The sequence below is a fragment of the Mesorhizobium sp. NZP2234 genome (assembly GCF_013170765.1).
In the GTDB taxonomy this organism is placed as follows: domain Bacteria; phylum Pseudomonadota; class Alphaproteobacteria; order Rhizobiales; family Rhizobiaceae; genus Mesorhizobium; species Mesorhizobium loti_D.
In genome coordinates, this window is the sequence record NZ_CP033364.1 from 3,906,704 (window position 1) to 4,135,244 (window position 228,541).

General features: G+C 62.9%; 214 protein-coding genes and 1 tRNA gene (2 of these 215 cut by a window edge). 142 read left to right on the forward strand and 73 right to left on the reverse strand.

Features of this window, described 5'->3' with window-relative positions:
- The 3 genes from rnr to EB230_RS19295 all read right to left on the reverse strand — a co-directional run.
- On the reverse strand, positions 1-776 hold the beginning of the coding sequence (rnr, locus tag EB230_RS19285) for a ribonuclease R (RefSeq protein ID WP_065005644.1). The gene continues 1,531 nt to the left of window position 1, outside the view; only the first 776 of its 2,307 coding nucleotides appear in the window; the start codon lies at positions 774-776; its stop codon lies beyond the left edge, outside the window.
- Between the two features lie 6 nt (positions 777-782).
- Complete coding sequence (gene topA / locus EB230_RS19290) at positions 783-3,419, reverse strand: type I DNA topoisomerase (RefSeq protein ID WP_172373638.1); 2,637 nt, start codon at positions 3,417-3,419, stop codon at positions 783-785.
- Positions 3,420-3,779: 360 nt separating this feature from the next.
- Positions 3,780-4,157, reverse strand: coding sequence for a hypothetical protein (locus EB230_RS19295; RefSeq protein ID WP_172373640.1), 378 nt, complete (start codon positions 4,155-4,157; stop codon positions 3,780-3,782).
- A 171-nt stretch (positions 4,158-4,328) separates the two neighbouring features.
- On the opposite strand from EB230_RS19295, the gene EB230_RS19300 reads away from it, so the two are divergent.
- The 4 genes from EB230_RS19300 to EB230_RS19315 all read left to right on the forward strand — a co-directional run bounded on the left by EB230_RS19300 (position 4,329) and on the right by EB230_RS19315 (position 9,458).
- Positions 4,329-5,075 (forward strand): cytochrome c biogenesis CcdA family protein, encoded by a 747-nt coding sequence (locus EB230_RS19300; RefSeq protein ID WP_056572171.1) that lies wholly within the window; start codon positions 4,329-4,331, stop codon positions 5,073-5,075.
- A gap of 142 nt (positions 5,076-5,217) precedes the next feature.
- Positions 5,218-6,594 (forward strand): bifunctional UDP-N-acetylglucosamine diphosphorylase/glucosamine-1-phosphate N-acetyltransferase GlmU, encoded by a 1,377-nt coding sequence (glmU, locus tag EB230_RS19305; RefSeq protein ID WP_056572169.1) that lies wholly within the window; start codon positions 5,218-5,220, stop codon positions 6,592-6,594.
- Between the two features lie 196 nt (positions 6,595-6,790).
- Positions 6,791-8,614 (forward strand): glutamine--fructose-6-phosphate transaminase (isomerizing), encoded by a 1,824-nt coding sequence (glmS, locus tag EB230_RS19310; protein WP_171883291.1) that lies wholly within the window; start codon positions 6,791-6,793, stop codon positions 8,612-8,614.
- Positions 8,615-8,705: 91 nt separating this feature from the next.
- Positions 8,706-9,458 carry a DUF502 domain-containing protein gene (locus EB230_RS19315; RefSeq protein WP_056576606.1) on the forward strand — a complete coding sequence of 251 codons (753 nt, stop codon included), beginning with the start codon at positions 8,706-8,708 and terminating at the stop codon, positions 9,456-9,458.
- Here EB230_RS19315 and recG read toward each other — a convergent pair.
- Complete coding sequence (gene recG / locus EB230_RS19320) at positions 9,410-11,518, reverse strand: ATP-dependent DNA helicase RecG (RefSeq protein ID WP_056576609.1); 2,109 nt, start codon at positions 11,516-11,518, stop codon at positions 9,410-9,412. The two genes, EB230_RS19315 and recG, sit on opposite strands and share 49 nt — an antisense overlap.
- 92 nt (positions 11,519-11,610) lie before the next feature.
- Between recG and EB230_RS19325 the strand changes: the two genes are divergently transcribed.
- The 4 genes from EB230_RS19325 to EB230_RS19340 all read left to right on the forward strand — a co-directional run bounded on the left by EB230_RS19325 (position 11,611) and on the right by EB230_RS19340 (position 17,799).
- Positions 11,611-11,898 (forward strand): succinate dehydrogenase assembly factor 2, encoded by a 288-nt coding sequence (locus EB230_RS19325; RefSeq protein ID WP_172373642.1) that lies wholly within the window; start codon positions 11,611-11,613, stop codon positions 11,896-11,898.
- A 131-nt stretch (positions 11,899-12,029) separates the two neighbouring features.
- Positions 12,030-15,527 (forward strand): transcription-repair coupling factor, encoded by a 3,498-nt coding sequence (gene mfd / locus EB230_RS19330; protein ID WP_172373644.1) that lies wholly within the window; start codon positions 12,030-12,032, stop codon positions 15,525-15,527.
- Between the two features lie 134 nt (positions 15,528-15,661).
- Entirely contained in the window at positions 15,662-17,035 is a 1,374-nt protein-coding gene (locus tag EB230_RS19335) for a 3-deoxy-7-phosphoheptulonate synthase class II (protein ID WP_056576615.1), read from the forward strand.
- Positions 17,036-17,229: 194 nt separating this feature from the next.
- The gene (locus EB230_RS19340; RefSeq protein ID WP_246738818.1) at positions 17,230-17,799 is read left to right on the forward strand and encodes a DUF4337 family protein; all 570 of its coding nucleotides are present in this window, start codon (positions 17,230-17,232) and stop codon (positions 17,797-17,799) included.
- Between the two features lie 65 nt (positions 17,800-17,864).
- Here EB230_RS19340 and EB230_RS19345 read toward each other — a convergent pair whose 3' ends face one another.
- Positions 17,865-18,935: a GGDEF domain-containing protein gene (locus EB230_RS19345; protein WP_056576621.1), complete on the reverse strand. Its 1,071-nt coding sequence runs from the start codon at positions 18,933-18,935 to the stop codon at positions 17,865-17,867.
- Between the two features lie 413 nt (positions 18,936-19,348).
- Between EB230_RS19345 and EB230_RS19350 the strand changes: the two genes are divergently transcribed.
- The 3 genes from EB230_RS19350 to EB230_RS19360 all read left to right on the forward strand — a co-directional run bounded on the left by EB230_RS19350 (position 19,349) and on the right by EB230_RS19360 (position 20,831).
- Complete coding sequence (locus EB230_RS19350; RefSeq protein WP_056577403.1) at positions 19,349-19,765, forward strand: GFA family protein; 417 nt, start codon at positions 19,349-19,351, stop codon at positions 19,763-19,765.
- Between the two features lie 78 nt (positions 19,766-19,843).
- Positions 19,844-20,203, forward strand: coding sequence for a diacylglycerol kinase (locus EB230_RS19355; RefSeq protein WP_056576624.1), 360 nt, complete (start codon positions 19,844-19,846; stop codon positions 20,201-20,203).
- A gap of 40 nt (positions 20,204-20,243) precedes the next feature.
- Complete coding sequence (locus EB230_RS19360; protein ID WP_056576627.1) at positions 20,244-20,831, forward strand: hemerythrin domain-containing protein; 588 nt, start codon at positions 20,244-20,246, stop codon at positions 20,829-20,831.
- Between the two features lie 4 nt (positions 20,832-20,835).
- Here the strand turns inward: EB230_RS19360 and EB230_RS19365 are convergent, their stop codons facing one another.
- Together EB230_RS19365 and EB230_RS19370 are read right to left on the reverse strand one after the other, a co-directional pair.
- On the reverse strand, positions 20,836-21,423 hold the full coding sequence (locus EB230_RS19365; protein ID WP_056576631.1) for a DedA family protein: 588 nt from the start codon (positions 21,421-21,423) through the stop codon (positions 20,836-20,838).
- Entirely contained in the window at positions 21,420-21,983 is a 564-nt protein-coding gene (locus EB230_RS19370; protein WP_056576634.1) for a DUF1003 domain-containing protein, read from the reverse strand. The genes EB230_RS19365 and EB230_RS19370 overlap by 4 nt, the downstream gene beginning before the upstream one ends.
- A gap of 86 nt (positions 21,984-22,069) precedes the next feature.
- Between EB230_RS19370 and EB230_RS19375 the strand changes: the two genes are divergently transcribed.
- From EB230_RS19375 to gltX (EB230_RS19400), 6 genes are all read left to right on the forward strand, one after another.
- The gene (locus EB230_RS19375) at positions 22,070-22,789 is read left to right on the forward strand and encodes a DNA-3-methyladenine glycosylase I (RefSeq protein WP_056576637.1); all 720 of its coding nucleotides are present in this window, start codon (positions 22,070-22,072) and stop codon (positions 22,787-22,789) included.
- Between the two features lie 107 nt (positions 22,790-22,896).
- Complete coding sequence (locus EB230_RS19380) at positions 22,897-24,573, forward strand: NAD+ synthase (protein ID WP_056576640.1); 1,677 nt, start codon at positions 22,897-22,899, stop codon at positions 24,571-24,573.
- Positions 24,574-24,629: 56 nt separating this feature from the next.
- Positions 24,630-25,040 carry a GNAT family N-acetyltransferase gene (locus EB230_RS19385; RefSeq protein WP_056576642.1) on the forward strand — a complete coding sequence of 137 codons (411 nt, stop codon included), beginning with the start codon at positions 24,630-24,632 and terminating at the stop codon, positions 25,038-25,040.
- A 391-nt stretch (positions 25,041-25,431) separates the two neighbouring features.
- Positions 25,432-27,237, forward strand: coding sequence for an ABC transporter ATP-binding protein (locus tag EB230_RS19390; RefSeq protein ID WP_172373646.1), 1,806 nt, complete (start codon positions 25,432-25,434; stop codon positions 27,235-27,237).
- Between the two features lie 345 nt (positions 27,238-27,582).
- Positions 27,583-28,761, forward strand: a complete 1,179-nt coding sequence (locus EB230_RS19395; RefSeq protein ID WP_172373648.1) for a hypothetical protein — start codon at positions 27,583-27,585, stop codon at positions 28,759-28,761.
- A gap of 221 nt (positions 28,762-28,982) precedes the next feature.
- On the forward strand, positions 28,983-30,356 hold the full coding sequence (gltX, locus tag EB230_RS19400; protein ID WP_172373650.1) for a glutamate--tRNA ligase: 1,374 nt from the start codon (positions 28,983-28,985) through the stop codon (positions 30,354-30,356).
- On the opposite strand, the gene EB230_RS19405 is transcribed toward gltX (EB230_RS19400), so the two are convergent.
- The 4 genes from EB230_RS19405 to EB230_RS19420 all read right to left on the reverse strand — a co-directional run bounded on the left by EB230_RS19405 (position 30,274) and on the right by EB230_RS19420 (position 35,779).
- Positions 30,274-31,473, reverse strand: a complete 1,200-nt coding sequence (locus EB230_RS19405) for a DUF2865 domain-containing protein (protein WP_056576655.1) — start codon at positions 31,471-31,473, stop codon at positions 30,274-30,276. The genes gltX (EB230_RS19400) and EB230_RS19405 overlap by 83 nt on opposite strands.
- 163 nt (positions 31,474-31,636) lie before the next feature.
- Positions 31,637-32,305, reverse strand: coding sequence for an outer membrane protein (locus EB230_RS19410; RefSeq protein ID WP_246738819.1), 669 nt, complete (start codon positions 32,303-32,305; stop codon positions 31,637-31,639).
- 193 nt (positions 32,306-32,498) lie between these two features.
- Positions 32,499-34,823, reverse strand: coding sequence for an NADP-dependent malic enzyme (locus EB230_RS19415; protein ID WP_172373652.1), 2,325 nt, complete (start codon positions 34,821-34,823; stop codon positions 32,499-32,501).
- 176 nt (positions 34,824-34,999) lie between these two features.
- The gene (locus EB230_RS19420) at positions 35,000-35,779 is read right to left on the reverse strand and encodes an SDR family oxidoreductase (RefSeq protein WP_027044672.1); all 780 of its coding nucleotides are present in this window, start codon (positions 35,777-35,779) and stop codon (positions 35,000-35,002) included.
- A 119-nt stretch (positions 35,780-35,898) separates the two neighbouring features.
- Here EB230_RS19420 and EB230_RS19425 point away from each other — a divergent pair, with 119 nt between their 5' ends.
- Positions 35,899-36,714 (forward strand): UDP-2,3-diacylglucosamine diphosphatase, encoded by an 816-nt coding sequence (locus EB230_RS19425; protein ID WP_081294807.1) that lies wholly within the window; start codon positions 35,899-35,901, stop codon positions 36,712-36,714.
- Positions 36,715-36,841: 127 nt separating this feature from the next.
- Positions 36,842-38,056: an MFS transporter gene (locus EB230_RS19430; RefSeq protein WP_056576666.1), complete on the forward strand. Its 1,215-nt coding sequence runs from the start codon at positions 36,842-36,844 to the stop codon at positions 38,054-38,056.
- Here EB230_RS19430 and dgcA read toward each other — a convergent pair.
- On the reverse strand, positions 38,027-39,010 hold the full coding sequence (gene dgcA / locus EB230_RS19435; RefSeq protein ID WP_172373653.1) for an N-acetyl-D-Glu racemase DgcA: 984 nt from the start codon (positions 39,008-39,010) through the stop codon (positions 38,027-38,029). The genes EB230_RS19430 and dgcA overlap by 30 nt on opposite strands.
- 77 nt (positions 39,011-39,087) lie before the next feature.
- Between dgcA and EB230_RS19440 the strand changes: the two genes are divergently transcribed.
- The 4 genes from EB230_RS19440 (at position 39,088) to EB230_RS19455 (ending at position 43,160) form a co-directional block, all read left to right on the forward strand.
- Positions 39,088-40,275 carry an ABC transporter permease gene (locus EB230_RS19440; protein ID WP_056576672.1) on the forward strand — a complete coding sequence of 396 codons (1,188 nt, stop codon included), beginning with the start codon at positions 39,088-39,090 and terminating at the stop codon, positions 40,273-40,275.
- A 3-nt stretch (positions 40,276-40,278) separates the two neighbouring features.
- Positions 40,279-41,088, forward strand: a complete 810-nt coding sequence (locus EB230_RS19445) for an ABC transporter ATP-binding protein (RefSeq protein WP_056576674.1) — start codon at positions 40,279-40,281, stop codon at positions 41,086-41,088.
- 14 nt (positions 41,089-41,102) lie between these two features.
- Positions 41,103-42,476 carry an MlaD family protein gene (locus tag EB230_RS19450; RefSeq protein WP_056576676.1) on the forward strand — a complete coding sequence of 458 codons (1,374 nt, stop codon included), beginning with the start codon at positions 41,103-41,105 and terminating at the stop codon, positions 42,474-42,476.
- 87 nt (positions 42,477-42,563) lie between these two features.
- Positions 42,564-43,160 carry an ABC-type transport auxiliary lipoprotein family protein gene (locus EB230_RS19455; RefSeq protein WP_172373654.1) on the forward strand — a complete coding sequence of 199 codons (597 nt, stop codon included), beginning with the start codon at positions 42,564-42,566 and terminating at the stop codon, positions 43,158-43,160.
- A gap of 35 nt (positions 43,161-43,195) precedes the next feature.
- On the opposite strand, the gene EB230_RS19460 is transcribed toward EB230_RS19455, so the two are convergent.
- The 3 genes from EB230_RS19460 to EB230_RS32680 all read right to left on the reverse strand — a co-directional run bounded on the left by EB230_RS19460 (position 43,196) and on the right by EB230_RS32680 (position 50,499).
- Positions 43,196-43,810, reverse strand: a complete 615-nt coding sequence (locus tag EB230_RS19460; protein WP_056576684.1) for a 3'-5' exonuclease — start codon at positions 43,808-43,810, stop codon at positions 43,196-43,198.
- Positions 43,811-43,994: 184 nt separating this feature from the next.
- Positions 43,995-50,213: a kinesin gene (locus EB230_RS19465; RefSeq protein ID WP_246738820.1), complete on the reverse strand. Its 6,219-nt coding sequence runs from the start codon at positions 50,211-50,213 to the stop codon at positions 43,995-43,997.
- Positions 50,214-50,223: 10 nt separating this feature from the next.
- On the reverse strand, positions 50,224-50,499 hold the full coding sequence (locus tag EB230_RS32680) for a hypothetical protein (RefSeq protein WP_246738821.1): 276 nt from the start codon (positions 50,497-50,499) through the stop codon (positions 50,224-50,226).
- Between the two features lie 275 nt (positions 50,500-50,774).
- Here EB230_RS32680 and EB230_RS19470 point away from each other — a divergent pair, with 275 nt between their 5' ends.
- From EB230_RS19470 to EB230_RS19480, 3 genes are all read left to right on the forward strand, one after another.
- On the forward strand, positions 50,775-51,143 hold the full coding sequence (locus EB230_RS19470; protein WP_056576692.1) for an Hpt domain-containing protein: 369 nt from the start codon (positions 50,775-50,777) through the stop codon (positions 51,141-51,143).
- 99 nt (positions 51,144-51,242) lie between these two features.
- The gene (locus EB230_RS19475) at positions 51,243-51,563 is read left to right on the forward strand and encodes a 2Fe-2S iron-sulfur cluster-binding protein (protein WP_056576695.1); all 321 of its coding nucleotides are present in this window, start codon (positions 51,243-51,245) and stop codon (positions 51,561-51,563) included.
- 80 nt (positions 51,564-51,643) lie between these two features.
- The gene (locus tag EB230_RS19480; protein WP_056576698.1) at positions 51,644-52,681 is read left to right on the forward strand and encodes an NAD(P)/FAD-dependent oxidoreductase; all 1,038 of its coding nucleotides are present in this window, start codon (positions 51,644-51,646) and stop codon (positions 52,679-52,681) included.
- 102 nt (positions 52,682-52,783) lie between these two features.
- On the opposite strand, the gene EB230_RS19485 is transcribed toward EB230_RS19480, so the two are convergent.
- On the reverse strand, positions 52,784-54,259 hold the full coding sequence (locus tag EB230_RS19485; protein WP_172373655.1) for an MDR family MFS transporter: 1,476 nt from the start codon (positions 54,257-54,259) through the stop codon (positions 52,784-52,786).
- A gap of 231 nt (positions 54,260-54,490) precedes the next feature.
- Entirely contained in the window at positions 54,491-55,114 is a 624-nt protein-coding gene (locus tag EB230_RS19490; RefSeq protein ID WP_056576702.1) for a DUF922 domain-containing Zn-dependent protease, read from the reverse strand.
- Between the two features lie 99 nt (positions 55,115-55,213).
- Here EB230_RS19490 and folP point away from each other — a divergent pair, with 99 nt between their 5' ends.
- The 3 genes from folP (at position 55,214) to folK (ending at position 57,025) form a co-directional block, all read left to right on the forward strand.
- Entirely contained in the window at positions 55,214-56,098 is an 885-nt protein-coding gene (gene folP / locus EB230_RS19495; protein WP_172373659.1) for a dihydropteroate synthase, read from the forward strand.
- Positions 56,099-56,169: 71 nt separating this feature from the next.
- Positions 56,170-56,529, forward strand: a complete 360-nt coding sequence (gene folB / locus EB230_RS19500; RefSeq protein WP_056576709.1) for a dihydroneopterin aldolase — start codon at positions 56,170-56,172, stop codon at positions 56,527-56,529.
- Positions 56,513-57,025, forward strand: coding sequence for a 2-amino-4-hydroxy-6-hydroxymethyldihydropteridine diphosphokinase (gene folK / locus EB230_RS19505; RefSeq protein ID WP_056576712.1), 513 nt, complete (start codon positions 56,513-56,515; stop codon positions 57,023-57,025). The genes folB and folK overlap by 17 nt, the downstream gene beginning before the upstream one ends.
- Before the next feature lie 69 nt (positions 57,026-57,094).
- Here folK and EB230_RS19510 read toward each other — a convergent pair whose 3' ends face one another.
- A complete protein-coding gene (locus tag EB230_RS19510) occupies positions 57,095-57,640 on the reverse strand; it encodes a DUF924 family protein (RefSeq protein WP_172373661.1) in 546 nt (181 codons plus the stop codon).
- A gap of 14 nt (positions 57,641-57,654) precedes the next feature.
- Positions 57,655-59,490, reverse strand: a complete 1,836-nt coding sequence (locus EB230_RS19515) for a monovalent cation:proton antiporter-2 (CPA2) family protein (RefSeq protein WP_056576718.1) — start codon at positions 59,488-59,490, stop codon at positions 57,655-57,657.
- Between the two features lie 343 nt (positions 59,491-59,833).
- Here EB230_RS19515 and EB230_RS19520 point away from each other — a divergent pair, with 343 nt between their 5' ends.
- The gene (locus EB230_RS19520; protein WP_019858327.1) at positions 59,834-60,100 is read left to right on the forward strand and encodes a hypothetical protein; all 267 of its coding nucleotides are present in this window, start codon (positions 59,834-59,836) and stop codon (positions 60,098-60,100) included.
- Positions 60,101-60,185: 85 nt separating this feature from the next.
- Here the strand turns inward: EB230_RS19520 and EB230_RS19525 are convergent, their stop codons facing one another.
- From EB230_RS19525 to EB230_RS19540, 4 genes are all read right to left on the reverse strand, one after another.
- A complete protein-coding gene (locus EB230_RS19525) occupies positions 60,186-60,737 on the reverse strand; it encodes a hypothetical protein (RefSeq protein ID WP_056576721.1) in 552 nt (183 codons plus the stop codon).
- Positions 60,738-60,860: 123 nt separating this feature from the next.
- On the reverse strand, positions 60,861-61,946 hold the full coding sequence (locus EB230_RS19530) for a TIGR01620 family protein (protein ID WP_172373662.1): 1,086 nt from the start codon (positions 61,944-61,946) through the stop codon (positions 60,861-60,863).
- Positions 61,943-63,421, reverse strand: coding sequence for a YcjX family protein (locus EB230_RS19535; protein WP_172373665.1), 1,479 nt, complete (start codon positions 63,419-63,421; stop codon positions 61,943-61,945). The genes EB230_RS19530 and EB230_RS19535 overlap by 4 nt, the downstream gene beginning before the upstream one ends.
- Positions 63,422-63,497: 76 nt before the next feature.
- The gene (locus EB230_RS19540; RefSeq protein WP_172373678.1) at positions 63,498-64,001 is read right to left on the reverse strand and encodes a histidine phosphatase family protein; all 504 of its coding nucleotides are present in this window, start codon (positions 63,999-64,001) and stop codon (positions 63,498-63,500) included.
- A gap of 273 nt (positions 64,002-64,274) precedes the next feature.
- Between EB230_RS19540 and dksA the strand changes: the two genes are divergently transcribed.
- On the forward strand, positions 64,275-64,691 hold the full coding sequence (dksA, locus tag EB230_RS19545) for an RNA polymerase-binding protein DksA (RefSeq protein ID WP_006202025.1): 417 nt from the start codon (positions 64,275-64,277) through the stop codon (positions 64,689-64,691).
- 157 nt (positions 64,692-64,848) lie between these two features.
- Here the strand turns inward: dksA and EB230_RS19550 are convergent, their stop codons facing one another.
- Positions 64,849-65,607, reverse strand: a complete 759-nt coding sequence (locus tag EB230_RS19550) for a flagellar biosynthetic protein FliO (protein WP_056576732.1) — start codon at positions 65,605-65,607, stop codon at positions 64,849-64,851.
- A gap of 327 nt (positions 65,608-65,934) precedes the next feature.
- Between EB230_RS19550 and EB230_RS19555 the strand changes: the two genes are divergently transcribed.
- Both EB230_RS19555 and EB230_RS19560 read left to right on the forward strand, forming a co-directional pair.
- A complete protein-coding gene (locus EB230_RS19555; protein WP_056576735.1) occupies positions 65,935-68,511 on the forward strand; it encodes a PAS domain-containing sensor histidine kinase in 2,577 nt (858 codons plus the stop codon).
- Positions 68,512-68,695: 184 nt separating this feature from the next.
- The gene (locus EB230_RS19560; RefSeq protein WP_056576738.1) at positions 68,696-69,409 is read left to right on the forward strand and encodes a DeoD-type purine-nucleoside phosphorylase; all 714 of its coding nucleotides are present in this window, start codon (positions 68,696-68,698) and stop codon (positions 69,407-69,409) included.
- Positions 69,410-69,498: 89 nt separating this feature from the next.
- Here EB230_RS19560 and EB230_RS19565 read toward each other — a convergent pair whose 3' ends face one another.
- On the reverse strand, positions 69,499-69,804 hold the full coding sequence (locus EB230_RS19565; protein WP_056576742.1) for a ribbon-helix-helix domain-containing protein: 306 nt from the start codon (positions 69,802-69,804) through the stop codon (positions 69,499-69,501).
- 233 nt (positions 69,805-70,037) lie between these two features.
- Between EB230_RS19565 and EB230_RS19570 the strand changes: the two genes are divergently transcribed.
- The 3 genes from EB230_RS19570 (at position 70,038) to EB230_RS19580 (ending at position 72,664) form a co-directional block, all read left to right on the forward strand.
- Positions 70,038-70,433: a VOC family protein gene (locus EB230_RS19570; protein WP_056576747.1), complete on the forward strand. Its 396-nt coding sequence runs from the start codon at positions 70,038-70,040 to the stop codon at positions 70,431-70,433.
- Between the two features lie 80 nt (positions 70,434-70,513).
- Positions 70,514-71,044 (forward strand): twin-arginine translocation pathway signal, encoded by a 531-nt coding sequence (locus tag EB230_RS19575; protein ID WP_056576750.1) that lies wholly within the window; start codon positions 70,514-70,516, stop codon positions 71,042-71,044.
- 48 nt (positions 71,045-71,092) lie between these two features.
- Entirely contained in the window at positions 71,093-72,664 is a 1,572-nt protein-coding gene (locus EB230_RS19580; RefSeq protein WP_172373681.1) for a GMC family oxidoreductase, read from the forward strand.
- Positions 72,665-72,729: 65 nt separating this feature from the next.
- On the opposite strand, the gene EB230_RS19585 is transcribed toward EB230_RS19580, so the two are convergent.
- Both EB230_RS19585 and EB230_RS19590 read right to left on the reverse strand, forming a co-directional pair.
- Positions 72,730-74,640 (reverse strand): PhoX family phosphatase, encoded by a 1,911-nt coding sequence (locus tag EB230_RS19585; RefSeq protein WP_056576756.1) that lies wholly within the window; start codon positions 74,638-74,640, stop codon positions 72,730-72,732.
- A 114-nt stretch (positions 74,641-74,754) separates the two neighbouring features.
- Positions 74,755-75,162, reverse strand: coding sequence for a hypothetical protein (locus tag EB230_RS19590; RefSeq protein WP_172373683.1), 408 nt, complete (start codon positions 75,160-75,162; stop codon positions 74,755-74,757).
- A 313-nt stretch (positions 75,163-75,475) separates the two neighbouring features.
- Here EB230_RS19590 and urtA point away from each other — a divergent pair, with 313 nt between their 5' ends.
- From urtA to EB230_RS19620, 6 genes are all read left to right on the forward strand, one after another.
- Positions 75,476-76,786, forward strand: a complete 1,311-nt coding sequence (urtA, locus tag EB230_RS19595) for an urea ABC transporter substrate-binding protein (protein ID WP_172373686.1) — start codon at positions 75,476-75,478, stop codon at positions 76,784-76,786.
- 106 nt (positions 76,787-76,892) lie between these two features.
- The gene (gene urtB, locus EB230_RS19600; protein ID WP_172373688.1) at positions 76,893-78,509 is read left to right on the forward strand and encodes an urea ABC transporter permease subunit UrtB; all 1,617 of its coding nucleotides are present in this window, start codon (positions 76,893-76,895) and stop codon (positions 78,507-78,509) included.
- A complete protein-coding gene (gene urtC, locus EB230_RS19605; RefSeq protein WP_172373691.1) occupies positions 78,506-79,735 on the forward strand; it encodes an urea ABC transporter permease subunit UrtC in 1,230 nt (409 codons plus the stop codon). The genes urtB and urtC overlap by 4 nt, the downstream gene beginning before the upstream one ends.
- Positions 79,736-79,738: 3 nt before the next feature.
- Positions 79,739-80,485, forward strand: coding sequence for an urea ABC transporter ATP-binding protein UrtD (urtD, locus tag EB230_RS19610; protein ID WP_056576773.1), 747 nt, complete (start codon positions 79,739-79,741; stop codon positions 80,483-80,485).
- 71 nt (positions 80,486-80,556) lie between these two features.
- Entirely contained in the window at positions 80,557-81,252 is a 696-nt protein-coding gene (gene urtE / locus EB230_RS19615; RefSeq protein ID WP_056576776.1) for an urea ABC transporter ATP-binding subunit UrtE, read from the forward strand.
- Between the two features lie 268 nt (positions 81,253-81,520).
- The gene (locus tag EB230_RS19620; protein WP_081294751.1) at positions 81,521-81,697 is read left to right on the forward strand and encodes a hypothetical protein; all 177 of its coding nucleotides are present in this window, start codon (positions 81,521-81,523) and stop codon (positions 81,695-81,697) included.
- A 50-nt stretch (positions 81,698-81,747) separates the two neighbouring features.
- Here EB230_RS19620 and EB230_RS19625 read toward each other — a convergent pair whose 3' ends face one another.
- From EB230_RS19625 to EB230_RS19665, 9 genes are all read right to left on the reverse strand, one after another.
- Entirely contained in the window at positions 81,748-82,896 is a 1,149-nt protein-coding gene (locus tag EB230_RS19625; protein WP_056577412.1) for a GGDEF domain-containing protein, read from the reverse strand.
- 170 nt (positions 82,897-83,066) lie between these two features.
- Positions 83,067-83,873: a DUF72 domain-containing protein gene (locus EB230_RS19630; protein WP_056576779.1), complete on the reverse strand. Its 807-nt coding sequence runs from the start codon at positions 83,871-83,873 to the stop codon at positions 83,067-83,069.
- Between the two features lie 43 nt (positions 83,874-83,916).
- Positions 83,917-84,381, reverse strand: coding sequence for a GNAT family N-acetyltransferase (locus EB230_RS19635; RefSeq protein ID WP_056576782.1), 465 nt, complete (start codon positions 84,379-84,381; stop codon positions 83,917-83,919).
- Entirely contained in the window at positions 84,378-84,788 is a 411-nt protein-coding gene (locus tag EB230_RS19640) for a DUF302 domain-containing protein (RefSeq protein ID WP_056576784.1), read from the reverse strand. Before EB230_RS19640 ends, EB230_RS19635 begins: the two co-directional genes overlap by 4 nt.
- Positions 84,788-87,709 carry an excinuclease ABC subunit UvrA gene (gene uvrA / locus EB230_RS19645; RefSeq protein WP_056576787.1) on the reverse strand — a complete coding sequence of 974 codons (2,922 nt, stop codon included), beginning with the start codon at positions 87,707-87,709 and terminating at the stop codon, positions 84,788-84,790. The genes EB230_RS19640 and uvrA overlap by 1 nt, the downstream gene beginning before the upstream one ends.
- Positions 87,710-88,411: 702 nt before the next feature.
- Entirely contained in the window at positions 88,412-88,711 is a 300-nt protein-coding gene (locus EB230_RS19650) for a hypothetical protein (protein WP_056576790.1), read from the reverse strand.
- Positions 88,712-88,799: 88 nt separating this feature from the next.
- Complete coding sequence (locus EB230_RS19655) at positions 88,800-89,405, reverse strand: ATP-dependent Clp protease proteolytic subunit (protein WP_056576793.1); 606 nt, start codon at positions 89,403-89,405, stop codon at positions 88,800-88,802.
- 21 nt (positions 89,406-89,426) lie between these two features.
- The gene (locus EB230_RS19660) at positions 89,427-89,903 is read right to left on the reverse strand and encodes an SRPBCC domain-containing protein (protein WP_056576796.1); all 477 of its coding nucleotides are present in this window, start codon (positions 89,901-89,903) and stop codon (positions 89,427-89,429) included.
- A 14-nt stretch (positions 89,904-89,917) separates the two neighbouring features.
- The gene (locus EB230_RS19665; protein WP_015317709.1) at positions 89,918-90,232 is read right to left on the reverse strand and encodes a metalloregulator ArsR/SmtB family transcription factor; all 315 of its coding nucleotides are present in this window, start codon (positions 90,230-90,232) and stop codon (positions 89,918-89,920) included.
- Positions 90,233-90,458: 226 nt separating this feature from the next.
- Here EB230_RS19665 and EB230_RS19670 point away from each other — a divergent pair, with 226 nt between their 5' ends.
- Positions 90,459-90,980 (forward strand): single-stranded DNA-binding protein, encoded by a 522-nt coding sequence (locus EB230_RS19670; RefSeq protein ID WP_056576800.1) that lies wholly within the window; start codon positions 90,459-90,461, stop codon positions 90,978-90,980.
- Between the two features lie 145 nt (positions 90,981-91,125).
- The gene (locus tag EB230_RS19675; RefSeq protein ID WP_065005094.1) at positions 91,126-91,551 is read left to right on the forward strand and encodes an OsmC family protein; all 426 of its coding nucleotides are present in this window, start codon (positions 91,126-91,128) and stop codon (positions 91,549-91,551) included.
- A 19-nt stretch (positions 91,552-91,570) separates the two neighbouring features.
- On the opposite strand, the gene EB230_RS19680 is transcribed toward EB230_RS19675, so the two are convergent.
- The 3 genes from EB230_RS19680 to EB230_RS19690 all read right to left on the reverse strand — a co-directional run bounded on the left by EB230_RS19680 (position 91,571) and on the right by EB230_RS19690 (position 93,239).
- A complete protein-coding gene (locus tag EB230_RS19680) occupies positions 91,571-92,200 on the reverse strand; it encodes a MarC family protein (RefSeq protein WP_010909625.1) in 630 nt (209 codons plus the stop codon).
- A gap of 101 nt (positions 92,201-92,301) precedes the next feature.
- Positions 92,302-92,679, reverse strand: a complete 378-nt coding sequence (locus EB230_RS19685) for a VOC family protein (RefSeq protein WP_056577415.1) — start codon at positions 92,677-92,679, stop codon at positions 92,302-92,304.
- Positions 92,680-92,711: 32 nt separating this feature from the next.
- The gene (locus EB230_RS19690) at positions 92,712-93,239 is read right to left on the reverse strand and encodes a hypothetical protein (RefSeq protein WP_056576808.1); all 528 of its coding nucleotides are present in this window, start codon (positions 93,237-93,239) and stop codon (positions 92,712-92,714) included.
- 85 nt (positions 93,240-93,324) lie between these two features.
- Here EB230_RS19690 and EB230_RS19695 point away from each other — a divergent pair, with 85 nt between their 5' ends.
- Positions 93,325-94,218, forward strand: a complete 894-nt coding sequence (locus EB230_RS19695; RefSeq protein WP_056576811.1) for an AraC family transcriptional regulator — start codon at positions 93,325-93,327, stop codon at positions 94,216-94,218.
- Here the strand turns inward: EB230_RS19695 and EB230_RS19700 are convergent.
- Entirely contained in the window at positions 94,182-94,805 is a 624-nt protein-coding gene (locus tag EB230_RS19700) for a ParB-like protein (RefSeq protein WP_056576814.1), read from the reverse strand. The genes EB230_RS19695 and EB230_RS19700 overlap by 37 nt on opposite strands.
- Positions 94,802-96,505, reverse strand: a complete 1,704-nt coding sequence (locus EB230_RS19705) for a SulP family inorganic anion transporter (RefSeq protein ID WP_056576818.1) — start codon at positions 96,503-96,505, stop codon at positions 94,802-94,804. Before EB230_RS19705 ends, EB230_RS19700 begins: the two co-directional genes overlap by 4 nt.
- 210 nt (positions 96,506-96,715) lie before the next feature.
- Here EB230_RS19705 and gyrA point away from each other — a divergent pair, with 210 nt between their 5' ends.
- Positions 96,716-99,520 carry a DNA gyrase subunit A gene (gene gyrA, locus EB230_RS19710; protein WP_056576821.1) on the forward strand — a complete coding sequence of 935 codons (2,805 nt, stop codon included), beginning with the start codon at positions 96,716-96,718 and terminating at the stop codon, positions 99,518-99,520.
- Between the two features lie 68 nt (positions 99,521-99,588).
- Here gyrA and EB230_RS19715 read toward each other — a convergent pair whose 3' ends face one another.
- Entirely contained in the window at positions 99,589-99,741 is a 153-nt protein-coding gene (locus tag EB230_RS19715) for a hypothetical protein (protein WP_081294748.1), read from the reverse strand.
- A 320-nt stretch (positions 99,742-100,061) separates the two neighbouring features.
- Here EB230_RS19715 and coaD point away from each other — a divergent pair, with 320 nt between their 5' ends.
- Genes coaD through tgt form a run of 7 tightly spaced genes read left to right on the forward strand, consistent with a single transcriptional unit; the run spans position 100,062 to position 104,641 of the window.
- Complete coding sequence (gene coaD, locus EB230_RS19720; RefSeq protein ID WP_056576824.1) at positions 100,062-100,562, forward strand: pantetheine-phosphate adenylyltransferase; 501 nt, start codon at positions 100,062-100,064, stop codon at positions 100,560-100,562.
- 16 nt (positions 100,563-100,578) lie between these two features.
- A complete protein-coding gene (locus EB230_RS19725; RefSeq protein WP_056576826.1) occupies positions 100,579-101,166 on the forward strand; it encodes a peptidylprolyl isomerase in 588 nt (195 codons plus the stop codon).
- Between the two features lie 30 nt (positions 101,167-101,196).
- Complete coding sequence (locus EB230_RS19730) at positions 101,197-101,709, forward strand: peptidylprolyl isomerase (RefSeq protein WP_056576829.1); 513 nt, start codon at positions 101,197-101,199, stop codon at positions 101,707-101,709.
- 12 nt (positions 101,710-101,721) lie between these two features.
- Positions 101,722-102,171: a DMT family transporter gene (locus EB230_RS19735; RefSeq protein WP_056576832.1), complete on the forward strand. Its 450-nt coding sequence runs from the start codon at positions 101,722-101,724 to the stop codon at positions 102,169-102,171.
- Positions 102,171-103,259: a tRNA preQ1(34) S-adenosylmethionine ribosyltransferase-isomerase QueA gene (gene queA, locus EB230_RS19740; RefSeq protein ID WP_056576836.1), complete on the forward strand. Its 1,089-nt coding sequence runs from the start codon at positions 102,171-102,173 to the stop codon at positions 103,257-103,259. The genes EB230_RS19735 and queA overlap by 1 nt, the downstream gene beginning before the upstream one ends.
- Entirely contained in the window at positions 103,249-103,518 is a 270-nt protein-coding gene (locus EB230_RS19745; RefSeq protein ID WP_056576839.1) for a hypothetical protein, read from the forward strand. Before queA ends, EB230_RS19745 begins: the two co-directional genes overlap by 11 nt.
- Positions 103,511-104,641 (forward strand): tRNA guanosine(34) transglycosylase Tgt, encoded by a 1,131-nt coding sequence (gene tgt, locus EB230_RS19750; RefSeq protein ID WP_056576842.1) that lies wholly within the window; start codon positions 103,511-103,513, stop codon positions 104,639-104,641. Before EB230_RS19745 ends, tgt begins: the two co-directional genes overlap by 8 nt.
- 4 nt (positions 104,642-104,645) lie before the next feature.
- On the opposite strand, the gene EB230_RS19755 is transcribed toward tgt, so the two are convergent.
- Positions 104,646-105,065 carry a DUF4864 domain-containing protein gene (locus EB230_RS19755; RefSeq protein WP_056576845.1) on the reverse strand — a complete coding sequence of 140 codons (420 nt, stop codon included), beginning with the start codon at positions 105,063-105,065 and terminating at the stop codon, positions 104,646-104,648.
- A gap of 253 nt (positions 105,066-105,318) precedes the next feature.
- On the opposite strand from EB230_RS19755, the gene EB230_RS19760 reads away from it, so the two are divergent.
- The 16 genes from EB230_RS19760 to EB230_RS19835 all read left to right on the forward strand — a co-directional run bounded on the left by EB230_RS19760 (position 105,319) and on the right by EB230_RS19835 (position 122,115).
- On the forward strand, positions 105,319-105,555 hold the full coding sequence (locus tag EB230_RS19760) for an Lrp/AsnC family transcriptional regulator (RefSeq protein WP_010909609.1): 237 nt from the start codon (positions 105,319-105,321) through the stop codon (positions 105,553-105,555).
- Positions 105,556-105,725: 170 nt separating this feature from the next.
- Positions 105,726-107,138: a circularly permuted type 2 ATP-grasp protein gene (locus EB230_RS19765; protein WP_056576849.1), complete on the forward strand. Its 1,413-nt coding sequence runs from the start codon at positions 105,726-105,728 to the stop codon at positions 107,136-107,138.
- A gap of 127 nt (positions 107,139-107,265) precedes the next feature.
- The gene (locus tag EB230_RS19770; RefSeq protein ID WP_172373692.1) at positions 107,266-108,207 is read left to right on the forward strand and encodes an alpha-E domain-containing protein; all 942 of its coding nucleotides are present in this window, start codon (positions 107,266-107,268) and stop codon (positions 108,205-108,207) included.
- 7 nt (positions 108,208-108,214) lie between these two features.
- The gene (locus EB230_RS19775; protein WP_056576855.1) at positions 108,215-109,006 is read left to right on the forward strand and encodes a transglutaminase family protein; all 792 of its coding nucleotides are present in this window, start codon (positions 108,215-108,217) and stop codon (positions 109,004-109,006) included.
- Positions 109,007-109,038: 32 nt separating this feature from the next.
- Entirely contained in the window at positions 109,039-109,770 is a 732-nt protein-coding gene (locus EB230_RS19780; protein WP_056576858.1) for a peptidase, read from the forward strand.
- Positions 109,771-109,979: 209 nt separating this feature from the next.
- Positions 109,980-111,401 carry an aspartate aminotransferase family protein gene (locus EB230_RS19785; protein ID WP_172373693.1) on the forward strand — a complete coding sequence of 474 codons (1,422 nt, stop codon included), beginning with the start codon at positions 109,980-109,982 and terminating at the stop codon, positions 111,399-111,401.
- Between the two features lie 118 nt (positions 111,402-111,519).
- Positions 111,520-112,287, forward strand: a complete 768-nt coding sequence (locus EB230_RS19790) for a DeoR/GlpR family DNA-binding transcription regulator (RefSeq protein WP_172350404.1) — start codon at positions 111,520-111,522, stop codon at positions 112,285-112,287.
- A gap of 126 nt (positions 112,288-112,413) precedes the next feature.
- Entirely contained in the window at positions 112,414-113,940 is a 1,527-nt protein-coding gene (glpD, locus tag EB230_RS19795; RefSeq protein ID WP_172373695.1) for a glycerol-3-phosphate dehydrogenase, read from the forward strand.
- 41 nt (positions 113,941-113,981) lie between these two features.
- Positions 113,982-115,061: an ABC transporter ATP-binding protein gene (locus EB230_RS19800; protein WP_056576869.1), complete on the forward strand. Its 1,080-nt coding sequence runs from the start codon at positions 113,982-113,984 to the stop codon at positions 115,059-115,061.
- 10 nt (positions 115,062-115,071) lie between these two features.
- Entirely contained in the window at positions 115,072-116,139 is a 1,068-nt protein-coding gene (locus EB230_RS19805; protein ID WP_172373697.1) for an ABC transporter ATP-binding protein, read from the forward strand.
- A complete protein-coding gene (locus EB230_RS19810) occupies positions 116,140-117,006 on the forward strand; it encodes a sugar ABC transporter permease (RefSeq protein ID WP_056576874.1) in 867 nt (288 codons plus the stop codon).
- Position 117,007: 1 nt separating this feature from the next.
- Entirely contained in the window at positions 117,008-117,928 is a 921-nt protein-coding gene (locus tag EB230_RS19815) for a carbohydrate ABC transporter permease (protein ID WP_056576877.1), read from the forward strand.
- Positions 117,925-118,218, forward strand: a complete 294-nt coding sequence (locus EB230_RS19820; protein ID WP_171883309.1) for a DUF2160 domain-containing protein — start codon at positions 117,925-117,927, stop codon at positions 118,216-118,218. The genes EB230_RS19815 and EB230_RS19820 overlap by 4 nt, the downstream gene beginning before the upstream one ends.
- Before the next feature lie 79 nt (positions 118,219-118,297).
- Positions 118,298-120,022: an ABC transporter substrate-binding protein gene (locus EB230_RS19825; RefSeq protein WP_056576883.1), complete on the forward strand. Its 1,725-nt coding sequence runs from the start codon at positions 118,298-118,300 to the stop codon at positions 120,020-120,022.
- A gap of 91 nt (positions 120,023-120,113) precedes the next feature.
- On the forward strand, positions 120,114-121,607 hold the full coding sequence (gene glpK, locus EB230_RS19830; protein WP_172373699.1) for a glycerol kinase GlpK: 1,494 nt from the start codon (positions 120,114-120,116) through the stop codon (positions 121,605-121,607).
- Positions 121,608-121,638: 31 nt separating this feature from the next.
- Entirely contained in the window at positions 121,639-122,115 is a 477-nt protein-coding gene (locus EB230_RS19835; protein ID WP_172373702.1) for a DUF6882 domain-containing protein, read from the forward strand.
- Positions 122,116-122,212: 97 nt separating this feature from the next.
- Here EB230_RS19835 and EB230_RS19840 read toward each other — a convergent pair whose 3' ends face one another.
- The 3 genes from EB230_RS19840 to EB230_RS19850 form a co-directional block, all read right to left on the reverse strand.
- A complete protein-coding gene (locus EB230_RS19840; protein ID WP_056576891.1) occupies positions 122,213-122,701 on the reverse strand; it encodes a BA14K family protein in 489 nt (162 codons plus the stop codon).
- A gap of 263 nt (positions 122,702-122,964) precedes the next feature.
- A tRNA-Lys gene (locus EB230_RS19845) sits at positions 122,965-123,040 on the reverse strand.
- A gap of 147 nt (positions 123,041-123,187) precedes the next feature.
- Positions 123,188-123,646 (reverse strand): hypothetical protein, encoded by a 459-nt coding sequence (locus EB230_RS19850; protein WP_244494139.1) that lies wholly within the window; start codon positions 123,644-123,646, stop codon positions 123,188-123,190.
- A gap of 206 nt (positions 123,647-123,852) precedes the next feature.
- On the opposite strand from EB230_RS19850, the gene EB230_RS19855 reads away from it, so the two are divergent.
- From EB230_RS19855 to EB230_RS19875, 5 genes are all read left to right on the forward strand, one after another.
- Complete coding sequence (locus EB230_RS19855) at positions 123,853-124,914, forward strand: glycosyltransferase family 4 protein (protein ID WP_056577422.1); 1,062 nt, start codon at positions 123,853-123,855, stop codon at positions 124,912-124,914.
- A 42-nt stretch (positions 124,915-124,956) separates the two neighbouring features.
- On the forward strand, positions 124,957-127,119 hold the full coding sequence (locus EB230_RS19860) for an amylo-alpha-1,6-glucosidase (protein ID WP_155772424.1): 2,163 nt from the start codon (positions 124,957-124,959) through the stop codon (positions 127,117-127,119).
- A 108-nt stretch (positions 127,120-127,227) separates the two neighbouring features.
- Entirely contained in the window at positions 127,228-128,994 is a 1,767-nt protein-coding gene (locus EB230_RS19865) for a trehalose-6-phosphate synthase (RefSeq protein ID WP_056576897.1), read from the forward strand.
- On the forward strand, positions 128,994-129,776 hold the full coding sequence (gene otsB / locus EB230_RS19870) for a trehalose-phosphatase (protein ID WP_056576900.1): 783 nt from the start codon (positions 128,994-128,996) through the stop codon (positions 129,774-129,776). Before EB230_RS19865 ends, otsB begins: the two co-directional genes overlap by 1 nt.
- Positions 129,777-129,809: 33 nt before the next feature.
- Entirely contained in the window at positions 129,810-130,022 is a 213-nt protein-coding gene (locus EB230_RS19875) for a hypothetical protein (RefSeq protein WP_056576903.1), read from the forward strand.
- A 9-nt stretch (positions 130,023-130,031) separates the two neighbouring features.
- Here EB230_RS19875 and dprA read toward each other — a convergent pair whose 3' ends face one another.
- The 4 genes from dprA to EB230_RS19895 are packed head-to-tail and all read right to left on the reverse strand — an operon-like array spanning position 130,032 to position 134,055.
- Positions 130,032-131,165, reverse strand: a complete 1,134-nt coding sequence (dprA, locus tag EB230_RS19880) for a DNA-processing protein DprA (RefSeq protein ID WP_172373706.1) — start codon at positions 131,163-131,165, stop codon at positions 130,032-130,034.
- Positions 131,162-131,749 carry a glycerol-3-phosphate 1-O-acyltransferase PlsY gene (gene plsY, locus EB230_RS19885; protein ID WP_056576910.1) on the reverse strand — a complete coding sequence of 196 codons (588 nt, stop codon included), beginning with the start codon at positions 131,747-131,749 and terminating at the stop codon, positions 131,162-131,164. Before plsY ends, dprA begins: the two co-directional genes overlap by 4 nt.
- Before the next feature lie 57 nt (positions 131,750-131,806).
- On the reverse strand, positions 131,807-133,093 hold the full coding sequence (locus tag EB230_RS19890; RefSeq protein ID WP_056576913.1) for a dihydroorotase: 1,287 nt from the start codon (positions 133,091-133,093) through the stop codon (positions 131,807-131,809).
- Positions 133,090-134,055 (reverse strand): aspartate carbamoyltransferase catalytic subunit, encoded by a 966-nt coding sequence (locus EB230_RS19895; protein WP_056576916.1) that lies wholly within the window; start codon positions 134,053-134,055, stop codon positions 133,090-133,092. Before EB230_RS19895 ends, EB230_RS19890 begins: the two co-directional genes overlap by 4 nt.
- Before the next feature lie 192 nt (positions 134,056-134,247).
- Here EB230_RS19895 and EB230_RS19900 point away from each other — a divergent pair, with 192 nt between their 5' ends.
- The 3 genes from EB230_RS19900 (at position 134,248) to EB230_RS19910 (ending at position 136,884) form a co-directional block, all read left to right on the forward strand.
- On the forward strand, positions 134,248-135,876 hold the full coding sequence (locus EB230_RS19900; RefSeq protein ID WP_056577425.1) for a DNA alkylation response protein: 1,629 nt from the start codon (positions 134,248-134,250) through the stop codon (positions 135,874-135,876).
- Between the two features lie 118 nt (positions 135,877-135,994).
- On the forward strand, positions 135,995-136,543 hold the full coding sequence (locus EB230_RS19905) for a hypothetical protein (RefSeq protein ID WP_056576919.1): 549 nt from the start codon (positions 135,995-135,997) through the stop codon (positions 136,541-136,543).
- Positions 136,543-136,884, forward strand: coding sequence for a DUF6105 family protein (locus tag EB230_RS19910; RefSeq protein ID WP_081294746.1), 342 nt, complete (start codon positions 136,543-136,545; stop codon positions 136,882-136,884). Before EB230_RS19905 ends, EB230_RS19910 begins: the two co-directional genes overlap by 1 nt.
- On the opposite strand, the gene ruvX is transcribed toward EB230_RS19910, so the two are convergent.
- Positions 136,802-137,308: a Holliday junction resolvase RuvX gene (ruvX, locus tag EB230_RS19915; protein ID WP_172373709.1), complete on the reverse strand. Its 507-nt coding sequence runs from the start codon at positions 137,306-137,308 to the stop codon at positions 136,802-136,804. The genes EB230_RS19910 and ruvX overlap by 83 nt on opposite strands.
- Before the next feature lie 124 nt (positions 137,309-137,432).
- On the opposite strand from ruvX, the gene EB230_RS19920 reads away from it, so the two are divergent.
- The 6 genes from EB230_RS19920 to EB230_RS19945 all read left to right on the forward strand — a co-directional run bounded on the left by EB230_RS19920 (position 137,433) and on the right by EB230_RS19945 (position 142,066).
- Positions 137,433-138,140: a metal-dependent hydrolase gene (locus EB230_RS19920; RefSeq protein WP_172373712.1), complete on the forward strand. Its 708-nt coding sequence runs from the start codon at positions 137,433-137,435 to the stop codon at positions 138,138-138,140.
- Between the two features lie 24 nt (positions 138,141-138,164).
- Positions 138,165-138,581: a hypothetical protein gene (locus EB230_RS19925; protein ID WP_081294745.1), complete on the forward strand. Its 417-nt coding sequence runs from the start codon at positions 138,165-138,167 to the stop codon at positions 138,579-138,581.
- 316 nt (positions 138,582-138,897) lie between these two features.
- A complete protein-coding gene (gene gatC / locus EB230_RS19930; protein ID WP_027044576.1) occupies positions 138,898-139,185 on the forward strand; it encodes an Asp-tRNA(Asn)/Glu-tRNA(Gln) amidotransferase subunit GatC in 288 nt (95 codons plus the stop codon).
- A gap of 7 nt (positions 139,186-139,192) precedes the next feature.
- Positions 139,193-139,648, forward strand: a complete 456-nt coding sequence (locus EB230_RS19935; RefSeq protein WP_056576931.1) for a GNAT family N-acetyltransferase — start codon at positions 139,193-139,195, stop codon at positions 139,646-139,648.
- The gene (locus EB230_RS19940; protein ID WP_056576934.1) at positions 139,648-141,213 is read left to right on the forward strand and encodes an amidase family protein; all 1,566 of its coding nucleotides are present in this window, start codon (positions 139,648-139,650) and stop codon (positions 141,211-141,213) included. The genes EB230_RS19935 and EB230_RS19940 overlap by 1 nt, the downstream gene beginning before the upstream one ends.
- Positions 141,214-141,268: 55 nt before the next feature.
- Positions 141,269-142,066, forward strand: a complete 798-nt coding sequence (locus tag EB230_RS19945) for a YdcF family protein (RefSeq protein ID WP_056576937.1) — start codon at positions 141,269-141,271, stop codon at positions 142,064-142,066.
- Here the strand turns inward: EB230_RS19945 and EB230_RS19950 are convergent.
- Complete coding sequence (locus EB230_RS19950; protein WP_056576940.1) at positions 142,039-142,758, reverse strand: DUF599 domain-containing protein; 720 nt, start codon at positions 142,756-142,758, stop codon at positions 142,039-142,041. The genes EB230_RS19945 and EB230_RS19950 overlap by 28 nt on opposite strands.
- A gap of 178 nt (positions 142,759-142,936) precedes the next feature.
- Here EB230_RS19950 and EB230_RS19955 point away from each other — a divergent pair, with 178 nt between their 5' ends.
- The 3 genes from EB230_RS19955 (at position 142,937) to EB230_RS19965 (ending at position 145,826) form a co-directional block, all read left to right on the forward strand.
- Entirely contained in the window at positions 142,937-144,340 is a 1,404-nt protein-coding gene (locus EB230_RS19955) for an L-serine ammonia-lyase (protein WP_056576943.1), read from the forward strand.
- A 69-nt stretch (positions 144,341-144,409) separates the two neighbouring features.
- Complete coding sequence (locus EB230_RS19960) at positions 144,410-144,847, forward strand: DUF1489 family protein (protein ID WP_172373715.1); 438 nt, start codon at positions 144,410-144,412, stop codon at positions 144,845-144,847.
- Between the two features lie 277 nt (positions 144,848-145,124).
- Complete coding sequence (locus tag EB230_RS19965; RefSeq protein WP_172373727.1) at positions 145,125-145,826, forward strand: DnaJ domain-containing protein; 702 nt, start codon at positions 145,125-145,127, stop codon at positions 145,824-145,826.
- A gap of 47 nt (positions 145,827-145,873) precedes the next feature.
- On the opposite strand, the gene EB230_RS19970 is transcribed toward EB230_RS19965, so the two are convergent.
- A complete protein-coding gene (locus EB230_RS19970) occupies positions 145,874-147,298 on the reverse strand; it encodes a D-alanyl-D-alanine carboxypeptidase family protein (RefSeq protein ID WP_172373730.1) in 1,425 nt (474 codons plus the stop codon).
- Positions 147,299-147,581: 283 nt separating this feature from the next.
- Between EB230_RS19970 and EB230_RS19975 the strand changes: the two genes are divergently transcribed.
- From EB230_RS19975 to EB230_RS19990, 4 genes are all read left to right on the forward strand, one after another.
- A complete protein-coding gene (locus EB230_RS19975) occupies positions 147,582-147,911 on the forward strand; it encodes a phasin family protein (RefSeq protein WP_056576955.1) in 330 nt (109 codons plus the stop codon).
- 275 nt (positions 147,912-148,186) lie between these two features.
- Positions 148,187-148,516 carry an ATP-dependent Clp protease adapter ClpS gene (gene clpS / locus EB230_RS19980; protein WP_010909565.1) on the forward strand — a complete coding sequence of 110 codons (330 nt, stop codon included), beginning with the start codon at positions 148,187-148,189 and terminating at the stop codon, positions 148,514-148,516.
- 6 nt (positions 148,517-148,522) lie between these two features.
- Positions 148,523-150,991, forward strand: a complete 2,469-nt coding sequence (gene clpA / locus EB230_RS19985) for an ATP-dependent Clp protease ATP-binding subunit ClpA (protein ID WP_056576958.1) — start codon at positions 148,523-148,525, stop codon at positions 150,989-150,991.
- A 62-nt stretch (positions 150,992-151,053) separates the two neighbouring features.
- Positions 151,054-151,695: a chloramphenicol phosphotransferase gene (locus EB230_RS19990; protein WP_056576961.1), complete on the forward strand. Its 642-nt coding sequence runs from the start codon at positions 151,054-151,056 to the stop codon at positions 151,693-151,695.
- Here EB230_RS19990 and EB230_RS19995 read toward each other — a convergent pair whose 3' ends face one another.
- The 5 genes from EB230_RS19995 to EB230_RS20015 form a co-directional block, all read right to left on the reverse strand.
- Positions 151,696-152,850: a phosphatase PAP2 family protein gene (locus tag EB230_RS19995; RefSeq protein WP_244494140.1), complete on the reverse strand. Its 1,155-nt coding sequence runs from the start codon at positions 152,848-152,850 to the stop codon at positions 151,696-151,698.
- 93 nt (positions 152,851-152,943) lie between these two features.
- Positions 152,944-153,381: an HIT family protein gene (locus tag EB230_RS20000; RefSeq protein WP_172373733.1), complete on the reverse strand. Its 438-nt coding sequence runs from the start codon at positions 153,379-153,381 to the stop codon at positions 152,944-152,946.
- A 108-nt stretch (positions 153,382-153,489) separates the two neighbouring features.
- Positions 153,490-154,704 (reverse strand): GNAT family N-acetyltransferase, encoded by a 1,215-nt coding sequence (locus EB230_RS20005; RefSeq protein ID WP_056576968.1) that lies wholly within the window; start codon positions 154,702-154,704, stop codon positions 153,490-153,492.
- A gap of 55 nt (positions 154,705-154,759) precedes the next feature.
- The gene (locus EB230_RS20010; RefSeq protein WP_056576971.1) at positions 154,760-155,488 is read right to left on the reverse strand and encodes a glycerophosphodiester phosphodiesterase; all 729 of its coding nucleotides are present in this window, start codon (positions 155,486-155,488) and stop codon (positions 154,760-154,762) included.
- 7 nt (positions 155,489-155,495) lie between these two features.
- Complete coding sequence (locus EB230_RS20015; protein ID WP_056576974.1) at positions 155,496-155,960, reverse strand: RidA family protein; 465 nt, start codon at positions 155,958-155,960, stop codon at positions 155,496-155,498.
- Between the two features lie 138 nt (positions 155,961-156,098).
- On the opposite strand from EB230_RS20015, the gene EB230_RS20020 reads away from it, so the two are divergent.
- The 5 genes from EB230_RS20020 (at position 156,099) to tsf (ending at position 159,842) form a co-directional block, all read left to right on the forward strand.
- On the forward strand, positions 156,099-156,929 hold the full coding sequence (locus EB230_RS20020) for a cell envelope integrity EipB family protein (protein WP_056576977.1): 831 nt from the start codon (positions 156,099-156,101) through the stop codon (positions 156,927-156,929).
- A 36-nt stretch (positions 156,930-156,965) separates the two neighbouring features.
- Positions 156,966-157,244 (forward strand): DUF4031 domain-containing protein, encoded by a 279-nt coding sequence (locus tag EB230_RS20025; RefSeq protein WP_056576980.1) that lies wholly within the window; start codon positions 156,966-156,968, stop codon positions 157,242-157,244.
- Complete coding sequence (locus tag EB230_RS20030) at positions 157,241-157,852, forward strand: LysE family translocator (RefSeq protein ID WP_056576985.1); 612 nt, start codon at positions 157,241-157,243, stop codon at positions 157,850-157,852. The genes EB230_RS20025 and EB230_RS20030 overlap by 4 nt, the downstream gene beginning before the upstream one ends.
- A 177-nt stretch (positions 157,853-158,029) precedes the next feature.
- Positions 158,030-158,812 carry a 30S ribosomal protein S2 gene (gene rpsB / locus EB230_RS20035; RefSeq protein WP_023777441.1) on the forward strand — a complete coding sequence of 261 codons (783 nt, stop codon included), beginning with the start codon at positions 158,030-158,032 and terminating at the stop codon, positions 158,810-158,812.
- 109 nt (positions 158,813-158,921) lie between these two features.
- Entirely contained in the window at positions 158,922-159,842 is a 921-nt protein-coding gene (gene tsf, locus EB230_RS20040; RefSeq protein ID WP_056576988.1) for a translation elongation factor Ts, read from the forward strand.
- Positions 159,843-159,855: 13 nt separating this feature from the next.
- Here tsf and EB230_RS20045 read toward each other — a convergent pair whose 3' ends face one another.
- Positions 159,856-160,791: a LysR family transcriptional regulator gene (locus EB230_RS20045; protein WP_056576991.1), complete on the reverse strand. Its 936-nt coding sequence runs from the start codon at positions 160,789-160,791 to the stop codon at positions 159,856-159,858.
- Between the two features lie 116 nt (positions 160,792-160,907).
- Here EB230_RS20045 and EB230_RS20050 point away from each other — a divergent pair, with 116 nt between their 5' ends.
- The 13 genes from EB230_RS20050 (at position 160,908) to lpxB (ending at position 174,028) form a co-directional block, all read left to right on the forward strand.
- Entirely contained in the window at positions 160,908-161,435 is a 528-nt protein-coding gene (locus EB230_RS20050; protein ID WP_056576994.1) for a nuclear transport factor 2 family protein, read from the forward strand.
- 37 nt (positions 161,436-161,472) lie between these two features.
- Positions 161,473-162,582 carry an aldo/keto reductase gene (locus EB230_RS20055; RefSeq protein WP_172373735.1) on the forward strand — a complete coding sequence of 370 codons (1,110 nt, stop codon included), beginning with the start codon at positions 161,473-161,475 and terminating at the stop codon, positions 162,580-162,582.
- A gap of 161 nt (positions 162,583-162,743) precedes the next feature.
- Complete coding sequence (gene pyrH, locus EB230_RS20060) at positions 162,744-163,466, forward strand: UMP kinase (protein ID WP_081294803.1); 723 nt, start codon at positions 162,744-162,746, stop codon at positions 163,464-163,466.
- Between the two features lie 109 nt (positions 163,467-163,575).
- Positions 163,576-164,130, forward strand: coding sequence for a ribosome recycling factor (gene frr / locus EB230_RS20065; RefSeq protein ID WP_027051885.1), 555 nt, complete (start codon positions 163,576-163,578; stop codon positions 164,128-164,130).
- A 2-nt stretch (positions 164,131-164,132) separates the two neighbouring features.
- Positions 164,133-164,897: an isoprenyl transferase gene (locus tag EB230_RS20070; RefSeq protein WP_274534611.1), complete on the forward strand. Its 765-nt coding sequence runs from the start codon at positions 164,133-164,135 to the stop codon at positions 164,895-164,897.
- Positions 164,894-165,709, forward strand: coding sequence for a phosphatidate cytidylyltransferase (locus EB230_RS20075; RefSeq protein WP_056577003.1), 816 nt, complete (start codon positions 164,894-164,896; stop codon positions 165,707-165,709). Before EB230_RS20070 ends, EB230_RS20075 begins: the two co-directional genes overlap by 4 nt.
- Positions 165,710-165,806: 97 nt before the next feature.
- Positions 165,807-166,949 (forward strand): RIP metalloprotease RseP, encoded by a 1,143-nt coding sequence (rseP, locus tag EB230_RS20080; RefSeq protein WP_065005090.1) that lies wholly within the window; start codon positions 165,807-165,809, stop codon positions 166,947-166,949.
- A gap of 217 nt (positions 166,950-167,166) precedes the next feature.
- Positions 167,167-169,539 carry an outer membrane protein assembly factor BamA gene (gene bamA / locus EB230_RS20085; protein ID WP_056577009.1) on the forward strand — a complete coding sequence of 791 codons (2,373 nt, stop codon included), beginning with the start codon at positions 167,167-167,169 and terminating at the stop codon, positions 169,537-169,539.
- 75 nt (positions 169,540-169,614) lie between these two features.
- Positions 169,615-170,670, forward strand: coding sequence for a UDP-3-O-(3-hydroxymyristoyl)glucosamine N-acyltransferase (gene lpxD / locus EB230_RS20090; RefSeq protein ID WP_056577013.1), 1,056 nt, complete (start codon positions 169,615-169,617; stop codon positions 170,668-170,670).
- Entirely contained in the window at positions 170,663-171,130 is a 468-nt protein-coding gene (gene fabZ, locus EB230_RS20095; protein ID WP_056577016.1) for a 3-hydroxyacyl-ACP dehydratase FabZ, read from the forward strand. The genes lpxD and fabZ overlap by 8 nt, the downstream gene beginning before the upstream one ends.
- Before the next feature lie 13 nt (positions 171,131-171,143).
- Entirely contained in the window at positions 171,144-171,977 is an 834-nt protein-coding gene (gene lpxA / locus EB230_RS20100; protein ID WP_056577019.1) for an acyl-ACP--UDP-N-acetylglucosamine O-acyltransferase, read from the forward strand.
- Positions 171,964-172,863 (forward strand): LpxI family protein, encoded by a 900-nt coding sequence (locus EB230_RS20105; RefSeq protein WP_172373738.1) that lies wholly within the window; start codon positions 171,964-171,966, stop codon positions 172,861-172,863. The genes lpxA and EB230_RS20105 overlap by 14 nt, the downstream gene beginning before the upstream one ends.
- Positions 172,856-174,028, forward strand: coding sequence for a lipid-A-disaccharide synthase (gene lpxB / locus EB230_RS20110; protein ID WP_056577022.1), 1,173 nt, complete (start codon positions 172,856-172,858; stop codon positions 174,026-174,028). Before EB230_RS20105 ends, lpxB begins: the two co-directional genes overlap by 8 nt.
- Positions 174,029-174,116: 88 nt before the next feature.
- On the opposite strand, the gene gltA is transcribed toward lpxB, so the two are convergent.
- Entirely contained in the window at positions 174,117-175,445 is a 1,329-nt protein-coding gene (gltA, locus tag EB230_RS20115; RefSeq protein ID WP_056577025.1) for a citrate synthase, read from the reverse strand.
- Between the two features lie 184 nt (positions 175,446-175,629).
- The gene (gene gltX / locus EB230_RS20120) at positions 175,630-177,054 is read right to left on the reverse strand and encodes a glutamate--tRNA ligase (RefSeq protein ID WP_172373740.1); all 1,425 of its coding nucleotides are present in this window, start codon (positions 177,052-177,054) and stop codon (positions 175,630-175,632) included.
- Between the two features lie 102 nt (positions 177,055-177,156).
- Here gltX (EB230_RS20120) and EB230_RS20125 point away from each other — a divergent pair, with 102 nt between their 5' ends.
- On the forward strand, positions 177,157-179,610 hold the full coding sequence (locus EB230_RS20125) for a ComEC/Rec2 family competence protein (protein ID WP_172373742.1): 2,454 nt from the start codon (positions 177,157-177,159) through the stop codon (positions 179,608-179,610).
- Here the strand turns inward: EB230_RS20125 and lexA are convergent.
- Entirely contained in the window at positions 179,604-180,341 is a 738-nt protein-coding gene (gene lexA, locus EB230_RS20130; protein WP_056577032.1) for a transcriptional repressor LexA, read from the reverse strand. The two genes, EB230_RS20125 and lexA, sit on opposite strands and share 7 nt — an antisense overlap.
- 352 nt (positions 180,342-180,693) lie before the next feature.
- Positions 180,694-181,467, reverse strand: coding sequence for a GntR family transcriptional regulator (locus EB230_RS20135; RefSeq protein ID WP_172373744.1), 774 nt, complete (start codon positions 181,465-181,467; stop codon positions 180,694-180,696).
- Between the two features lie 154 nt (positions 181,468-181,621).
- On the opposite strand from EB230_RS20135, the gene EB230_RS20140 reads away from it, so the two are divergent.
- From EB230_RS20140 to kynU, 4 genes are read left to right on the forward strand one after another with little or no spacing between them, the layout of a single operon-like run.
- Positions 181,622-182,608: an ABC transporter substrate-binding protein gene (locus EB230_RS20140; RefSeq protein WP_172375133.1), complete on the forward strand. Its 987-nt coding sequence runs from the start codon at positions 181,622-181,624 to the stop codon at positions 182,606-182,608.
- Positions 182,609-182,665: 57 nt separating this feature from the next.
- The gene (locus EB230_RS20145) at positions 182,666-183,445 is read left to right on the forward strand and encodes an ABC transporter ATP-binding protein (RefSeq protein WP_172373746.1); all 780 of its coding nucleotides are present in this window, start codon (positions 182,666-182,668) and stop codon (positions 183,443-183,445) included.
- 5 nt (positions 183,446-183,450) lie between these two features.
- On the forward strand, positions 183,451-184,374 hold the full coding sequence (locus EB230_RS20150) for an ABC transporter permease (protein WP_172373748.1): 924 nt from the start codon (positions 183,451-183,453) through the stop codon (positions 184,372-184,374).
- Between the two features lie 34 nt (positions 184,375-184,408).
- Positions 184,409-185,656: a kynureninase gene (gene kynU, locus EB230_RS20155; RefSeq protein ID WP_172373750.1), complete on the forward strand. Its 1,248-nt coding sequence runs from the start codon at positions 184,409-184,411 to the stop codon at positions 185,654-185,656.
- A gap of 4 nt (positions 185,657-185,660) precedes the next feature.
- Here kynU and kynA read toward each other — a convergent pair whose 3' ends face one another.
- Together kynA and EB230_RS20165 are read right to left on the reverse strand one after the other, a co-directional pair.
- A complete protein-coding gene (kynA, locus tag EB230_RS20160) occupies positions 185,661-186,497 on the reverse strand; it encodes a tryptophan 2,3-dioxygenase (RefSeq protein ID WP_246738822.1) in 837 nt (278 codons plus the stop codon).
- The gene (locus EB230_RS20165) at positions 186,494-188,119 is read right to left on the reverse strand and encodes an AMP-binding protein (RefSeq protein WP_172373752.1); all 1,626 of its coding nucleotides are present in this window, start codon (positions 188,117-188,119) and stop codon (positions 186,494-186,496) included. The genes kynA and EB230_RS20165 overlap by 4 nt, the downstream gene beginning before the upstream one ends.
- 312 nt (positions 188,120-188,431) lie before the next feature.
- On the opposite strand from EB230_RS20165, the gene EB230_RS20170 reads away from it, so the two are divergent.
- Positions 188,432-189,262, forward strand: a complete 831-nt coding sequence (locus tag EB230_RS20170) for an alpha/beta hydrolase (protein WP_172373754.1) — start codon at positions 188,432-188,434, stop codon at positions 189,260-189,262.
- 45 nt (positions 189,263-189,307) lie between these two features.
- On the opposite strand, the gene glp is transcribed toward EB230_RS20170, so the two are convergent.
- The 5 genes from glp to EB230_RS20195 are packed head-to-tail and all read right to left on the reverse strand — an operon-like array spanning position 189,308 to position 194,713.
- A complete protein-coding gene (glp, locus tag EB230_RS20175) occupies positions 189,308-190,513 on the reverse strand; it encodes a gephyrin-like molybdotransferase Glp (RefSeq protein ID WP_172373756.1) in 1,206 nt (401 codons plus the stop codon).
- On the reverse strand, positions 190,513-190,995 hold the full coding sequence (gene moaC, locus EB230_RS20180) for a cyclic pyranopterin monophosphate synthase MoaC (protein WP_172373758.1): 483 nt from the start codon (positions 190,993-190,995) through the stop codon (positions 190,513-190,515). Before moaC ends, glp begins: the two co-directional genes overlap by 1 nt.
- Before the next feature lie 2 nt (positions 190,996-190,997).
- Entirely contained in the window at positions 190,998-191,810 is an 813-nt protein-coding gene (gene trpC / locus EB230_RS20185; protein ID WP_172373760.1) for an indole-3-glycerol phosphate synthase TrpC, read from the reverse strand.
- Between the two features lie 3 nt (positions 191,811-191,813).
- Positions 191,814-192,824 carry an anthranilate phosphoribosyltransferase gene (gene trpD / locus EB230_RS20190; RefSeq protein ID WP_056577061.1) on the reverse strand — a complete coding sequence of 337 codons (1,011 nt, stop codon included), beginning with the start codon at positions 192,822-192,824 and terminating at the stop codon, positions 191,814-191,816.
- Positions 192,821-194,713: a SurA N-terminal domain-containing protein gene (locus EB230_RS20195; RefSeq protein WP_172373762.1), complete on the reverse strand. Its 1,893-nt coding sequence runs from the start codon at positions 194,711-194,713 to the stop codon at positions 192,821-192,823. Before EB230_RS20195 ends, trpD begins: the two co-directional genes overlap by 4 nt.
- A 144-nt stretch (positions 194,714-194,857) precedes the next feature.
- Here EB230_RS20195 and tpiA point away from each other — a divergent pair, with 144 nt between their 5' ends.
- The 5 genes from tpiA (at position 194,858) to EB230_RS20220 (ending at position 200,028) form a co-directional block, all read left to right on the forward strand.
- A complete protein-coding gene (gene tpiA, locus EB230_RS20200) occupies positions 194,858-195,628 on the forward strand; it encodes a triose-phosphate isomerase (RefSeq protein ID WP_172373764.1) in 771 nt (256 codons plus the stop codon).
- A gap of 167 nt (positions 195,629-195,795) precedes the next feature.
- Complete coding sequence (gene secG, locus EB230_RS20205) at positions 195,796-196,272, forward strand: preprotein translocase subunit SecG (RefSeq protein WP_056577071.1); 477 nt, start codon at positions 195,796-195,798, stop codon at positions 196,270-196,272.
- A 212-nt stretch (positions 196,273-196,484) separates the two neighbouring features.
- Positions 196,485-197,609 (forward strand): L,D-transpeptidase, encoded by a 1,125-nt coding sequence (locus EB230_RS20210; RefSeq protein ID WP_172373765.1) that lies wholly within the window; start codon positions 196,485-196,487, stop codon positions 197,607-197,609.
- Between the two features lie 217 nt (positions 197,610-197,826).
- Complete coding sequence (locus EB230_RS20215) at positions 197,827-199,464, forward strand: CTP synthase (RefSeq protein WP_081294741.1); 1,638 nt, start codon at positions 197,827-197,829, stop codon at positions 199,462-199,464.
- 24 nt (positions 199,465-199,488) lie between these two features.
- On the forward strand, positions 199,489-200,028 hold the full coding sequence (locus tag EB230_RS20220; protein ID WP_056577077.1) for a DUF1697 domain-containing protein: 540 nt from the start codon (positions 199,489-199,491) through the stop codon (positions 200,026-200,028).
- Between the two features lie 63 nt (positions 200,029-200,091).
- Here EB230_RS20220 and EB230_RS20225 read toward each other — a convergent pair whose 3' ends face one another.
- Together EB230_RS20225 and EB230_RS20230 are read right to left on the reverse strand one after the other, a co-directional pair.
- Positions 200,092-201,549: an NCS1 family nucleobase:cation symporter-1 gene (locus tag EB230_RS20225; RefSeq protein WP_056577080.1), complete on the reverse strand. Its 1,458-nt coding sequence runs from the start codon at positions 201,547-201,549 to the stop codon at positions 200,092-200,094.
- Between the two features lie 204 nt (positions 201,550-201,753).
- The gene (locus EB230_RS20230; protein WP_244494141.1) at positions 201,754-202,779 is read right to left on the reverse strand and encodes a LysR substrate-binding domain-containing protein; all 1,026 of its coding nucleotides are present in this window, start codon (positions 202,777-202,779) and stop codon (positions 201,754-201,756) included.
- A gap of 109 nt (positions 202,780-202,888) precedes the next feature.
- Between EB230_RS20230 and EB230_RS20235 the strand changes: the two genes are divergently transcribed.
- From EB230_RS20235 to EB230_RS20270, 8 genes are all read left to right on the forward strand, one after another.
- Entirely contained in the window at positions 202,889-204,403 is a 1,515-nt protein-coding gene (locus EB230_RS20235) for a leucyl aminopeptidase (protein WP_056577085.1), read from the forward strand.
- A gap of 54 nt (positions 204,404-204,457) precedes the next feature.
- Positions 204,458-205,363, forward strand: coding sequence for a proline iminopeptidase-family hydrolase (locus tag EB230_RS20240; RefSeq protein ID WP_056577088.1), 906 nt, complete (start codon positions 204,458-204,460; stop codon positions 205,361-205,363).
- An 18-nt stretch (positions 205,364-205,381) separates the two neighbouring features.
- Positions 205,382-207,043 carry an ABC transporter substrate-binding protein gene (locus tag EB230_RS20245; RefSeq protein ID WP_056577091.1) on the forward strand — a complete coding sequence of 554 codons (1,662 nt, stop codon included), beginning with the start codon at positions 205,382-205,384 and terminating at the stop codon, positions 207,041-207,043.
- Between the two features lie 22 nt (positions 207,044-207,065).
- A complete protein-coding gene (locus tag EB230_RS20250) occupies positions 207,066-208,082 on the forward strand; it encodes an ABC transporter permease (RefSeq protein ID WP_056577094.1) in 1,017 nt (338 codons plus the stop codon).
- Positions 208,082-209,053, forward strand: coding sequence for an ABC transporter permease (locus EB230_RS20255; protein ID WP_056577097.1), 972 nt, complete (start codon positions 208,082-208,084; stop codon positions 209,051-209,053). The genes EB230_RS20250 and EB230_RS20255 overlap by 1 nt, the downstream gene beginning before the upstream one ends.
- The gene (locus tag EB230_RS20260) at positions 209,050-210,009 is read left to right on the forward strand and encodes an ABC transporter ATP-binding protein (RefSeq protein ID WP_056577099.1); all 960 of its coding nucleotides are present in this window, start codon (positions 209,050-209,052) and stop codon (positions 210,007-210,009) included. The genes EB230_RS20255 and EB230_RS20260 overlap by 4 nt, the downstream gene beginning before the upstream one ends.
- 8 nt (positions 210,010-210,017) lie before the next feature.
- Entirely contained in the window at positions 210,018-211,004 is a 987-nt protein-coding gene (locus EB230_RS20265; RefSeq protein ID WP_056577102.1) for a dipeptide ABC transporter ATP-binding protein, read from the forward strand.
- 139 nt (positions 211,005-211,143) lie between these two features.
- The gene (locus EB230_RS20270; protein ID WP_056577453.1) at positions 211,144-211,446 is read left to right on the forward strand and encodes a DUF982 domain-containing protein; all 303 of its coding nucleotides are present in this window, start codon (positions 211,144-211,146) and stop codon (positions 211,444-211,446) included.
- A gap of 260 nt (positions 211,447-211,706) precedes the next feature.
- Here the strand turns inward: EB230_RS20270 and EB230_RS20275 are convergent, their stop codons facing one another.
- A complete protein-coding gene (locus EB230_RS20275) occupies positions 211,707-212,885 on the reverse strand; it encodes an acetyl-CoA C-acetyltransferase (protein ID WP_171883310.1) in 1,179 nt (392 codons plus the stop codon).
- A gap of 132 nt (positions 212,886-213,017) precedes the next feature.
- On the opposite strand from EB230_RS20275, the gene EB230_RS20280 reads away from it, so the two are divergent.
- The 15 genes from EB230_RS20280 to dusA all read left to right on the forward strand — a co-directional run.
- Positions 213,018-214,964, forward strand: a complete 1,947-nt coding sequence (locus EB230_RS20280) for an acetoacetate--CoA ligase (protein ID WP_172373766.1) — start codon at positions 213,018-213,020, stop codon at positions 214,962-214,964.
- Positions 214,961-216,112, forward strand: coding sequence for a thiolase family protein (locus EB230_RS20285; protein WP_056577108.1), 1,152 nt, complete (start codon positions 214,961-214,963; stop codon positions 216,110-216,112). Before EB230_RS20280 ends, EB230_RS20285 begins: the two co-directional genes overlap by 4 nt.
- On the forward strand, positions 216,112-216,552 hold the full coding sequence (locus EB230_RS20290; RefSeq protein WP_056577111.1) for a zinc ribbon domain-containing protein: 441 nt from the start codon (positions 216,112-216,114) through the stop codon (positions 216,550-216,552). The genes EB230_RS20285 and EB230_RS20290 overlap by 1 nt, the downstream gene beginning before the upstream one ends.
- Entirely contained in the window at positions 216,549-217,001 is a 453-nt protein-coding gene (locus EB230_RS20295; protein ID WP_056577114.1) for a MaoC family dehydratase, read from the forward strand. The genes EB230_RS20290 and EB230_RS20295 overlap by 4 nt, the downstream gene beginning before the upstream one ends.
- A complete protein-coding gene (locus EB230_RS20300) occupies positions 216,998-218,242 on the forward strand; it encodes an MFS transporter (protein ID WP_056577117.1) in 1,245 nt (414 codons plus the stop codon). The genes EB230_RS20295 and EB230_RS20300 overlap by 4 nt, the downstream gene beginning before the upstream one ends.
- 71 nt (positions 218,243-218,313) lie before the next feature.
- Positions 218,314-219,150 (forward strand): GntR family transcriptional regulator, encoded by an 837-nt coding sequence (locus EB230_RS20305; protein WP_056577120.1) that lies wholly within the window; start codon positions 218,314-218,316, stop codon positions 219,148-219,150.
- Between the two features lie 201 nt (positions 219,151-219,351).
- Positions 219,352-220,128 (forward strand): SDR family oxidoreductase, encoded by a 777-nt coding sequence (locus EB230_RS20310; protein WP_056577123.1) that lies wholly within the window; start codon positions 219,352-219,354, stop codon positions 220,126-220,128.
- A gap of 27 nt (positions 220,129-220,155) precedes the next feature.
- Positions 220,156-220,815 carry an L-fuculose-phosphate aldolase gene (locus EB230_RS20315; protein WP_056577127.1) on the forward strand — a complete coding sequence of 220 codons (660 nt, stop codon included), beginning with the start codon at positions 220,156-220,158 and terminating at the stop codon, positions 220,813-220,815.
- A 63-nt stretch (positions 220,816-220,878) separates the two neighbouring features.
- Complete coding sequence (locus tag EB230_RS20320) at positions 220,879-221,880, forward strand: sugar ABC transporter substrate-binding protein (RefSeq protein WP_056577130.1); 1,002 nt, start codon at positions 220,879-220,881, stop codon at positions 221,878-221,880.
- 71 nt (positions 221,881-221,951) lie between these two features.
- A complete protein-coding gene (locus EB230_RS20325; RefSeq protein ID WP_171883311.1) occupies positions 221,952-223,478 on the forward strand; it encodes a sugar ABC transporter ATP-binding protein in 1,527 nt (508 codons plus the stop codon).
- Positions 223,475-224,506 (forward strand): ABC transporter permease, encoded by a 1,032-nt coding sequence (locus EB230_RS20330; RefSeq protein ID WP_056577136.1) that lies wholly within the window; start codon positions 223,475-223,477, stop codon positions 224,504-224,506. The genes EB230_RS20325 and EB230_RS20330 overlap by 4 nt, the downstream gene beginning before the upstream one ends.
- The gene (locus EB230_RS20335; RefSeq protein ID WP_056577139.1) at positions 224,503-225,486 is read left to right on the forward strand and encodes an ABC transporter permease; all 984 of its coding nucleotides are present in this window, start codon (positions 224,503-224,505) and stop codon (positions 225,484-225,486) included. Before EB230_RS20330 ends, EB230_RS20335 begins: the two co-directional genes overlap by 4 nt.
- A 37-nt stretch (positions 225,487-225,523) precedes the next feature.
- Positions 225,524-226,489: a sugar kinase gene (locus EB230_RS20340; RefSeq protein WP_056577143.1), complete on the forward strand. Its 966-nt coding sequence runs from the start codon at positions 225,524-225,526 to the stop codon at positions 226,487-226,489.
- Positions 226,486-227,253 carry an SDR family NAD(P)-dependent oxidoreductase gene (locus tag EB230_RS20345; protein WP_056577148.1) on the forward strand — a complete coding sequence of 256 codons (768 nt, stop codon included), beginning with the start codon at positions 226,486-226,488 and terminating at the stop codon, positions 227,251-227,253. The genes EB230_RS20340 and EB230_RS20345 overlap by 4 nt, the downstream gene beginning before the upstream one ends.
- Before the next feature lie 703 nt (positions 227,254-227,956).
- On the forward strand, positions 227,957-228,541 hold the 5' portion of the coding sequence (dusA, locus tag EB230_RS20350; protein WP_172373767.1) for a tRNA dihydrouridine(20/20a) synthase DusA. 414 nt of this gene lie beyond the right edge of the window; only the first 585 of its 999 coding nucleotides appear in the window; it begins with the start codon at positions 227,957-227,959; its stop codon lies beyond the right edge, outside the window.

Sequence of the window (228,541 nt, forward strand, 5' to 3'; positions counted from 1 at the left end):
ACGTCGGCCGGGAAGATGTGCGGAATGTCGTGGGCATGAATGGCGATCATCGAGACCGCCTTTTCGCTGGTCAGCGAGCCCAGCACGTTGAGCACCTTGGCACGGGGCAACCCGTAGCGGGAGGCCCGCGCGGGCTCGACCTCGACCAGGTCGCCGTTCCTGGCGCCGTTTTGGAATTCCTTGTCGACGATCAGCTCCGGCTGGCGCCGTTCCACCGGTTCGATGCGGAAGGTACCATCCTGCAGTACGCGGAAGACGCCGAGAACGGCATCGTTGCGCTTCTCGAAGATCTTCATCACCCGTCCGGTATAGGCGGGGCCTGACGGGTCATCGGTCGGGAAGGTCTTGGCCAGGACGCGGTCGCCGATGCCCGGTGCCGGTCCGTTGCCGCCGCGCGACACGCGGATCGATACGACGGGCGGTTCGCCCGTGCCCACGGACTCGGCCGGATGCGCCAGCAGGACGCCGTCGCCGTCGCGGCCAAAAATGTCGAGGACGGCGACATGGGGCAGCGCGCCGACGCGGGCCAGCCGCTTGCGCTCCTTGGTGAGCACGCCTTCATCCTGCATGTCGCGCAGAAGATCCTTCAGCCAGATGCGGTCGTCGCCGCGCAGCGCGAACGCCTTGGCGATGTCGCGTTTTCCAGCCCGGTCGGGATTTTCGGCGATGTAGCGCAGGATCTCGTCGCGCGACGGCTTGTAGTCGTCCTTGACCTTGGCCCTCGTGTCGGCGGTGCGCGGATCGCCGTGGCTTCTTCCGGTGATCCTGCGCGCCACGCTGTCCTACCCTTTTTTCTTCGCGGCCGGCTTCTTCGCAGCCGGCTTTTGGGCCGCTGTCTTCTTGGCCGCCGGTGCCTTGGCCGCTGCCGCCTTGCGGAACGGCTTCTTGCCGCCGCCGCCCTTGGCTTCCTTCTCGGCAATCAGCGCCAGCGCGTCTTCAATGGTGACCGATTGCGGATCCTTGCCCTTGGGCAGCGTGGCATTGACCTTGCCGAAATTGACGTAAGGCCCGTACTTGCCGTCGCGCACGACGATCTTGCCGCCGCCGTCCGGATGGTCGCCAAGTTCCTTCAGGGCCGCGGCCGTGCCGCCATTGCGGCCGCCCTTGCCCTTGGATTGCTTCTCGGCAATCACCGTGACGGCGCGGTTGAGGCCGATGGAGAACACGTCCTCGATGCTGTCGAGATTGGCGTAGGTGCCATCATGAAGGACGAACGGACCGTAACGGCCGAGTCCGGCCGAGATCATCTTGCCGCTCTCGGGATGTTTTCCCACGTCGCGCGGCAGACCCAGAAGCGCGAGCGCCTTCTCATGGTCGATGGAGTCGGGCGTCCACCCCTTGGGCAGGCTCGAACGCTTGGCTTCCTTGCCGTCGCCGCGCTGGATATAGGGGCCGAAGCGGCCGGAGCGAAGGGTGATTTCCTCGGCCGTGTAAGGATCCTTGCCGAGCACCTTGGTGCCGTCCTCGCCGCCGCCATTCTCGCCGTTCGGATTGGCGGCGTCGCCGAGCTGGCGGGTGAATGAGCATTCGGGATAGTTCGAGCAGCCGACGAAGGCGCCGAACTTGCCGAGCTTCAGCGACAGATTGCCAGTGCCGCATTTCGGGCAAATGCGCGGGTTCGAGCCGTCCTCGCGGGCGGGAAAGACCAGCGGCGCCAGTTCCTCGTTGAGCGCGTCGAGCACGTCGGTGACGCGCAGTTCCTTGATGTCGGCGACGGCGCCCGAAAAATCCTTCCAGAAATCGCGCAGCACGTCTTTCCAGGCGAGCTTGCCGTCGGAGATCTCGTCGAGCTTTTCCTCGAGCGAGGCGGTGAAGTCGTATTCGACATAGCGCTCGAAGAAACTTTCGAGGAAGGCGGACAACAGACGGCCCTTGGCCTGCGGCACCAGCCGACGCTTGTCGATCGTGACGTAGTCGCGGTCCTCGAGCGTCTTGAGGATTGCCGTGTAGGTCGACGGCCGGCCGATGCCGAGCTCTTCCAGCTTCTTGATGAGCGAGGCCTCGGAATAGCGCGGCGGCGGCTCGGTCGTGTGCTGGGTGGCGTTGATCGCCTGGCGGGCAAGCTGCTCGCCGGCGCGGATCTCCGGCAGACGACGGTTTTCCTCGTCTTCCGCGTCGTCGTCCTTCTGGTCGGTGTAGGCGGCAATGAAGCCGTCGAAGCGGACGACCGAACCGACGGCGCGAAGCTCGGCGGTACGGGCGCCGTTGACGGCCTCGATCTCGACGGTGGTGCGCTCGATCTCGGCCGGCTGCATCTGGCTGGCGATGGCGCGCTTCCAGATCAGCTCATAAAGCCGCAACTGGTCGGAATCGAGATACTGCCTGACGGATGCCGGGGTGCGCATGAAGTCGGTCGGGCGGATCGCTTCGTGCGCCTCCTGGGCGTTCTTGGCCTTGGCGGTGTACTGGCGCGGCTTCTCCGGCAGGTACTTTGGGCCGAATTCCTTGGCGATGGCGTCCCGGGCACCAGAGATCGCCTCGGGTGCCATCTGCACACCGTCGGTTCGCATATAGGTGATCAGGCCGGTGGTCTCGCCGCCGATCTCCATGCCTTCATAGAGGCGCTGTGCCACCTGCATGGTGCGCGTGGCCGAGAAACCGAGGCCCGACGAGGCGGCCTGCTGCAGCGTCGAGGTGGTGAAGGGCGGGCCGGGATTGCGCTTTGTCGGCTTGGCTTCGACGGACAGCGCCTTGAAGGTCGCGCCCTCGAGCATCGCCTTGATGTCGTCGGCCTGCGCCTTGTTGGCGATGTCGAGTTTTTGCAGCTTCTTGCGTTCGAAGGCGGTCAGCCGTGCTTCGAAATTCTCGTTGCGCGGTGTGCCGAGGATCGCGGCGATCTGCCAATATTCCTCGCGGATGAAGCGTTCGATCTCGGATTCGCGGTCGCAGACCAGACGCAGCGCGACCGACTGGACGCGGCCGGCGGAACGGGCGCCAGGCAGTTTGCGCCATAGAACCGGTGATAGAGTGAAGCCGACGAGATAGTCGAGCGCACGGCGGGCGAGATAGGCATCGACCAGCGGGCCATCGATCTGGCGCGGATTGGCCATGGCTTCCAGCACCGATGATTTGGTGATGGCGTTGAAGACGACGCGGCTGACGGGCTTGTCCTTCAGCGCGCGCTTCTGCTTCAGCACTTCCAGCACATGCCAGGAGATGGCCTCGCCTTCGCGATCAGGGTCGGTGGCGAGGATCAGGCCGTCAGCGTCCTTGACCGCCTTGGCGATGTCGGCGAGCCTCTTGCCCGATGCCGTGTCGACCGCCCAGGACATGGCGAAATCTTCATCCGGGCGCACCGAGCCGTCCTTGGCCGGCAAATCGCGGACATGGCCGAACGAGGCCAGAACCTTGTAGTTCCTGCCCAGATATTTGTTGATTGTCTTAGCCTTGGCCGGCGATTCGACGACGACGACGTCCATGAGGTCTCTTATCTGCTGTGATGCGCCAGAAGAATTCCGCTGCGCGCGACGAAATCTCGTTTCTGTTTGTCGCTCACATGGCCGCGCTTTTGCATCCGGTCAAGGGGAAGCGCCCAAATTGCGAGGCCGCCGGCAGCAATACACTCTAAGAGTGTATGGAGAAAATCACAGAATTTCGATCAGGAGAGTTGGGGGCCGCAAGTCGGCGAAAACGACTGCGCGCTTCCGATGAGTCGACGAATTGCGTTGAGCGAGGAGCCTGGCTCACGTTGCGCAAGAAGAAGCTGGCCGCCAGATGCATCGGGGGACGCCGGCGGCCAGCTCCATGTCCCGCCAGCGAGCGGGAACGGGAATAGAGGCTCAGTCGGCCTTGACGATATGCCAGACGCCGGCGACACCATCGCCGCTCACATCTCCAGCTTTCTTGTCCTTGATGAATGTGTAGAGCGGCTTGCCATCATAGGCCCACATCTTGGTGCCGTCGGTACGGTCGACGATCGTCCATCCTTTGGAAGCCTTCGCACCGGCCTTGGCCTTCAACGGCGGCCAGTTGGCGGCGCATTTGTCGTAGCAGTTCGACTTGCCCTTCTCGTCCTTGTCATAGGTGTAAAGCGTCATGCCCTTGGCATCGGTGTAGATTTTCGTGCCTCCGACGTTGGCTTCCTTCCAGGCATCGGCGGCGAAGGATGCGGCAGTGCTGAATAGGAGCGCGGCCAGTCCTATGGTTATGGTTTTCATGGAATTCTCCCTGGCTGATATCTGGAGACGCGCGGGAAATTGCGGTCTCCTTGTGTCAACGCCGTGCGCGGGTGCTTTCTTCCCGGCCCCGCGATGACTTGCCACATGATGGTGATTGGCGGACAAACCCGCGTGTCGCTATATCGTCGCCAAACAGTCGGAGCTCAGGGAATGGCATTGGACATCGGCTATGTCAGCGCGGTCGGGGCAGGGGCCATCTCGTTCCTGTCGCCATGCGTGCTGCCGCTGGTGCCGCCCTATCTCTGCTACATGGCCGGCGTGTCGGTCGAGGATTTCCGCGGCAACGCTGGCGTGACGGCAAGGCAGGGCGCGCGCGGCGCGCTGCTTTATTCCTCGATCGCCTTCGTGCTCGGCTTCTCGACCGTGTTCGTGGCGCTCGGCGCCGGCGCCTCGACCATCGGCCGGCTGCTGCGCGTCTGGCAGGAGCCGCTGGCGATGGCCGCCGGCGTGCTGATCATCCTGATGGGCTTGAATTTCCTCGGCATCCTGCGCATTCCGCTGCTGTCGCGCGAGGCGCGTTTCCAGTCGCAGGGCAAGCCGGCCAGTGCCGTCGCCGCCTATGTCATGGGGCTGGCCTTCGCTTTTGGCTGGACGCCCTGCATCGGCCCAGTGCTGGGTCCGATCCTGACGCTGGCCGGCGGGCGAGAAACAGTGGGCGAGGGTGCTCTCCTGCTTGCCGCCTATTCGCTGGGGCTCGGCATACCTTTCCTGATCGCCGCGCTGTTTTCCGGCGCCTTCATGCGCTTCCTCGGTAAATTCCGCGTCCATCTCGGCCGGGTCGAAAAGGCGATCGGCGCGCTGCTGGTGGTCGCCGGCGTGTTTTTCCTCACCGGCGGCGTGCAGACGGTGTCCTACTGGCTGCTGGAGAATTTCCCGGTGCTGGGGCGGCTGGGGTAGGCGTAAGGTTGAACTGCGGACCCGCTGATTAAGAGTCAGCTGCTCTCCGCCATCTCACCGGAATTTAACCGCATTGGTGCAGCATGGCGCCGCTGCTAGCATGAGTTTGATTCCCAGCCCTTTTCAGATGGTTGCCTAATCCATGAGCCAGAGATCCTGCCTGTCCGTTATCCTCGCCGCCGGTGAAGGCACGCGCATGAAGAGCGCGCTGCCGAAGGTGCTGCATCCGATCGCCGGCCTGCCGATGGTCGCTCATGTGGTGAAGGCGGCGGACGCCGCCGGTGCCAGCAGCGATACGATCGTGATTGGCCATGGCGCAGAAGAGATGCGCAAGGCGGTGGCGAAGTTCGCACCCAAGGCCGAGACCTTCGTGCAGGAAGAGCGCTTGGGTACGGCGCATGCCGTTCTTGCAGCCCGCGAAGCGATATCAAGGGGTTATGACGACATCCTGGTGATGTTCGGCGACACGCCGCTGATCGATGCGGAGGCCTTGACCCTGGCGCGGATGAAGCTCGCCGAAGGCGCGGCCGTCGCGGTGATCGGCTTCCGAACGCCCAATCCAAACGGCTATGGCAGGCTGGTCGAAAAAGGCGGCAAGCTGATCGCCATCCGCGAAGAGAAGGACTGCTCCGAAGCGGAGAAGAAAATCACCTTCTGCAATGCCGGCATGATGGCGGTCGCCGGCGCCCATGCGCTGAAGCTGCTCGACGCGGTCGGCAACAAGAATGCCAAGGGCGAGTATTATCTGACCGACATTGTCGAGATCGCGGGCGCGCAAGGTCTCGATGTCGTCGCCACCGAAGCCAGTTTCGAGAATGCGCTCGGCATCAACAACCGCGCCGAACTGGCGCAGGCCGAGGGCATCTGGCAGCAGCGTCGACGCCAGGAGGCGATGCTGTCGGGCGTGACGCTGATCGCGCCGGAAACGGTCTATTTCTCGCACGATACCGAGATCGGCGCCGACACGCTGGTCGAACCCAATGTCTGGTTTGGCCCGGGCGTGAAGATCGCCGGCGGCGCCAGGATCCATGCCTTCAGCCATATCGAAGGCGCCACCATCGCGGCCAATTGCGATGTCGGGCCATTCGCTCGGCTGCGGCCGGGCGCCGATCTCAGGCAGAAGGCCAAGGTCGGCAATTTCTGCGAGGTCAAGCAGGCTGTTGTCGAGGAGGGCGCCAAGGTCAACCATTTGACCTATATCGGCGATGCCCGCGTCGGCGCGGGCGCCAATATCGGCGCCGGCACCATCACCTGCAACTATGACGGCTATTCGAAATTCTTCACCGACATCGGCGAGGGCGCCTTTGTCGGCTCGAACTCCTCGCTGGTGGCGCCGGTATCGATCGGCAAGGGCGGCTACATCGCGTCGGGCAGCGTTATCACTGAAAGCGTGCCCGACGACGCGCTGGCCTTCGGCCGCGCCCGCCAGAAGACCATTCCCGGCAAGGGCAAGGAGTTGCGCGAGCGTTTCGCCTCGGCCGCGGCGGCGAAGAAGAAGGCCGCCGGCGCCGATCATTAGCGGTCGGTCGGTAGGTTGCTTCCCGAAGCAATCGAAAAGCCGAACAATTGCAGTAACCGGATTGCAAGGGCAGTCTGGCATGGTGCATGCGTACGCAAGCGTCCGTTACACCGGGCGAAATGCAATGTGACTTTCACGGCAGGCCGGCCATCCCTAAATAGCGCTGGTTTTCCATGGGGAATCGGGGACTGTCTGCATGTGCGGTATCGTTGGAATCGTCGGCCATTCGCAGGTTGCGCCGCTCATCGTCGACGCGCTGAAGCGGCTCGAATATCGCGGCTATGACTCGGCCGGCGTGGCCACCATCGAGAAGGGCGAGCTTGGCCGCCGGCGCGCCGAGGGCAAGCTGATCAACCTCGAACGCCGGCTCAAGGACGAGCCGCTCGGTGGCACGATCGGCATCGGCCACACGCGCTGGGCAACCCATGGCGTGCCCAACGAGACCAATGCGCATCCGCATTTTTCCGACGGTGTCGCCATCGTCCACAACGGCATCATCGAGAATTTCGCCGAGCTGCGCGATGAACTGACCCGCGACGGCTATTCCTTCTCCTCGCAGACCGACACCGAGGTCGTCGCCCATCTGGTGGCGCGCGAACTGGCCAGGGGGCTGAAGCCGGTCGAGGCGGCGCACCAGGCGCTGAAGCGGCTCGAAGGCGCCTTTGCGCTGGCCATCATGTTCAAGGGCGACGAAGACCTGATCGTCGGCGCCCGCAACGGCCCGCCGCTGGCCGTCGGCCATGGCGACGGCGAGATGTTTCTGGGCTCCGACGCCATCGCGCTGGCGCCCTTCACCAATTCGATCACCTATCTGGAGGACGGCGACTGGGCGGTGGTGCGCCGCGACAGCGTCGCCATCTTCGACATCGACGGCGGACAAGTCGAGCGCAAGCGCCAGCAGTCGCTGTCGACCTCCTTCATGGTCGACAAGGGCAACCGCCGCCATTTCATGGAGAAGGAGATCCATGAGCAGCCCGAGGTGATCTCGCACACGCTGGCGCATTATGTCGACTTCGTCTCCGGCGTCTCGAAGCCGCTCGACCTGCCGTTCGACTTCGCAGGGATCAACCGGCTGGCGATCTCGGCCTGCGGCACCGCCTATCTCGCCGGCCTGATCGGCAAATACTGGTTCGAGCGCTATGCGCGGCTGCCGGTCGACATCGATGTCGCCTCGGAGTTCCGCTACCGCGAGATGCCGCTGTCGGCCAACGATGCCGCCTTCTTCATCTCGCAGTCGGGCGAGACCGCCGACACGCTGGCCTCGCTGCGCTACTGCCGCAAGGCCGGCATGAAGATCGGCGCCGTCGTCAATGTGCGGGAATCGACCATGGCGCGCGAATCCGATGTCGTGCTGCCGACGCTGGCCGGACCCGAGATCGGCGTCGCCTCGACCAAGGCCTTCACCTGCCAGCTCTCGGTGCTGGCCTCGCTCGCGGTGCGCGCCGGCGTGGCGCGCGGCACGATCTCGAAGGATGAGGAGAAGACCCTGGTGCGGGCGCTTTCGGAAGCGCCGCGCTATGCCAACCAGGTGCTCAAGCTCGAAGAGCAGATCGAGCGCATCGCGCGGGACCTGTCGCGCTATTCCGATGTGCTCTATCTCGGCCGCGACACCAATTTCCCGCTGGCCATGGAAGGCGCGCTGAAGCTCAAGGAAATCTCCTACATCCATGCCGAAGGCTATGCGGCGGGCGAGTTGAAGCACGGGCCGATCGCGCTGATCGACGAGAACATGCCGGTCATCGTGATCGCGCCGCATGACCGCATCTTCGAGAAGACCGTGTCCAACATGCAGGAAGTGGCGGCGCGCGGCGGCAAGATCATCCTGATCACCGACGGCAAGGGAGCGGCGCAGGCGAGCGTGAAGACGATGGAGACGATCATCCTGCCGGACGTTCCCGAAATCATCTCGCCGATCATCTATGCGCTGCCGATCCAGATGCTGGCCTATTTCACCGCGGTCTTCATGGGCACCGACGTCGACCAGCCCCGCAACCTGGCGAAATCGGTCACGGTGGAATAGGGGCCGCAACAGGCGCTCTTTAAAAACTTCGCAGTTCCAAACGGCCGTCCGGTTCACTAATGTTGCGCTGCAACCCGCGCCCCGGTGAACCATGTCCGATGCTCCGAAGACCTCCGGCATGACCCGGCTGAGGAACTATTTCCTCACGGGTTTCATCGTCTGTGCGCCGCTGGCGATCACCGCCTATATCGCCTGGTCGTTCATCGGCTGGGTCGATTCCTGGGTAAAGCCCTATATTCCGGCGCGCTACAGCCCCGACACCTATCTGCCGTTTCCGGTGCCGGGGTTTGGGCTGATCGTCGCGCTGATCCTGATCACGCTGATCGGTTTCCTCGCCGCCAACATTGTCGGCCGCGCCATTGTCGGTTTCGGCGAGCGCCTGCTCGGCCGCATGCCGCTGGTGCGCGGTATCTATGGCTCACTGAAGCAGATCTTCGAGACCGTGCTGTCGAACAAGGGCGACATGTTCCGACAGGTCGGGCTGGTCGAATATCCGCGCAAGGGCGTGTGGTCGCTGGTCTTTGTCGCCAGCGAAAAAGAAACCGAGATCAATGAGAAGCTCGACCAGGAAGGCGATCCGCTGATCGCCGTGTTCATGCCTTGCACGCCGAATCCGACAACCGGGTTCCTGATGTACGTGCCGAAGTCGGACATCGTGCTGCTCGACATGACGATCGAGGACGGCGCCAAGCTGATCGTCTCGGCCGGGCTGGTGGCGCCCGAGGTGAAGACGAAATTGGTGACGCTGAACGGCGAGCCGATCAACGGAACGGTCGCCAATCCGCCGCTAGGGCCTCATCCGGCGCGCAAGAGCCGCACCGCCTCGTCGCGGCCGAACAAGTAGAGCAGCAGGCGCAGCGCCTCGCCGCGATCGGACTGCAGCTCGGGGTCGCGCGACAGGATCAGCCTCGCATCGTCGCGGGCGGCTTCCAGCAGATCGGCATGCGCCTCGATGCGCGCGACCTGGAACCCCGGCGTGCCGGACTGGCGGGTCCCCAAGAGCTCGCCTTCGCCGCGCAATTTGAGGTCTTCCTCGGCGATCAAAAAGCCGTCCTCGGTCTCACGCATTACCGACAGCCGGCGTTTTGCTGTCTCGCCGAGCGGATCCTTGTAGAGCAGCACGCAGGAGGAGGGCTTGTCGCCGCGCCCGACGCGGCCGCGCAGCTGGTGCAACTGCGCAAGGCCAAAGCGTTCGGCATGCTCGATGACCATGACGGTGGCGTCCGGTACGTCGACACCGACCTCGATGACCGTGGTGGCGATCAGGATGCGGGTCTCGCCCTCCTTGAAGGCGCGCATGGCCTCGTCTTTCTCGGCGCCCTTCATGCGGCCATGGACGAGGCCGATGCGGTCGCCGAACAGCGGCTTCAGCGAAGCGAATCGGTCTTCGGCCGACATCAGCTTGATCTCTTCCGATTCTTCCACCAGCGGGCAGATCCAGTAGATCTTCTGGCCTCCGGCGACCGCGTCCTCCATGCGGCCAACCAGTTCGTCGAGACGCTCGAGCGGCAGCGTGACGGTGCGGATCGGCTGGCGGCCGGCCGGCTTTTCCGTCAGCTTCGAGACATCCATGTCGCCGAAGGCGGTCAGCACCAGCGTGCGTGGGATAGGCGTCGCGGTCATCACCAGCATGTCGGGCGCATCGCCCTTGGCGGTGATGGCGAGCCGTTGGTGAACGCCGAAGCGATGCTGTTCGTCGATCACGGCCAGGACCAGGTCGTGGAAGGTGACCGTCTCCTGGAACAGGGCGTGGGTGCCGACGACGATATCGATCTCGCCGCTCGCCAGACCAGCCAGCGTTTCGGTGCGTTCGCGGCCCTTCTCGCGGCCGGTGAGGATGGCGATGCGCAGCCCGACCTTGGCGGCAAGCGGCGCGATCGTCGCCAGATGCTGGCGCGCCAGGATTTCGGTCGGCGCCATCAATGCCGCCTGGCCGCCCGCCTCGACGGCGCGCGCCATGGCAAGCAGGGCGACCACCGTCTTGCCCGAACCGACATCGCCCTGCAGAAGCCGCAGCATGCGCTCGGGGTCGGCGAGGTCCGCATTGATTTCGGCGAGCGCGAATTCCTGGCTTGCGGTGAGCGAATAGGGAAGGGCCGCACGCAGTTTCTCGACGATGCGGCCGTCGCCGACCAGGGGACGGCCGGACAGACGGCGGATCTTTGCCCGCACCAGCGCCAGCGAGACCTGGCCCGCGAGCAACTCGTCATAGGCAAGACGCCGCCAGGCAGCGCCGTCGATGGAAACGTCGATCGGGTCCGCCGGATTGTGGATACGGGTGAGCGCGTCGGCAAAGGTGGGAAAGGTATGCCGGCGCATGAAGGCGCCGTCCTGCCATTCCGGTAATTCGGGCAAGCGTGCCAGCGCCTGGCCGATCGCCCGGCGCAGCACCTTGCCCGAGAGCCCTGCGGTCAGCGGATAGACCGGTTCGACCAGCGGCAGGTTTTCCGCCTCGCTGGCCAGCGCGATATGATCGGGGTGGACCATGGTCGGGCGGCCGTTGAACCATTCCATGCGGCCCGAGACCACGACATGCTCGCCGATAGGCATCGTCTTTTCGAGGTAGGCGGCGTGCGCATGGAAAAAGGTCAGGCCGATTTCGCCGGTATCGTCATGGGCGTAGACCCTGTAGGGCACGGACCTGTTGCCGCGCGGCGGAGGCTGGTGACGGTCGATGCGCAGGTCGAGCGTGACGATCTGGCCTTCCGCGGAACCTGCGATGCCCGGCCGGCTCCGGCGGTCGATGACGGTATGCGGCAGCACGAACAGAAGGTCGCCCGCGCGGGCCGCGCGATCGCCAAGATCAGCGGCGACGACCTTCTCGATCAACGCGCCAACCTTCGGCCCGACGCCGGCAAGCGAAGTGATCGGGACGAACAGCGGATCGAGTATGGAAGGACGCATAATGTCAGCTTATGTCGCGACGGCCTCAGCGCAAGGCTGACAGCACCTTCTATCCACGCTATATGCGCCGCAGCAAGCGAGGATGCGGCACAATGACCGGAACGAAACGATCAAGCGAGGGGCTGGACGCCCACCGCCGCAAGCTCTTGTTCCGTTCCTGGCATCGCGGCATGCGCGAGATGGATCTGATCCTCGGCACGTTCGCCGACGCGGAGATCGGTGCCTTGACCGACGAGGAAATCGACCAATATGAGAGGCTCCTCGACATTCCCGACACCGAATTCCTGCCGTTGATCACCGGCGAACGGCCGATCCCGGCGGATATCGATTGCGCCGTCCTGCAAAAGATCCTGGCGTCCCGCCGGACCATTACATTCTGAACAAAAGCAATTCCAGGAAAAGTGCGAAGCGGTTTTCCGTCCGGAATTGCGACAAACTGAAAACAAGCAATTCCAGGAAAAGCGCGAAACGGTTTTCCCATGGGAATTGCGATAAACAAGACCGTGATTTGATGAGCCTCATTCCCACCATTGGTCTGCCGAAAGGCCGCGCCGGCCAGTTCATCGTCGATGGCGTCGCCGACGGCTATGAAGCCTTCGCGCTGGTGCAGGCGGCCCTGGAAATCGCGCCCGACAAGCCGGTGCTGTTCGTGGCGCGCGATGGCCAGCGCCTGCCGGCGATCATCGAGGCGCTGGCCTTCGCCGCACCCGGCCTGCCGGTGCTGGAACTGCCGGCCTGGGATTGCCTGCCCTACGACCGAGTCTCGCCCGGTTCGGATGCCGCCGCCAAGCGCCTCGATGCGCTGACCGCCATGATCGCGCTGGCCAAGAAGCCGCATCGCGCCGTCATCCTCACCACCGCCAATGCGCTGCTGCAGCGCATTCCGCCGGCCGATCTTGTCGAGGCGCAGACGTTTCACGCCAGGCCCGGCAACCAGATCGACATGAACGCGCTGGTATCGCGGCTGGAGACGTCAGGCTTCGAGCGCGTGCCGACGGTGCGCGGCATCGGCGAATTCGCGGTGCGCGGCGGCATTCTCGACCTGTTCGCTCCGGGTTGGACCGAGGCGCTGAGGCTCGACTTCTTCGGCGACACGCTGGAATCGATCCGCGTCTTCGACGCCGCCACGCAGCGCACTACCGGCCAGCGCAAGTCGATGGCATTGCAGGCGATGAGCGAAGTGGCGCTGACGCCCGAAACCATCAGCCGCTTCCGCCGCTCCTATATCGAGGCCTTTGGCGCACCGCAGCGCGACGACGGGCTTTACGCGGCGGTCAGCGAAGGGCGGCGGTTTGCCGGCATGGAGCACTGGCTGCCGTTCTTCTACGAGCGGCTGGAGACCGTGTTCGACTATCTGCCGGACACGCCGGTTGTCTTCGACCATCTGGCGCATGAGGCGTTGGCCGAACGCCACACGCTGATCCTCGACCACTATGAGGCGCGTAAAAAGCAGGCCGACGCTGCGCTGAAAGATGCGGTGCCCTACAAGCCGGTGGCGCCCGATCTGCTCTACCTGTCGCCGGAAAACCTGATCGCCTCGCTCGGACCGCGCGAAGCGATCGATTTCACGCCCTTCGATGCGCCCGATGCCGGTGCGAAAAAGGTTTATCACGCCGGCTCGCGCCATGGCCGCAGCTTCGTCGAGGAGCGCGCCGATCCGAACGTCAACGTGTTCGATGTGGTCGTCAGGCACATCGCCGACGAGCGCGCCGCGCGCCGCCGTGTCGTCATCGCCGGCTGGACCGAGGGCTCGCTCGACCGGCTTGGGCAGATCTTGGCCGAGCACCATCTCGGCAATCTCAAGCAGGTCGAGACGCTGGCGGAAGCCGAACAGCTCGAGCCGGGGCAGGCGGCTCTTGCGGTGCTGCCGCTCGAATCCGGCTTCGAGACCGAAAAACTGGTCGTCGTCGCCGAACAGGACATTCTGGGCGACCGGCTGATCCGGCGTTCGAAGCGAAAGAAGCGCGCCTCCGACTTCATTGCCGAGGCTTCGGCCTTGTCGGCCGGCGATATCGTCGTCCACGCCGACCACGGTATTGGCCGTTTCATCGGCTTGCGCACCATCGAAGCGGTCGGTGCGCCGCATGATTGCCTGGAAATCCACTATGCCGGCGACGACCGGCTGTTCCTGCCGGTGGAGAACATCGAGCTTCTGTCGCGTTACGGTTCGGACTCGGCCGAAGCGACGCTGGACAAGCTTGGCGGCGGCGCCTGGCAGTCGCGCAAGGCAAAGCTGAAGCGGCGCCTGCTCGACATGGCCGGGCAACTGATCCGCATCGCCGCCGAGCGGCAGATGCGCGCCGCACCGGCGCTGGTGCCGGCTGAAGGCCTCTATGACGAATTCTCAGCCCGTTTCCCCTATGAGGAGACCGACGACCAGCAGACGGCGATCGATTCGGTGCGCGACGATCTTGGCGCCGGCAAGCCGATGGACCGGCTGATCTGCGGCGATGTCGGCTTCGGCAAGACCGAAGTGGCGCTGCGCGCGGCCTTCATCGCGGCCATGGAAGGGTTCCAGGTCGCCGTGGTGGTGCCGACGACGCTGTTGTCGCGCCAGCATTTCAAGACGTTTTCGCAGCGGTTTTCCGGCCTGCCGATCCGTGTCGCCCAGGCCTCACGGCTGGTCGGCGCCAAGGAACTCGCCGAAACGAAGAAGGCGCTGGCCGAGGGCCAGGTCGACATCGTTGTCGGCACCCATGCGCTGCTCGGATCCTCGATCTCGTTCAAGAATCTCGGCCTGCTGATCATCGACGAGGAGCAGCACTTCGGCGTCAAGCACAAGGAACGGCTGAAGGACCTGAAGACCGATGTCCATGTGCTGACGCTGTCGGCGACGCCGATCCCGCGTACGCTGCAACTCGCGCTGACGGGCGTGCGCGAACTGTCGCTGATCGCCACACCGCCGGTCGACCGCATGGCGGTGCGCACTTTCATCTCGCCCTTCGATCCGCTGGTCATTCGCGAGACGCTGCTGCGCGAGCGCTATCGTGGCGGGCATTCCTTCTATGTCGTTCCGCGCATCAGCGATCTCGCGGAAATCCATGATTTCCTGAAGGAATCTGTTCCTGAACTGAAGGTGGCGGTTGCCCATGGCCAGATGCCGCCGGGCGAACTCGACGACATCATGAATGCCTTCTACGACGGGCAATATGATGTGCTTTTGTCGACCACGATCGTCGAGTCCGGTCTCGACATCCCGACCGCCAACACGCTGATCATCCACCGCGCCGACATGTTCGGCCTGTCGCAGCTCTACCAGTTGCGCGGCCGCGTGGGCCGCTCCAAGGTGCGCGCCTATGCGCTGTTCACGCTGCCGGCCAACCGCAAGCTGACCGACACGGCCGAACGCCGGCTGAAAGTGCTGCAGTCGCTCGACACGCTCGGCGCCGGCTTCCAGCTCGCCAGCCACGATCTCGATATCAGGGGCGCCGGCAATCTTCTGGGTGAAGAACAGTCCGGCCACATCAAGGAGGTCGGTTTCGAACTCTACCAGCAGATGCTGGAGGAGGCCGTCGCTGAGGTGAAGGATTCCGGCGAGGTGCAGGATGGCGGCTGGTCGCCGCAGATCGCCGTCGGCACGGCGGTGATGATCCCGGAAAGCTATGTGCCGGACCTGCAGCTCAGGCTGGCGCTCTACCGCCGTCTCGGCGACCTCGAAAACACCGAGGAGATCGATGCCTTTGGCGCCGAACTCATCGACCGGTTCGGCCCGCTGCCGGACGAGGTGAAGCATCTCCTGAAGATCGTCTTCATCAAGGCACTTTGCCGCAAGGCCAATGTCGAAAAGCTCGATGCCGGGCCGAAGGGCGTCGTCATCCATTTCCGCAAGCGCGAATTCTCCAACCCGGTCGGCCTCGTCAAGTTCATCGGCGAGCAGGGTTCACTGGCCAAGATCCGGCCGGACCACAGCGTCGTCTTCACCCGCGACTGGCCAACGGCCGAGAAGCGTCTGGCGGGCTCGGCGGTGGTCATGACGCAACTGGCAAGGCTGGTGGAGAAGGCGGCATAGCCTACCCTGCCCATTCGCCAGCGCTGAAATTCCGGTCTAGAATAGGAAATCGGCTTCGTGTATGGAGCCGCCAACCCATATAGGGGTGGAAATGCGGGCGAGGGTGTTCGCCGGAAAGAGCGTTGGGTGCAGCGATGACGAAATGGTCGCCGAATTCGTGGAGAGCAAAGCCGATCAAGCAGGTTCCTGCCTATCCGGATCTTGCCGCGCTGAAAAACACGGAAGCCCAGCTCGCGACCTTTCCGCCTCTGGTTTTTGCCGGTGAGGCACGCAAGCTGAAGAAGCAACTCGCCGCGGTCGCAGCCGGCGAAGCCTTCCTGCTCCAGGGTGGCGATTGCGCCGAGAGCTTTGCCGAACATGGCGCCGACAACATCCGCGACTTCTTCCGCGTCTTCCTGCAGATGTCGGTGGTGCTCACCTTCGCCGGCGCGCAGCCTGTGGTGAAGGTCGGCCGCGTTGCCGGCCAGTTCGCCAAGCCGCGTTCGTCCGACAATGAGACCAAGGGCGAGGTGACGTTGCCGAGCTATCGCGGCGACATCATCAACGGTATCGAATTCGACCAGAAATCGCGCATTCCCGATCCCGCGCGCCAGGAAATGGCCTACCGCCAGTCGGCGGCGACGCTCAACCTTCTGCGCGCCTTCGCGCAGGGCGGCTATGCCAGCCTGGAGAACGTGCATCGCTGGATGCTCGGCTTCGTGTCCGACAGCCCGCAGGGCGAGAAGTACGAGTCGCTCGCCAACCGCATCACCGAGACGATGGACTTCATGAAGGCCGTCGGCATCACCTCGGAGACCAATTACGCGCTGCGCGAGACCGATTTCTACACCAGCCACGAGGCTTTGCTGCTCGGCTACGAAGAGGCGCTGACCCGCGTCGATTCGACCTCCGGCGACTGGTACGCCACGTCGGGCCATATGATCTGGATCGGCGACCGCACGCGCCAGCCCGACCATGCCCATGTCGAATATTGCCGCGGCATCAAGAACCCGCTCGGCCTGAAATGCGGCCCGTCGCTGACCGCTGACGGCTTGCTGGAACTGATCGACCTGCTCAACCCCGAGAACGAGCCCGGTCGGTTGACGCTGATCGCGCGCTTTGGTTCGGACAAGGTCGCTGATCATCTGCCGAAACTTGTGCGCGCGGTGCAGAAGGAAGGCCGCAGCGTGGTCTGGTCGTCCGACCCGATGCACGGCAACACCATCGAGGCCGCCGGCTACAAGACGCGGCCGTTCGACCGCATCCTGAAGGAGGTGCAGACCTTCTTCGAGGTGCACCGCGCGGAAGGCACGCATCCGGGCGGCATCCATGTCGAAATGACCGGCAAGAACGTCACCGAATGCACCGGTGGCGCGCGCGCCATAACGGCCGAGGAATTGCAGGACCGCTACCACACCCATTGCGATCCGCGCCTCAATGCCGACCAGGCGATCGAACTGGCCTTCCTGGTCTCGGACCTCCTGAAGAAAAGCCATCCGGTGCAGCACAAGCAGGCTGTGAACGGCTGATCCGGCGGTCCGCAACAGATCGAAACACGAGGGCGCCGGAGAAATCCGGCGCCCTTTTTTCGTGCTGGGCCATGCCGTCGATTTGATAGATGTGCCAAACCTTACGAAAATTTATGCTGGCGCGATCACTGCAAAACCAAGATTGAGGTGAATGTTCGCCGCCGAGATCATGTTATCCGGCTAGGAATCGGCGAATGGCAATGGAAGACTCCACCCAGGAGCACCTTGAGAACGCCGAGCATGCCGAACATGCCGCGCATGAGGGCAATCCCTTTCTGACCACGGTCTCTGTGACCATTGCGGTGCTGGCGGTTCTTGCCGCGACGGTCGGCAGCTTCGAGTCGCTCGAAACCGCCGAGGCGATCAACGACAAGAGCGAGGCGGCCTACCTCCAGAACAAGGCCAGCGATCAATGGAGCTTCTTCCAGGCAAAGAGCATCAAGAAGAACAGTTATGAGATCGCGGCGGCGATGGGTGGCCCGGCCACCGATCAATTCCAGGCCAACGCGAAGCGCAATGAAGCCGATGGCGCGGAGATAGAGGCCAAGGCGACAGAATTTGAAAAGCAGGTCGATGAAAAGCTGCGTGACAGCGATCTGCGGGAATACCGGCACCATGTTCTGACGTTTGCCGTGACGTTGCTGCACATCTCGATCGCCGTCGCGACACTTTCCATCATCACCCGTGGCAAGCGCTGGCCGTGGATCGGCTCGCTGGCTCTTGGAGCCCTGGGCGCGATCGCCGCCGGCTTCGCCTATGTTTGATTGCGCTGGCGCTTTGGTCCGACATGGCCCAAGGGCATTCGTCGCGGGCGCAGGGCCGGCCGGGATCAATCCTTCTTGTAGAGCAGCCAACTCTTGCCGGCGCGCCCGGCCATGGTGGAATGTTTGGTGACGCGGTTGCGGCCACTTACCTTCGAGCGGTAGAGCGCACGGTCGGCTTTCGTATAAAGGTCCTCGGGGCCTTCGGCCTCCGACGCCATGCAGATGCCCATCGACACCGTCACGGCGCCGTAATTCATACCGGTCTGGCTGCTGGTGAACGGCGTCTGTTCGATCAGGGCGCGAATGCGCTCGGCGATCTCGTAGGTGGCGTCTTCGCTGGCGCCCTCGATGATCAGCGCGAACTCCTCGCCACCGGTGCGGGCAACGAACATATCGCCGCGGATGCTGGTCTGGAAAATGTCGGCGATGATCTGAATGATCTTGTCGCCGACCGGGTGACCATAGCGATCATTAATATCCTTGAACCGGTCGATGTCGGCAAGGATCAGGGCATTGAACAGAATGCCCTTGTTGCTGTTGTAGATCCGGGTGATTTCCTTGTCGAAGGCGCGCCGGTTCCAGATATGGGTCAACGGATCGGTGTCGGCGAGCCGCTTGTACTCTTCGAGCTTCGACTTGACGCTCTCGAGTTCGATCGTCTTGTCGTTGAGCGCCGAGGCGACCTGCCGGCCATGATCAATGGTCGAGTTGGTGGCGACCGACATGGCGTTGGCGATCTTGTGCAGGAGATCCTGCGAAAGCAGGCTTCGGTTACTCAGGCCGCTCGATGTCTCATCGAGAATCCTGCCGTATTTTTCGATGTGGCCGCGCTCGCTCCGCAACAGCGATGCGACTTCCTCGAGCTCCCTGGCGATGACGTCCCGCGCATGCTCGACAATGTCTGGGCCGTGACTGTGGGCAAAGAAAGAACGGCCGATCTTGTCCAATTCGTCCTGTGTCGGCCGGTTGCTCAGCGAGAGCACGGCAAGGCTGAGCTCGCGATTGGTGCCGCTCAGGGCCTCGTAGAAGATCTCGTAGTTGCGCGGCAGGCCAAGCACGCCGAGCTGGCGCATCGTGGCGACAACGGCGGATACGATATCGGTGCCTTGTTCGGTTGGGGCGGATGCCGGCTGCATGTCTGATTCACTCGTCCCCTCGGATCCCGGCGCGGAATTTGCGGGTTCCATTGATCGCCGCCTTGGGGAGCGCTAACCGATAGCCCAGAACATCTTGCGAAGAGATCTGTCCCCACCCATGACCTTCGCTTGGCGTAACCATAAATGCGGTAGCGCTAAAGTTTCCTTAATTTGCACGATTCCCACAAGTTTTCTCTACCTGTGGCTGCAGAAGCATAAACTTTCGCATCACTGTCGCGAGACAAGACCCAATTTGGCGCGTTGAATTCGAAATCCGTGCGGCGCGCTGCTGGAAATGAAACTGAGTTTCGGATTCGCCACGCCAATCGATGTCGTATTTGCTTGCGCGCAATCCCCGCAAAGCTGGAATCCTGGCAATGATGCTGGACGAGGTTTCTTCAAGGGGGGCCAAAATGAGCGACAGTAACCGGGGATCATGCCTGTGCGGAGCGGTCCGCTTCCGGACGCACGGAGCATTGCGTGGTGTCGTCTACTGCCATTGCTCGCAATGCAGGAAGCAGAGCGGGCATTTCTATGCCGCGACCAATGTTGCCGACGCAGACATCGTGATCGAAGGCGCCGAAAGCATCACCTGGTATGAAGCATCCGCTTTCGCCAGGCGCGGCTTCTGCAAGACATGCGGGTCGGTGCTTTTCTGGAAGCCGAGGGATCAGGGCTACATTTCGGTCATGGCGGGATCGTTCGACAAGCCGACAGGCCTCAAGGGCGACTGTCATATCTTCGTTGGGGACAAGGGCGACTATTATTCGATCGACGACGGACTGCCGCAGTTTGAAAAGTCGACGCCTTCGATAGCGGTCGCCGAATGAATTTTGGACGAGACGCCTTATTCCCTTGATCGGGCCGTTGCTTTATCTCGTGCCGGTAATTCGGAAAGAGGTTTGGGCATGCAGCGGCTGATCGACGCTTTTTTCAATTCGGTGCGGGCGTTTCGCAAGCTGGCCGCCAGCGAGAAGGCTTTCCAGCAGGAATTGCTGCTGTTGCTGCTCGCCTTGCCGGCCGGGTGGTTCGTTTCCGTCTCGTGGCGTGGCTACGCCTTGCTGATCGGGGCGGTGCTGCTCCTGATCATGGTCGAGGTGCTGAACACCGGGATCGAGGCCGCCTGCGATGCGTTCAGCCGCGAGTTCAACGTCGACATCCAGCTGGCCAAGGATTGCGGTTCGCTGGCTGTGCTGATCTCGGTGTTCATCGTCGCCGGCGTCTGGGGCATCGCGCTCATCGAGCGGATCACCGGACTACCGATCTAGCGTTGCCATTCTTATATGACGGTAACTAAAGGAAACCGTCATGTCCGAAGCCGCGAATCTTCTGCTTCTCGAACGCAAAGCCCTGCCGGACGATTTGCGCTGGCTGGTCGACAAATACCCGCGTGAAAACTGGCAGGGCCACGCCAACATCCACGGCATCGCCAACATGTGGCTGCAGCGGCACGACATGTTCCGCGAACTCGGCGGCATGCTGACCAACGGTATTGGCGATTATCGCGAGGGCAGGCTGACGGCGCCTGATTTCGCGCGCTGGTTCGCGCCGCGCCTCAACCATTTTCTCGGCAATCTCGACGGTCACCACAATGTCGAGGATCATCATTATTTTCCGGTCTTCGCCAAGGTGGAGGCGCGGCTGAAGCGCGGTTTTGAGATTCTCGATACAGATCACCAGACCATCCATGAAGGATTGGAGCGCAATGTCGAGGCGGCCAATGCCTTCATCAAGACGCTTCAGGAGAGCGAGGACAAACAGCGCTTCGCGGCGGATGCCTATGCCGACGAAAACAGCAGGCTGATCGCCATGCTGACCCAGCATCTTGCCGATGAGGAAGACCTGATCATCCCCTTGATCCTCGATCGAGGTGATCGGGCGCTCGGTATAGCCTGACGGGTCAAAAGTCCTTGGCGCGCTCCCGCTTGGCGATGTGTCGTGCGATGAGCCAGGCAAGGATCGCCACCGTCAGGCCAATGCAAAGCCCGATCAGCAGCCTTTCGTGGCGAAGCAACGCCTGACCGACGAAATGCTCGGCGCCCAAGCCGAAAACGTAGCCTATTGAACTGAACAGCATCGCCCAGATCACCGATGAGATGGCATTGAGGATGATGAAGCGCGGCATCGCTATGGTCGAAAGACCCGCGGCGATGCCGCCGACCAGGCGCATGCCGTAGACATAGCGGTTCGACAGCACGAAGATATTGGGATGGGTGTTGAGCAGGCGATAGGCGCGGCGGAAGCCGGGCCGCCTGCGCAATCTGACGACATAACGATGATCGGCGAAACTTCTGCCGAGGATGAAGAAGCACGTATCGCCGAGGAAAGCGCCAAGGGCGGCCGCTACAAAGGCATGCCACAGCACGAAAACATGCTGATGGGCGAAGAAGCCGCCGAGGATGGCGGCACTTTCCCCCTCGGCGACACAGCCGACGAAGACGGCGAGCAGCCCGTACTGTTCGATGAAATGATGGATCGCGTCGGTCATGAGGCCGACTGCTGCTGCGCCAGCCTCTCGTCGATCCGTTTGACCACTTCCGCCAGCCGCACGATCTCGTCGCGCATGCCGATGATCTGGCTGTGGCGCAGTTCATCGAGTTTTTCGTGGAGCGCCATGATCTCGATTTCGGCCTTCAGATTGACCTCGTAGTCGTGGGCGGCATCGATGCGGTCACGTTCGGTCTGGCGGTTCTGCGCCATCATGATCACCGGCGCCTGCAAGGCGGCGACCATCGACAACACCAGGTTGAGGAAGATGAACGGGTAGGGGTCGAAGGCATCGCGCGTCAACAGCCAGACATTGCCGCCGGTCCAGAGAATCAGGAAAGCGAGAAAGGCGAGGATGAAGGACCAGGAACCACCGATGCGGGCGATCGTGTCGGCTAGTCGGTCGCCAAAGGTCTGGTGGAAAGCGACCGCCTTGTTGGTGTCCCTGGAGATCGTGGTGCGTTCGAGCGTCGATTGCAGCACCCGGCTTTCCAATAGGCTGAGGCCATCCGGGCGCCGCTTGAGCCAGCGGTTCGCCAGGTCGTCGATCGTCTTGTACATGGCAGTCTCCGTCGTCAGTGGAGATAGACGTAGAGGCTGCCGGCCCTCGCGGGAAGTGTTACATTCAGGCCAACAGGGAGGGACCCATGGCAGATTTCAAGAAAATTCGTCTGCGCGCGGCAAAACGCAAGGGTGGCGAGGCGGAGCTTTCGTCGTTGCTGGGGCCGGTGCCCGACAATGCCGCCGTTGCCGACATCCCGGACGATCGCATCCTGTCGATCATGGCCGAGCGGATCTTTGCCGCCGGTTTTGTCTGGCGCGTCATCGAACAGAAATGGCCGGGTTTCGAGGAGGCGTTTCTGCGTTTCGAGCCGAAGCGGCTTTTGTTCCAGCCTGACGATTTCTGGCACGATCTGGCTTCCGACCAGCGAATCGTGCGCAATCCGCAGAAGATCAAATCCGTGCGCGACAACGCAGCCTTCGTCGAACGCGTGTCCAAGGAACATGGCGGCTTCTTCGGCCATTTCCTCGCCGACTGGCCAGCGGATGATCAGGTCGGGCTGTTGGCCTATCTCGGCAAGCACGGCAGCCGGCTCGGCGGCAATACCGGCCAGTATTTCCTGCGCTGGCTGGGCTGGGACGCCTTCGTCATTTCGGCCGACATGGCGGCGGCCCTTCGCGACGCAGGTCTCGATATCGCCGAAAGCCCGACTTCGAAGAGGGACCTCGACAAGATCCAGGCCCAGATCAATCAATGGGTGGCGGACACAGGCCTGCCGCGCCGGCACATTTCGCGCATCCTGGCGATGTCGATCGGCGACAACCATTCGCCGCAGTCGTTGCGTGAATACATGGGCGACGACTGATCGCCGGTCTGGGCGCGAATGGCCTCAGGTCGTTCGGATCGGCGCGGTCCGGGGTGGTCCAAACGAACGCCATTGCTCGGGCAATTCCGCCGCGCTAAGTCAGCAGCATGACCAAGAAGCCCGACATACTGCGCATCGCGATCGCCCAGCTCAACCCGACAGTCGGCGATGTCGCCGGCAACCTCGCCAAAGCCCGCGAGGCAAGGGCGGATGCCGCGCGCCAGGGCGCCGATCTCGTGCTCTATACCGAGCTTTTCCTCGCCGGTTATCCGCCGGAGGATCTGGTGCTGAAGCCGGCCTTCCTCAAGGCCTGCGAAAAGGCGGCGCAAGAGTTCGCCGCCGATACATTGGATGGCGGCCCCGGCGTCATCATCGGCACACCGCTGAAACGCAAGAGCGGTACGCACAATTCGATCATTGTCGCCGATGGCGGCAAGATCCTGGCCGAACGCTACAAACTCGATCTGCCGAACTATGGCGAGTTCGACGAAAAGCGGGTCTTCCAGGCCGGGCCGGACCTGCAAGGCCCCGTCAATTTCCGCGGCGTACGGCTGGGCATCCCGATCTGCGAGGACATCTGGGGCGACGTCGCGGTGTGCGAGACGCTGGCCGAGAGCGGCGCTGAAATCCTGCTGGTGCCGAACGGCTCGCCTTATTATCGCGCCAAGATCGACGTACGCCATCAGGTTGTCATCAAGCAGGTCATCGAATGCGGCCTGCCGTTGATCTATGCCAACCAGCTCGGCGGCCAGGACGAACTGATCTTCGACGGTGCGTCCTTCGCCATCGGCGCCGACAAGACATTGGCTTTCCAGATGAGCCAGTTCGAGGACGCCGTCGACGTCACCACGTGGAAGCGCACGGAGGACGGCTGGGTCTGCTCGGAAGGGCCGATGTCGAAGATCCCCGAGAGGGAGGAGGCCGACTATCGCGCCTGCATGCTGGGCCTGCGCGACTACGTCAACAAGAATGGCTTCAAGAATGTGGTGCTGGGCCTGTCGGGCGGCATCGATTCGGCGATCTGCGCTGCGCTTGCCGTCGATGCGCTCGGCGAGGAGCGGCTGCGCGCGGTGATGATGCCTTACCGCTATACGTCGAAGGATTCGCTGAAGGATGCCGAGGACTGCGCCCGCGCGCTCGGCTGCCGCTATGATATCGTACCGATCTTCGAGCCCGTCGAAGGCTTCATGCACGCGCTGACGCAGCTTTTCGAAGGCACCAAGGAAGGCATCACCGAGGAGAACCTGCAGAGCCGCGCGCGCGGCACCATCCTGATGGCGATCTCCAACAAATTCGGCTCGATGGTGGTCACCACCGGCAACAAGAGCGAGATGTCGGTTGGCTATGCCACGCTCTATGGCGACATGAATGGCGGCTTCAACCCGATCAAGGATCTCTACAAGATGCAGGTCTATGCGCTGTCGCGCTGGCGCAACAGCCATGTGCCGCCTGGCGCGCTCGGGCCGTCGGGCGAGGTCATCCCGAAGAACATCATCGACAAGGCGCCGTCGGCGGAATTGCGGGAAAACCAGACCGACCAGGATTCGCTGCCGCCCTATCCGGTGCTGGACGACATTCTCGAATGCCTGGTCGAAAACGAGATGGGCGTTGACGACATTGTGGCGCGCGGCCATGACCGGGCGACGGTGACGCGCATCGAGCATCTGCTCTATATCGCCGAATACAAGCGCCGGCAGGCCGCACCTGGCGTGAAGATCACCAGGAAGAATTTCGGCCGCGACCGCCGTTATCCCATCACCAACCGTTTCAGGGATCGTGGATAAGCCGCGGTTCGCCCACTGGGCGAAAATACGCGATGCCGCGAGACGGGGACACGGCCATGCAAGACTGTGAGATCAGTTTCGACCTCGCGCGCATCGACTTCCGAGCGACCTCGGACCTGTTGATGACGAGCTACTGGGGGGCCGGACGCAGCGATGAATTTCATCGCCGGGCCTTTGCCAATTCGTTCTGCGCCGCTGCTTACATCGATGGCAAACAAGTCGGCTTCGGCAGGGCGATCACCGATCGCACGGTGTTCGCCTATCTCGCCGACATCATCGTCTGGCCGCGGCATCGGGGGCAGGGCATAGGCTCGCGGCTGGTGCGGGGGCTCATCGATCATCCCGAACTCGGCACCGTCTCGCACTGGAGCCTGTCGACCAGCGACGCGCATGGCGTCTATGAAAAACTGGGTTTCAAACCCTCCACGGACGGCCGATACATGCGCCTCGATCGCTCGCCCCAATGACGGGCACGCGGCGAAAGCTTCCATCCGCCATTGTTGCAAAATAATCTCAGTGCTTGGACCAGATACACTTTGGTCCGGAGCTGGTCTTGGCGATGCATCGGGCCGTCTCTATAAAGACCGTTCCGCGATTCATTTGCGGGAGGTCCGAATGGCAGTATTTCACATGGTAATGCGGGGCCGCGAAGCCTAGGTCCCAGCTGGCGCTCCGCGAAGGTCTGTCCTTCGCGCCGAAGCCGGATCGGGCACAGGCTTATGCCGATGCCGGTCGCCGCCCCGACAAGGGCGTGACGCCAAAATATGCCAGTCCGCTTCCGGGCAATTACTGCCCTTTGCGCGGCTTCTTCAATTTTCGACTTTATGGGATCGGGCTCGTTCGCGCCCGAATGACATCATGGCTCGTCTTAAGATCGATTTGCGCGCGAGCGCGTTTCGCAGCGTTCTTGGTTTTTCGCTCACCCACTGGCGGCGCCAGCCCTGGCGGCTTTCGCTGATCATGGGTGGTTTCCTGCTGTCGACGCTGGCCGACGTCCTGACGCCGCTTTATTCCGGCCGGCTGGTCGACGCCGTCGCCAGCAGCGCCGGCGCGGACGCCATTGCCTGGAATGCTGCGATGACGGCGTTCTCGATTCTGATGGCGTTGGCGCTGACCGGCGTCGTGCTGCGCAACCTCGCGTTCATGGGCATCGTCGAACTGACGCTCAAGATGATGGCCGACATCGCCGCCGACGCCTTCCATCGCGTCCAGCGGTTTTCCACCGACTGGCACGCCAACAGCTTCGCCGGCTCGACCGTGCGCAAGGTGACGCGCGGCATGTGGGCGCTCGACCTGCTCAACGACACCATCCTCATCGCGCTGCTGCCGTCGGTCGTCATGCTTGTCGGCTCGACGCTGCTGCTCGGCTGGTTCTGGCCGCTGATGGGGGCGGTCGTTGCCGCCGGCTCGCTGCTGTTCATCATGGTGACCGCAATGCTGTCGCTTGGCTATGTCGCGCCGGCGGCGAGGCTCGCCAACACGTGGGATACACGCCTCGGCGGCTCGCTGGCCGACGCGGTGAGCTGCAACGCCGTGGTCAAGGGCTTTGGCGCCGAGGAGCGCGAAGAGCGCCGCCTGGCCAGGGTTATCGCCAAATGGCGGGGACGCACGCGCCGCACCTGGGTGCGCGGCACCGTCAACGGCACCACCCAAGGAGTGCTGCTGCTGGCCATGCGGGCCGCGGTGATCGGTCTGGCACTGATGCTGTGGTCATGGGGGCAGGCGAGCGCCGGCGACGTCGCCTTCGTGCTGACCTCGTTCTTCGTGCTGCAGGGCTATTTGCGCGATATCGGCACGCATATCCGGAATTTGCAGCGTTCGATCAATGACATGGAGGAATTGGTCGATTTCCAGTCCGAACCGCTCGGCATCGAAGACCGGCCCGGCGCCGGGGCGATCCAGATCACGCAAGGGGCCATAAGCTTCGACAACGTCACCTTTCACTACGGCAATCACCGGACACCGCTCTATCGCGACTTTTCGGTCGATATCGAACCGGGTGAACGCGTCGGGCTCGTCGGTCACTCTGGGTCGGGCAAGACGACGTTCGTCAAGCTCATCCAGCGGCTCTATGACGTGAATGCGGGCAAGATCCTGATCGACGGCCAGGATATCTCGCAGGTGGCGCAAGCGTCGCTGCGCGGGCAGATCGCCATCGTCCAGCAGGAGCCGATCCTGTTCCACCGGTCGCTCGCCGAAAACATCGCCTATAGCAGGCCGAGCGCGACGCAGGCGGAGATCGAACATGCCGCCAGGCTGGCGAGCGCGCACGACTTCATAACCAACCTGCCGAAGGGCTACGGCACGCTGGTCGGCGAGCGCGGCGTGAAATTGTCGGGCGGCGAGCGGCAGCGCGTGGCGATCGCGCGCGCCTTCCTTGCCGATGCGCGCATCCTGATCCTGGACGAGGCGACATCGAGCCTCGATTCGGAATCGGAGGTGCTGATCCAGCAGGCGATGGAGCGGCTGATGGTCGGCCGCACCACGCTGGTCATCGCGCACCGGCTTTCGACGGTGCGGGCGCTCGACAGGCTGCTGGTCTTCGATCGCGGCAATATCGTCGAGGAAGGCTCGCATGACGAACTGATCCGGCTGAAGGGCGGCATCTACCGACGCCTGTTCGAGCGCCAGGCGCTCGAGCTGACCAAGGGACTTGCCATCTGACCTGGGTGGCCTTCGGCTTCGTTCGGAGGCCAGCTCTATCAGGCGCTGTGGGCCGGTTGGGAGTAGCGGTGCACGCAACCGCAGGGCGGGGCAGAACTCGGCGGGGGCTCCCCGTCACCCAGCCCGTGCCGGCCGAGCCAATCCGTGACGCGAAGCGATATCCAGATCGTCTTGCGGATCCTGAGTTTGAGCATTTGTTTGTGATGCCGATCGAGATACCTTGTCTCAACCATTGATTGCTATAGCTTTGCTCAAGCAACCCAGAGGGGCTTGTTCGCATCTCCTGGGATTCGATTGATCAATGTAGGTCTCGCCCTCCGGCAGGCGACCTCCGTAGGCCTCACGATGCATCCTGTCTCCGAAAGTATCGGTGTGAAAAACGTGGCTGCGCCGTCGGTGCTGGAGACGCAGCACGGCTCGGTTCGGCCGCTCGCAGCCGGAGATCTCGAGCGTGTCGCCGCACTCTTCCTGACGAAATTTCGGCGGCGACGTCACCTCCTCGATCGCGCGATCGCGGAGACGGCCGAGTATATGAGAAAGATCTATCTTGGGCCTGCCGGCCAGGCTGGTGACAGCAACGCTCTTGTCCAGATCAACCCGCAGGGCCGCCTGGGTGGCTTCCTCGGGGTCCTGAAAGCCCACTACGAGCTCAACGGAGCGGCATTGAATGCGGCGATCATCGGGCCGCTCATGGCCGACCCCGGCACCGATCACGGCTCGGCCGGACCGCAGTTGCTGCGCGCCGTGCATCAAGGCGCGTTCGATCTGCACCTGACCGATTCGGCCAACCGGGTATCCCTGGCCTTCGCGCGCCCGATGAAATATCAGCTGCTGCCGGTGCATTGTCTGGGATGGACCTGCATTTTCCGGCCGGCCGCGATGGCCGCCGCCATGGCGCGCGGCAAATGGCCGGGCTTGCCTCGCTTCGCACTTGATCCTTGCGCCAGAGCATTCGACACCCTTACGAGAAAAAGGTTCGAGCCGCCCGCCCAGCATTTCGCGGCGCACCGGGTCCATCGCGAAGCGATGGATGCCGCGCAATTTGCGGAGCGCTTGCCGACCCTGATGTCCGACTACTCGCTTCGGCCGCGTTGGCAAGATGGCGAGCTGCCACGGCTGCTCGCTCTGGCGGCCGAGAAGCGGGCCGACGGTCCCCTTCATTTCGGCGGGACATACGACGAAACAGGTAAGATACTCGGCTGCTACGCCTTCTACGGTCAAGCCGGCGGCATCGCGAGCCTGCTGCAAATCCAGGCCTCCGGGTCTCACTGGGGCGCGACGCTGGATGGCCTGATCGCCGACGCGCGGAATATGGGTTGCGTGGGCATCGCCGGGCAGACGCAAGGCAGGTTCCTGCCTCAGCTCTTCGGCTACAAGAACGTCTTCCTCCGCTATGCCGGGGGGACTATGGTCCGCTCGCGGATCGCCGAGGTCACGGAAGCGGTCCGCTCCGGCGACATCTTCATCGGTGGCTTGATGGGCGACCGCTGGACCCGCCTCAGTTCCGATGATTTCGGCCGCTGATCAGCCTCGGCGAGCGGTTCGGATGTCTCGGCCCACCAAGAGCCGACCTAAGGCGGCAAGGCCCAGCGGCATCATTATCTCGACCGCGTCGGCTTCGCCCGCCGCGCTCGAACGTGGCAAGCGCCGCCCGGTCTTTTCATTGCGCGCGCCATGTTCTATGTCTGCGGCACAGCGCGGGGGCGCATCTTGTCAATCACAAAGGCATCCGGTACGCCCCATCCATGACAGTTACCGTTCGTTTCGCTCCGTCACCGACCGGCCGCATCCATATCGGCAATGCGCGCACCGCTCTCTTCAACTGGCTGTTTGCCCTGAACAACAAGGGCCGCTTCATCCAGCGCTTCGACGACACCGACATCGCCCGCTCGAAGCAGGAATTCGCCGACGCCATCCTTTACGACCTGCATTGGCTGGGCATTTTCCCGGACGCCACCGAATATCAGTCGCGGCGCTTCGAGACCTACGACGCGGCCGTCGAGCGGCTCAAGGCGGCGGGCGTTCTCTATGCCTGCTACGAAACGCCGGAGGAACTCGATCTGCGGCGAAAAGTGCGCCGCACGCGCGGCCTGCCGCCGGTCTATGGCCGCGAGGCCCTGGCGCTGACCAGGGAGCAGGTGGCCGAATACCAGGCGGACGGGCGCCGGCCGCACTGGCGTTTCCTGCTGCCCAATTTCTCAGACGATCCGCAGCAGCCCGAACGCACCGACATCCACTGGAACGACCTGGTGCGCGGCGAGGAAACGGTCGATCTCGCTTCGCTCTCGGATCCAGTGCTGGTGCGTGAGGACGGCACCTATCTCTACACGTTGCCGTCGGTCGTCGACGACATCGAGATGGGCATCAGCCACGTCATCCGTGGTGACGACCATGTCACCAATACCGGCGTGCAGATTGCCCTGTTCAAGGCGCTGGGCGCCGAGCCGCCGGTTTTCGGCCACCACAATCTTTTGACCACCGTCTCGGGCGAGGGACTGTCGAAGCGCACCGGGGCCCTCTCCATTGAAAGCCTGCGCGAGGACGGCATCGAGCCGATGGCCGTCGCTTCGCTGGCCGTGCTGGTCGGCACCTCGGAGAATGTCGCGGCCGCGCATGACCTGGCCGAACTCGCCGGGGATTTCGACCCGGCCGCCACCTCGAAATCATCGGCCAAGTTCGATCCGGAAGAGCTTTTCGTGCTGAACCGCGTGCTGCTGCACCACATGCCCTTCGACGAGGCCCGAGACAGGCTGATGGTGCTCGGCATCTCGGGCGACCAGGCCGAACCTTTCTGGTTGGCGGTGCGCGGCAATCTCGACCGGCTCGCCGATGCGGCGGGCTGGTGGCGCGTCCTGCGCGAGGGGCCGCAGGAGCGGCCCGATTTTTCCGCCGACGACCGCGATTTTCTTCATCAGGCTTTCGATGTCCTGCCGGAAGAGCCATGGAACGGGACAGTCTGGAAGGATTGGACCGGCAAGATCAGGGAAGCGACCGGACGCAAGGGCAAGGGGCTGTTCATGCCGCTCAGACTTGCGCTTACCGGACTGTCTTCGGGGCCGGAGCTTGCAGATTTATTGCCGCTGATGGGTCGGGAAGGAACGTTGGCCCGACGACCCTGACCTTGCGCTGTTCCGGCGGCAAGGCGGACACCGGCGATGTCACCGGCTTGGCGGAAAGCCGCTTGATGGCTTCGCGGTCGAGCCCGCCTTCCATATTGGCCAGGGTTTCCGGGTCGGCGCCCGGGTCTGGCTTGGAGGCAGGGACCGGAATGAACGGTGCCGCGTCCGTTTCGGGCTGCGACTGTCGCGGATTTGGCGGGTTGCCGCCAATGATCTGGAAGTTCTGCGCGGCATTGCAGCCGCAAGCCGGTGGGCGTGGCATGTTGGACTGCTTGTAGAGATAGGCGGTCGGCAGTTCGCTATAGGGCCTGCCGGTGACCGATGACGTCATCGCGGCGGAATCGTCGTCCATGCCGCGCGAATAGAAGACCTGCATCTCGGTGCCGGGGCAGCTCGATTCGCAATTCTTCTGGTCGCGCTCGAAATCGCTGACCGAGGCCGCGTTCGACATCGGGAAGAAGTAGCCGTCGCAGGTGCGTACGCACATCGTGCGGAACTCGCCGCCGGCGCTCGGGAAATCGGGCGCTTCGGGCTGGTTCAAGACCCTGCGGATAGTGCGCTCCCCATCGGGATCGTCGGGCTGGTCAAGCGTGTCGCCCCGCTGGCCATCGTTGCCGAAAAGCTGGTCGAACAGGTTCGCGGTGCCGTCTTCTCCACGGTCAGCTTCCCGCAGCGGAGCGTGGCGCGGCGCAACCGTTTCGTCGCGGCAACCATTGGCGTCGAGCGCGGCCAGGATGCGGCCACTGTCGCGACGCGATCCGCCGCCGGCGAGCTGGGCACGCTTGGCCTGGAGACTGTCGAGATTGGCGTTCATGCGGTCGATGGTGGCGTTGAGCCCGGCACATTGATTGACGTTGCGGGAAAACAGAGAAAATCCGCAGCCTGCGTTGTCCGCCTGGCCACGGGCCTTGGAAATCTGTTCGCGCTGGCGGTCGATCGCGGCATCGTATTTCCGGATCATTGCCGGGCCGCCGCCGCCACGCGAAGCCGCGGCAAGATCGGCCTCCAACTGACGGCAGACCCGCGAAGCGGCCTGTGGCTCGGTGATGGTGGCGCCGGACAGCAGCAGGCCAAGCAGCATGGCAGCATGCGCCCGCTTCAACCTTGCGCTTGTCATCCGCCTCAAATCCCGCTTGCCTATGGTCGCCAAGCTACCCCGTTCGCGGTTAATCGTCTATTTCGGATGCGGTTCGCTGGTTGGCCGAAAGCCATTAAGTCGGGACAGCAGGCGGGTTCAGCCGGCCAGGCAACAACGGTAAGCGGCAGACCGCTCCGGCCGGTCAGAACTTGTAGTTCATGCCGATCCTGACCGTATTGAACGTGTTGTCGAAGGTGGTGTTGGAGTTGGCGCCATAATCGATGGTCTGGTCCCGCAGATCGATATATTGATATTCGAATTTTGCCGACCAATGGTCCGTGATCGCCTGCTCCAGTCCGGCGCCAATGGTCCAGCCGACCTTGGTGTTCTTCTCGGAAAAGCCGCTCAAGGGACCGTTGAGATATTGGTTTTCGACACTGCCAAAAGCCAGGCCACCGGTCCCGTAGATCAGGGTACGATCGAACGCATAGCCCGCCCTGGCGCGAAGCGTTCCAAACCAATCCACCTTGGTGTCGTAAGTATCGCCTCCGCCGACATTGATCTCGTCGGAGTGGCCCTTGATGTCGGCCCCGGAAAAATCGGCCTCCACGCCGAGGACGGTGGAACTGATCTGGTAGTTGTAGCCGAGTTGGATGCCGCCCAGGAAACCATCGGTATCGTAGTTCTGAGAACCACGGATTGTCGGTGTGTTCGGCAAATTGTAAGCCGCATCGGTCCTTCCGAAACCGTAGCCAATCTGCCCGCCGACATAGACGCCGGACCAGTCGTGGACGGTTGCGGGCTCGGCACTGATAGCGTCCGCGGCCAGAGCTTGCCCGCTGATCAGGGACAGCAATGCGGATGCAAGCATCAAACCCTTCATGACGTCCTCACCGTCAAACCAGATGCGAAACCATATCAGGTAGGCTTCCCCTGCGAAATCCGCTCTCCGCCAACACGGACCTTCCGCAATCGCAAGTTGCCGACCGGCAACACCCCGGCTTTGCGACGAGCCAGCCATGAAGGAAGCCGTCCCCAGGCCAAGCCGAACCGCTGGAGGCGGCTTAGTCCAGATTCGCGATAGCCTGCGCCTTGTGCGCGGCCTCAACCACGGCTAGCGCCGTCATGTTGACGACGCCGCGCGATGTCACCGAGGGCGTCAGGATGTGCGCCGGCATATCGGTGCCAAGCAGGATCGGCCCGACATGCAGAGCATCCATCATGGCGCGTAGCGCCGTCAGCGTGATGTTGGCCGAATCGAGGTTCGGGAACACCAGCAGATTGGCTTCGCCCTTCAGTCGCGAATGCGGATAGACGCGCTGGCGCAGATGCTCCGACAAGGCTGAATCGGCATGCATTTCGCCGTCGCATTGAAGTTCCGGCGCGATGCGCGCCAGGATCGCCGCCGCCTGGCGCATTTTCAGCGCGCTTGGCGAATCGCGCGAGCCGAAGTCGGAGTGCGACAGCAGCGCCGCCTTCGGCTCGATGCCGAAGCGCTGGATTTCCTCGGCCGCCAGCACGGTCATTTCGGCGATTTCCTCGGCCGTCGGGTCGACGGAAACGTGCGTATCGGTGAGGAAGATGATGCCGCGCTGCGAGATCAGCATGGACAGGGTCGACAGGTCATAGTCCCTGATGCCGGCGCGAGGGCCAATGATGAGGGTCACGTTGCGCAGGTGCCGCTCGAAGCGTCCTTCGAGGCCGCAGACCATGGCGTCGGCATCGCCGCGCTTCAGGGCGAGCGCCGCGATCACCGTATTGTCGGTGCGCACCATGGTACGTGCGGCTTCCGTCGTCACGCCGCGCCGGCCGGCAAGTTCGATCAGGAGGTCGACATAGTTGCGGTAGCGCGGATCGTCTTCCGGGTTGATCAGGCCGAAATCGACGCCCGGCTTGATGCGCAGCCCGTAGCGCTTCAGCCTGACCTCGATGACGTGCGGACGGCCGATCAGGATCGGCTCGGCAATGCCTTCCTCCAGCACCACCTGGGCGGCGCGCAGCACGCGCTCATCCTCGCCATCGGCATAGATGACGCGCTTGGCGCTCGATGCCTTGGCGGATGAGAACACCGGCTTCATCACCAGGCCGGAGCGGAAGACGAAACGGTTGAGCTTGTCGATGTAGGCGGTGAAGTCGGTGATCGGCCGTGTCGCCACACCGGTGTCGCAGGCCGCTTTGGCAACGGCCGGCGCGATGCGCAGGATGAGCCTGGGATCGAAGGGCGAGGGGATCAGGAAATCAGGCCCGAAGATCGGTGTCTCGCCCGAATAGGCGCGCGCGGCGACGTCCGAAGGCTCTTCGCGGGCAAGGGCGGCAATGGCCCGCACCGCGGCCATCTTCATCTCTTCATTGATCGCGCTGGCACCGCAGTCGAGCGCGCCGCGGAAGATATAGGGGAAGCACAGGACGTTGTTGACTTGATTGGGAAAATCGGACCGGCCCGTGCAGATCATGGCATCGGGTCGCGCAGCGCGCGCCACTTCCGGCATGATCTCGGGATTGGGGTTGGCCAGCGCCAGGATCAGCGGCTTCGGCGCCATGTGCTGCAGCAGTTCCGGCTTCAATACGCCGGCCGCGGAGAGGCCGAGGAAAACGTCGGCGCCCGGGATGACATCGGCCAGCGTGCGCGCCTCGGTGTCCTTCACATAAGGGTCTTTCCAGCGGTCCATCTCGTCGGTGCGGCCCTTGTAGGCGACGCCGAAACGGTCGGTGACCCAGATGTTTTCGATCCGTACTCCGAGCGAGACCAGGAGATTGAGGCAGGCAAGGGCGGCCGCGCCCGCGCCGGAGGTGACGACCTTGATGTCCGAAATGGTCTTGCCGGCGAATTCCAGCCCGTTGAGCACGGCGGCGGCGACGATGATGGCGGTGCCGTGCTGGTCATCGTGGAACACCGGTATGCTCATGCGGGCTTTCAGCCGCTCCTCGACCTCAAAACATTCCGGCGCCTTGATGTCCTCGAGGTTGATGCCGCCGAAAGTGGGTTCTAGAGCGGCGATGGTCTCCACCATGCGCTCGATCTCGGGCGCGTCGATCTCGATGTCGAAGACGTCGATGCCGGCGAATTTCTTGAACAGGACCGCCTTGCCTTCCATCACGGGTTTGGAGGCCAGCGGGCCGATATTGCCGAGACCAAGCACGGCCGAACCGTTGGAGACGACGCCGACCAGGTTGGCGCGCGCCGTATAGTCGGCGGCGGTTGCCGGATTGTCGCGGATCTCCAGGCAAGGGGCGGCGACGCCGGGCGAGTAGGCGAGCGCCAGGTCGCGCTGATTGCCAAGCGGCTTGGTTGCCTGGATTTCGAGCTTTCCCGGTCTCGGGTGCTTGTGGAAGTAAAGGGCGGCTTCGTCGAGGTCCGAACGTGCCGTTTTCTTGTTCTCGCCTTCCATGCGGCCGCTCCCTCGAAACCTGCTCCGAGGCCCCTTTTAGCATGCGGCCAAGGTTTTTCGCGACGCTAATTGACGCGCCGCCGGCTTTAAACCGCGGCGCGTAAAAAATCATTAGATGTCAGATTCTTACGACTGTTTCATGCCAGATGAATCCGGCCACGTCGTCGACCTTTCGATCAGAAGGCGCTGACATAGAGACCGCCGTCGACCGGTATGTTCTGCCCGGTCAGATAGCCGGCATGAACCGAGCAGAGGAAGGCGCAGATCTGGCCGAATTCCTCCGGCGTGCCGAGCCGCTTGGCTGGCACGTCGGCGCTGATGCGAGTCTTGCGCGCGGCGGCGGCGGCGGGATCCTCGACGGTGCCGGCCTCGTGCGGGCCGCGCAGCCGGTCGGTGTCGAGTTTGCCCGGCAGAAGGCTGTTGATGGTGACGTTGCGATCGATGACCGTTCGCGCCACGCCGGCTAGGAAAGAGGTGAGACCAGCGCGCGCGCCCGACGAGAGGTCGAGGCCGGGAATGGGGACATAGACCGATAGCGAGGTGATGTTGACGATGCGGCCGAAGCCGCGCTTCGCCATGCCGTCGAGGACTGCCTGCACCAGCTCGATCGGGGTCACCATGTTCTGGGTGACGCCTTCGAGGATTTTCGCGCGATCGAGCTCGCGGAAATCGCGCAGCGGCGGGCCGCCATTGTTGTTGACGAGAATGTCGGGCTCGGGGCAGGCTGCAAGCAGTGCCTTCTGTACCTCGGGCTTGGAGACGTCGCCGACGACCTCCGTCACCGTCACGCCATAGCGCTCGCGCAGTTCGGCGGCGGTTTTGGCCACCAGTTCGGCATTGCGCCCATTGACGACGATGTCGCAACCGGCCTCGGCCAGCGCCATGGCGCAGCCTTTTCCAAGTCCCTTGCTCGAAGCGCAGACGATTGCCTTCTTTCCGCGAATACCGAGATCCATGACGATTTCTCCTGTGATTTGGCGGGCAAGCTAGTCCTTAGACTGGACCAATCGCAACCGTCATACGGTTGTTGCATGAATCGAGGCATAGGCTGCTCGAAAGCAAGGGTAAAATCGCGATGTCAGGCCAAGAGCCCCGCACTTTCCGCAGCATGTTCATTTCCGACGTCCATCTCGGCTCGAAGGCGGCCAAGGCCGAGTTCCTGATCGATTTCCTTCGATACCATGACGCCGACATCATCTATCTGGTTGGCGATATCGTCGATGGCTGGCGGCTGCGGCGGAGCTGGCACTGGCCGCAAAGCCACAATGACGTCGTGCAGAAATTGCTGCGCAAGGCGCGCAAGGGCGCCAGCATCACCTATATAGCCGGCAATCACGACGAGTTCGCCCGCCAATTCCAGGGCGTGCATTTCGGCGGCATCGTCGTCGCCGACCGCGCGATCCATGAAACAGCCGACGGCAAGCGCCTTCTTGTCATCCATGGCGATCAGTTCGACACTGTCGTTCACAATCAGCGCTGGCTCGCCTATCTCGGCGATCATGCCTATGACGCGGCGATGATCGTCAACCGCGTGGTGACGCGCTTGCGCCAATTGCTCGGCCTGCCTTACTGGTCGTTCTCATCCTGGGCCAAGGTCAAGGTCAAGAAAGCGGTCAATTTCATCGGCTCGTTCCAGACCGTGCTGACCGAGGAAGCCCGCCGCTCGCATGTCGACGGCGTCATCTGCGGCCATATCCATCATGCCGCGATCGAGAATTTCGACGATGTGCGCTACATCAACACCGGCGACTGGGTGGAAAGCTGCACGGCCGTGGTCGAGCACTTCGACGGCCGGATGGAAATCCTGACCTGGGCGCAAATCCTGCCGGAAGCGCCGGACGAGCCCTTCATCCCCATGCTCATCGAGGATCGGGTGGGGCAGGCGGCCTGAGCCGAATTCTCGCCGATTTTCGGGCCAATCGATTAGTCCAGCCGGTTTCCCCGGGTTTTCCGCCATGTTAAGGGATCGATCTGCGTTGCTGGCCGGCCGGCCAAGTGCGGCGTAATTGGATCGATTCATGTCCCTGCCGCCGCTTTCGCCAGAACAGCTCGTCAAGCCGCGCCATTTCGAACTGCGCATGAGCCTCATTTTCGGCACGCTGTTCATATCGCTCGGTACCCATCTGCCCTATTTCCCGCTCTGGCTGCAGGCCAAGGGCTTTCACGCCGAGCAGATCGCCGTCATCCTGGCGGCGCCCATGTTCCTGCGCGTGGTGACGACGCCGCTGCTGACGACGCTCGCCGACCGGGCGCGGGACCGCGCCGATGTTTATGTCGCGCTGGTGGCAGCCTCCCTGCTGCTCTCGGCGGGTTATTTCCTGACACCGACCTACGCCATGGTGCTGGCGGTGTCGCTTGCCCTGACCATTGTCTGGACGCCGCATTCGCCGATCGCCGATTCGCTGGCGCTTTCGGGCGTGCGCCGCTTCGGTTCGAACTACGCAAGCATGCGCAAATGGGGCTCGATCTGCTATCTCTGCGCCAATGTCGCTGGCGGCTTCATCTTGGCGGCCACCGGTCCGCAAGCCGTTCCGGTGATCATTTTCCTTGCCCTTGGCGCGGCACTCGTCGCAGGGCTGCTGGCGCCGCGCATGGGGCGGCCGCGCAAGGCCTCGCCGCTGTCGGCCGCGGAAATCCAGCACGCGGCGCCGAGCCTGTTCAATGCCTATTTCCTCTTTTTCACCTTTGGCGTCGGCATCATCACCGCCAGCCACGCCTTCCTTTACGGCTTCGTTTCCATCTACTGGAAATCGATCGGCATAAGCGATTCCGTCGTCGGCCTGCTGTGGGCTTGGGGCGTGGTGTCCGAAGTCTGCATGTTTTTGTTTTTCAATCGCATTTTCGCCTCCATATCCGTCGTCAGGGTGATGGTGATCGCCGGCATCGGGTCGATCGTGCGCTGGATCATCTTCCCACTGGTATGGCCGTTCGGCCTCGGCGTCGCCGGCTTCTTCGCCGTGCAGTCACTGCATTCGGTGTCCGTCGCGATGGTGCTGATCGGCCTGCAGAAGATGATCGCCGAGACCGTCTCCGAGGAGCGCACGGGCGCCGCGCAAGGCATCGCCTATTTCTTCAACGGCTTCTTCATGGCCGCCGTCACGCTTGCGTCCGGTCCGCTTTATGATCGTCTCGGCGTCGATGGTTTCCTGGTGATGATCCCGATCGCGATCATTGGCCTCGTGCTGATCGGGCTTGCCGCGCGCTCAGCCCCACAGCGCCCGGTCCGGGGGTGAGACGAGCGAACCCTGGTAGACGAGACCCGGCACACGGTCGCGCGCGAGCAGCAGCGGACCATCGAGGTCAACGAAATCGGCGTTCTGGGCGAGTAGGACCGCCGGCGCCATGGCAAGCGATGTGCCGACCATGCAGCCGACCATGATGCCAAAACCCAGATCGCGGGCGCGGTCACGCAGCACGAGCGCCGCCGTCAGCCCGCCGGACTTGTCGAGCTTGATGTTGACGGCGTCGTAGAGGCCGACAAGCGCTTCCAAATTATTCGCCTCATGCACGCTTTCATCGGCGCAGATCGGCACCGGATGCGCGATGTGGCGCAGGATTTCATCCCGGCCGGCGGGCAGGGGCTGTTCGATGAGCGCAATGCCCTGCTCCGCGGCAAAGGCGAGGTTCGCGACGATATTGTCGTCGGTCCAGCCTTCATTCGCATCAAGGATGATTCGGCTCCCGGGTGCCGCCTGTCTCACTGCCTCGATCCGGGCGATGTCGTTGTCGCCGCCGATCTTGACCTTCAGCAGCGGCCGCCCGGCGTTGGCACGGGCCTGTGCCGCCATCGCCTCGGGTTCGCCGAGCGATAGCGTGTAGGCAGTTTCCAATGGACGCGGCGGAGCTGGCCAGATTGCGTGTGCAACCGGGCTGTCACCCATCTTGGCCTCAAGGTCCCAGAGGGCGCAGTCGACCGCGTTGCGGGCGGCTCCCGCCGGCATTGCGTCGAGCAGGGCGGTCCGGTCGATGCCACCGGCTATCCGCTCGCGCATCGCCTCTATCGCGGCGTGCACGCCGTCCATGGTTTCACCATAGCGCTTGTAGGGAACGCATTCGCCGCGACCGCTATGACCGTCCTGGCTGATCGTGCATGTGATGACCTCGGCCTCGGTCTTGGAGCCGCGCGAAATGGTGAAGGTTCCGGCGATCGGAAAGCGCTCCGCCTCGACCGAAATGACACGCGCCATATTTTTCTGCTCCAGCTGTGCCAGAAGGGTTGTCGGCAAATCGACAAGGTCGGACCCATCAGGCTAAACAGGACGCCATGTTGACCATCGGCAAGCGCGACGCAAGCGGCACGACCGCCTCGGAGGCTGACCACCAACCGCGTGTGGCGGTCGGCGAGGAGGGTGGCGTTCTGGGTTGCGCGTTCTCCGGAATCTGGACGACACGAACGGTAGCGTCAATCGACGCCGACATGCGCAAGATCGAGAAACGAAACGGTTTCAAGACTTTGGCGCTGGATCTTTCGAAAATCGAGAAGATCGATACCGCCGGCGCCTGGCTGATCGACCGCCTGGTCAGTGTCTTCGAGAAGAAGAACGTCGAGGTCCGGCTGCAAGGCCAGAGCGAGATCGCTTCCATCCTGCTCGACGCGGTCGGCGAGGCTGTTCGGCGCGAGCCCGAATCCGGGCCGGCGCGGCCGCCCAACATCGTCATCCGGGCGCTTGAGGCGGTTGGCCGGCGCGTCTACGAGATGCGCGACGATTTCTTTGCTTCGATGAATATTCTTGGCGCCACCATCCGCGGCGCACAGATGAAGCTTGGCCGCGGCCACGCCGTCAACCCGGCTGCGATCTTCAACCAGATCGACCGCATGGGCGTCGGTGCCATCCCGGTGGTGGTGCTGATGTCGGCGATCGTCGGCGCGATCGTTGCCCAGCAAGGCGCCTACCAGCTCAGCTATTTCGGCGCTGACATCTTCGTCGTCGACCTCGTCGGCGTGCTCATCCTGCGCGAACTCGGCGTGCTGATGACGGCAATCATGATCGCCGGCCGCTCCGGCAGCGCGATCACCGCGGAGATCGGCTCGATGAAGATGCGCGAGGAGGTCGACGCGCTGAAGGTCATCGGTCTCAACCCGATCGGCGTCCTGGTCTTTCCGCGTCTGGTTGCGCTGGTGATTGCGTTGCCGTGCCTGACGATCATCGCCAATTTCGCGGCACTCGGCGGCGGCATCGTCGCGGCCTGGCTCTACTCCGATATCCCCCCCGCCGCATTCATCGACCGGCTGCGTGTCGCCATCGATCTCAGCACGATTTTCGCCGGCCTGATCAAGGCGCCGTTCATGGCCATGATCATCGGCACAATCGCCTCGGTCGAAGGCATGAAGGTCGGCGGCAGTGCCGAATCGCTCGGCCAGCACGTGACCGCGTCGGTGGTGAAGTCGATCTTCGTGGTCATCATCCTCGATGGCCTTTTCGCCATGTTCTACGCAGCGATCGAGTTCTGAGAGATGGCGAAGGGCAATGGCATCGAGGTGGAGGAAGCGGACGACAGTGAAATCGTCTTGTCGGTGCGCGACGTCACCGTTGCCATCGAGGACAAGCTGATCCTCGACAAGCTTTCGCTCGACATCAAGCGCGGCGAGATCCTGGGGTTCGTCGGTGCTTCGGGCGCCGGCAAGTCCGTCCTTTTGCGAACCATTCTCGGCTTGATGCCCAAGCAGTCGGGAACGATCAAGCTGTTTGGCGTCGATGTCGACAAGGCAAGCGATATCGAGCGCCTGCGCATCGACATGCGTCTTGGCGTGCTGTTCCAGCATGGCGCGCTGTTTTCGGCATTGACCGTGCAGGAGAACGTGCAGGTGCCGATGCGCGAATATCTAGACCTGCCAAGGAAGCTGATGGACGAACTGGCACTGCTCAAGATCGAGCTGGTCGGGCTGCCGCCGGACGCGGCGCAGAAATTTCCCTCCGAACTCTCCGGCGGCATGATCAAGCGCGCGGCCCTTGCGCGCGCCTTGGCGCTCGATCCAGACATCGTCTTTCTCGACGAGCCGACGTCCGGCCTCGATCCGATCAGTGCCGCCGAATTCGACGAACTCGTCGTCAAGCTGCGCGACACCATGGACCTGACCGTCTATATGGTCACGCACGACCTCGACACGCTGTTTACCGCTTGCGACCACGTGGCGGTGCTCGGCAAGAAGAAAGTATTGGTCGAAGGCACTATCGACGACATGCTGAAGAGCGAGGAACCGTGGGTAAAATCCTATTTCCGCGGAAAACGCGCCCGCCAGCTTGATCTTGCCGCACGTGCATAGCCATAAGTGAAGCAATGGAAACCAGAGCCAACTACGTCATTGTCGGCATTTTCACGCTGGTTGCGATCCTGGCGGCGTTCGCCTTCGTCTACTGGACGGCGGCGATCGGTGACAGGGGCGAGACGACGCTGTTGCGCGTGCGCATTCCAGGTTCGGCCTCCGGCCTCGGCCGCGGCAGCTTCGTGTTGTTCAACGGCGTCAAGGTCGGTGACGTCAAGCGCGTCTATATCGACGTGGACAACCCGACCGTCGCCATCGCCGACACCGAGATCGACCGGCTGACGCCGATCACCAAGTCGACGCAGGCCGATATCGGCCTTGCCGGCCTCACCGGGCAGGCCAACATCGAGCTCAAGGGCGCCGATCCCAAGGAAGTGAAACTCCTCGATCAGGCCGAAAAGGAAGGCAAGGTCGCCGAGATCGTCGCCAATCCGTCCGCCGTGACCAATCTGCTGCAGACGGCGCAGAACATCTTCACCCGCGCCGACAAGGTGCTGACCGAACTCGAGGGCTTCACCAAGGATGTTCGCGGGCCGCTGACGCAGACTGTCCAGAACGTGCAGACGTTCTCCGATGCGCTGGCCAAGAATTCCGACGGCATCGACAAGTTCCTGTCCAGCGTCAGCGCGCTGTCCGACGAACTCAAGGGCGTGTCCGGCAAGCTCGACGGCACGCTGAAGGCGGCGGAAGGCCTACTCAATGCCGTCGACAGGGACAAGATCAAGAGCATCGTCGCCAATGTCGATACGGTGACCGCGAACCTCAAACAGACATCGCAGCAGCTCGACGGTGTGATCAAGAATGTCGACACGGCGGTCGGATCCGTCAATGATTTCGCCAAGCAGACGCAGGGAACGCTGGCCAAGGTCGACGGCGTGCTGGACGGTGTCGATCCGGCGCAGGTGCGTGCGGCCCTGGCCAACATCCAGAAGGCCAGCGAAAACGCCAACAAGGCCGCCGCCGACATTGCCGTGGTGACCGACAAGTTCGCCAACCGCGCCGACGATATCGACCAGACGATCAAGGACGCCAAGCAACTGGCACAGCGGCTCAACGATGCCTCGGTGCGCGTCGACGGCATCCTTGCCAGGGTCGACACCTTGCTTGGATCGGGGCAGGCCGACGGCGTAATGGCCGACGCCAGGGATACGCTGAAGTCGTTCAAGCAGGTTGCCGATACACTGAATGCGCGGCTGGGCGTCATTACCGACAATCTGGCGCGCTTCTCGGGCCAGGGCCTGTCGAATGTCGAGGCGCTGGTGCAGGACAGCCGCCGATCGATCACGCGCATCGAGGAAGCGGTCACGGATCTCAGCCGCAATCCGCAGCGCATTCTTTCGGGTGGCGACGGCGAGGTTCGGCAATTCGATGGCAGGGCACGGCGTTGACTTCGACGTCTGCTCGCCTCAGAAACAGTCATTGCGGGTGCAGGTTATTTTGAGGTCGATACATAACGGGGACAGCAGGGGTCGCGCGTGAAGTCGATTGTGTCCAGATCGGGCCTGGCATTGCTTGCCTTGGTCCTCGCCAGCTGCGCGGCGTTGCCCGGTGGCGGACCCGCGCCGCTCGACACGTTTGAGTTGTCGGCGCCTTCGGTCGACGCGCATGGCCACAGCCGCAAGCAAATCCTGATCGCCCAGCCCTCGGCACTCAAGGCGCTGGACAGCCAGAACATCGTCATCAAGCCCTCCGACCGCTCGATCCAGTATCTGAAGGGCGCGCAATGGGCCGACCGCCTGCCGCTGATCGTGCAGGCGCGGCTCGCCGAGACATTCCAGCGCTCGGGCAGCTTTGCCGGTGTTGGCAAGCCGGGCGAGGGCCTGGCGATCGATTATCAGATCATCGTAGAGATCCGATCCTTCGAGGTGCGCGTCGACGGTGGCGAGCACGCCGAAGTCGACCTGTTCGTGCGCATCCTCAACGACCGCAACGGCGAAGTGCGCGCGTCCAAGAGCTTCACCGCGACCGCACCGGTTTCGGGCAGTGGCAATTCCGCCTATGTCAGTGGGCTGGACGCCGCGTTTGGCGATGCCGCCAAGCAGATCGTCCGCTGGACCGATTCGGTGATCTGAGCGCCCGGCGCGCCGGATAGACCGACGCCTGCATGTTACAGGCGGTCGAAGACGTCCGGCCGCAGTTTTCCGGTCTTCATCAGGTGCTGCAAGGCGTAGGTTACCGACAGCGCATCGTCGAGCGCGTCGTGACCCTGTAACGGCGGGTGTTCGACACCATAATAATCCGCAAGCTTGTTGCTCGGCGTCCTTGCCAGATCCTCGATCGGCATCCCGGCCGCGATCAGCAGCTTCACGGCATTGTCAAACCGGGTTGCCGGGATGGAAGACTGAATGCCTGCGACATAGCAGCTGATGGCGATCATGTTCAGTTCGTCCTTGCCCCAGGACCAGAATCGCGCGCCCCCGGAAAAACGATCGATATCGGCAAGGGCTTCTCCCAGCGCGACCCCTTCGGTCTCGATGTTTTCCTCGGTGATGCCGGTCAGTTTGGTGAAGAACGGGTCGAGCGCATATTCCCGGCCAAACCGGTCGATCGGTCTGATATAGGCCTTGTGTGTACCGAGCAGCGGAAAATCGTCTTCGAGCCCAAGCCTGACGGCGCCGATCTGCGCGATGACCGGGTCGGGATCGTGGGCAGCACACCAGAATCTGCGTTGCGAACCCTCAAGGCAGAGAAACTCGCAGTCGAATATGATTGCCGTCTTCACGGTCGGCCCCTTTTATCGAGGATCAGGGCAGCGGATTTCGCCCGTGTTCTTCGCGCCGTCGGGAAACCGGACTTTGCGCCGCGCGCGTATCGAACGCATGCGTCGGCTCGCAGCTGCGAGACGGTTTCAGCGACGGAGCTTTGAGGCGGTTACAGGCGGGGCGGGGCCCGCCTGCAATTCCGGCTCAGTGCAAGCGGCCGCTGGCATGGGCCAGCATGGTGTAGACCTTGCCGGTGTCCGACGTCAGATAGGTCTGCGCCATGATGTTGTCGCGGTCGTTGCGCGAGACATCCTTCAGCAGTTTCTCGAAGTCGTCGCAGTAGCGGTCGACCGCGGCGCGGAACTCGGCCTCTCCCTGATATTTGCGGCGGATCTCGTCGAACGTCTGCTGACCCTTCAGCGTGTAGAGCCGGCGCGTGAACACGTCCCGCTCGCCGCGCCGATAGCGGTTCCACAGCTCGATCGAAGCGTCGTGGTCGATGGCCCGTGCAATGTCGACAGAGAGAGAGTTCAGCGATTCCACCACATGCAGTGGCGAGCGCTGCGCAGGGGCCGCGCGCGGCGCTTCCGCGGGCGCCGAGGGTGCAGCCGCCGGCCTGAGATCCGCGTCGTTCGACGCCGCGGTCAGGAGGTCACGAACCCAGCCGCCCTGCGGCGTGCGGGTGTTGGCGTCGGGACGTTGCTGACGCGGTGCCGCCTCAGCCGGACGCTCGAGGTCGAGCGTGCCGCGCAGTGCGGCGCCGCCCAGCGGCGCCTGAGGCGTGCGAAGCTCGGGCTGCTGCGGCGCCGGCGCGCGACGCGGCTCGGCAGCGCGGGTGGCCGGCGCTTGCGGCGCCGGACGCAAGGTGCGCGGCTCCGAGGTGTCGCCGCCGCGGCCGGACTTCGCAACGATGTCGGAAAGCTCCTTCAAGGCGTTGATCTGCTCTGAAACGGCGCGGCGGATGGCGGAGGTCGATTCCTTTGCCTCTTCCGGCATCTCGATGACGCCTTTCTTGAGCTCGGCGCGGGTGAGGTCGAGTTCGCTCTTGATCGAGCCCGCGGTGCGCCGCATCTCCTCGGTCGCATCGGCGAAGCGCTTGGTGGCCGAATCCACGACATCGGTGATGGCGTTGCGGATCTTGTCGGCCGATTCCAGCGTCTTGCCTTCGGCGTTCTGCAGCGTCTGGCCGACGAGGTTTTCGAACGAGCGCATGACCCTTTCGAGATCTTCCGACTTCTTGACCAGGCCGACGGCGAGATCCTCGAGCGACGACTGCCTTTCCAGCGTGTGCTCGAGGTTGCTCTGGGCAGAGCTCAAGAGGTCCGAGGCACTGGCCAGCAGACGGCTGTGTTCATCGAATTTGGTGGCGATCGAGGCCACTTCGCGCAAGGTCGACGACGACAGTTCCGTCAGCCTTGTGGTGTTCGAATCGACCAGGCGCGCCGAGCTGGCGAAGGTCTGTGCCGCCTTTTCGGTGGTCGCCGCGAAGCTCTGTGTGCTGCCGGTCAGGCGTTCGTCGACCTGGCCGAGGTTGACCGCCGCCTGCTCGATCAGCTGACCGAGCTGCGAGCTGGAGTTGGTCATGCGGCCGATAAGATCGGCAACGCTGTCTGACAGCGACGAGCGAGCGCCTTCGACCGCCGACAAGGTCTCGGCGGTGCGGCTGGCGAGCGCGTTGACAAGGGCGGCATTTTCGCTGCGCAGCTTCTCGGTCGCGCGTTCGGTGACCTCTTCCATGCTCTTCTGCAGTTCCGAGCCACCCTGGGCGAAGCGCTCGACCAACGGCCGGGCGGTTTCGTCGAGGATCCTCGACATTTCGGCGGAGCGGGCCGCGAGCATGGTGTTGAGTTCGCGGGTGTTGGCGCCGATCGTCTTGGCGGCGTCGTTGGTGCTCTGGCCGATATGCTGGCCAACCGCGGTGAAGGTCTCGGCGATCACATTGGCGCGCGAAACGAGTTGCGCCTCGGCGGTCGAAACCTGTTCGTTGAGCCTCTGCCCCATCGTCTCGGCGGTGAAGGCGAGCCGGTTCTCGACGCTCGCGATCTGTTCCTCGACTCGAGCGGCCGCGGCCGCCGCGCTCGATGCAAGACGCTCGTCGGCGCCGGCAAGCGCCTGCTCGATTTCGCGGGCATGCACGGCCAGTTCCTGGCCGGTCTGGCGGGCACGGTCGGCGACCCTCTGCTCGGTGTTGGCGAAAGCACCGACGATGGTCTGCGCATGTTCGCCGATCGTCGACGAGCTGTCGGCGATACGCGAGACCAGGCGCTGGTCTGCCTCATCGAAGATGCGGCCGATTTCCGACGCACGGCTGGACAGGGCGTCCGAGCCTTCCGCGATGCGCGAGACCAGTTGCTGGTCGGCGGCATCGAAGATGCGGCCGAGGTCCGAAGCGCGGGCGGCCAGCGCCTCGGCCGATTCGCCAATGCGCATGCCGAGCCGCTGGTCGGCGCTTTCGAAGTTGCGCAGGATGTCGCCGGCGCGGGCGGCCAGCGACTGTGCCGTCTCGACGGCGCGGGCAACCAGTTTCTGGTCGGCCGCGTCGAACGTGCCGGCGATCTCGCTTGCACGGGCCGCCAGATGATCCGCGGTGTCCTGTGCCCGGGCGGCCAACTGGTCGGTGGTTGCCTGGGCGCGAGCGGCGAGCTTCTGGTCCGCCAGGTCGAAGGTGCCGGCGATCTCGCCGGCGCGGGCAGCCAGCTGATCGGCGGTTTCATGGGCACGCGCCAGCAGCGTGCTGGAGGTGTCGTCCGCACGGGCAAGCAGTGCGTTCGAAGTATCTTCCGCACGGGCATGGAGGCGACGATCAGCCTCCTCGAAGGTGCGGGCGATGTCCTCGGCCCGCGCCAAAAGGGCGGCTGATGTCTGTTCAGCGCGCTCGGCGATCTTGCGGTCGGCGTCACTGAAGGCAGCACCGGCCTGCTCATGCAGCGTGCTGGTGACTTCCAGGACCTTTTCGCGCAATGCGCCGGCGACGAAGACCGCACTCTTCTCAAGCACGTTGCGGACGTTGTCGACGCCTGTCGAAAGCGCACGCTCCATGGTTCCGGCGCGTTCCTCGATTACGCCGGTCTGACGGCTGAACGCCTGCTCGATCTTGTCGACATCGGCGGCGATCGCGGCCGAAATGTCGGTGCTCCGGGCCGCGATCTGGTCGATATGGCCCGACAGCGAGCGGTCGACGTCCTTGCGGGTCTGGGCGAGCTTGCCGAGATCGTCTTCCAGCGCGCGGCTCAACATGTCGCGGCCCTCGGCAAGCTTGCCGACATGGCCGGCGATGATGTTATCGATCTCACCGCGGCTTTCGGTCAGCTTCTGCAGGTCGGCCTCCAGGACCCGCGAAAGCTGCCCGCGATCCTCCGCCAGCTTTTCCGACTGGCTGGATATGACACCCTTGATGGTGTTGAGGTCCGATTCCAGCGCGCGCTTGAGAATGTCGCGGCCTTCGGCCAGCTTCTCGACCTGGCCGGCGACCAGCCCATCTATGCTGGAGCGGCTTTCGGCCAGCTTGGCGAGATCGGCTTCAAGGGCGCGCTTGAGAATGTCGCGGCCTTCAGCCAGCTTTTCGACCTGGCCGGCGACCAAGCCATCGATGCTGGAGCGGCTTTCGGCCAGTTTGGCAAGATCGTCCTCGAGCGCTCTCGACAGGGTGGAGCGCTCCTGGACAAGCCTGTCGGCGTGACCAGCGACCAGGCCGCTGACGCTGTCGAGATCGGCCTCCAGCGCCTTCGACAGGGTCGAGCGCTCCTGGACCAGACGCTCGGCATGGCTGTTGACGAGGCTGTTGACGCTTTCGAGGTCGACTTCCAGCGCCTTCGACAGGGTTGAGCGATCCTGGACAAGCCGCTCGGAATGGCTGTTGACGAGGCTGTTGACGCTTTCGAGATCGGCTTCGAGCGCCTTGGCGAACTGGGCGCGGTCGTCGACCAGTTTCTGCGACTGGTCGACAACGGTGTTCTTGATCGTGTTGAGGTCGGCCTCGAGCGCGCGTTTGAGAATGTCGCGGCCTTCGGCCAGTTTCTCCACCTGGCCTGCGACCAGACCATCGATGCTGGAGCGGCTGTCGGCAAGCTTGGCGAGGTCGTCCTCGAGGGCCTTCGACAAGGTCGAACGATCCTGAACCAGCCTGTTCATGTGGTCGGCGATGACACTGTTCACATTCTGCAGGTCGGCCTCCAGGACCCGCGAAAGCTGCCCGCGATCCTCCGCCAGCTTTTCCGACTGGCTGGATATGACACCCTTGATGGTGTTGAGGTCCGATTCCAGCGCGCGCTTGAGAATGTCGCGGCCTTCGGCCAGCTTCTCGACCTGGCCGGCGACCAAGCCGTCGATGCTCGAGCGGCTTTCGGCCAGCTTGGCAAGGTCGGCTTCGAGCGTTTGCGAGAGCAGGCTGCGATCGTTGGCAAGCCTTCCGGAATGATCGTCAAGCAGGCCCCTGATGCCCGAGAGGTCGTTTTCGAGCGAACGACCGAGCTGGGTGCGGTCTTCCACCATCTTTGCCGAATGGGTCTCGATCAGGTTCTTGATTCCGAGAATGTCGTTTTCCAGCGCCTTGGCGAGCACCGCACGGCCTTCGGCGATCTTCTCGACCTGGCCGGCGACCAGCCCGTCAATGCTGGCGCGGCTGTCAGACAGCTTGCCGAGATCTGCTTCCAGGGCGCGCGAGAGGATGTTGCGGCCTTCAGCCAGTTTTCCAACATGCCCGGCGACCATTTCATCAATGATCGTACGGGCTTGAACGAGTTTCCCGGAGTCTTCGTTGAGGGCCAGTGAAAGCCGGTTGCGGCCTTCTTCCAGCCTCTCGAGGTGGCTACCGAGCGATGCATCGATGGCGGCGCGCGATTCGTTGACCTTGCGCAGGTCCTCCTCGAGGGCGCGTGCGATGAGGGCGCGGCCTTCGGCCAGCTTCTGCACCTGGTTGGTCACGGCGGCATCGATGCCGGCGCGGCCCTCGGCGAATTTCGCGAGATCCGCCTCCATGGCGGCCGCCATGCGTTCGCGGCTTTCGGAAAGCTTGCGGCTGTGGTTTTCGACGGCTTCCTCGATGCCGACGCGAGCGTCGGCGAGTCGTTGGATGTCGCTGTCGAAGGAGCGCGAGACGACGTGGCGCGCCGCTTCCATGCGCCCGGCGAAGTCGCTGGCGCGTGCCTCCAGCATGCTCGATGTCGAGGTGACGATGTCGGCCATGTCTGCGCCGATCTGGGTCTTGCCCTGATCGATCATCGCGCTCAGCGTATCCCTGCTCTCGGCGAAAGTGTGGGCGATTTCGCGGGCGCGCTCGACCAGTGTCTCGTTGATCTGACGGGCTCGCGCCTCGAGCGCGGCATTGAGCTTCTGCGTGCCCGTGTCCAGTGCTTCGGCGCGGGTCTGGAATTCGCTGATCAGCGCCTGGCCGCGTTCGGCCAGCGTGCGCTCGATGCCGTTGAGGCTGGCTTCGAACTCCGAATTGAGGGTGCGCGCGGCGCCGCCAAGCAGCGACACCATGCCGGTGGTGCGATCGTCGAGCAGATCGGTCAGCGACCGGGTCAGGCCGTCCGTCGTGTCCGTCAGTTTGGCAATGCGCGTGTCGAGCAGGCTGGCGAAGGCCTCGCCGGAGGTCGTAAGCCTGTCGGTGATGCTGTCGAGCCGGCCTTCCACCGAATCGAAAATCGACATCGAGCTTTCATTGATGCGGTCGATCAGCGTGTCGCCGGAATTGGTGATCGTCATCGACAGCTTGGTCGAGGCGTTGAGGATCGAGTCGCGGATGATGTCGCTGGCAGCGCCGATTTCATCCCTGAGCGTCTCATGCGCACCCGAAATAGAGGCGCGGACCCGCTCGGCATGGGTGACGACCGCCTCGCGCTCGCTGCCGAGCCCGTCCACCAGCGAACGGATGCGGGTTTCGTTTTCCGAATAGGAGCGCTCGATCTGGTTGACTTCGCTGTGGACCAGCGTTTCCAGTTCAACGGCGCGGGCAAGCGTGCGTTCGATGCCTTCGCCCATGGCCGCCACTTCGCGGCGAACAGCCTGGCCGATCATCATCACGCGATCCTGCGCCATGTTTTCCGGCTCGGTCAGGCGGAAGGCGACTTCCGTCATCGACTGTGCGGCAATGCGCATGTCCTGGGCGCGGCGAATCATGGCCGCGAAGGCCCAGAACAGGATGATCGGCACGATCGCCGCGACGGCGAGGCCAATCAGTTCGGGGCGGGCAAGGAACTGGTCGAGCGTGCCGATACGCCAGATGCTCGGTCCGAACAGCAGGTTGGCGAGCGCACCGGCACCCGCGATCCAGGCAAGCGAGACAAACGCGATGATCCAGTAGACGGTGTTGGAAGCCCGCCTGTTGAGGCTGTGCAGGAGGGTCTTGTAATCCTTCTGACGATCGTCGTTGGCCGGCGCAAAGCCCGCGGGCTGCGTGCCATTGCCATTGCGTGTCTCCACGGGGCGCAGTTCAGCGGGCTTGGCCTGGCGCGGGCTGCGGCCTGATTGGTCGCGGGGCCTGGCCACGGCGCCTGAGGGGCGGCGGGGCCGGATTCTGGTTGCGTCCTTCGCGAGCCAGCTCGTCGGCGGCCTGGGATATCTGCGCTTCCAGATCTTCCATCGAAGCCGCGATATCGAGATCGCCGCTACCGATGTCGCCGCTGAGGTCGAGATCGAGCGCTTTTTCCAGTTCCCTGGCTACGTCGTTGTCGAGAGTTCTCGTGTTCGTCGTTGGTTTCTTCGCCATGCCTTCGCTACCCTGTACTAGCTGCCGCGGGCTTATATGATTGTGTTTGTCTTACCCCCGCGCAGGAGGCTGAAAATGGACCCCTCGTATCGTAATGACACAGGGGGGTAAAGAAAACATGCATTCCGCGGGATACGTAAAACTTTAAATATAAGGTTAACGGAAGCGTGATTTGGGCGCCGTTTTCGCAACATTTTTCCGGGCCATTCATTAACCCGTTGTCCATTGGATTCGCCTAGTTTTTCAGGCGGCCGAAGAAAACGGAGTTCGAGTTCATGCGTGGCGAAAGCGGCATTGCCTTCTCAATGCCCGGGGGCGACGTATCGGGAACCAGGCAGTCCCGACCGGTCGATTTGGCACACCTTGCCCGGCAGACGATGGGCGATCGCGCTCTTGAGCAGGAGGTGCTGGCGCTGTTTGTACAGCAGGCGCTGTCCGTGCGCGACAAAATAGTCGACGCCGATCTCAAGGACCGGCTTTTGCTGGCTCACGGGTTGAAGGGCTCGGCTCGCGGCGTCGGCGCCTTCGCCATTGCCGATTGCGCTACCGAGATCGAGCGGCGGCCGGAAGACAGCCAGACGCTCAAGCGGCTCGGCACGCTGATCGACGAAGTGCGCGATTTCATCGCCGCGATCAATCGCTGACCCGGTTTGTGGAAAAACGTCACCGAGCGCCGCTTTCGCGCGGCAGTTGACTTGTTTGCCGGAGTGATTATCTCGGCTGAAACTCCCTTCAGGTGACAAATGACCAAACTGACCTTCATCGCCCATGACGGCACACATTTTGACGTGGATGCCGATAACGGCTCGACGGTGATGGAAAACGCCATCCGCAACGCCGTACCCGGGATCGAGGCCGAGTGCGGTGGCGCCTGCGCCTGCGCCACCTGCCATGTCTATGTCGACGAGGCATGGACGGCGGAGGTCGGCGAGCCCGAGGCGATGGAGGAGGATATGCTGGACTTCGCCTATGACGTCCAGCCGAATTCGCGGCTGTCCTGCCAGATCAAGGTGCGCGACGCGCTCGACGGTCTGGTGGTGCGGGTGCCTGAACGGCAGGGCTGAAGCCGATTTTTCCAGCTGCCGCTTGGCAGCGGGGCGGTGGTCATGCAGTCTCACGCCAATCCAGCAGCGAGGCATAGCGCATGACCGGGATCATCAGCACAGACGTCCTCATTGTCGGAGCGGGGCCCGTCGGGCTGTTTGCCGTGTTCGAGCTCGGCCTGTTCGACATGAAATGCCACCTGATCGACATTCTCGACAAGCCAGGGGGCCAATGCGCTGAGCTTTATCCGGAAAAGCCGATCTACGACATCCCCGGCTGGCCTTCGATCTCGGCGCAAGGGCTGGTCGACAAGCTGCTCGAGCAGATCCATCCGTTCAAGCCTGACTTCACCTACAATCGCATGGTCTCCAGCCTGGAGAAGCTGGAGGACGGCAGCTTTCGCGTGACCACGGACGAGGACGAGGTGTTCGAGGCCAAGGTGGTGGTCATCGCCGCTGGCGGCGGCTCGTTCCAGCCGAAGCGCCCGCCGATTCCCGGCATCGAGCCCTATGAGGGCAAGAGCGTCTTCTATTCGGTGCGCCGGATGGAGGATTTTCGCGGTCACGACCTCGTCATCGTCGGTGGCGGCGATTCGGCGCTGGACTGGACACTGAACCTGCAGCCCGTGGCGAAAAGCGTGACGCTGGTCCATCGGCGCCCTGAATTCCGCGCCGCGCCCGACAGCGTCAACAAGATGTACGCCATGCAGGAGATGAAGCAGCTGGAATTCAGGGTCGGCCAGGTGACTGGCCTGGCCGGCGCCGACGGCCAACTGTCGTCGGCCACCATCAAGGGCGGTCCGGACGGCGATATCGAAGTGCCATGCACGCGCATGCTGCCCTTCTTCGGCTTGACCATGAAGCTTGGCCCGATCGCGGAATGGGGGCTCAATCTCCACGAGAACCTGATTCCGGTCGACACCGAGAAGTTCCAGACATCGGTGCCCGGCATTTTCGCGGTCGGCGACATCAACTGGTATCCGGGCAAGCTGAAGCTGATCCTGTCGGGCTTCCATGAAGTGGCGCTGATGGCGCAGGCCGCCAAGCGCATCATCAGTCCCGGCGAACGCATCGTGTTCCAGTACACGACCTCGTCCACGAGCCTGCAGAAGAAGCTCGGCGTGGTGGACGCTTCCTAGGGCGTTTCACTGTTTCGCGGAAACGAGAAAGACGCCCTATCTCCTTGATTTAACGCAATTCGCAAGGGAAGGCGTGTCGCACTTTCGTGGAATTGCTCCAGTCTAGTCCGCCAGTACAGGGGCTTCGGGCCGGCCGCGCAGCGGCTTTTCCGGCATCAGGCTGAGCGTCAGAAGCGCCAGTATCAGCATCACCACGGCGGCTGCGAAGATCACCCAGAAAGCCGAAGTCCCAGCCACGGCTCCGCCCGCCTGGGCGCCTTCGCCAGCCAGCGGCAGGCCGTTACCCAGCGCGACGGCACCTAGGATCGCCACGCCGAGCGCGCTGCCCAGCGAGCGCAGGAACGTCATCACGCCGGTGGCGACGCCGAGATGCTTGGGGTCGACCGCGTTCTGGACCGACACCGTGGCGACCGGAAAGGTGGTGCCGCTGCCAATGCCGATGCATGTCGTCAGGATCTCGACGACCAGCAGCGAGGCCTGCCCGGCCACAAGCGTGAGGATGGCGAGACACACGGCGGCGAAGGCCAACCCGATCATGGCGATCCGCTTGTAGTGGACGAAGCGTGGGATGGTGCGCCCGCTGAATGTCGCGCCGGCAACCGTGCCCAGCATCAGCCCCAGCAGGGCGGTGCCGGATTCGCTTGCAGACAAGCCGATGACCGATTGCAGGTAGACCGGCAGATAGACCGACAGCCCGATATTGGAGGCCTGCAGGAGGAACAGGGAAAGCGTGCCCCCAAGAACGATGGGGTTGGAGAGCACTTCAAGCGAGATCAGCGGCTCGGCAGCGCGCAACAGCCGCAGCGCGAACGCACACCAGATGATGGCCGAGCTCGCCACCAGCCCGAGGATTTCGCGCGACAGCCACGGATATTCGCTGCCGCCCCAGTTCAAGGCAAGAAGCAGCAGGGCGGTGGCCGCGATCAGAAGCAGCGCGCCAAGTCCGTCTATGCGATGCCGCTTTGCCGCGACCGGCAGCTTCCTCAGCGGCTTGTTGATGATGGCCATCGCGGCGATGCCGAGCGGGATGTTGATCCAGAAGATCAGCGACCAGTGCAGGTGTTCGGCGAATGTGCCGCCCAACAGTGGCCCGGCGATGCTGGCGACCGCCCAGGTCCCCGAAATCCAGGCCGCGTACCGTGCCCGCTCTCTGGGCGGCACAAGGTCACCGATCACGGTTTGCGCCAGGGCGAACAGGCCACCGCCGCCGGCGCCCTGGATGGCGCGCCCGACCACCAGCACCAACATGTTGGGAGCCATCGCGCTGACAAGCGATCCCAGAAGAAAGATCAGGATCGCGGCATAGACCGTTGGGCGACGGCCATGGACGTCCGAGATCTTGCCGTAGAGCGGCGCCATGGCGGTCGCGGTCAGCAGGTAGCCGGTGACGATCCAGGGCAGATATTGCGCATGGCCAAGCGCATGCCCGATGGTCGGCATTGCCGGCGCGACGATGGTCTGGTCGAGCGCCGCCAGCAGCATCGACAGAAGCACGCCGCCGATGATGGCGTTCTTTTCGGCCTCGGTCAGCGGTGTTGCGGCAGCCGCGATGGTCTGCTTTTCGACAGCCTGGTCCATAGTCTTTTGTCCATGTGCTCGCGCGCTGTCCGGATCACCGATTGGGCTTGTCTGGTGGGTGCGCCGCGCGATCGGCCGTGATGCCCGTGCTTGGAGGGTTGTGCCCTGCCAACCCGTGATATGTCGTTCCGTATAGGCCGATTTCGACTGCCGTTCGAAAATTTTTCGAAGCTGGCATTACGCTTCGGCCCGATTGGCCTGCGTCGGTGCCACTCGGTGCGCCCGCGAAATTCAGGCCGGCGGCAACTGGCCATTCTGGATGCGCTCGATGCGATAGCGCATGAGCCGCAGGATACGGCTTTCGAAATTGACGCTTTCGACGCGGTCGAACTGCACCTGGGCGCGGTCGTGCCTGGCGAGGACGGCGGCGGTGATCTCGGCCGCCTTGGCCTTGGCCGCATCGCAATCCTTCCGGGGATAGGTCGCCTTCAACGCGTCTTCCAGCTCGCGGGCATGATTCTTGGCGATCTCGACATGGCGTTCTTCGTGGCGCTTGATGTCGGCAGCCAGCGTATCCCAGAACAGCTTGACATCGGCATCCGCGTTGCGCGGGCGGCGCCATTCCGGAAGGATTACCTTGACCTTGAGGGTCACGACCGCGTCGGCGATCCGGCAGGAGCCAGCCTGCCGGGCGTAGCTGATACGGGTGGTGAAGGCCATCTGGGTGGCGCCGGGATGGCGCGAGCCCGTGCTTTTGACCTGCGGCCCGTGTTTGGAGAGCTGCTTCTCGATATCCTCGAGCGTGCTGCCGCCAATGGAAAAATAGCTGTATGTTTTCACCACATTTGCCGCGCCCGCCGGGATGGCGGTTGTCACAGCAAGCAGCAGCGCGCAGAGCAGGGTTCGTTTCATCATATTGCCTCTTCGACCACCTTGCTTTACGGCCGTTGCCAACGCAACGGAATTGATCCTTTGCGGATCACACATCATTGATGAACCCATGGTTGATGAGCAATGACGGCGGGGCGATGGCAGCTGGCCCATGGGCGCCATCTCGACCTTGACAGCAAGGCCGTGGTCGTCGGGATCCTCAACGTCACTCCCGACAGCTTTTCCGACGGTGGCCTGTTTGATGCTCCCGAGGCGGCACTGGCCCAGGCACGTCGCATGGTCGACGAAGGGGCCAGGATCATCGATGTTGGTGGAGAATCGACCCGGCCGGGCGCTGCCGCGATATCGGCCAGCGAGGAACAGGCGCGTGTCCTGCCGGTGATCGAGGCGCTGGCACGTTCCGGCGAGGTGCTGATTTCGGTCGACACCTATCGTGCCGAGACCGCTCGGCTTGCGGTGGCTGCCGGCGCGCATGTCGTCAACGATGTCTGGGGTTTGCAGCGCGAGCCCGACATTGCGCGGGTCGCCGCCGAAACCGGCGCCGGGCTCATCATCATGCACACGGGCCGGGATCGCGAAAAGCTGCCCGACGTGATCGCCGACCAATTCGCCTTCCTGGAGAAATCGCTGGAAATCGCCCGTCGGAACGGCGTTGCGGACGAGCGCATCGTGCTTGACCCCGGCTTCGGCTTCGCCAAGGAGACGGCCGAGGAAAATCTCGACCTGATGGCGCGCTTTGCCGAGCTTCATGCTCTTGGCTTTCCGTTGATGGCCGGCACCTCGCGAAAACGCTTCATCGGCACCGTCACCGGCCGCGATGCGGCCGACCGTGCCGCCGGGACGGCGGCGACCAGCGTCATTCTCAGGCTCAGGGGCGCACATCTGTTTCGCGTCCATGATGTCGCAATCAACGTGGACGCGCTGGCCGTGGCGGATGCTATGCTGGCGCGTGAAACCGCCGCATCGGCCCGAAAATCGGAATCGATTTTCGGAAAACACGATGCGTAGATTCAAAAGTGTTAGAGCGTATTTTGTTCGTCCAAGTAGACGCACGTCGCTCTAGATCGGGACGCTGAGCCATGTATGTCATCCGCTTGAAGAATTGCGCCTTCTTTGCCCGGCATGGCGTGCTCGACGAGGAGGAGGCGCTCGGCCAGCGTTTTTATGTCGACGCGGTGCTGTCGGTCGAACCCGGCCGCGCGCTTGTCGACGATGCCATCGGGGAAACCGTCAACTATGGCATTGCCTTCACTGTGATCGAGAAGATCATCACCGGCGAGCGGCGCTTCCTGATCGAGGCCCTGGCAATGGAAGTGGCAAAGGCACTGACGGAGCGGTTTCCGCAGATCAAGAGAGCCGAAATCACCGTGCGCAAGCCGAACGCGCCGGTGCCTGGCGTGCTCGATTATGTCGAGGTGACCGTTGTCTGGCCGGAGTAACACCGTATACCTCAGCCTCGGCGGCAATCTGGGCGACCCTGCTGCCTCGATGGCAGCGGCGTTGCGTATTCTCGATGCCGATACGGACACGCGCGTCGCCGCTGTTTCCTCGCTCTACCGCACGCCGCCCTGGGGCAAGCTCGATCAGCCGGATTTCCTAAACGCCGCCGCCGAACTGTCGACCCGGCTCTCGCCGCGGGCGCTGCTCGATCTCTGCCTCGATGCCGAGCGAAAGCTGAAGCGGGTGCGTGAGGAGCGCTGGGGGCCGCGCCTGATCGATATCGACATCTTGGTGTTCGGCGACCGCATCATCCACGAGACGGGCCTGGAAGTGCCACATCCGCGCATGCTGGAGCGCGCCTTCGTGCTGGCCCCGCTGGCCGAGATCGCTCCGGATCTTGCCGTAGGCGGGCGAAGCGTGTCGGAGCGCTTGGGCGCCGTGGACGCCGCCGGCATCGAGCGATTGCCGTCTGGTCGTGACTGGTGGCTGGCCTGAAGCAATTTCAGGAAAATGTGAGACGGCTGTCCCCTGGGGATTGCGTCGAAACAAGGAGATGGACGGGCGTCAGCCTGAGAAACCGCCTGCGTCCAGGAATGCCTTTTCCTCCGCCGTGGTTTCGCGGCCAAGCAAGCTGTTACGGTGCGGAAAGCGGCCGAAGCGCTGGATGATGTCGCGGTGCTCCAGCGCGTATTTCAGGTTGAACTCGGCCCTGGCGGTGTGCAGTTCGACCGAAATGTCCTGGTCGGCAAGGTTTTCAGCATGTTCGAACGGCAAGTACAGGAACACGCGGACTTCAGGGTCCAGCGCCAGATCATGCCCGGCGGCGACCGCCTTCCGAGCAAAATGCTTGGCCAGCGAGTCGGTGGCGTACATGTGACCCGTACCGCGAAAACAATTGCGCGGAAACTGGTCGAGCAGGATCATCAGCGCCAGCGAGCCTTCGGCGTGTTCTGACCAGTCATCGCATTCGCGCCGCGCGGCGGCGTAGTGCAGATCAAGAAAGCGGTCGCGGAAACCGGCATCGAAGGCATCGTTCTTCTCGAACCATGCATCCTCGCCGGCGTCACGCCAGAATTTGGTGACCGACAGGGCCCCGCTGTCCAATTCCATGCATGCTTCCCTGTTCAATCGGCGGTTTCGGATTTGTGCAGAACGCCGGCCGTCTCTTCATTGAGTGCCTGACCGGCGCGGCGCGGCGTGGAGAGCGGCGTCGGAATCGGCGTGCCGATATTGCCCCGCAAGAAGCGTTGTCCGGCGCGGATGCCTTCGGCGAGCTGGGTTTCGAAGCGGTCGTTGTCGCGGCGCCTGACGTCTTCGATCGTTTCAGCCACGTCTTCGGGATCAACACCAAGCGATTCCAGGGCCGAGCCACCGAAAACCAGGGCCGATTCGAAGGTCTCACGCAGCTGATAGTCGACGCCGGCACGAATGAGCTGCAGCGCGGTGCCGCGGTCGAAAGCCCGGGCCAGCACTGTGAGCAGCGGAAATTCGGCCTTGATCAGCTCGGCAATGCGAACAGCCGCATCGGCCTTGTCGACGCAGATCATCACCGCGCGTGCCCGGCCTGCGCCAGCCGCATGCAGGATATCCAGCCGCGTGCCGTCGCCATAATAGACCTTGAAGCCGAAGTCGGCCGCCGCCTGGATCATCTCGACGTCATTGTCGATGATCGAGACGTCTATGCCGCGCAACAGCAGCGGCTGGCTGGCGATCTGGCCGAAGCGGCCGAAGCCGATGATCAGCACGCTGCCAGTCAGGCCGTCGGCGATATCGACCCCGTCGAGCGATTGCTCGTCGCGCGGGGTGACATACCGCAAGGCGATGATCGCCAGCGGCGTCAGCACCATGGAGATGATGACGATCGCCGTCAGGGTCGCGTTGGCCTGGCCGTCGATGATGCCAACGGCAGCGGCGGCTGAGTAGAGGACGAAAGCGAATTCACCACCTTGCGCCATGAAGACGGCGCGTTCGAGCGCTTCGCGATGGCCGGTTTTGAGGATGCGGGCGACGATGTAGATGCCAAGCGCCTTCATCACCATGTAGGCGACGACGTAGACGGCAATCAGCTTCCAGTTCGCGGCCACGACATGAAGGTCGAGCGACATGCCGACGGCAAGGAAGAACAGGCCGAGCAGGATGCCGCGGAACGGTTCGATGTCGGCCTCGAGCTGATGGCGGAAGGTCGATTCGGACAGAAGAACGCCGGCCAGGAACGCTCCCATCGCCATCGACAGGCCGCTGAGCTGCATGGCGAGTGCCGATCCGAGCACGACCAGAAGGGCCGCCGCCGTCATCACCTCGCGAGCACGGGCGTCCGCCAAGATGCGGAAGAAGGGATTGAGCAGATAGCGTCCGGCCAGCACCAGTCCGACGATCGCCGCAAGGCCGATGCCGACCTCGGTCAGTCTTTCCGACAGGCTGGTGTCGGCGCCGCCGGGCGCAAGGAACGCGATCAGGGCCAGCAGCGGCACGATGGCCAGATCTTCCAGCAGCAGGATGGAGACGATGCGCTGGCCTTTCGGCGAGGCGATTTCCCCGCGTTCCTCCAGAAGCTGCATGACGATCGCCGTCGAGGTCAGCACGAAACCGGCTCCGGCCACGAAGGATTGCGCGATCGAAAAACCTCCGGCCATTCCCACGCCGGTCAAAAGGACCGCGCAGATCCCGACCTGGAGCGCGCCGAGGCCGAAGATTTCGCGCCGCAGGCCCCATAGCCGTGACGGCTGCATTTCCAGTCCGATGATGAACAGGAACATCACGACGCCGAGTTCGGCGACGTGGAGGATGGCGCCCGATTCGGAAAAGACGCCGATGCCGAACGGGCCGATCACCACGCCGGCTGCCAGATAGCCAAGGATCGAGCCGAGGCCCATGCGCTTGAAGATCGGGACGGCGACGACCCCCGCGGCAAGCAGCGCCACCACCTGAATGAGATCGCTGCCTGATGTTTCTACCGCCATTCCCACCGTTCCGTTTGTTCAAGGACCGCAGCCGATGCGGTCAAAACCCTGGCGGCGCGCGGATCGAAGGATGCGCTGGGACGCCGTAGCACTTTGATTTTGCGCATGATCCGATCCGAAAATCGATTCCGATTTTCAGGTCTCGCGCCTGGCCGGAAAGATAGGGGTTCTGGTGCGGATCGAACAGCCTGAATCCAGCCCGGACGATATTGCAGGCGCGTTACACAAGTTGAGGCCGAGGCCGAGTTGCATCTTGCCACAATCGAGGGTTAGAGCACGCTCGGCTTCGGCCATTGGAGGGTGAGCGACGATCAAGTCGCGCCCTTTTGAGGAGATGACTGACATGAAGAAGTTTTTGCTTGTTGCCGTCGGCCTGGCGGTGCTTGCCGGTTCGGCCTGTTCGAAGGCACCGGAATGCACGGCCGAGATTGCCACCAAGAAGGCGCAGGACATGGCTGCCGCACTGCAGGAAGCGATCACCAAGGACCCGTCCAAGGCAGCTGACCTGACCGCCAAGGTCCAGGCGGTGACAACCAAGTACCAGGGCACCACGACACTTGCCGACGCCTGCAAGGCCTATGACGAGGTGACGGCAGCGATCAAGGGCTGACGCCCGGTTCGACTGTTTCAAAGGAGGCGGTGGCGATGGGCCGCCGCCTCTTTGTTTTTGAGGTGTATTACGGCGCGATGCGCGCTCAGTTAGGTGCGATGGAGCCGACTTCGACGGCATCGACGCGCTTCAGGCTCATGCCGATGACCGGCACCAGCTGGTCCTGGACACGCACGGCAACCGTCACGGTCATCGAATTGTCGTCGGGGATGCGAGCCTGCATGACGCCGCGCAACTGATTACGGTTGATGGTGAAGACCACCTTGCGGGCATCGACAACATTGCCGCCGATGATATCGAGGCCTGCACCGGCCGAGCCGCCCATGAAGGAGCCCTTGTAGTCGCGGCCCTTGCGCTCGATCTTGGCCGACATTGGCTGGGTGAACACGCCGACCCGGCAGCCGCCATCCAGCGTCATGCCCATCTTGCCGTCGGGCGTGGAGCCGGTGAAGCTGCAGTTGAATTTCGTGCCCTTGTACTTGCCGGCGATGATTTCGCCCGGACCGACCCATTTGCCTTCGGCCGACTGAAAGAACTGCTTGTCCGGCTCCGCGGCGGAAGCCCCCGAGGCGACACCGACGACTGCTGTGATCGCGACGGCCAGGGGCAAGATGCTGGACAGAATTACGCTTTTCATCGACGACACCCGGCAACAAAGAGGCTGTTTGGAACCGGTTTGACCATGAAGAAAATTGGTTAATGCTTCGTCACTGCGGGGTGTCGAAACCGCAATCGGCTCGTCGTCGGGAAGAGCAGGGCGCTATTTGCGGGAGCCCGTCGTTTCGGTGTCCTTCTTCGCGGCGAACGATGTCAATGCAGAGAGGAAATCGCCCAGTCCTGGACGTTTGGCCGCGCTGAAGGGCAGGGGGCGCGCCGTCTCCATGGCCGCGATGCCGATGCGTGCCGTCATCATGCCGTTGACGACGCCCTCGCCAAGCTTTGCCGAAAGGCGCGCCGCCAGGCCGTGGCCGACGATCTGCTGGACGAAACTGTCGCCGACGGCGATCGAGCCGGTAACCGCCAGATGCGCCAGAACACTGCGCGCCAGGCGGAAGAACCCCAGCGTTCCCGGCCGCCCGCCATAGAGTTCCGAAAGCCGGCGAATGAGGCGGCCTGCCTCGAACACGACATAGGCGACATCGACGAGCGCACGCGGGCTGACCGCCGTCACCAGCGAGACGCGTTTGGCGGCCTCGAGGATCATCACCTTTGCCCGGGCATCGAGGGGGCCGAGAATTTCCGCTTCGGCCAGGCGCACCAGATTGGCGCCATCGATGATTTCGCCGCGCAGTTCGGCCAGCGCGCGCCGGCCGGCCGCGGTTTCCGGCTTGGCCGCGACGAAAGCCGAAAGCTCGTCGACCACCGATCGTGCAGCCTTTGGATCGTCGCGCGCGATGGCGTCGAGCGCGCGCTTTTGCAGTTTTTCGACCTCGGCAAGGCGGGCGATCGCCAGGAACTCGCGGATCAGGATCACCAGGAGCGCGAGCACGGCAACAACAGCCATGCCGGCGGCCAGCCAGCCCAGCCATTCGGCACGGGCGAACAGGTCGCGTATCAGCTGGTCGGTCCACAGGCCGACCGCCAGTGAAACCAGCACGCCCATGGCGCCGAAGAAGATGCTGCCCAGCAGCGAGCGTTTTCTGGGGGCGATCGCCGGTGGTGGCTCAGCGGCAACGATGTCTGGCTCGTCGAAAACGTCGATCTCCGCCGGTATGACCAGCGCGACATCCGTCTTGAGCGCACGGGCTTTGCGCGAAGGCTCGGCCTGGCGCGCTTCGGGCGCATCCTGTCTTGGCGCGGCTTCCGGTTCGATGCGGAAGGCCGCCGGCTTGCGGGGCGCGGTCATGCCAGATGGTCTCCGATCAGGAACTGCAAGGCACGGTCGAGCCTGATATGCGGCAAGGAAAGCGTGACGCCCTCGGCCGTGCGCTCCAGCTTTGGCGGACGGAACCGGACAAAGCGGATTGCCGGATCCTCGGAATCCTGCCTGTGGTCGGGCCCGGAGATGTCGAAAAGCGCATCAATTTTTTCCGGTAAGTCACCGGGAAATATAGCGGTTTCGGTCTTGCCGTCGAACGTCTCGCCGTTGATCCTCTCGCCGGCGATCGGCGTGCCGATAATGACCGGCAACGTCTCGCGGCCTTGCTTGACCGTGCCTTCTCGGGTCGCACGCACCGCCGCCATGGCCGCCACGTCGACGTCGGCGCCGGTGAAGTTCGCCCGTGCCACGGCGCGGTCGGCCAACCGCCGTACGATTGCCTGCAACCGGTCATGGCTTTCATGGTGCAGGTGGTCGGCCTTCGTCGCGGCGACCAGGATGCGGTCGATGCGCCGCGAAAAGAAGTCGGTGAGGAAGTTGCTCCGGCCGGGACGAAAACAGCTGAGAATTTCGGTCACCGCGCGCTCGAGGTCGGCCATGGCGCCAGGGCCGGCATTCAGCGCCTGCATGGCATCGATCAGCACGATCTGGCGGTCCAGCCGGGTAATGTGTTCGCGGAAGAAAGGTTTGACGACATGCGTCTTGTAAGCCTCGTAGCGCCTGTCCATCATGGCGTGCAGCGACCCCGGGCGTGGACGCCTGTCGCCGAGGCCTCCCAGCGGGGCGAAAGTCAGAGCGGGGGAGCCTTCGAGATCTCCAGGCATCAGGAAACGGCCCGGCGGCAGGGTTGAAAGCGCCCGGTCGTCGAGTTTGCAGGCCTTGAGATAGGCGGCGAAGCTTTCGGCCAGGCGGCGTGCCGTCATCTCGTCAGCGTCGGCATTCGGGTCGATCTGCGCCGAGATCGCCCGCCAGGCCCGCGACAGATCCTCCCGCACCGGCAAAGCGGCCATCTCTATGGCCTCGCGTGAAAAATCGGTGAAGGATTTGCCAAGCAGCGGCAGGTCGAGCAGCCATTCGCCGGGGTAGTCGACGATGTCGACCGACAATTTGCCGGAAGAGAACATGCGGCTCCAGCCGGAGGCCGATTCGTATTCGATGGTCAGCCGCAGTTCAGAAATGGCCCGTGTCGAATCGGGCCAGACGCGGTCGTTGACCAATGCGGCGATGTGGTCCTCGTATTGGAAGCGCGGCACGGCGTCGTCAGGTTGTTCTTCGAGGAAGGCGCGCGCGATGCGCCCGGATTTCTGTGCCTCGAACAATGGCAGGCGCCCGCCGTGGATCAGATTGTGGACCAGCGCGGAGATGAACACCGTCTTGCCCGCGCGGGAAAGGCCTGTGACGCCCAGTCTCAACGACGGAGAAAAAAGCCCTGTGGCGCGTCCCGACAGCGTATCGAGGGCAATTCTTGCCTCGTCGGTGATAGTGGTTAGCGATGATGCCAAAATGTGCTCTCTCGGGCTTCGGTCCCTGCGATATAGGCCTTGGAACCCGGCTTTGAAATGGCGCCGGAAGGCGACACTAGAGATCGGCCGGTGTCAGAAACGCTTCGAGATAACCCGCTTCCTGGGCTGCGTTCTTCAGAGCGTCAAGGAAACGCACGACCGCCAGGCCCGAAGTCGGGAAACCATGATTGAGCATTGCCCGTGCCGTCTCCTCGCCGTCGCCCGAGACCGCCATGGCAAGATCCTCCATCATCGGGTTGTGACCGATGACCAGCAGGGAACCCGGCCCGCCATGCTCCCGGATAAGGCGGAGATAGCCGGCCGCGTCTTCGCTGTAGAGCGTGTCGAAAAACAGCACCTTGCCGGTATCTGTCTGACCGGCCAGTCCTTCGAGCGTTTCCCTGGCGCGCCTGGCGTTGGAGCACAATGTCAGGTCGGGGACATAGCCACGTGATCGCATGGCCGTGCCTATGATCTCGGCATCGGCGCGGCCCGATGCGTCGAGCGGGCGATCGAAATCGCGCATTCCGGGCAGCGCCCAGCCGGCCTTGGCGTGTCGCAACAGATAGAGCCTGCTCACCCAACCTCCAATGATGCCGAAAGCCGAAGCCGCATCGCGATTAGCCACGAGAAGGGCGGTTCGCACAATGGTCCCGCGTTCTCCCGCCAATGAATTGCATGGGATGGGATCGCAGGGGTGGTTCGCCTTGGCTATGGAATCGGCTGCGGCTCGCTTCAGCGGAGGCCGCCGGCGTACTTTAACAATTGCGTGAGTCGGTGGGCGATTGCGCTTGTGCAGGCGTCGACCGGCGAATATATAGGCGCCAAATTTGGGGCAGTTTGGGTGAGTCGAATGAACGACATCGTTACCGCCGATTACGTACCCTCCGAAGACGAGCCGTTCATGAACGAACGGCAGAAATCCTACTTCCGCCTAAAGCTCGTCACCTGGAAAAATGACATACTGCGCGAAGCGCGCGAAACTCTCGAAATCCTTCAGCAAGAAAACGCCAACCACCCTGACCTCGCCGACCGCGCCTCTTCGGAAACCGACCGCGCCATCGAGCTCAGGGCCCGCGATCGCCAGCGCAAGTTGATCTCAAAGATCGATTCGGCGCTGCAGCGCATCGATGAAGGCACTTACGGCTATTGCGAGGAAACCGGCGAGCCTATCGCGCTGAAGCGGCTTGATGCGCGTCCGATCGCCACCTTGTCGATCGAGGCGCAGGAACGACATGAGCGCCGCGAAAAAGTCTATCGCGACGACTGACATATTGCTTCGGGGCTGCGGTTCCGGGCAGTTACAACGAAGTTGAAAATCAAAATGGCCGGGTTTCCCGGCCATTTTTCGTTGGTGCTTGGCTGGGCCAAAACCGGGCGACAGCGTACTCGAACTCGGCCAGGTGGCCGGCCGGCTCAGGCGCTTGTCATCTCTTCTGGCTTGAAAGTTCGCCCAGAAGCTTGGTCATTTCATCGTCGAGCGATTGCGGCGCCTTGGCTGCCGGTTTGCCCACCGGGCCGCCGGAGCGGGGCTGGTCCAGCGAAACCTCGAGTTCCTTCATCAGCGTGTCATCGATGCTGTCCTGCCTTGGCGGCGGCGGCGGCGGCGGTGGCACGTGCCTGACGGCGTTGGCGGAGCCGTAGGCAGGCAGTGGCGTGACGTTGGCCGACTGATAGGTTTGCGCCGCCGGCTTCGGTGCGGGCGTCTGGGCTGGCGGTGGCGCCGCCGGGCGCTGGCGGGCAGGCGGTGCGGCAGTCATCGGCGGCGGAGGCGGTGTGGGACGTGCCGGTGCGGGAGCCGGCTTAGGCGGATGCGATTTTGTTGCCGGGGCCGTGGCGGCCGGGACGGGCTGCAGACCGCCATCTCCGGTCAGCGCCGGGCGGCGAGGCGCAGCCAGGCGGATGTCGCGTTCGACGACGACATCGGTCGGGCCGCCGATCAGCAGCAGATGCTCGATGTCGTCGCGGCGCACCAACACCAGCCGTCGATGGCTGTCGACAGCCGTGGCGTCCATGACGGCAAGCCGGGTCTTGCGGTTCCGTCCACCGGCGACAAACGTACCGAAGGTCAGGTTGCGCACGAGCCTGATGATGACGAGTACGATGACCAGCAGGATGAGCGCCGCGAAAGTCCATAGGAGTGCCGCCGCATAACCAGGGCCCGCCACGCTATCCAGCCACTGCATTGGTTTCCCCTGATCGGTTTGGAAAGTGACGCGACACTAGACCGTTGCGGCTGGCCACCGCAAGTTGCCTTTCACGCATCGTGAACAGCTTGAAACACTCTACGGCCGGCAGGCATCATTTTTATCTGACATTTGCCGCCCGGGCCTTTTCCGGACTAGGAGAATGTGATTCAACCGGCTAAAGCGCGTCGCGCTGAAACGGATTCATGCGACGCGCTTCAGGTCCTTGTGTTTCATGCGTGTCGTTTTCCCAAAACCGAAGTCATTTTTGGGCGACATGCATTAGGGGCGGGTGTCGGAACAGCGGACTTCACGAGCAGGGGGCATATGGCCAAGGAAGCGCGCGGCGATTTCTATCCGGTACCGATCGTCGACCAGAACACGCGACCGGGCGCGGTCACCCGGCTCATCATCTTCATCGTCGTTCTGACGGGGGCGGCGATCGTCTTCGGGCTGTTCCGCGAGCGCCTAGGCGATCCGTTCCTGCTCGGCATGCTGGGCGTGCTGGCAATGATCGGCGTCGGCTTCCTGTTCGCGACGGCGATCGGCTTCGTACAGGTCACGCCGCGCTCGACCGGCGATGAGCTGTCCAAGGCTTTCGTCGATTCCATGTCGCAAGGCCTGCTGGTGACGGACACCAAGGGCCGCGTCGTCTACGCCAACCGGGCCTATGCCGACATGACCGGAGCCTCCTCGGCCGCCGACCTGAAGACGGTCGAAGGGCTGCTTTCGGATGTTCCCGAGGCTTCGGTGACCATTTACCGGCTGGCCTCCGGCCTGCGTGACGGCCAGCCCGGCGACGGCGAGTTCCGGCTCGCGCAATCGATCCGGCCCGGCGCCGAACCGGGTGCCCGCTGGTACAGGGCGCGCGCCCGAACCTTCAGCGTTCCGGGCCAGCGGCTGCCGATGCTGGCCTGGCAACTCGCCGATATTTCGCAGGAACGGGCCGAGCAGGAGCGTTTCTTCCTCGACCTGCAGAAGGCCATCGACCATCTCGATCATGCCCCGGCCGGCTTCTTTTCCGCCGACCAAGACGGCCGCGTCACCTATATCAACGCCACGCTCGCGGAGTGGCTCGGCATTGATCTCGCCAGTTTCACGCCGGGCGCCGTGACCTTGCCGGATATCGTTGCCGGTGATGGCATGGCGCTGGTGCGCTCGGTCAAGGCCGATCCCGGCACGACGCGCAACGCGGTCATCGATCTCGACCTGACAACGATGACGGGAGAGGCGCTCCCGGTGCGTTTCATGCATCGCGTTTCGGCCAGCCGCGAAGGTGTCGGCGGCCCGACGCGCACGATCGTGCTTAACCGCACGCAAGGCGAGGATGCGTCGGCCGATCTGCGCGCTTCGGAAGTGCGCTTCACCCGCTTCTTCAATTCTACGCCGATGGCCATCGCGGGTGTCGATGCCAGCGGGCGCATCCTGCGCACCAATGCGCCCTTCCTGTCGCTGTTTTCCTCGGTCGTCGACCGGGACGCCGTGGATCGCCGCGTGCGGCTCGATACGGTGATCCATGAGCGCGACCGGCCGGCCTTTGCCGCCGCATTCGAGAAAGCCCGCCAGCGGCAGGCCGACATCGAGCCGATCGACACCGTGCTGCCCGGCAACGAAGAGCGGCATATCCGGTTTTACGTCAACGCCGTCGCCGACGGCACCGGTGGCGAGGGCGCTGAGGAATCGGCCATCGTCTACGCCGTCGAGACGACCGAGCAGAAGGCACTCGAAGGGCAGATGGCGCAGAGCCAGAAAATGCAGGCGGTTGGCCAGCTCGCCGGCGGTATCGCCCACGATTTCAACAATGTGCTGACCGCCATCATCATGGCGTCGGACCTGCTCCTGACCAATCACCGGCCGTCGGATCCGTCCTTCCCCGACATCATGAACATCAAGCAGAACGCCAACCGGGCCGCTTCGCTGGTCAGGCAGTTGCTGGCCTTCTCGCGCAAGCAGACGCTGCGGCCGGAGGTGCTGAACCTGACTGACGTGCTTGCCGATCTCAGGATGCTGCTTGCCCGCCTCGTCGGCAATGACATCAAGCTGAAGGTCGACCACGGCCGCGACCTGTGGCCGGTCAAGGTCGATATCGGCCAGTTCGAGCAGGTGGTGGTCAATTTGGCGGTCAATGCGCGCGACGCGATGCCGGCCGGCGGCGATCTCACCGTGCGCACCCGCAACGTGACCGCCGAGGAGTGCAAGACCTTCTCCTACCGCGAACTCGCCGCGGCCGACTACGTCGTGGTCGAAGTCGAGGATACCGGCAGCGGCATCGCGCCTGATGTGCTGAAGAAGATCTTCGAGCCGTTCTTCACCACCAAGGAGGTCGGCAAGGGCACGGGCCTTGGCTTGTCCATGGTCTACGGCATCATCAAGCAGACCGGCGGCTTCATTTTCTGCGATTCCGAAGTCGGCAAGGGGTCGACCTTCCGCATCTTCCTGCCGCGTCACATCGCGGAGGCAAAAAAAGCAGCCGAGCCCGGGGAGGCGCCGAGCGCCGCGCCGGTCAAGCCGGTCGACAGCACCAAGGACCTGTCCGGGTCGGCCACGGTGCTGCTGGTCGAGGACGAGGACGCCGTGCGCATGGGCGGCGTGCGGGCCCTGACCTCGCGCGGCTATACCGTGCACGAGGCATCATCCGGCGTCGAGGCGCTGGAAGTGTTCGAAGCGCTGGGCGGCAAGGTCGACATCGTCGTCTCGGACGTGGTGATGCCCGAAATGGACGGGCCGACCCTGCTTGGTGAATTGCGCAAGCGCCAGCCCGACATCAAGTTCGTCTTCGTGTCGGGATATGCCGAGGACGCATTCGCCAGGAACCTGCCGGCCGAGGCGCATTTCGGCTTCCTGCCGAAGCCGTTCTCGCTCAAGCAACTGGCAACGATCGTCAAGGACATGCTTGAGTCCTAGAACGCGTCTGTAAGGGATCCGTGCGCCGCGCTTCGGGTCTTTGCTTTTGTGCATGGCGTTCGCCCGAACGGAGGTCGCTTTTAGGCGGCATGCATCAGGCGCTTCCGCTTCTCTGCCCTTGTGCGACGCCCTCACAACGCCATGATTGCGGGTGAAGGAGCGAGCGGGCTTGGGGGAGCAACTGTTGACGCCACACATCGAAGCACACAGAGGCGATTACGCCGATATGGTGCTGTTACCGGGTGATCCGCAGCGCGCCGAATGGATGGCGCGGACATTTCTGGAAGCACCACGCTGCGTCAATAGCAGGCGGGGTGCTCTCGGCTTTACCGGCCTGTTTCGCGGCCAGCCCATCAGCATTCAGGCGACGGGTATCGGCGTTTCATCATTCCTGATTTATGCTCAGGAATTACTTGACTATTATGGCGCCAGAACGCTGATCCGCACCGGCACCTGCGGTAGCCTGAGCGCCAAGGCAAAGCTGCGCAGTCTTGTCATTTCGCAATCGGTTCGGCCCGAAAGCGCTCAAAGCGGTCAAGTCTTCGGCCTTTACGGAACCGCTGCCGGTCCGGATCCGACGCTGCTGGCCCGTGCCTTGGCCAAGGCGGCCGAACTCGGCATCGAACATCACGCCGGCCTGACACTTTGCAGCGACATCTTCCACCACCCGGACGGGCGCACCCGATTTGCGGAGGCCCAGGCGGCAGGAGCGCTGGCGGTGGATATGGAAACCAGCGCGCTTTACCGAATAGCCAGGCATTTCGGGGCCAGTGCACTGTCGATCTGCACGGTGGTCGACAATATCGAGACCGGTGAGCTGACCGACTATTCAGAACGTCAGCAGCTTTTTACGGACATGACCCGGCTGGCGCTCGAAATCGCTGGGGAGGGCCGCTAAAGCAATTCACCATTTCACGGAAACGGCGAACTGCTCCAACTATTTGTTTTCGCGCAATTCCGGACGGAGAACCGTTTCCTGGAATTGCTCTAGGCCGCTTCTCGATTAGGCGCCATCCGCTCGTCCAGGTCGGGCCGGTGGCCGCGCAGATAGAGCGCGCAGGTGGTGCGCAGCATGGACGCGAAATTGGGGATTTCGCCGTTGATCTCGATGGCTTCGTCGTACAACTTCGAGATGAATTTGGGCGTCGTCAGGTTCTGGCTTTCGGCGATTTCGTCAAGCAGGGCCCAGAACGTCGCCTCGAGCTGGATGCTGGTCGAATGTCCATCAATGCGGATCGACCGGTTGATCTGGCGATAGCCTTCCGGATCCTGTGCGGCAAAGACTCTGCACATCGTTACCTCCCGTTTTTGTTGGTCTTGGGTGCCGACTCGGTGGCCGACGCCTTTTTTGACACTGCCTGCGGTTTCATCTTCGACCGGACGGCCGACAACGGCAATCGGACTTTCGTCCTTAGATGAAGCGACATTACCGTTTTTCCTATCCTACACGTGGTAATCGGCTGCCACCACCTTTCTTCGCCGGCGCGCATAATCACTTCTAAAGCATGAAAGCTGCGGAGTCTGATTTGGCGAAGGCGATCCACACCATGATCCGGGTTCTCGACGAGGCCCGGTCCATCGATTTCTACACCAAGGCCTTCAGCCTTGAGGTCGCCCAGCGACTGGATTTTGAGACGTTCACGCTGATCTATCTCAGCAATGCCGATACCCCCTTCGAAGTGGAATTGACCGTCAACAAGGGGCGGCAGGAGCCTTATGCGCTTGGCGACGGCTATGGTCACCTCGCGGTGTCGGTCGCCGATCTCGACGGCGAACACGATCGGCTCGGCGCGCTCGGCCTCAATCCGAAGAAGATCGTCGAGTTCAACCATGACGGGTCGCGCATCGCCCGGTTCTTCTTCATCGAGGATCCCGACGGTTACAAGATCGAGGTCCTGCAGCGTGGAGGGCGCTTCCAATAGGGGGACAACCAGCCGCGCGCACCGCTCGGCGCCAGCAACGGCACCCTCAAGGGGTGCGAACAGCAAGCAGGGAGGAAACTATGGTCACGATTTATGAGAGGAAGCCCGGCCTGTCACGGCGCGAGCTTCTCAAGCGCGGCGGCGTCGGTGCGCTGCTTGTCATTTCAGGCAGCGCCATCATCAGCCCGGAGCACGCCTGGGGCCTGGAAACCTCGGCGCTGAAGCCCGAGACGATGGCGACGCTGATCCAGGTCGCTCGCGACATCTATCCGCACGACCAGGTGCCGGACAAATATTACGCCATCGCCGTCAAGGGCCATGACGAGACAGCCGCCAAGGATCCCGCTCACAAGGAACTGATCGAGAAAGGCATTGCCGAACTCGACCAGAAGGCCGGCAAGGGCGGTTATCGTGGGCTCGGCTGGGAAGAGCAGCGTGTGGCGCTGCTCACCGAAATAGAGAAGACGCCTTTCTTCCAGGCGGTGCGCGGCGGCCTCGTCGTCAGTCTCTACAACCAGAAAGAGGTGTGGCCGATCTTCGGCTATGAGGGCGAGTCCTACTCCAAGGGCGGCTACATCGCGCGCGGTTTCAACGACATCGAGTGGCTCTGAGCCACTCTGTCCGCAACCGCTTTTTGACCGATCTCATGGGAGGAAACCATGGCAGCACAATTTGATCTCAAGAACGACGGCGTGGTCGTCATCATCGGCTCTGGCGCCGGGGGCGGCACGCTCGGCAACGAACTGGCCCAGAAGGGCATAGACGTCGTCATCCTCGAGGCGGGCGCCCGTCACGAGTATGAGGACTTCATCAACGACGAATGGGATTCGTTCGCCCAACTGGCCTGGAAGGACAAGCGCACCACATCGGGCGACTGGCGTGTGGCGAAGGATTTTCCCAACCTGCCGGCCTGGATCGTCAAATCGGTCGGCGGCTCGACGACGCACTGGGCCGGAGCCTCGCTGCGTTTCCAGGAGCACGAGTTCAAGACGGCGACCACCTACGGCAAGGTGAAGGGCGCGAACCTCCTCGATTGGCCGGTGACGCTGGCCGAAATGGAGCCGTACTACGCCAAGGCGGAAGGCAAGATGGGCGTCACGGGCACCAATGACTGGCCGCGCCTGCCGGGCAACAACAACTTCAAGGTTCTCAAGGCGGGCGCCGACAAGCTCGGCTACAAGGAATGCCATACCGGCAACATGGCGATCAACTCCGTCGAGCGCGACGACCGCAATTCCTGCCAGCAGACCGGCTTCTGCTTCCAGGGCTGCAAATGGGGCGCCAAATGGTCGACGCTCTACACCGAAATCCCCAAGGGCGAGGCGACAGGCCACCTCGAAGTCCGGCCGAACGCCATGGTGATCAAGATCAACCATGATGCTTCGGGAAAGGTCACCGGCGTCGTCTACGCCGACAAGGACGGCAAGCTGCAGGAGCAGAAGGCCCGCATCGTCGCGGTGGCCGGTAACTCGATCGAAAGCCCGCGCCTGCTGCTCAATTCCGAATCGAGCAAATTCCCGCATGGCCTGGCCAACTCCTCGGGGCAGGTGGGCAAGAACTACATGCGCCACACCACGGGCTCGGTCTACGCGATCTTCGACAAACCGGTGCACATGTATCGCGGCACCACCATGGCCGGCATCATCCGCGACGAGGCGCGGCATGATCCGTCACGTGGCTTCGTCGGCGGCTATGAGTTCGAGACGCTGTCGCTCGGCCTGCCGTTCATGGCGGCGTTCCTCAACCCAGGCGGCTGGGGACGCTCCTTCACCACGGCGCTCGACCATTATGACCACATGGCCGGCTTGTGGATCGTCGGCGAAGACATGCCGCGCGAGGAAAACCGCATCACGCTGCATGCCGACGAAAAAGACGAGCATGGCATGCCGATCGCCGACGTGCATTTCGATGACCATCCCAACGACACGGCGATGCGCGACCACGCCTACAAGCAGGCCTCGGCGCTCTACGCGGCGGTCGGCGCAACGCGCACCTTCCCGACACCGCCCTATCCCTCGACGCATAATCTTGGCACCAACCGGATGAGCGAGAAGGCGGCCGATGGTGTGGTCAACAAGCACGGCCAAACGCACGACATCAAGAACCTGTTCGTGTCGGACGGCAGCCAGTTCACGACGGGTGCCGCGGAGAACCCGACCTTGACCATCGTGTCGCTGGCGATCCGCCAGGCCGACTACATCGCCGCCCAGATGTCGGCCAAGACGATCTAACCTCCCGACTGCCTGCTGGCGCGGAACCTGACTGGGTTCCGCGCCTTTTTTGGTGAGCCTGAACCTTATGCCCCGACCGGCTGGCCGTCCTTGCGGCGGATGGCGACCACCGATGGCCTCGGCGGCTGGCCGTCCCGGAAATCCGGCCACAGGGACTGCGCCTTGTCGAGCGTTTCGGCATCCTCGGAGGGATGCTGCACCGAAAGGAACAGCGTCGTGCCATCTGGCGTGAAGCAAGGGCCGGTCGCTTCCGCGCCATGCGGGCAGGTGAACAAAAGCTTCGGCAGGCCGCGCGCCGCGCCTTCCGTGTCGACGCCATAGACGCCGTCCGGCAGGCCGAAATCATTGGCGCCGTCGGTCGCCACCCAGAGCCGGCCGGCCGGGTCGAAGGTAATGTTGTCAGGGCAGACAAACCAGCCATTGTCCGACGTCTCGGGATGGAAGGTTGCGCCGACTTTGGTGTCCTTTGGATTGCCGCAGAGCACGAACAGGTCCCAGGCGTATTTGTCGGCGGTATGGTCGGCCTCGGCGCCGCGGCCCCCGGGCGGGATCAGCTCGACGATATGACCCCAGAGGTTTTCGGGCCGCGTGTTGGCCGGATTGACCTTGGATTCGTCTCGCTTCTTGTTCTTGGTCATGACGGCGTACACGCGGCCGGTGACCGGATTGGTCTCGATGTCCTCCGGCCGGTCCATCGGGGTCGCGCCGAGCGCGTCCGCCGCCAGCCGTGTCTTCAACAGCACCTCGGCCTGGTCGGCGAAGCCGTTCTCGGCGGTGAGCTTGCCCTGACCATGAACCAGCGGCAGCCATGTCAGCGAGCCATCGGCGTCGTAACGGGCGACCGAGAGCACGCCATCGTCCAGAAGGCCGTTGCCGGAGGCGGGGTTCGCCTTGTCGTAAGCCTTGTTCGAGACGTAGCGGTACATGTATTCGAAATAGTCATCGTCGCCCATGTAGACGACGATGCGGCCGTCCTTGTTGAGGACGACCGTGGAGGCCTCATGCGACATGCGGCCAAGGGCCGTGCGCTTCACCGGCTTCGATTGGGGATCATAAGGGTCGATCTCGACGACCCAGTCGAAGCGGTTCGGCTCGTTCGGCTCCTTGTCGATGTTGAAGCGGTCATGGAAACGGCCACGGCCGTAGATGTCGGAGCCATCAAAGCCATAGCGGTCGAGAATGTCGGCGGTCGGTGCCTTCTTCGGATCGCCGCCGAACAGATCGGAAACGCCTTCCTCGCAAGTCAGCACGGTGCCCCAGGGGGTAAAGCCGCCGCTGCAATTGTAGCTGGTGCCGAGCACTTTCGTACCGGTCGCGTCGGCGGACGTCCTGAGCAGCGCGTGGCCGGCTGCGGGCCCGGAAACGGTCATCTCGGTGTTGGCCGTGATGCGGCGATTGAGCGGACTGTCCTCGACGGTTTGCCACTTGCCGTCCTTGAACATGACCTCGACGATCGAGTGGCCCATCGCCGCCAGGCCGAGATCGACCTGCTCCTTGCTCATCGTCTTGCCGGCGTCGTCCTCGGTCACGCCGGGAAACATGACATTGGGCGAGATGTATTCATTGTTGACGCAAAGCAGGCCGTGATCGGAATTCACCGAGCCCTTGGGAAGCGGCAGGAAGGCGATGTAATCGCAATTGTAGCCGAAACGCTTTTCCTGTTCGGCGGCCGCGACCGTGCTGCCGTCGAAATCTGGCAGGCCGGCGACGAGCGGATCGCCCCAGCGCGCGACGATTGTTGTTTCATAGCCATCGGCGGCGGCATGGGTCTTGTCATAGACCCGCTTCAGTTCGGGAAAGCCCAGTGTGGAAAGCGCGGCGGCATGTGTTTCGCCGGCGAACAACGAGCCGACAAAGCTGCCGCCGGCGATCAACGCGCCGGAAGCGATGCCGCCTTTGAGGAGCGTGCGGCGCGAGACGCGCTCGGCGATGATTTCGCGAATGACAGGGGAGGATGAAAACGGGAAGTTGGCCATGTGTCTGCCTCTCGATGTGGATGGGTGACGGCGCACCGCTGCCTATCCAGCTTCGGCAACATCCAGATGACATGAGAAAGGCGGGCAGGGCCTGCAGACCGCACCCGCCAAGGCCTACGGATTGCCTCCCTTGGTGCAGGTCGATGCCGTGAAGGCGCCATCGGGCTGCTTCATGATGATGTCGAAGGAAGGTGGGCTCTCGCCGTCCAGCGTTGCCTGGGTCAGCGACAGCGAGTTGCCGCCCGCCGTATAACCGCCGAGCGGACCCAGCCAGGAGATGACGCCGTTTGCATCCATCTGGTAGTTGTAGCCCTGCTGGGCGGTCCCGAAGGTGACCGGGCCCGTGTAGACATTGCCCTTGATGGTGATGTCGCCGAGGTTGAGGAACATGCCGAGCAGGTAGACCTCGCAGTGATAGGTGCCATCGGGCATCTTGCCGTCGCTGAAGTCGGCCCGTGCGATCCCGGTCGCTGCCGCCAGAAGCACCATGCCGATGAAAATGCGATGAATCAGGGACGCCATGACGTTGCTCGGTTGAGACGCGAGCTTGCCCCATTTTTGGGCCGTACCGCAACATTTGTCGTCCGCGTCCCGCGTGCGGCGATCAAAATCTAGGCATTTGCTAAAATTGGACAAAAACTAGGCAGATGCCTGGTGCGTTGCGCAAATTTCCCTCAACCAATTTTTAACCGGCTCTCTTTTGTTTGTTTCACCTAATATAATAACAATCTGATAATATTCGTCTATTTGCCGTTTTTCAGAATCCGCGCAGCGGTTGGCATGGGGGTTGCATTGTAGTGTTGCGGTGCAATCAACCAGCTTGGGAGTCTTCCGTATGAGGGGTAATTTCTCGACAATAACAAAAATGTTCTCGGCAAGCGTGGTCGCCGCAGGCCTGCTGATGTCGGCGTCCGCCAAGGCGGCGGACGACACGATCAAGGTCGGCATTCTCCATTCGCTGTCGGGGACCATGGCGATTTCGGAGACGACGCTGAAGGATGCCATGCTGATGCTCATCGACGAGCAGAACGCCAAGGGCGGCCTGCTCGGCAAGAAGCTTGAAGCCGTTGTCGTCGATCCGGCATCCAACTGGCCGCTGTTCGCCGAAAAGGCACGCGAGCTGATTTCGAAGGACAAGGTCGCGGCTGTGTTCGGCTGCTGGACCTCGGTGTCGCGCAAGTCGGTGCTGCCGGTGTTCTCCGAACTCGACAACATCCTGTTCTATCCCGTCCAGTATGAGGGCGAGGAAAGCGAGCGCAACGTGTTCTACACCGGTGCGGCTCCGAACCAGCAGGCCATTCCGGCCGTCGACTATCTGATGAGCGCGGATGGCGGCTCGGTGAAGCGCTGGGTGCTCGAGGGCACCGACTACGTCTATCCGCGCACCACCAACAAGATCCTAGAAGCCTATCTGAAGTCCAAGGGCGTCGCGGCCGAGGACATCATGGTCAACTACACGCCGTTCGGTTTCTCGGATTGGCAGACGGAGGTCTCGGCGATCAAGAAGTTCGGTTCGGCCGGAAAGAAGACCGCCGTCGTCTCGACCGTCAACGGCGACGCCAACGTGCCGTTCTACAAGGAACTCGGCAACCAGGGCATCAAGGCCGAGGACATCCCGGTCATGGCCTTCTCGGTCGGTGAAGAAGAACTTGCCGGTCTAGACACCAAGCCGCTGGTCGGCCATCTCGCCGCCTGGAACTATTTCGAGAGCGTCAACACGCCTGAGAACAAGAAGTTCATCGCCGACTGGCACAAGTTCATCAAGAACAACAAGCGCACCACCAACGACCCGATGGAAGCACACTATATCGGCTTCAACATGTGGGTGAAGGCAGTCCAGAAGGCCGGCACCACCGATCCGGACAAGGTCATCGACGCCATGATCGGCGTTTCGGTGCCGAACCTGACCGGCGGCTATTCGACGATGATGCCGAACCACCACATCACCAAGCCGGTGCTGATCGGTGAAATCCAGGCCAATGGCCAGTTCGAAACAGTTTCGAAGACGCCGGGCCTGGTGATGGGCGACGAATGGTCCGACTACCTGCCCGACTCCAAGGACCTGATTTCCGATTGGCGCGCGCCGCTGAGTTGCGGCAACTTCAACGTCAAAACCGGCAAGTGCGGCGGCAAAGGCACAAACTGATCCTCCCGGGCTGGGCCTCCGGGTCCATGCCCAAGACCGCGCGCGTCCGGACTGTTTCCTCCACTGTCCGGACGCCCATTAAACCTTCAAGGGTCACCAAGAGCCGATGAAGATTTTCCATGCGATGGGCCTGGCGCTCTTGTTCCTGTTGACGACGCTGTCGTCTTCGGGCGCTGCGGAAGCCGATCTGCGTGCCATTATCGCCAAGTTCGCGACAGTAACGGACTTTTCCGAGACGGGAGCCGTCGTTCAAGAGTTGACAGCCACGGGCGACCCGGCTGTCGAACGGCCGCTTGCTGCATTGGCGGACGGCAATCTTTACTTTCGCACGGCCGACTCGATGGTGTTTGTCGGCGAGGAAGGCGACGAGAACGTCAAGCTTTTCGATCCGCTGAGCGGCGAGGCAGCAGGAGAGGCCTCCGCGGACGACATCACCAAGATCAGCGTCAACAACACGTTGCGCCGCGCCATCCGTGATGCATTGGGCACGCTGACGCTTGGTTCCAAGGATCCGGCTGTGCGCATTGCCGCAGCCGACACTATGTTCAAGACACCCGATGCCGCCAACATCGAGCCGCTCGACGCGGCGATCGCCAGTGAAAGCGTGGCGAGCGTCAAGGCTTTGCTCGAGCAGGCCCGTGCCGCGTCCATACTGGTTTCAGACAAGCCCGATGCAGACAAGTTGGCGGCCATCGCGCTGATCGGCGCGCGCGGCGACCGTAACGCGGTTTCGCTTCTCACTTCCGTCGAGGCCAACGCCTCGGGAGCAGTGAAGGAAGCGGCGACGGCCGCGATCGCCAGCATCAATTCCACGCTGGCTTTCTGGGATGCCGGCCAGAACATCTGGTACGGCATTTCGCTGGGCTCGGTGCTGCTGCTCGCCGCGATCGGGCTCGCCATCACCTTCGGCGTGATGGGCGTCATCAACATGGCGCATGGCGAAATGGTGATGCTGGGTGCCTATACCACCTTCGTCGTCCAGCAGGTGATCCGCACATCCTTTCCCGGCCTGTTCGACTGGTCGCTGGTGATCGCACTGCCGCTTGCCTTCCTCGTCGCCGCACTGGTTGGTCTCGCCATAGAACGCGGCGTCATCCGCTTCCTTTACGGCCGACCGCTGGAGACGCTGCTGGCGACATGGGGCGTGTCGCTGATCCTGCAGCAGGCGGTGCGCTCGATCTTCGGGCCGACCAACCAGGAAGTCGGCAATCCATCCTGGATGTCGGGTTCGTTCTATGTCGGTCAGTTGGCCATCACCTGGAACCGTCTGTGGATCCTCGTTTTCGCGCTCACCGTGTTCGGCGTGTTGCTCTACGTGATGAAACGCACGCCCTGGGGCCTCCAGATGCGGGCCGTCACCGCCAACCGCCGCATGGCCGCCTCGATGGGCATCAGAACGCCATGGGTCGACGCGCTGACTTTCGCGCTGGGATCCGGCATTGCCGGCATCGCCGGCGTCGCGCTAAGCCAGATCGACAATGTCTCGCCCAATCTCGGCCGCGGCTACATCATCGACAGTTTCATGGTCGTCGTCTTCGGCGGTGTCGGCAATCTGTGGGGCACGCTGGTCGGCGCCTTCTCACTCGGCATCGTCAACAAGTTCCTCGAGCCTTATGCCGGCGCGGTGCTCGGCAAGATCGTCGTGCTGGTGCTGATCATCCTGTTCATCCAGAAGCGGCCGCGCGGCCTGTTCGCGCTCAAGGGCAGGGCGGTGGAAGCATGATCACGGGACGCTTCTTCGCCGCAGGCGCGGACCGCCGCATCGCCATCGCCATTTTCGTCCTGTTGGCGGCGGCCATCATCGTGCCACTGCTCAACCTGGCTGTTTCTCCGGCAAGCGCGTTCTACATTCCGCCCTATATCGTGGCGCTGACCGGAAAATATCTCTGCTATGCTCTGCTGGCGCTCTCGCTCGACCTGGTCTGGGGCTATTGCGGCATCCTCTCGCTTGGCCATGGCGCCTTCTTCGCGCTCGGCGGCTACGCGATGGGCATGTACCTGATGCGCCAGATCGGCTCGCGCGGCGTCTACGGCAACCCGATCCTGCCGGATTTCATGGTGTTCCTGAACTACAAGGAATTGCCCTGGTTCTGGCATGGCTTCGACCATTTCTGGTTCGCCGCGCTCATGGTGCTTGCCGTGCCCGGCCTGCTTGCCTTCGTCTTCGGCTGGTTCGCCTTCCGCAGCCGCGTGACCGGCGTCTATCTCTCGATCATCACCCAGGCGATGACCTATGCGCTGCTGCTGGCCTTCTTCCGCAACGATATGGGTTTCGGCGGCAATAACGGGCTGACCGATTTCAAGGATATTCTGGGCTTCAACGTGCAGGCCGATGCAACCCGTTCGGCTCTTTTCGCCGTCAGTGCGGTGATTCTGGCGCTCGCCGTGTTCGTCGCCTGGGCCATCGTCGGTTCCAAATACGGCAAGCTCCTGATGGCGGTGCGCGACGCCGAGAGCCGCACGCGCTTCCTCGGCTGGCGGGCGGAGAACGTGAAACTGTTTGCCTTCACGGTCTCGGCCGTCATGGCCGGCATTGCCGGCGCGCTCTACGTGCCGCAGGTCGGCATCATCAATCCCGGCGAGTTCGAACCGTCCAATTCGATCGAGGTGGTGATCTGGGCGGCCGTCGGCGGGCGCGGCACCATCGTCGGGCCGATCATCGGCGCGCTGCTGGTCAATGCCGGCAAATCCTGGTTCACCGGCGTGCTGCCGGAACTCTGGCTGTTTGCGCTGGGCGGGCTGTTCGTCGCCGTCACGCTGCTCCTGCCGAAGGGTATCGTCGGCATGTGGGATTCCTGGCGTGGCAACGCCAGGGCGCTGCGGGCGGCGTCGCTGGCCGAGGAGGCCGGCACCGATGGCGACCCGGCGCCAGCCAAGATCGGTCGCAGCGCGGCGACAAAGCCCGGCGACTGGTCGTCGTCCGGCCCCGAACCGCAGCCGGCGGAGTAAGCGATGTCGAAGTCGAACACCATCCTTTATCTCGACGGCGTCTCGGTCTCCTTCGACGGTTTTCGCGCCATCAACAACCTGTCTCTTGTGCTCGACAAGGGCGAGATGCGTGCCATCATCGGCCCCAATGGCGCCGGCAAGACGACGATGATGGACATCGTGACCGGCAAGACGCGGCCCGACGAAGGCGAAGTGTTCTTCGACGGCCAGGTGGATCTCACAAGGCATGACGAGGCCGAGATAGCCATGATGGGCATCGGCCGCAAATTCCAGAAGCCGACCGTCTTCGAGAGCCATACGATCGAGGAAAATCTGATGCTGGCGCTGAAGGGGCCGCGTTCGATCTTCCCGGCGCTGTTCCACCGCCGCTCCGCCGCCGAGGCGCGCCAGATCGATGATATTCTTGGCATCATACGGCTGGGCGACAAACGCAACGAACTGGCGGCCAACCTCAGTCACGGCCAGAAGCAGTGGCTGGAGATCGGCATGCTCTTGGCACAGGATCCGAAGCTGCTTCTGGTCGACGAACCGGTGGCCGGGATGACCGACGCCGAGACCGAGGAGACCGCGCGGCTGCTCAAGGATATTGCGCGCGACCATTCGGTCATTGTCGTCGAGCACGACATGCATTTCGTGCGCGAACTCGGCGTCAAGGTGACCTGCCTGCATGAGGGCTCCGTGCTCTCGGAAGGCACGCTCGATTTTGTCTCGGCCGACGAGCGTGTCGTCGAAGTCTATCTGGGGAGGTAAGCATGGTCTGGCGGGTTCAATTCCATCGCTTCGATTTGGCCTTTCTCCGGTTCTGGAAAAGGCGCTGAGACATGCTCGAGGTTTCAAACGCCACACTTCACTACGGTGCCGCCCAGGCGTTGCGTGGTGTCTCGCTGAAGGCGGGCGCCGGCAAGATCACCTGCGTGCTCGGCCGCAATGGCGTCGGCAAGACCAGTTTGATGAGATCGATCGTTGGCCATCATCGGCTGACGAGCGGAAGCGTTGCCTTCGAGGGGAAGGCGCTCGACCGGAGCGCGGCGTATGACCGCGCCCGGTCGGGCATCGCATTCGTACCGCAGGGCAGGGAGATCTTTCCCCTGCTCACGGTGCGGGAGAACCTGGAATCGGGTTTTGCGCCATTGAAGCGCGCCGACCGCAACGTGCCGGCGCATGTCTTCGAGCTGTTTCCGGTGCTGAAGCAGATGCTTGGCCGCCGTGGCGGCGATCTTTCCGGCGGCCAGCAGCAGCAACTCGCCATCGGCAGGGCGCTGGTGATGCGGCCGAAGCTTCTGGTGCTGGATGAGCCGACGGAAGGGATACAACCGTCGATCATCAAGGATATCGGCCGCGCCATACGCTACCTGCGCGACCAGGCCGGCATCGCGGTTCTGCTGGTCGAACAGTATCTCGACTTCTGTCGCGAGCTCGCCGACGAGGTCAACATCATGGATCGTGGCCTGATCGTCCACACCGGCCCGGCGGAAGATTTGGACCGGGCCGATGTCCGCAAATTTCTCACGGTCTAGAATCGGTACTGGACTTCAGTTTCTGGTCCGAATTCCTTGGCAAATCCAATATTTCTTTCATCCGGCCATTCGCGTCTCTGGTGCATCAGGGACTGCATGCTAGTCTTTTTCTTGGCTTTGTGAGTCGGCCGCTTCCGTACCAGTCTGGTTATCGCAGATCGAGGGCGCGGCGAAGGCCGGGCAAGTTCCAGGCAAGCAAGGCTTCCTAGCTTCCCTCCTGCGATCTTTGTCGTTCAACGCGTTTGGGCACACAGGCTAAGGGACAGCCATGGAACGTTACGTCGAGGACTATCAGAAACGGCGGCTTACCGAACGCGTCGACATCATCGCCGCCATCAACATCCTGAGGTCGCAAGGCTGCGAATACGACGACCTGATCGAGGAGATCACCAAGGTCTTCTACGTCGACCTCGATGCCTTCAATGAGATCGTCATGGCGGCATAAGAGCCGCCTTTGCCTACCCACAACCACAGGCTCGGTATTGGTACGCGCGGTCAGCCCGCGCGTCGGAGTGGCGAGGCCGTGACGCGGTTGCGGCCGCCACGCTTGGCGTCGTAGAGCGCCTTGTCGGCGGCGCTGAGCACCTTGTCGAAGCTGAGGCCTTCCTTGCTGCCGAATGCAAAGCCGGCACTGACCGTGCAGGTCAGGGAACCGTTTTCGGTCTCAATCAAGCGCGTCGCGAAAGCGGTCCGGATGCGCTCTGCGGTTTCTTCAACCGTCTCCGGCAGAGTGCGCTTCAACACCAGCGCGAATTCCTCGCCGCCCATGCGCGCCGCCACGTCGGCCTGGCGAAGATTGCCGGCGAGTTCCCCGGCGAAAACTTTCAACACCTCGTCACCCGCCGCGTGGCCGTATTCGTCGTTGATCGCCTTGAAGTTGTCGAGGTCGAAGACGACCACAGCGGTAAAGGCGCCGACCGGGACATTGCCATGCAGGTCGAACAGGGCGCGCCGGTTGAGCAGCCCGGTCAAGGGATCGGTCAGGGCATCACGGCGGTGGTGCCTCGCCAGACGACCCTGATTGAGCGCAAGCGACAGGGCACCGATCCCCGTCATGCTGGCGATGACCACGATGAGGCTCAGTTCCTCCGCCCAGTTGCTCGGCGCGTGCCCCAGGACCAGTTTTCCATCCCAGGCAAGAACCATGGCGCAGAGCGCGAAAGACGTGGCGGTGGCCAAATAGAGCGCGGTGATGCCGATCGTCAGGGCAGGAGCCTCGTTCCGGCACCTCCAATATTCGAATGCGGTAGCAAACAGAAGCAAGGCCGCGAAGGAGTTCTCGAATATGAAGCCCAGCCCGTCATAGCCCAGCGCCATGGGAGGCAGCGTCACCACCAGCGAAAGACAACCCAACAGCGTTCGCCCGACCGGTGAATCGCCCGTTCTGAACTGATAGGCAGCGCCCAGCATGGTTGAAAAGCCGATCAGCAGGAAACCCAGCGCGGCGAGGCCGAGCAGCCGCCCGGGCATGTCGATATAGGCGTCATAGAAGAAGATATCGCCGACCACGAACACGAGGCTGATTGCCCATGTCAGCAGGAAACGCTCGGAGCGAGCGGTTAGCCACATGCCGAACAATGTCAGGCTAAGGCAGGCCGCGGAGAACCCGACAGCTAGCAGAAGCGAAGTGTAGTCCAGCGACATGCCCCTCTTTCCTTGCCGGCGGCGGTTCCATCTCTGCGGCTTGGCGTCGCCGCATTCATGCAGCAAGGAAGTGTCGATAAGGTTACGATGGGGGCGAAGATGCCATCAAAAGGCGCTTTGCCAAGCGCAAAACGCATAGGTTACGCCTACGGCATGCGGCCCGTTGCTCGTCAGTCCGCCACGCGTTTCATCAGCGCCATCGCCCCAAAAGGCGCGCGCACCTTGCCCTCGGTGATGAAGTAGACGAACACGTCGCGCGGCTGGACCGGAGCGTCGGTGGCGGGGTCGGCACGCCGCAAATCGGCCGGCTGCCTTCCTTCCGCCCAGATCCTTGCACGTGCCGCCCATTCGTCGAGCGCCTTCGGCGTATAGCAGTCGGGATTGTCGTCCGAGCCGGTCTGCAGCCGGACGTAAATGAAATCGCCGGTCACATCGGCGATATCAGGATATTTGGCATGGTCGGCATAGACGATCGCCGCTTTGTATTTGCGCGCGAGCGCGGGGAATTCCGGCACGATGAAACTGTCATTGCGCACTTCGAGTGCATGGCGAAGGGCGACACCATCCTGCTTTTCCGGCAGCAGTTTCAAAAAGGCTTCGAAATCGTCCGGATCGAATTTCTTGGTTGGCGCGAACTGCCACAGGATTGGACCGAGCTTGTCGCCGAGCGCGGCAACGCCGGAACCCAGGAAGCGCATCATCGATTCACCGGCTTCGCCCAGCACACGCCGGTTTGTGACGAAGCGGTTGCCTTTCAGCGAATAGACAAAGCCGTCCGGTGCCTCGCTGGCCCACTTGACGAAGGTCGGCTCCTTGAAGCTGGAATAATAGGTGCCGTTGACCTCGATGCTCGGCACCTGCCGGCTGGCGTATTGCAACTGCTTGGCTTTCGAAAGCTTGTCTGGATAGAAGGACGTGTCCCAGGGCTCGAAGGTCCAGCCGCCCATGCCGGAGCGGATTGTTCCCGATTTGCTCATTGTGGTCCTCCCGAGTGCAGAAGTCTGGCCAAATTCAGAAAAATCAGACCGTCGTGGTTTCGCCGACCGGTTTTGCCATGTCGACCAGTACCCATCCTGGCCTGCAAGGGTTGGGTCGGTGACCCGTTTCGCGATAGCCGTAAGCGAGATAGAGCGCGATGTTCCGTTGCATTTTCGCATTGGTGTAGAGCCGTATCTCCGGCAGGCCCCACAAGCGCGTCTGCTCGTCGGCGTGTCTCAGCAATGCGATACCGAACCCCTTGCCCTGGAAGGCGGGCGACACAGCGACGGAGAAGATCATCGCGTGATCCTCATGCCGCTCCAGCGTGATCACTCCGGCAAGTTCGCCGCCGCTCTCCAGCAGCCAGACCTCGCCGTTGGCGATGCGCGGCGCATAGTCCTCGGTCACCGGGATCGGCGGCGCGTCGAGTATCGCGTTGTAGGGAGCGTAGGCTGCTTCCGTCAGCTTGACGATCGCGGCGAGATCTTCGGAGCGCGCAAGCCTCATGATTGATCCATTCCAGCGGCAGCGGCGATCATCTTTTTCATGCCGGCAGCCATAGCCGCGACCGTGGCGCGGCTGGTTTCGCCCAGGCCATGGCGCTCGGCGATCCAGTGCGGATCATTGTAGGACAGCCAGATCTTGCCGTCCTCATCCTCCCAGGCCAGCGCCTTCAACGGCAGGTCGATGCCGGCAAGTTGCCTGTCCTGCATCAGTGGTGTGCCACCTCTGGGGTTGCCGAAAATCAGCAACTCTGTCGGCCGCAGCGAGGCGCCGACATCGCGTGCGCCGGCTGCATGATCGATGCGAGTGAACACATGCAGTCCGGATCGCTCGATCGCCTCGGCGAGGCGATCGATGGTTTCGGTCACGCCAAAACGGCTCTGGGCCGTGATGAGACCATCCTCCGCCATCACTCAGCCGCTTCGCGCTTGCCTCCGGGGCGCCGCTCCAGCAATTCCTTGAGGAATTGGCCGGTGTAGCTGCGCTTCTCGCGCACGATCGCTTCCGGCGTGCCCGAGGCAACCAGTTCGCCGCCGCCGTCGCCGCCTTCGGGACCGAGATCGAGCACCCAGTCGGCGGTCTTGATCACTTCGAGATTGTGCTCGATGACCACCACCGTATTGCCTTGGTCGACCAGTTCATGCAGCACTTCCAACAGCTTGGCGACGTCGTGGAAATGCAGGCCGGTGGTCGGCTCGTCGAGAATGTAAAGCGTCTTGCCGGTCGCCTTGCGCGACAATTCCTTGGCCAGCTTGATGCGCTGCGCTTCACCGCCCGAAAGCGTCGTCGCCTGCTGGCCGATATGGATGTAGCCGAGGCCGACCTGCTTCAGCGTGTCGAGCTTGTCGCGCACACCGGGCACGGCGGCAAAGAAATCGACACCTTCCTCGACCGTCATGTCGAGCACGTCCGCGATCGACTTGCCCTTGAACAGGACATCGAGCGTTTCGCGGTTGTAGCGCTTGCCGTGGCAGACATCGCAGGTGACGTAGACGTCGGGCAGGAAGTGCATCTCGATCTTGATGACGCCGTCGCCCTGGCAGGCCTCGCAGCGGCCGCCCTTGACGTTGAAGGAGAAGCGGCCGGGCTGGTAGCCGCGCGCCTTGGCCTCCGGCAGGCCGGCGAACCAGTCGCGGATCGGCGTGAAGGCGCCGGTATAGGTGGCGGGGTTCGAACGCGGTGTCCGCCCGATCGGCGACTGGTCGATGTCGATGACCTTGTCGAGGAATTCGAGGCCCTCGATGCGATCATGCTCGGCCGGATGCTCGCGCGAACCCATGATGCGGCGCGAGGCCGCCTTGAACAGCGTCTCGATCAGGAAGGTCGACTTGCCGCCGCCCGACACGCCGGTGACGGCGGTGAAGGTGCCGAGCGGGATTTCAGCGGTGACGTTCTTCAGATTGTTGCCGCGCGCGCCGACGATCTTCAGGCGCCGGTTTTTTTTCGCCTCACGCCGAACACCAGGGGTGGCGACCTCAAGCGCGCCCGACAGATACTTGCCGGTGATCGAATTGGGGTTGGCCATCACCTGCTGCGGCGTGCCCTGGGCGATGATCTCGCCGCCATGGATGCCGGCCGCCGGTCCCATGTCGACGACATAGTCGGCATGCAGTATGGCGTCCTCGTCATGCTCGACGACGATCACCGTGTTGCCGATGTCGCGCAGGTGCTTCAGCGTATCGAGCAGGCGCGTGTTGTCGCGCTGGTGCAGGCCGATCGACGGCTCGTCCAGCACATAAAGCACGCCGGTGAGGCCGGAACCGATCTGCGACGCCAACCGGATACGCTGGCTCTCGCCGCCCGACAGCGTGCCGGAATTGCGCGACAGCGTCAGATAGTCGAGCCCGACATCGTTGAGGAAGCGGAGCCGTTCACGGATTTCCTTCAGCACCCTGACCGCGATCTCGTTCTGCTTGTCGTTGAGCTGGGCCGGCAGGTCGGTGAACCACTGGTCGGCCTTGCGGATCGACTGTTCGGTGACTTCGCCGATATGCTTGCCGCCGATCTTCACCGCCAGCGCCTCGGGCTTCAGCCGATAGCCTTTGCACACGGGGCAGGGCGTCGCCGACATGAAGCGCTCGATCTCCTCGCGCATCCAGGCGGATTCGGTCTCCTTCCAGCGACGTTCAAGATTGGGAATGACGCCTTCGAAGGTCTTGGTGGTCTTGTAGGAGCGCAGCCCGTCATCATACTGGAAAGTAACTTCCCGCTCGCCGGTGCCGCGCAGGATCGCGTCCTGTGCTTCCGCGCTCAAATCCTTGAACTTGTCGCCGAGCTTGAAGCCGTAAGCCTTGCCCAAGGCCTCGAGCGTCTGCACGTAATAAGGCGAGGTCGACTTCGCCCACGGGCTGACGGCGCCGTCGCGCAGCGACACGTTCTCGTCGGGTACGACGAGATTGGGATCGATGGCGCGCTGGCTGCCGAGGCCATCGCAGGTCGGGCAGGCGCCGAACGGATTGTTGAACGAGAACAGGCGCGGCTCGATCTCGGGAATGGTGAAGCCCGACACCGGACAGGCGAATTTTTCCGAGAACAGGATGCGCTCATGCGTCTCGTTCTTCGACTTGTTCACCGAATCCTCGCCGGTCTGGCTGGAATCGAGCGGCTTGTCGGCGAACTCCGCCACCGCCAGCCCCTCGGCGAGCTTCAACGCTGTTTCGATGGAGTCCGCGAGGCGGGTTGCCAGATCGCCACGCACCACGATGCGGTCGACGACGACGTCGATGTCGTGCTTGTATTTTTTATCGAGCGCCGGAACATCGGCGATCTCGTAGAAGACGCCGTCGACCTTGACGCGCTGAAACCCCTTCTTCTGCAGTTCCAGGAGTTCCTTGCGGTACTCGCCCTTGCGGCCGCGCACGATCGGCGCCAGCAGGAACAGGCGCGTGCCTTCCTCGAGCGCCAACACCCGGTCGACCATCTGGCTGACCGTCTGGCTCTCGATCGGCAGGCCGGTGGCCGGCGAATAGGGCACGCCGACACGGGCAAACAGCAGGCGCATATAGTCGTAGATCTCGGTGACGGTACCGACCGTCGAGCGCGGATTCTTCGAGGTGGTCTTCTGCTCGATGGAGATGGCAGGCGACAGGCCGTCGATCTGGTCGACATCCGGCTTCTGCATCATTTCGAGGAATTGCCTGGCATAGGCCGACAGGCTCTCGACATAGCGGCGCTGGCCTTCGGCATAGATGGTGTCGAAGGCGAGCGACGATTTGCCCGAGCCGGACAGGCCGGTCATGACGATCAGACTGTCACGCGGCAGGTCGAGATCGACGTTCTTGAGATTGTGTTCGCGCGCCCCGCGAATGGAAAGGAATTTATGGTCGGCCATCGCCGGTCGCCGCCTCAGATCTGGAATTCGTGGGATTGGCGGGATTTTCCCGGCCATCCCCTATGTAGGTGTTTTTGCCGCCACGTCGAGAGACGCCACAATTCCCGACAGAAGTCGTTTAACCGCCTTTCGCGCGAACGGGCAAGCGGAAAGAACAAAGGCTGAACACGCTCCTGACAAAGCTGTGCAGAAACTGACCGGGACGTAACCTCCCTTCGATCACATTTTTCCGTAACCGGCTATTGATGGTTGACGCAGCCCGCTCACGGGAGCAGTCTCGTGCAGTCAGCGAAGCCGGCCGTCTTTCGATGGCCTCGCCGCCCCAAGGCGGCCTGCGAGACGCCGCAGGCATTTGCGATTTGCGCTTCGCGACGGCAATGTCGCAACGGACACAGGAGCGGAGCATGACGCCACCGGATAGTCCCCAAGGGCTCCACGTCTCGTTGGAGCCGCGGCAGGCATAAGTGCCAGGGTTTAGCGTTTGCGCCACCCGGCAAACCGTGACTTGCCGTATTCCCTAAAAATCAGAGACTGCCAGTCGGATCGTCGGCTGACGCCGCGAAGCATCCGAAATCAAACGCCGGCAGTATACTCCCGGCAAAAAATGGATTTGAGATCCAGAAAAGCCCCGTCCGTTTGCCCAAGGCACGGCGGGGCTGTTCTTTTGAGGAAATGGCTGAACTGGCCCTGGCGGAGGGCTGCTCACCTCGGGGGCTTAAACCCACCCGTGGCCATATCGACCGTGATGCTGCCGGAAATCCTGACATCGGTATCGCCGATCTTGAACGTGCCGTTCCCGTTGCTGGGGAACGCATCGTCCGGTTCCGGCTGGGGAGCCGGCTTGGCGATGCGATAATCGCCGGCCACGCCGGGCAGGGCGCCTTTCTTTGCCTGCGCTAAGCCGTCGTCGGCGAGTGCCATGCCGCTCACCAGGCTGGCGAAAGTGAACACCACGGCGGCGATGACGCGATGCGACGTCCTGGGCGAATAAGTGTCGATCATCCCCGGATTATAGGGACGAGCCGTCCCCGGAACCAGACCGGTGTCGTCAAATCTTCGACATGTGGCGGGACTCCGATCTGGCTTGCGCTTACGCCGCCTTTTTGCGCGTATCGAAAACGTGGTCGACAATGCCCCATGCCTGGGCCTCGCGGGCGGTCATGAAATGGTCGCGGTCCAGCGTGCGTTCGACCTCCTCATAGCTGCGGCCGCAATGCTGGGCATAGAGTTCAGCCATATGGCGTTTGGTCTTGCCGATCCGCTCGGCATGGCGCTGTATGTCGGAAGCCTGGCCCTGGAAGCCGCCCAGCGGCTGATGCAGAAGGATGGTGGCGTTCGGCAGCGCGATGCGGCGTCCCGGCGTGCCCGCCATCAGCAGGAACGAACCCATCGAGGCGGCAAAACCCATGCACACGGTCGATACCGGGCAGCTGACATATTGCATCGTGTCGTAGATGGCAAAGCCGCTGGTCACCACGCCGCCCGGCGAGTTGATGTAGAGCGAGATCTCCTTGTCGGGATTGTCCGACTCCAGCGACAAAAGCTGCGCGCAGACCAGCGCCGAGACGTCGTCGTTGATCTCGCCATTGATGAAGACGATGCGCTCGCGCAGGAGCCGCGAGAAAATGTCGAAGGCGCGTTCGCCGCGGCTCGATTGCTCGATCACCATCGGCACCAGACTGGCAATACCACTCATTTTCTTCTCCGATTTCCGTGTTCAGGCCGCACGCGGCACAAGGCGCGGTGTGTTCGCCGCGATGGGCTTTGCGGCCCCGCGCAGCCCGAGCGAAAGCCGGCAGCCGGCACCCGCCATGACAACGGCAGGCATCGCCTTGCGGGAAAATCCGTCATGGACGATGCGCAGATGCGTGCCGCCGGAAACTGTTCGGGCGAGCGTGAAGGTGACGACGCTGTCGAGTGGATCCTGGCGCGCGGCGCCGCCCGCCTGCTCTCGCCAGGAATAGCGCAGCAGGCGTTCGGGCTCGGCGTCAAGGATTTCGCACTCGATCACAGCGTCCGTCGCGGCGAAGGCAAAACGGTTGCCGATTTCCGGCGTGATGTCGTTGGGCATCATCCAGGCGGCGAGCAGTTCCGGCACCGTCAGCGCTCGCCAAACCTTTTCCGGCGGCTCCGCAAGGTCGTATTCGAACTCGAGCACATCCGAGGCGGCTTCGCTTTGGCTTTCGGCGTTCATTGATCCGACTTCCTTCACTGATCCATGTCCTTCAAAACCGTCTTCAACCTTTCGATGCGCTCCGGCCAGAAGGTCCGGTAGCGTTCGATCCAGGAGAGCAAGGGGGCAAGCCCCTGCGGATCGGCGCGGTAATAGGCGTTGCGGCCGGCCCGCCGCTCGACCACGAGGCCGGCGCCGCGCAGCACCGCCAGATGCTGCGAGACGGCCGGCTGCGACACAGTCAGGCCGCTGCGCAATTCCGACACGCTCATCTCGCTCGTCGCGAGGCGCTCGAAGACGGCGCGGCGTGTCGGGTCGGCCAGGGCGCGGAAAATCTCTGCTTCGATCATGAGAAAAGCATAAGTCGATACTTATTGATTTGGCAAGCGCTGTTTTGAAACCCATATGAAAGCTCCGGGCATTGCTGCCATTCCTTGACAATCAGCAGCAGTGCATATAGGAACGAAAAGGGAACAAAAACCTTGTGGGAAAAGCCAGCCTTAGCAGGCGGCGGACGTGCGCAGCCTGTAAGGTGCTGCGACAAAAATTTGTTTCGGATGAGCGCGGAGAAAAAACATGGCGGGTAGCGTCAACAAGGTCATTCTGGTCGGCAATCTTGGCGCGGATCCGGAAATCCGTCGCCTGAACTCGGGCGAGCCGGTCGTGAACATCCGCATCGCCACGTCGGAGAGCTGGCGCGACAAGAATTCCGGCGAGCGCAAGGAAAAGACCGAGTGGCACAATGTCGTCATCTTCAATGAGGGCATCGCCAAGGTGGCCGAGCAGTATCTGAAGAAGGGCATGAAGGTCTATGTCGAGGGCCAGTTGCAGACGCGCAAATGGCAGGACCAGACCGGCGCCGACAAGTACACGACGGAAGTCGTGCTGCAGAAATTCCGTGGCGAACTGCAGATGCTCGACGCGCGCGGCCAGGGCGAGGGTGGCCAGGTCGGCGGTTATTCCGGTGGCGGCAGCAGCCGTGGTTCCGATTTCGGCCAGTCCGGCCCGAACGAAAGCTTCAACCGTGGCGGCGGCGCCCCCAGGGGCGGCGGTGGCGGCGGTTCGTCGCGCGAGCTGGATGACGAGATCCCGTTCTGATCGATAGCAATGCCGAACGGCTGACGTCGCCAGATGGCTGACGTTACGTGATCGATACGCCCCGAGGGTCCTGATGGACTTTCGGGGTTTTGCGTTGTTGATTGGCCTGACAGCAGGCGCGATCTGGGACTGAAAGGATAGGACGGTGAAGGCACGGGTAAAGTGGGTCGAGGAGCGCACCTTCGTCGGTGAGTCCGGCAGCGGTCACAAGCTGGTGCTGGGAACGGCATTCGGACCTGAAGGCAAGACTCCGGGGCCGAGCCCGATGGAACTGGTGCTGATCGGCACCGGCGGCTGTTCGGCCTATGATGTCGTGCACATCCTGGAAAAGGGCCGTGAGGCGGTTGAGGACTGCGTGGTCGAGCTCGATGCCGACCGGGCCGAGACCGAGCCAAAGGTGTTCACGCGCATCCACATGCATTTCATCGTCAAGGGCAGGGCGCTCTCGCCCGACAAGGTCAAGCGGGCGATCGACCTGTCGATCGAAAAATACTGCTCGGCCTCGGCGATGATGGCCAAGACGGCCATGATCACGCATGATTTCGAGGTTGTAGACACGTCGGCGAAGTAAGGCAGTAGGGGGCTGCCGCTCATCCCGCCATCAATGCCTTGATGCCGTCGGCCACGAACTGCACGGCCAGCGCGGCCAGGATGACGCCGAGCAGGCGGGTCAGGATCGAGCGGCCGGTCTGGCCGAGGATGCGGTCGATGCGTTCAGACAGCACGAACACCAGATAGGTGATGGCCAGGCAGACGAAGATGATGCCGACGAGTGCTGCCTGCGCGGCAAAGCCCTGAAACGAGCCGGAGAGCAGCACGGTCGCCGAAATCGCGCCGGGGCCTGCGATCAGCGGGATCGCCAGCGGGAAGGCGGCGATGTTGTGGATCATGTCCTTGGTGATGGCGACGTCGCCGATCTTCTCCTTGCGGTCCTGGCGACGCTCGAACACCATTTCGAAGGCGATGAAGAAGAGCAGAAAACCGCCGGCAACGCGGAAGGCCGGCAGGGTGATGCCGAACACCGACAGGATGGAGGCGCCCGCAACCGCGAACAGCGCCATCACCAGGAAGCCGATGACCGAGGCACGCACCGAAACCTGCTGGCGCTCCTCGCGGTTCATGCCGCGTGTCACGGCGAGGAACAATGGCGCCAGCCCGGGCGGATCGATGGTCACGAGAATGGTGACGAAGGCATTGAACAGGCTGTCGAAACTCGGCATCGCTGATCCCTCCCGCCGGGCCGAGCCCGCTCCACATTGGTAGAGCAAAGCCCGGCCGGTGGAAACAGTCAGGACCGCGAAAGCACGGGCTCCCGGCAAGGCTAGCCGGCGGCGTCGCAATAGGCCTCCAGGCGATAGCCGTCCGGGTCCACGACAAAGGCGGCATAGTAATTTTCACCATAGTCGGCGCGCAGACCCGGACCGCCATTGTCGCTTCCGCCTTCGCGCAACGCACCGGTATGGAAGGCATCGACGCTGGCCCGCGTTGGCGCGGCGAAGCAGAAATGCAGGCCGGATTTTCCGTCCGCCGGCACCGGCCGTGCCGCCTCGTTGACCCATAGCGCGACGCTGTGGGCGCCATAACCGAGCGAACCCGGTGACTGGCTGAGACAGCTGTAGCCGAGAGGCCTCTGCGCTGCGTCATAGAAGCGCTTCGAGGCATTGCTGTCGCGAAAGCCGATCGAAATATGGTCGAACATGGTTTTCTCCATTGGTACAACGTGTTGCGGCGTCATCTTGCAGATTGACGGCGCGCCAAGAACTCGACTTCGAGGTGCCAGTCCGCGCCGTCGTGCGAGCGCTCGCCGAGCCATCGAAAGGAGTTCTCGGTGATCCGCGAAAAACTCCAGCGCAGCGAGGAGCCGGTGCCGTCGGCGCCGAGCTGCACGATCGTGTCGCCCTCGGCACGGCCGAGCTGGCGGCTGAAATACGTGTTGCGTGGATCGCTCCAGAAGATGTGCCAGGCGTCCGCGCCGGGATCATAGACCCGCAGCGTCGTGCCGTAGAATGTCCACTTGCCCAGGGAAGGCTGGGAACCGCTGTTCCGCGCGGGCAGGATCCAGACATCCTGGATGGCGCGGCCTTCCAGCACCCAGCCGAAATGCACCTCGCCGCGTCCGGTCAGCACGGTGCCGTCCTCAAGGTGGCGTGAGGCGTCGAAGGTCCAGGCGCCGACGAAGCGGCCGTAAAGGTTCAGTTTTTCGGCAAGCCCGACCATCGGTCCGGGACTGTGCAAGGCTTCGGCGAAGGGGTCGAACATGGCTGCGGCCTCTTTCTGTCAGGAGACCTGGAGGAGTAGGCGCTGACGGGGTTCTGGGCTTGGGAAAAATTGCTATATTTCGGCCATGACGGCGACGACCCGCACTCTTGCATCCGGACCCGGCTGGCACGTCGCGGACGTGATCTGCACGGCCGGTGCCGGCGACCGGCCGTTCGAGGAGGCCCATCAGGATTTCTGCGTCGCGGCGGTCACCAGCGGCACGTTCCGCTACCGCGCGCGGCAAGGCACCGCCATGCTGTCGCCGGGCGCATTGCTGCTCGGCAATCCCGGTACATGCTATGAATGCGGGCACGAGCATGGCAGCGGCGACCGTTGCCTCTCGTTCCATTTCGGGCCGGCCTATATGGAACGGATCGTCGCCAACGTGCCGGGCGCCCGAACCCTCACCTTCGAGGCGCCGCGCCTGCCGCCCTTGCCGGCCTTGGCACCGCTGCTGGCCGAGGCGGAAGCCGCGCGCGACATGGCCGATAAGGATGCCTTCGAGGAACTTTCCCTGCGCTTCGCGGGTGCCGCCGTGGCCACGGTTTCCGGCGCCACGCCTGTCCTGCGCACGCCAAGCCGCCGCGATCAGAAACGAGTGGCGGAAGCGGTGCGGCGGATCGAGCTGGATGCCGACGGGCCGGTTTCGCTGTCCGCACTGGCGGATGGGGCGGCGACCAGTCCCTATCATTTCCTGCGCATTTTCCGGCAGGTTGCCGGCATGACGCCCTACCAGTTCCTGCTCAAGACCCGGCTGCACCGGGCGGCGGTGCGGCTGCGCCTGTCGGACGATGCGATCTCGGCGATAGCCTTCGACGCCGGTTTCAACGACCTGTCGACTTTCAACCGCCGGTTTCGACGCGTCATGGGCGAGACGCCACGCGATTATCGCGCCCGCCGGTCAGACAGCACCGGCATGCGGGTGCCTCGACGGAGACAAGCTCAATCCGAGGTCGGTCCGCACCAGCCCGGCAGATAGTCCGCGTCCTTGCCCTTGGCGAGCGTCAACGCCTCCTTCATCGCCTTGTCGAAATTCTTCGCAACCGCATTGCGATCGATGCGCCGGCGAAGGAAATCCGCCCAGATGAATTCGCTGAACGGCGTCGTGTCCTTGGCGAAGCCGCCTTGCCGGCGCAACTCGCCGGCCATGCTTCTATAGGGATCATCGATCAACTCGCCGATTGTCTTTGGAATTGCCGAGTAGTCGCGGCGGCGGCCGTTCTCATCGAACGGGTGCATCCAGCCTCTGTTGTCGAGCACGAAAAGAAACGCGTCCTTGTCAAGCGCGGACAGGTCGCTGATCACGGTCACTAGCACGTCCTTGACGCCTTCTTCGAGCAGGGCGCGAGCGAGGTGATGGTGATCGGTGACGTAGTTTCGATTTTTGGGACCCAATACGACGGGCACCATGTGTCTGCCGAGAAAAGCGCCGGTCTTCTTCTTGGCGTCCTGTTCCCGGATCATCTGGCGTTTCAACGCAACTTCCCGCATGCCGACCGTTATCTGCGTCGGCCGCAAGTCCTCGACGGGAACCGGCGTGACAATGGGTTCTCGGGGGTCGATCATGGCACTCCATCCTGTTCTTGCTGCTGCTGTTGCCCCGGACCAAGTGATTTGATCGCCGCGTCGACGCTGTGGAATATGTGTTTCGTGCCGACCATTTCAGCGATGCCGAACCGCGCCAGGGCCGCCTGGGCGCGCAGCGATTCCAGACGCGCGATTGCAAAGACCGCGCCCGCCTTGCGGCAATGAAGGATGGTGTCGATCAGGGCCTGGGCGGCGGTGTAGTCGATTTCGACGATATTGCTGGCCTCCAGCACGACCAGTTTCACTGTTTCGTTCCTGGCATCGACGAGATCGCAAAGGCCGCGCTTGAAACGGTCGGCATTGACGAAGGACAGCGGCGCCTGGAAGGCCGCGACCAGAACGCCTGGGAGCTGCTCGCCGGCACCTGGCTTGCCGGGCGGCCACCAGACGGAGGTCCCCGGCACTTGTTCGAGCTCGATCGGCTGCGTCTGGGTTGCGCTCCAGATCCCGTGCAACAGCGACAGGCCGATGCCGACTGCCACGCCGGTCTCGATAGGTAACACGACGATCGCCGCCATCGTGATCAGGATCAAGGCGAATTCGACCGGCGCCTGCCGGTAGACGCTGGCGAACACCTTCCATCGCAGTATGTGCTGGGCAACGAACATCAGGACGCCGGCAAGGGCTGCCTGCGGAACATTGGCGAGCAGACTGCCGCCGAAGGCGCCGAGCGCCAGCACGATGGCCGCGGCAATGAGGCCGGACAGTTGCGAGCGGCCGCCCGACTGGGAAACGATTGCCGTGCGCGGCGGGCTGGCGTTGACGGCAAAGGCGCCGAACAGGCCGGACGCGATGCTGCCGGCGCCGGCGCCGACGAAATCGCGGTTGACGTCGGGTGCATCGTCCGGTTGCGAGGCAAAGGAACGCGAGGTGGCGGCCGTCTGCACCATGACGACGATGGCGATCAGCAGAGCCAGCGGAACGAGCGCCTGCACATCTTTGAGGCCGGCCTCCGGCAAGTAGGCTCGCGGCAGACCGTTTGGCAGCGCGCCAAGCACCTCGACGCCGCGATCCCCGAGGTCGAAGGCGACGACCGCAAGCGTGGCAAGCACCATGCCGATCAGGGCGCCAGGGATGCGGGCGCTGATCCGTTCCGAGCAGAACACGATCGCGAACACGCCGAGGCCGAGCCCGAGGGCCCAGGGATTGGTGAGATGGAGACTGCCGGCAATCTCGCCGATACGCCGCAAGGTCTCACCGCTCTCGGCAGGCAGGCCGAGCAGCCCTGGCATTTGCGAGACGATGATGTGGACGGCGATGCCGGCCAAAAAGCCAGTTGTGACCGGCACCGAGAGGAGATCGGCGATCCAGCCGAGGCGAAAGATGCCGCTCAGCGTCACGATCGCCCCGACCATCAAGGCCAGCATGGCTGCCAGGGCCAGATAATGCGGCGAGCCGGATGTGGCGAGCAGCGCCAGGCTGCCGGCAAACAGTGGCGTGATGGTCGAATCCGCTCCAACCGAGAGGTGGCGATTGGCGCCAAACAGGGCAAACGCCACCGAACCGGCGACAAAAGCGAAGAACCCGACCTCGGGAGCAAAGCCGCCGAGCCGGGCCGTTGCCATCTGCTCGGGAATGGCGATCGCGGCCAGTGTCAAACCCGCGACCAGATCGCCATTGAGATCCCGAGGCTGCCAGCCGCTCAACGCTCGCAAAGGCAGCCAGCGGCTCCGATTCATCGTACTTGCGGCTTTCGCTTGGGGAAATCGGTCCATTGCCGGCTTTTGCCTTGTGGCGGCGAAAAGCGTTGTGGCCATATCGTCGCAATCAGCGGTATCCTTTTGAAATTACCACCAAAAATGACACTGGAAAAGTGCCGCTAACATTGGAGTTTCGGCTGCGCTTCCTATATAAGCGGTCAGTGATTCCTGATTAGATTGTGATCCGATTTGACCGACCAAAAGACACCGCGCGGCGCCGACGGCGGCCCTACCGGCATCGAGCCCATCTCCATCATCGAGGAGATGCAGAGCTCGTATCTCTCGTACGCCATGAGCGTGATCGTCAGCCGTGCGCTGCCCGATGTGCGCGATGGCCTGAAGCCTGTCCATCGCCGCATCCTCTACGCGGCGCATGAGAGCGGCTACCACTGGAACCGCAAATATGTGAAGTCGGCGCGCCCGGTGGCCGACGTGATGGGTAAATACCATCCGCATGGCGACGCCTCGATCTATGATGCCTTGGTACGCATGGCGCAGGATTGGTCGCTGCGCGTGCCGCTGATCGACGGGCAGGGCAATTTCGGCTCGATCGACGGCGATCCGCCGGCGGCGATGCGCTACACCGAGTCGCGGCTGACCAAGGTCGCGCATGAACTGCTGGAGGATATCGACAAGGACACCGTCGATTTCCAGGACACTTATGATGCCTCGGACACCGAGCCGAAGGTCCTGCCGGCGCGCTTTCCCAATCTGCTGGTCAATGGCTCCGGCGGTATCGCCGTCGGCATGGCCACCAACATCCCGCCGCACAATCTTGGCGAAGTCTGCAATGGCGCCATCGCCGTCATCGACAATCCGGCGATTGACCTGCCGGCGCTGATGGAGATCATTCCGGGCCCTGATTTCCCGACCGGCGGCATCGTGCTCGGCCGTTCCGGCATCTACAGCGCCTATTCGACCGGCCGTGGCTCCATCGTGATGCGCGGCAAGGTCAACATCGAGCAGCGCGGCAATGACCGTGAATCGATCATCATCACCGAGGTTCCCTACCAGGTGAACAAGGCCTCGATGATCGAGAAGATGGCCGAGCTGGTGCGCGACAAGCGCATCGAGGGCATTTCCGACATCCGTGACGAAAGCGACCGCCAGGGCTATCGCGTCGTCATCGAGCTGAAGCGCGACGCCGTCGCCGATGTCATCCTCAACCAGCTTTACCGGTTCACGCCGCTGCAGTCTTCTTTCGGCGCCAATATGGTGGCGCTGAATGGCGGCAAGCCGGAACTGCTGACCCTGACCGACATGCTGAAGGCGTTCGTCTCCTTCCGCGAAGAGGTCATCACAAGGCGGACGAAATTCCTGCTGCGCAAGGCGCGAGACCGCGCGCATGTGCTGGTTGGTCTCGCCATCGCCGTTGCCAATATCGACGAGGTCATCAAGCTGATCCGCACCGCGCCGGATCCGCAGACGGCGCGCGAGCAGTTGATGGAGCGGCGCTGGCCCGCGGGTGATGTCGAATCGCTGATTCTTCTGATCGACGATCCGCGCCACCGCATCAACGAGGACGGCACCTACAATCTCTCCGAGGAGCAGGCGCGCGCCATTCTTGAGTTGCGCCTGCAGCGCCTGACCGCGCTCGGCCGCGATGAAATCGCCGACGAGTTGAACACGATCGGCGACGAGATCAAGGACTACCTCGACATCCTGTCGTCGCGCGCGCGTGTCCAGCAGATCGTCAAGGACGAACTCGCCGCAGTGCGCGACGAGTTCGGTACGCCACGCCGCACCGAACTCACCGACGGCGGCGCGGACATGGAAGACGAGGACCTGATCCAGCGTGAGGACATGGTCGTGACGGTGAGCCACTCCGGCTACATCAAGCGCGTGCCGCTGTCGCTGTACCGGGCGCAGCGCCGCGGCGGCAAGGGCCGCTCCGGCATGTCGACCAAGGAAGAGGATTTCGTCACCCGGCTGTTCGTGGCCAACACGCATACGCCGGTACTGTTCTTCTCTTCACGCGGCATCGTCTACAAGGAAAAGGTCTGGCGGCTGCCGATCGGCAATCCGCAATCACGCGGCAAGGCGCTGATCAACATGCTTCCGCTGGAGCAGGGCGAGCGCATCACCACGATCATGCCGCTGCCCGAGGACGAAACGAGCTGGGGCGAACTCGACGTGATGTTCGCCACCACGCGCGGCACCGTGCGCCGCAACAAGCTGTCCGATTTCGTCCAGGTCAACCGCAATGGCAAGATCGCCATGAAACTGGAGGAGGAAGGCGACGAGATCCTCGGCGTCGAGACCTGCACCGACAATGACGACGTGCTTTTGACCGCGAGTTCCGGCCAGTGCATCCGCTTCTCGGTCGGCGACGTGCGCGTGTTCCAGAGCCGCAACTCTGTCGGCGTGCGCGGCATCACCATGGCCGAGACCGACCGCATCATCTCCATGTCGGTGATCGAGAGTGTCGATGCGTCGCCGGCCGAACGCGCCGCCTATCTCAAGCGGGCAGCAGCCGAACGGCGGCTTGCCGCCGGTATCGCGGCCGGCGAAGAGGAAGAAATCGCGCTGACCAATGAAGAGGTCGGCGAGGAGACGGAGCTTTCCGACGAGCGCTACGAGTTCCTCAAGGCGCACGAGCAGTACGTGCTGACGGTTACCGAATACGGCTACGGCAAGCGCTCGTCTTCCTACGATTTCCGTCTGACCGGACGCGGTGGCAAGGGCATCCGGGCCACCGACGTGTCGAAGGCGGCCGAGATCGGCCGGCTGGTGGCGACCTTCCCGGTCGGGAATGACGACCAGATCATGCTGGTGTCGGATGGCGGGACCGTCATCCGGGTGCCGGTCAACGGCATCCGTTTCGCCAGCCGCGCCACCAAGGGCGTGACCATCTTCAATACGGCTGAGGGTGAGAAGGTGGTTTCTGTCGAGCGGATCTCGGAGCCGCAAGCGGACGAGGAGAGCGAAGAGGCCGTCGAGGGTGGCGTAGAGTCCGGTCCGGTGACGGCTACTGGCTCGGATGGTCCCGAGTAAGTCCTGGACCGGTTTTTGACATAGCAACGCCGGCCCATTGGCCGGCGCGGCAGGAAGTCTGGAATGACTTAGTAGTGACGATACGGCTTGCGCGGGCCGAAGCCTTCGAAGCGCTTGACGGTTGCCTTGACGCGGACGCGTTGTGCCTCTTGATGCAGCCCGAAAACGGTGGCGATCAGCATGGCGACGGTCATTGCGGTGGCGAGCATGTAGATCAGCATTTGCGTGTTCTCCTGCGCCTTACAACGGATAGATGGGATTTTGGTTTCATCTTATTAAGGTGCAATCTAATGAACGCTGCGTGAAGGCTTGGTGATCAGCTTGTTCATCTGTCGTTCATGCGCCGGAAAAGGTTCACGGCCCGCCCGCCATCGGGTTTGCCTTTGTGAGAGAGGCTCGCTAGAGCCTGTTCCATCTTGGTGGACTGAAGATGAAACAGGCTCAAGCTTTCATTTGAGCATGATCTCCAGGACAAACGAAAAACCGTTTGTCCGCAAAAACCGGTTTCCACTTTTTGGGATCATGCATTAGAAGCTCCGCCATGACCGAACGCATCGCCCTTTATGCCGGCTCCTTCGACCCGCTGACCAACGGCCATCTCGATGTGCTGAAGGCGTCGCTGGCGGTTGCCGACATCGTCTATGCCGCGATTGGCATTCATCCCGGCAAGAAGCCGCTGTTCTCCTTCGAGGAACGGGTCCAGTTGATCGAAGCCGCCACGAAAGCCGAATTTGGCAGCGATGGCGCCCGCATCCGGGTGGTCGCCTTCGACGGGCTTGTCATCGATGCTGCGAGGAAGCAGGGCGCCTCGATCATGATCCGCGGGCTACGCGACGGTACCGATCTCGACTACGAGATGCAGATGGCCGGCATGAACGAGACCATGGCGCCTGAATTGCAGACGGTCTTTCTGCCCGCCAGCCCGTCGGTGCGCACCATTACCGCCACACTTGTACGGCAGATAGCCTCGATGGGCGGCAACATCCGCCCCTTCGTGCCGGCGGCAGTTGCTGGCGCGCTCACCGCCAAATTCGCGAAATAAGCCTCGGAGAAAATACATGCAGCTGAAAAGGCTCGCCTCGTTCCTTGTCGTGCTCGCCGGTCTTTTGACCGCTTCCGTTTCCGCCTATGCCGCCGATCCCGAAAACACCATGATCATCACGCTGAAGGACGGCGACGTCACGATCGCGCTGCGGCCCGACCTGGCGCCCAAGCATGTCGCGCAGATCAAGAAGCTCGTGCGTGACCATGCCTATGACAATGTCGCCTTCCACCGCGTGATCGACGGCTTCATGGCGCAGACCGGCGACGTCAAGTTCGGCAACATGAAGAAGGGTTTCAACTCGCAGGCCGTCGGCACCGGCGGTTCGGACCTGCCGGACCTGCCTGCCGAGTTCTCTCAGACCGAGCACTACAAGCGCGGCGTGGTCGGCATGGCCCGCTCGCAGGATCCGAACTCCGCCAATTCGCAGTTCTTCATCATGTTCGCGCCGGCGCCGCCGCTCGACGGCCAGTACACCATCGTCGGCAACGTCGTCAGCGGCATGGAACTGGTGGACAAGATCAAGAAGGGTGACGAGGCCGACAACGGTACGGTTACCGACCCGGACCGGATGATCAAGGTGCGCATCGCCGCGGACAAATAATTCTGTTTTTTGAGAAAAAGGATATCTGACATGGCTGAGATCAAGGACCGCGAGAACGCGCTCATCCTGGAAACGACCAAGGGCAAGGTCGTCATCGAACTTTTCCCCGACCTGGCTCCGGGCCATGTCGCCCGCATCAAGGAACTGGCCAGGGAAGGCGCTTATGACGGCGTGGTCTTCCACCGCGTCATCGACGGCTTCATGGCGCAGACAGGCGACGTGAAGTTCGGCAATTCGAACAAGCCGACCTTTGCTCCTTCGCGCGCGGGCATGGGCGGTTCCGACAAGCCGGACCTGAAGGCTGAGTTCTCCAACGCCAACCATGGCCGCGGCACCTGCTCGATGGCGCGTGCGCAGAACCCGAACTCTGCCAATTCGCAGTTCTTCATCTGCTTCGACGATGCCGCTTTCCTCAACCGCCAGTATACGGTCTGGGGCCAGGTCATCGAAGGCATGGACAATGTCGACAAGATCAAGCGCGGCGAGCCGGTTGTCGATCCCGACAAGATCGTGTCGCTGAAGGTCGCGGCGGACGTCAAGTAAGGCGAGACGACAATGATGGGCGTCGTCTGGTCGCTTCTCGGCATCCTGTCCGGCGCCTTCATTGCCATTCAGGCCCCGATCAATTCGCAGCTGGCGCGCGGCCTGGGTCTCCCGGTCGCGGCCGCTGCCTTCTCGTTCCTGTCGGGCGCCATCGTGCTCGGCATCATCTCCGTCACGGTGGTGAAGCTGCAAGGAATCTCGCTCGACTGGAAGGCGCCGGCGCCGTGGCTGTTCGTTGCCGGCGGCATGCTCGGCGGATTCTATGTCACGCTCTCCACTATTCTCACGCCGCGCATCGGGGCCGCCGCCTTGATGGCGTTCCTCGTGGCCGGCCAGCTGCTGGCCGGCATGCTTATCGATCGCGTCGGCTTCCTGGGCGTCGCGGTGCGCGAGATCTCGCTAGGCCGGGTCGCCGGCGCGGTGCTGCTGCTGGTCGGGGCGCTGCTCGTCCGGCTCTACTGATGCGCGTCGATCTCTTCGACTTCGACCTGCCGGAAGAGCGCATCGCGCTCCGCCCGGCGGAGCCGCGCGACAGCGCCAAGATGCTGGTGGTCAAGCCGGGCGAAGAGCTTGAAGACCAGGCGGTTGGCGACCTGCCATCCCTGCTCAGGGCCGGCGATGTGCTGGTGTTCAACGACACCAAGGTCATCCCGGCGCAGCTCAAAGGCGTCAGGCGGCGCGGCGAAGCGGCGGCGCAAGTCGAAGCGACACTGCATATGCGCGTGGCGCCGGACCGTTGGCTGGCCTTCATGCGGCCAGGCAAGCGTATCGCCGCCGGCGACCGCATCCATTTCGGTCATGACGGCAATTCCTGTTTCCTGGGCCAGCTTGATGCCACGGTGATCGAGAGGGGCGAGGGCGGCGAGGCGCTGCTTGGCTTCGACCTGTCGGGGCCTTTCCTCGACGAAGCGCTGCAGGCCGTCGGCCACATCCCGCTGCCTCCCTACATCGCCTTGAAGCGCGACGACGACGAGCGCGACCGCGCCGACTACCAGACCATCTATGCAAGGGAGGAAGGCGCGGTCGCCGCCCCTACCGCGGGCCTGCATTTCACGCCGGAGCTTTTCGCGGCTCTCGACGCCAGGGGTGTCGAACGCCACTTCGTGACCTTGCATGTCGGCGCCGGCACGTTCCTGCCGGTGAAGGCCGACGACACCGCCGACCACAAGATGCATGCCGAGATCGGTTCGGTCAGTGAAGCGACTGCCGACGCGCTTAACGCTGCCAAGGCGAGGGGCGGGCGCATCATTGCCGTTGGCACGACCTCGCTACGCCTGCTGGAGAGTGCCGCGCGTGAAGATGGCACGGTGCCAGCGTGGTCCGGTCCGACCGACATCTTCATCACGCCCGGCTACCGCTTTCGCACGGCCGACATGCTGATGACCAATTTCCATCTGCCGCGCTCGACGCTGTTCATGCTGGTTTCGGCCTTCAGCGGTCTCGACACGATGCGTGGCGCCTATGCGCATGCCATTGCGAACCGGTACAGGTTCTACTCCTATGGAGACGCAAGCCTGCTTTTTCGAGCGGAGATGAGCGATGGACGATGATCTGCAAGCCCTCGATCGCGAAGGCCTGATCGCCGAAGTGAAAAAGCTGCGCGCCGGCATTCGCGCGCATCGCGACACGTCAGGCCATGATCTCTGCTGGCATCACCCGGATCTGTGGGACCTGCTGCCTGAAAAGACCGCGCCATCGATCGCCGTGCCGCCCTGGCCAAAATTCATGCGCGGCTGCGTGCAATACCGCCAGTCGCTCGACAGGCAGGCGCCTGAAGCGCCGGTTCATGACAAGGAATTCAATGGCTAAGCCGTTCAGCTTCAAGGTTCTGGCGACCGACGGCAAGGCGCGGCGCGGTGTCATCGACATGCCGCGTGGCGAAATTCGCACGCCGGCCTTCATGCCCGTCGGCACCGGCGGCACCGTCAAGGCCATGTATATGGAACAGGTGCGCGGCGTCGGCGCCGACATCATCCTGGGCAACACCTATCACCTGATGCTGCGGCCGGGCGCCGAGCGCGTGGCGCGGCTCGGCGGCCTGCATGAATTCGCCCGCTGGCCGCATCCGATCCTGACCGACAGCGGCGGTTTTCAGGTGATGTCACTGTCGAAGCTGAGGAAACTGACCGAAAAAGGCGTCACCTTCCGCTCACATATCGATGGCGCAGCCTACGAGATGTCGCCGGAGCGTTCGATCGAGATTCAAGGCCTGCTTGATTCCGATATCCAGATGCAGCTCGACGAATGCACGGCGCTGCCAGCTGAGTTGAAGGAGATCGAGCGCGCCATGGAGCTGTCGCTGCGCTGGGCCGAGCGCTGCAAGGTGGCGTTCGGCGACCAGCCCGGAAAGGCGATGTTCGGCATCGTGCAGGGCGGCGACAACGCGGCGCTGCGCGTGCGTTCGGCGCAGGCGCTGAGCGCGATGGATCTCAAGGGCTATGCGGTCGGCGGCTTGGCCGTCGGCGAGCCGCAAGCGGTGATGCTCGAGATGCTCGACATCACCTGTCCGGAGCTGCCTGATGACAAGCCGCGCTATCTCATGGGTGTCGGTACCCCTGACGATATCCTGAAATCGGTGGCGCGCGGCATCGACATGTTCGATTGCGTCATGCCGACACGGGCCGGCCGGCACGGCCTTGCCTATACAAGGCGCGGCAAGGTCAATCTGCGCAACGCGCGCCATGCGGACGACCCGCGCCCGCTGGACGAGGAAAGCGACTGCCCGGCGGCGCGGGATTATTCGCGTGCCTATCTGCATCATCTCGTGCGCTCGCAGGAGGCGCTTGGCGCGATGCTGCTCACCTGGAACAATCTTTCCTACTACCAGAAGCTGATGCAGGACATCCGCGCCGGGATCGAGACCGGGAGCTTCGAGACGCGTGGGGCCGAGATCACGGAGGGCTGGGCGAGGGGCGACATCCCCGTCCTGTAAAACCTCAAGTGCTCAGCGAATTCGACGCCCGCAAGCTGCAGCCTGTAATCTGGAACGTGCCGTCGGGCTGCTGCTGCAGTGTGTAGACGGCCTCGTAGTCCTTGCCGTCGGGGCCGACGATGAGCACCTGCTGTACAATTGAACCCGGGCCCGTCTGTTCGACCTTGCCGAAGGCATAGGACTGTGGCTTGCGCACCGGCGGGTAGCCATTGGTCACCATGTTCATGAAGGCATCGACGGTCGGGAACACCTGCTTCACGTTCGGGGCGGCGAAGCTGTAGGCCTTGGCGCCATCATTAGCGAGTAGGGCCTTCAACTGACCATCGATGACAGCCTGGCCTGCCTTGATTTCGGCATCGCCGGCAAAGGCCGAGGATATGAAGATGAATGGAATGACTGCGAATGCGAAAAAAGCGCGGCGCATGGCCTGTCTCCGTCGTTCCTCGGAAGGGTCCCTCAAAAATGATGTCTGAAGACCCACGATAACATACGCTTGGCGATGCATCCCGGTTTCACCGATTGCGAATATTCGCCACCGGAATGTCATGCCGGTTGCGGGACCGCGCGAGGCCGTGGCCAGTGCTCGTGTCGGCCAAGTACGGATTCCAATGCTTGAAAGGCCGCCTCCAGTCTGCCAGAAGGGCCGCTTGGACTTGGACGTTTAGCGGGACGAAGCCATGAAGGCGTTTTTCGTGCAGATCAAATGCGAGCTGGGCAAATCCTATGAGGTTGCCAGCGCGCTTGCCGATGCCGAGATCGCCTCGGAGATTTACTCCACTGCCGGCAACTATGATCTGCTCGCCAAATTCTATGTCGACGATGAGGAAGATGTCGGCCACTTCGTCAACGAGAAGGTGCAGATTCTCCCCGGCATCAAGGACACGTTCACGGTCGTCACGTTTCGTGCCTTCTAGCCGGGAATGTATTTGCCCGGGCGCGAGGCAAAGCCTGATCAAGGCCGTATTTCAGCTGCCTCAATTTTAGGCAGGCGCGACATACTGATCGCCCGGACCTCCCAAATCACCGATTGCGCTTGATTTTCTCCGGCGACGCCAGTGAAATGGCGTCACAGGGGAGTATGCGATTGGCAGCGTTCGATGAAATGCTTCCGGAAGTCTCCGGATTGAGAAGACCGTATTCGGCTTATGATCGCTGGCTGAAGGAGCAGGATCCGGCCAGGCTTACCGAGAAGATGCAGGACGCCGAACGCGTCTTCCGCAAAACCGGAATCACCTTTGCCGTCTACGGCGAGCAAGAGGCGTCCGAGAGACTTATTCCCTTCGACATCGTTCCGCGCATCATTTCGGGCAATGAGTGGCGACGCCTGACGCAAGGCATCGAGCAGCGCGTGCAGGCGCTGAACGCCTTCCTCGACGACATATACCATCGCCAGGAGATCCTGCGCGCTGGCCGTGTCCCCAGGGACCTCATCGCCAGGAACGAGGCTTTCCTGCCGGAGATGATCGGGGTGCGGCCGCCGGCCGGCGTCTACACCCATATCATCGGCGTCGATATCGTGCGCATCAGCGAGGACGAATTCTACGTGCTGGAGGACAATGCACGCACGCCGTCGGGTGTCTCCTACATGCTGGAGAACCGCGAGACGATGATGCAGCTGTTCCCAGAGCTGTTCCAGAAGATCAAGGTGCGGCCGGTCGAGAACTACCCGCAGCTGCTGCGCCAGTCGCTGGCGGCGGTGCGGCCGCAGAGCACCAAGGGCGCGCCGACCATCGCGGTGCTGACACCAGGCAGTTTCAACTCGGCCTATTTCGAGCACGCCTTCCTTGCCGACCAGATGGGCGTGCAACTGGTCGAGGGGCAGGATCTGCGCGTCGTCGACGGCCATGTCGCGATGCGCACGACCGAGGGCTACAAGCAGATCGACGTGCTTTACCGCCGCGTCGACGATTCCTTCCTCGACCCGCTGACCTTTCGGCCGGATTCGGCCCTCGGCATACCGGGCATCATGGATGTCTACCGCGCCGGCAACATCACCATTGCGAATGCGCCGGGCACCGGTATCGCCGACGACAAGGCGATCTATTCCTACATGCCCGAGATCGTCGAATTCTACACAGGCCGCAAGGCGATCCTCGGCAACATCCCGACGTGGCGCTGTTCCGAGCCGGACAGCCTGAAATATGTGCTCGAGCACATCCATGAGCTGGTGATCAAGGAAGTGCACGGGTCCGGCGGCTACGGCATGCTGGTCGGCCCGGCGGCGACCAAGAAGGAATGCGAGGCGTTCGCCAAGAAACTGGCCGCGAAGCCTTCGAACTATATCGCCCAGCCGACACTGGCGCTGTCGACCTGCCCGATCCTGACCGACAAGGGGCTGGCACCGCGCCACGTCGATCTCAGGCCCTACGTGCTGGTTTCCGACCGCATCCAGATCGTGCCCGGTGGCCTGACGCGCGTGGCGTTGAAGGAAGGCTCGCTGGTGGTCAATTCCTCGCAGGGCGGCGGAACGAAAGATACCTGGGTGTTGGATGACTGAGTGAGTAGGGAATAGTCAGTAGGCAGTAGTGAAATTAAGGGGACGGGAAATGCCATATTCCATTGAGATTCAATCGCTTACTATTCCCTACTCACGATTCCCTACTCACTAGCCCGAAGGGCCTCACATGCTTTTAGGCCGGACCGCCAACGGGCTCTACTGGATGAACCGCTACATAGAGCGGGCCGAAAACATGGCGCGGCTGGTCGATGCCGGGCTGCGCATGGCGCTGACGCGCACGCAAAGCGCGTCGGAGGAATGGAATTCGGTGCTGCTCAGCGCCGGCTCCGACGTCGCCTTCCAGCAGAAGTATTCTGACTATACGGCGGCCGATGTCGCCGATTTCCTGCTGCGCGACACCTCGAACCCGTCGAGCACGATGTCGTCGATCGAGACGGCCCGCAACAATGCCCGCATGGTGCGCACCGCGCTGACGCGCGAGACCTGGGAAAGCATCAACGAAGCCTGGATGTCACTGAAGCGGATGCTGGCCAGGCCGATCGACGAGCGTGACCTGCCAAGCGTCCTCGACGCGATCAAACGCGAGACGGCGCTGATCCGCGGCTCGTTCTACGGCACCATGCTGCGCAACGAGATCTTCGATTTCTCGCAACTCGGCACCTATGTCGAGCGCGCCGACAACACGGCACGCATCCTCGATGTGAAATATTACGTGCTGTTGCCGTCGATCTCCTGGGTCGGCTCGACGCTCGACAACTATCAGTGGGAATCGATCCTGCGCTCGGTGTCGGCGCATCGCTCTTATCGCTGGGTCTACGACGCCGAGTACAAGCCGACCAATATCGCCGACTACCTGATCCTGAACGTACGCATGCCGCGTTCGCTGACTTTCTGCTACCGCTTCCTGTCGGAACATCTGAAGTTCCTCGGCGACGATTACGGCGAGCGTCACGCCTGCCACGCAACGGCGGAGAAGACGCAGACCATGCTGAGGGCAGGGTCGATCAAGGACATTTTTGATGCCGGCCTGCATGAGTTCCTGGCCAACTTCATTCGCGACAACACCAGGCTCGGCGACGAGATCGCGCAGGATTACCGGTTTTATTGAGGAAGCCATGAGGCTCAAGATCACGCACCGGACCGAATACCGTTACGACGCGCCGGTGCAATATCTGCTGCAGCGGCTGCGGCTGCTTCCGGTGAGCGGGCAGACACAGACGGTCCTGTCATGGGCGCTGAAAGTCGAGGGCGCGCGCGAGGAAGTGCGATTTACCGACCACTATGGCAACGATACCCGACTGCTGAGCGTCGAGGGTGACCATGACTTCATCACGGTCGAGGCGTCTGGCGAGGTGGTGACGCGCGACACGTCAGGCGTTAGCGGGCCGCATCACGGCTTCGCGCCGCTGTGGTTGTTTGCCCAGGAGACACCGCTGACCACCATAGGCGGTGGCATTCGCGATCTTGCCGAAGCGGTCGGCGCGGGCACCGATATCGAGAGGCTGCATCGGCTGATGGCAATGATCGGCGAGCGCGTCGCCTACACGCCCGGCACCACCAATGCGACGACACCGGCTGAAGAGGCGCTGGCGCTGAAAACCGGGGTTTGCCAGGACCACAGCCATATCTTTGCCGCCACCGCGCGCGCCATGGGTTTTCCCTCGCGCTACATCAGCGGATATCTGATGATGGATGCCGTCGAACAAGCGGCAAGCCATGCCTGGGCCGAAGCGCATGTCCCGGGCCTCGGCTGGGTCGCCTTCGACCCCGCCAACGGTATTTCTCCCGATGAACGCTATGTGAAGGTGGCCACCGGCCGCGACTATCGCGATGCCTCGCCGGTATCGGGAATTCGGCTGGGGCAGGCGGAAGAACAGCTTGCGGTCACCGTCACGGTGGAGCAGTAATCCCGCAAGGATTAGTGCCAAGAAGAGATTCCATGACCTATTGCGTCGGCCTGAAGATCGATCGCGGGCTCGTGTTCATGTCGGACACGCGCACCAATGCCGGCATGGATTCGATCTCGACCTTCAAGAAGATGCATGTCTGGGAGCAGCCCGGCGAACGCGTCATCGTGCTTATGTCGGCCGGCAATCTGGCGACGACACAGGCCGTGGTCAGCCTGCTCGACGAACGTACGAAGGCGGTCGGCGATCGTCACGAGAAGCTCCTGGACACGCCATCCATGTACCAGGCGGTGCGGCTGGTCGGCGACACGGTCAAGGAGGTGATCGCGCATTCCTCGCCCGCCGGCGAGAAGGCCGATTCCTATTTCAATGCCTCCTTCATCCTTGGCGGACAGATCAAGGGCAGTCCGCCGCGGCTGTTCATGATCTATCCCGAGGGCAATTTCATCGAGTCGACCGACGACACGCCGTTCTTTCAGATCGGCGAGACCAAATACGGCAAGCCGATCATCATTCGCGCCTATGAGCGGACCATGAGCCTGGCCGAGACGGTGAAGCTGCTCCTGGTGTCGTTCGATTCGACGCTGAAATCGAACCTGTCGGTTGGCTTGCCGCTCGACCTTCTGTTCCTTGAGAAGGATACTTTCAAGGTTGGCCTGAAGAAGCGGATCGGTCAGGACGACCAGTATTACCGCACGATCTCCGATGGCTGGTCGAATGCATTGAAGACGGCTTTTGCCAGCCTGCCGGATTTCCCGGGATAATGCATGTCGCCCAAAGCGCCCCCGGTTCTAGGCGAACGACATGCATGAAAACAAGGGCCCAAAGCGCATCGCCGTCGATCCGATCAAATGCAATGCGCTTCAGGGCGCGGCGCGGCAGGCGACAGCTGTTGCATCTTTTGCATGTTAACTAGCGTGGAATCGAGAGCCGGACCAAGGTGCCGGATTTGCGATCATGTCGGGAGGACAGGATGAACACCAACGAGTTCCGGCAATGGTCGCAGCGTGCCGCCGACTGGGGTGCCGACTATCGCAATTCATTGCGCGAGCGGCCGGTGCGGCCGCTGGTCGATCCAGGCGACATTTTCAGGAGCATCGAAGCCACTCCGCCCGAAGACGCCGAACCGATGGACAGGATCTTCGCCGACTTCGAGGAGAAGATCCTGCCGGGGATGACGCATTGGCAGCATCCGCGCTTCTTCGCCTATTTCCCGGCCAACGCGGCGCCGGTCTCGGTGGTGGCCGAGTATCTGGTGTCGGCAATGGCCGCGCAATGCATGCTTTGGCAGACGTCGCCGGCCGCGACCGAACTCGAAACACGCACCGTGGACTGGATGCGCCAGGCGCTCGGCCTGCCCGAAGGGTTCTCCGGCGTGATCCAGGATTCAGCCTCGTCGGCGACACTCAATGCCGTGCTGACCATGCGCGAGCGGGCGCTGGATTGGCAAGGCAACCGACAGGGCCTGGCCGGGCAGGCACGGCTGCGCGTCTATTCCTCGGATCAGGTGCACACTTCGATCGACCGCGCGATATGGGTTTCGGGCATCGGCGAGGACAATTTGGTGCGCATTCCTGTCAGCGGCCGTTTCCGCTCCATGGATACAGCGGCTCTGGAAGCGGTAATTGTCGCTGATCGTGCGGCCGGAATGCTGCCCGCCGGCATCATAGGCAGCGTCGGTGGAACCAGCATCGGCGGCACGGACGATATCGTCGCGATCGCCGGTGTGGCGCGCCGGCATGGGCTCTATCTGCATGTCGATGCCGCCTGGGCCGGGTCGGCAATGATCTGCCCGGAGTATCGCCATTTCTGGGCCGGAGCCGAACACGCGGATTCTGTCGTCTTCAACCCGCACAAATGGCTTGGCGCACAGTTTGACTGCTCCATCCAGTTCTTGCGACAGCCGGAAGACCTGGTGCGTACGCTGGCGATCAAGCCCGAATTCCTCAAGACGCACGGACGTGACGGCATCATCAACTATTCCGAATGGTCGGTGCCGCTCGGCCGGCGCTTCCGCGCCTTGAAATTGTGGTTCCTGCTGCGCGCCCACGGGCTGCAAAACCTGCGCGCCATGATCCGCAACCATGTCGCGTGGAGCGAGGGGCTTGCCGCACGGCTGGCGGGAGAGCCGGATTTCGAGATCGTCAGCGAACCGATGCTGTCGCTGTTTTCGTTCCGGCACAAAACGACTTCAAGCGCTGATGCCGACGAGCATAATCTGCGGCTGGTCAATGCGATCAACGACGACGGCCGTATCTACCTGACGCAGACGAGGGTCGACGGCCAGGTGGCAATACGGTTCCAGGTCGGCCAATTCGAAACGACCGCTGGTGACGTCGACGCGGCTTTTGCCGTCATCACCGAAATCGCGAGGAATAGCGCGATCCAGCCTTGATGGCGTTGCGTTTCGGCTTTGCCTTGGCGATCAGGTGATTTCTGTTAGCCGGCTTATGCCTTTTCATGGCTTTCGCTTTCGTTTATAGACAAGAAAAACGAAAACGGGAGCTTGCCTTATGTATCTGTCTCCGCGCCATGCCGAGATCATCCAGATGGCCAAGGACCATGGCCGTGTGCTGGTCGACGACCTGGCCACTCATTTCAATGTGACGCCGCAGACCATTCGCAAGGATCTCAACGATCTATGCGACCAGCGGCTGCTTTCGCGCATCCATGGCGGCGCCTTGTTCCCTTCCGGGATCGAGAACATGGAGTATGAGGCGAGGCGCAAGATCGCGGCGGACGAGAAAGAAGCGATCGGCCGCGCCGCGGCAAGGCTGATTCCCGACAATGCCTCGCTGTTCATCAATATCGGAACCACGACGGAGGCGGTCAGCAAGGCGTTGCTTGATCACAGCGGCCTCATGGTCATCACCAATAACATCAATGTTGCCAACAGGATGCGCATATATCCTTCGATCGAGGTGGTGATCGCCGGCGGTGTCGTGCGCGGCTCGGACGGCGGCGTCGTCGGCGAAGCCGCGGTCGATTTCATCCGGCAGTTCAAGGTCGACTACGCCGTCATCGGCGCTTCGGCCATCGACCACGACGGCGCCTTGCTCGATTTCGATTTTCGCGAGGTAAAGGTGGCGCAGGCGATCATTGCGAATGCCAGGCACGTCATCCTGGTCTCCGACCAGACCAAGTTCGAGCGCACCGCGCCGGTGCGTATCGGCCACCTGTCACAGGTCAACACCTTCATCACCGACCGTTGCGACATCGCATCGGTACGCAAGATCTGCCAGGAGGCGGAAGTTCAACTGATCGAGACGTCGCTTGGCTGAGGCTGATCACGGCCGTCTCACGATGTCGTGATATTTCGTTTGACATTCGTTATCAGTTCGAAATAATTCCGCCACGGTTTCGCAAAAGACCAAAAATGGTGCAATGCGAAATCGTGGAGGCTTTAAGTGGACACAACTTCAGTCCGGGATATTTTCGTAATCGGCGGCGGCATCAATGGCTGCGGTATAGCCCGCGATGCCGTGGGGCGCGGGTTTTCGGTTTTTCTCGCCGAGATGAACGACCTCGCCTCCGGAACCTCCTCCGGTTCGACCAAGCTGATCCATGGCGGCCTGCGTTACCTCGAATTCTACGAATTCCGGCTGGTGCGCGAGGCGCTAATGGAGCGTGAGGTTCTGTGGAAGAACGCGCCGCACATCATCTGGCCGATGCGCTTCGTGCTGCCCTATGCCAAGGGCCTGCGCCCCGCCTGGCTGATCCGGCTCGGCCTGTTCCTCTACGACCACATTGGCGGCCGCAAATTGCTGCCGGCGACCAGGACGCTCGACATGGCGAGCGACCCGGCGGGAAAGCCTTTGAAGCCGCTGTTCAAAAAGGCCTTCGAATATTCCGACGGCTGGGTGAACGATGCGCGCCTGGTGGCGCTCAACGCACGCGATGCCGCTGATCGCGGCGCGACGATTCGAACCCGTACGAAGGTTGTCGGCGCGCACCGCGAAGACGGCCTTTGGACAATCAAGATCGAGAATCTGCAGAACGGCGAGGCCGAGGAGGTCAAGGCCCGGCTGCTGGTCAATGCCGCCGGACCATGGGTCGATCATGTGCTTTCCGGCGTCGTCGGCCTGAACGATGTGCACAATGTCCGTCTCGTGCAGGGTAGCCATATCGTCATCGCCAAGAAATTCGACGATCCGCGCGCCTATTTCTTCCAGAACAAGGATGGGCGGATCATCTTCGCCATCCCCTACGAGGAAGAGTTCACGCTGATCGGCACCACGGACCAGGATTATCCCGGCGATCCCCACGACGTGAAGATCAGCGATACCGAGATCGATTATCTCTGCGCCGCGGCCAGCGAGTATTTCGCGCAACCCGTCAAGCGCTCGGACATTGTCTGGACCTATTCGGCGGTGCGTCCGCTCTATGATGACGGCGCTTCCAAGGCGCAGGAAGCAACGCGCGACTACGTGCTGAAGGCCGAGGGCGGCGAGGGCGAAGCGCCGATCGTCAATGCTTTCGGCGGCAAGATCACGACCTACCGCCGGCTGTCGGAATCGATGCTGGAGAAGATCGAGGGTTTTCTCGGCAAGCGCGGCAAGCCGTGGACGTCGGACGCGCCGCTGCCGGGCGGCGATTTCCCGGCGACCGGTTTCGATGCGCAGGTTGCCAAGCTGAAGGCTGCCTATCCGTTCCTCGATGCGCGCCTCGCCCGGCGGCTGACGCGGCTCTACGGGACGCGCGCTCAGGTTCTGCTCGGACTTGCCAAGTCAAACGCCGAGCTCGGCCGCGATTTCGGTGGCGACCTCTACGAGGCCGAGGTTCGCTATCTCGTTGAAAACGAATGGGCCATCACCGCAGAGGACGTGCTTTGGCGCCGGACCAAGCGCGGCCTGCATCTCGCCCGCGAGCAGGTCGCAGCCCTCGATGAATTCATGCGCGGCATAAGCCGCCGGCATGTCGTGGCCGCCGAATGAGGAGATTTTGAGCTGATGCAGAAAGCCTGGGAGGAGGCGTCATGCTTGAACTGAGGAACGTCACCAAGACAGTCGGTGCGGTAGAGCACATACACGACGTGTCGCTGACCCTTCAGCACGGCTCGCTCAACGTGCTGCTTGGACCGACGCTTTCCGGCAAGACCAGCCTGATGCGGCTGATGGCCGGCCTCGATGCGCCGACCTCCGGTTCGGTCTGGTTCGATGGCCATGATGTCACGGGCACACCGGTGCAGAAGCGCAAGATCGCCATGGTCTACCAGCAGTTCATCAATTATCCGGCGATGACTGTCTATGAGAACATCGCCTCGCCTCTGAGGGTGGCCGGCGTCGAGCACGGCAAGATCGACAGCCAGGTGCGCGAGGCCGCCGCGCTTCTCAAGCTGACGCCCTATCTCGACCGCACACCGCTCAACCTGTCGGGCGGCCAGCAGCAGCGCACGGCGCTGGCGCGCGCCATCGTCAAGAATGCCAGCCTGGTGCTGCTCGACGAACCACTCGCCAATCTCGACTACAAGCTGCGCGAGGAGTTGCGGGCCGAACTGCCGAGGATTTTTGCCGCCGCCGGCACCATCTTCGTCTATGCCACCACGGAGCCGCACGAGGCGCTGCTGCTCGGCGGCAACACGGCTACGCTGTCGGAAGGCCGCATCACCCAGTTCGGGCCGACAATCGACGTCTTCCGCAGGCCGGTCGACCTGGTGACGGCCAGGACCTTCGCCGATCCGCCGCTCAACACCATCGTGCTGGCCAAGAAAGGCGCCGACTTCCTGCTCGAAGGCGGGGTGAAGCTGCCGGTGCCATCCGAACTCGTCGGCATCGCCGACGGCAACTACACGATCGGCTTCCAGCCGCACCATCTTTCACTCGAACGGCCCAATGCCTCGGCGGTGCCGGTGCGGGCAAAGGTCACCATCACCGAGATTACCGGGTCCGAGAGCTTCATCCATCTCGATTTCGCCGATGTGCGCTGGGTGATGCTGGCGCACGGCATCCGCGATTTCGAGACCGACGCGGTGGTCGAGGTGTTCATCGACCCGCGACACATCATGGTCTTCGACGAGTACGGCCGCGCCGTGGCCGCGCCGAAGCTTGCGGCTTGAGGAGGGCGATATGGCGCGCATCGACGTCAACCATGTCAGGCATTCCTACCTGCCGAACCCGCGGAAGGATGCCGATTTCGCGCTGCGGGAAGTGCACCACACTTTCGAGGATGGCGGCGCCTATGCGCTGCTCGGCCCGTCCGGCTGCGGCAAGACCACGCTGCTCAACATCATTTCGGGGCTGCTTCATCCCTCGCACGGCCAGTTGCTGTTCAACGGCAGGGACGTGACCAATCTGTCGACGCAGGAGCGCAACATCGCGCAGGTGTTCCAGTTCCCGGTCATCTACGACACCATGACCGTCTACGACAATCTGGCCTTCCCGCTGCGCAATCGCGGCGTGCCGGAGGCCGATGTCGACCGCAAGGTGCGCGAGACGCTGGAGATGATCGACCTGGCGTCGTGGGCGAAGAAGAAGGCGAGGGGCCTGACCGCCGATCAGAAGCAGAAGATCTCGCTCGGCCGCGGGCTGGTGCGCTCCGATGTCAACGCCATTCTGTTCGACGAGCCGCTGACCGTCATCGACCCGCACATGAAGTGGGTGCTGCGCTCGCAGTTGAAGCAACTGCATCGGCGCTTCGGCTACACCATGGTCTACGTCACTCATGACCAGACCGAGGCGTTGACCTTCGCCGACCAGGTCGTGGTCATGTATGATGGCGGTATCGTCCAGATCGGCACGCCGGCGGAACTCTTCGAGCGGCCGCGCCACACCTTTGTTGGCTATTTCATCGGCTCGCCCGGCATGAACGTCATGCCGGTGGCGATCGACGGCAAGACGGCGACGCTCGGCTCCCAGCGGATCGAATTACCGGGCGCACCCAAAGCGGCCGGCGGTGCCGTCGAACTCGGCATCCGTCCCGAATATGTGCGTCTCGGCCGCGACGGCATGGCTGTTTCGATCAGCAAGGTCGAGGATCTGGGCCGCCACAAGGTGGTGCGCGCCAGGCTGGAGGGGCGCGACATCGCCGCCGTGATCGGTGAGGACGAGGCCGTTCCTGCCGAACCGAAGGTGCGGTTCGAGCCTGCGGGCATCAACATCTATGCCGATTCCTGGCGTGTCGAGATGGGGGCATAGATGGACAAGACCTGGAACAACAAGGCCTGGTTCCTGGTGCTGCCGGTGCTGGTGCTGGTGGCGTTCTCGGCCGTCATCCCGCTGATGACCGTCGTCAATTATTCGGTGCAGGACACGTTCGGCAACAACGTCTTCTTCTGGGCCGGCACGGAGTGGTTCGAGGAACTGCTGCATTCCAGCCGCTTCTGGGAGGCGATGAGCCGCAACCTCATCTTCTCCTTCATCATCCTCGCCATCCAGGTGCCGCTTGGCATCTTCATCGCGCTCAACATGCCGAAGAAGGGCTGGGGGGTGCCGGTCTGCCTGGTGCTGATGGCGCTGCCGCTGCTGGTGCCGTGGAACGTCGTCGGCACCATCTGGCAGGTGTTCGGGCGCAACGATATTGGCCTGCTCGGCTACTACGTCAATGCGCTCGGCATCGACTACAATTACGTGCAGGATCCGTTCGACGCCTGGGTGACGATCATCGTCATGGATGTCTGGCACTGGACGAGCCTCGTCGTGCTGCTCTGCTATGCCGGTCTGGTCTCGATCCCGGACGCCTTCTACCAGGCGGCCAAGATCGACGGCGCGTCGCGCTGGGCGGTGTTCCGCTACATCCAACTGCCGAAGATGCAGCGGGTGCTTTTGATCGCGGTGCTGCTGCGCTTCATGGACAGTTTCATGATCTATACCGAGCCTTTCGTCGTCACCGGCGGCGGGCCGGGCAACTCGACGACGTTCCTGTCGATCGACCTCGTCAAGACGGCGCTCGGCCAGTTCGACCTCGGTCCGGCGGCCGCCATGTCGCTGGTCTACTTCCTCATCATCCTTTTGTTGTCATGGGTGTTCTACACCGTGATGACCAATTACGACGCGGAGCGCTGAGATGGCCGGCGCCAATGAACGAACCGAGCGCAATGCGATGAACGGGGCAGCCGCCGCGGAAGGTCTGGCCAGTTCGCTGTCGCAGAGCGAACTCGACAGGCGGATGCGCCGCCGCGGCGAGGAATCGCGCTGGTGGTGGATCGTGCCGACGCTCTACATCTTCGTGCTGTTGCTGCCGATCTACTGGCTCATCAATATGAGCTTCAAGACCAATGCGGAGATCGTCAATTCGCTGACGCTCTATCCGCACGCGCCAACCATCGCCAACTATGTCACGATCTTCACGCAGAAGGCCTGGTATTCCGGCTATATCAACTCGATCACCTATGTCGTCATGAACATGGTGATTTCGGTGTCCGTGGCCTTGCCGGCGGCCTACGCCTTCTCGCGCTACCGCTTCCTTGGCGACAAGCATCTGTTCTTCTGGCTGCTCACCAACCGCATGGCGCCGCCGGCGGTGTTCGCGTTGCCGTTCTTCCAGCTCTACTCCGCGTTCGGCCTGATCGACACGCATATCGCGGTGGCGCTGGCGCACTGCCTGTTCAACGTGCCGCTGGCGGTGTGGATCCTCGAAGGCTTCATGTCCGGGGTGCCGAAGGAGATCGACGAGACCGCCTATATCGATGGCTATTCCTTCCCGCGCTTCTTCATAAAGATCTTCATGCCGCTGATCGCCAGCGGCATCGGTGTCGCCTGCTTCTTCTGCTTCATGTTCTCGTGGGTCGAACTGCTGATCGCCCGCACACTGACCACGACCGACGCCAAACCCATCGCGGCGACCATGACCCGCACAGTGTCGGCATCGGGCATGGACTGGGGGCTGCTGGCCGCCGCCGGTGTGCTGACGCTGATCCCCGGCGCGCTCGTGATCTGGTTTGTGCGAAACTACATCGCCAAGGGCTTTGCCCTGGGGAGGGTTTGACCATGAATCTCGACTTCTCCTGGATGGCATGGACCTGGCCGACGGCCGCCTTCTTCATCGTCATCGCGCTGCTGCTGGTCGGCATGGGGGTCTGGGAATACGCGTCGCCCGGCGGCAATCCGCGTGTCGGCGTGCTGCGCTTCGAGACGACGCGCGGCGATCGCCTCTTCGTTTCGCTGCTTGGCAGCGCCTTTATCCATCTCGCTTGGCTGGGTCTGATTGGGCCCAGCCTGTGGTGGGCTCTCGCTCTCTCCGTGGTCTACGCCATCGGCGTGTTCCGCTACGTATAGAGGGGGAAACTGTTGGAGCGGCCGCGTGCTGGCGACCGCTCCAGATCGCACTTGAACCTTGAAAAGTGGAGGAAACACAATGCGACGGCAATTCCTAACATCAACGACTGCCCTTGTGCTATTGCTCGGTGTGGGCAACGCCTATGCCGGCATGGATGAGGCAAAAGCCTTTTTGGACAAGGAGATAGGCGACGTTTCATCTCTATCACGCGCCGATCAAGAAAAAGAGATGCAGTGGTTTATCGACGCCGCCAAGCCGTTTGCCGGCATGGAAATCAAGGTCGTGTCGGAAACGCTGACGACGCACCAGTACGAGTCGCAGGTGCTGGCTCCGGCCTTCGCCGCCATCACCGGCATCAAGGTCACGCATGACGTCATCCAGGAGGGCGACGTCGTCGAGAAGATCCAGACCCAGATGCAGACCGGCCAGAACCTTTATGACGGCTGGGTCAACGATTCCGACCTGATCGGCACCCATTGGCGCTATCAGCAGGTGCGCAACCTGACCGACTGGATGGCCAATGAAGGCAAGGATGTAACCAATCCGGGCCTCGATCTGAAGGATTTCATCGGCTCCTCCTTCACCACCGCGCCGGACAAGAAGCTCTACCAGCTTCCCGACCAGCAGTTCGCCAACCTCTACTGGTTCCGTTACGACTGGTTCAACGACGAGAAGAACAAGGCCGATTTCAAGGCCAAGTACGGCTACGACCTCGGCGTGCCGGTCAACTGGTCGGCCTATGAGGACATCGCGGAATTCTTCACCGGCCGCGATGTCGGCGGCAAGAAGGTCTATGGCCACATGGACTACGGCAAGAAGGATCCCTCGCTGGGCTGGCGCTTCACCGACGCCTGGCTGTCGATGGCCGGTAACGGCGACAAGGGCATCCCGAACGGCCTGCCGGTCGACGAATGGGGCATCAAGGTCAACGAGAAATCGCAGCCGGTCGGCTCCTGTACGGCGCGCGGCGGCGACACCAACGGCCCGGCGGCGGTCTATTCGATCCAGAAATACCTCGACTGGCTGAAAGCCTATGCGCCGCAGGAAGCGCAAGGCATGACCTTCTCCGAATCGGGTCCGGTTCCGGCGCAGGGCAACATCGCCCAGCAGATCTTCTGGTACACCGCCTTCACCGCCGACATGGTCAAGCCCGGCCTGCCGGTGATGAATGACGACGGTACGCCGAAGTGGCGCATGGCGCCGTCGCCGCATGGCGTCTACTGGAAGGACGGCATGAAGCTCGGCTACCAGGACGTCGGTTCGTGGACGCTAATGAAGTCGACGCCTGAAGACCGGGCGAAGGCTGCCTGGCTCTACGCCCAGTTCGTGACCTCGAAGACCGTGGACGTGAAGAAGAGCCATGTCGGCCTCACCTTCATCCGCGACTCCACCATTCACGACAAGAGCTTCACCGAACGTGCGCCAAAGCTCGGCGGCCTGATCGAGTTCTATCGCTCGCCGGCCCGCGTGCAGTGGTCGCCGACCGGCACCAATGTGCCGGACTATCCGAAGCTGGCGCAGCTGTGGTGGCAGGCGATCGGTGACGCGTCGTCGGGCGCCAAGTCGGCCCAGGAAGCGATGGACTCGCTCTGTGCCGAGCAGGAAAAGGTCATGGGCCGCATCGAGAAGTCCGGCGTCCAGGGCGACATCGGGCCGAAGCTCGCCGAGGAACACGATCTCGCCTACTGGAACGCTGACGCGGCCAAGGCGGGCAATATCGCTCCTCAGCTCAAGATCGAGACCGAGAAGGAAAAGCCGCAGACCATCAACTACGACGAACTGGTCAAGAGCTGGCAGAAGTAGGACTGTCTATGCGGGCGTTCACGCCCGTGTGAAATTGGGGGAGGCGGCGCGTTGCCGTCTCCCTTCTTTGCGTCAAGGCGGAGGATGTTGAATGAACGGTTTTGTGCTGGCAATCGACCAGGGAACGACGTCGACCCGGGCGATCCTGTTCGATGCCCAGATGAAAGTCGTGGGCAGCGGGCAGGAGGAATTCACCCAGCACTATCCTGCCTCCGGCTGGGTCGAACATGACCCGGAGGAGATCTGGGCAAGTGTCGCGACGACCATGAAGGCAGCGCTGAAGGCCGCTGGTCGTGAGGCATCCGACGTTGCCGCTATCGGTGTCACCAACCAGCGTGAGACCGTCGTCATCTGGGACAGGGCGACGGGCAAGCCGATCCACAATGCGATCGTCTGGCAGGATCGCCGCACCGCGCCGCTGTGTCAGAAGCTGAAGAAGCAGGGGCTGGAAAAGAAATTCACGCGCAAGACCGGGCTGCTGCTCGATCCTTATTTTTCCGGCACCAAGATCGCCTGGATGCTCGACAAGGTGAAAGGGGCGAGGAAGCGCGCCGAGAAGGGCGAGTTGCTGGCCGGCACCATCGACAGCTTTCTGATCTGGCGGCTGACCGGTGGCAAGGTCCACGCCACCGATGCCACCAACGCCTCGCGCACGCTGGTCTACAACATCGCGGAAAACGCCTGGGACGACGAATTGCTGGCCATTCTCAACATCCCGGCAAAAATGCTGCCCGAGGTCAAGGATTGCGCCGATGACTATGGAGCGACCGAGAAGAATCTGTTCGGCGCCGAGATAAGAATCCTCGGAGTGGCCGGCGACCAGCATGCCGCGACCATCGGCCAGGCCTGCTTCGAGCCGGGCATGATGAAATCCACCTATGGCACCGGCTGTTTTGCGCTGCTCAACACCGGCAGCGATCTGGTGCGTTCGAGAAACCGGCTTTTGACCACCATTGCCTACCGGCTGAACGGCAAGACCACCTACGCGCTGGAGGGTTCGATCTTCATTGCCGGGGCGGCCGTGCAATGGCTGCGCGACGGCATCAAGGTGATCGGCAAGGCCGAGCATAGCGGGCAATTGGCCGCCGAGGCCGACCCGACGCAGAATGTCTACTTGGTGCCGGCTTTCGTCGGTCTTGGCGCGCCGCATTGGGACGCGGATGCGCGCGGCGCCATTTTCGGGCTGACACGTAATTCCGGCCCGGCGGAATTTGCGCGGGCCGCACTCGAATCCGTCGCCTACCAGACCCGCGACCTGCTCGACGCCATGCGCAAGGACTGGAAGGGGACTTCAGCCAAAACGGTTCTCCGGGTCGACGGCGGCATGGTGGCGTCGGACTGGACGATGCAGCGCCTGGCCGACATACTCGACGCGCCCGTCGACCGCCCGACCATCCTCGAGACGACCGCGCTGGGTGCGGCGTGGCTCGCCGGCTCGAAAGCAGGGGTTTGGCCGAAGGCGAAGGAGTTTGCCAAGGGCTGGGCGCTCGAGCGGCGGTTCAAGCCGGAGATGGACGCTTCGACACGATCCGCGAAGCTGGCGGGCTGGCGCGATGCTGTTCGCCGAACGCTGAGCGTGCCATAACAGCCGCCTCAGAACGGCTTGGGGTGGGGATATGCAGCCAGACTGGTATGATGCTTGGCGCGACGAGGCTTTTAAACAGCTAACCGCCAGGAATGCCATGTTGGCGAAGGAGTTTCGTCTCGGCCACTGGTCACGTTACGACTACGATCTGACGATCGGTAGGCTTTTTTTCTCGCAGGACGGAGCCGTCAAGGTTGTCGCCGAGATTCAGATTGCCGGTACCACGAGTGCCAGGGCGAGTAACTGGCTTTGGGCTTGGGCAAATTCAAACTTGCCCGACCGGCTCCTTAGCGATGCGAAGCAGGTTCGATCCTTCGGAGAGATGAATAGCATTGACGAACTCGCCCAATCCTATGTGACGGATGAGGACGATCAACTGGAAGCGCTTGGTTGGGAACTTAGCGCGGTGATGTCCCGAATCTGCAACGGGTTGGGGATCTATCGATGCCCCGGCAGTGACGGCGGGGGTCTTTATCTGATGCTTAAGACAATCGAGTGGGCAAGGTGATGCGAAAACTGTTCGTCTTGACCAATCGACGAGATGTCCGCGCCGTTGCCGGCGCGGACTTTACTCAGCACTTTTCAGTTACACCAACACGCTTGGATCAATAAGGGGAACGGCATTCCCGCCTCGGGCCGTAATTCGGCTGGAAGGTGTTGTCCGAAGCCCGGTAGCTGCGGTAGTGGTCGTAGCACCACTGCACATGGGAATTGCCCTCGTATACGCGGTGGTTCTCGCTGTTGACGATCGCACCCGTGATCAGCGCGCCGGTCGCGAAGGCTGCCAGCGGGAACCAATAATCGCCGTGGCGGCGATAGCCGCGATGGTATTCGCGATAGCCGCGATGGCCATTCCAATAGCCGCCGCCGTCGTTGTTGCGAGCAAAGTTGCGATTACCGTTGAAATGACGATTGCCGAAATTGCGGTTGAAGTGACGGTTGTTCATCCACGGCTTGTAATCGACCGTCTGCACATCGCTCGAAGCCGATGCCGCCTGCGGCACAAACATCTGCGCTGCATTGGCAGGCACAGCAGCCGCGGCAAACGAAGCCGAAAGTGTGGTCGCCAGTATACCCGTTACGATCTTATTCATGGTCTTCTCCTTCGAAAGGGTGATTGACGTCCCTTGTGGCGAGACAACGGGTGATATGGGCGAAGGTTCCTCGCCAAATCCCAAGTTGCTGATTTGTAATGTTTCTCCGGGTTGTACTCGTGTCGGCGGGAGGGCTGCGCCTTTATGTCTGCGGGAGGCTGCTAATGCTGCGGGAAGGCTGTGCCTTTGCTTCGCCAAGAGCTTGCGGCTCGTGACCGAAGTGGGCAGGGAATTATAATGGCAGGTTTTTTTTGTTGAGCGAATGGTGAGCGCGATGGGATTCGAACCCATGACCTACTGATTAAAAGTCAGTTGCTCTACCGGCTGAGCTACGCGCTCCCGCGGGCTATAAAGGCCGCCCTCGAAATTGCGCGGAACATAGGGAGAGTGCCTCGACCGGTCAACCGGAAAAGAACGCCCGCGAGCCAGACTTTTCAACGACCAGTCAGACCTTTGAGCCGCACCGCAGGAATGCGCTACGATCGCTCAGCCGTTCCGCGACAGATGCACGTCCAGGACGGCGGCCTTCTTGGCGATCAGCCCTTCCAGATCCGCGTCCGATCGGGTGGTGCCGGTCCGTTCGCGCAGCTGTGAGATCACGGTGCTCATCGAAAGTGGGGTGGTTTGGGAAAGCGCAGCGGTCTGAGCGCCCAGAATGGCATCCACCGCGCCGGCAACATCCGGAGTCTCCGTTGGTGCGCGCATGGTCGGTTCCTTTCTGTTCAGGTCCGCCTCGGCGCTATCAGCCGGTCCCCTGGCGCCGCGATCGAAGACCACCGCCAGGCCGTTCTTCACCGCGAGTGCGGCGACCATGTCGTCGAGCTTGCGATCGGACAGGGCTGGGTCAGCTGGTTTCAGCATCCTGCGGATCACCCTGGCAGCCTGATCCGTCGATACGAAGCCATAACGCCGTTTCCTGGCCTCGACATATTGCTCGATGATCATGCTCAGGCGTCGAGCCGCGATATCCCTGGGCTCCTGCACTTAGGCCTCCTTAAGCTAGTGCAACTCGGCAGCCAAAATGAAATAGGGCGGCTCGATCGAACATCAAATGCTCCCGACCATTTGACGCATCTATGAATGAGGCCGGAACGATCCCGCGGCTGAGGCATTTCCGCTGCATCACCAGCTCATCGAGGGAAGGCCGGGCCATGAAGATCGCCCACGTCGCGCCACTATACGAATCCGTGCCGCCAAGGCTCTATGGCGGCACCGAGCGCATCATTTCCTACCTGACCGAGGCTCTCGTCGCGCTCGGCCACGATGTCACGTTGTTCGCCAGTGGCGACACGAAGACCTCCGCCAGGCTCGTGCCATGTCGCGAGCGGGCGCTTCGCCTTGATCCGCGTCCACTGAAATCCGAGATCGCGGCGCATCTATCGATGCTCGACGAAGTGAGGAAGCGGGCCGACGATTTCGACGTCATCCACTTCCATCTCAGCCATTTCCTGCATTTCCCGTTCTTCCGAGAGATGCCGCAACGTACGGTGACGACGCCGCATGGCAGGTTGGATTACGCCGACCTCGCACAAGCCTACGACCGGTTTCCACGGTTTCCTATGATTTCCATATCCCGCAGCCAGAGGGCGCGGTTCGCGTCCGCGAACTGGCTGGCGACGATTCATCACGGATTGCCCGTCGATCTCTACGCGCCCGATTTCGAGGCAGGTGCGGACGGCGGCTATCTCGCCTTTCTCGGCAGGATGTCGCGCGACAAGCGTCCGGACCGGGCGATAGAGATCGCCCGCCGCACCGGGCTGAAACTCAAGCTTGCGGCCAAGGTCGGCGATGGCGATCGCGCCTATTTCGAGGAAGTCGTCCAGCCGATGATCGATGGCGACAGGGTCGAATATGTCGGCGAGATTGGCGAGGACCAGAAGAGCGCATTTCTTGGCAACGCGGCCGCCCTCTTGTTTCCCATTGATTGGCCCGAACCCTTCGGCCTTGCCGTGATCGAGGCCATGGCGTGCGGAACCCCGGTCATGGCCTGGAGTTGCGGCGCCATGCCCGAGATCATCGACCATGGGGTTACCGGCTTCGTCGTCGAAACAATCGAAGATGCCGTCGCCACGATGCCGGCTCTCCTGCAACTCGACAGGCGGCGCATAAGATCGGTGTTCGAAAGGCGGTTTTCAGCCGACAGGATGGCCAGGGACTATGTCGCGGCCTATTCGCGGCTGAACAACGGCCATGAGCAAAGCAGAGCTTCGTAGGCCTTCACCCGTTCGAAACCAGCACGGGACGATCTTTTGACCATAACCCATCTCGACGAGCGCAAGCTTGATCCTGCCATAGCACTGGCTTCCCTGGACGAAACCGCGCCCAGGGAGCCGCATCGTCTCTTCGCGCTGAAGCATGGTGACTGCTTCGCCGTAGCCGACGCCTATGGCGACATACGCGGTGTCGGCGACGGGTTCTTCCGCGACGACACGCGCGTGCTTTCCGAATTTCGCCTCACCGTTGGCGGGCGGTCGACGTCGTTGCTTGGCGCGTCGCTCAGCCAGGACAATGTGCTGTTCACCGCCAACCTCACCAATCTCCCGATCGAGAGCGCCGCGGGTCGCCAGATACCGCAAGGCGCTATCCATATCGAGCGCGTCCGGTTGCTGTGGGAGGAAAGGCTGTATGAGCGCATAACGCTGTCCAACTACAGCCGGGAGCATTCGACGATCCTGCTGTCGCTGCGTTTTGCGGCCGATTTTCGCGATATGTTCGAAGTTCGTGGCTCGACCCGCTCGAAGCGCGGAACCGCCCACACGGCCGAGATCGCCAGGAGCGCGGTCGTGCTCCGCTACGAAGGCCTGGACAGCGTGGTGCGGACATCGGCGATTTCATTTTCGCAGACGCCCGATCAACTGACGTCGGAGCGGGCGGATTTCGTCATCGCCGTCACCAAGCGCAGCAGCCAGACGCTTTACGTGGAAGTGGGCAACGAGACGGATGCCAGTCCCGAAAGCCAGCGGTTTCGCGCTGCCGCCGCCCGTGCTCGCTTCGGCATGCGTGCCAAACGCCGGCATGGCGCGACGCTGCACAGTTCGGGCCGCGTTTTCAATGACTGGATGGCGCGGGCTCGCGCCGATGTCGCGCTGCTCACCACGGAACTGGCGACCGGGCCTTATCCTTATGCCGGCATTCCCTGGTTCTCCACCGCCTTTGGTCGCGATGGCGTGATCTCAGCCTTGCAGATGCTTTGGCTCAATCCTGGCCTGGCGCGCGGCGTTCTGGCGTTTCTCGCCCAGCACCAGGCGACCGAGACCTCTCCTTTCAGCGATTCCGAACCCGGCAAAATCATGCATGAGACGCGCAAGGGCGAGATGGTGGCGCTCAGCGAACTGCCGTTCGGGCGCTATTATGGCGGCGTCGACACCACGCCGCTCTATATCCATCTTGCCTGCGCCTATGCGGACCGCACGGGAGACACGGCCTTCATCGATGAGCTGTGGCCCTCACTGTGCGCCGCGGCTGAGTGGATCGAGACGGCGAGCCGTTCGACGGGATTCCTCACCTACCAGCGTGCCGCGGAATCCGGCCTTGCCAACCAGGGATGGAAAGACAGTTTCGATTCCGTCTTCCACGCCGACGGCCGCATCCCGAAAGGGCCGATCGCGCTGGTCGAGGTGCAGGGTTATGTCTTTGCGGCATTCCAAGGCCTGGCGAGACTGGCACGGCTGCGTGGCGAAGCGGAACGGGCGGAAGGCTGGGAAATACGCGCCGACGCCATTCGCCAAAAAGTCGAGCGCCATTTCTGGATCGAGGAGCTTGGCTACTATGCACTGGCGCTGGATGGCGACGGCCAACCGTGCAAGGTGCGCACATCCAATGCCGGTCACCTGCTCTATGTCGGCCTTCCCGAACCGGATCGAGCGCGCATGGTCGCCGACCAGTTGCTGTCGGCCTCGTTCCATTCCGGCTGGGGGCTGCGGACGCTGGCGGACGACGCGATCTTCTTCAATCCGATGTCCTATCACAACGGATCCATCTGGCCGCACGACACGGCGATCTGCGCAGCCGGACTTGCGCGATACGGCATTCGCGACAGCGTTGTGCGGCTGATGAGCGGCACCTTCGAATCCGCTGTTCATTTCAACATGCGGCTGCCGGAACTCTTTTGCGGCTTCACGCGCGCGGCCGGCGAAGCGCCGATTGCCTATCCGGTGGCTTGCCTGCCGCAAGCCTGGTCCGCCGGCTCCGCCTTCATGCTCATGCAGTCGTGCCTTGGCCTTCAGATCGATGGCTGGACAGGCGAGATCCATGTGACCCGGCCGCGCCTGCCGATCGGCATCGACAGCCTCGTCATTCGCCATCTTTCGGTGGGGCGAGCGGCGGTGGATCTGACGTTCCAGCGCGTGGGAGATCGCGTCGGTGCCTTCCTTGCGGAGCCGCATGAGGGGCTTGTGCCGCTCGTGGTCAGGAGCTGAAAAATCGGAACCATCATGCGCCATGGACGTTTGACCACCACGCTATGGGCGCCGAAGCTCCATTAGATGCAGTTGTTTCGGCATCCCATTGAAAGGTAATCGATTTCAATGCCCGACAACAGTTCGTACATGGCCGTTCCCGTATTCGCGTTGTGGATCTTCATTCTTGCAGTTGTCGTCGTCCTGGCTGTTGTGCTGGTGACGATGAAAGTGCGGACGCGCAAGGGTGGCAGGATTGCCGCCGCGGTTGAAGCCGCTCGCAGCCCCTTGCCGGAATTCGAGAAAAATGGGCAGTCGGCGGCCGCGGCACTGGTGCAGTGGTCACCCGAAACTCTGCGTCATATCCTGGCAACCGAACTTCCCGATGCCCAGGTGATCGTCGTCTCAAATCGCGAGCCATATATCCACAACCGCGAGGGCGACGACATCCAACTGGTCGTACCCGCCAGTGGCCTGGTCTCCGCCCTGGAACCGATCACGCGCGCCTGTGCGGGCACGTGGATAGCCTATGGCGGCGGTTCGGCCGACGCGCTGGTGGTCGACAAGAACGATCGGATCGAGGTGCCGCCCGACAATCCTTCCTATACGCTGCGCCGCGTCTGGCTGAGCGAGGAAGAACAGCAAGGTTATTACCTCGGCTTTGCCAATGAAGGCCTCTGGCCGCTATGCCATATCGCGTTCACCCGGCCCATATTCCGCGCCTCGGATTGGGAAGCCTATGAGGCGGTCAACCGCAAGTTCGCCGACACCGTCGTCGCGGAAGCCCGCAACGAGCGGCCGATCGTGCTGGTCCAGGACTACCATTTCGCGTTGCTGCCGCGGATGATCCGGGAACGCCTGCCCGAGGCGATTATCATCACCTTCTGGCATATTCCGTGGCCCAATTCGGAGGTGTTCAGCATCTGCCCGTGGCGCGAGAAGATTCTCGAGGGCCTGCTCGGCAGTTCGATCGTTGGCTTTCACACCCAGTTTCATTGCAACAACTTCATCGACAGCGTCGACCGTTTCCTGGAGAGCAGGATCGAGCGCGAGGACTCGGCTATCTCCTATGGCGGCCAGATCAGCCTGGTTCATGCCTATCCGATCTCGATCGAATGGCCGCCGGCGCAACTGGCAAAACTGCCTGATGTGGCGCAATGCCGTAGGCAGGTTCGCGAGAAATTCGGCCTGGCCGAACATGTCAAACTGTGCGTGGGCGTCGAACGTCTCGACTATACAAAGGGTATCCTCGATCGCTTCAATGCACTCGATGAACTGCTGACGCTTCATCCGGAATGGATCGGCAAGGTGGCGTTCCTGCAGATCGCGGCGCCCAGCCGCGGCACTCTTCCCGCCTATCAACAATTGTACGAGGAATGCCTGCGCCATGCCGAGGATCTCAACCAGCGCCATGGTCGCGAAGGCTACACGCCGGTTCTGATGGTGACGGAACATCACTCTCAAGAGCAGGTCTACGAAATCTACCGTGCGGCCGATGTCTGCATGGTGACCAGCCTGCATGACGGCATGAACCTCGTCGCCAAGGAGTTTGTCGCGGCGCGGGAGGATGAACAGGGTGTGCTGCTGCTCAGCATGTTCGCCGGCGCCTCCAAGGAGCTGCTGGAGGCACTGATCGTCAATCCCTATGACGCGGCGATGATGGGCGACGCCTTGCTGCAGGCCCTGACCATGTCCGAGGACGAGCAACTCCAGCGCATGCGACGCATGCGCGAGATCGTGCGCGACAACAATGTCTATCGGTGGGCGGGCAGCATGCTTCTCGATGCCGCGCGCCTGCGCAAGCGTGATGCGGTCGATCGTGCCGTCGGCGTCGCTCCGGCGCCCCCTGGCAATGTGATATCGTTGCTTGATCGCAGACGCGTGGCGGCGCTGTGATGTCGATGTCGACACACCTCCCAGAACCCGCCGTCCCGAAGGGTCCATGGAGCCTGTTCCTCGACATCGATGGCACGCTCCTCGAACATGCCGCGCATCCCGATGCGGTGGTTGTCAGTGAGGAGTTGCGCATGCTGTTGACACAGCTCGAAGCGCAATTGGACGGAGCATTGGCGTTCATCACGGGACGGCCGATCGCCGCCGTCGACCATCTCTTCCAGCCCCTCAGATTGCGCGCCGCCGGGCTTTATGGCCTCGAGCACAGGCTGGCGCGCGATGGTCCGGTCGAAGCGGCCGTCGAACCGGCCGACATTGCAGCGCTTGCCAAAGAAATCGCGACGGAACTGGACAATGCGGACGTCTACATCGAACGCAAGGGTCCGATCCTGGCCATTCATACACGCGCGGCGCCGCATCTGCTGCGGCGCGCGACGCGGTTGGTCGAACAGGCGCTGGACAAGTTGCCTGCCGGATATCGGGTCTTGGCCGGAAATGCCGGTGTGGAACTGATGCCGCTGGAGGCGGCGAAAGGAGCAGCCATCAGACGCTTCATGCAAATTCCGGCTTTCAGGGGGCGCCGACCGGTGTTCCTCGGCGACGATACTTCAGACGAGAACGGGTTCGAGGTTGTCAACGAATTGGATGGCATTTCGGTTCGCATAAAGCCGTATGGATCGACAGCGGCACCTTTTGCGCTGGCCGGCGTAGATGCGGCCTTGGCCTGGCTGGACGGGATGAGCAGACGCGAGACTGTAGGCACGCCAGCTGCAATGGCCAAATGAACCGGCCACTCCCGAGTATTGAAGGAGTTTGCAATGACCCAACTGACCAGCCTCATCCGGGAAATCATGCCCGACTGGCTGTGGCGGCGCTCTGAACCGCAAAGCCGTGACGCCAGCACGGCAGCTCAGCCGTTTCGTCCCGAAGATGCCGACGCAGTCTGGCGCAAGGCTGTCGAGAGCGATTTGTTTGGAGCCAACACAACGGATTATGCCGAGACCGTGGAGAAGGGCGGCAAGCACCATTGATCGTTGCGCTCAACCGTCCCCGAAAACCAGCGAAACATTGCCGCCGGCATGGCGTTCGAGCCGACCGGCAAGGTCGAGTTCCAGCAATACCATGAAAACCTGAGCCGGGTGCAGGCCGGTGTGGCGGATGACTTCGTCGACCGACACCGGCGTCGGGCCGAGCGCCTCGGTGACGCGGGCGCGGTCACTTTCCCCGGGCGGCGGGGTGGCCGAAAAGTCGGGCGGGTCCTCAAACGGTGGCACATCAGGCGCCCGCATCCCGGTCAGCGGTGCGATCGCCCTGGAAATATCCGATGCTTCGGTAACCAGCGTGGCGCCGTCCTTGAGCAGGCCGTTGCAGCCTGCGGCGCGCGGATCAAGCGGGGAGCCGGGCACGGCAAAGACCAGCCTGCCCATTTCGCCGGCAAGCCTGGCGCTGATCAGCGAGCCTGAACGCTGCGCCGCCTCGACCACCACCAGCCCAAGGGCAGCCCCCGCGACGAGCCGGTTGCGGCGTGGAAAATCCTGGGCGCGCGGCTGGCAGCCGAATGGCATTTCTGAGATGATGGCGCCACGCGCGGCGATCTCCTCGCAAAGGCCTGCATTTTCAGGCGGGTAGGGTAGGTCGAGGCCCCCGGCGAGCACACCCACCGTGCCGGTCGCCAGACTGCCCTGGTGTGCCGCCGTGTCGATGCCGCGCGCCAGGCCGGAGATGATGCCGTAGCCGTCGCCGCCAAGATCGGCCGCCAGCTTGCGCGCCATCTTTATGCCGGCCAGCGATGCGTTACGGGCGCCGACGATGGCAACCCCCGGCAACCGGAACACAGCGGCATTGCCCTTGACCGCCAAAAGCGGGGGAGGATTATCCATAGTTCTCAGCAAGGATGGATAGTCTGGCTCGCCGATGCCGACAAAACGCGCGCCAGCCTTGCGAGCTGCCTCCAGCTCGGCTTCGGCTTCGGCGATCGAGGGAATGCGGGCGATCCGGCTGGCGCCGCCCGAAATCATCAGTTCCGGCAAGATCTCCAGCGCCACTTCGGCGGAACCGAAGCGGTTGATCAGGTCGCGAAAGGACGCGGGGCCGACATTCTGAGTGCGGATCAGCCGCAGCCAGCTCAGCCGCTGCCGGTCGCTGAGGCGCGGCCCGGCGGCCGGCTCGCTCATCCCTTGGCTCCGATCTTGCCCTCGGTGCCGGCAAGCAGCCGCGAAATGTTCGCCCTGTGCTTGATGAAGACGATGATGCTCATCACCACGAACAGGACGGCTGTTTGCGGTGCGCTCATGAAATAGAGAGCAACGGGCACAACGACGGCCGCCGTCAGAGCCGCCAGCGAGGAGAAGCGAAACAGGAAGGCCATCACCAGCCAGACGGCGGCGAAGATCAGCGCCACCTGCCAGGCAAGGCCGATCAGCACACCGAGATAAGTCGCGACGCCCTTGCCGCCCTTGAAGCCCAGCCAGACCGGGAAGAGGTGGCCGAGAAAGGCGCCGAGGCCGGCCCAGACCGCCGTTTCGGGCGCAAAATGGCCTGCAATCAGCACGGCAGCCGTGCCCTTCAGCGCATCAAGCAGCAGGGTCGCGGCGGCCAGGCCCTTGTTGCCGGTGCGCAGCACGTTGGTGGCGCCGATGTTGCCCGAGCCGATCTTGCGCACGTCACCGAGACCGGCGGCACGGGTCAGCAGCAAGCCGAATGGGATCGAGCCCAGGAGATAGCCGAACACCAATGCCAGGATCAGGCCGTAAGTCATTGTTTCCCCCGCATTTCCCCCGGCAAGCCGGATCAGGTGCGACGCCTGTTACCGGTTCTATACCGAGTATACTGTGCGGCCCGCGACCAGCGTTTGCAAGACCTTGCCTTGCAGGCGCGCACCTTCGAAACAGGTGTTTTTCGAGCGCGAGCGAATGCCGCTTTCACTGACGATCCAGGGTTCGTCGAGATCGACAAGGGCAAGATCGGCAACAGCGCCAGGCTTCAGCGTGCCGCCGGCCAATCCGAACAGCCTTGCGGGCGCGGTGGACAGGGTTTCGATCAGACGCAGCAGCGGCACATCGCCATTGTGGTAGAGCCGCAAGGCCGCGCCAAGCAACGTCTCCAATCCGATGGCTCCGGCCGCGGCGTCGGCGAAGGGCAGGCGCTTGGTGTCGACATCCTGCGGATCGTGCGAGGACACGATGATGTCGACCGTGCCGTCCCTGACCGCCTCGATCATAGCCAGCCGGTCTTCCTCTGCGCGCAAAGGCGGTGTCAGGCGGAAGAAGGTACGGTATTCACCAACATCGTTTTCGTTGAGCGACAGATTGTGGATCGAGACGCCCGAGGTGACGGCAGCGCCGTCGGTTTTGGCGCGTGTCACGGCGTTCGCCGCCATCGCAGTCGAGATCTTTGCCGCGTGATAGGAACCGCGCGTCAGCCGCGCCAAAGCCAGATCGCGCTCCAGCGGAATGGATTCGGCCTCACGCGGAATGCCGGAGAGGCCGAGCCAGCTGGCGTACAGGCCTTCGTTCATGACGCCGGACGAACCGAGGTCGGCATCCTGCGTCTCATGCACGATGGTTGCGCCGAAGTCGCGGGCATAAGTCAGCGCCCGGCGCATCACCAGCGCGCTCGCTATGGTGTGGCGGCCATCGGTGAAGGCGACGGCGCCCGCCTCGCGCAACAGGCCGAATTCCGTCATCTCGCGGCCGTAGAGGCCCTTGGTGATTGCCGCCGCCGGAAAGACGTTGACGATCGCCGTGTCCTTGGCGGTGCGCAGCACGAACTCGACCAGCGCGACATTGTCGATCACCGGATCGGTATCGGGCATCATGACGATGGAGGTGACGCCGCCGGCCGCGGCTGCAACGCTGGCCGAAGCGATGGTTTCGCGATGCTCGCCACCAGGCTCGCCGATGAAGACGCGGCCGTCGATCAGGCCGGGGATGATCGCCTTGTTGGCGCAGTCGATGACGGTCGCTCCCCCGGGCACGCCCTGGTTCAACGCCGCCTTGCCGGCGGCAACGATCTTCCTGCCATCGACAATGACCGAGCCGACTTCGTCGATGCCGCGCGAGGGGTCGACGATGCGGGCGCGTTCAAAGACCGTCGTGCTCATGCGCCGCGACCCTCTTGATTACGACGAGGATCAAGCAGCGCTTCCATCACCGCCATGCGAACGGCGACGCCCATCTCCACCTGTTCCTGGATGACGCTTTGCGGGCCATCGGCGATTTCCGAGGCGATCTCGACACCGCGGTTCATCGGGCCGGGATGCATTACCAGTGCGTCGTCCTTGGCCGCCTTCAGCTTTTCGGCGTCGAGGCCGAAATAGCGGAAATATTCGCGCACCGAAGGCACGAAGGCGCCCTCCATCCGCTCGCGCTGCAGGCGCAGCATCATCACCACGTCGGCGTCCTTCAGGCCCTCGGCCATCGAGCGCGTGACGATGACGCCCATCCTGTCAATGCCGGAGGGCAGCAATGTCGAAGGTGCCACCACCCGCACCTGCGCCCCGAGCGCGTTGAGCAGCATGATGTTGGAGCGCGCCACGCGCGAATGCAGGATGTCGCCGCAGATCGCCACGATCAGCTTCGACAGCGGACCCTTGGCGCGGCGGATGGTCAGTGCGTCGAGCAGCGCTTGTGTGGGGTGTTCATGCGCCCCGTCGCCGGCATTGACCACCGAGCAGCCGACTTTTTGCGCCAGGAGAGCGGCGGCACCCGCCGACTGGTGGCGGATGATCAGGATGTCGGGCCGCATGGCGTTCAGCGTCATCGCGGTATCGATGAGTGTCTCGCCCTTTTTCACGGAAGAACTCGCCACCGACATGTTCATGACATCGGCGCCGAGCCGCTTTCCGGCCAGCTCGAACGAAGACTGCGTGCGGGTCGAGGCCTCGTAGAAGAGATTGATCTGGGTGCGTCCGCGCAGCGTCGAGGTCTTTTTCTCGGACTGCCGCGAGATCGCGACCGCCCTGTCCGCCCTGTCGAGCAAAAGCTCGATATCGGCCGGCGAAAGATCGCTGATGCCAAGAAGATGGCGGTGGGGATAGAGTGGCAGGGACGAAGCGTCGGTCATCTCAAGGGGCTGCTATAGGGTGCGGATTTTGCGCCCGCAAGCACCAGCTTTCGATTGGCGCCGTTCTCCCCGGTATTTTCGTCGCGCGCGCGGCAACGCTTGGCTATATCTAGCCGAGGGCCTCGGATTCGTGGCTTTCGCACGACAAGGACCTTTCTGCAGATAAAAGGTCTACCGATAAAAGGATTGGGCGTGACCGACGACGTAACGAACCAGCCGCCGCCGTTGACGGGCGGCAACGCCTGGCGAGGCGATCCGTTGCTGATCCAGCTTGCCGAGCGCTTTTCCGACCCGGTGCGCAAGGACCTGGACGGGCTCGGCCGTTTCGTGCTGACGCAGGAGGCGCAGGAACTGGCCCGTCTCGCCAATGTCGAGACGCCGAAGCTCAGGACCCATGACCGCCAGGGACGACGCATCGACCTGGTCGAATTTCACCCCGCTTATCACGCCTTGATGCGCCGTTCGGTGGCGAACGGCCTGCATTCATCAGTCTGGGAAAATGGCGATGCCGAGATCGGTCGCCGCCATCAGGTGCGCGCCGCCCGCTTCTATCTGACGGCGGAGCTCGAGACCGGGCATCTCTGCCCGATCACCATGACCAGCGCCTCGCTGGCGGCGCTGATGGCCAGCCCGAAACTGTTCCGCGAATGGGCACCGCGGGTCACGACGCGCAAATACGACCAGAGCCAGAAGCCGCCGGTCGAGAAGACCGGGCTGACGCTCGGCATGGGCATGACGGAGAAACAGGGCGGCACGGATGTGCGCGCCAACACGACAAGGGCGGAACGCGCCGGCAGCGGCTTCTACCGCCTGACCGGCCATAAATGGTTCATGTCGGCGCCGATGTCGGATGCCTTCCTGGTGCTGGCACAGGCGCCGGAAGGACTGTCCTGTTTCCTCGTGCCGCGCGTTCTCGGCGACGGGTCGGGCAATGGCTTCCGCCTTCAGCGGCTGAAGGACAAGCTCGGCAACCGCTCCAACGCGTCTTCCGAGGTCGAGTTCGTCAATGCCATCGGCGAGATGGTCGGCGAACCCGGTGCCGGTGTGAAGACGATCATGGACATGGTCACCCTGACCCGGCTCGACTGTGCCGTGGCGTCCTCGGCGATCATGCGGGCAGGGCTGGCGGAAGCGGTTCATCATGCCCGCCACCGCCAGGTGTTCGGCTCGACCTTGATCGAGCAGCCGCTGATGCAGCGCGTGCTGGCCGACATGGCGCTCGATGTCGCCGCGGCGACCGCGCTGTCGTTCAGGCTGGCGCGCTCCTTCGACGAAGCGGCGAGCGATCGCGGCGAGGCGGCATTTGCCCGCGCCATGACGCCGGTCGTCAAATACTGGGTGTGCAAGATCGCGCCGCCGCTGCTCTACGAGGCGATGGAGTGCCTCGGCGGCAATGGATATGTCGAGGAGGCGCCGCTCGCCCGTTACTATCGCGAGGCCCCGGTCAACGCGATCTGGGAAGGATCGGGCAACGTCATGGCCCTCGACGTGCTGCGTGTGCTCGGCCGCGCGCCGGGCCTGTTCGAAGAGGTGCTGGCAGGCATCGATCGCGACCTCGGCGCCGGCGGGCGCGGCACGATCGGCGTGCTGAAGGCGGCAATGCAGGTTGCTTCAACCGATGAGGGCTCGGCCCGGCTGCTGACCGAACAACTGGCGCTGTCGGCCGCGGCGGCGGAATTGCGCCGGCTGGGGGCAGGGCGGATCGCCGATGCCTTCGTCGAGACGCGCCTGGCCGGCCAGTGGCGCAACACCTATGGCATGCTCGATTCGCGTCACGATGCCCGCATGATCATCGACACGCTCTATCCGCCAGTAAACTGAGCCGAGAATCGCCGGGTCCCCGTGCACGCTGTGGACCGCCGTTAACCTTAACAAATGGTTTCCATTGCGGCGGCGGGCGGCAAAGCCCACTGTCACTCCTGCCGAAGCAGGAACCACGATGCGACACGTATTGACCTCCTTTCTGTCCGTGCACTGGGCGATTGTTTTCGCCCTGCTGGCACTGATCTGCATCGATGGAAATCGCGGTGTGGCCGCAGCCCTCGGCGTGCTCGGCGTCACCGTCGAGAGCGCCCGGTTCGTCAATCTGGAGAATGTCATCGTTGTCGCGCCGCTGGCGACAGCATTGCTGGTTGTCTCGGTGCTGTTCTTCTGGGCCTTTGTCGATTCCTTGATCAACGATGGGGCTAGCCCGGGCGCAGACAGCGTCGTTCGCATGGCCTTCATTTCCGCTTCAGGCGTGCTGTCGATGATCCTGATTGGTGGCGCCGCGCAGGGCATCAACGGGCTTTTCATGGTCGTCGCGGTGCAGCTGGCCGCGCTTCTGGCCTCCTATGTCGCGATGCTCGCCGAGCGGCGCTCGGCAGCCGCGTCCGATGACGCGGATTTCCATGCCATGGCGCACAGCATGGCGAAGGCAGCGGCCCATAATTCGCTGCTCTCCCTGATATCGGGCCGAACCGGACCGAACGGGAAGGGAGGCCGCTGATGCGTTATATCTTCGGAATGTGGGCGGCCCCGATGGCGATTTTCTGGGGCTGGTTCTATCTGTCGGCCAACGACCTCAATTTCGGCTACGTCATGCTCAGCCGGCGGACGCACGACTTCTTCTTCCAGCTCTACGGTCAGATGCTGGGCATCGACCCGTCGATCATCCCTGGAATGGTGGCGAAGACGTGCATCTTCGACGGATTTCTGCTGCTGGCCCTGTGGGCGTTCCGCCGCCGTCGCGAAATCGCCGGCTGGATCAGTCGGCGTTGGGCGGTCCAGGTTCCGTTCGTTCGGCTGCATAGAGCGACCGAAGCCGGTCCAAAACTCCCTGCAGAATAAAGGCGGCCGCCGCCGAATCGATCTTGCCAGCGCGTTTGGCGCGCGAGAAATCCATTTCGATCAGCGTCCGTTCGGCCGCGACCGTCGACAGCCGCTCATCCCAGAGGATGAAGGGCAGGTCGCTCAGCTGCGCCATGTTGCGCACGAAGGCGCGCGATTTCTGCGCGCGCGGACCTTCCGACCCATCCATGTTGATTGGCAGGCCGATCGCCACCGCGCCGACATTCTCCTTCTCCAGCAAGGCCAGAAGCACGGCGGCGTCGAGGGAGAATTTCCTCCGCATGATGACCGGGCGTGGATGGGCGAAGGAGAATCCCCGGTCGGAAACCGCTACGCCGATCGTCTTGTCGCCGAGATCGAGCCCCGCTAGCGTCCTGCCATTGGCGAGCCGCGCCGGCAATTGCTCAATCGTGATGATAGCCAACGGTTTTTCCTTGTCTTTTTCAGCGGCACGCATCCTTCCGGATGGGCGGCGGACACTATACCCTTTGATCTCGGGGCTATCGGCGTTCTATCCTTTGGCCCGGCAAAAATCGAGGAATGCATACATGAAACTGACCTGGTACGGCCATTCGGCCTTCCGTATCGAAACCGCTGACGCCAAGATCCTCATCGACCCCTATCTGATCGGCAACCCATCATGGACGGGCGGCTGGGAAGGACCGGCGGAAGGGATCACGCATGTCCTGCTGACGCACGGGCATAGCGACCACATCAGCGGCGCGCTGGAAGTGCTCGGCAAGAGCGGTGCCCAGCTGGTCGCCAATTTCGAGATCTGCATGTATCTGGTCGGCAAGGGCGTGGACGGCAACAAGATCAATCCCGGCAACATCGGCGGCACGGTCGATTGCGGCGGCTTCACCACCACTTTCGTCCAGGCGCTGCACTCCTCCTCGTTTGGCGAAGACGGCGGCAAGAACGTCTATCTCGGCAATCCCGGTGGGCTGGTCCTGCATTTCCCGGAAGACCGGACGCTCTACCATATGGGCGACACCGACATTTTTTCCGACATGGCGCTGATCAACGAACTGCATGAGCCGAAGATCGGCATCGTGCCGATCGGCGACCGTTTCACCATGGGCGGCGCGGTGGCGGCACTTGCCTGCCGGCGTTTCTTCAAGTTCGACACGGTCGTGCCTTGTCACTTCGGCACGTTTCCGATGATCGATCCGACGCCCGAGAAATTCGAGGCCGGCCTGGAAGGGTCCGGCGTGAAGGTCGCATTGCCTGGTATCGGCGAGACGATTACGATCTAGAAACGGCCAAAGCGGAACAAATTCATGGCGTTGGGGCGATCTCTTTGCGTGTCGATGTTTGTCGCGGCGTCGCCCGCGCTCGCCGCGGATGACTTCATCGAAGGCGTCTATCTGCAGTCCGAGGAGCTTTGCGCGCAGGCCAGGAAGGACACGCTGCAGACGCTGATCGACGCCGGCAACGTCGTGCTTTCGGTGCATGGCCTGCAAGGCGTCGAATACAATTGCGAGTTCGTGCAGGTCAGCAAGGCGACGCGCTCGCCGAGCTGGGCAGTGACGGCCATCTGCCAGGAACCGGGCTATGTCTTTCCCGATGTCCTGTCGGTAACGCGGATCAGCCCGACGCAGCTCGATCTCGTGTCGGTCCGGCCGATCGACGACGAAAGCGAGGCGAGCGGCAATAGCGGCAGCTACTATCTGTGCGAGGGCGTTGCCCTGCCATGACGATGATCCAGCGCGTCAGGTCGCCGATGCAGAAGGCAAAAATACCGGCTTTCCGGCAACTGGGATCCTTATCTGGCATATCGACCGCTTGAGCCAGGTTGCTCCATGGCGGAACTGCGAGCCTTCGGGCGCTGGAAGACGAGGACGCATGTGGGATGTGTTCGTCCAAGAAGCGATTGTTCGAGTTGCCCAACCCGCTGCGGCGCTCCCGGGACCGGGTCGGCACCGCGGCCTAGCGCGATGCCAGGCACGATGCATGTTGCGCAGTGCGCGCCGCGCCGCTATAGCCCGGACTGGTTTTCCCCGAGGCAAATATATGTCCGTTGATGTCAAGACAGTGAAGCGCGTGGCGCGTCTCGCCCGCATTGCGGTCAGCGAAGAAGATGCGGAACGCATGACCGGCGAGCTGAACGCCATCCTTGGTTTTGTCGAGCAGCTGAACGAGGTCGATGTGTCCGGCGTCGAGCCGATGACCTCGGTGACGCCGATGGAGATGAAGAAGCGCCAGGACGTCGTCACCGACGGCAACAAGGCGGCCGACATCGTCGCCAATGCGCCGGCGACCGAAGAGAATTTCTTCCTCGTGCCGAAGGTCGTGGAGTAGGGCGCCGATGGCAATCGAGATCGCCATCGAGACGCCGCTGCAGGACGATGTGCGCGGGCTGGTCCAGGAACTCAACGAGACCTTGCTCGAACTGACGCCGCCTGAGCATTGCTACCATCTGACGGTCGAGCAGATGGCGGGCCAGGATACGACCGTTTTCATCGCCCGCGACGACGGCATCGCCATCGGTTGTGGGGCGCTGAAACGCCATGGCGACGCTATCGGCGAGGTCAAGCGCATGTACACGCGGCCTTCGCATCGCGGTCGCAAGATCGGCGCCAGGATCGTCGAACGGGTCGAGGCGCTGGCGAGGCAGGAAGGACTGACGCGGCTGGTGCTGGAGACGGGCGATCGCCATCCCGCGGCCTGGGCCGTCTACGAACGTGCCGGGTTCTCGCGCTGCGGCCCGGTGCTGGATTATCCCGATTCCGAGTGGTCGGTATTTTACGAAAAGAGCCTTTGATGAGCGATCTGACCCGACTGACGATTTCGCAGGCCCGCGCCAAGCTGCGCGGCAAGGAAATCACCGCGACCGAGATCACCGAGGCCTATCTATCGGCGATCGATCGCGCCAATCCGGCGCTCAATGCCTACGTCGCGGTGACTGGCGACAAGGCACGCGATATGGCCAAGGCGTCCGATGCCAGGCTGGTCAAGGGCGAGGGCGGCGCGCTGGAAGGCATTCCGCTGGGGATCAAGGATCTGTTCGGCACCGAAGGCGTTCACACCCAGGCCTGCAGCCATGTACTCGACGGCTTCAAGCCGCGCTACGAATCAACTGTCACCGCCAATCTGTGGGCCGACGGCGCGGTGATGCTCGGCAAGCTCAACATGGATGAGTTCGCCATGGGTTCGTCCAACGAGACATCCTATTATGGCCCGGTCATAAACCCTTGGCGGCGTTCGCGCCTCGACACGGTGGTAATGCCGACGACGCATCAGGGCGATGGCGGCTTCGTATCTGCCGGCGGCACGAAAACCCAGCGCAGCCTGGACAATGCGCAACTGGTGCCGGGCGGCTCTTCCGGTGGTTCGGCGACCGCCGTCTCGGCCTTCCTGTGCGCCGGCGCCACGGCCACGGACACTGGCGGTTCCATCCGTCAGCCGGCCGCGTTCACCGGAACCGTCGGCATCAAGCCGACCTATGGCCGCTGCTCACGCTGGGGCATCGTCGCTTTCGCCTCGTCTCTCGACCAGGCCGGACCGATCGCGCGCGACGTGCGCGACGCCGCGATCCTGCTCAGGTCGATGGCCTCCGTCGATCCGAAGGACACGACCTCGGTCGACCGGCCGGTGCCCGACTATGAGGCGGCGATCGGCAAGCCGATCAAGGGCATGAAGGTCGGCATTCCCAAGGAATACCGCGTCGACGGCATGCCCGAGGAGATCGAGGCGCTGTGGCAGAAGGGCATTGCCTGGCTCAAGGATGCCGGCGCCGAGATCGTCGACATTTCCCTGCCGCACACCAAATACGCGCTGCCGGCCTACTACATCGTGGCGCCCGCGGAAGCTTCATCGAACCTCGCGCGCTATGACGGCGTCCGCTACGGCTTGCGCGTGCCAGGCAAGGACATTGTCGAGATGTATGAGAAGACCCGCGCTGCCGGTTTCGGCCGTGAGGTCAAGCGCCGTATCATGATCGGCACCTATGTGCTGTCGGCCGGCTACTATGACGCTTACTATCTGCAGGCTCAGAAGGTCCGCAACCTGATCAAGCGCGACTTCGAAAACGTCTTCGCCGCCGGCGTGGACGTCATCCTGACCCCGGCGACCCCGTCGGCTGCCTTCGGCATTGCCGACGAGGACATGGCCGCCGACCCGGTCAAGATGTACCTCAACGACATTTTCACGGTCACCGTGAACATGGCCGGTCTGCCGGGCATCGCCGTGCCGGCCGGTCTCGATCCCAAGGGCCTGCCACTTGGCCTGCAGCTCATCGGCAGGCCGTTCGAGGAAGAAACGCTGTTCCAGACCGCCGCCGTCATCGAGCAGGCGGCCGGCACATTCCAGCCGGAAAAGTGGTGGTAAGGGTATCGCTCGTCCAGCGCGTAAAAGGATGCGCCGCGTCGTGATGGGGTGAGCGATGTTCTTCCTTCTTTCCAAGGTCTTCTGGTTCTTCATCCAGCCGCTCAACCTGACGATCTTCCTGCTTCTGGCGGGGTTGATCGCCGCAACGATCGGCCGGCGGCGGCTGGCGGTCACCGGCAGCGTGCTTGGTTTTCTGATCCTTGCGCTCTCGACCTGGACGTCGCTTGGGGCGATGATGCTCAACCCGCTGGAAGAACGCTTTCCGCGCCCGCCATTGCCGCAAAAGGTCGACGGCATCATCGTGCTGGGCGGCGGCTTCGAGGGCGCCATCAACTTGGCGCGTGGCGGCTATGAATTGGGCAGCAGCGGCGACCGCATGGTCGAGACCGCGATCCTCGCCCGACGCTTCCCCGAAGCCAAGGTGGTTGTATCGGGTGGACACGGCTCGTTTTTCATCGACGCCGAGGGAGACGCCGACACCGCGTCCCGCCTGCTCGTCCCGCTGGGTGTATCGGCCGATCGTCTTGTCCTTGAGGACAAGTCCCGCAACACCTACGAAAATGCGGTCTTCAGCCGCAAACTCGTCGAACCGAAGTCGGGCGAGACCTGGCTGCTGGTGACCTCCGCCTTCCACATGCCAAGGGCCAAGGCGCTGTTCGACAAGGCTGGGTTTCCAACCGTTCCATGGCCGGTCGACTATCATACTTCCGGCAAGGAAGGTGTCGGCTTGTTTCGCGACAATCCGATCGATTCCGTGCAGAACACCACCATAGCGCTCCGCGAATGGATCGGGCTTGTCGCCTATTGGCTTTCGGGCCGCATCGATCAGCCGTTTCCGGCGCCGGGCGGCTGACCGATGACGGCGCGCCGCGCCGCCGAGAAGAACTGGCGGCGCACCAGCACGGCCAGCAACAGAAGTGTCGACAGCATAAACACCACCGGGTCGACGAACCAGCCGAGATAGCCGATCGAGAAGAACACGCCGCGCAGGCCCGAGTTGAAATGCTTGCCGGCCAGCATGTTCATCTGCGCCGCGCGCCACACCGCCGTTTCGGTGACCGGATTGCGTGAGGCTTCGCCGTGCGGGATCGGCACCGCGCCGATCAGGATCGAGCAGTAGTTGAACAGCCGGTAGGCCCAGCCGAATTTGAAGAAGGAAAAGGCGAGGATCAGCACCAGTCCCAGCACCTTGATCTGGAAGGCCGGGCGCGACGGCGCTCCGCCGAGCGGCAGGTTGCTCAGCACCTCAAGCACCCGGTCGGACGCGCCAAGCAAGGCAAAGCAGCCGCCGAGCGCGATCAGGGAACTGGAGGCGAAGAAGGCGGTTCCCTGCTGCAGGCCGCTCATGATGGCGGTGTCGACGATACGGATTTCGCGTTCGGCCATGGTGCGCATCCAGGCTTCGCGTTGTGCATTCATCGCCGTCGTCAGCGACATTCGGCTGACCAGCTTGCCGTCGGAGGCGAGCGTGTGCAGCAGCCACGCGATCAGGAAGAAGGCCAGCGCCCCGAAATCAGCCATCGAAAGATAGAAGGAATCGCCCATGGGCTGAATTTATCACATCCAGCACGGTCGCTTCGATGCGGGCTCACGTGATCGACGGCAATGTCGCTGCCGGAGCAAACAAGGTCGGCAGGTGCTGCGCCGCGATTGCCAAAAGAGCGGAAACATCCGGGGAATTCCTATATCTGTATGTAGTCCTCGACGTGCCCCAGGAGACAGCGTGTTCCTTTCGGTTTTCGACCTGTTCAAGATCGGCATCGGCCCCTCCAGCTCTCACACGATGGGGCCGATGACTGCCGCGCGGCGGTTTCTCGACGAAGTCGCGGGGGACGACTGGCCGCGGCCCGCCGGCGCCAAGGTCGCCCGCATCGGGGCCAGCCTGCATGGCTCGCTCGCCTATACCGGAATCGGCCATGGCAGCGACCGCGCCGTTATCCTCGGCCTTGCCGGCCAGACGCCGCAAACGGTCGATCCCGATCAGGCCGACGGCATTGTCGGCCGCATCACCGCCGACAGGGTGATTTCACCGCCCGGTCACCCGTCCTACAATTTCGACCCGGCCACGGATCTGGTGCTCGACCGCAAGACGCCGCTCACGGGGCACGCCAACGGCATGGCGTTCTATGCCTACGATGCCGGCGGCCGTCTGCTTCTCAAGCGCATCTACTATTCGATCGGCGGCGGCTTCGTGGTCTCGGAAGAAGAATTGCAGCGGATGAAGGCCAAGGGGTCGGTGACGACAGAAGGCAAGAAAGTGCCTTATCCCTTCAAGAACGCGGTCGAGATGCTGAAGATGGCGGCCAAGAGCGGCCTTTCCGTCGCCGAGATGAAGCGCGTCAACGAGGAGACGCAGATGTCGCGCGAGGAGCTCGATGCCGGCCTCGACGCGATCTGGAGCGCGATGAAGGGCTGCATCGACCGTGGCCTGTCGCAGGACGGCATCATGCCTGGTGGGCTGAAGGTGCGGCGCCGCGCCCGGCAGCTCCACGACAAGCTGCAGGAACAGTGGCAACAGAACCGGCCAAATCCGCTGCTTGCCAATGACTGGCTGTCGATCTACGCGATGGCGGTCAACGAGGAGAATGCGGCGGGCGGGCGCGTCGTCACCGCGCCGACCAATGGCGCAGCCGGCACGCTGCCGGCGGTGCTTCGCTACTGGCTGCATTTCCATCCCGAGGCCGACCAGCCGAGCATCCGCGACTTCCTGCTGACGGCAGCGGCCGTCGGCGGCATCATCAAGACCAATGCGTCGATCTCGGGCGCCGAGGTCGGATGCCAGGGCGAGGTCGGTTCCGCCTCGGCAATGGCAGCGGCCGGCCTGTGCGCGGTCATGGGCGGTACGCCCATGCAGGTGGAAAATGCGGCCGAGATCGCGCTCGAACACCATCTCGGCATGACCTGCGATCCGGTCGGCGGGCTGGTGCAGGTTCCGTGCATCGAGCGCAATGCTCTCGGCGCGGTCAAGGCGGTGACCGCCGCCTCATTGGCGATCAAGGGCGACGGCGTTCACTTCGTGCCGCTCGACTCGGCGATCGAGACGATGCGCCAGACAGGCCTCGACATGAATGAGAAGTACAAAGAAACCAGCCTCGGCGGGCTCGCCGTCAATGTCGTGGAGTGCTGAAGGCGCTTGGCACTGTGGAGAAGTTCGTCAGGCCGTTGACGTGTCGGCGCTCCGGACTAACCTTAGCGAATGGCTCTCAATCTCCTAAAACTGTGCGTCGGCTGCGACAGCGTCGAGGATCTCGAGGAATGGATCGAGTTCCGTCTCGACGAACGGCGCCGGGCCGGTGAACCGGCCGAACACTGGCACACCACGCGCATGGTGCCGTCGCGCGGCGCCGAGATCACCGATGGCGGTTCACTCTACTGGGTGATCAAGGGCAACGTGCAGTGCCGCCAGCTGATCACTGAAATCCGGCCGTTCACCGACGATGAGGGCATCGGCCGCTGCCATTTGATGCTCGATCCGCAAGTCGTGCGCACCGACTGGCAGCCGCGGCGGGCTTTCCAGGGCTGGCGCTACCTGAAACCTTCGGACGCGCCACTCGATCTCGGCAAGGGGAAGGCCGGGCTGGTCGAGATGCCGCCGAAACTCAGACGCGAGCTTGCCGACCTCGGCTTGCTGTAGATCTCCGCGCACAAGCGTTGCCTGTCCGGGCGCTGGCCGTTTCTGGCCCTCAATCTTGCCTCGCACTGGACTTGCAAGCGGAGCCACAACGCCACATCTTGAAATTCATGCGCGATCAAAAGCTGTCGAACTCGACGAAAGCCGCGGCGTTCGCCGGGCCGGCCTACATGGCGGCCTCTTCCTGCCCGAGGGAAGGCCATCATTCCGGCGCAGAAAAAGTGGTTGATGACATCACGCGGCTGTCCGGGCGGACAGGTTACTCGCGGGGCGGTAGGAAATGTTAGGCGCAATTATCGTTCTGGTCGTACTGCTGCTGGTGCTCCTGGCCGTAGTCTCGGCCTTCCTTCGGGCCGACCCCGCCCGGCTTGCGAGCGGGACGAGAACACTGGCTCCGGTCCTGCTGGCGCTGGCGGGCGGCGCGGTGCTTCTGGTCGGTCGAAGCGGAATCGGCGGCGTCATCCTGTTCGGGGCAATCGGCTGGTATGCCGCCATGCACGCGAACCGACCCAAGGTCAGTTCGGCGTCGGGAAAACGCTCAACGGTGCGGACGGCAGCACTCGAGATGGAGTTGGATCACAATACGGGCGGCCTTGAAGGACTGGTTCTGGCCGGCCGCCACGACGGCAAGATGCTTGGCGCGATGGGCCTTGCGGAGCTGCAGCATCTCTACCGCGAACTCTCCGGCGATGCGGAGAGTCGCCAACTGCTAGAGACGTATCTTGACGGCAGATTTCCCGTCTGGCGCAAAAACACTGAGACGAACGGTGGCGAAGGGCTGGGTGTTGCGCCAGGTCCGGGCTCCATGACTAAGGAGGAGGCCTACAAGGTCCTTGGTCTTGAAGCGGGGGCCGCCGCGGCGGATGTCCGCAAGGCGCACCGCCGCCTGATGCAGCGCCTGCACCCCGATGTCGGCGGCACGTCTTTCCTGGCGGCGCGAATTAACGAAGCCAAGGACGTCTTGCTCTCCAATCACAACTAGTTCTCCTTCGACGCAGGAATTTTCCGGGAGATCGCTTCCACGCCGTCCTATTGCTGGACGGCGTAGCACTCGATTTTCTTCTTCTTCAAAGCAGTGCAGGCCTTCCAGGCGGCGTCCTTCGATCCGAAACCGCCGAAACGGGCGCGGTAATAGGTGACTCCGTCCTTGTCGAAGGCGACGGTGAAGCCGGCGGCATCCGCCAGCACCTTGGGCGCCTGCTTGGTGGTCTTGTCGAGGAATGCCTGGGCTTCCGACTGTTTAGGCGACGATGCGACCTGGATGGCCCAGCCCGACGGTACCGACGCCGTGTTGACCGGGTCGACAGCCGGAGTCGGTTCGGCATAGGCGGCCACGACCTGCGCCGTAGCGACCTTGGGGGCAGCGACGATGACGGTCTTTACCTTCTTTGCCGGGGCTACCAGTTTGGGTGCCTCGGCCTGAGCGGCATCCTCGTCCTCGCTGTCGCCCTGGGCAACGGCTGCGTCGTCGGCGACAGAGGTGTCGTCTTCAGCGACGGCTACCGGCTTTTCATCCGGGGTCGGCGCGTCGTGCTTGGGCAGGAGAACCTTGGCAAGTGCCTTGATCGGATTGTTGCTGTCAGCCTTGGCAACCAGATCGCCACCACCGCGGGTCGATGCCCTCGGCAGATAGGTGTTGATCAGGCTTGCCATCTGGTTGTCGCGGCTGCCGCCCGACGTCCCGCCCATGACAACGGCGACGAGCCGGCGGTTGCCGTCGGAGACGGACGAGACGAGATTGAAGCCGGAGGCACGGGTGTAGCCGGTTTTGATGCCGTCGACGCCCTTGATGCGTCCGAGCAGTCGGTTATGGCCGTTGATGCGCTGGCGGCCGTAGAGAAAGGAGCGCTGCGAGAAATAGCCATAGTACTGGGGGAAATGCTCCCGCAGTGCGATGCCCAGCGTGGCCATGTCGCGCGCGGTGGTGAACTGGCCAGGATCAGGCAGGCCGTTGGCGTTGCGGAAGACGGTGCCGTTCATGCCGAGCTGCCGCGCCTTGGCGGTCATCATGCGCGCAAAGGTGGCTTCATCACCGCCAAGCATTTCGCCGAGCGCCGTGGCCGAATCATTCGCCGACTTGGTGACAATCGACAGGATCGCGGTCTCGACCGTGACCGAACCGCCCGGCTTCACGCCGAGTTTCGTCGGCGCCTCGGCGGACGCATGGGCCGAAAACACCACCGGCGAGTTTTTGCCGATCTTGCCCTTCGCCATAGCTTCGAAGGTCAGATAGAGCGTCATCATCTTGGTCAGCGACGCCGGATAGCGCCTGCCGTTGGCATCCGCGGAGTACAGCACCTTGCCCGTCTTGGCGTCCACGACAATGGCCGCCTGGCGCGCGGCCAGCGACGAGGCGACGTCGGCGCAAACGAATGTCATCGCCAAGGCGAGGGCCATGATCGCTTTGAGGGGGGAGGTGGATTTGGAAACGATGCCCAACAACGCCTGACGCACTGATATTTCCCTTGAATTCTTCGTTGCGTTGGAGGCGGCAAAGGGTCCTGCCTCACTTCCAGCCAAGCTAGCGGGGCAGCGTTACCAATCCGTTTATGGTAACCGCCGCGTTCACCATTTTCTTCGGGCTTGAAACTCACTTTATTTGATTTTTAGCCATTGCCTGCGCAGGCAAGCCTCCACGCAGGCCAAATATTGACTTTTGTGCGTCGCACAATATATTGAGTGCATTGCACAGGGGCGCCCCGAAGAAGGACGTCTCAACCGTCAAGGGAATCGTGAAATGACCCAGACCTATGAGGACTTCAGCAAATACGGCAAGGAATTCGCCGATACCGGATTGAAGAGCTTCGCTTCGCTCTCCAAGGGTGCGCAGGCGATCGCGACCGAAGCCGGTGAATATACCAAGAAGAGTTTCGAAGCCGGCAGCGCCGCTGCCGAAAAGCTGTTTTCGGCCAAGTCGCTGGAAAAGGCGATCGAGATCCACACAGACTACGCCAAGCAGTCCTACGAGGCGTTCGTCGCCGAGGCCACCAAGATTGGCGATCTCTATGCCGAACTCGCCAAGGAAGCTTACAAGCCGTTCGAATCGATCGTTGCCAAGGCGAAGTAATTTTCGCCCGACAGTCGCAACTCCGGCCCTTTGGGTCTGGGACAACCCGGTCGCGGAAGCGCGGCCGGGTTTTTTCATGCCAATTTCCCCTCCGGAGCGGCGTAGCGCTTCACGATTGCGAAAATCCGCGAAGTTTGGTCACCTAGCCATATTGTCAGCTAACCAGAAGGGCTTAAAATCGTCCATCGAACACCTACATGTCGAACTCGCATGAGGATTCGAAGAGGCAGGATTACGTGACGATCGGTTTGACTGCCACGAAACAAGTGGCGCGGATGCAAAACGGCGGCGGCGACGGCAATGAGGCCGGCCGCGGGACGGCCGTGATCACGCGCACCAAAACCAAGACCAAGAAGCCCAGCCTTTACCGGGTCCTCATCCTCAACGACGACTACACTCCGATGGAGTTCGTGGTTCACGTTCTGGAGCGTTTTTTCCAGAAGGACCGCGAAGCCGCCACACGCATCATGCTCCATGTTCACAATCATGGAGTGGGCGAGTGCGGGGTCTATACTTTCGAGGTGGCCGAGACCAAAGTGTCTCAGGTCATGGATTTCGCCCGACAGAATCAGCATCCGCTGCAATGCGTGATGGAGAAGAAGTGAGGTAACATGCCGGCTTTCTCCCAAGGCCTGGAAAAGGCGCTTCACCAGGCGCTGACGCTCGCCAATGAGCGGCACCATGAATACGCAACCCTGGAACATCTGCTGCTCGCGCTGATCGACGACACCGAGGCGGCCGCCGTCATGCGCGCCTGCAACGTCGATCTCGACGAGCTGAAGCACACTGTTCTCACCTATATCGACACAGAGCTCGACAACCTCGTCACCGGATACGACGAGGACTCCAAGCCGACCGCTGGGTTCCAGCGCGTGATCCAGCGCGCGGTCATCCATGTGCAGTCGTCGGGCCGCGAGGAAGTGTCGGGCGCCAACGTGCTCGTCGCCATCTTCGCCGAGCGCGAGAGCCACGCCGCCTATTTCCTGCAGGAACAGCAGATGACCCGCTACGACGCGGTCAACTACATCTCGCACGGCATCGCCAAGCGCCCGGGCGCATCGGAGACGCGCTCGCCGCGCGGAGCCGATGACGAGCAGGGCGGCCAGAACGGCGCCGAGCCGCAAGAAGAAGGCGGCAAGAAGAAGCAGCAGCAGGACGCGCTGACCGCCTACTGCGTCAACCTCAACAACAAGGCCAAGGCCGGCAAGATCGATCCGTTGATCGGCCGCGAGTCGGAAATCAACCGCACCATCCAGGTGCTGTGCCGCCGGTCCAAGAACAACCCGCTCTACGTCGGCGACCCCGGCGTCGGCAAGACCGCGATCGCCGAGGGCCTGGCCAAGCGCATCGTCGAGGGCGACGTTCCCGAAGTGCTGCACAACGCCACCATCTTCGCGCTCGACATGGGCACGCTGCTGGCCGGCACGCGCTATCGCGGCGATTTCGAGGAGCGGCTGAAGCAGGTCGTCAAGGAGCTCGAGGATTATCCGGGCGCCGTGCTGTTCATCGACGAGATCCATACGGTGATCGGCGCCGGCGCCACGTCGGGCGGCGCAATGGACGCGTCCAACCTGTTGAAGCCGGCTTTGTCGTCGGGTGCGATCCGCTGCATCGGCTCGACCACCTACAAGGAATTCCGCCAGTTCTTCGAGAAGGATCGCGCTCTCGTGCGGCGCTTCCAGAAGATCGACGTCAACGAGCCGACCATCGAGGACGCCATCGAGATCATGAAGGGGCTGAAGCCCTATTTCGAGGAATTCCACAAGGTCCGCTACACGAGCGAAGCCATCAAGGCCTCGGTGGAGCTGTCGGCGCGCTACATCAACGACCGCAAGCTGCCGGACAAGGCGATCGACGTGATCGACGAGACCGGTGCCTCGCAGATGCTGGTGCCGGAAGCCAAGCGCAAGAAGACCATCGGTATCAAGGAGATAGAAGCCACGATCGCCACCATGGCGCGCATCCCGCCGAAGACGGTTTCGGCCGATGACGAGAAAGTGCTGCAAGGCCTCGACATCGAACTGAAGCGTGTCGTGTATGGTCAGGACACCGCCATTACCGCGCTGACCTCGGCGATCAAGCTGGCCCGTGCCGGCCTGCGCGAACCGGAGAAGCCGATCGGCTCCTACCTGTTCTCAGGCCCGACCGGCGTCGGCAAGACCGAAGTCGCCAAGCAACTCGCCGCCTCGCTCGGTGTCGAGCTGATCCGCTTCGACATGTCGGAATACATGGAACGCCATACCGTTTCACGGCTGATCGGCGCGCCTCCCGGCTATGTCGGCTTCGACCAGGGCGGCCTGTTGACCGACGGTGTCGACCAGCATCCGCACTGCGTGCTGTTGCTGGATGAGGTCGAGAAGGCACATCCGGACCTGTTCAACATCCTGTTGCAGGTGATGGATCACGGCAAGCTGACCGATCACAACGGCAAGCAGATCGACTTCCGCAATGTAATCCTGATCATGACCACCAATGCGGGTGCATCGGATGCACAGCGCGCGGCGATCGGTTTCGGTTCGACCAAGCGCGAAGGCGACGATGTCGAGGCGATCAATCGGCTGTTCACGCCGGAGTTCCGCAACCGTCTCGATGCGATCATCCCGTTCGGCTCGCTGCCGGTGCCGGTGATCCACCAGGTGGTGCAGAAGTTCGTCATGCAGCTGGAGGCCCAGCTCTCCGAGCGCGGCGTCACCTTCGACCTGTCGCCGGACGCGATCGCCTGGCTCGCCGACAAGGGCTATGACGAGCGCATGGGCGCGCGGCCGCTCGGTCGCGTCATCCAGGAGCACATCAAGAAGCCTTTGGCCGACGAGGTGCTGTTCGGCAAGCTGAAGAAGGGCGGCACGGTGCGCGTCACCGTCGAGAAGAAGGAAACCGGCGAGACCGGCCTGAAGCTCGAGTCGCTGGCCGACGAGGCGCCGGTGCAGCCGAAGAAGGAAGAGCCGGAAGACGCGCCCAAGCCAAGGAAGGCGGTGGCCAAGAAGCCTGCCGCGAAGAAGGTCGTGGCGCAGAAGCCGGAGCCCAAGGGCAAGGATGGCGGCAAGCGCAGCCTTGTACCGCAACTGCCAAGAAAGAACTGATCATTTCGCAGTCGAGAAAAGCCCCGGAAACGGGGCTTTTTTCATTTGAACAATGGGGTACCATGGCCGGCCAGATCATCATCCTCAACGGCGCGCCGCGATCGGGAAAGTCGAGCATCGCCCGAGCCATTCAGGAAAGCTTCGATGACCCGTGGATGACTCTGGGCGTCGACAGCTATGAGCGGATCACACCGCCGCAACTTCGCCCGGGAATAGGGTTGCGCCCTGGCGGTGAGCGACCCGACCTCGAAGTTTTTGTGCCGCGTTTGTACGCTGCCCTCTACGAATCGATCGCGGCCCACAGCCGGCTGGGCCTGAATGTCGTGACGGATGTCGGCCATCACGATGCGTACTCGAAGCCCCTCAACTGCCTGATCGATTGTGCGCGCCGGCTCGCCGGTCTGCCGGTGCTGTTTGTCGGCGTTCGCTGTCCAATTGAAATCATTATGGAAAGGCGAGCCGCCAGCGAGGCGGGCAGGGGTTATGTCACCGGCTCGCCGGTCGATCCCGTGCCTTCGCCGGTGCGGCTGTGGCAGGATGAGGTACACCGGCCCGGCGTATACGATCTTGAGGTCGACACTTCGTTGCTGAGCCCGGTGCAGTGCGCGGATGCGATCCGCGAACGGCTTCGATCGGGGGCGGCGCACCCGACAGCCTTTCAGAGGCTTGTGGATGCGCCACCCGCAACCCACCCGCGTTCCTGACTATACCGACGCGGCTTCCGGCCGGGCCAAAGGAAGATCGCTCGCGAAACGCGAAGCAATCGTCGTCCGGGACAATATCACGCCGGTGACTTTCCAGATGGCGACCGAGATCAGTATGCCAGCGTAACCGTCCGGGGCGTAGTGCCATCCAAGAACCACGGAGCCGAGCATGATGATCGCCGCGAATATCCACAGTACGACGCCAAGCCGTGGAGACAGCCTCGTTACATACAGCGCAAAAAGCACGGATGAAGCGACGTGAATGGAAGGGAAAGCCGATATGCCCATGGTTCCTGAAGACAGACCCTCATAGCCGTTCCACAACCGCTCCTGCAGGGACAGGGCCCAAACCGGATACTGGCTATTCGCCGACTGAAGTGCGTCCATCAACGGTTGATAGAGATCGCCAAACCCCAACCTTGCAAAGTAGCAGGGGCCGGCGGATGAGAATATCAAGGCAACGAAGAAGCCGCCGATCAGCCAGAGCAGCATGAAGCTGAGCAGGAACTGATGACGCAGAAGAGTATCGCGGGTCGCCACGACACTTGAAAAGACAGTCACGATCAGCACCGCGAACCAAAAATTATAGCAGAAATTGAGAAGACGGATGGCTAGCGGGCTTTCAATAATCCACCAAAGCCATTGGTAAGAAGCGCGCCCGAAATGCAGCTTGGTGCTGAAGTGTGCGATGGCCTGGTCCCAGGAGAAAGGCGCCAGTACGGCGATCGCGCCCTTCAGCACTGAGAAACCCGAAACAAAAATCACGATCGCGGCAAGGCCGTTCACGCCATTGGCAATACGGTTTCTATCGGCCAGCAATTGCCGGAAGGAAACCAGCAAGTGGCTGGCCGGCGATCTTGCGCGATGGACAAACGCCAGTTGAAGCAGCCGGAAGACTGCATATACACATCCAAGAATCCAGAAATAGACCACCAGATAAAAGGCATATTCGTAAAGCAACGCGAAATCCGGCAGATTCCCGACCCGGGCACCAACCGCAAAGCCCAATCCCAGAGTAAACAGCGCAACCGCATGAATAATACGGTGCCGAAGAAACGATTCGACCAAGATTTTTGAAAAAGCGGCCTCACCATTGGCCCCGGATCGCCGGCTCAAATATTCGAAAGTATCTTGCAATGCATGTCCCTCGCGCACGAAAAATGCCTCGCAAGGGCTTGCTGGAATATTAAGAATGCCGCCGCCTGGTGATGTCCCAGCCGCCGCGATGATCGCTCGGTTTACAAAGACTTAAGATTTGGCCGACAGGGCGGCGCGGATCTTTTCGGCGTTCTCAGCCAGCACCTCGGGCTTTTCCATTGCGCCGGTATGTGGCTTCAGGGGGATGCCGTCGAAGCGCGGGATGACATGCACATGAAGGTGGTAGACGGTCTGCCCGGAGGCCGGTTCGTTGAACTGCAGGATGGTGACCCCATCGGCGTCGAGGGCCTTCTTCACGGCCAGCGCCATTTTCTGTACGACCGTGAAAAGCGGGCCGAAGGTCGATGGGGCGGCGTCGAGCAGATTGCGCGACGGCGTCTTTGGCACCACCAGCGTGTGGCCCGGCCCCTGCGGCATCACATCCATGAAGGCCACGACCGCATCGTCTTCGTAAACGCGGTGCGAAGGAATTTCGCCGCGCAGGATCTTGGCGAAGATGTTGTCGGTGTCATAGGCGGTTTGGGCCATGGCGAACGCTCCGGATTTGTACCTCGCCATCCCGTGTAGCGAAGCTGTCCCGTAGCGACAAGACGATGTGGCGCGCGATCAGGCGAGATCGACCATGCCAAGGCCTGCCTATTCCTCCAGATCCTTGCGGAACGGGGTATGCTCTTCCAGATACTCGCCCATCCGCTCGACTTCGCGCCGCTCGCGCCTGAGATAGTCGGCGACCGCGTTGCGCAAGCCAGGATGCGAAATGTAGTGGGCGGAATGCATTGTAACCGGCCTGTAGCCGCGCGCCAGCTTATGCTCTCCCTGCGCGCCAGCCTCGACCACCTTCAGCTTGCGTTCGATGGCGAAATCGATGGCCTGGTGGTAGCAGACCTCGAAATGCAGGAAGGGGTGATCCTCGATGCAACCCCAGTTGCGGCCATAGAGCGCGTCGGAGCCGATGAAGTTGATGGCGCCAGCAATGTAGCGCCCGTTGCGCTTGGCCATCACCAGCAGGATATCGTCCGCCATGCGTTCGCCGATCAGCGAGAAGAACTGGCGGTTCAGATAGGGGCGGCCCCATTTGCGGCTGCCGGTGTCCATGTAGAAAGCGAAGAAGTCGTCCCAGGCTTTCTCGGTCAGGTCCTTGCCGGTCAGCCAGTCGATGGTGATGCCATCGGCAAGCGCTTCGCGCCGTTCCTTCTTCATCGCCTTGCGCTTGCGCGAGGCAAGTGTGGCGAGAAAGTCGTCGTAAGTCGAAAAGCCTTCGTTGAAGAAGTGGAACTGCTGGTCGGTGCGATGCAGGAAGCCCGCGGCCTCAAGCGTCGCGACGTCGCTTTCCTGCGCGAAGGTGACATGGGCCGAGGATACGCCGAGCTTGTCGGTCACCATTTTGAGGCCGGCGGCGAGCCCGGCCTTGACCGCGTCGGGATCCTCGCCTTTGCCGACCAGCAGCCGAGGGCCGGTGACAGGCGTGAACGGCACGGCGCATTGCAGTTTCGGGTAGTAGCGGCCACCGGCGCGCTCGAAGGCATCCGACCAGCCGTGGTCGAATACATATTCGCCCTGGCTGTGCGACTTGAGATAGCAAGGGACCGCACCCAGCAGCCTGCCTTGCGCGGTCTCCAGCCGCAAGTGATGTCCTTGCCAGCCGGTGCGCCGCACGGCGCAGCCGGAATCTTCCAGTGCGCTCAAGAACGCAAATGAAACGAGGGGGTTATAGCCATTCTCCGCATCGCCGCGCGTGGTGCCGGCAAAGCCGTTCCATTCATCGCAGGTGAAAGCGCCGATGCCGGCGGCGATGCGGATCGAATAGTCCGCGCTTGCTGTTTGTCCGTCGCCGTCGTCACCCTGATCCATGAGGCTTATTTAAGCTCCATCGGGGCCGCTACAAGTCACGTTTCAGACACCCCGTTCAGGCGACGTGCACCAAGTCGGGTTCGAACCCTTCGAATGTCATCTGATCGGCATATCTGAAGGTCAAGTCGATCGCGGGCTGGTCATGGACCGTCCAGGTGATGACAGGCATCTTGAGCTTTTCACGCACGAAGCTGACGAACGGGTTCGGCAAGTCGCCGGCGGCGTAGGAAGTGAAGGAAAGCTCGTGCGCCAGCATGGAAAAATGCGCTTCGATCAGCTTGAGGTCCTTGCCGTAGGCGGTCAGACCAGCGGGAATGCCGGGCGCATGTTTCGGGAAATCACGGATCAGCCAGTGATCGAACGACATGATCGCCGCCTTGCCCTTGTAACGCTTGAGTATCTTGCCGACGTGCGCCACCAGGCCTTCATCGCGGCCGGGAATCCCTTTCAGTTCGACGACCATGGGCACGCGACCGTCGACCAGGTCGAGTGCTTCCTGCAGCGTCGGCAAATGGTCGGACGTGCCGCCAACCTTGAGCGCGGTCAGTTCGGAAGCGCTGCGTTGCCAGACGAAACCATCCTGTCCGGTCAGCCTTTTCAGGTCGTCGTCATGGATGATGATGGGAACGCTATCCGACGACAGATGCACGTCGCATTCGATGGCGTAGCCGCGTTCGGCCGCGGCGGAGAAGGCCGACAGCGTGTTTTCCCACCGCGTCTTGTTCATGTCGTGGAAGCCGCGATGGGCAACCGGCCGGGCAGTCAGCCAGGAGAGGTCGGTCATGTCAGCCTCATTCGACTTCGAAGATCGCTTCGATTTCCACTGCGGCATTAAGCGGCAGGGAGGCGGTGCCGACGGCCGAGCGGGCGTGCTTGCCGCGCTCGCCAAGGGCGGCGACCAGGAAATCAGAGGCGCCGTTGGCGACCAGATGCTGCTCGACAAAGTCAGCCGCGGAGGCGACGAAGACGGTGATCTTCACAAGCTTCCGGATCTTCTCGAGATCGCCGAGCGCGGCTTTGGCCTGTGCCAGAATGTTGATTGCGCAGTATTTTGCCGCGTCCTTGCCGCTTGCCGTGTCGACGTCGCGGCCGAGCAGGCCGCTCGCCTGCAGCTTGCCGTCCTTGAGCGGCAATTGTCCGGCGGTGAACAGCAGACTGCCTGACCTGCAATAGGGCACGTAGTTGGCGGCAGGTGCGGCGGCGACAGGAAGCGCCACGCCGAGATCGCTTAGCCGCTTTTCGATTGTTTCACTCATTGCTTTTCCCTATTGCTGGAAGGCGCCGCGCTGGCCGGGCCGAAATTGCTATTTTTGCCTCGCTTCCGCCACGACTTTTTTTAAGCTGGACCATCTTTCCCTGCGGCCTGCCATCAGCCGCGACGATCGGAGTACCTCATGCGCGCAACGCGCCTTGCATTCCACGCCGCCCTGTTGTCGGCGGTCTTCTCGGTAGGCCCCGCTTTCGCCGTCCCGGCGCTGCAGGCGCACCGCGCCGTGTATGACCTCACCCTCAACAAGGCCTCCGACCGGTCCGGCATAACAGGCATATCAGGTCGCATGGTCTATGAATTCAACGGTTCGGCATGCGAAGGCTATACGGTGAAATTCCGTTTCGTGACCCAGATCGTCACCAACGACAACACGAGACTCACCGACCAGCAGACAACGACTTTCGAGGACGCCGAAGGCAAGACCTTTTCGTTCGTGACCAAATCCTTCGTCGACCAGAACCTCGACAAGGAGGTCAAGGGTATCGCCACGAAAGATGCGAAGGGGCTGAAGGTCGACATCGACAAGCCCGAGAAGAACAGCCTGGAACTCGCCGCCACCCAGTTTCCGACCCAGCATCTGGTCGAACTGATCGGCAAGGCCGAGAAAGGCGAGAACTTCTACCAGACAAACCTGTTCGACGGCTCCGAGGACGCCAACAAGGTGATGACGACCACCGTCGTCGTCGGCAAGAAGACCGAGGCTGACAAGGCCGATCCGGAAGCTCCGGCGCTGGCGAAGCTCGCCACCGACAAATACTGGCCGGTCGACATCGCCTATTTCGATGACAGCGCCCAGAACGGTGAAGAGGTGCCGGAATACCGGATCAGCTTCAAGTTGCATGAGAACGGCATCACCCGCGATCTCACCATGGACTATGGCGACTTCTCGATGACGGGCAAACTGGTCAATCTTTCGCTGTTCGACCAGACAAAGCCTTGCCCGGTATCGAAATAGCCGGGGTGCGCAATTGAGGCGGCCACGGCGGGCTTGATGGCGGTCTACGTCGATGCGGCGATCTGGAAGTGGGCGGGCCATCGCTGGTGCCACCTGATGGCCGACGATACCCACGAGTTGCATCGATTCGCCGCCGAACTGGGCGTCAAGCGCTCGTCCTACCAGGGCCCGCCCAAGACGTCGGCTCCGCACTATGACATAACCGGCCTGGAGCGCGACCGCGCGGTGCGGCTCGGCGCCATCGAATGCAGCCGCGAGGAGATCGTCGCGATCTTCCGGCGCGTGCGGGTGCCCAATGGAAAGGCAAGGCCATGACACCAACGGCATTTCTTGCCTATTGCGCCGCCGTCACGCTCGCCGCCGCCACACCGGGACCCGCGATGTTCGCGGTCATCACCAATGGCGTGTCGCGGGGTTTCCTTCGTGCCTTCATGGCCGGCATTGGGGTCGCCGCCGGCGACGCCGTGCTGGTCACCCTGGCGCTGCTCGGTCTGGTGGCGCTGGCCCAGACCTTCGAATGGATCTTTCTCCTGCTGAAATATGCCGGCGCTGCCTATCTGATCTTTCTCGGGATCAGGATGTGGCGCGCCTCGGCCGCGCAATCGGATGAATCACGGACGGCCGAGGCGAGATTGTCCCGATCCTTCCTCCTTGGCGCATCCATCGCGCTGGGAAACCCGAAGGCAATCCTGTTCCATGCCTCGATCATGCCGCTGATCCTCAACCTCGACACGCTCACCTTTGTCGATGGCCTGCTGGTCGTGGCCGTCGTGATCAGCGTCAATATCCTCACAATGGGTGCCTATGCAGCACTTGCGGGCCGGGCTTCGGGCTGGTTCAGGACACCCAGGCGCATGCGGCTGATGAACCGGTTTGCCGGCAGCGCCATGATCGGCACCGGAGCGCTGATTGCCGCACGCTGAGCGGTAAAGCGCCGACCCGCTTGCGTTTGTCGCACTTCCCCTCTATATGCGCGCTCATTCCACACACGGACTTTGGTGTCTGCCCGGGAGAAATCCGGCTGAAACCTCCGGTGGCGTTCAAGGACCTCGTCCGAAAATGCCTGTGTCCGTGGAGGCTAACCGGAAAGGAAAATAAGAATGGCTCTGCCTGATTTCAGCATGCGCCAGCTTTTGGAAGCTGGCATTCACTTCGGCCACCAGACCCACCGCTGGAATCCGAAGATGGCGCCCTACATCTATGGCGCCCGCAACAACATCCACATCATCGACCTCTCGCAGACGGTGCCCTTGCTGCACCAGGCGCTGAAGCAGGTCTCCGACACCGTAGCCAAGGGCGGCCGCGTGCTGTTCGTCGGCACCAAGCGCCAGGCGTCCGACATCGTTGCCGATGCGGCTCAGCGTTCGGCCCAGTACTATGTCAACTCGCGTTGGCTCGGCGGCATGCTGACCAACTGGAAGACGATCTCGAATTCGATCCAGCGCCTGCGCAAGCTCGACGAGATGCTGGCCGGCGAGGCCCAGGGCCTTACCAAGAAGGAGCGCCTGAACCTCGATCGCGAGCGCGAGAAGCTGGACAAGGCACTGGGCGGCATCAAGGACATGGGCTCGACGCCCGACCTGATGTTCGTGATCGACACCAACAAGGAAGCGATCGCCATCCTTGAGGCCAAGCGCCTTGGCATCCCGGTCGTCGCCATCATCGATTCGAACTGCGATCCGGACAAGATCGATTTCCCGATCCCCGGCAATGACGATGCGGCCCGCGCCATCCAGCTCTATTGCGACCTGATCGCCAAGGCTGCGATCGACGGCATCGCCCGTCAGCAGGGCGCGCTCGGCGTCGACATCGGCGCTTCGGTTGAAGCTCCGGTCGAGCCGGCGCTCGATCCGGCTCCGGCGTCGGAAGCCCCCGAGGCTTGATAATCGAAGGCCGGCAACGGCCTTCATCTTTCTCATATTCTGGCACGCTAAACAGACGCACCATCGAGTACCGATGGTGCGTCGGTGCATTTAAAACAAAGAGGCGACAATGAGCATTTCGGCTGCACAGGTCAAAGAACTCCGCGACTTGACCGGCGCGGGCATGATGGACTGCAAGGCGGCGTTGAACGAGACCAACGGCAATATGGAAGAGGCCGTCGACTGGCTGCGCAAGAAGGGCATTTCCAAGGCCGACAAGAAGGCCGGCCGCACCGCCGCCGAAGGCCTGATCGGCGTCGACAATGGCGTGCGCGAGGCCGCGGTCGTCGAGGTCAATTCCGAGACCGACTTCGTTGCCCGCAATGCCGCGTTCCAGGAAATCGTCGCCAACGTTGCCAAGGTCGCTCTCGCCTATGGCACGACCGAGGCGGTTGCCGCCGCCAAATATCCGGGTTCGGACAAGTCGGTCACCGACACCATCAAGGACGCTGTCGGCACCATCGGCGAGAACCTGGGCTTCCGCCGCTCGGCCAAGCTGACCGTTCCGCATGGCGCTGTGGCGACCTATGTCCACAACGCGGTTGCCGACGGCCTCGGCAAGCTCGGCGTGCTGGTCGCGATCGAAACCACGGGCAATGAGCATGCGGCCAACGCCTTTGGCCGCCAGGTCGCCATGCACGTCGCCGCCACCAACCCGATGGCGCTGACGGCGGAGCAGATCGACCCGGCCGCGGTCGAGCGCGAGAAGGCGATCTTCTCCGACCAGGCACGTCAGTCCGGCAAGCCGGAAGCGATCATCGAGAAGATGGTAGAAGGCCGCATGCGCAAGTTCTACGAGGAAGTCGTGCTCTTGAAGCAGGCCTTCGTGCTCAATCCCGACATCACCGTCGAGAAGGCCCTGAAGGATGCCGAGAAGGAAATCGGCGCGCCGGCCAAGATCACCGCCTATCTGCGCTTCGCGCTTGGCGAGGGTATCGAGAAGGAAGAGACCGATTTCGCGGCGGAAGTCGCGGCCGCGGTCAAGAAGTAAGCTTCCTACCGCTTTATTCCGACAGTGTTTTTCGGCCTGATGTCCGCATGGATGTCAGGCCGATTTCTTGTGCGGTGTCGATAAACGCCCTCAGCTTCGGCGCCATCGCCGCCCGGCGCGGGAAATAGAGGAACAGGCCAGGCTCCTCGATCGCTGATTGCGGCAGCACCTGCACCAGGCGGCCGGCCGCAAGATCCGCGCGCGCCAGCGGTTCGAACATGTAGGCAAGGCCTACTCCGGCAAGCGCCAGGTCAATCGCGGCGAGCGAATCCGTGACGATGGCCGTTCCGCCGGTCTCCATGACGACATCCTTGCCGTCCTCGGCCAAATCCCAGCGATAGAGCGCGCCGGAGCGAACCAGCCGGTAACCGATGCAATTGTGGTTGGCGAGATCGGCTACGCTGCGCGGGCGGCCACGGCGCTCGATATAGGCGGGAGAGGCGACGATGACGGCCTTGAACGGAGGCGTGAGCCGCACGGCGACCATATCCTGAGCGATCATCTCGCCCAGCCGGATCCCGGCGTCAAAACCTTCGCCGACGATGTCGACCAGCCCCTGATCGGCGAAGACCTCCACCGTGATGTCCGGATAGCGCTCGGCCATGGCGGCGACGACCGGCGTCACCGCCAACGGGATCGCGATGTTGGAGGCATTGATCCTGAGCAGGCCGGACGGCTTGCCCTTGACGCTGCGGATACGATCCATCCGCTCGGCGATATCCTGAAGGGCGGGAGCGGCCGTTTCCACCAATGCCTTGCCGGCCTCGGTGAGCGAAACGCTGCGTGTCGTGCGTGCGAACAGGGGCTGACCGACCCGCTCCTCGACAAGGCGCACCGCATGGCTGACAGCCGACGGACTCATGCCGAGTTCGGCGGCCGCAAGCGCGAAACCTCCGCGCCGGGCAACGGCAACGATGACCGGCAGATGGCTGAGCAGATCCCGATCCATTCATGAATGATATCGCATGGTCCTTGCGAACAATGCAATCTTATCGATGCCAAGGCACCGATCCACATTGTCGCCGAAACATCCGCGATTGGCTGATGGCATTGAGGAGAAGAGACATGAATGCGTTGAAGCACTTAACCTTCGCGGCCGGCATGGCGCTGTCACCGGTCGATGCCGGCGGGGCGGAACCATCCGGCTGGCAAGCGCTCGCGGACGAGCGCGCGGTCATCCGCATCGCCGATGCCATCGACCGCGCCGTCGACGCACAGGACTGGAAACTCGCGCGCAGCTATTTCGCTGATCGGGTTGCCGCCGACTTCAGCAGCCTGTCGGGACAGCCCGCGGCCGTCATCGCGTCCGACGACCTGATCGGCGCCTGGGCCGGCAACCTCAAGGGTTCGAAGACAAGCCTGCACCTGCGCACCAATCACCAGGTCGAACTCGAGGCGGACACGGCGACCGTCCTGTCGAACGGCTATGCCTGGAACCGGATGGAAGGCAATGGCGACCCGCTTTGGGAGGTCTGGGGCACGTATGAGCACAAGCTGACGCGCTCCGCCTCCGGCTGGAAGGTCAACGGCTTCGCCTTCCGCATGACGCATGAGCGCGGCAACCCCTGGGTCAAGGCGACGCCGGGCCAGTGATACCACGGCACTCACCATCAAGCATTGGAAGACGATCATGACCATGACCTATTACACGCTCGGCAGCAGCGGACTCAGGGTCAGCCGGCTGGCGCTGGGCACCATGACGTTCGGCAAGGAATGGGGCTGGGGAGCCGACAGGGACACGGCCCGCGCGATGTTCAACGCCTATGTCGAGGCAGGCGGCAATTTCTTCGACACGGCGGACCTCTACACCGGTGGCACCGCCGAAGCCTGGCTTGGCGAATTCATCGCCGAGCGGGGCTTGCGCGATACCGCGGTGATCGCCAGCAAGTTCACCATGAACATGCAGCCCGGCAATCCCAATGCCGGCGGCAACGGCCGCAAGAACATCATGCGCGCGATAGACGCTTCACTGAAGCGGTTGGGCACCGATTATATAGATCTCTATCTCATGCATGTGTGGGACAGGCTGACGCCGGCCGAAGAAGTCATGCGCACCCTGGATGACCTGGTGCGGGTGGGCAAGGTGCGCCATATCGGCCTGTCCGACGTGCCGGCCTGGTATGCGGGGCGGGCACAGGCGATCGCCGAGTTGCGCGGATATGAACCGGTTTCGGCCCTGCAGCTCGAATACTCCCTCGCCGAACGCTCGATCGAGAATGAGTTCGTGCCATTCGGCATGCGGCATGGCGCCGGCATCATGGTCTGGAGCCCGCTGGCCAGCGGGCTGCTCAGCGGTAAATACCGGCCGGTCCAGGCCGGAAATGCCGGTCGGCTCGACGGGTTTCGCAATTCGACGCATCCGGGCTTCCAGAAATTCACGGAGCACAACTGGGCCATCGTGGCCGAGCTCGAGAAGGTTGCGTCCGAGCTTGGCCGCGGCATGCCGCAGGTCGCGCTCAACTGGGTGGCGACGCAGCCGGGGATCGCCGCCGTCATCCTCGGTGCGACGACGCCCAGCCAGATCAAGGACAATCTTGGCGCGCTGGATTTCAAGATACCGGCAGGGCTTCGCAACCGGCTGGATTCGGTCAGCGCAACGCCGGCGCCGTTTCCCTATTCCTATTTCGGGCCGCACATACAGGCGCGCGTCACCGGCGGCGCTGCAACGGGAGACAAGCCCCCCGGCTACGCCTCGCCGGTGCTTGTCGAGGGCGAGCCTGCCAGCGTATCCACCGACTGATCGATCGGGCAGGGGTTGCCGTCAATTTGCCGATTGGGCGCCGCGTGACATCGCGGCGCCCTTCGTGTATCGGAACTCGGCATCGCGCCAATGTTCGGGGCGCGGCGCCTGCGCGAGGGCGGCCAGCCCAGGCGCGCCACATGCAAAATGACGAGGACCAGATGACGGTGAAGCCCCTCTACCGACGTGTCTTGTTGAAAGCGTCGGGCGAAGCGTTGATGGGCGAGCAGCATTTCGGCATCGACGTCTCGGTCGTGGATCGCATCGCAGCCGACATCGCCGAGGCCCGCGCGCTGGGCATCGAGGTCGGCGTCGTCATCGGCGGCGGCAATATCTTCCGCGGCGTGGCCGTCGCCTCCAAGGGTGGAGACCGCGTCACCGGCGACCACATGGGCATGCTTGCCACGGTCATCAACTCGCTGGCATTGCGCACCTCGCTGCACAAGATCGGCGTCGATGCCGTGGTGCTGTCGGCGATCGCCATGCCCGAACTTTGCGAGAGTTTTTCGCAACGCCAGGCAGACGCTTACATGAACCAGGGCAGGGTGGTGATCTTTGCCGGCGGCACCGGCAATCCGTTCTTCACCACTGATTCGGCCGCAGCGCTTCGCGCGGCCGAAATTGGCGCCGACGCGCTGTTCAAGGGCACGCAGGTCGACGGTGTCTATTCGGCCGACCCGAAAAAGGACCCGCGTGCGACGCGTTTCGAGCGCATCAGCCATGCCGAAGTCATAAATCGCGGCCTTTCCATCATGGATACTGCTGCGATTGCACTTGCGCGCGAAAACAACATTCCGATAATCGTCTATTCGATCCACGAAAAAGGTGGTTTCGGCGATATTCTGAGGGGCGGCGGCCGCTGCACGGTCGTCGCGGACGATTGATCCGGGGCCTGATCCCTAGAAAAGGGAAACCGGCTTTTCGAAAATCAGGCTCGAACGGGGCCTTGCCCCGAAGCAGTGAACCCGCGGCAGACGGGTCGAGGAGACTAAGATGAGTGGTGAGTACGACGATCTCAAGCGGCGCATGGATGGGGCAATCGCCGCGTTCAAGCATGACCTGGCTTCGCTGCGGACCGGTCGCGCCTCCAGCAATCTGCTCGATGCCATCCAGGTGCAGGCCTACGGCACCACCATGCCGATCAACCAGGTCGCCAACGTTACCGTTCCGGAGCCGCGCATGATCTCGGTGTCGATCTGGGACAAGTCGATGGTTGGAGCCGTCGACCGCGCCATCCGGGAATCCAATCTGGGCTTCAACCCGATCGTCGACGGCACCAATCTCAGGATTCCGCTGCCGGAGCTCAACGAGCAGCGCCGCAAGGAACTGGTCAAGATCTCGCATGGCTACGCCGAGAACGCCCGCGTCGCCGCGCGCCATGTGCGCCGCGACGGCATGGACTTCCTGAAGAAGGCGGAGAAGGACGGCACCATCAGCGAGGACGATCAGCGCAAGCGTTCGGACCAGGTCCAGAAGCTCACAGACGAAACGATCAGCACCATCGATCATCTGCTTTCCGACAAGGAAGCTGAAATCATGCAGGTTTAGGGTTGGCCGCAGGCCGACCCGAGAGCGAGATCATGACAACGCCCGCGCATGTCGCGATCATCATGGATGGAAATGGACGCTGGGCCAAGTCGCGCGGCATGCCGAGGCTCGCTGGTCATCGCGCCGGCGTCGAGGCACTGCGCAAGACGGTGCGCGCGGCACCGGATCTCGGTATCTCCTTCCTGACCGTCTATGCTTTCTCTTCGGAGAACTGGTCGCGGCCGAAGTCCGAAGTCAGCGACCTGATGGGACTGTTGAAGCTTTTCATCCGCCGCGATCTCGCCGAACTCCATCAGAGCGGCGTGCGGGTCAGGATCATCGGCGACAGGGCAGGGCTGCAGGCCGACATCAGAGGGCTGCTCGACGAGGCCGAATCGCTCACCGCCGGCAACGAAGCGCTGACGCTGGTCATCGCCTTCAACTATGGCGGACGCGACGAGATCGTTCGCACGGCGCGCAAGCTTGCTTCGGCCGTGGCGCGCGGCGAGATCGACAGCGAAGCAATTACCGCCGAAAGCTTTGCCGGCTGTCTCGACACGCAAGGCATTCCCGATCCGGAACTGGTCATACGCACCAGCGGCGAGCTTCGCCTGTCCAACTTCCTCTTGTGGCAGGCTGCCTATAGCGAACTCGTGTTCCTGCCTTGCTATTGGCCTGATTTCAGCCGCGAGCACCTCGCCGAGGCCTTGCGCGAATTTGCCGGCCGCGAGCGCCGTTTCGGCGGATTGGGCCAGCAAGACGTCGCGTCGCGACCGGCCGCGGGATGAGCAACCTTCAGCTCCGCGTCATTTCAGCGGTCGTGCTTGCCGTCATCGCCCTTGGCCTGACATGGCTTGGCGGCCTGGCGTTCCGACTGCTGTGCGCAGCCATGGTGGCGATGATCTTTTACGAGTGGACACGCATGTCGCGGCCTGTCACGACCCATGGGCTGGGCTTCCTGCCCGAGGCGCTGGCGGTCGTTTTCATCGGCGCCCTGATTGCCGGGCTTGCCGCGTTCTGGCTGCTGCTGCTAGCCGTGATTCTGATTGCCGTAACGGCGATTGCCGCCCTGGTTCGTCAGACCGGGCAATGGGAGGCAAGCGGCCTTGCCTATGCCAGCGTGTCCGGCCTGTCGCTCGCCCTGCTGCGCGATGGCGACCATGCGGGCCTCGTCGCCATCCTGTTTTTGTTCGCGGTTGTCTGGGCGACCGACATTTTTGCCTATTTCGTCGGGCGCGCCGTCGGCGGTCCCAAACTTGCGCCGTCGATTTCGCCCGGAAAGACCCGCAGCGGTGCGCTTGGCGGTGCTGTGGGTGGTGTCGTTGCCGGGGTTGTGCTGGCCGCCGCCGCTGGTGCCGGGAACCTGGCGCTGCTCGGCCTTGTGGCGCTCGTGCTTTCAATCGTAGCCCAGGCCGGTGACCTGTTCGAATCCTGGGTCAAGCGGCGGCATGGCCGCAAGGATTCGGGTGTGCTCATTCCCGGGCATGGCGGCGTGATGGACCGTGTCGACGGGCTTGTCGCGGCCGCTCTCGCCCTGTACGTCATTGGCTGGATTTCGGCGGGCGCCGATCATCCGGCACAGGGGCTGTTTCCGATTTGAATGATGCCGTTCCACGATCTGGTGCGGGCGCGCCTTGGATTCGCCTGGATTGATGTCACAGTCACGGCGCAACTGCGGAAGAATTTGAGGACCTGAATTGAACGAGATTCTTCACGCGATTTTCAGCACGGAAGGCTTCTTTCTCGGCACGCTCGTGCCGTTTCTCTTCGTACTGACCGTGGTGGTGTTCGTCCACGAAATGGGCCACTACCTCGTCGGCCGCTGGTGCGGCATCGGGGTCAAGGCCTTTTCGATCGGCTTCGGTCCCGAAATCATCGGCTTCAACGATGGGCATGGCACGCGCTGGAAGCTTTGCGCCATACCGCTTGGCGGCTATGTCAAATTTGTCGGCGACATGAACGCCACCTCCAGCCAACCCACCTCGGATGAGCTCGAGACGCTGACCGACGAGGAGCGCAAGGTCGCCTTCCACACCCAGGCGATCTGGAAGCGCGCGGCGACCGTGGCGGCCGGGCCTCTGTTCAATTTCCTGCTGACGATCGTCGTCTTTGCCGTCCTGTTCGCGGCCTATGGGCGTTATGTCGCGGAGCCCATGGTGGCGGAGGTTACGACGGACAGCCCCGCGGCGAAGGCCGGCATCCTGCCCGGGGACCGATTCGTCAGCGTCGACGGCAGCAAGGTCGAAACCTTCGGCGATGTGCAGCGGCTGGTCTCGGGCCGGGCTGGCGACACCATCACCTTCGTCATGCTGCGCGATGGCAAGGAAGTCACGGTCACCGCGACCCCGCAGTTGATGGAGCAGGAAGACGCGCTTGGCAACAAGGTCAAGGTCGCCGTGATCGGCGTCGTCAACAACAAGGAGCTCGGCCAGCCCCGTCTCATCACCTACACACCGGTCGGTGCCGTTGCGGCGGCCGTCGAGGAAACTGGCCACGTCATCGAGCGCACCGGCCAGTTCCTGCAGCGTTTCGCCGCCGGGCGCGAGGACAAGTGCCAGTTGGGTGGTCCGGTCAAGATCGCCGACATGGCGGGCAAGGCCGCGAAACTGGGTTTCGAGTGGCTGGTTCAGCTCGTCGCGCTGCTGTCTGTCGGGATAGGTATTCTCAATCTTTTGCCGATTCCCCCCCTCGACGGCGGCCATCTCTTGTTCTACGGGGTGGAGGCTGTCATTCGCCGGCCGGTGTCGGAACGAATGATGGAAATGGCCTATCGGGCCGGTCTGCTCCTTGTCCTGTGCTTCATGGGTTTCGTGTTCTGGAATGATCTCTTTGGATGCTGAAATCATGAAGAAATTCGGCCTCGGCATGGCCGATGTTGAGACGCCGTTTACCATGCACGGGGATATGAGTGACGCGAAAGCCACGCACCAGGGTTAAGTAAATACAAATTAACCAGAAGCCTTGCGTGTAGGGAAAATCCGGTTAATACGGTAGGGGAAATTACCGCACGTCCGGTTTTCTCGCCGTGGGGACTACGAGAAAAGGTTATTAAGCCCGATGAAGGCAGCATCCAAGTTTCTGAACGCCGCGTCAGCGGCGGCACTGTCCGCCGCTCTGGTCGTACCAGGTGCGCTCGCGGTGCAATTCGTTGCCACATCGGCGGCTGAAGCCGCTGTCGTAAGCAGGGTGGAGGTGACCGGCAACCAGCGTGTCGACGCCGAGACCATCCGCAATTACATCACCATCAAGCCGGGCAAGGCCTTCTCCAGTTCCGACATCGACAGCGCGGTCAAGGCGCTGTTCGGCACCGGCCTGTTCTCGGATGTCCAGATCAACCAGGTCGGTTCGACGCTGGTGGTCAAGGTTGCCGAGTACAAGGTCGTCAACCAGGTGCTGTTCCAGGGCAACAAGAAGCTCAAGGACAATGCGCTTCAGGCCGCGGTTCAGCTGAAGCCGCGCGGGACGTTCTCGCAGGCGACGCTTGATTCCGATGTCGAGGCGGTCAAGGCCGCTTACCGGCGCATCGGCCGCGACGATGCCGGCGTGACCACGCAGATCATGGAACTCGGCGACAACCGCGTGAACGTGGTCTTCCATATCACGGAAGGCGACCGCACGCAGATCGCGGCGATCAACTTCGTCGGCAACAGCGCCTATTCGAGCCGCCGCCTGTCGGACGTGATCAACACCAAGCGTTCGTCCTGGGTTTCGTTCATCCTGCGGGATGACGTCTATGACGAGGACAAGCTGCGCGCTGACCAGGAGCTGCTGCGCCGCTTCTACTACAATCACGGCTATGCCGATTTCCAGGTCGTGTCGGCTGTCGGCGAACTCGACAGCGCAACGAACAAATACACGGTCACCATCACCGTCCAGGAAGGCGAGCGCTACACCTTCGGTGACGTCAGCGTCGAAAGCACGATCCCCGAAGTCGACTCCAAGTCGCTGGAATCAGTAGTCGAGACCAGCAAGGGCGACGTCTACAATGCCAAGAAGGTTGAGGATTCCATCATCGCGCTGACCGAGAAGGTGGCCGGCTCCGGCTATGCCTTCGCACAGGTGACGCCGCGCGGCGACCGCAACTTCGAGAACCATACGATTTCGGTGGTCTATACGGTCGACCAGGGCACCAAAGCCTATATCGAGCGCATCGAGATCCGCGGCAACGATCGCACGCGCGACTATGTCATTCGCCGCGAATTCGACGTCAGCGAAGGCGATGCGTTCAACCAGGTGCTCATCCAGCGCGCGAAGAAGCGCTTGGAAGCTCTGAACTACTTTGAGAAAGTCGACATCTCGACCGTGCCCGGCTCCCAGCCGGACCAGGTCGTGCTGGTGGTCGATGTGGTCGAGAAGTCGACAGGTGAATTCTCCATTGGCGCCGGCTATTCGACCGGTGGCGACACAGCGGGCCCGTCCGTCGAAGGATCGATCACCGAGCGCAACTTCCTCGGTCGTGGCCAGTTCATCAAGCTGTCGGCGGGTGGCGGCAAGAATTCGCGCGACTACAGCATTTCGTTCACCGAGCCGTATTTCCTCGGGCGGCGCATCGCCGCCGGCTTCGACATCTACAAGTCGACGAGGCAGTACAATAACAATTATGACAGCGACACCACCGGTGCGACGATCCGCTTCGGGCTGCCGATTACCAACAACATAACCACCCAGCTGGCGTACAATATCTCTCAGGAGAAGTATAAGGTCGACGACGGTTGCGGTCCTACCACCATTGGGAATCCAGACGGCACCTGCACGATTTCGCCCGCCATCCTGGACGGCATTGCTCAAAGCCCCTGGATCAAGTCGTCGATCAGCCTGGGGCTGGTCTACAACACGATCGACGACATGAAGAACCCGCATGAAGGCATCTATGCCAATACGACTGTGGAAGTGGCCGGACTTGGTGGTGATGCCAAGTTCGTGAAGCTTACCGGGCGCGGCAGCATCTACCAGACGCTTTCCGAACAGCTTGATCTGGTCGGGCTGATTTCGGGCGGCGCCGGTCATGTCGAGAGTTATGGCAATAATGGTACTCTGCGCATCTTCGATCAGTTCCAGAGCACCGACCGCATGATCCGTGGCTTTGCGTATAATGGCATCGGTCCGGTGGACCCGAATACGGGCGACCATCTAGGCGGGGTAACCTATTTCAATGCCTCGGCCGAAGCTCAGTTCCCATTGCCGGTCGTTCCCGAGAGCTTCGGTCTCCGCGGTGCCGTATTTGCGGACGCTGCGACGCTCTACGGCAGCAAGATCAGCACGACGGTCGACCAGGCCTCTCTCGATATGAAGCTGCGTGCCTCGGTGGGCGTCGGCCTGATGTGGGCCTCGCCGTTCGGTCCGATCCGTATCGACTACGCGATCCCGGTCAAGAAGCAAGCGCACGATGACGTGCAGGAATTCAACTTCGGCATATCGACCCGCTTCTGATCGGCGGCCAACGATGCTCCCGGGTTGTGTTGATCCGGGAGAAATGTTCCGACCTAGCTGGATATAGCTTCTGGAATGACCGACCCGGTGTTCTTCGCGCCATCACGCCGGTATACGGCGGCCGAAGTCGCGAATCTGACCGGCTCGGTGCTTGTCGATTCCGGCCAATCCGACGTTTCGATCGAAGCGCTGGCGCCAGCCAACGAAGGCGCCGCCAACGCGCTCGTCTTCGTTGACGGCAGGCGCAATTCCGCGCTGATGCCGTCGCTGCGGGCGGCCGCGGTCCTGTGTCCGGCGGAATTCGCCAACAAGGCGCCGGCCGGTGTCGCTGTGCTGATCCACCCACGGCCGCAACAGGCATTCGCGCTCGTCGGCCGGCTGCTGTTCCCGACAGCCGCCACGCCGGGGCCAATGACAGGTGAAACCGGAGTTTCGCGGCATGCCCATGTCGATCCGACCGCGCATATCGAAGCCGGCGCTATCATCGAGGCCGGCGCGGTCATCGGGCCGGGCGTCTCGATTGGCAGCGGTACCGTCGTCGCACCCAACGCGGTCATTGGACAGTCTTGCCAGATCGGCCGTGACGGCTATGTCGGCCCGGGTGCCAGCATCCAGTATGCGCTGATCGGCAACCGGGTCATCATCCATGGCGGCGCCAGGATCGGCCAGGACGGCTTCGGCTTCGTTGCCGGCGCCAAGGGGCCGGAACGGGTTCCCCAGATCGGGCGGGTTGTCATCCAGGATGATGTCGAGATCGGCTCCAATTCGACAGTCGATCGTGGCGCCATGTCCGATACGATCATCGGCCAGGGTACCAAGATCGACAATCTCGTCCAGATCGCCCATAACGTCCGCATTGGTCGCAATTGCATAGTGGCCGGGCTTTCAGGTATTTCCGGTTCCGTGGTCGTGGGTGACAATGTCACGATGGGCGGCGGCGTCGGACTTGCCGATCACCTGACCATCGGCACAGGAGCCAAGCTTGCCGCCAGAAGTGGATTTATGAGCAATGTCCCTGCCGGCGAGATCTGGGGCGGTTATCCGGCACAGCCGATGGCGGAAGCCATGCGGGAGATAGCCATGTTGCGCACGATGGCCAGGGCACGCAAGCAGGGCAAGGACAATGGCTGATATGGTGGCGGCGACGACGCTGGAAGCGGTCGACATATTGGGGCTGATGAAGCTTCTGCCGCACCGCTATCCCTTCCTGATGATCGACCGCATCATCGACATCGACGGCGATGAATCCGCCATCGGCATCAAGAACGTCACCATCAACGAGCCGCATTTTCAGGGGCATTTCCCGGAGCAACCCGTGATGCCGGGCGTGCTGATCGTCGAGGCCATGGCACAGACGGCGGGCGCCATCTGCATCCGAAGCCTTGGGGCGTCGAAGCCGTCGCTGGTCTATTTCCTGACCATCGACAATGCCAAATTCCGCAAACCGGTCGTTCCCGGCGACCAGTTGAAGATCCATGTCAAGAAAATCAAGAAGCGCGGCAACCTGCTCAAATTCGCCTGTGAAGCCCTGGTCGATGGCACCAAGGCAGCCGAGGCCGAGATTTCAGCCATGATGGTCACCGGCGACTGACGATCGAGTGCCTATGAAAATCAAGACTTCAATCCATCCTTCTTCCGTCGTGGAAGAGGGCGCTCAAATCGGCCAGGGTGTGCGCATAGGGCCGTTTTGCCATATCAGCGCCGATGCTGTGATCGGTGATGGCGTCGAACTGGTCAGCCATGTCTCGGTAATGGGCGCGACCACTATCGGGGCGTCCACCAAGGTCTATCCGATGGCGACATTGGGCGCGCCACCGCAGAACACCAAGCACAAGGGCGGTCGCACCACGCTGGTCATCGGCGCCAATTGCACCATCCGCGAAGGCGTCACCATGCATGTCGGCACGGATACCAGCCGCGGCGAGACGACAGTCGGCGACAACGGCAATTTCCTTGCCTATGCCCACATCGCCCATGATTGCGTGGTCGGCAAGAACGCCACCTTCGCCAATGGCGCGACGCTGGGCGGACACTGCGAGATCGGCGATAACGTCTATATTGGCGGCCTGAGCGCCGTTCATCAGTTCGTGCGTGTCGGCGATAACGCCTTTCTTGGCGGATGCTCGGCTTTTGTCGGTGATGTCATTCCCTACGCCATTGCCGTTGGCAACCGCGCCAGCTTGCGTGGCTTGAACATCATCGGCCTCAAGCGCGCCGGTCTGCCGCGTTCCGAGATCTATCTGTTGCGCAAGGCTTACAGGACGATCTTCGACCGCTCCCGCACCGTCGGCGAGAACATTGAATTCGCCAAGGCCGAGTTCGCCTCTTCGCCGACCGCCATGAAGATCATCGATTTCATCAGCAGTCGCGGCAAGCGGCACTATGCGGTGCCATCGCTCAAGGGCAGCGACGGCGACGATGCCGATGATGAAGACTGAGACGGCTTCTGCTGGTCTTGATCTCCCGCCAGGTGCCAGGGTCGGCATCATCGCCGGCGGCGGCAGCCTTCCCGTCGAAGTCGCGGCCGGCTCGGCCGAGCAGGGGTACCCGCCCTTCGTCGTCCTCATGGACGGCGAGGCCGACCGCTTGGTGGAATTGCGCCAGTATGACCATGAGACCCTGGCCCTGGAGGCGATCGGCTCGCTTGTTCCATTGCTCAAGCGCCACCGGATTACCCATCTTGTGCTTGCCGGCGAGATCAAGCGCCGGCCAAGGCTGACGCATCTGCGCCCAAGCCTCAGCCTGCTTGCGGTGATACCGGTTGTCGTGATGGCACTGGCGCGCGGCGACGATGGGCTGCTGAAAGTGGTGGCGCGAGGCCTCGAGGCACGAGGAATAAAGGTCGTGGGTGCCCACGAGATCGTGCCGAACCTTGTGGCGGCCGAAGGGACCTTGACCAAGGTGGAGCCGCGGAAGTCCGACTGGCGCGACATCGAGGCGGGCTTCGCGGCGGCAAAGGCCATCGGAGCACTGGATATCGGCCAAGCGGCGATCGCGGTCGGCGGCCGGACCATCGCGCTCGAGGGCATCGAGGGCACGGCCGGACTGCTCGATCGCGCCAGGGTGCTGCGTGGCCACGGCCGCATCGCCGGAAAAACGCGCGGTGTCCTGGTCAAATGCGCCAAGCCCGGCCAGGAGCTGCGCGCGGATCTTCCGTCCATAGGACCGCAGACGATCGAAGCAGCCCACGCGGCCGGGCTTGCGGGCATTGCCGTCGAGGCGGGACGCTCACTGATCCTCGAGGGCCCCGCAACCCTGTCGCGCGCCAATGAACTCGGTCTGTTCATCGTCGGCCTGGCCGCAGCGGAGCCGACGCATGGCTGACAAGGCGCTGAAGGTCGCGATCGTCGCGGGTGAGGAATCAGGCGATCTGCTTGGCGCCGACATCGTCCGTTCTCTCCGCCATATGACGGGCCGAGAGGTGCAACTCGTCGGCTTGGGAGGCCGGCACCTCGGCGAATTGGGCCTGGTGTCGCCCTTCGATGCCGGCGAGATCGCACTGATGGGTTTCAGCGCCGTCCTGCGCGATCTGCCGCGCCTCATAAGGCGGATCGGCCAACTGGCCAAAACCATCGCGGACGAGAAGCCGGACTGTCTGGTCACCATCGACAGCCCCGACTTTTCCTTGCGTGTCGCCAGGAAGGTGCGTGCGGCCAATCCGTCGATTCCCATCATCCACTATGTCTGTCCAAGCGTCTGGGCGTGGCGGCCGGGCAGGGCGGTGGCGATGAAGCCTTACGTCGACCATATCCTTTGCATCCTGCCGTTCGAGGTGAAGGAACTCGAGCGGCTGGGTGGCCCGCCCGGCACCTATGTCGGGCATCGCCTCACGCATGAGGCGGGCGTGCTTGCCGCCGCGAAGGCGCAGGAATTGCCGCGCGATCTTGCCCAGGACCGCATCAAGACATTGCTGGTGCTGCCCGGCTCGCGGCGCGGCGAGGTGCGCCGGCTGATCGAACCATTCGGCGAGACGGTGTCGATGCTGCGCGCGCGCGGGCATAGGCTGCGGCTGTTGCTGCCGACGGTTCCCCATGTCGCCGACCTCGTCAAATCCTCGGTCAATCGTTGGGATGAAAAGCCAGAGATCATTGTTGATCCCCAACGCAAATGGCAGGCTTTCGGCAAGGCCGATGCCGCGCTGATCGCATCGGGAACCGTATCGCTGGAGCTGGCGCTGTCGGGTGTGCCGATGGTCTCGTGCTACAGGCTCGATCCCATAGCACGTGCCATTGCGCCCTATTTCGTTTCCGTCTGGTCGGCGCTGCTGCCCAACCTGATTGCGGATCGTGCGCTTATTCCGGAGTTCTACAACGAGTACGTCAAGCCGAACAACCTGGCCCGGCAGATGGAAGCGCTGTTCGCCGACAGCGGCATGCGCGCCTGGCAGAAAGACGGTTTTGCCGAGATCGCGCGGCGCATGGCGACGGACAGGCCGTCGGGCGAGATAGCGGCGCAGGTGGTGATGGGGTACGTCAAGAGGGCGAGATAGCGAGTAGTGGGTAGTGGGTAGTGAAGTTGACCATCACTACTGACTACTGACTACTGACTACTGACTACTGACTACTCACTTCTTCTCATCAGCGCTTGGCGATCGGCACGTAGTCACGCTCCGGCGCGCCGGTGTAGAGCTGACGCGGGCGGCCGATCTTCTGGCGCGGATCCTCGATCATCTCCTTCCACTGCGCGATCCAGCCCACGGTGCGGGCGACCGCGAACAGCACGGTGAACATGGTGGTGGGGAAGCCCAGCGCCTTGAGCGTGATGCCGGAATAGAAGTCGACATTCGGATAGAGCTTCTTCTCGATGAAATAGGGATCGGTCAGCGCGATCTTTTCCAGTTCCATGGCGATGTCGAGCAGCGGATCGTCCTTGATGCCGAGTTCGCCCAAGACCTCGTGCGCCGTCTTCTGCATGATTTTCGCACGAGGATCGTAGTTCTTGTAGACGCGGTGGCCGAAACCCATCAGCCGGAACGGATCGTTCTTGTCCTTGGCGCGGGCGATGAATTCCGGGATGTGATCGACATGGCCGATCTCGCCCAACATGTTGAGCGCCGCTTCATTGGCGCCGCCATGGGCCGGGCCCCACAGGCAGGCGATGCCGGCGGCGATGCAGGCGAACGGGTTGGCGCCGGAAGAGCCGGCGAGGCGAACCGTAGAGGTCGAGGCATTCTGCTCGTGATCGGCGTGCAGGATGAAGATGCGCTCCATGGCGCGCGCCAGTACCGGGTTGATCTTGTACTCCTCGCACGGCACCGCAAAGCACATATGCAGGAAGTTTGCCGCGAAACCGAGATCGTTCTTCGGGTAAATAAAGGGCTGGCCGATGTGGTACTTGTAGGCCATGGCCGCGATCGTCGGCATCTTGGCGATCAGCCGCATGGAAGCGACCATGCGCTGGTACGGGTCGGAGATGTCGGTGGAGTCGTGATAGAAGGCCGACAGCGCGCCGACCACGCCGCACATCACCGCCATCGGGTGCGCATCGCGGCGAAAGCCGGTGAAGAAGCGCGACATCTGCTCGTGCACCATGGTGTGGCGCGTTACGCGGTAATCGAAATCGTCCTTCTGCGCCTTGGTCGGCAGTTCACCGTAGAGCAGGAGATAGCAGACTTCGAGGAAGTCGCCGTGTTCAGCCAACTGGTCGATCGGATAGCCACGATGCAAGAGGATGCCGGCATCGCCGTCGATGAAGGTGATTTCGGACTCGCAGCTTGCGGTCGAGGTGAAACCGGGGTCGTAGGTGAACGCGCCGGTGGTGCTGTAGAGCGAAGCGATGTCGATGACGTCAGGCCCGACGGAGCCGCTTCGCACCTTGAATTCATGGGTCTTGCCGGCGAATTCAAGCGTTGCCGTAGCTTCTTGGTTCTTGCCGCCCACATCCAGTTTTTTCGCAGCTTCGGTCATTGCAAACTCCTTCTTGTTTCCTCATGCCGGCAAAGGCAAATTTCTGCAGAGCGACACGTCGAAATCACCGCAATGCGCGTATTCGCCACCGCATTTTAGGAGGTGCGTGCCAGATTGGGCCAAGACCTAATGTTGCACTGCGAAACGCGCCTTTCAATGCCAATCTTCTTGGGCCAGTTTGCTCCTAATCGATTTGATCCGCTATGCGCGCCAGGCTCTCCTCGCGCCCAAGCACGGCAAGCACGTCGAACACACCCGGCGAGGTGCTTTTGCCAGTCAGCGCGGCCCGCAGGGGCTGGGCTACGGCGCCAAGCTTGTGGCCGCCGGCCAGCGCATAATCGCGGATCGCGGCCTCCGCCGCGGCAGCCGTCCAGTCGCCCGAAACCGCGTTCAAAGCTTCGTGAGCGCCACGCAGGATCTTGCGCGCTTCGTCGTTGAGCAAGAGCGTGGCCTTGTCGTCGAGCGGCAGCGGGCGCGTGGCGAACAGGAAGGCCGCGCCATCGACAAGCTCGACCAGCGTCTTGGCACGCTCCTTCAGCCCCGGAAGGGCTGCCAGCAACTGCGCCTTCTTCGTGTCGTCAAGGCGCGCGGCCATCGCCGGGCCGCCCTCGAGATAGGGCAGGGTGGCGATGAAGATGTCGAACAGTTCGGCATCGGCCATGCGGCGCATATGCGCGCCATTGATCGCTTCCAGCTTGGCGAAATCGAAGCGGGCCGCGCCCTTGTTGACGTCGCCAATGTCGAACCAGGAGATCATGTCCTTGATCGACATGATCTCGTCGTCGCCGTGGCTCCAGCCCAGGCGCGCCAGGTAGTTGAGCAGCGCCTCCGGCAGGTAGCCCATGGCCCGATAGGCCTCGACGCCGAGCGCGCCGTGACGCTTCGAAAGCTTGGCGCCGTCGGCGCCGTGGATCAGCGGGATATGCGACATCGACGGCACGTCCCAACCCATGGCATTGTAGATCACCGTCTGGCGGGCGGCATTCGTCAGGTGGTCGTCGCCGCGGATGATGTGCGTGACACCCATGTCGTGGTCGTCGACGACGACGGCATGCATGTAGGTGGGGTTGCCGTCCGAACGCAGGATGATGAAGTCGTCGAGATCCTTGTTGGGGAAGCGCACCTCGCCCTGGACGCGATCCTGGACGATCGTCTCGCCCTCGGTCGGCGCCTTGATGCGGATTGCGCCCTTGACGCCGGCTGGCGCCTCGGACGGATCGCGATCGCGCCACTGGCCATTGTAGCGCGGCGGCAGACCCTTGGCGCGAGCCGCCTCGCGCATCGCCTCCAGTTCGGCAGGCGTCTCGTAGCTGTAATAGGCCTTGCCCATGCGCACGAGCTCCTCCGCGACCTCGCGGTGGCGCGGGGCGCGCTCGAATTGCGAAACCGCATCGCCGTCCCAGCCAAGACCGAGCCAGGTGAGGCCGTCCAGGATGGCGGCCGTCGCGGCATCGGTCGAACGCTCGCGATCGGTGTCCTCGATGCGCAGCAGCATCGTGCCGGCGGTATGTTTGGCATAGAGCCAGTTGAACAGTGCCGTGCGCGCGCCTCCGATATGCAGGTAACCGGTGGGCGAGGGGGCAAAACGGGTGACGACCTTGTCGGACATGAAACTCTCGGAAACCATCTGAAGCGGGGCGCGGCGGCGCGGACTTTCGCGCGTCGCGCGTTCATGTAGCATAGGGCGTCAGGGGTGCAAGGGGCAGACCCGATGGCTGGACGTGGCCGGGGCTCGGATCAGGGCGAGGACGCTGTGGTTGGCGTCAGCGAACGCTCCCTGTTTGCGATCCCGCCGCCGGCCTCGCTGCCGCCATCTCCTCTCGTTCCCGGCTCCGGCAGCCAACCTTTGCCAGCGGGTACCCCAGCACAAATTCCGCCCGCCACTGGCAGGATTGCGCGTATCGGGCGGCAAATTGGCCAGGCCTCCTTGCCTCGCCTGCGCCACGGTGTGACGACGGCAGCGGAGCTGGAACTTGACCGAGGCATCGCCTTCCTGCTGGTGCCGGTCTGCCTGGCCGCTGGTGCGATCGGCTATTACGCGCTGGCGGCGGAGCCTGACTTTGCAAAGCCTGTGGCGATCGTCGTGCTGATGGCGATCTGTGCGCTTGTCTCGCGCTCCTGGCCGAGAACCCATCTGGCCTTCATGGCGGCATTGTTGTGCGCGTTGGGCCTGCTTGCCGCCAAGGTCGAGACCTGGCGGGCTGGCACCCGGATGCTGGGTTCGGAAATCTCGACGCAAGTGACCGGCCGTGTCGTCTCGCTCGACCGCATGGAGACCGGCCGCATCCGATTGACCATAGATGTGACGTCGACGGCCCGGCCAAAACTGCGTTACGCGCCGGAAAGGGTCCGGCTCTCGGCGCGCAAGATACCTGACGACATGATAGCCGGCTCGCTGATATCGGGCTATGCGAAGCTGCTGCCGCCGACAGGTCCGGTGCGGCCGGACAGCTACGATTTCTCGTTCGACAGCTACTTTGCCGGCATCGGTGGCAGCGGCTTCTTCCTTGGCAATCCAAGAATCATCTCCGCCGACGACAATGAGATGCCCCTGTCGGCCCGCCTGTTTTCAGGGATAGAAAATGCGCGCGAAGCCATCGCCGACCACATCAGGGGCGTTGTTGGCGGCGCCGAAGGCGAGATCGCGGCAGCGCTGATCGTTGGCGTGCGCGCCGGCATTCCCGATGAAATCAACGAATCAATGCGGCGCACCGGCATCTATCACATCATCTCCATTTCCGGACTGCATATGGCGCTGGTCGCCGGCACCATCATGGGGCTGTTGCGCGGTGCCTTCGCGCTGTTCCCGGATTTTTCCGCGCGTCGGTCGGTGAAGAAATACGCGGCCGCCGTGGCACTGTTGTCGATCGCCGCCTACCTCATCATCTCAGGCGTGGTCGTTGCCGCCGAGCGCAGCTTCATCATGCTGGCGGTAATGTTGATTGCCGTATTGTTCGATCGCGCCGCGCTGACCATGCGCAACCTCGCCATCTCGGCAATCGCCGTCATCGTGGTGTCGCCGCACGAGGTGGTCGGTCCAAGTTTCCAGATGTCTTTCGCCGCGACCGCCGCGCTGGTCGGCGCCTATGCCGGCTGGGCGGATCACCGTGCGGGAAAGGCAAGACCGCCGCCGCCAAAGCGGTCCCTGCCGGGCTTTCTCACGCGAAAATTCCTGCTGGCGACGGGCGGGTTGGCGATGACCTCCATCACTGCCGGCTGCGCCACGGCGCTGTTTGCCATCTGGCATTTCCAGCGTGTGTCACCGCTCAGCCTGTTCGCCAATCTCGCCGTCATGCCGATCGTTTCTCTGATTGTCATGCCTTTCGCTGTTCTCAGTTCTCTTGCGATGCCCTTTGGTGCCGATGGTCCCTTTCTCTACGTGATGGGCAAGGGGCTGACGGCCATGATCGCCATATCGGCGTGGATATCGGAACGCTCCCCCGTCGATGCGATCGGGCTGATTTCACAGCACTCGGTGCTGCTGGTGACGATCGCACTGGTCATCGCAACGATGGCGACGACATGGCTGCGGCTCGCGGCAGTGCCATTCGCGCTCGCCGGCCTGTTGACGGTGTCGGATACGCGCACGCCGGATGTGCTGATCTCGGAAGACGCGCGCCTGGTCGCGGTGCCGATCGGCGGTGGCGAACTCGCGGTCAGCCGGGCTCGCCCGAACGAATTCACCGTCGACAATTGGAAACGCGCGCTGGTCTCCGAAACAATTGTCGCACCGGAGATGTTCAACAAGGCAGAGGGACAATTCGATATTGCCGATGCCGTCAATCTGCCGCCAGGGGCGCCGTTTTATTGCACGGAGGGCATCTGTCTCGCCCGGCATCCGTCTGGCGCGATCATCGCGCATGTCGAAGACCGCAAGGCTACCTGGAAGGCCTGCGGCTTCGCCGACCTGATCGTTGTCAATGACGCGACGGGCTACGATGCCTGCCACAACCCGCTGGTTCTCGTCGTCACCAAACGGCAACTTGCACGCAAGGGCAGTGCCGCCGTCTTCTTCGACCGCCAATCGGCGACCAGTCCGCCAATCATCAGCTTCGCCGTGGACGGACCGTATCGACCCTGGCACGCGCAACGAAAGTTTTCGCGCGAGGCGAGGGGACTGCCGCCCTATCAAAAACCCGAAACGCCGGCCGCTCCTGCTCAGTAGCGCCTGATCAGCCCGACCAGCTTGCCTTGCACCTTGACCCTGTCCGGCCCGAAAATTCGCGTCTCGTAGGCCGGGTTGGCGGCTTCAAGGGCAATCGAAGCGCCCTTGCGGCGGAATCGCTTCAAGGTCGCTTCCTCCTCGTCTACCAGCGCCACGACGATCTCGCCCGGGCTCGCCGTATCGGCGTTGCGGATAATGACCGTGTCGCCATCGAAGATGCCGGCCTCGATCATCGAATCGCCCTTGACCTCCAGCGCATAGTGTTCGCCACCCATGATCATGTCCGGCGGCACCGAGATCGAATGCGTCTGATGCTGGATGGCATCGATCGGCACACCGGCGGCGATACGGCCCATCACCGGGATCGACACGGCGGCGACCGCGTCGTCGTCATTCCCGGCAAAGGGCAAGCGTGACGGCGCCGGCTTGATCTGGCGGCCAACGCCGCCCTGACCAAGACTGCCTTGAATGACGCTAGGCGAGAATTTCTTTGCCGCGTTGAGGCCTGGCGCGATCGAATCCGGCAGCCGCAGCACTTCCAATGCCCGCGCCCGGTTGGGCAGCCGGCGGATGAAGCCGCGTTCCTCGAGCGCCGTGATCAGGCGATGGATCCCTGACTTGGAGGCGAGATCGAGCGCTTCCTTCATCTCGTCAAAGGAGGGTGGGATACCGCTTTCCTTCAGCCGTTCATGAATGAACATCAGAAGTTCATGTTGCTTGCGCGTCAGCATGGCGCCCCCCAGGCATTGAACGAAGGGTGTGAATCGGAATCGAAAAACAAACCCAGAACAAACACTATCTGTTCCAGTTGTGTTCCGCAACTGTTTAAAGTTTAGTGAACTTGTTAAGACATCTGAAATTATCCGCCGCCGGCAGTGCGCAGCGATCGACCGCCTTCGCCGCCAACGCGGGCATTGAAATCATTTTGGTTAATCGCCTGTGGCCTACCTCTTGATGGACCTTGGCATCGGTTTCTCAACGGCGTCCAGAGGCTGGATTTGCGTCGCTGGTCGATCCATTCCTGGCGGAACGAAACGAAATCAAAACGCCAACGATCATGCCTCAAGAGCAAGAACGCTGAAGTCATCCCGAAATTGCCTTCAGGCTGCCGGCGCGTGCGGTATAATTGTTCGCGCCGCTGTCCTCGCTGTGAACGTAGACATGCAGCGTGTAGCCGATATGCGCCGTCATCAGCGCTTTCGCCCGCTCGACATCGCGATCGAGGGCCGCTTCCATGATCGCGGTGTGATGCTCGATCGCGATCGCCTCGCGCAGGGCGTCCATTGCCTCGCCATAGCCATGCTTGAGGCCGGCCGCCGCCCGCAATGTCGGCGCCAGTCCGAGAAAACGATGATGCCGCCGCAACTGATCGGCGATTGTCGAGCGGAAGCGCAACAGCCAGTTGGACGTCGCGGCACTCAGCAATGCCGCGTGAAAGGCCTCGTGGCTCTCGTCCCATTGGTCGACCGCGTCGTCAGAGGGGTCGTCGACCGCGGTCTTGCAGCGGGAGAGGCGGTAGTGAGCGGTGACAACCGCGTCCTCCCATTCCCTGCCGCCTTTCCCGATCGATTCCAGGAACAGCGGCATCTCCACAACCATCCTTGCGCGAGCCAGGTCCTCGAGTTCGGCCCGCGACACTGGAGCCACGGCAAAGCCGCGATTGCTGATGGCCGTAACCAGGCGCTCAGCCTCAAGCCGAGACAAGGCTTCACGCAGCGGTGTCCAGCCGACGCCGTATTGACCGCGCAGCGCGCTCAGCTTGAGCGGCGCGCCCGGCATGAGGCGTGTGGTCAGGATATCGCGCCGCAGCAACTGATAGGCAGCCTCGGTTTTCGTGGAGTTGTTCTGATCCTGCATCGCGATCCGTCCATCGTCGGGCATGTGGAAATTATATATGATGGTGGCCCATGGCAAGAATTATATATAATGTTTGACAGGTGACGACGGACTGACCATGATCGCCGCAGTTGCCGTCCCGATGAGCGGCGCTGATCAAATCTGGGAGGAAATGATGTTGAAGTCGAAATCCGCTTGGCTGTCGGGATTGGCCCTGGCAGGCGCATTGATGGTCAGCGCGGGGAGTGCCGCCGCCGACCAGATTCGCATCGGCATCGCCAATTTCGGCGAGCATCCGCAGCTCAACGCCGCCATAGCCGGGTTCAAGAAAGCGCTGACGGACAATGGCTTTGTCGAGGGCAAGGATGTCGTCTACACGGAGAGCCATACCAATTTCGATGCATCGCTAGTCCCGCAGATGATCGCCAAGCTGCAGGCGGAGCAGCCCAAGCTGATCTACACCATCACCACCCCGGTCTCGCAGATCGCCAAGAAGGCGCTTGCCGGTTCCGGTATTCCGATCGTCTTTGCCGCTGTCACCGATCCGGTCGCGGCCAAGCTGGTGCCGTCGTGGGACGCCGGAGACGAAGGCATGACGGGCGCCAGCGATCTGCAGGATGTCGCCGCTGTCATGGCCTTCACCAAGAAGCTGCTGCCGAATGCCAAGCGCTTCGGCGTCCCTTACAATCCTGGCGAGGCCAATGACGTTGCCTTGGTCGAGAAGATCAAGGCGGCCGCACCGGCGGCCGGTTTCGAGGTCGTGGAAGTCGGCATCGACAACGTCAATGACATCCAGCAGCGCATCGCCGCGCTCGCCGGCAAGGCAGACGTGATCTACGGCCCGGCTTCAAACCTGATCCAGCCGGCGATCGCCGCTGTCTCCGCGGCCGCTCGCCAGGCCGGAATCCCAATCGTCAACTCCGATGACAGCGCGGTCCGCAACGGCACGGTGCCGGCAAGCTTCGCGGTCAATTACACCCAGGTCGGCGTCAACGCCGGCAACATCGCCGCCGAAATCCTCAAGGGCAAGGATCCCAAGACGATCGCGCCGTCGCGCCCTGCCTACAAGGATCACATGGCAACGATTTCCCGCAAGGCGATGGCCGCGTTCGGCATGGAGATACCGGCGTCGATGGCCGACTGCGGCTGCATCGTCGACTGACATCGGCACTGAAGGATGACGGCGTCGGCGCCGTCATCCTGAGGTCAGGGAGGAACGATGCTCGAGATCCGATCCGCGTGCAAAGTATTCTACAAGGGCCAGGCCGATGAGAAGATCGCGCTGGACGGTCTCAGCCTGTCGCTGGCCACGGGCGAGTTCGGCATCGTCATCGGCTCCAACGGAGCCGGCAAGAGCAGCATGCTCAATGCCATTTCCGGAGCTCTTGTCCTGGATTCCGGCAGGATCCTGATCAATGGCGCCGACGTCACGGCCATGCCGGTGTACAAACGTGCCGCAAGATTGGCACGCGTCTTCCAGGATCCGATGCGCGGCACAGCCGCCAGCATGACGGTGGCGGAGAACATGCTGCTGGCCGACCTGCGCAGCCAAAAACGCACGCTGCGGCAAGGGCTGAACGCTACGCGGCTTGCATCCTACAAGGAGCGCCTGTCGATATTGGGCCTCGGCCTTGAAAATCGCCTCGATACCCGTGTCGACCTGCTCTCGGGCGGGCAGCGACAGTCGCTCTCGCTGATCATGGCCGTGGGCGGATCGCCGGACTTGCTGTTGCTCGACGAACATACGGCCGCGCTCGACCCGCGCACGGCCGAGATCGTCATGCAGGCGACGGTGCGGGCCGTCAACGCGCTGAAGCTGACGACCCTGATGGTGACCCACAACATGCAGCACCCCGTCGACTATGGCAGCCGGGTGATCATGCTCGATGCGGGCCGGGTCCTGCTTGAAGTCACCGGGGAAGAGAAGGCGAGGGTCACGGTCATCGACCTCATCGGCCATTTTTCGGTCAAGACCGACCGCATGTTGTTGGCGAGCTGATCATCATGGGTTTTGTTCAGGAGGTTCTCACCAGCTTCGTCGCGATCATACCGGTCACGCTGGCGCAAAGCCTGATCCTGGCCTTTGTCGTGCTCGGGATCATGATCCCGTTTCGCATGTTGAATTTTCCCGATCTGACCAGCGAAGGCGCGTTTCCGCTGGGTGGCTGCGTCTGCGGCGTGCTGCTGGCTGCCGGCGTATCGCCGCTGGCGGCCATCGCGGTTGCATTCGCGGCGGGCTTCGCGGCGGGCTGCTGCACCGCCTTCATCCATCTGCGTTTCCGCATCCACACACTTCTTGCGGGCATCCTGATGATGACGATGCTCTACAGCATCAACCTTCGCATCATGGGCAAGTCCAACCTCTCCGTCTTCGGCTCGCCCACCGTGTTCGACTGGGTGCCGTTCGCGCGGCCGGGTTTTCCGGCCAGCAAGATCGTTGTCGCCGGCCTCCTCGCGCTCATCGTCTTCATGGCGCTCTATATGTTTTTCAGGACCGAGAAGGGGACCGCTGTGCGTGCCGTGGGCGCCAATCCCGATATGGCCGAGGCTCAAGGCATCAATGTCTGGGCGGCGACCATTGGCGGTGTCGGACTGGCGAGTGCATTTTCGGCCTCGAGCGGCGCACTGATGGTGCAGTCGCAGGGCTTCGCCGACGTCAATATGGGGCTGGGGATTCTCATCAACGGCCTTGCCGCGCTGATGATCGGCGAGGCCGTCGTCGGCAAGCAGACGGTTTGGCGCCAACTGGTGGCGCCCTTCGCCGGCGCGATCATCTACTACCAACTGGTGTCGTTCTGCCTTGCCGCAGGCATGCCGCCTCCCGACCTGAAGCTTGCCACGGGCCTGTTCGTGCTCGCCATGCTTGCCCTGCCCAGCCTCAAGCGCGGCAGGGGCCCGGCACCGGCGCGCGAAGCGATCCGTGAATAATCAGACGTGAATAACCCCAGGGACGTCACAAATCATGCGTGCAACGCTCGATCTCGCGGCAGTGGAAGCCATGGATGCGGCGGATCCGCTGCGTGCCATGCGCGACCGGTTCATTTTGCCGGAAGGCGTGATCTATCTCGACGGCAATTCGCTGGGCGCCGCGGCGCCAGCCGTGTTCAATGAGCTGCAGAAGGCCGCGACGCAGGAGTGGGCGCAGGACCTCATCCGCGCCTGGAACACCGCCGGCTGGTTCGATATGCCGGTCGCGCTTGGCGACCAGCTGGGGCGCCTGATCGGCGCCGCGGCCGGCCAGACGGTGGTCTGCGACACGACGTCGATCAACATCTACAAGGTGCTGCATGCCGCCCTTGCCATGCGGCCGGACCGCACGGTGATCGTCGCCGAAGGCGACAGCTTTCCGACCGATCTCTACATGGCCGAAGGGGTCGCCTCGACGCGGCCGGGCACGGTGCTGCGGCTCGAGGGCGTCGATGCTCCGACCATTGAAGAGCTGATCGACGAGCGCGTCGCGGTGATCCTGGTCAACCACGTCAATTACAAATCCGGACAGCTGCGCGACATGGCGGCCCTGACGCGCAAGGCCCACCAGGCCGGCGCGCTGATCGTCTGGGATCTCTGCCACACCGCGGGAGCCTTGCCGGTCGAACTCGATGCCGCCAATGCCGATTTCGCCATCGGCTGCACCTACAAATATCTGAATGGCGGCCCCGGCGCGCCGGCCTTCATCTATGCCGCGACACGCCATCATGACCATGTCCATCAGCCGCTCAGCGGCTGGTGGGGCCATGCGCGGCCGTTCGCCTTCGAGCAGGGTTTTGCCGCCGGCAGCGGCATCCGCCGGTTCCTGTGCGGCACGCAGCCGGTGCTGTCGATGCGGGCGCTGAAGGGCGCGCTGGATATCTGGGACGAGGTCGACATGGCGGCGGTGCGCAAGAAGAGCATTGCCTTGACTGAGCTGTTCATCCGGCTCGTCGAAGCCAGATGCGGCGCCTATGGGCTCGAACTGGAAAGCCCACGCGACGGCAATGCGCGCGGCAGCCAGGTGTCGTTCCTCCATGCGCATGGCTACCAGGTGATGCGGGCCCTGATCGAGCGCGGCGTGATCGGCGATTTTCGCGCGCCGTCGACCATCCGTTTCGGCTTCACGCCGCTTTATGTCGGCTACAGGGACGTGTGGCGGGCGGTCGAGGTGCTGGAGGACATACTGCGCACCGGCGCCTGGCAGGAAGCGCGTTTCGCGGTCAAGACGGCGGTGACTTGAGACCTCAGAGCCGGGTGCGGACCGTCCACAGTTCGGGGAACAGCACGACCTCGAGCATCTTCTTGAGGTAGGAAGCGCCTGAGGTGCCGCCGGTGCCGCGCTTCAGGCCGATGATGCGCTCCACCGTGGTGACGTGGTTGAAACGCCAGCGGCGGAAATAATCCTCGAAATCGACCAGCTTTTCAGCCAGTTCGTAGAACATCCAGTAGCGCTGCGGATCGCGATAGACGGTCTGCCAGGCGACCAGGACCTCTTCATTCTCGGTCCGTGTTTCACGCCAGTCCGTGCGCTTGGCATCGGCGCCGATGTCGAACCCGTTGCGCGCCAACAGGAGCAGCGCTTCGTCGTAGAGCGACGGCTCGGCCAGGATCGCTTCCAACTTGCCGCTCAGGTCCGGTCGATGCTTGTGTGGGCCGAGCATTGCGAGGTTGCGGTTGCCGGCCATGAACTCGATGGCGCGATACTGCCAGGACTGGAAGCCGGAGGATTGGCCGAGCGCGTCGCGGAACTCGGTGTATTCGCTTGGCGTCATGGTCCGCAGCACGTCCCAGGCGTTGTTCAGCTGCTCGAAAATGCGCGCGACGCGCGACAGCATCTTGAAGCTCGGCTCAAGCCGATCAGCGCGGATGGAGCGGATCGCGGCGCCGATCTCATGCAGAGCGAGTTTCATCCACAGTTCCGAGGTCTGGTGCTGGATGATGAACAGCATCTCGTCATGCGCCGACGACAGCGGCGTCTGTGCCTCCAGCACTCTTTCCAGGTGCAGATAGTCGCTGTAGGACATGCGTTCCTTGAACGACATCTGCGCGCCTTCGGACGCCGGATCGTATGGCTCGCTCAATGGATTTTCTCCGTCCGCAGCCGGAAGCGCTGGATCTTGCCGGTCTGGGTCTTGGGCAGCGCGGCGATGAACTTGACCGATCGTGGATATTTGTAAGGTGCGATCGTCGCCTTGACGTGGTCCTGCAGGCGCTTGACGGTCAATGCATCTGATGCCACGCCTTGCACCAGCACAACATGAGCCTCGACGATCTGGCCGCGCTCGCCATCCTCGGCGCCAATCACGGCGCATTCGGCGACATCGGGATGCGACAGCAACGCCGCCTCGACCTCGGGGCCGGCGATGTTGTAGCCGGCGCTGACGATCATGTCGTCGGAGCGCGCGGCGAAGTGGAAGAAGCCGTTCTCGTCCTGGGTAAACGTGTCGCCGGTAAGGTTCCAGCCGTCGCGCACATAGTCCTTCTGCCTGTCATCGGCCATGTAGCGGCAGCCGGTCGGCCCGCGCACCGCCAGCCGTCCGGGCTCGCCGCGCGGCACCTCGCGCATCGCGTCGTCGACGATGCGCGCTTCGTAGCCGGCTACCGGCTTGCCGGTGGACGCGGGCTTCATGTCGTCAAAACGGTTGGAGATGAAGATGTGCAGCATTTCGGTGGCGCCGATGCCGTCGAGGATAGGCTTGCCGGTCTTCCTCGTCCATTCCTCGAAGACAGGAGCCGGCAGGGTCTCGCCGGCCGAAACGGCGACGCGCAGCGATGAAAGGTCGGCGCCCTCATCCATGGCCTTCAGCATGGCGCGATAGGCGGTCGGCGCAGTGAAGGAGATGGTCGCCTTGTAGGTCTCGATGATGTGGATCATGTTGGGCGGCGTCGCCTGTTCCAGCAGTGTCGCCGCCGCGCCGAAGCGCAAGGGGAAGATGGCGAGGCCGCCAAGGCCGAAGGTGAAGGCGAGTGGCGGCGAGCCGACAAAGATGTCGTCCGGCGTGACCTGGAGGATTTCGCGCGCATAGGCGTCGGCGATGATCAGGAGGTCGCGGTGGAAATGCATCGTTGCCTTCGGCACGCCCGTCGTGCCCGAGGTGAAGCCGAGCAGGGCGACGTCGTCGCGGCCGGTTTCGACGGCAGTGAAGGTGACCGGCTTGTCGAGGGCGGCGCGATCGAGCTCGGCATCATGATTGGCGGTGCCATCGAAGCCGATCACCTGCTTGAGGAACGCACTGTCCTTGGCGCAGGCGGTCATCTCGTCCATCAGCCTGGAGTCGCAGAGCGCGGTGGTGATCTCAGCCTTGTCGACGATCTTGGTGAGTTCGCCGGAGCGCAGCATCGGCATGGTGTTGACGACGACGGCGCCGACCTTGGTGGCGGCCAACCAGCAGGCGACCATTGCGGGGTTGTTGGCGGAGCGGATCAGCACCCGGTTGCCCGGTTTGACGCCATAATTCTCGACCAGCGCATGGGCCAGCCGGTTCGTCCAGTCGGACAGTTCCTTGTAGGTGCGGCGGCGGCCATTGCCGATCAGCGCGGTGTGGTCGCCGAGGCCCTTCTCGACCAGCCTGTCGGTCAATTCGACGCCGGCGTTGAGGCGGTCGGGATAGTCGAAGCCATCGAGCAGGAAGTCCGGCCACTGATCCGGCGGCGGCAGGTGATCGCGCGTGAACGTGTCGATATGCGCTGAAGGCCCAAGCATGTCGCCGCCATCCCATTTGCTGCCTGGCCAGTGCGCGAAGCACCTGTCCGAGGTGGTGGATCTGAAGTTCCCGTCTATTCGCGAGAGGCTTCGTGCAGCCAGCTACACCTGTTCGGCGACGCCACCGGGAGGGGTGAACATCCGCAGGTTTGGACAGCACAGCAGACCTCCCATTGTCGGCTGTTCGTGAAGCAGGATCGCACCAGTCGAAATTTGTTTCAAGCCTAAAATGTTTTGCGCTGAAGCATTGACGCATGGCATGGTGGTGGCCATTGCTAGCGCGAAAACCGAAGTGCTTGGGGGAGGGTGCGGATGCTTGGACATCGCGTCGAAGATTGGGACAACGCCTACGCCAACGGCGCGAATATTGCCCGCAGTGACCGCTGGCCGGCCGCGTGGACGGAGCCCGCGCAAGCCTTTCGCGACGCTATGTCGGCGCAAGGCCGGGCACGCATCGACATCGCCTATGGTGAGCAACCACGCAATCGGTTCGATCTTTTCCTTCCAGAGGCTTCGCCCAGGGGCCTCGTCGTGTTCATCCATGGCGGTTACTGGATGGAGTCCGACAAGAGCACCTGGTCGCACCTGGCCAAGGGCTCGGTCAGCAGCGGTTTCGCCGTGGCGATGCCGTCCTACACGCAATGCCCAGACATACGCATCACCGGCATCGTACGTGAGATCGGCGTGGCGATCGGCACGGCGGCGGCAATGGTGGACGGACCGCTGATGCTGACCGGGCATTCGGCCGGCGGACATCTCGCCAGCCGCATGGTGACCATATCAACGCCTTTGGCCGCCAATGTGGCAAAGCGCATACGCCATGTCGTTTCGATTTCGGGCCTCCATGACCTGCGCCCGCTCATGCGCACCAGCATGAACGAGTCCCTGGCAATCGACGAAGCCGAAGCCCAGGCCGAAAGCCCGGCGTTGCTGCGCCCCATGGATGGCGTTCGCATCACCTGCTGGGCCGGCGGCGGGGAACGGTCCGAGTTCCTGCGCCAGAATGCGCTGCTGGCCAACATCTGGACCGGGCTTGGCGCCGTTACCAGCACCGTGGTTGAGCCCGACCGGCATCATTACGACGTCCTCGATGGCCTAGCCGATCCAGCGCATGGGCTGACGCGAACCTTGATCTCGGAATAGCCGAGATGATTTTTACATATTATCAGCGATTTATGAGACGGTTCTTCAGCGTAACATAAGCACGCTGCAGGAGTCTCCCGCAGCGGATGCGGAAGCAAAAGGAGCCCGCACGATCAAACCGTTGGCGTCGGAGAGCATCCTCAGCATGGAGGAATCCTGGATGCCGAACGGCGTCGCCACCAGTCCGCCATCCTCCTCCTTGACCACCGCCCGCACATAATCCTGGCGCAGGTCATTGGCCGGCATCCCGACGCCCAGCCGTGCCTGACGAATGTCCTGCCGATGGTTGCGGCCGCCGAGCCTTGCCAGAAGCGGTTTCAGGAACAATTGCGAGCAGACCAGGCTTGCCACAGGGTTGCCGGGCAGCCCGATGCACCTGATGTCGCCTAGGCGCCCGAACATCAGCGGTTTGCCGGGGCGCATGGCTATTTTCCAGAAGCCGAGCGTCATGCCTTCGCCGGTCAGCACGTCATGGATCAAGTCGTGGTCGCCGACCGACGCGCCGCCAAGGGTGACGATGACATCCGCACCGGCCGCGACCGCCTTCCTGACCAGCGCGACAATGGTCTCCTGGCGGTCAGCGGCGATGCCAAGATCGAGCGCGCGGGCGCCGACCGATTGCGCGGCGGCAGCAACGCCATAGGCGTTGGACGAGATGATCTGGTCCGGCCCGAGTTCGCTGCCGGGCGGTAACAACTCGTCACCGGTGGCGATGATGGCGACCAGTGGCCGTTTGACCACGCTCACCCGCGGATGATTGGCTGATGCCGTCAGCGAAAGCGCCGCCGGATCCAGCATCCGGCCTCTTTCCAGCAAGACGTCGCCTTTGGAAAAGTCGAGCCCGACGCGGCGGATGTTGCGCCATTCGGCGGTGGGCTCGATCACTTCGATGTTGCCACCGCCAAGATCCCGGACATTTTCCTGGATGACGATGGTGTCGGCGCCCTCAGGCAGCGGGGCGCCGGTGAAGATGCGCACCGCCTGGTGTTCGCCGACCGTGCCGTCAAAGCCACGGCCGGCCGGCGCCATGCCGATCACCGAGAGTTTCGATGGCACTGACGCCACATCGGCCGCTCGCGCGGCATAACCATCCATGGCCGAGGCATTGAAAGGCGGCTGGGTGCGAAGCGCCACGACCGGTTCGGCCAGCACGCGATCGACCGCCTCGATGAGGGGAACGCTTTCGCCGGTCAGCGGCGCGGCACCATCAAGAAGGCGTTCGAGCGCCTCCGCGACCGGGACCAGCGCCATCAGGCGTCGGCCTTGTAGTCGCCGGACTTGCCGCCGGTCTTCTCGACCAGCCGAATGCCCGAGATGACCATGGCGCGGTCCACCGCCTTGGCCATGTCGTAAATGGTCAGGCAGGCCACGGAAGCGGCGGTCAGTGCTTCCATCTCGACGCCCGTCTTGCCGGTGACGCGCGCCAATGCGGTCACTTTCAGGCCGGGCAGCGCATGGTCGGGCTCGATGTCGACGGAAACCTTGGTCAGGAGCAGCGGATGGCAGAGCGGGATCAGCTCATGCGTCTTCTTCGCCGCCATGATGCCGGCGATGCGCGCGGTACCGAGCACATCGCCTTTCTTGGCATTGCCGGCGAGGATGGTTGCCAGCGTCTCGGCTCGCATCGAGACGAACCCTTCAGCGATCGCGGTGCGCGTTGTCTCGTCCTTGTCGCCGACATCGACCATGTTGGCCTCGCCCTGGGCGCCGAGATGGGTGAGGGCCGATGTCATGGTCAGGCGGCCTCTACCGCCGCCTTGCCCGTCAAAAGCAGGTGGGTCGCCGCGGTGACATCCTGTTGCCGCATCAGGCTCTCGCCGACGAGGAAGGTGCCGATGCCGCTTTTCTGCATCCTGAGGCAATCGTCATGGGTAAAAATCCCGCTCTCGCTGACCAGCAGGCGGTCGCCCGGCACCATTGTCGCCAGCCGCTCGGAAGTCTGAAGACTGGTTTCGAATGTTCTCAGATTGCGGTTGTTGATGCCGATCAACCGCGACGACAGTTTTACCGCACGCTGTGTTTCGGCCTCGTCATGCACCTCGATCAGCGCATCCATGCCGAGTTCGAATGCGGTCGCTTCCAATTCGCTTGCCAAGGCATCGTCGACACTGGCCATGATGATCAGGATGGCATCGGCGCCCCAGGCGCGCGCCTCGTACACTTGATAGGGATCAAACAGGAAATCCTTGCGCAGCGCGGGCAGGGCGACTGCAGCCCGTGCACTGGTGAGGAACTCCGGAGCGCCCTGGAAGGACGGTGCGTCGGTCAGGACCGAAAGACAGGCGGCACCGCCTTTCTCGTAGGCCCGGGCCAATGCCGGTGGATCGAAATCGGCCCGGATCAGCCCTTTGGAAGGGCTTGCCTTCTTGATTTCGGCAATCAGGGCGAAGCCGCCTGATCCGCGCTTCGCCTCGAGGGCCGCGAGAAAGCCGCGCGGCGCGTCCGCATCTCTTGCGCGCGCCTTGATCTCGGCCAGCGGCACGCGTGCCTTGGCGGCGGCGATCTCCTCGCGTTTGTAGGCCTCGATCTTGCGCAGAATATCAGACACGGTTCACCCGTTCGAAACTTCGACCAAACGGTCGAGGACCTGCAGCGCCCGGCCGCTGTCGATGGCTTGCGCGGCGAGCGCGATGCCATCGCCAAGTGTCGTTGCCTTGCCCGCGATCACCAGTCCGGCGCCGGCATTCATCAGCACGGTGTCGCGATAGGCGCCTGCAGCGCCGCCCAGCATATCGCGCAATGCCTTGGCATTGTAGGCGGCGTCGCCGCCGCGCAGCTCGTCCTTGGTATGGCGCTTCAGCCCAAATTCTTCCGGGGTCAGCGTGAAGCTGCGGATCTCGCCGCCGATCAGTTCCGCCACCTGCGTCTCACCTGTGGTGGTGATTTCGTCATAGCCGTCGCCGTGAACGACCCAGGCATGCTCGGTACCTAGCGCCTTCAACGTTTCAGCGATTGGCAGGATCCATTCCGGCAGGAACACCCCGACCATCTGCCTAACGACGCCGGCCGGATTGGAGAGCGGCCCGAGCAGGTTGAAGATGGTGCGGGTGCCGAGCTCGACGCGTGTCGGGCCGACATGCTTCATCGCCGGATGGTGCGCGGGCGCGAACATGAAGCCCAGTCCGGTCTCCCGGATGCAGCCGCCGATCGTTTCCGGTGAGATATCGATCTTGAGTCCAAGGGCGATCAGGACGTCGGCGGCGCCGGTCAGCGAGGACAGGCCACGATTGCCGTGCTTGGCGACAGGAACGCCGCTGCCGGCGATGACGAACGCCGATGCCGTCGAAATGTTGACGCTGTGGGAATTGTCGCCGCCGGTGCCGACGATGTCGATGGCCCCGGCGGGCGCTTCGACGCGGAGCATCTTGGCCCGCATTGTGGCGACAGCGCCCGAAATCTCACTCACCGTTTCACCGCGCACGCGCAGCGCCATCAGGAAGCCGCCGATCTGCCCGGGGGTCGCGTCGCCCGACATGATGATGTCGAAGGCCTCGCGCGCCTCCTCGAAGGAAAGCGCGTTGCCGCCCGCGACCTTGGCGATATGGGTTTTCAACGCGCTCATCTTGTCGAGGCTTGGGCAACGGCGGCCTGGTCGATGCGGACGTCATACTGCGTCTGCAACTGCGCCACCAACTGGTCGAGCAGATCGTCCGACATGCCGGAGGTGAAGGATTTCTGTGCGTCCTCCGGCACCGAGCTGGCATCGGCCCCGGCGGGTTCGAACACTTCGGCGACCTTGAACAGGATTTGTCCGTCACCGGTGGGCGAGGGGATCAACCCGGTGCCGCCTTCGCCGACGCCGAACATCACAGCGGCGCCCTCCTTGCCGAAATCGGCATCGTCGGCTTCGCGCTTCAGGCCGCGCTTGGTCTGCTTCTCCAGCTTGAGCTCGTTGGCGATGACGTCGAGCGTGGCGCCAGCCTTGAGCCGCTTTTCGAGTTCGGCCGCCTTGGCGGCGAGCCGCTTGGTGGTCTCCGCCGCCGTCCAGTCCGCGACGACCTTCTGGCGGACCTCATCGAGAGTGCGGTCGCGAGCCGGCGTGATCGAACCGACCTCATAGAAGACGAAGCCGTTGTCGGCCGTGGTCAGCGCCTCGTTTTCGGTGTTGGGTTCGGCGTCAAAGACCGCCTTGATCAACGCCGGCGATTCCGGCAGGTCCTTGACGACCGAGCCGTCCGGCCTGAGGCCGTTGCGATCGATGGCGTCGATGGTGACGTCCTTCAGCTTCAGCTTGGCGGCCGCTTCGGCCAGGGAACTGCCGGAGGCGCGGGTGTCTTCGTAATTGTCGTGGACATCCAGCAGGATGCGGCTTGCCTCGCCCAGCGCCAGGTCCTTGCGGATCTGGTCGGAGACTTCGGCGAGCGGCTTCACCACCTCGGGCTTGATCTCGGTAACGCGCAGCAGCACCGGACCAAAGGCGCCCTGGACGACCTGGCTGACTTCATTGGCATTGAGCGTGAACGCGGCATCGGCAACCGCCTTGTCGGCGATCTTGTCCTTGGCGAGCGTGCCAAGCAGCGTGTCTGCCGGAGTCTTGCCTTCGGCGGTCACCAGCTTCTCGAAAGTGGCGCCGGCCTTGAGCGAATCGAGCGCGGCCTTGGCCGCGTCCGGCGTCTTGAACACAAGCTGCTCGATGGTACGCATCTCAGGCGTTGTGTAGCGCGCCTTGTTCTTGTTGTAATCGTCGCTGACTTGTTGGTTGGTGACCGCGGTCGTGTCCATGATGTCCACCGGCTCCAGGCGGACATAAGAGAATTTGCGATACTCGGGTGCGGCGTAGGCCTTCTTGTTGGCTTCGAAATAGGCCTGAAGCACGCTGTCGCCCGGTGCCTCGATCGGCTCGACGAGCGTCTTCGGCAATGTCAGATAGTCGACGGTGCGGTCCTCGCCGCGGTAGAGCGCCACCGCCTTGAAGAATGCGTCCGGCGCCTTGAGGCCGTCCGAGACCGCCTCGACGATCTGCTGGCGCACCGCAACCTGGGCGCGGTTCTTCAGATAATCCTCGGGCCGCATGCCGACTTCGCGCAGCAGGTACTCGAACGTCCTCCTGTCGAACTCACCGCTCGGCCCCTTGAAGGCCGGATCCTCGCGCGTCAACTCGGCCAGCCGGTCCTTGGACAGGCCGAGGCCCAGCTTGCGTGCCTGTTCGTCGAGAACGGCGCCGGAAACGAGCTGCGCCAGCACCTGGTTGTCGATGCCGAGCGCCTTTGCCTGTTCATGGGTGAGGCGCTGACCGAATTGCTGCGACATGACGGCCAACTGGCGGTCATAGGCGAGGCGATATTCGTTGATCGATACCTTGGTGCCACCCGCAGTTATCACCGAATCGTGGCCGGCAAAGCCGCCCATCAGCCGCCCGGAGATGCCCCAGACCAAAAAGCTGAGCACCAGCAACACCAGTAGACCTTTCGCGACCCAGGTACCCGCCGCGTTTCTCAATATACCAAGCATCGTTACTTCCGATTTGTGCGCCTTTTTCGCGGGCGCCGAGTCTGAAACAAGCGCAATAGCGCCCTTCCGGTCCACTGTCGATTGCTTTGTGGCCTGATTTTGGTAGTGAGGGCCAGAGCCTGATATCGCCCGGAGAAGCAGACCATGACGCCAGGAATTCGCCCGCTCGTCGCCGGCAACTGGAAAATGAACGGCACCAGCGCCTCGCTGAACGAGCTCAGGATGATCGGCAACGGGTTCATGAGCGGGCTCGACGCCGAGACCGAGGCGCTGGTCTGCGTTCCCGCGACGCTGCTTTCCCATGCAGCGGAGATTCTGTCGCGCACGCCCGTCCATGCTGGCGGTGAAGACTGCCACACCAAGGAAAGCGGCGCCTACACCGGCTGCATCTCGGCGGAGATGCTGAAAGACGCGGGCGCGAGCCATGTCATTGTCGGCCATTCCGAATGCCGCGAACAACGCGGCGAGGACGATGCGACGGTCCAGGCCAAGGCAACCGCGGCGTGGCGCGCCGGATTGGTGGCCATCGTTTGCATCGGCGAGACGCAGCAACAGCGCGAAGCGGGCGCCACGCTCGACGTGCTGTCGCGCCAGGTCGCCGGCTCGGTGCCGCCGAGTGCCACGCCATCGAACACCGTCGTTGCCTATGAGCCGGTATGGGCGATAGGCACCGGCCTGACGCCGACCGCGGCCGATGTGGCCGAAGCGCATGCGCATATCCGCGAAAAGCTGTCGGAAAAGCTTGGCGCCGCCGCTGCCGGGATACGCATCCTCTATGGCGGCTCGGTCAAGCCGTCCAATGCGGTGGAACTGCTGGGTGTCAGGAATGTCGACGGCGCCCTGGTCGGCGGCGCCAGCCTGAAAGCAGCTGATTTCCTGGGTATCGCTGAAGCCTATCGCAGCATTCCCGGCTGAGATCCATGACGCTGGACGGGGCTCGTCCCGTCCAAATTCGTTGCAAAGGGCGCGTTGCTTCCCATATTCCGGCCACGGGCTTGGAAATGCCGTGAAAGCATTGTATTGAGCCGCCTCCAATTCACCGGTCGTGTCCGCGGCCGGGCAAGGCCTTGCCAGGATAAACTATGCAAACCGTACTGATCGTCATCCATCTCATGGTCGTGCTCGCCCTGGTCGGCGTGGTGCTGCTGCAACGCTCCGAAGGTGGCGGCCTTGGCATTGGTGGCGGATCGGGCTTCATGACGGCGCGTGGCGCCGCCAATGCGTTGACGCGGGCGACGGCGATCCTGGCTGCGGCTTTTTTCGTTACGTCGCTGACGTTGTCGATCATTGCCCGCTACGGTGAGAAGCCGATCGACATTCTCGACCGCGTTCCCGCGACTTCGGATGGTGCTGGCAAGGGCGTACTCAATCAATTGCCCGGCACGACGACCCCAGCGCCCGCCGGCAATGCCACGCCGACGCCGCCATCCGGCAATGACGCAGCGGCGAAGCCTCCGGCAACGGCCCCGGCGACTGCGCCCGCTGGCGGCGCGACGCCGCCAGCAAGCAACGGCACCACCAACACCGCGCCGGCGACACCGCAAGTCCCCAACCAGTAAGCTCCACCTGGTCCAAGCCGCGATCTGTGATCGTTTGAACACAGTCGCGGCAAATGCTGCGTGATCACGAAGATTCGACGGGCAGCAGCGTGGTCGCGCGCTTGAGGCATACGCGCTTATTCGACTATAGATTGCACGCGGCATTTTCGGTGTCCTTGGGGGGCGCCGGGCGACGCCGTGGGCAACAAGCATTGAACGATCGGATCTTCGCCATGCAGCTTCGCAGCTTCATTTTCCTGGGACTTTGCGCCGCACTCGGCCTGAGTTCCCCGGCTTCCGCCGGCGTGCCGGCCAATTTGGCCGCCAACCAGTCGGTCGACAAAACCGACGCCATCAACGTCGCAGCCAAGAGCGATGCGGCGCAACTGAAGCTTCTCAAGAAGAAGAAAAACCCGACACCGGACGATCTCGCCCAGATCAAGAAGATCGAGGCCAAGATCGTTGCCGACAAGGAAGACGCCAAGGCCAAGGCGCTCGAGGCCAGGAAGCTGGCGATGCGTGAAGCAGCCAAGGCCAGGGCCGACGCGGACCGGCAGGCCTTCCTGGCCCAGAAGGGCAAGACTGCTCCGGCAACCGAAGTGGCCGAGGCCAAGCCTGCCAAGAAGACCACCAAGGTGATCGAGCCGATTGAACCGATTACGCCAATCCAGTCGGCCGAGCCGCTCCCGGCCGAGGCGATGAACGTCGCCTTGACCGGCAACAATGGCGAACTGCGCAGCGAGGTCGTCGGCCAGACGCGGCCGAGCAGCGGTGGCCTGTTCGCCGGCCTGTTCGGCGGCACCTCGTCCGGCTCGTCGATCAGCTACCTGCCCGAGACGCGCGCGCTTGACGCCGCACTTGCCAGGAAGGATGCCAAGAAGCCGTTCAAGGTGAAGCCGGAATTCGTGCCGCAGGACGTGGAGTTCACCGGCTACGATGCCGGCACAATTGTCATCGACACCAGCGCGCGGCGCCTTTATCTCGTCGAATCATCGACGACAGCGCGTCGCTACGCGATCGCGGTCGGCCGTGAGGGACTGCAGTTCAAAGGCACGGTCGCCGTTGGCGACAAGCAGGAATGGCCGCGCTGGATCCCGACGCTCGACATGCAGAAGCGCGAACCGAAGCATTACGCGCAGTACAAGGACGGCATGCCCGGCGGTGGCCAGAACCCGCTCGGCGCGCGCGCCATCTATCTCTATGACGGCAAGAAGGACACGCATCTGCGTATCCACGGCACCATCGCGCCGCAGTCGATCGGCACCAGTGCCTCCAATGGCTGCTTCCGCATGATGAACGAGCACGTCATGGATCTGTACAGCCGCGTCAGGGTCGGCACCAAAGTCGTCATCATCTGACGTTTTCACCATCATGCCGAAGGGCCGGCCCAGCCGGCCCTTTTGTTTTGCCTCGTTCACGATCAAGCCTGTTCGGTCGTGATCCCTGGACAAATGGAAATCGTTTGTCCGAGAAAACCGGATTCCAATTTTCGGGATCATGGTCCAAGCGCCTTTTTGGGAAAAAGCCTTCGCGGTGGTTTTTTCTCTGGCGGAATCAATCCGGCCGCGTTAAGCGATGACTCCCATGGCGCGATATGTATTCATCACAGGCGGCGTGGTTTCCTCACTTGGAAAAGGCATTGCCGCAGCGGCCCTAGGGGCTCTCCTGCAGGCGCGAGGTTATCGCGCACGCATCAAAAAACTCGACCCTTACCTCAATGTCGATCCCGGCACGATGTCGCCGTACCAGCATGGCGAGGTGTTCGTCACCGACGATGGTGCGGAGACCGACCTCGATCTTGGCCATTACGAGCGCTTCACCGGCCGCTCGGCCAATCAGCAGGACAACATCACCACCGGCCGGATCTACAAGAACATCATCGAGCGTGAGCGGCGCGGTGACTATCTCGGCGCCACCGTCCAGGTCATCCCGCACGTCACCGACGAGATCAAGAATTTCGTCCTCAACGGCAATGACGACTATGATTTCGTGCTGTGCGAGATCGGCGGCACGGTGGGCGACATCGAGGCGATGCCGTTCCTCGAGGCGATCCGCCAGCTCGGAAACGATCTGCCGCGCAACAATGCCGTCTATGTGCATCTGACCTTGATGCCCTACATTCCGACGGCGGGTGAGCTGAAAACCAAGCCGACCCAGCATTCGGTCAAGGAATTGCGCGGCATCGGCATCGCGCCCGACATTTTGCTGGTGCGCGCCGACCGTGCCATTCCCAAGGAAGAGCGCAGGAAACTGTCGCTGTTTTGCAATGTCAGGGAAAGCGCGGTCATCCAGGCGCTCGACGTGCCGCACATCTACGACGTGCCGATGGCCTACCACAAGGAAGGGCTTGATTCGGAAGTGCTGGCCGCCTTTGGCATCGATCCTGCGCCGAAGCCGCGCATGGAGCCCTGGCAGAAGGTCTCCGACCGCATCCACAGCCCGGAAGGCGAGGTGACCATTGCCATCGTCGGCAAGTATACCGGCCTCAAGGACGCCTACAAATCGCTGATCGAGGCGCTGTCGCATGGCGGGCTCGCCAACCACGTCAAGGTCAAGCTCGACTGGATCGAATCGGAGATCTTCGAAAAGGAAGATCCGACGCCGTGGCTGGAAAAGGTGCATGGCATCCTGGTTCCCGGCGGCTTTGGCGAACGTGGCTCCGAAGGCAAGATCCTGGCGGCGAAGTTCGCGCGCGAGCGCAAGGTACCGTATTTCGGCATCTGCTTCGGCATGCAGATGGCTTGCATCGAGGCGGCGCGGTCGCTGGCCGGCGTCGAGCATGCGTCCTCGACCGAGTTCGGCCCGACCAACGAACCGGTCGTCGGCCTGATGACGGAATGGCTGAAAGGCAACATGCTGGAAAAACGCCGCGAGACCGGCGACCTCGGCGGCACCATGAGGCTCGGCGCCTACCAGGCCGATCTCGCCAAGGGGTCCAAAATCGCCGATATCTATGGCGACACGCAGATTTCCGAGCGCCATCGCCACCGCTACGAGGTCAATATCGACTACAAGGAGCGGCTTGAGGATTGCGGTCTGGTGTTTGCCGGCATGTCGCCGGATGGCGTGCTGCCGGAAACGGTGGAATATCCAGATCATCCCTGGTTCATCGGTGTGCAGTATCACCCCGAGCTGAAGAGCCGGCCGCTCGATCCGCATCCGCTGTTCGCCAGCTTCATCGAGGCAGCGGTGGAACAGTCGCGCCTGGTCTAGGCGTCCTCCAAGCGGCCTCATCTCATGCAGACCTATGTCGCGCTCCTCTACAGCATCATTCTGGGCGAGGGGCGCCGGGTCGTCATGGCCGACCTCAAGGCAATGGCGGAAGGCCTTGGCCTGAGGAATGCCCGCACGCTGGCAGCGACGGGCAATCTGGTTTTCGACGCGCGGGCGACCGATATCGGCAAGTTGGAACAGCGGCTGGAAACGGCCTTCGAAAAAACCTTCGGCCGCCATGTCGACATCATCGTGCGCGCCGGCGAGGGATGGCTGAAACTTGCTGCCGGCAATCCATTCCCGGCGGACTCAGCCGCGGCAGGCGACCAGGTGGCCGTAAGGGTGATGCGCAACCCTGCGCCCGCCGATGCTGTCGCCGCACTCCAGGCCTATGCCGCCGAGGATGAAAAGGTATTTTCAGTCGGCGGCGACATCTGGGTCGTCTTTTCGCGCGAGAGGCCGAGTTCACGGCTGCTCGCGGCGATGAACCACAAGCGTCTCGGCACCGGCACCACGCGCAACTGGAACACAGTGCGCAAGCTGGCCGACATGGTAGGGCAGTAGGGCAGTAGGGCAGTAGGGACCTATTCCCTGCTCGCTTACTGCCCTACTGTGTTATTCCCTTGTTCAGGCCTTCGCCGTCCTGGCGCCCGCACCCACGGCGGCGGTGCGCAGCACGTAGTAGATGACGCCGGCGATGGCGACACCGAAGAACCAGCCGTAGACGCCCCACCAGGCAGGCAGCCAGTTGGTGAAGTTCGGCAGGATCGACGAGAAGACGGCACCAATGCCGGCGGCGATGAAGGCATTGACATGCCAGCCGCCCTGGAAACGGAACTCGCCATCCTCGCGATAAAGCGCCTCGACGTCGACCTCGCCTTTGCGGATCAGATAGTAGTCGACCATCATGACTCCGAAGATCGGTCCCATCGTCGCGCCGATGACGCCGACAAAATGCGCCGCGCCGCCTTCCCACGGTGCGAAGGGATAGAGCACGAGCGCGATCAGCGCCGCGATGTAGCCGCCCTTCTTGAAGTCGATCTGGCGCGGGAAGACGTTGGAGAAGTCGAAGGCCGGCGAGACGAAGTTGGCGACGACGTTGATGCCGAGCGTCGCCACCGCGAAGGTCAGCGCGGCAAGGGCCGCCAGGAACCAGCTGTCGAACTTGGCCGAGATCTGGTCGGGATGCAGCAGTACTTCGTGATAGACGTCGTAGGCGGCAATGGTGGTGACGCCAGCGACCAGCGAGAACAGGATCAGGTTGACCGGCAGGCCCCAGATGTTGCCCTTGCGCAGCGCGGCCTTATCCGGCGCGTAGCGGGCGAAGTCGCAGAAATTGAGATAAAGCGCCGAGAAATAGGTCACCCAGATCGCGGCAACCCCGAAGAGTGCCGTCCACGATCCGGGGTCGCCCGGAATGCCGGCATCGGCGGTCTTTTCGCGCAGCACATCCATTGGAATATCGCTGGTGAAGGCGAAGGTCCCTGACTTGACGCAGAGATAGATGGCAAGGAGCAGCATCATCACCCAGACCGCGGGCCCGGCCCAATCCTGGAAGCGGCGTACCGTTTCCATGCCTTTCTGGATGATCAGCAACTGCAGCGCCCAGATGATGACGAAGCAGATCACTTCCAGCGTGGAATGGCCGAGAAGATGCGAAGTCTTGTTGAATTCGTCGAACCATTGCATGCGGGTCAGCAAGGCCACGATCGCGCCGGATGCGGCCGCCGTTTGCGCGCCGTACCAGAAGCAGGCGACGATGGCGCGCACCAGCGCCGGTATGTTGGCTCCCCACACCCCGAAGGAGGCGCGAGCAAGCACGGGGTAGGGCACGCCGGTCTTCACGCCGGCATAGCCGACCATGTTCATCAGCGCGTAGATGATCAGAGACCCGATGCCGATGGCTATGATGAAATTGACGAAGCCGCCGCAGAACAGAAACAGGCTGGCGGCGAGATAATAGCCCCACAGGCTATGGACGTCCGACGTCCAGACGTTGAAGATCGAAAACGCTCCCCAGTTTCGAACTTTGGCGGGAGCGAGGTCCTCATTGTACAGGCCAGGCGATGCGCCTTGTATCGTCATTGCAATATCCCCTTCTTGCAGCACGCGCCCTCACGCGTGGAGCTAAGAGGTTACGCCTGACGCTGGGGAACCGACAAGCAATCCATTTGCCGGCTTTGACCTTAAAGATATTCAATATGAACCGCGATTATCGACGGATCGCATTGGTGGGCCGTTGTTGAACAGGGCGGTCCGGTGATTCGGATTCGGCAACGACGGTTCGGCCTAGGTGATGGCCATTACCCGCTTGTGGTCCTCGACTTCGGACAATAGCCAATCCTGAAACAGGCTGGTGCCTGGCTTGTTGCCGATGCTGCGAGGCCGGTGCAGATAGATGCCTGCCGGGTAGGTGTGGCGGGCACGAAACGGGGCGACAAGCTTGCCTTGCTCAAGAAAGTCCTGTGCCATCATCGTGTCGGCAAGCGCTATTCCGGCGCCATTGATCGCCTCGCGCATGATCAGCGTGCAATCATCCAGCGTCGTGCTGGATTTGGGCGTCGTATCCGAAACACCTTCCTGCTCCAGCCACCGCTTCCATCGCATGGTCTCGCATTCATGGATCAGGTGGTGATTGACCAGGTCAGCGGGCGATCGCAGCGGCACAGGCCCATCGAGCAATGAGGGCGCGCAGACAGGCGTCAGTACCACCGGAATGAGCAACGTCAGAGCCGGGCCGGCCTTGTAGACGAACTCGTCGACAATGGCCAAATCGAAGTTGGCGGGCTTGCCTGATGTCGAGATCTCCAGCTCCACCGTCGGGTGCAGCCGGCGAAAGTTCGGCAAGCGGTCCGCCAGCCAAAGGTTCAGAACGACCGGCACGCACAACACCCGGACACGTTGGGTCCTGCCGTGACCCGGACCATCGGTGAGGCTGACATCGTCGGTGGCGCGCCAGATGGCCTCGAATGCCTCGGAGAGGCTGCGCGCATAATAAGAGCCCCTGATGGTCGGCGTTATCTGGCGAAATCCGCGCTCGAACAGATCCTGGCCGAGATTCCTTTCAAGCGCACGGATGTGGCGGCTTATGGCCGAGGGCGTCAGGTGCAGTTCTTCGGCCGCATCCTTGATGCTGCCGAGACGTGCGGCGGCCTCGAAAGCGCGCATGCCATTGAGTGACGGTAAGGCCATGGGCCAATCATGAATTGTCAGTTGAGTTTTTGTCAATCGACTTGGGCAAAATTGGCGTTTGATCGCCTGGCCTGTTCGGGGATACCCAAGGACAAGAGCGACTAAGTCGCCGTCCAAAAACAATTATTTGGGGCCTCCGGCACCGTTCCACCAATGGCGGAGGCCGGCCTGATCGGTTCCGCCGCCGCGGTGGAAGCATTGCGCACATCAGCAAATGGGAGAACCACCGCATATGCCTCAATCGCCAGTGCCGGTCTTCGAAACGGTGGACGAGATTTCCGCGGAAGCCTCTGTCGTCGTGATCTTGCAAACCGCCCAGACAGGCTTTGGCCCCCGGGCAGCGGCGCTGGATGCTGAAATGGGCGGGGTTCTGTCCCGCGCCTGCTCCGACCCGGCCGCATTGGCCGAATCCGGGACCTGCATCGATCTCATCGCCCCCCAGGCCGTATCGGTCCGGCGCGTAATCGTCCTCGCCCTGGGCAAGGCGGAAGCCGTGAGCGCCCTGTCATTGGCGCGCGCCGGCGGTCTGCTTGCCGCTCATTTGGAAAGCAAGGGCGAATGCGCGGCCACGCTTGTCCTCGACCCTATTGCCGATGTCGGCTTGCCCGGAGCCGAGATCCTGGCGCGCGTCGCGCTTGGCATGCGGCTGCGGCGCTATCGTTTCGACATGCGCAACCGGCGCCAGGGGGCGGGAGCGGATCGAACCCTGCGGGTGCAACTGGTCGGAGCAAGCAGCGCGGAGCTGACCCCGGCGCTGGCCCGGGTCAATGCAATCGCCGATGGCGTCGAATACGCGCGCACGCTGGTCAACCTGCCGCCGAACCATCTCCACCCCGACAATTTCCACGATCATCTGGAGCCACTGCGCGAGGCCGGCATCGACATCGAAATACTCGATGCCGCGCAACTGAAAGAGCTCGGCATGAACGCGCTGCTGGCGGTCGGCTCCGGCTCGGCGCGGCCGCCACGGGTGGCCGTGCTGCGTTATCGCGGCAAGGGTGCTCCCTCGCAACCGCTGGCATTCGTCGGCAAGGGCGTCTGTTTCGATTCCGGAGGCCTCTGCATCAAGCGCGGCGAGCAGATGTTCGACATGAAGGCCGATATGGGCGGGGCGGCGGCGGTGGTCGGCCTGCTGATCGCGCTCGCCCGGCAAGGCAGCCCGGTACACGCCGTCGGCGTCCTCGGTATTGCCGAGAACATGCCGTCCGGCACCGCTCTCAAACCGCGCGACATCATCACGACAGCCTCGGGACAGACCGTGGAAGTGTTCGACACCGACGCCGAAGGGCGCCTGCTTCTGGCCGATTGTCTCCACTACGCGGCAACACGCTTCAATCCGTCGGTGATCGTCGATCTGGCGACGCTGACCTATTCGGTGACGCGCGGCCTGGGATCGATATTCGCCGGCCTGTTCAGCACCGACGATGCCATCGCCGCGCAGATGATCGCGGCCGGCGAAACCGTCGGCGAGCGGTTCTGGCGGCTGCCTCTCGACCGTGCCTATGACGAGGGACTGCAATCGCCATTCGCCGACCTCCGCCACCATGCCAAGGACATGGAGGATGGCGATGCTCCCTATGCGGCTGCTTTCCTGCGCCATTTCACGGAAGACCGCCCGTGGGTGCATCTCGACATCGCCAGCAAGGAATTGACCGACACCGATCGGCCCTTGGGCAGGCAAGGTGCCACCGCCTTCGGCGTGCAGATGCTGGAAGAGTGGGTGCAGGCCGGCCGCAAGGTAAACTAGGCGCCTGCCGTCAGGGACAGGAGCGAGATGCGTTCGAACGTGATGGGAAACGGAATGTCGTCTGGGATCATTGGCAGGGAAGGGCGGGCCGCCTTCCGCAACTACGAAACCTGGTATCGGATCTCCGGCGACATCGACGCCGCCAAGGCCCCGGTGGTGATCCTGCATGGTGGACCAGGCGCCGCCCACAACTATGTCGATGCCTACAAGCTTCTTGCCCGAAGAGATCGCGCCGTCATCCACTATGACCAGTTGGGCTGCGGCAATTCCACATTGCTGCCCGAGAAAGGCGCCGACTTCTGGACACCTCGGCTTTTCATCGACGAGCTTGAAAACCTGGTCGACCGTCTTGGCATTCGCGCGGGCTTCCATGTGCTTGGCCAGAGCTGGGGTGGCATGCTGGGCGCCGAATATGCGGTCACGCGGCCGAAAGGTCTGAAGTCGCTGACCATCGCCAACTCGCCGGCTTCGATGAAGCTGTGGGTCGAAGAGGCCAACCGGTTGCGCGCCGATCTGCCCGAGGACGTGCAGGAGACACTGACCCGGCACGAGCAGGCCGGCACGACGGACGATCCGGCCTACCAGGCGGCGACGATGGCTTTCTACGAGCGGCATGTCTGCCGGGTCGTGCCGTTTCCGCCAGAGGTGACGGAGACCTTCGCCCAGGTTGTGCGCAATCCCACCGTCTATAATTTGATGAATGGGCCGAACGAGTTCCACGTCATCGGAACCCTGAAGAATTGGAGCATCATCGACCGCCTGCCGGCCATCGATGTTCCCACGCTGATCATCTCCGGACGTCACGACGAGGCCACGCCCGCGACCGTGCAGCCCTTCAAGGACGGCATCCGAGGATCGCGCTGGGAGATATTCGAGCACTCCAGCCACATGCCGCATGTCGAAGAACAGGATGCGTGCATGCGGGCGGTGGGAGACTTCCTGGACCACAACGACAACTGAGAAAAGGGGAATCAAGACATGAAGAAACTGCTCCTGGCGGCATCAGCAGCCGCATTGCTGGCCGGCACCTGGTTGGCCCCGGCACAGGCTGAATATCTCAAGGAGCACCGAGGCGGCACCATCCGCCTTCTGGCCCGCTCCGCGGCGGGAACGCTCGACCCGCACATCAATTACACCGACCAGGGCTGGCAGGTGTACCAGCCGATCTATGACGGGCTCGTGGCCTTCCGCAAGGCCGAGGGCATGGACGGCTTCACCATCGTTCCCGACCTGGCCGAGGCACTGCCCGAGGTTACCAATGACGGCAAGACCTTCACCTTCAGGTTACGCAAGGGCATCAAGTTTTCCAGCGGCCAGGATCTTGGCGTGAAGGATGTCGTCGCCTCGTTCCAGCGCATCTTCAAGGTTTCAGGGCCGACCTCCGGCACGTTCTATGCCGGCATCGTCGGCGCCGACAAATGCCTGGCCGATACCAAGGGCTGCACGCTGGAAGGCGGCGTTGTCGGCGATGAAGCGGCCGGCACCATCACCGTCAACCTCACCAAGCCCGACGCCGAAATCCTCTACAAGCTTGCCCTGCCGCATGCCGTGGTCCTGCCGGCGGACACGCCAGCCGAAGACATGGGCTCCAAACCCATCCCCAGCACCGGTCCATACATGATCTCCGCCTTCGACCCCAACAAAGGCATGACGGTTTCGCGCAATCCCAATTTCAAGCAGTGGAGCGAGGAAGCGCAGCCGGACGGCTATCCGGACGTTGTCCAATATGATTTCGGCCTGTCCGAGGAAGCGGCCGTCACCGCGATCCAGAACGGCGAAGCGGACTGGATGTTCGACGCATTGCCGAGCGACCGCCTGGGCGAACTTGGCAGCAAATCCATGGACCAGTTGCACATCTCGCCGCTTTCAGCCTGGTGGTATGCCCCGCTTAACAACCGCCTCGCTCCATTCGACAATGAAAAGGCGCGCCAGGCCGTTGCCTATGCGATCGACCGCAACACACTGGTCAAGCTTTTCGGCGGCAAGGTGCTGGCCTCGCCGGTCTGCCAGGTCCTGCCGCCGGACTTCCCCGGCCATGAAGACTATTGCCCCTTCACCAAGGACCCCGGCGCCAAATGGTCGGCGCCTGATCTCGACAAGGCCAAGCAGCTCGTCGAGGAATCGGGAACCAAGGGCCAGAAGGTGACCATCATCGTCGAGGATACCGCCATTTCCCGGTCGATCGGCGTCTATCTGCAGAGCGTGCTGACGACCATCGGCTATGTGGCCGACGTCAAGCCGATCTCGTCCAATATCCAGTTCACCTACATCCAGAACACCAACAACAAAGTGCAGATGTCCGTCACCCAATGGTACAAGGACTATCCGGCGGCTTCGGACTTCCTGAACATCCTGTTCAGCTGCGCCTCCTTCCGTGAAGGTTCGGATGCCTCGATCAACATCGCCGGCTTCTGCGACAAGGACATCGATGCCAAGATGCAAAAGGCGCTGGACCTTGGCGTGACGGACCAGAAAGCCGCCGACAAATTGTGGGCCGAAATCGACAAGCAAGTCACCGACAAGGCACCGGCCGTCGGCCTCTTCACGCCGAAGCGGCTTGACTTCGTCAGCAAACGGGTCGGCAATTTCAAGTTCAACCGGCAGTTCAACTGGATGATCACCCAGTCCTGGGTGCAGTAACGAACTGCGGAGGGACACGTTCGTGTCGAACCAAGCTGTCGCCGTGCCGCGCAAGACGCGAGGGCCCTGGGCCGTCGCGTTCGCGAAGCTGGCAAGGGACAGGGCCGCGATGGCGTCCCTGGCCGTGTTCCTCCTCATCGTCCTTGCCTGCCTCAGTGCGCCTCTCTATGCGCAATGGGCAGGCGTGGACCCATTCGCCTCGACGCTCGACGCCGTCATCCAGATCGACGGCACCGACGTCCCGGTAATGGAACAATCGACCGAGGGGCTCGGGCTCGGCTACACGCCCCTCGGTCCGACCTGGCGGCTCGGCAATTATTTCCTCGGCGCCGACAGTCAAGGGCGCGATGTCATGGCCCGGATGCTCTATGGCGGGCTGAGCTCGCTGCTGATCTCCGGGGCGGCCACCATCTTCACGCTGATCATCGGCACGGCGGCGGGATTGGTAGCCGGCTATTTCGGCGGCGTCACCGACACGGTGCTGTCGCGCTTGCTGGATGTCCTGTGGGCGTTTCCGATCTACCTGCTGGCGATTTCGCTTTCCATCGTCACCATCGCGCAAGGGATCAGGATCGGGCCGATAGATATCGAGTCCGGCAGCCTGTGGCTGCCGGTCATCATCATCGGCATCGTCTACGTGCCCTATGTGGCTCGACCGATACGCGGTCAGGTCCTGTCGCTGCGGCACAGCGAGTTCGTGCTCGCCGCGATCAATCTGGGCGTGCCGGGATGGCGCATCCTGTGGCGCGATATCCTGCCCAACATTACAACCACGCTCATCGTTTTCGTGCCGCTGATGATGGCGTTGAACATGTTGACGGAATCGGCGCTCTCCTTCCTGTCGATCGGCGTGCAGCCGCCGGCTGCGAGCTGGGGCACCATCATCCAGGACGGACAGGCGCTGCTTTACACCAGGCCGCTGGTGGCGCTGGTTCCGGGCCTGGCGATCGCGGTTTCGGTCATGGCGCTCAATGTCTTCGGCGACGGGCTGCGCGACGCGCTCGATCCGCGCTCCAAGGTTCGGCTGGGGCGCGACTGATGATCTACGCCATCCTGCGCCGTTTCGGTCAGATGCTGTTCGTCATGTTCGGCATCTCGGTCATTGTCTTCCTGATCTTTTTCGCGACGCCGGGCGCCGACCCGGCCGCGCGCATCGCCGGCCGCAATGCGTCGCCCGAAGTGCTGGAGGCGGTGCGCCACAGTTTTGGCTTCGACCGGCCACTCTACGTGCAATATGTGAAAATGATGGAGAAGATCTTCGTCACCGGCGACCTGACCTCGTTCGTCAACCGTGGCTGGAAGGTGGTGCCGGCGGTCATGGATTCCATTCCGGTCACACTCTCGCTGGTGTTCGGGGCTGCGGTCCTGTGGGTGGTTGTCTCCATCATCATCGGCATCGTCGCCGCCGCCACCCGCGACAGCTGGCTGGACAAGCTTCTGATGGCGCTGGGGCTGCTCGGCATCTCCATGCCGGTCTACTGGCTGGGCGAGGTGATGAACCTGATCACCCAGAGCCGCTACCATGACAGTTGGGCGTTCTCCTGGGTGCCGCCGCTCGGCTACAAGAATTTCTCCGACGATCCGAAGGGCTGGTTCCTGACGCTGATCATTCCATGGATCACGCTGGCCATCCTCTACATCGGCATCTATGGACGCGTGCTGCGTGCGGCGATCATCGAATCCCTGCAGGAAGACTATATCCGCACGGCCCGGGCCAAGGGGCTGTCGGAGACCCGTATCCTGTTGCGCCATGCCTTGCGCACGTCGCTCATTGCCTTCGTCACCTTGTTCGGTCTCGACTTCGGCGCACTGGTGGGAGGTTCGGCGTTGCTGACCGAGGTGGTGTTCGGGCTGCACGGTATCGGCAAGCTCACCTATGACGCGCTGCAGAACCTCGATCTGCCGATGATCATGGCAACGGTGATGTATGCTTCCATGTTCGTGGTGATCGCCAACGCGGTCGTCGATTTCGTCTACATCCTTCTCGATCCGCGCCTGAGGACATCATGATACTGTCGGTGCGCGACCTCAAAGTATCCTTCCGCACCAATGACGGCCTGGTGCGGGCGATCGATGGCGTTTCCTTTGACCTCGCGGAAAGCGAGATCCTCGGTGTCGTCGGCGAGTCCGGGTCCGGCAAGACGGTATCGCTGCTGGCCGTGATGGGCCTCATCACCGATCCCAATGCCACCATCGAAGGCTCGATCCGCTACAAGGGACGCGAGTTGGTGGGGCTGCCCGCGCGCGAACTGAGACGCCTGCGCGGCAATGAGATCGCGATGATCTTCCAGGATCCAATGACGGCGCTGACGCCTGTCTACACGATTGGCTGGCAGATCGCCGAACAGATCCGCGCGCATCGCACCATCAGCAAGGCCAAGGCGATGGAGCGCGTGGAAGAACTGCTGGCCGAGGTGAATTTTCCCAACCCGCACGAGGCGATGTCGCGCTACCCGCATCAGCTTTCGGGCGGCATGCGGCAGCGGGCGGTGATTGCAATGGCCTTGTCCTGCAATCCGGCACTGCTGGTGGCGGACGAGCCGACCACGGCGCTCGACGTCACGGTGCAGGCCGGCATTCTCGACCTGGTGCGCAAGCTGCGCGCAACCCACAAATCAGCGGTCGTCTTCATCACGCACGACATGGGCGTGGTCTCCGAACTTGCCGACCGGGTGATGGTCATGTATGCGGGCCGCGTGGTTGAACGCGGCAGTCGGATGGAGCTGTTTTCCGACCCGCGACACCCCTATACGCGGGCGCTGCTCGGTTCGATCCCGCCGCTGACCGGCGACAAGCCGCGCCGCCTGCCGGCCATCCCCGGCTCGCCGCCATCGCTGCTTCGATTGCCGCAGGGCTGTGCGTTCGGCCCGCGTTGCCCGGTGCATTACGAGCCCTGCGTGACCGGCAAGCCCGACCTTGGGGCGGGTACCCACGCCGCGGCATGCTTTCGGGTGGCACAGGCATGAGCGGACCCATGACCGACAAGGATCGCCCGATTCTCGAGACGCGTTCGCTGGGAAAGCGTTTTTCGATCGGCTCCCGCTTTTCCGCCGAAGGCAGGCGAACCGTGCATGCGGTCGACAATGTTTCGCTGAGCGTGCGGCGCGGCGAGACGGTCGGGCTGGTCGGCGAGTCCGGGTGCGGCAAGTCCACTCTGGCGCGCTGCCTGGTGAGGCTCTACGACATTACGGACGGCAAGCTTCTCTTCGAAGGCGACGACATCACCACAAAATCGCTGTCAGAACTGAGGCCGCTGCGGCGCCGCCTGCAAATGGTCTTCCAGGATCCGTCTGCCTCGCTCAATCCACGCCGGCGTGTCGGAGACCTGGTGGCCGAGCCTTTGCGCATCCATGGCAAGCTTTCGTCACGCGAGATCACCGCGCGCGTCGCGGAACTGTTCGAACTCGTCGGGCTGTTGCCGGATCATGTCATGCGGTATCCGCACGAATTCTCGGGCGGGCAGCGCCAGCGCGTCGGTATCGCGCGGGCCATCGCGTTGAACCCCGATCTTGTCGTGCTGGACGAGCCGGTCTCCGCGCTCGACGTGTCGGTGCAGGCGCAGATCGTGAACCTGCTCGCCGACCTGCAGGAGAAGCTCAACCTAACCTACATCTTCATCGCCCACGATCTCTCGGTGGTGCGCCAGGTGTCGACCCGCATTGCCGTGATGTATCTCGGCTCGATCGTCGAGGAAGGGCCGGCGGAGGAGGTGTTCGCGGCCCCGGCCCACCCTTACAGCCAGGCGCTGATCTCGGCCGTCCCCGTGGTCGAGACAACGCCGAGTGGGACGCGCAAGCGCATTATCCTCACCGGCGATGTGCCGAGCCCGCTCAAGCCGCCATCCGGCTGCCGTTTCCACCCTCGATGCCCGATCGCGGCCGAGCGCTGCCGCACGGAGCGGCCGGAGCTGAGGGAGTATCGGCCCGGCCGGAAAGTTGCCTGCCACTTCCCGACGGTGTAGCCGAGCCGTCATCCTCGTATCGGCGATCGCATTCGGCCAAAAGATTTTTAAAGATTCCGTTTTTTGCGTGGAACCGACGGCGAGGCGGCGCGTTACATTTGGTTCGATCGGGCGCATCGCGATCGACCGGGAGGAAACGATGGACTACCTGCATTTCTTTTCGCCCGTGCGGATCTCGCGCGGGCAGGGGCACCCTGTAGAAGAAGTGGATAGTGTCGCCGAGGCGATGGTTTTCTTGCGTAAGTGGCCAACGGGACGACGTGGACCTGTGTATCAGTGCGCGCTGAATTGCTGCTCGGCCGCCCTGTCGGGGCAAATGTCGGCTGAAGAGGCGAGGAAGGCATTCACGGGCTTTGCCCGGATCACGCGGCTTCTAGACGATGACATGGCGTTGCCTGTCGCCGGCGAAACCATGGCAAGCGTATACGCGCTGCGGCGATAGACGCGTCGGACTGCTGGACGTCATTGCTGAACGTCATGGGCCGAGCCCATAGCGGCGGTTTATCTGTATGCTCAAGCGACGGAATAACGGTCGATCACCCAGAGCCACAAACCGTCGCTTTGCCGCCGTCCAACTTCGCCGGTTAAGTCCCCATCGGGAAGACGGGGGTGGCTGCCGTTCGTCGGCTCATGAGATTAGTAGGCGGCGAGGCCAGACCATGCCCAGTTCTTCTCAGGCAAAAACTGCGCAGAGGTTCAGCCTCATCGTTCGAGGCAGATCGCCACGCCCTGGCCGCCGCCGATGCAGAGTGAGGCCAGGCCTTTGCGGGCGTTGCACCTCGTCATCTCGTGGAGCAGCGTCACCACGATGCGGCAGCCGGATCCGGCCAGCGGATGGCCGAGAGCGATGGCGCCGCCACTGATGTTGATGATCTCCTCGTTCCAGCCCATCTCGCGATTGACCGCGATCGCCTGCGCGGCGAAGGCTTCGTTGATCTCCATGACGTCGAGGTCGGACGTCCGCCAGCCGGCCTTCTGCAGCGCAAGGCGTGACGCCGCGACGGGGCCCAGCCCCATATCCATCGGCTCGACACCCGCCGAGGCATAGGACGCGATGCGGGCGAGGGGCTTTAGCCCGAGTTCGTTCATCCGTGTCTCCGCCATCACCAGCACGGCGGCGGCACCATCGTTGAGGCCGGAGGAGTTGCCGGCCGTGATTGTCCCCTCTAGCTCGAAGACCGGCTTAAGCCGGCCAAGCCCTTCGAGGGTGGTCGAGGGGTTTGGATGCTCGTCGCGGTCGACGACGACATCGCCTTGCCTGGTCTTTACGGAGACTGGCACAATCTCATCGTCGAACCTTGCCGAACGGATGGCGGCGTCGGCTTTCTCCTGTGAACGCAGCGCGAAGCGGTCCTGCTCATCGCGCGTGATCTGGTAGCGCCGCGCCAGCGACTCGACCGTGACGCCCATATGGACCTGATGGAAGGCGTCCCACAGCCCGTCGGTTACCATCGAATCCTTGACGACCCGGTCGCCCATGCGCACGCCGCCGCGAACGCCTGGAATGAAGTGCGGCGCCGATGTCATCGAATCCTGTCCGCCGGCAATCACGCAATCGGCGTCGCCGCAGCGAATTGCCTGCGCGGCGAGATGGATCGACTTCTGGCCGGCGCCACACACCTTGTTGACCGTCATGGCGGGGACGTTAACCGGCAGGCCGGCCTTGAGCGATGCCTGTCTTGCCGGGTTCTGCCCGGCGCCGCCGGTCAGCACCTGGCCCATGATCACTTCGCTGACGGCTCCTGGCGCAAGCCCGGTTCCGGCCAGCATCGCCTGAATGAGCTGCCCGCCCAATTCCGCCGCCGAAAGGCTGGCGAGCGCGCCGTTGAGCTTGCCGATCGGCGTGCGTTTGGCCGCCACGATATACACCGCATCCTGCAATTTCCTGTCCTCCATCTGTACGGCAGTCGGGCTGTGTTCGCCGCTTGACATTCTGGTTATAACCAATAATCTGAAAACAACATGCAGACAAGATGACGGCTTCGTGCCGGCCTGCATTCCGGGAGGAAATTCATGTCATCCGTGCTTTGGGCGCCGGCGCCGGCCGCGTTCGAATCGTCCAATCTTGCGCGCTTTTGCCGGGCCAACGGCTTCGACCCGCGCGACTACGAAACGCTGCATCGCTGGTCGGTCAGCGACCCCGGCGCGTTCTGGCGGGCGGTGTGGGACTTTGGCCGCGTGATCGGCGATCCCGGCGCGATCTCTTTCCTGCGCGACGGTCAGGCGCCGATGACGCAGAGCCGATTCTTCCCCGACGCATCACTCAATCTCGCGGAAAACCTGCTGCGGGGCGACGGTGATCGGGCCGCGATCATCGAGGCCGACGAGAGCGGCCATTTCCGCACCTTCACCCTTGGCGAGTTGCGCCGGCGCGTCGCCAGGACGGCGCAAGGCCTGCGCGCGGCCGGCGTGGCGAGGGGCGACAGCGTCGGCGGCATCCTGCCCAACCGTGTCGAAGGTCTCGTGGCGCTGCTGGCGACGCTGTCGATCGGCGCTGTCTGGTCGTCCTGCTCTCCGGATTTCGGCGCCGCGGCGATCGTCGACCGCCTCGGCCAGATCGGCGTCAAGGTGCTCTTTGCCGCGCCGCGCTATCATTACGCGGGCAAGGAACACGACATCTCCGAGCGGTTGGCCGAGATCGTCGTCGCGATGCCGACTGTGACCACGCTGGTGTTGACCGGTGAGCCGGGCGCTAAGCCCGACTGCACGGCGGCCTGTCTCGACTTCGACGATTTCGGCAGCGACGGTACGCTCGCCTTTGAACGCGTGCCCTTCGACCATCCGGCCTATGTGCTCTACACCTCGGGTACCACGGGTGCGCCGAAGGCGATCGTCCACCGCACCGGCGGCGTGCTGCTCCAGCATCTGAAGGAGCATCTGCTGCATGGCGATGTCCGCCCCGGCGACGTCATGAGCTGGTACACCAACACGGCCTGGATGATGTATCACTGGCTGATCTCGGGCCTCGCCTGCGGCGCGACCGTGGTGCTCTATGACGGCGCGCCGATCCTGAAGACCGCCGAGGGCCTCGACCCCAGTCCGCTGTGGACAATGGCGCAGCGTGCACGCGTCACGCATTTCGGCACCAGCCCGAAATATCTGGCGACGCTGGCCGCCGAAGGCTACGCGCCGGGACGTCTGCACGACCTGTCCTCGCTACGCTCCTTGCTCTCGGCCGGTGCGCCGGTCTCGCCCGGCCAGTTCGACTGGGTCTACGCGCATGTGAAGCAGGACATGATCTTTGCCTCGATCTCGGGCGGCACCGAGATCATCGGCTGTTTCCTGCTCGGTTCGCCGATCCATCCGGTTCGCCGTGGCGAACTGACTGTGAAAGGGCTGGGCCTTGCGGTGGCTGTCATGGACGAGCGCAACGCGCCGGTCATCGGCCGGCAAGGCGATCTGGTCTGCACCGAACCGTTCCCGTCCATGCCGCTGACCTTCTGGGGCAAGGACGGCGACACGCGCTACCACGCCACGTATTTCGCGGCACGCCCGGAAATCTGGACGCATGGCGATGTCGCGGAGATGACCGCGCATGGCTCGGGGATCATCCATGGCCGATCGGACACGACGCTGAAGCCCGGCGGCGTGCGCATCGGCACGGCCGAGATCTATGCCGCCTGCGAGACCTTCGCCGAGATCGAGGATTGCCTGGTGTTCGGCGCGCCGGTCGAAGGCGACGAGGAGATCGTGCTTTGCGTCAAGCTGAATGACGGCTTTGATCTGACGCCTGAGTTCGCCGCCCAGATCCGCCGCGCCATTCGGGAAGGAGCATCGCCGCGCCACGTGCCACATCGCATCCATGCTGTAAAGGCCGTGCCCTACACGCTCAACGGCAAGAGGGTGGAAGGCGCGGCGCGAACGACGCTTGAAGGCAAGCCGGTGAAGAATATGGCTTCGCTGGCCAACCCCGCATGCCTCGAGGAATACCGCGCGCTCGACAGGAGCAGAGCGGCATGAGCCGGGCCAAGGGGGCGATCGTCGGCATCGGCGAGTTGAAACCGCAGCGCCTGACCAGCGGCGTGACGACGCTGGAGATGATCGCCGAGGTCTCGCGCCTGGCAGTGTTCGATGCCGGGCTGGAGCCGGCTGCGATCGATGGGCTGCTGGTCGGGCCGCAGGTCGGCGAGACGCCGCAGCATGTTCCGGCAACGATCGCCGAATATCTCGGCCTGGCGCCGACCATGGCCAATGTCGTCGACCTGGGCGGCGCTTCGGGGGCAGGGATGGTCTGGCGCGCGGCTGCGGCGATCGAGGCCGGCATGTGCGAGACAGTGCTGTGCGTGCTCGCCAACAACCGCGAGGCGGCGGCACCCCGCTCGCCCAACCGCAATCCGATCCGCGAGTTCGACGTGCCGTTCGGCGCCTCGGGCGCCAACATCTCCTATGCGCTGCTGATGCAGGCGCATATGGCAGAGCATGGCTCGACCGCCAGGGATTTCGCGCTGATCGCCGCCGCGGCGCGCGCCAATGCGCAGCTCAACCCCGACGCCATCTTCTTCGGCAAGCCGGCGGATGTGGACGCCGTGCTGGCGTCGCCGATGGTCGCCTCGCCATTGCATCTATACGAGATCGTCATGCCGGTCGCCGGCGGCGAGGCGGTGATCGTCACCTCGGCCGAACGTGCGCGCACGCTGCCCGGAAGACCCGTGCATCTGCTCGGCGCCGGCGAGAAGGTCACGCATCGCGCGGTCAGCCAGGCGCCCAGTCTCACCTCCGGTCCGCTGAAGAGCGCCATGGCCCGGGCCTTCGCGCAGTCCGGCACCGACGCCAATCAGATGAATCTTCTCTCGCTCTACGACTGCTACACGATCATGGTCGCCACGACGATCGAGGATGCCGGCCTCTGCGCCCCCGGCCAGTTCGGCGCGTGGCTGCGCGACCATAATCTTTCGCACCAAGGCGACAAGCCGCTCAACACCCACGGCGGTCAGCTCGGCTTCGGCCAGCCGGATCTTGCCGGCGGCATGACGCATGTCGTCGAGGCGGTGCGCCAATTGCGCGGCAAGGCGGGCGAGCGCCAGATCGACAAGGCCGAGCTGGCACTGGTCACCGGGAACGGCGCGACGATGAGCGAGGCGACCGCGCTCGTGCTGGGAGCCGCCTGATGTCCGTCGATCTCAACACATTGAAAACCCCCGCTCCGACGATCACCGCGCTGACCCAGCCATTCTGGGACGCGGCGGCGCAAGGGCGGCTGAAAATCCAGCACTGCGAGGACTGCGGCAAGGCGGTGTTCTACCCGCGCCCGATGTGCCCGCATTGTTGGAGCAAGCGCCTCGTCTGGAAGGAGGCGTCGGGCAGGGGCCAGCTGAAATCCTTTTCCCTAGTACACAAGCCGGGGCATCCCGGCTGGCTGCCGGTGGCACCTTATGTGGTTGGGCTGGTCGAACTGGCCGAGGGCCCGACCATGCTGAGTTTCATCTTGCCGGGCATGCGATCGCCTGGGGTTGGGGACGCGCTCTTGCTCGCGCCGACAGCCATAGGCGGCCGTGTCCTGCCGGCCTTCAAACCAGTCGAAACCGCAACAGAGGAGAAGCCGAAATGAGCACCGAGACGAAAGACGGCTGGGCAGGCGTGGTGAAGGGCCGTCCGCAGGTCGGCGCCTTTGCCGAACGCACGCGCCGCACGCGCATCAGCGACATCGAAGCCTTCACCGACATCACCGGCGACCGCAATCCGCTGCACTATGACCGCGCGCTGGCCGAGAAATCGGTGTTCGGCAAGCTGATCGTCCAAGGCGGCGTCACCTCGGGCATCCTCAATGCGCTGGTCGCCGAGGATCTGCCGGGACCCGGCACGGTGTTCCTCGAGGTCGCCTGGAAGTTCGTCAAGGCGGTTGGCGTCGACGAGGAGATCACCGGACGGGTCGAGGTCAAGGAGGTCCGCCCCGACAAGCCGATCTGCAAGATCGAGACCAGCGTGCGCAACGGCCAGGGCGAGCTTTGTCTCACCGGCACGGCGACGGTGTTCACCGTGCCGCTGCAAGGCGTATGAACACGGTGGGCGACAGCCGGCTTGGCGTGGCGGCCGACCGCGAACGCTGGCGCGTTCTGTCGCTGCTTTGCCTGGCGGTCGTCCTGTCGCTGACCACCTGGTTTTCGGCGACCGCCATCCTGCCCGAGCTGAAGCAGGAGCTTGCGCTCGGCCCTGGCGCCGAGGCCTGGTTGACCAATGGCGTTCAGGTCGGCTTCGTGATCGGCGCGCTGGCGGCGAGCCTGGTCAACCTTCCCGACCTGGTGCGGCTCGGTCGTCTCATGGCGGCGGCGGCAATGGTTGCCGCGCTCGCCAACGCCAGCCTGCTGTTCCACCCCGATCCGGGCGGCGCCATCGCCGCGCGCATCGTTACCGGCGCGGCACTCGCCGGCGTCTATCCCCCGGCCCTGAAGCTTGTCGCGACCTGGTTCACGCGCGACAGGGGACTGGCGCTCGGCGCGGTCATCGGCGCGCTGACCATCGGCTCGGCGCTGCCGCATCTCTTCCGCGCCGCCTCAAGCGCGCTCGACTGGCGGCCGGTGGTCGCCGCCGCCAGCCTGGCGACGGCCATCGGCGCGCTGCTGTTCCTGCTGTTTGCCAAGGAAGGGCCCTATCCCTTCGGCAAGGCGGTGTTCGAGCCGGCGCGCATCGGCCAGGTGTTTCGTGAAAAGCCGCTGCTGCTGGCCAATCTCGGCTATCTCGGCCATATGTGGGAACTCTACGCCATGTGGGCGTGGCTGCTTGCCTACACGCGCGCCGCTTTCGAAGCGCAGGCGATCGGAACAGCCGCCGCCGCTTCGCTGTCGACCTTCTTCGTCGTCGCCTCCGGCATCCTGGGATGCCTGCTCGGAGGCTATCTTTCGGACCGCATCGGCCGAACGGCGACCACAGCCGGCATGATGATCGTCTCGGGAAGCTGCGCCCTGCTGATGGGCTTTCTGTTCACCGGGCCGCTCTGGCTGTTCATGCTGGTGGCCGTTGTCTGGGGCATTTCGGTGATCGGCGATTCCGCGCAGTTCTCCGCCGCCATCACCGAGCTTGCCGACCGCCGCTTTGTCGGCACGGCGCTCTCGGTGCAACTCGGCGCCGGTTTCGCGCTGACAGTGCTCGCCATCTGGCTGACACCGCACTTTGCCGACCTCATCGGCGGCTGGCGCTGGGCCTTCCTGCTGCTCGTTCCCGGGCCGCTTCTCGGGGCCGCGGCCATGCTGTGGTTGCGAAACTTGCCGGAGAGCGTGAATATGGCTGGCGGCCTCCGTTAGGGAGGATGCTGCCGCTCCTTGAGTCGCGGCAAATGATTTTGCGGCGGGACCGAATGGAACAAACGACCAGAATGCGTGGGCGTCCTCGCTACGACCAGGAAGATGCCGGAGCCGCCGAGGCGTTCCGCTCGATCGGCTCCAAGGTCGAGCTCAACCGCGACGAGGCGGCTCCGCTGTGGGTGCAATTGCGCAACCAGGTCGAGGAAGCCATCAACACCGGCCTGCTGGCGGCCAATTCGCGCATCCCTTCCGAGCAGGCCCTGTGCGATTTCTTCGGCGTCTCGCGTCCGGTCGTGCGCGCCGCGATCGGCTCGCTATCCAGCGAGGGCCGCATCATCAAGATGCCGCGCAAGGGCATGTTCGTCGCCGCACCGCGCGAGCATGTCGACTTCATGACGGCCAATCTCGGCGTGTTCGACGACCTGACGGCGAAAGGCCACAAGGTCTCGACGCGCACGCTCGAAATCTACCGCTGCCCGCCGAACGAGAAGGAATCCAGCGTCTTCGGCATTCCCGCCAATGGCAGCGTGGTCCGCATCAGCCGCGTCTACATGACCGACGGCGCGCCGATCACCATGACGCGCATCAGCCTGCCGGGGCACCGGGTGCCCGGTCTCGAAAACATCCTGTCGGAGAACCAGTCGATTTTCGGCACCATCCGCGCGGTGTTCGGCCTGACGGTGAAGCGCGCCGACCGCTGGCTGCGCGCGGCCTTGCCCACCAAGGAAGAGGCCGAGCAGATGGGCGTTGCCGCCAACACCCCGCTGATCGAGATCGAGTCGATTGCCTATGACGCGGATGGCGCGGCGCTCGAATATTACGAGGCCTTCTACAACTCTTCCGTCGCCCGCATCCACATGGCGGTCGAGCAGCCGTCGGCGACGGTGAACGGTGTCGATCGCACCTGAATCACGTCCATGAAAAAGAATCCGTTTTCTGGTTATAACCAGATTGACGGACCCGGGAAGCTTCTGTAACGTCCTTGTCGTGGGGCCGGGAGGAGCCTGACCCCGGAGGCATTATCAGGATCGATCGGCTTGCGACGCCGCCTTGGCGGCGAGGGGAAGATTTTGCCCGCGTGCAAGCCCTTGGTCCGATGGAGGATTTGCGTGGATTACCGGTCGCAATTCGACCTGACGGGCGAGGTTGCCGTCGTCACCGGCGGCGCCAGCGGCATCGGCTTGGAAGCCGCCAAGGCGCTTGGTACTTGCGGCGCGCGCATCGTCCTTCTCGACATGAATACGCAAGGGCTGAAAGCCGCCGCCGACGAACTCATGGCGGCCGGTGTCGCCAGCGTCGACGGCCGCGTGCTGGACGTCACCGATCCGCAAGCCGTCGAAGCAATGGCCGCTCGAATCGTCAGCGATTTCGGCCAGGTCGACATACTGGTCAACAGCGCCGGCATCGCCCGCCTCAACGCCGCGCTCGACACATCGGACGAAGAATGGCGCCTGGTGATGGACGTCAACGTCAACGGCGTCTACTGGGTCTCGCGCGCCTTCGGCCGCTCGATGGTCGCACGCAACAAGGGCTCGATCGTCAATCTCGGTTCGATGTCGGGCCTGATCATCAACCGTCCGCAGACCGCGCCCTCCTACATGGTGAGCAAGGGCGCCGTGCACATGATGACCAAGGCGCTGGCCGTCGAATGGGCGAAATCGGGCGTTCGCGTCAACGCCCTGGCGCCGGGCTATGTCGGCACCGAGATGACGCTGAAAATGCGCGAGCGCCCGGAACTCTTCAACACCTGGATCGACATGACGCCGATGGGCCGGCTCGGCGAGCCGCACGAGATCGCCTCGGCGATCCTGTTTCTCGCCTCGCCTGCGTCGAGCTACGTCACTGGCGCGATCCTGTCGATCGATGGCGGCTACACGGCCTGGTGAAGGGCCGAGCAAGGATTGGAATATCGCATGACCGTTTCGGACCTAGAGGCACGCCAGGCAATCATCGATGCCTGCCTCAAGATGAACGCGCTGGGCATCAACCAGGGCACCTCAGGCAATGTCAGCCGACGCCATGGCGAGGGCATGCTGATCTCGCCGACCAGCACGCCTTACGAGACGCTGGTGCCCGAGGACATCGTCTTCATGGCCTGGGACGGCGAGGTCGACGGGCGCCTGCCGCCGTCGAGCGAATGGCGTTTCCATCTCGACATCATGAAGGCGCGGCCCGAGGTCAACGCGGTCGTCCATGCGCATCCAACCTTTTGCACGACCATCGCCATCATGGGCAGGAAGATACCGGCGATCCATTACATGGTGGCGGTCGCCGGCGGCAGCGACATTCGCTGCGCCCCTTACGCCACCTTCGGCACGGCCGAGCTTTCGGCGCATGCGGTGGAGGCGCTGCGCGACCGCAAGGCCTGCCTGCTCGCACAGCACGGCATGATCGCGGTCGGTTCCAGCCTCAGCCAGGCGATGTGGCTGGCGGTGGAGGTGGAAACGCTGGCGCGGCAGTATCACGGCGCCCTGCAGATCGGCGAGCCGCCGATCCTGTCCGAGGAGGAGATCGAAAACGTCATCAAGCGCATGGCCAGCTACGGCCTGCGCGACAAGGAGGCTGCTGCCTGAGCGGCGGCCATCTGGCGCAATCCTCCGGGAAGGCCCGGAGCGATCAACAAGGGAGGAAATGAAATGACCGGATCCATGAAAGGCCTCGTCAAGGCGCTCGCTTTGGGGTTGGCGGCGGCTTGCAGCCTGGCCGCCATCTCGGGCGCGAGTGCCGAGGAACTGTCGCTCAAGGGCAAGCGCATCGGCGTCTCCGCCATCGGAACGGATCACTATTGGGACCTGATGGCGTTCCGCGGCATCCAGGACCGCGTGAAGGAGCTCGGCGGCGAAGTGATCGCGCTCGACGCCGGCCGCAAGGACCAGCAGCAGATCGCGCAGTTGCAGACGCTCATCGCTCAGAAGCCCGACGCCATCATCGAGCAGCTCGGCAATCTGGAAGTGCTGAACCCGTGGCTGCAGAAGATCCGCGATGCCGGCATCCCGCTGTTCACGGTCGACACCGCGACGCCGCACGCCATCAACAACACCACGTCCAACAACTACAACATCGGCGCCGAGATCGCGCTGCAGATGGTCGCCGACATGGGCGGCAAGGGCAATGTGCTGGTCTTCAACGGCTTCTACAGCGTGCCGGTCTGCAAGATCCGCTACGACCAGCTGAAATATGTGCTGACCTCGTTCCCCGATGTGAAGATCGTCGAGCCGGAACTGCGCGACGTCATCCCGAACACCGTGCAGAGCGCCTATTCCAACGTCACCGATATGCTGACCAAGTCGCCCGAGAAGGGCTCGATCGGCGCGGTGTGGGCCTGCTGGGACGTACCGCAGATCGGCGCCACGCAGGCGGTCGAGGCCGCCGGCCGCAACGAGGTCAAGACCTACGGCATCGACGGCAGCCCGGAAGTCATCAAGATGGTGATGGATCCGAAGTCGTCGGCAGGCGCGGTGGCCGCGCAGCAGCCCTATGAGATCGGCAAGACATCGGTTGACAATGCCGCCAAATATCTTGCCGGCCAGAAGGTTGCGCCCTTCACCTTCGTACCGGCGGTGCTGATCAACAAGGAAAATGCCGCCGAAAAAGGAAAGCCGTTCCTCGACGCCGCCGAAAAAGCAGGCGTTAAATAGGCGGAACGAAACGGCGGGCAGCCATCTCCAGGGAAATGGCCGCCCGCCACCATCAACCAGGATTGACGGCCATGCAGACAGCAAAGCGTGAAATTGCTGTATCGATGACGGACATATCGAAGCGGTTCGGTCCAGTGCGGGCGCTGGAGAACGCGAACCTCGAGATCGCGCGCGGCTCGATCCTCGGCCTTGTCGGCCAGAACGGCGCCGGCAAGTCGACGATCATCAAGGTGCTGGCCGGCATCATCCGACCGGACAGCGGCACCATCGTCATCAATGGCGAGACCGTGACCTCGCTGTCGCCGGCAGCGGTGGAAAAGCTCGGCGTGCATTTCATCCATCAGGACAGGCTGCTGGTGCCGACCGCGACTGTCGGCGAGGCGGTGTTCCTCGGCCATGAAATCGGTCTCGGCCCGTTCGTCAGCCGCCGCGCCATGGAGCGCAAGGCGGCCGATCTGTTGAAGCGCTTCTTCGGCATGGAATTGCCGGCGGGAACCCTGGTCAAGGACCTGACCACGGCACAGCAGAAAGTGGTGCAGATCACGCGGGCGCTGGCGCAGAAAGCGTCCGTGCTGGTGCTCGACGAGCCGACCGCGGCGCTGGTCAAACGCGAGGTCGACAGCCTGTTCGATGTGCTGCGCCGACTGCGCGACGACGGCATCGCCGTGGTCTTCATTTCCCACTACATGCAGGAAATCGAAAAGCTGTGTGACCGCGTCACCGTGATGCGCAACGGCACCGATGTCGGTACGGTCGATCCGCGTGAGACATCGATCGACGAGATCATATCGATGATGATCGCCCGCGATGTCGGCGAGATGTTTCCCAAGCGTTCGGTCACGCTGGGCGCGCCGGTGCTCGAAGTCGCCAATCTGCGGCTCGGCGGCAGCTTCGAAAACATCGGCTTCAACGTTCGCGCCGGCGAGATCGTCGGCCTCACGGGCCTGCTCGGCTCGGGCGCCAAGGAAATCGTGCAGTGTCTGTTCGGCCTCAAGACCGCCGATGGCGGCCAGGTCAAGGTCGAGGGCAAGCAGCTGTCGCTGTCGACGCCGGTCAAGGCCGTGCGTGACGGCATCGCCATGCTGCCGGAGGATCGTCGCGCGCACGGCGTGGCGCTCGGCCTGTCGGTGCGCGAGAACATTTCGCTGGCGAGCCTGCGCCGTTATTCCAGAAGCGGACTGGTCAGCCGCAACAGTGAGAACCAGGCGGTCGACGGACTGATCAAGGAATTGTCGATCAAGACGCCGCATCGCGACGCGCTGGTGCGCGAACTCTCTGGCGGCAACCAGCAGAAGGTGGCGATCGCCAAATGGTTGAGCTGCCGGTCGCGGGTCTATGTGCTGGACGAGCCCACGGTGGCCGTCGATGTCGGCGCCAAGGTCGAGATCTACAATCTATTGAACCGGCTGGCGGGCGAGGGGGCGGCGATCCTGCTTCTGTCGTCGGACCTGCTCGAACTGGTCGGCGTCTGCGACCGGGTGCTGGTCGTCTATCGCGGCCGGCTGGCCGGTACCTTCTCCGGTGCGGCGATGAACAGCGATGCGTTGCTCGCGGCGTCATCGGGCGCGCGCTCCAACGCTGACGGGGTGGCAGCATGAGCGCGACAACTGTCCACGCCCAAGCCGACGTGTCCGACCAAACCAGCGCCACGGGCAAAAGTGCCGGACGGCGCTTCGCCACCCTCGTCGTGCGGCTCGGCGCGATTGCCGCCTTCGCCGCGATCATGGCCTATTTCGTCGTCTTTGCGCCGGGCTTCACATCGACCTTCAACCTGATCAACGTCGTCGAGCAGTCGGCGATCCTGGGTGTGCTCGCCTATGGCATGACTTCCGTCATCATCGGCGGCGGCTCCGATGTCACCGAAGGCGGCATCGACCTGTCGATCGCCGCCAATATGGGGCTGTGCGCCGCCGTCTACGCCACGCTGCTGTCGATGGGCTATGGCGACGTCCTTTCGGCGCTGGCGGCCATCGCCGTCGGCATGGCGGTTGGCGCGCTGAACGCCCTTGCCGTGGTCGGTCTCGGCATCCTGCCGCTGCTGGCGACACTTGCCGTGCTCAACGTAGCCGCCGGCATGGAACTCACGCTCACCCAGAACACGGTCGTCGGCGCATCCTCCCCGCTGCTCGGCTTCCTGGTTTCCGGGGCCTTTCTTGGCATCTCGGCGCTGGCCTGGGCGCTGATCCTGTTCTCCGCCCTCGTCATCGCCATCTTTCACTACACCTCGTTCGGGCTCAGGCTTTACGCGGTTGGTGGCCATCCGGAAGCAGCGCGCGCGGCCGGTCTCAGCGTGCCCTTCTACGTGTCCTTCACCTATGTGCTGAGCGGCTTCTGCGCGGCGGTGGCAAGCGTCCTCACCGTTTCGCGGCTCTCGGCCAGCACGCCCGGTTCCGGCGAACTGCTTTTGTCGGTGCTGGCGGCGGCGTTACTCGGCACCGTCTTTTCCCGCCGCTTCGTTCCGACCATGGGCGGCACGCTGCTCAGCGTGCTGTTCATCGGCCTGCTCGCCAACGGCTTCCAGTTGCTCAACGTCTCCAGCTACTGGGTCAACGGCGTGCAGGGCGCGCTGATCCTGCTGGTGGTGGCCATCACATCCTTTGCCCGCGGCTCGGAGGGTTCACGATGAGCGTCTCGGCAAATGACAGTCCCAAGATGAGCCTGCGCGCCTTCCTTGCCAAATACAGCGTGCTCATCGCCTTCGCGGCGATCGTCATCTTCTTCGCTGTGGCGAGCCCGACCTTCCTGACGCCGGCGAACCTCTTCAACGTGCTGGTCAACAATGTCGTCATGCTGGCGATCGTGGCGCTCGGGCTCACCATCGTCATCTCGTCCGGCGGCATCGATCTTTCCGTCGGCGTGTCCGTTGACATGGCCAGCATGGTCTTCGTGATGCTCTTGGCTGCCGGTTACAGCGGCGTGGTCGGCGTCGGTGGCGGCCTGGGTGCTGCCCTGGTCGTCGGTATCCTCAACGCCATCCTCATCACCAGGCTCAACATCAGCCCGTTCCTGGCAACGCTTGGCGTGCTGTTCATCGGCCAGAGCACACAACAGCTCGCCACCAGCGGCGGCCAGCCAATCTACCTCACCAGCGGCTATGCCAGCGACCAGTTCAACGCCATTGCCCGCACCGCTTTGTTCGGCGTGCCGACGCCGGTGATCGTGCTGGTCGTCTCGGCCATCGCGGTCCACGTCCTGCTGCACCGCTCTGTCTTCGGTCGCTATGTGCAGGCGATGGGCGCGCAGCCGGGCGTCGCCTGGTATTCCGGCATCCGCGTGCCGCGCGAGTTGTCGATGGTGCATGTGCTGTGCGCGCTGCTGGCGGGCGTCACCGGCATCCTGCTGTCGGCAACGGTCAAGTCCTACGTGCCGCTGTCCGGCAACGCCTTCCTGCTCGATGCCATCGGCGCCACCTTCATCGGCACGACGCTGAGCCGCGAGCGCAAGCCTTCGGTGATCGGCACGCTGCTCGGTGTCCTACTGCTTGCCATCGTCAAGAACGGGCTGCTGCTCGTTGGCTGGAACTTCTACTGGCAGCAGGTCGGCATCGGCGTGTTGGTCTTCCTGGTGCTGGCCGTGAGCTTCGGCCTTCGCCGCGCCACCCATTGAGTTCGACCACCCATTGAGTTCGAAAGGTCAGCCAACCATGCCACAATTCGACGTCAGCTCGATCGGCTTCTACGTCCTGGATATCCTGGGGCGGCCGGTGTCGCGCATCCCCGAGGGCGGCCGCGCCGACTATATCGAGGAGATCCGCATGACTGTCGCAGGCACGGCCGGCGCGACCGGCATGGACTGCGCCATCCTCGGGTTGAAGACGCGGGCCGTCACCACGCTCGGCACCGACGACATGGGCGATTGGTTCCTGGCCAAGCTGAAGAAATATGGCCTGGAGTGCGGCCTGGTGCGCCGCGACGGCAGCGTCCAGACCTCCTCCACCATTCTGCCGGTACGGCCAAATGGCGAGCGTCCGGCATTGCATGTGCCGGGGACGGCTGCCGTTTTCGAGGTCGCGGACGCCGATCTCGACGCCGCCCTTGACGCCACGGTCGTCCATGTCGGCGGCACCGGGCTGTTGAAGCGTTTTGATGGCGTGCCGACGGTCAAGCTGTTGAAGCGCGCCAAGGAACTTGGCCGCATCACGACCTTCGATCTGATCCAGGCGACGCCGGAAACCTGGAAGCTGGTTGAGCCGTGCCTGCCCTATATCGACTATTTCGTGCCGAGCATCGACGAGGCGGGCGAGATGGCGCACGACCGGGATCCGGCTCGCGTTGCCGCCTTCTTCAAGTCGAGGGGCGTGAAGAACTGCATCCTGACACTCGGCGCCGATGGCGTGCATGTCTCGCCGCAGCATGGCGAGGATTTCCACCTGCCGGCCTTCGACGTCGAGGTCTTCGACACCACGGGCTGCGGTGACTCCTTCACCGCCGGCATCATCGTCGGCATCGTCAAGGGCTGGGACCTCAAACAGTCTGCCCGCTTCGCAACCGCCGTCGCCGCCAAGGTGGCGATGGGGCTCGGCTCCGACGGCAAACTCGTTTCATTCGACGACACGATCGTGGCGATGAATTCGCTCCCGGTCAGGACATCAAAGGTGCAAGCAGCATGACCATTCTTCCTGAGGCCAAGGGCAAGACGGCTCTCGTCACCGGCGCCAGCCGCGGTATCGGCAGGGCGCTCGCCAAGGGGCTGGCCGAGGCGGGCTTCGACGTCGCCGTCACCGACCTGCCGTCACAGGCCGCGGAGCTTGCCGTCACCAAGGCCGAGATCGAGGCGGCGGGCAGCAAGGCCTATGTCTACACAATGGATGTCAGCAAGAAGCGCGAGATCGAAGCGACGGCGCAGGCGCTGCTTGCGGAGGCTGGTAGCATCGACGTACTGGTCAACAATGCCGGCATCTTGAAGCCAAGCCTGCTCCAGGATTTGGACGAAGCCAATTGGGACGCGCATTTCGATGTCAACGCCAAGGGCGTGCTGATGATGTGCCAGGCCGTGCTGCCGCATATGCGCGCCAGGAAATCGGGCAGGGTGATCAACATAGCCTCGATCGCCGGCCGCCAGGGGGTGCCGACGCAAGGCCATTACGCGGCGACGAAATCGGTGGTGATCACGCTGACCCGCGTGCTGGCGCAGGAAGTCGGCATGGACGGCGTTACCGTCAACGCCATCTGCCCCGGCATCATCCTGACCGAGATGGGCAAGAACAATCTCGGCAGCGAAGCGGCGATCCACCATTGGGAAGATGTCGCGGCGCTGAAGCGCCTCGGCGCGCCGGAGGACGTCGTCGGGCCGGTGCTGTTCTTCGCCTCGGACCTGTCGGCTTTCGTCACCGGCCAGTCGCTCAACGTCGACGGCGGTATCTACTACCATTGACGATCCGCCGCGTGGCTTGCGCAATCGCCATGGCTTGAAGATGTTGATGGAGTGCTGGAGGCATCCGTCCGCTTCCAGTCCCGGCCACTCCAAAAACGGACAGTCCCCTTCAGGCCCCAAAACGGACGTCAGCCGGTTCTACAGTCGGCCATCGACTGGGGTTCCTGGAAGCTTTTCGAACTTTCTGGGTCGCGTTCCAGCCCGAATTGCGACTTTCGTAATTTCTCGCGTGCCTTGCAAAATGCTTCCGGTGTCATGTGCTATTTCCGCCCAGCGCGCCCAGAGCCGCTCGGCCGAGAACGGGCTTTTATCTTGTCCAGTACCCGCCGCGATCTCTTTCGACGAGGCCGAGGCGGCCCGGTCACACCGAATCGAATGAGCCGTTCGCGATCGAGAGTCACGATGCTGCATTTGCCGAGATGTCTTTGGAGCATAGCGGGGGCCGCGGCCTTGGAGCGGCGAGGGGACTTGCCTACATCGCACATGTCGTCGATATGGAGGTCGATGAGTTCGCCGAATGTTTTCAGGCGCGCTATACGGGGCTTGGTCGGCGTCTCACCGCGATCGACTTGGCGCTCGGTTTCGGTGACCCAGCGCGAGGCGTCTGTGTGCGCTGAGAGATCGAAACGTGGCGAAAAGGGTCGTATTCTGGCGTAAATTCGCGTGCACTCGGCAGATACTAACGATTTGATATTAAAGAAAAATGCTGAAAAATCAAAATAATAGAGTGGCCGTGGCCCCAATGATGGACTGGACAGACCGGCATTGCCGGTTCTTCCACCGCCAGCTAACGAAGCGTGCGCTGCTTTACACCGAAATGGTGGTGGCGGACGCGGTCATCCATGGCGCGCGCGATCGGTTGCTTGGCTTCGATGCGGTGGAACATCCGGTCGCTTTGCAGCTCGGCGGCTCCGATCCGGCGAAACTTGCCGAGGCGGCGCGCATTGGCGAGGCCTTCGGCTATGACGAAATCAATCTCAATGTCGGCTGCCCATCCGACCGCGTCCAGTCGGGGACGTTCGGTGCCTGCCTGATGAAGGTGCCCAACCTTGTCGCCGAGTGTGTCGCGGCGATGAAAGCGGCGGTGACGATTCCCGTCACCGTCAAATGCCGCATCGGCGTCGACGAACAGGATCCCGAGCCAGCGCTCGATACGCTGGCCGACGCGGTTTTCGATGCCGGCGCCGACGCCTTGTGGGTGCATGCGCGCAAGGCATGGCTGGAAGGGCTGAGCCCCAAGGAAAACCGCGACATTCCGCCGCTCGACTTTGACAGGGTTTATCGGCTG

Excerpts from the sequence above, each read along its gene's own strand:
- EB230_RS19640 (WP_056576784.1), bottom strand. The coding sequence starts at position 84,788 with ATGGCGGAGGATGGTCTCATCACGGCCCAGAGCCGTTTTGGCGTGACC.
- EB230_RS20340 (WP_056577143.1), top strand. The coding sequence starts at position 225,524 with ATGCCACAATTCGACGTCAGCTCGATCGGCTTCTACGTCCTGGATATC.
- EB230_RS19530 (WP_172373662.1), bottom strand. The coding sequence starts at position 61,946 with ATGACCGCGCCCCGCAAGCCGGCGGCCTTCCGCATCGAACCGGAAGCC.
- EB230_RS19815 (WP_056576877.1), top strand. The coding sequence starts at position 117,008 with ATGGCCGGCGCCAATGAACGAACCGAGCGCAATGCGATGAACGGGGCA.
- EB230_RS20295 (WP_056577114.1), top strand. The coding sequence starts at position 216,549 with ATGAGCACCGAGACGAAAGACGGCTGGGCAGGCGTGGTGAAGGGCCGT.
- EB230_RS20220 (WP_056577077.1), top strand. The coding sequence starts at position 199,489 with ATGCAGACCTATGTCGCGCTCCTCTACAGCATCATTCTGGGCGAGGGG.
- EB230_RS19905 (WP_056576919.1), top strand. The coding sequence starts at position 135,995 with ATGCGACACGTATTGACCTCCTTTCTGTCCGTGCACTGGGCGATTGTT.
- EB230_RS19910 (WP_081294746.1), top strand. The coding sequence starts at position 136,543 with ATGCGTTATATCTTCGGAATGTGGGCGGCCCCGATGGCGATTTTCTGG.
- topA (WP_172373638.1), bottom strand. The coding sequence starts at position 3,419 with ATGGACGTCGTCGTCGTCGAATCGCCGGCCAAGGCTAAGACAATCAAC.
- fabZ (WP_056577016.1), top strand. The coding sequence starts at position 170,663 with ATGGCTGATATGGTGGCGGCGACGACGCTGGAAGCGGTCGACATATTG.
- EB230_RS20345 (WP_056577148.1), top strand. The coding sequence starts at position 226,486 with ATGACCATTCTTCCTGAGGCCAAGGGCAAGACGGCTCTCGTCACCGGC.
- EB230_RS19390 (WP_172373646.1), top strand. The coding sequence starts at position 25,432 with ATGGCTCGTCTTAAGATCGATTTGCGCGCGAGCGCGTTTCGCAGCGTT.
- coaD (WP_056576824.1), top strand. The coding sequence starts at position 100,062 with ATGACCGAACGCATCGCCCTTTATGCCGGCTCCTTCGACCCGCTGACC.
- EB230_RS32680 (WP_246738821.1), bottom strand. The coding sequence starts at position 50,499 with ATGGCGAAGAAACCAACGACGAACACGAGAACTCTCGACAACGACGTA.
- EB230_RS20125 (WP_172373742.1), top strand. The coding sequence starts at position 177,157 with ATGGCTGGACGTGGCCGGGGCTCGGATCAGGGCGAGGACGCTGTGGTT.
- EB230_RS19335 (WP_056576615.1), top strand. The coding sequence starts at position 15,662 with ATGACGAAATGGTCGCCGAATTCGTGGAGAGCAAAGCCGATCAAGCAG.
- EB230_RS19800 (WP_056576869.1), top strand. The coding sequence starts at position 113,982 with ATGCTTGAACTGAGGAACGTCACCAAGACAGTCGGTGCGGTAGAGCAC.
- EB230_RS19410 (WP_246738819.1), bottom strand. The coding sequence starts at position 32,305 with ATGCTTGCATCCGCATTGCTGTCCCTGATCAGCGGGCAAGCTCTGGCC.
- EB230_RS19350 (WP_056577403.1), top strand. The coding sequence starts at position 19,349 with ATGAGCGACAGTAACCGGGGATCATGCCTGTGCGGAGCGGTCCGCTTC.
- EB230_RS19805 (WP_172373697.1), top strand. The coding sequence starts at position 115,072 with ATGGCGCGCATCGACGTCAACCATGTCAGGCATTCCTACCTGCCGAAC.
- EB230_RS19365 (WP_056576631.1), bottom strand. The coding sequence starts at position 21,423 with ATGACCGACGCGATCCATCATTTCATCGAACAGTACGGGCTGCTCGCC.
- EB230_RS20270 (WP_056577453.1), top strand. The coding sequence starts at position 211,144 with ATGGACTACCTGCATTTCTTTTCGCCCGTGCGGATCTCGCGCGGGCAG.
- EB230_RS19705 (WP_056576818.1), bottom strand. The coding sequence starts at position 96,505 with ATGAATCGGAGCCGCTGGCTGCCTTTGCGAGCGTTGAGCGGCTGGCAG.
- EB230_RS19715 (WP_081294748.1), bottom strand. The coding sequence starts at position 99,741 with ATGCTGATCTACATGCTCGCCACCGCAATGACCGTCGCCATGCTGATC.
- EB230_RS19490 (WP_056576702.1), bottom strand. The coding sequence starts at position 55,114 with ATGATGAAACGAACCCTGCTCTGCGCGCTGCTGCTTGCTGTGACAACC.
- EB230_RS19865 (WP_056576897.1), top strand. The coding sequence starts at position 127,228 with ATGCCCGACAACAGTTCGTACATGGCCGTTCCCGTATTCGCGTTGTGG.
- EB230_RS19430 (WP_056576666.1), top strand. The coding sequence starts at position 36,842 with ATGTCCCTGCCGCCGCTTTCGCCAGAACAGCTCGTCAAGCCGCGCCAT.
- secG (WP_056577071.1), top strand. The coding sequence starts at position 195,796 with ATGCAAACCGTACTGATCGTCATCCATCTCATGGTCGTGCTCGCCCTG.
- EB230_RS19665 (WP_015317709.1), bottom strand. The coding sequence starts at position 90,232 with ATGATCGAAGCAGAGATTTTCCGCGCCCTGGCCGACCCGACACGCCGC.
- EB230_RS20255 (WP_056577097.1), top strand. The coding sequence starts at position 208,082 with ATGATCTACGCCATCCTGCGCCGTTTCGGTCAGATGCTGTTCGTCATG.
- EB230_RS19385 (WP_056576642.1), top strand. The coding sequence starts at position 24,630 with ATGCAAGACTGTGAGATCAGTTTCGACCTCGCGCGCATCGACTTCCGA.
- EB230_RS19450 (WP_056576676.1), top strand. The coding sequence starts at position 41,103 with ATGGAAACCAGAGCCAACTACGTCATTGTCGGCATTTTCACGCTGGTT.
- EB230_RS20320 (WP_056577130.1), top strand. The coding sequence starts at position 220,879 with ATGACCGGATCCATGAAAGGCCTCGTCAAGGCGCTCGCTTTGGGGTTG.
- EB230_RS19735 (WP_056576832.1), top strand. The coding sequence starts at position 101,722 with ATGATGGGCGTCGTCTGGTCGCTTCTCGGCATCCTGTCCGGCGCCTTC.
- EB230_RS19620 (WP_081294751.1), top strand. The coding sequence starts at position 81,521 with ATGGAACGTTACGTCGAGGACTATCAGAAACGGCGGCTTACCGAACGC.
- EB230_RS20330 (WP_056577136.1), top strand. The coding sequence starts at position 223,475 with ATGAGCGCGACAACTGTCCACGCCCAAGCCGACGTGTCCGACCAAACC.
- EB230_RS19395 (WP_172373648.1), top strand. The coding sequence starts at position 27,583 with ATGCATCCTGTCTCCGAAAGTATCGGTGTGAAAAACGTGGCTGCGCCG.
- EB230_RS19950 (WP_056576940.1), bottom strand. The coding sequence starts at position 142,758 with ATGGGCGATTCCTTCTATCTTTCGATGGCTGATTTCGGGGCGCTGGCC.
- mfd (WP_172373644.1), top strand. The coding sequence starts at position 12,030 with ATGAGCCTCATTCCCACCATTGGTCTGCCGAAAGGCCGCGCCGGCCAG.
- EB230_RS19420 (WP_027044672.1), bottom strand. The coding sequence starts at position 35,779 with ATGGATCTCGGTATTCGCGGAAAGAAGGCAATCGTCTGCGCTTCGAGC.
- EB230_RS19685 (WP_056577415.1), bottom strand. The coding sequence starts at position 92,679 with ATGTTCGACCATATTTCGATCGGCTTTCGCGACAGCAATGCCTCGAAG.
- EB230_RS19370 (WP_056576634.1), bottom strand. The coding sequence starts at position 21,983 with ATGTACAAGACGATCGACGACCTGGCGAACCGCTGGCTCAAGCGGCGC.
- EB230_RS19480 (WP_056576698.1), top strand. The coding sequence starts at position 51,644 with ATGACCGGGATCATCAGCACAGACGTCCTCATTGTCGGAGCGGGGCCC.
- urtD (WP_056576773.1), top strand. The coding sequence starts at position 79,739 with ATGTCGAAGTCGAACACCATCCTTTATCTCGACGGCGTCTCGGTCTCC.
- recG (WP_056576609.1), bottom strand. The coding sequence starts at position 11,518 with ATGCGTCCTTCCATACTCGATCCGCTGTTCGTCCCGATCACTTCGCTT.
- EB230_RS19780 (WP_056576858.1), top strand. The coding sequence starts at position 109,039 with ATGACCTATTGCGTCGGCCTGAAGATCGATCGCGGGCTCGTGTTCATG.
- EB230_RS20285 (WP_056577108.1), top strand. The coding sequence starts at position 214,961 with ATGAGCCGGGCCAAGGGGGCGATCGTCGGCATCGGCGAGTTGAAACCG.
- EB230_RS19405 (WP_056576655.1), bottom strand. The coding sequence starts at position 31,473 with ATGACAAGCGCAAGGTTGAAGCGGGCGCATGCTGCCATGCTGCTTGGC.
- EB230_RS19550 (WP_056576732.1), bottom strand. The coding sequence starts at position 65,607 with ATGCAGTGGCTGGATAGCGTGGCGGGCCCTGGTTATGCGGCGGCACTC.
- EB230_RS20020 (WP_056576977.1), top strand. The coding sequence starts at position 156,099 with ATGCGCGCAACGCGCCTTGCATTCCACGCCGCCCTGTTGTCGGCGGTC.
- EB230_RS20045 (WP_056576991.1), bottom strand. The coding sequence starts at position 160,791 with ATGGATCGGGATCTGCTCAGCCATCTGCCGGTCATCGTTGCCGTTGCC.
- EB230_RS20050 (WP_056576994.1), top strand. The coding sequence starts at position 160,908 with ATGAATGCGTTGAAGCACTTAACCTTCGCGGCCGGCATGGCGCTGTCA.
- EB230_RS19295 (WP_172373640.1), bottom strand. The coding sequence starts at position 4,157 with ATGAAAACCATAACCATAGGACTGGCCGCGCTCCTATTCAGCACTGCC.
- EB230_RS19415 (WP_172373652.1), bottom strand. The coding sequence starts at position 34,823 with ATGGAAGGCGAGAACAAGAAAACGGCACGTTCGGACCTCGACGAAGCC.
- EB230_RS19340 (WP_246738818.1), top strand. The coding sequence starts at position 17,230 with ATGGCAATGGAAGACTCCACCCAGGAGCACCTTGAGAACGCCGAGCAT.
- pyrH (WP_081294803.1), top strand. The coding sequence starts at position 162,744 with ATGACGGTGAAGCCCCTCTACCGACGTGTCTTGTTGAAAGCGTCGGGC.
- clpA (WP_056576958.1), top strand. The coding sequence starts at position 148,523 with ATGCCGGCTTTCTCCCAAGGCCTGGAAAAGGCGCTTCACCAGGCGCTG.
- EB230_RS19895 (WP_056576916.1), bottom strand. The coding sequence starts at position 134,055 with ATGACCGACGCTTCGTCCCTGCCACTCTATCCCCACCGCCATCTTCTT.
- gltX (WP_172373740.1), bottom strand. The coding sequence starts at position 177,054 with ATGTCCGACAAGGTCGTCACCCGTTTTGCCCCCTCGCCCACCGGTTAC.
- uvrA (WP_056576787.1), bottom strand. The coding sequence starts at position 87,709 with ATGGCCGACCATAAATTCCTTTCCATTCGCGGGGCGCGCGAACACAAT.
- queA (WP_056576836.1), top strand. The coding sequence starts at position 102,171 with ATGCGCGTCGATCTCTTCGACTTCGACCTGCCGGAAGAGCGCATCGCG.
- EB230_RS20260 (WP_056577099.1), top strand. The coding sequence starts at position 209,050 with ATGATACTGTCGGTGCGCGACCTCAAAGTATCCTTCCGCACCAATGAC.
- tgt (WP_056576842.1), top strand. The coding sequence starts at position 103,511 with ATGGCTAAGCCGTTCAGCTTCAAGGTTCTGGCGACCGACGGCAAGGCG.
- EB230_RS20030 (WP_056576985.1), top strand. The coding sequence starts at position 157,241 with ATGACACCAACGGCATTTCTTGCCTATTGCGCCGCCGTCACGCTCGCC.
- EB230_RS19695 (WP_056576811.1), top strand. The coding sequence starts at position 93,325 with ATGACGGCGACGACCCGCACTCTTGCATCCGGACCCGGCTGGCACGTC.
- EB230_RS20195 (WP_172373762.1), bottom strand. The coding sequence starts at position 194,713 with ATGCTTGGTATATTGAGAAACGCGGCGGGTACCTGGGTCGCGAAAGGT.
- EB230_RS19945 (WP_056576937.1), top strand. The coding sequence starts at position 141,269 with ATGTTCTTCCTTCTTTCCAAGGTCTTCTGGTTCTTCATCCAGCCGCTC.
- EB230_RS19360 (WP_056576627.1), top strand. The coding sequence starts at position 20,244 with ATGTCCGAAGCCGCGAATCTTCTGCTTCTCGAACGCAAAGCCCTGCCG.
- EB230_RS19760 (WP_010909609.1), top strand. The coding sequence starts at position 105,319 with ATGAAGGCGTTTTTCGTGCAGATCAAATGCGAGCTGGGCAAATCCTAT.
- EB230_RS19445 (WP_056576674.1), top strand. The coding sequence starts at position 40,279 with ATGGCGAAGGGCAATGGCATCGAGGTGGAGGAAGCGGACGACAGTGAA.
- EB230_RS19485 (WP_172373655.1), bottom strand. The coding sequence starts at position 54,259 with ATGGACCAGGCTGTCGAAAAGCAGACCATCGCGGCTGCCGCAACACCG.
- EB230_RS19475 (WP_056576695.1), top strand. The coding sequence starts at position 51,243 with ATGACCAAACTGACCTTCATCGCCCATGACGGCACACATTTTGACGTG.
- EB230_RS19875 (WP_056576903.1), top strand. The coding sequence starts at position 129,810 with ATGACCCAACTGACCAGCCTCATCCGGGAAATCATGCCCGACTGGCTG.
- EB230_RS20225 (WP_056577080.1), bottom strand. The coding sequence starts at position 201,549 with ATGACGATACAAGGCGCATCGCCTGGCCTGTACAATGAGGACCTCGCT.
- EB230_RS19660 (WP_056576796.1), bottom strand. The coding sequence starts at position 89,903 with ATGAACGCCGAAAGCCAAAGCGAAGCCGCCTCGGATGTGCTCGAGTTC.
- EB230_RS19940 (WP_056576934.1), top strand. The coding sequence starts at position 139,648 with ATGAGCGATCTGACCCGACTGACGATTTCGCAGGCCCGCGCCAAGCTG.
- glp (WP_172373756.1), bottom strand. The coding sequence starts at position 190,513 with ATGGCGCTGGTCCCGGTCGCGGAGGCGCTCGAACGCCTTCTTGATGGT.
- EB230_RS19755 (WP_056576845.1), bottom strand. The coding sequence starts at position 105,065 with ATGCGCCGCGCTTTTTTCGCATTCGCAGTCATTCCATTCATCTTCATA.
- EB230_RS20010 (WP_056576971.1), bottom strand. The coding sequence starts at position 155,488 with ATGACCGACCTCTCCTGGCTGACTGCCCGGCCGGTTGCCCATCGCGGC.
- EB230_RS20300 (WP_056577117.1), top strand. The coding sequence starts at position 216,998 with ATGAACACGGTGGGCGACAGCCGGCTTGGCGTGGCGGCCGACCGCGAA.
- EB230_RS19825 (WP_056576883.1), top strand. The coding sequence starts at position 118,298 with ATGCGACGGCAATTCCTAACATCAACGACTGCCCTTGTGCTATTGCTC.
- dprA (WP_172373706.1), bottom strand. The coding sequence starts at position 131,165 with ATGAGCGAGCCGGCCGCCGGGCCGCGCCTCAGCGACCGGCAGCGGCTG.
- EB230_RS20290 (WP_056577111.1), top strand. The coding sequence starts at position 216,112 with ATGTCCGTCGATCTCAACACATTGAAAACCCCCGCTCCGACGATCACC.
- EB230_RS19855 (WP_056577422.1), top strand. The coding sequence starts at position 123,853 with ATGAAGATCGCCCACGTCGCGCCACTATACGAATCCGTGCCGCCAAGG.
- EB230_RS19835 (WP_172373702.1), top strand. The coding sequence starts at position 121,639 with ATGCAGCCAGACTGGTATGATGCTTGGCGCGACGAGGCTTTTAAACAG.
- EB230_RS19510 (WP_172373661.1), bottom strand. The coding sequence starts at position 57,640 with ATGGAATTGGACAGCGGGGCCCTGTCGGTCACCAAATTCTGGCGTGAC.
- EB230_RS19590 (WP_172373683.1), bottom strand. The coding sequence starts at position 75,162 with ATGGCGTCCCTGATTCATCGCATTTTCATCGGCATGGTGCTTCTGGCG.
- urtC (WP_172373691.1), top strand. The coding sequence starts at position 78,506 with ATGATCACGGGACGCTTCTTCGCCGCAGGCGCGGACCGCCGCATCGCC.
- EB230_RS19960 (WP_172373715.1), top strand. The coding sequence starts at position 144,410 with ATGGCTCTCAATCTCCTAAAACTGTGCGTCGGCTGCGACAGCGTCGAG.
- EB230_RS20240 (WP_056577088.1), top strand. The coding sequence starts at position 204,458 with ATGTCGTCTGGGATCATTGGCAGGGAAGGGCGGGCCGCCTTCCGCAAC.
- plsY (WP_056576910.1), bottom strand. The coding sequence starts at position 131,749 with ATGACTTACGGCCTGATCCTGGCATTGGTGTTCGGCTATCTCCTGGGC.
- EB230_RS20005 (WP_056576968.1), bottom strand. The coding sequence starts at position 154,704 with ATGGATCAGGGTGACGACGGCGACGGACAAACAGCAAGCGCGGACTAT.
- EB230_RS19975 (WP_056576955.1), top strand. The coding sequence starts at position 147,582 with ATGACCCAGACCTATGAGGACTTCAGCAAATACGGCAAGGAATTCGCC.
- trpD (WP_056577061.1), bottom strand. The coding sequence starts at position 192,824 with ATGAGCGCGTTGAAAACCCATATCGCCAAGGTCGCGGGCGGCAACGCG.
- EB230_RS20165 (WP_172373752.1), bottom strand. The coding sequence starts at position 188,119 with ATGCTTGGGCCTTCAGCGCATATCGACACGTTCACGCGCGATCACCTG.
- EB230_RS19470 (WP_056576692.1), top strand. The coding sequence starts at position 50,775 with ATGCGTGGCGAAAGCGGCATTGCCTTCTCAATGCCCGGGGGCGACGTA.
- dksA (WP_006202025.1), top strand. The coding sequence starts at position 64,275 with ATGAACGACATCGTTACCGCCGATTACGTACCCTCCGAAGACGAGCCG.
- EB230_RS19680 (WP_010909625.1), bottom strand. The coding sequence starts at position 92,200 with ATGCCGAGTTTCGACAGCCTGTTCAATGCCTTCGTCACCATTCTCGTG.
- EB230_RS20145 (WP_172373746.1), top strand. The coding sequence starts at position 182,666 with ATGCTCGAGATCCGATCCGCGTGCAAAGTATTCTACAAGGGCCAGGCC.
- EB230_RS20170 (WP_172373754.1), top strand. The coding sequence starts at position 188,432 with ATGCTTGGACATCGCGTCGAAGATTGGGACAACGCCTACGCCAACGGC.
- EB230_RS20015 (WP_056576974.1), bottom strand. The coding sequence starts at position 155,960 with ATGAGTGAAACAATCGAAAAGCGGCTAAGCGATCTCGGCGTGGCGCTT.
- EB230_RS20325 (WP_171883311.1), top strand. The coding sequence starts at position 221,952 with ATGCAGACAGCAAAGCGTGAAATTGCTGTATCGATGACGGACATATCG.
- EB230_RS19355 (WP_056576624.1), top strand. The coding sequence starts at position 19,844 with ATGCAGCGGCTGATCGACGCTTTTTTCAATTCGGTGCGGGCGTTTCGC.
- gatC (WP_027044576.1), top strand. The coding sequence starts at position 138,898 with ATGTCCGTTGATGTCAAGACAGTGAAGCGCGTGGCGCGTCTCGCCCGC.
- EB230_RS19520 (WP_019858327.1), top strand. The coding sequence starts at position 59,834 with ATGAAGAAGTTTTTGCTTGTTGCCGTCGGCCTGGCGGTGCTTGCCGGT.
- EB230_RS19850 (WP_244494139.1), bottom strand. The coding sequence starts at position 123,646 with ATGATCATCGAGCAATATGTCGAGGCCAGGAAACGGCGTTATGGCTTC.
- EB230_RS20315 (WP_056577127.1), top strand. The coding sequence starts at position 220,156 with ATGACCGTTTCGGACCTAGAGGCACGCCAGGCAATCATCGATGCCTGC.
- gltA (WP_056577025.1), bottom strand. The coding sequence starts at position 175,445 with ATGACCGAAGCTGCGAAAAAACTGGATGTGGGCGGCAAGAACCAAGAA.
- EB230_RS19325 (WP_172373642.1), top strand. The coding sequence starts at position 11,611 with ATGACCGGAACGAAACGATCAAGCGAGGGGCTGGACGCCCACCGCCGC.
- glpK (WP_172373699.1), top strand. The coding sequence starts at position 120,114 with ATGAACGGTTTTGTGCTGGCAATCGACCAGGGAACGACGTCGACCCGG.
- EB230_RS19725 (WP_056576826.1), top strand. The coding sequence starts at position 100,579 with ATGCAGCTGAAAAGGCTCGCCTCGTTCCTTGTCGTGCTCGCCGGTCTT.
- EB230_RS19990 (WP_056576961.1), top strand. The coding sequence starts at position 151,054 with ATGGCCGGCCAGATCATCATCCTCAACGGCGCGCCGCGATCGGGAAAG.
- glmS (WP_171883291.1), top strand. The coding sequence starts at position 6,791 with ATGTGCGGTATCGTTGGAATCGTCGGCCATTCGCAGGTTGCGCCGCTC.
- EB230_RS19625 (WP_056577412.1), bottom strand. The coding sequence starts at position 82,896 with ATGTCGCTGGACTACACTTCGCTTCTGCTAGCTGTCGGGTTCTCCGCG.
- EB230_RS20075 (WP_056577003.1), top strand. The coding sequence starts at position 164,894 with ATGAGCAACCTTCAGCTCCGCGTCATTTCAGCGGTCGTGCTTGCCGTC.
- lexA (WP_056577032.1), bottom strand. The coding sequence starts at position 180,341 with ATGCTGACGCGCAAGCAACATGAACTTCTGATGTTCATTCATGAACGG.
- gltX (WP_172373650.1), top strand. The coding sequence starts at position 28,983 with ATGACAGTTACCGTTCGTTTCGCTCCGTCACCGACCGGCCGCATCCAT.
- EB230_RS19935 (WP_056576931.1), top strand. The coding sequence starts at position 139,193 with ATGGCAATCGAGATCGCCATCGAGACGCCGCTGCAGGACGATGTGCGC.
- EB230_RS19785 (WP_172373693.1), top strand. The coding sequence starts at position 109,980 with ATGAACACCAACGAGTTCCGGCAATGGTCGCAGCGTGCCGCCGACTGG.
- EB230_RS19920 (WP_172373712.1), top strand. The coding sequence starts at position 137,433 with ATGAAACTGACCTGGTACGGCCATTCGGCCTTCCGTATCGAAACCGCT.
- EB230_RS19585 (WP_056576756.1), bottom strand. The coding sequence starts at position 74,640 with ATGGCCAACTTCCCGTTTTCATCCTCCCCTGTCATTCGCGAAATCATC.
- kynU (WP_172373750.1), top strand. The coding sequence starts at position 184,409 with ATGCGTGCAACGCTCGATCTCGCGGCAGTGGAAGCCATGGATGCGGCG.
- EB230_RS20135 (WP_172373744.1), bottom strand. The coding sequence starts at position 181,467 with ATGCAGGATCAGAACAACTCCACGAAAACCGAGGCTGCCTATCAGTTG.
- EB230_RS19555 (WP_056576735.1), top strand. The coding sequence starts at position 65,935 with ATGGCCAAGGAAGCGCGCGGCGATTTCTATCCGGTACCGATCGTCGAC.
- EB230_RS19890 (WP_056576913.1), bottom strand. The coding sequence starts at position 133,093 with ATGAGCACGACGGTCTTTGAACGCGCCCGCATCGTCGACCCCTCGCGC.
- EB230_RS19700 (WP_056576814.1), bottom strand. The coding sequence starts at position 94,805 with ATGATCGACCCCCGAGAACCCATTGTCACGCCGGTTCCCGTCGAGGAC.
- EB230_RS20265 (WP_056577102.1), top strand. The coding sequence starts at position 210,018 with ATGACCGACAAGGATCGCCCGATTCTCGAGACGCGTTCGCTGGGAAAG.
- EB230_RS20055 (WP_172373735.1), top strand. The coding sequence starts at position 161,473 with ATGACCATGACCTATTACACGCTCGGCAGCAGCGGACTCAGGGTCAGC.
- rpsB (WP_023777441.1), top strand. The coding sequence starts at position 158,030 with ATGGCTCTGCCTGATTTCAGCATGCGCCAGCTTTTGGAAGCTGGCATT.
- EB230_RS19810 (WP_056576874.1), top strand. The coding sequence starts at position 116,140 with ATGGACAAGACCTGGAACAACAAGGCCTGGTTCCTGGTGCTGCCGGTG.
- EB230_RS19775 (WP_056576855.1), top strand. The coding sequence starts at position 108,215 with ATGAGGCTCAAGATCACGCACCGGACCGAATACCGTTACGACGCGCCG.
- urtA (WP_172373686.1), top strand. The coding sequence starts at position 75,476 with ATGAGGGGTAATTTCTCGACAATAACAAAAATGTTCTCGGCAAGCGTG.
- folB (WP_056576709.1), top strand. The coding sequence starts at position 56,170 with ATGTATGTCATCCGCTTGAAGAATTGCGCCTTCTTTGCCCGGCATGGC.
- EB230_RS19965 (WP_172373727.1), top strand. The coding sequence starts at position 145,125 with ATGTTAGGCGCAATTATCGTTCTGGTCGTACTGCTGCTGGTGCTCCTG.
- urtE (WP_056576776.1), top strand. The coding sequence starts at position 80,557 with ATGCTCGAGGTTTCAAACGCCACACTTCACTACGGTGCCGCCCAGGCG.
- EB230_RS19525 (WP_056576721.1), bottom strand. The coding sequence starts at position 60,737 with ATGAAAAGCGTAATTCTGTCCAGCATCTTGCCCCTGGCCGTCGCGATC.
- EB230_RS20000 (WP_172373733.1), bottom strand. The coding sequence starts at position 153,381 with ATGGCCCAAACCGCCTATGACACCGACAACATCTTCGCCAAGATCCTG.
- EB230_RS19790 (WP_172350404.1), top strand. The coding sequence starts at position 111,520 with ATGTATCTGTCTCCGCGCCATGCCGAGATCATCCAGATGGCCAAGGAC.
- EB230_RS19315 (WP_056576606.1), top strand. The coding sequence starts at position 8,706 with ATGTCCGATGCTCCGAAGACCTCCGGCATGACCCGGCTGAGGAACTAT.
- glmU (WP_056572169.1), top strand. The coding sequence starts at position 5,218 with ATGAGCCAGAGATCCTGCCTGTCCGTTATCCTCGCCGCCGGTGAAGGC.
- folP (WP_172373659.1), top strand. The coding sequence starts at position 55,214 with ATGACGGCGGGGCGATGGCAGCTGGCCCATGGGCGCCATCTCGACCTT.
- EB230_RS19670 (WP_056576800.1), top strand. The coding sequence starts at position 90,459 with ATGGCGGGTAGCGTCAACAAGGTCATTCTGGTCGGCAATCTTGGCGCG.
- bamA (WP_056577009.1), top strand. The coding sequence starts at position 167,167 with ATGAAGGCAGCATCCAAGTTTCTGAACGCCGCGTCAGCGGCGGCACTG.
- EB230_RS19380 (WP_056576640.1), top strand. The coding sequence starts at position 22,897 with ATGACCAAGAAGCCCGACATACTGCGCATCGCGATCGCCCAGCTCAAC.
- EB230_RS19375 (WP_056576637.1), top strand. The coding sequence starts at position 22,070 with ATGGCAGATTTCAAGAAAATTCGTCTGCGCGCGGCAAAACGCAAGGGT.
- EB230_RS19425 (WP_081294807.1), top strand. The coding sequence starts at position 35,899 with ATGTCAGGCCAAGAGCCCCGCACTTTCCGCAGCATGTTCATTTCCGAC.
- dgcA (WP_172373653.1), bottom strand. The coding sequence starts at position 39,010 with ATGGCGCGTGTCATTTCGGTCGAGGCGGAGCGCTTTCCGATCGCCGGA.
- EB230_RS19840 (WP_056576891.1), bottom strand. The coding sequence starts at position 122,701 with ATGAATAAGATCGTAACGGGTATACTGGCGACCACACTTTCGGCTTCG.
- clpS (WP_010909565.1), top strand. The coding sequence starts at position 148,187 with ATGCAAAACGGCGGCGGCGACGGCAATGAGGCCGGCCGCGGGACGGCC.
- EB230_RS19575 (WP_056576750.1), top strand. The coding sequence starts at position 70,514 with ATGGTCACGATTTATGAGAGGAAGCCCGGCCTGTCACGGCGCGAGCTT.
- lpxD (WP_056577013.1), top strand. The coding sequence starts at position 169,615 with ATGACCGACCCGGTGTTCTTCGCGCCATCACGCCGGTATACGGCGGCC.
- frr (WP_027051885.1), top strand. The coding sequence starts at position 163,576 with ATGAGTGGTGAGTACGACGATCTCAAGCGGCGCATGGATGGGGCAATC.
- EB230_RS19730 (WP_056576829.1), top strand. The coding sequence starts at position 101,197 with ATGGCTGAGATCAAGGACCGCGAGAACGCGCTCATCCTGGAAACGACC.
- EB230_RS19745 (WP_056576839.1), top strand. The coding sequence starts at position 103,249 with ATGGACGATGATCTGCAAGCCCTCGATCGCGAAGGCCTGATCGCCGAA.
- EB230_RS20105 (WP_172373738.1), top strand. The coding sequence starts at position 171,964 with ATGATGAAGACTGAGACGGCTTCTGCTGGTCTTGATCTCCCGCCAGGT.
- EB230_RS20245 (WP_056577091.1), top strand. The coding sequence starts at position 205,382 with ATGAAGAAACTGCTCCTGGCGGCATCAGCAGCCGCATTGCTGGCCGGC.
- EB230_RS19345 (WP_056576621.1), bottom strand. The coding sequence starts at position 18,935 with ATGCAGCCGGCATCCGCCCCAACCGAACAAGGCACCGATATCGTATCC.
- urtB (WP_172373688.1), top strand. The coding sequence starts at position 76,893 with ATGAAGATTTTCCATGCGATGGGCCTGGCGCTCTTGTTCCTGTTGACG.
- EB230_RS19690 (WP_056576808.1), bottom strand. The coding sequence starts at position 93,239 with ATGTTCGACCCCTTCGCCGAAGCCTTGCACAGTCCCGGACCGATGGTC.
- EB230_RS19580 (WP_172373681.1), top strand. The coding sequence starts at position 71,093 with ATGGCAGCACAATTTGATCTCAAGAACGACGGCGTGGTCGTCATCATC.
- EB230_RS19565 (WP_056576742.1), bottom strand. The coding sequence starts at position 69,804 with ATGTGCAGAGTCTTTGCCGCACAGGATCCGGAAGGCTATCGCCAGATC.
- EB230_RS20140 (WP_172375133.1), top strand. The coding sequence starts at position 181,622 with ATGTTGAAGTCGAAATCCGCTTGGCTGTCGGGATTGGCCCTGGCAGGC.
- tsf (WP_056576988.1), top strand. The coding sequence starts at position 158,922 with ATGAGCATTTCGGCTGCACAGGTCAAAGAACTCCGCGACTTGACCGGC.
- EB230_RS20215 (WP_081294741.1), top strand. The coding sequence starts at position 197,827 with ATGACTCCCATGGCGCGATATGTATTCATCACAGGCGGCGTGGTTTCC.
- EB230_RS20150 (WP_172373748.1), top strand. The coding sequence starts at position 183,451 with ATGGGTTTTGTTCAGGAGGTTCTCACCAGCTTCGTCGCGATCATACCG.
- EB230_RS19650 (WP_056576790.1), bottom strand. The coding sequence starts at position 88,711 with ATGATCGACACTTATTCGCCCAGGACGTCGCATCGCGTCATCGCCGCC.
- EB230_RS19515 (WP_056576718.1), bottom strand. The coding sequence starts at position 59,490 with ATGGCGGTAGAAACATCAGGCAGCGATCTCATTCAGGTGGTGGCGCTG.
- EB230_RS20280 (WP_172373766.1), top strand. The coding sequence starts at position 213,018 with ATGTCATCCGTGCTTTGGGCGCCGGCGCCGGCCGCGTTCGAATCGTCC.
- otsB (WP_056576900.1), top strand. The coding sequence starts at position 128,994 with ATGTCGATGTCGACACACCTCCCAGAACCCGCCGTCCCGAAGGGTCCA.
- EB230_RS19440 (WP_056576672.1), top strand. The coding sequence starts at position 39,088 with ATGTTGACCATCGGCAAGCGCGACGCAAGCGGCACGACCGCCTCGGAG.
- EB230_RS19770 (WP_172373692.1), top strand. The coding sequence starts at position 107,266 with ATGCTTTTAGGCCGGACCGCCAACGGGCTCTACTGGATGAACCGCTAC.
- EB230_RS19925 (WP_081294745.1), top strand. The coding sequence starts at position 138,165 with ATGGCGTTGGGGCGATCTCTTTGCGTGTCGATGTTTGTCGCGGCGTCG.
- EB230_RS20235 (WP_056577085.1), top strand. The coding sequence starts at position 202,889 with ATGCCTCAATCGCCAGTGCCGGTCTTCGAAACGGTGGACGAGATTTCC.
- lpxB (WP_056577022.1), top strand. The coding sequence starts at position 172,856 with ATGGCTGACAAGGCGCTGAAGGTCGCGATCGTCGCGGGTGAGGAATCA.
- tpiA (WP_172373764.1), top strand. The coding sequence starts at position 194,858 with ATGACGCCAGGAATTCGCCCGCTCGTCGCCGGCAACTGGAAAATGAAC.
- lpxA (WP_056577019.1), top strand. The coding sequence starts at position 171,144 with ATGAAAATCAAGACTTCAATCCATCCTTCTTCCGTCGTGGAAGAGGGC.
- EB230_RS20335 (WP_056577139.1), top strand. The coding sequence starts at position 224,503 with ATGAGCGTCTCGGCAAATGACAGTCCCAAGATGAGCCTGCGCGCCTTC.
- moaC (WP_172373758.1), bottom strand. The coding sequence starts at position 190,995 with ATGACATCGGCCCTCACCCATCTCGGCGCCCAGGGCGAGGCCAACATG.
- EB230_RS19630 (WP_056576779.1), bottom strand. The coding sequence starts at position 83,873 with ATGAGCAAATCGGGAACAATCCGCTCCGGCATGGGCGGCTGGACCTTC.
- EB230_RS20305 (WP_056577120.1), top strand. The coding sequence starts at position 218,314 with ATGCGTGGGCGTCCTCGCTACGACCAGGAAGATGCCGGAGCCGCCGAG.
- EB230_RS19300 (WP_056572171.1), top strand. The coding sequence starts at position 4,329 with ATGGCATTGGACATCGGCTATGTCAGCGCGGTCGGGGCAGGGGCCATC.
- EB230_RS19635 (WP_056576782.1), bottom strand. The coding sequence starts at position 84,381 with ATGAGGCTTGCGCGCTCCGAAGATCTCGCCGCGATCGTCAAGCTGACG.
- EB230_RS20210 (WP_172373765.1), top strand. The coding sequence starts at position 196,485 with ATGCAGCTTCGCAGCTTCATTTTCCTGGGACTTTGCGCCGCACTCGGC.
- EB230_RS19655 (WP_056576793.1), bottom strand. The coding sequence starts at position 89,405 with ATGAGTGGTATTGCCAGTCTGGTGCCGATGGTGATCGAGCAATCGAGC.
- EB230_RS20025 (WP_056576980.1), top strand. The coding sequence starts at position 156,966 with ATGGCGGTCTACGTCGATGCGGCGATCTGGAAGTGGGCGGGCCATCGC.